Source organism: Mammaliicoccus fleurettii (assembly GCF_002018435.1).
GTDB lineage: Bacteria > Bacillota > Bacilli > Staphylococcales > Staphylococcaceae > Mammaliicoccus > Mammaliicoccus fleurettii.
Genome location: NZ_MWJM01000001.1, coordinates 57,672 through 288,357, shown reverse-complemented (window position 1 = coordinate 288,357; position 230,686 = coordinate 57,672). Strand labels below are relative to the sequence as shown.

The 230,686-nt window shown below is 31.2% G+C and carries 241 protein-coding genes and 1 pseudogene (2 of these 242 only partly in view); 41 read left to right on the top strand and 201 right to left on the bottom strand.

What is annotated here, in order from left to right:
- On the bottom strand, positions 1-1,096 hold the 5' portion of the coding sequence (locus B2G86_RS01455; protein WP_078356358.1) for an anthranilate synthase component I. 308 nt of this gene lie to the left of the window's left edge; 1,096 of the gene's 1,404 nt are visible here — the first part of the coding sequence; its start codon is at positions 1,094-1,096; its stop codon lies beyond the left edge, outside the window.
- A gap of 508 nt (positions 1,097-1,604) precedes the next feature.
- Entirely contained in the window at positions 1,605-2,651 is a 1,047-nt protein-coding gene (locus B2G86_RS01450) for a M42 family metallopeptidase (protein ID WP_078356357.1), read from the bottom strand.
- A 113-nt stretch (positions 2,652-2,764) separates the two neighbouring features.
- On the opposite strand from B2G86_RS01450, the gene B2G86_RS01445 reads away from it, so the two are divergent.
- Entirely contained in the window at positions 2,765-3,856 is a 1,092-nt protein-coding gene (locus B2G86_RS01445; RefSeq protein ID WP_078356356.1) for a prephenate dehydrogenase, read from the top strand.
- Between the two features lie 534 nt (positions 3,857-4,390).
- On the opposite strand, the gene B2G86_RS01440 is transcribed toward B2G86_RS01445, so the two are convergent.
- Both B2G86_RS01440 and B2G86_RS01435 read right to left on the bottom strand, forming a co-directional pair.
- Complete coding sequence (locus B2G86_RS01440; protein ID WP_078356355.1) at positions 4,391-5,116, bottom strand: DUF443 family protein; 726 nt, start codon at positions 5,114-5,116, stop codon at positions 4,391-4,393.
- Positions 5,113-5,316: a helix-turn-helix transcriptional regulator gene (locus B2G86_RS01435; protein ID WP_078356354.1), complete on the bottom strand. Its 204-nt coding sequence runs from the start codon at positions 5,314-5,316 to the stop codon at positions 5,113-5,115. The genes B2G86_RS01440 and B2G86_RS01435 overlap by 4 nt, the downstream gene beginning before the upstream one ends.
- Before the next feature lie 209 nt (positions 5,317-5,525).
- On the opposite strand from B2G86_RS01435, the gene B2G86_RS01430 reads away from it, so the two are divergent.
- Positions 5,526-7,040, top strand: coding sequence for a Na+/H+ antiporter NhaC family protein (locus B2G86_RS01430; RefSeq protein WP_078356353.1), 1,515 nt, complete (start codon positions 5,526-5,528; stop codon positions 7,038-7,040).
- 41 nt (positions 7,041-7,081) lie between these two features.
- Here B2G86_RS01430 and B2G86_RS01425 read toward each other — a convergent pair whose 3' ends face one another.
- The 5 genes from B2G86_RS01425 to mqo all read right to left on the bottom strand — a co-directional run bounded on the left by B2G86_RS01425 (position 7,082) and on the right by mqo (position 12,327).
- Positions 7,082-8,224, bottom strand: a complete 1,143-nt coding sequence (locus tag B2G86_RS01425) for a glycerate kinase (RefSeq protein ID WP_078356352.1) — start codon at positions 8,222-8,224, stop codon at positions 7,082-7,084.
- A gap of 117 nt (positions 8,225-8,341) precedes the next feature.
- Positions 8,342-8,758, bottom strand: a complete 417-nt coding sequence (locus B2G86_RS01420) for a VOC family protein (protein ID WP_174221864.1) — start codon at positions 8,756-8,758, stop codon at positions 8,342-8,344.
- Between the two features lie 129 nt (positions 8,759-8,887).
- Positions 8,888-10,087, bottom strand: a complete 1,200-nt coding sequence (locus B2G86_RS01415; RefSeq protein ID WP_158079016.1) for a Y-family DNA polymerase — start codon at positions 10,085-10,087, stop codon at positions 8,888-8,890.
- A 214-nt stretch (positions 10,088-10,301) separates the two neighbouring features.
- Positions 10,302-10,706, bottom strand: a complete 405-nt coding sequence (locus B2G86_RS01410; protein ID WP_078356350.1) for a sporulation protein — start codon at positions 10,704-10,706, stop codon at positions 10,302-10,304.
- A gap of 136 nt (positions 10,707-10,842) precedes the next feature.
- Positions 10,843-12,327 (bottom strand): malate dehydrogenase (quinone), encoded by a 1,485-nt coding sequence (gene mqo / locus B2G86_RS01405; protein WP_078356349.1) that lies wholly within the window; start codon positions 12,325-12,327, stop codon positions 10,843-10,845.
- A 398-nt stretch (positions 12,328-12,725) separates the two neighbouring features.
- On the opposite strand from mqo, the gene B2G86_RS01400 reads away from it, so the two are divergent.
- Both B2G86_RS01400 and B2G86_RS01395 read left to right on the top strand, forming a co-directional pair.
- Positions 12,726-13,736 (top strand): cation diffusion facilitator family transporter, encoded by a 1,011-nt coding sequence (locus B2G86_RS01400; RefSeq protein ID WP_078356348.1) that lies wholly within the window; start codon positions 12,726-12,728, stop codon positions 13,734-13,736.
- Positions 13,737-13,738: 2 nt separating this feature from the next.
- Positions 13,739-13,924 carry a 2-hydroxymuconate tautomerase gene (locus B2G86_RS01395; protein ID WP_078356347.1) on the top strand — a complete coding sequence of 62 codons (186 nt, stop codon included), beginning with the start codon at positions 13,739-13,741 and terminating at the stop codon, positions 13,922-13,924.
- A 79-nt stretch (positions 13,925-14,003) separates the two neighbouring features.
- On the opposite strand, the gene B2G86_RS01390 is transcribed toward B2G86_RS01395, so the two are convergent.
- Positions 14,004-14,981: an LCP family protein gene (locus B2G86_RS01390; RefSeq protein WP_078356346.1), complete on the bottom strand. Its 978-nt coding sequence runs from the start codon at positions 14,979-14,981 to the stop codon at positions 14,004-14,006.
- Positions 14,982-15,135: 154 nt separating this feature from the next.
- Here B2G86_RS01390 and msrA point away from each other — a divergent pair, with 154 nt between their 5' ends.
- Both msrA and B2G86_RS01380 read left to right on the top strand, forming a co-directional pair.
- A complete protein-coding gene (gene msrA / locus B2G86_RS01385) occupies positions 15,136-15,636 on the top strand; it encodes a peptide-methionine (S)-S-oxide reductase MsrA (RefSeq protein WP_078356345.1) in 501 nt (166 codons plus the stop codon).
- A gap of 90 nt (positions 15,637-15,726) precedes the next feature.
- A complete protein-coding gene (locus B2G86_RS01380) occupies positions 15,727-16,344 on the top strand; it encodes a DedA family protein (RefSeq protein WP_078356344.1) in 618 nt (205 codons plus the stop codon).
- Between the two features lie 86 nt (positions 16,345-16,430).
- Here the strand turns inward: B2G86_RS01380 and mprF are convergent, their stop codons facing one another.
- From mprF to glcT, 4 genes are all read right to left on the bottom strand, one after another.
- Positions 16,431-18,956, bottom strand: a complete 2,526-nt coding sequence (mprF, locus tag B2G86_RS01375; RefSeq protein ID WP_078356343.1) for a bifunctional lysylphosphatidylglycerol flippase/synthetase MprF — start codon at positions 18,954-18,956, stop codon at positions 16,431-16,433.
- 158 nt (positions 18,957-19,114) lie between these two features.
- The gene (locus B2G86_RS01370; protein WP_078356342.1) at positions 19,115-20,356 is read right to left on the bottom strand and encodes an AI-2E family transporter; all 1,242 of its coding nucleotides are present in this window, start codon (positions 20,354-20,356) and stop codon (positions 19,115-19,117) included.
- A gap of 306 nt (positions 20,357-20,662) precedes the next feature.
- Complete coding sequence (ptsG, locus tag B2G86_RS01365) at positions 20,663-22,729, bottom strand: glucose-specific PTS transporter subunit IIBC (RefSeq protein ID WP_078356341.1); 2,067 nt, start codon at positions 22,727-22,729, stop codon at positions 20,663-20,665.
- Between the two features lie 123 nt (positions 22,730-22,852).
- The gene (glcT, locus tag B2G86_RS01360) at positions 22,853-23,689 is read right to left on the bottom strand and encodes a glucose PTS transporter transcription antiterminator GlcT (protein WP_078356340.1); all 837 of its coding nucleotides are present in this window, start codon (positions 23,687-23,689) and stop codon (positions 22,853-22,855) included.
- A gap of 101 nt (positions 23,690-23,790) precedes the next feature.
- Between glcT and B2G86_RS01355 the strand changes: the two genes are divergently transcribed.
- The gene (locus tag B2G86_RS01355) at positions 23,791-24,774 is read left to right on the top strand and encodes a DUF1002 domain-containing protein (protein ID WP_078356339.1); all 984 of its coding nucleotides are present in this window, start codon (positions 23,791-23,793) and stop codon (positions 24,772-24,774) included.
- Between the two features lie 129 nt (positions 24,775-24,903).
- Here B2G86_RS01355 and B2G86_RS01350 read toward each other — a convergent pair.
- From B2G86_RS01350 to parE, 4 genes and pseudogenes are all read right to left on the bottom strand, one after another.
- Positions 24,904-26,256 (bottom strand): annotated as a pseudogene (locus B2G86_RS01350) (IS1182 family transposase).
- A gap of 219 nt (positions 26,257-26,475) precedes the next feature.
- A complete protein-coding gene (alsT, locus tag B2G86_RS01345) occupies positions 26,476-28,047 on the bottom strand; it encodes a glutamine transporter AlsT (protein ID WP_078356338.1) in 1,572 nt (523 codons plus the stop codon).
- 85 nt (positions 28,048-28,132) lie between these two features.
- Complete coding sequence (parC, locus tag B2G86_RS01340) at positions 28,133-30,547, bottom strand: DNA topoisomerase IV subunit A (RefSeq protein WP_078356337.1); 2,415 nt, start codon at positions 30,545-30,547, stop codon at positions 28,133-28,135.
- Positions 30,547-32,550: a DNA topoisomerase IV subunit B gene (gene parE, locus B2G86_RS01335; RefSeq protein ID WP_078356336.1), complete on the bottom strand. Its 2,004-nt coding sequence runs from the start codon at positions 32,548-32,550 to the stop codon at positions 30,547-30,549. The genes parC and parE overlap by 1 nt, the downstream gene beginning before the upstream one ends.
- Before the next feature lie 201 nt (positions 32,551-32,751).
- Here parE and plsY point away from each other — a divergent pair, with 201 nt between their 5' ends.
- Positions 32,752-33,333: a glycerol-3-phosphate 1-O-acyltransferase PlsY gene (gene plsY / locus B2G86_RS01330; protein WP_239700417.1), complete on the top strand. Its 582-nt coding sequence runs from the start codon at positions 32,752-32,754 to the stop codon at positions 33,331-33,333.
- Between the two features lie 13 nt (positions 33,334-33,346).
- Positions 33,347-33,646: a HesB/YadR/YfhF family protein gene (locus B2G86_RS01325; RefSeq protein ID WP_078356334.1), complete on the top strand. Its 300-nt coding sequence runs from the start codon at positions 33,347-33,349 to the stop codon at positions 33,644-33,646.
- Between the two features lie 53 nt (positions 33,647-33,699).
- On the opposite strand, the gene menI is transcribed toward B2G86_RS01325, so the two are convergent.
- From menI to B2G86_RS01310, 3 genes are all read right to left on the bottom strand, one after another.
- Positions 33,700-34,146, bottom strand: coding sequence for a 1,4-dihydroxy-2-naphthoyl-CoA hydrolase MenI (gene menI, locus B2G86_RS01320; RefSeq protein WP_078356333.1), 447 nt, complete (start codon positions 34,144-34,146; stop codon positions 33,700-33,702).
- Positions 34,147-34,236: 90 nt separating this feature from the next.
- Entirely contained in the window at positions 34,237-36,942 is a 2,706-nt protein-coding gene (gene acnA, locus B2G86_RS01315; protein ID WP_078356332.1) for an aconitate hydratase AcnA, read from the bottom strand.
- Positions 36,943-37,243: 301 nt separating this feature from the next.
- Positions 37,244-38,869 (bottom strand): glycine betaine uptake BCCT transporter, encoded by a 1,626-nt coding sequence (locus B2G86_RS01310; protein ID WP_078356331.1) that lies wholly within the window; start codon positions 38,867-38,869, stop codon positions 37,244-37,246.
- Between the two features lie 200 nt (positions 38,870-39,069).
- Here B2G86_RS01310 and mscL point away from each other — a divergent pair, with 200 nt between their 5' ends.
- The gene (gene mscL / locus B2G86_RS01305) at positions 39,070-39,429 is read left to right on the top strand and encodes a large conductance mechanosensitive channel protein MscL (protein WP_078356330.1); all 360 of its coding nucleotides are present in this window, start codon (positions 39,070-39,072) and stop codon (positions 39,427-39,429) included.
- A gap of 75 nt (positions 39,430-39,504) precedes the next feature.
- Here the strand turns inward: mscL and B2G86_RS01300 are convergent, their stop codons facing one another.
- The 3 genes from B2G86_RS01300 to sbcD form a co-directional block, all read right to left on the bottom strand.
- Positions 39,505-40,125 (bottom strand): SCO family protein, encoded by a 621-nt coding sequence (locus B2G86_RS01300; RefSeq protein ID WP_078356329.1) that lies wholly within the window; start codon positions 40,123-40,125, stop codon positions 39,505-39,507.
- Positions 40,126-40,220: 95 nt separating this feature from the next.
- Positions 40,221-43,244 (bottom strand): exonuclease subunit SbcC, encoded by a 3,024-nt coding sequence (gene sbcC / locus B2G86_RS01295; RefSeq protein WP_078356377.1) that lies wholly within the window; start codon positions 43,242-43,244, stop codon positions 40,221-40,223.
- A 1-nt stretch (position 43,245) separates the two neighbouring features.
- Complete coding sequence (gene sbcD, locus B2G86_RS01290) at positions 43,246-44,373, bottom strand: exonuclease subunit SbcD (RefSeq protein WP_078356328.1); 1,128 nt, start codon at positions 44,371-44,373, stop codon at positions 43,246-43,248.
- A gap of 75 nt (positions 44,374-44,448) precedes the next feature.
- Between sbcD and B2G86_RS01285 the strand changes: the two genes are divergently transcribed.
- Positions 44,449-44,958, top strand: a complete 510-nt coding sequence (locus tag B2G86_RS01285) for a DUF2621 family protein (protein ID WP_078356327.1) — start codon at positions 44,449-44,451, stop codon at positions 44,956-44,958.
- A 17-nt stretch (positions 44,959-44,975) separates the two neighbouring features.
- Here the strand turns inward: B2G86_RS01285 and B2G86_RS01280 are convergent, their stop codons facing one another.
- The 6 genes from B2G86_RS01280 to sosA all read right to left on the bottom strand — a co-directional run bounded on the left by B2G86_RS01280 (position 44,976) and on the right by sosA (position 49,305).
- Positions 44,976-45,446 carry a CcdC family protein gene (locus B2G86_RS01280; RefSeq protein WP_078356326.1) on the bottom strand — a complete coding sequence of 157 codons (471 nt, stop codon included), beginning with the start codon at positions 45,444-45,446 and terminating at the stop codon, positions 44,976-44,978.
- Positions 45,447-45,484: 38 nt separating this feature from the next.
- Complete coding sequence (locus B2G86_RS01275) at positions 45,485-46,174, bottom strand: cytochrome c biogenesis CcdA family protein (RefSeq protein WP_133165629.1); 690 nt, start codon at positions 46,172-46,174, stop codon at positions 45,485-45,487.
- A gap of 175 nt (positions 46,175-46,349) precedes the next feature.
- The gene (locus tag B2G86_RS01270; RefSeq protein ID WP_174221866.1) at positions 46,350-46,580 is read right to left on the bottom strand and encodes a YneF family protein; all 231 of its coding nucleotides are present in this window, start codon (positions 46,578-46,580) and stop codon (positions 46,350-46,352) included.
- A gap of 126 nt (positions 46,581-46,706) precedes the next feature.
- The gene (tkt, locus tag B2G86_RS01265; protein WP_078356323.1) at positions 46,707-48,695 is read right to left on the bottom strand and encodes a transketolase; all 1,989 of its coding nucleotides are present in this window, start codon (positions 48,693-48,695) and stop codon (positions 46,707-46,709) included.
- Positions 48,696-48,780: 85 nt separating this feature from the next.
- On the bottom strand, positions 48,781-49,017 hold the full coding sequence (locus B2G86_RS01260) for a DUF896 domain-containing protein (RefSeq protein WP_078356322.1): 237 nt from the start codon (positions 49,015-49,017) through the stop codon (positions 48,781-48,783).
- A gap of 78 nt (positions 49,018-49,095) precedes the next feature.
- Positions 49,096-49,305 (bottom strand): DNA damage-induced cell division inhibitor SosA, encoded by a 210-nt coding sequence (gene sosA, locus B2G86_RS01255; protein ID WP_078356321.1) that lies wholly within the window; start codon positions 49,303-49,305, stop codon positions 49,096-49,098.
- Positions 49,306-49,449: 144 nt separating this feature from the next.
- Here sosA and lexA point away from each other — a divergent pair, with 144 nt between their 5' ends.
- Positions 49,450-50,070, top strand: a complete 621-nt coding sequence (gene lexA, locus B2G86_RS01250) for a transcriptional repressor LexA (RefSeq protein ID WP_078356320.1) — start codon at positions 49,450-49,452, stop codon at positions 50,068-50,070.
- A gap of 310 nt (positions 50,071-50,380) precedes the next feature.
- Here the strand turns inward: lexA and B2G86_RS01245 are convergent, their stop codons facing one another.
- From B2G86_RS01245 to B2G86_RS01235, 3 genes are all read right to left on the bottom strand, one after another.
- Positions 50,381-51,397, bottom strand: coding sequence for a CAP domain-containing protein (locus B2G86_RS01245; protein WP_078356319.1), 1,017 nt, complete (start codon positions 51,395-51,397; stop codon positions 50,381-50,383).
- 19 nt (positions 51,398-51,416) lie between these two features.
- Positions 51,417-52,394, bottom strand: coding sequence for a GMP reductase (gene guaC, locus B2G86_RS01240; protein WP_078356318.1), 978 nt, complete (start codon positions 52,392-52,394; stop codon positions 51,417-51,419).
- Between the two features lie 91 nt (positions 52,395-52,485).
- Positions 52,486-53,424, bottom strand: a complete 939-nt coding sequence (locus B2G86_RS01235; protein WP_078356317.1) for a metal ABC transporter solute-binding protein, Zn/Mn family — start codon at positions 53,422-53,424, stop codon at positions 52,486-52,488.
- 161 nt (positions 53,425-53,585) lie between these two features.
- Here B2G86_RS01235 and rpmG point away from each other — a divergent pair, with 161 nt between their 5' ends.
- The 4 genes from rpmG (at position 53,586) to B2G86_RS01215 (ending at position 57,257) form a co-directional block, all read left to right on the top strand.
- Positions 53,586-53,735 carry a 50S ribosomal protein L33 gene (gene rpmG, locus B2G86_RS01230; protein WP_078356316.1) on the top strand — a complete coding sequence of 50 codons (150 nt, stop codon included), beginning with the start codon at positions 53,586-53,588 and terminating at the stop codon, positions 53,733-53,735.
- A 197-nt stretch (positions 53,736-53,932) separates the two neighbouring features.
- Positions 53,933-55,378 carry an amino acid permease gene (locus tag B2G86_RS01225; RefSeq protein ID WP_078356315.1) on the top strand — a complete coding sequence of 482 codons (1,446 nt, stop codon included), beginning with the start codon at positions 53,933-53,935 and terminating at the stop codon, positions 55,376-55,378.
- Positions 55,379-55,532: 154 nt separating this feature from the next.
- Positions 55,533-55,847 (top strand): hypothetical protein, encoded by a 315-nt coding sequence (locus B2G86_RS01220; RefSeq protein WP_078356314.1) that lies wholly within the window; start codon positions 55,533-55,535, stop codon positions 55,845-55,847.
- A 12-nt stretch (positions 55,848-55,859) separates the two neighbouring features.
- Entirely contained in the window at positions 55,860-57,257 is a 1,398-nt protein-coding gene (locus B2G86_RS01215; protein ID WP_078356313.1) for a phosphoribosyltransferase domain-containing protein, read from the top strand.
- A 60-nt stretch (positions 57,258-57,317) separates the two neighbouring features.
- Here the strand turns inward: B2G86_RS01215 and B2G86_RS01210 are convergent, their stop codons facing one another.
- From B2G86_RS01210 to B2G86_RS01195, 4 genes are all read right to left on the bottom strand, one after another.
- Positions 57,318-58,124, bottom strand: a complete 807-nt coding sequence (locus B2G86_RS01210) for a Cof-type HAD-IIB family hydrolase (protein ID WP_078356312.1) — start codon at positions 58,122-58,124, stop codon at positions 57,318-57,320.
- Between the two features lie 70 nt (positions 58,125-58,194).
- On the bottom strand, positions 58,195-59,106 hold the full coding sequence (gene thrB / locus B2G86_RS01205) for a homoserine kinase (RefSeq protein WP_078356311.1): 912 nt from the start codon (positions 59,104-59,106) through the stop codon (positions 58,195-58,197).
- A complete protein-coding gene (gene thrC, locus B2G86_RS01200; protein ID WP_078356310.1) occupies positions 59,103-60,167 on the bottom strand; it encodes a threonine synthase in 1,065 nt (354 codons plus the stop codon). Before thrC ends, thrB begins: the two co-directional genes overlap by 4 nt.
- Position 60,168: 1 nt before the next feature.
- The gene (locus B2G86_RS01195; RefSeq protein ID WP_078356309.1) at positions 60,169-61,446 is read right to left on the bottom strand and encodes a homoserine dehydrogenase; all 1,278 of its coding nucleotides are present in this window, start codon (positions 61,444-61,446) and stop codon (positions 60,169-60,171) included.
- 197 nt (positions 61,447-61,643) lie between these two features.
- Here B2G86_RS01195 and B2G86_RS01190 point away from each other — a divergent pair, with 197 nt between their 5' ends.
- Positions 61,644-63,017 carry an aspartate kinase gene (locus B2G86_RS01190; protein WP_078356308.1) on the top strand — a complete coding sequence of 458 codons (1,374 nt, stop codon included), beginning with the start codon at positions 61,644-61,646 and terminating at the stop codon, positions 63,015-63,017.
- A gap of 382 nt (positions 63,018-63,399) precedes the next feature.
- Here B2G86_RS01190 and B2G86_RS01180 read toward each other — a convergent pair whose 3' ends face one another.
- The 4 genes from B2G86_RS01180 to B2G86_RS01165 all read right to left on the bottom strand — a co-directional run bounded on the left by B2G86_RS01180 (position 63,400) and on the right by B2G86_RS01165 (position 65,981).
- A complete protein-coding gene (locus tag B2G86_RS01180; protein WP_078356306.1) occupies positions 63,400-63,993 on the bottom strand; it encodes a hypothetical protein in 594 nt (197 codons plus the stop codon).
- Between the two features lie 81 nt (positions 63,994-64,074).
- Entirely contained in the window at positions 64,075-64,404 is a 330-nt protein-coding gene (locus B2G86_RS01175; RefSeq protein ID WP_198931315.1) for a nucleoside triphosphate pyrophosphohydrolase family protein, read from the bottom strand.
- A 4-nt stretch (positions 64,405-64,408) separates the two neighbouring features.
- On the bottom strand, positions 64,409-65,293 hold the full coding sequence (locus B2G86_RS01170; RefSeq protein WP_078356305.1) for an NAD(P)-dependent oxidoreductase: 885 nt from the start codon (positions 65,291-65,293) through the stop codon (positions 64,409-64,411).
- A gap of 148 nt (positions 65,294-65,441) precedes the next feature.
- Positions 65,442-65,981 (bottom strand): N-acetylmuramoyl-L-alanine amidase, encoded by a 540-nt coding sequence (locus B2G86_RS01165; protein WP_078356304.1) that lies wholly within the window; start codon positions 65,979-65,981, stop codon positions 65,442-65,444.
- A 129-nt stretch (positions 65,982-66,110) separates the two neighbouring features.
- Here B2G86_RS01165 and B2G86_RS01160 point away from each other — a divergent pair, with 129 nt between their 5' ends.
- The gene (locus B2G86_RS01160) at positions 66,111-67,034 is read left to right on the top strand and encodes a diacylglycerol/lipid kinase family protein (protein ID WP_078356375.1); all 924 of its coding nucleotides are present in this window, start codon (positions 66,111-66,113) and stop codon (positions 67,032-67,034) included.
- A 140-nt stretch (positions 67,035-67,174) separates the two neighbouring features.
- On the opposite strand, the gene B2G86_RS01155 is transcribed toward B2G86_RS01160, so the two are convergent.
- From B2G86_RS01155 to B2G86_RS01140, 4 genes are all read right to left on the bottom strand, one after another.
- Complete coding sequence (locus B2G86_RS01155) at positions 67,175-67,378, bottom strand: TM2 domain-containing protein (RefSeq protein WP_078356303.1); 204 nt, start codon at positions 67,376-67,378, stop codon at positions 67,175-67,177.
- Between the two features lie 185 nt (positions 67,379-67,563).
- Positions 67,564-67,773, bottom strand: a complete 210-nt coding sequence (locus B2G86_RS01150) for a hypothetical protein (RefSeq protein WP_078356302.1) — start codon at positions 67,771-67,773, stop codon at positions 67,564-67,566.
- A 196-nt stretch (positions 67,774-67,969) separates the two neighbouring features.
- Positions 67,970-68,710 (bottom strand): sulfite exporter TauE/SafE family protein, encoded by a 741-nt coding sequence (locus tag B2G86_RS01145; protein ID WP_078356301.1) that lies wholly within the window; start codon positions 68,708-68,710, stop codon positions 67,970-67,972.
- 47 nt (positions 68,711-68,757) lie between these two features.
- Positions 68,758-69,246, bottom strand: a complete 489-nt coding sequence (locus B2G86_RS01140; RefSeq protein ID WP_078356300.1) for a GNAT family N-acetyltransferase — start codon at positions 69,244-69,246, stop codon at positions 68,758-68,760.
- Positions 69,247-69,377: 131 nt separating this feature from the next.
- Between B2G86_RS01140 and B2G86_RS01135 the strand changes: the two genes are divergently transcribed.
- The gene (locus tag B2G86_RS01135; RefSeq protein ID WP_078356299.1) at positions 69,378-69,857 is read left to right on the top strand and encodes a MepB family protein; all 480 of its coding nucleotides are present in this window, start codon (positions 69,378-69,380) and stop codon (positions 69,855-69,857) included.
- A 365-nt stretch (positions 69,858-70,222) separates the two neighbouring features.
- Positions 70,223-70,786, top strand: a complete 564-nt coding sequence (locus B2G86_RS01130) for an Ltp family lipoprotein (protein ID WP_078356298.1) — start codon at positions 70,223-70,225, stop codon at positions 70,784-70,786.
- A gap of 176 nt (positions 70,787-70,962) precedes the next feature.
- On the opposite strand, the gene glnA is transcribed toward B2G86_RS01130, so the two are convergent.
- From glnA to hflX, 4 genes are all read right to left on the bottom strand, one after another.
- Positions 70,963-72,303: a type I glutamate--ammonia ligase gene (gene glnA / locus B2G86_RS01125; RefSeq protein ID WP_078356297.1), complete on the bottom strand. Its 1,341-nt coding sequence runs from the start codon at positions 72,301-72,303 to the stop codon at positions 70,963-70,965.
- 18 nt (positions 72,304-72,321) lie between these two features.
- Complete coding sequence (locus B2G86_RS01120) at positions 72,322-72,678, bottom strand: MerR family transcriptional regulator (protein WP_016912283.1); 357 nt, start codon at positions 72,676-72,678, stop codon at positions 72,322-72,324.
- Between the two features lie 87 nt (positions 72,679-72,765).
- Entirely contained in the window at positions 72,766-74,013 is a 1,248-nt protein-coding gene (locus tag B2G86_RS01115; protein WP_078356296.1) for a methionine gamma-lyase family protein, read from the bottom strand.
- A gap of 11 nt (positions 74,014-74,024) precedes the next feature.
- Positions 74,025-75,263, bottom strand: coding sequence for a GTPase HflX (gene hflX, locus B2G86_RS01110; RefSeq protein WP_078356295.1), 1,239 nt, complete (start codon positions 75,261-75,263; stop codon positions 74,025-74,027).
- Positions 75,264-75,371: 108 nt separating this feature from the next.
- Here hflX and B2G86_RS01105 point away from each other — a divergent pair, with 108 nt between their 5' ends.
- The gene (locus B2G86_RS01105) at positions 75,372-75,845 is read left to right on the top strand and encodes a glutathione peroxidase (RefSeq protein WP_078356294.1); all 474 of its coding nucleotides are present in this window, start codon (positions 75,372-75,374) and stop codon (positions 75,843-75,845) included.
- 67 nt (positions 75,846-75,912) lie between these two features.
- Here the strand turns inward: B2G86_RS01105 and hfq are convergent, their stop codons facing one another.
- From hfq to B2G86_RS01015, 18 genes are all read right to left on the bottom strand, one after another.
- Positions 75,913-76,140 (bottom strand): RNA chaperone Hfq, encoded by a 228-nt coding sequence (hfq, locus tag B2G86_RS01100; RefSeq protein WP_078356293.1) that lies wholly within the window; start codon positions 76,138-76,140, stop codon positions 75,913-75,915.
- A 13-nt stretch (positions 76,141-76,153) separates the two neighbouring features.
- Positions 76,154-77,083: a tRNA (adenosine(37)-N6)-dimethylallyltransferase MiaA gene (gene miaA, locus B2G86_RS01095; RefSeq protein WP_078356292.1), complete on the bottom strand. Its 930-nt coding sequence runs from the start codon at positions 77,081-77,083 to the stop codon at positions 76,154-76,156.
- A complete protein-coding gene (locus B2G86_RS01090) occupies positions 77,076-78,023 on the bottom strand; it encodes an alpha/beta hydrolase (protein ID WP_158079015.1) in 948 nt (315 codons plus the stop codon). The genes miaA and B2G86_RS01090 overlap by 8 nt, the downstream gene beginning before the upstream one ends.
- Before the next feature lie 175 nt (positions 78,024-78,198).
- Positions 78,199-79,875, bottom strand: a complete 1,677-nt coding sequence (locus B2G86_RS01085; RefSeq protein WP_078356290.1) for a glycerol-3-phosphate dehydrogenase/oxidase — start codon at positions 79,873-79,875, stop codon at positions 78,199-78,201.
- A gap of 116 nt (positions 79,876-79,991) precedes the next feature.
- Entirely contained in the window at positions 79,992-81,485 is a 1,494-nt protein-coding gene (glpK, locus tag B2G86_RS01080; RefSeq protein ID WP_078356289.1) for a glycerol kinase GlpK, read from the bottom strand.
- A gap of 26 nt (positions 81,486-81,511) precedes the next feature.
- Positions 81,512-82,330 (bottom strand): MIP/aquaporin family protein, encoded by an 819-nt coding sequence (locus B2G86_RS01075; protein ID WP_078356288.1) that lies wholly within the window; start codon positions 82,328-82,330, stop codon positions 81,512-81,514.
- Positions 82,331-82,526: 196 nt separating this feature from the next.
- Positions 82,527-83,060: a glycerol-3-phosphate responsive antiterminator gene (locus tag B2G86_RS01070; protein WP_078356287.1), complete on the bottom strand. Its 534-nt coding sequence runs from the start codon at positions 83,058-83,060 to the stop codon at positions 82,527-82,529.
- A gap of 9 nt (positions 83,061-83,069) precedes the next feature.
- Entirely contained in the window at positions 83,070-85,070 is a 2,001-nt protein-coding gene (mutL, locus tag B2G86_RS01065; RefSeq protein ID WP_078356286.1) for a DNA mismatch repair endonuclease MutL, read from the bottom strand.
- A 14-nt stretch (positions 85,071-85,084) separates the two neighbouring features.
- Positions 85,085-87,610, bottom strand: coding sequence for a DNA mismatch repair protein MutS (gene mutS / locus B2G86_RS01060; RefSeq protein WP_078356285.1), 2,526 nt, complete (start codon positions 87,608-87,610; stop codon positions 85,085-85,087).
- A 117-nt stretch (positions 87,611-87,727) separates the two neighbouring features.
- Positions 87,728-88,159 carry a YlbF/YmcA family competence regulator gene (locus B2G86_RS01055; protein WP_078356284.1) on the bottom strand — a complete coding sequence of 144 codons (432 nt, stop codon included), beginning with the start codon at positions 88,157-88,159 and terminating at the stop codon, positions 87,728-87,730.
- A complete protein-coding gene (gene miaB / locus B2G86_RS01050; RefSeq protein WP_078356283.1) occupies positions 88,160-89,695 on the bottom strand; it encodes a tRNA (N6-isopentenyl adenosine(37)-C2)-methylthiotransferase MiaB in 1,536 nt (511 codons plus the stop codon).
- 96 nt (positions 89,696-89,791) lie between these two features.
- Positions 89,792-90,301, bottom strand: coding sequence for a GNAT family N-acetyltransferase (locus B2G86_RS01045; protein ID WP_078356282.1), 510 nt, complete (start codon positions 90,299-90,301; stop codon positions 89,792-89,794).
- A gap of 13 nt (positions 90,302-90,314) precedes the next feature.
- Positions 90,315-92,159, bottom strand: coding sequence for an ABC transporter ATP-binding protein (locus tag B2G86_RS01040; RefSeq protein ID WP_078356281.1), 1,845 nt, complete (start codon positions 92,157-92,159; stop codon positions 90,315-90,317).
- On the bottom strand, positions 92,156-93,880 hold the full coding sequence (locus tag B2G86_RS01035) for an ABC transporter ATP-binding protein (protein ID WP_078356280.1): 1,725 nt from the start codon (positions 93,878-93,880) through the stop codon (positions 92,156-92,158). The genes B2G86_RS01040 and B2G86_RS01035 overlap by 4 nt, the downstream gene beginning before the upstream one ends.
- Before the next feature lie 127 nt (positions 93,881-94,007).
- Positions 94,008-94,298 (bottom strand): thiamine-binding protein, encoded by a 291-nt coding sequence (locus B2G86_RS01030; protein ID WP_078356279.1) that lies wholly within the window; start codon positions 94,296-94,298, stop codon positions 94,008-94,010.
- A 74-nt stretch (positions 94,299-94,372) separates the two neighbouring features.
- Positions 94,373-95,239 carry a 2-oxoacid:ferredoxin oxidoreductase subunit beta gene (locus tag B2G86_RS01025; RefSeq protein WP_078356278.1) on the bottom strand — a complete coding sequence of 289 codons (867 nt, stop codon included), beginning with the start codon at positions 95,237-95,239 and terminating at the stop codon, positions 94,373-94,375.
- Positions 95,240-96,997, bottom strand: a complete 1,758-nt coding sequence (locus B2G86_RS01020; protein WP_078356277.1) for a 2-oxoacid:acceptor oxidoreductase subunit alpha — start codon at positions 96,995-96,997, stop codon at positions 95,240-95,242.
- A gap of 105 nt (positions 96,998-97,102) precedes the next feature.
- Positions 97,103-97,894 carry a TIGR00282 family metallophosphoesterase gene (locus B2G86_RS01015; protein WP_078356276.1) on the bottom strand — a complete coding sequence of 264 codons (792 nt, stop codon included), beginning with the start codon at positions 97,892-97,894 and terminating at the stop codon, positions 97,103-97,105.
- A 172-nt stretch (positions 97,895-98,066) separates the two neighbouring features.
- Here B2G86_RS01015 and B2G86_RS01010 point away from each other — a divergent pair, with 172 nt between their 5' ends.
- Positions 98,067-98,285 (top strand): hypothetical protein, encoded by a 219-nt coding sequence (locus B2G86_RS01010; protein ID WP_078356275.1) that lies wholly within the window; start codon positions 98,067-98,069, stop codon positions 98,283-98,285.
- Positions 98,286-98,348: 63 nt separating this feature from the next.
- Here the strand turns inward: B2G86_RS01010 and B2G86_RS01005 are convergent, their stop codons facing one another.
- From B2G86_RS01005 to B2G86_RS00995, 4 genes are all read right to left on the bottom strand, one after another.
- A complete protein-coding gene (locus tag B2G86_RS01005) occupies positions 98,349-100,655 on the bottom strand; it encodes a CDP-glycerol glycerophosphotransferase family protein (RefSeq protein ID WP_078356274.1) in 2,307 nt (768 codons plus the stop codon).
- Between the two features lie 234 nt (positions 100,656-100,889).
- Entirely contained in the window at positions 100,890-101,051 is a 162-nt protein-coding gene (locus tag B2G86_RS13270) for a hypothetical protein (protein WP_157946511.1), read from the bottom strand.
- Positions 101,052-101,202: 151 nt separating this feature from the next.
- Positions 101,203-103,074 (bottom strand): glycosyltransferase family 2 protein, encoded by a 1,872-nt coding sequence (locus B2G86_RS01000; RefSeq protein ID WP_078356273.1) that lies wholly within the window; start codon positions 103,072-103,074, stop codon positions 101,203-101,205.
- 13 nt (positions 103,075-103,087) lie between these two features.
- Complete coding sequence (locus B2G86_RS00995; RefSeq protein ID WP_078356272.1) at positions 103,088-104,155, bottom strand: acyltransferase family protein; 1,068 nt, start codon at positions 104,153-104,155, stop codon at positions 103,088-103,090.
- A gap of 333 nt (positions 104,156-104,488) precedes the next feature.
- On the opposite strand from B2G86_RS00995, the gene B2G86_RS00990 reads away from it, so the two are divergent.
- From B2G86_RS00990 to B2G86_RS00980, 3 genes are read left to right on the top strand one after another with little or no spacing between them, the layout of a single operon-like run.
- Positions 104,489-104,815: a hypothetical protein gene (locus tag B2G86_RS00990; protein WP_078356271.1), complete on the top strand. Its 327-nt coding sequence runs from the start codon at positions 104,489-104,491 to the stop codon at positions 104,813-104,815.
- Positions 104,802-105,212 (top strand): YolD-like family protein, encoded by a 411-nt coding sequence (locus tag B2G86_RS00985; protein ID WP_078356270.1) that lies wholly within the window; start codon positions 104,802-104,804, stop codon positions 105,210-105,212. Before B2G86_RS00990 ends, B2G86_RS00985 begins: the two co-directional genes overlap by 14 nt.
- Positions 105,213-105,236: 24 nt before the next feature.
- Positions 105,237-105,758 carry a GNAT family N-acetyltransferase gene (locus B2G86_RS00980; RefSeq protein WP_078356269.1) on the top strand — a complete coding sequence of 174 codons (522 nt, stop codon included), beginning with the start codon at positions 105,237-105,239 and terminating at the stop codon, positions 105,756-105,758.
- Between the two features lie 121 nt (positions 105,759-105,879).
- Here the strand turns inward: B2G86_RS00980 and B2G86_RS00975 are convergent, their stop codons facing one another.
- From B2G86_RS00975 to B2G86_RS00955, 5 genes are all read right to left on the bottom strand, one after another.
- Positions 105,880-108,039, bottom strand: a complete 2,160-nt coding sequence (locus B2G86_RS00975) for a bifunctional glycosyltransferase/CDP-glycerol:glycerophosphate glycerophosphotransferase (RefSeq protein ID WP_078356268.1) — start codon at positions 108,037-108,039, stop codon at positions 105,880-105,882.
- Positions 108,040-108,064: 25 nt separating this feature from the next.
- The gene (locus tag B2G86_RS00970) at positions 108,065-109,552 is read right to left on the bottom strand and encodes a glycosyltransferase (RefSeq protein ID WP_078356267.1); all 1,488 of its coding nucleotides are present in this window, start codon (positions 109,550-109,552) and stop codon (positions 108,065-108,067) included.
- 160 nt (positions 109,553-109,712) lie between these two features.
- Positions 109,713-110,504, bottom strand: a complete 792-nt coding sequence (locus B2G86_RS00965; RefSeq protein WP_078356266.1) for a Cof-type HAD-IIB family hydrolase — start codon at positions 110,502-110,504, stop codon at positions 109,713-109,715.
- A 310-nt stretch (positions 110,505-110,814) separates the two neighbouring features.
- A complete protein-coding gene (locus tag B2G86_RS00960) occupies positions 110,815-111,303 on the bottom strand; it encodes an NUDIX hydrolase (protein ID WP_078356265.1) in 489 nt (162 codons plus the stop codon).
- Between the two features lie 369 nt (positions 111,304-111,672).
- The gene (locus tag B2G86_RS00955) at positions 111,673-112,476 is read right to left on the bottom strand and encodes a glycerophosphodiester phosphodiesterase family protein (RefSeq protein ID WP_078356264.1); all 804 of its coding nucleotides are present in this window, start codon (positions 112,474-112,476) and stop codon (positions 111,673-111,675) included.
- 178 nt (positions 112,477-112,654) lie between these two features.
- On the opposite strand from B2G86_RS00955, the gene B2G86_RS00950 reads away from it, so the two are divergent.
- Together B2G86_RS00950 and B2G86_RS00945 are read left to right on the top strand one after the other, a co-directional pair.
- The gene (locus B2G86_RS00950; protein WP_078356263.1) at positions 112,655-113,065 is read left to right on the top strand and encodes a YolD-like family protein; all 411 of its coding nucleotides are present in this window, start codon (positions 112,655-112,657) and stop codon (positions 113,063-113,065) included.
- A 94-nt stretch (positions 113,066-113,159) separates the two neighbouring features.
- Positions 113,160-113,660 carry a P-loop nucleotide/nucleoside kinase family protein gene (locus B2G86_RS00945; RefSeq protein WP_078356262.1) on the top strand — a complete coding sequence of 167 codons (501 nt, stop codon included), beginning with the start codon at positions 113,160-113,162 and terminating at the stop codon, positions 113,658-113,660.
- Positions 113,661-113,693: 33 nt separating this feature from the next.
- Here B2G86_RS00945 and B2G86_RS00940 read toward each other — a convergent pair whose 3' ends face one another.
- The 66 genes from B2G86_RS00940 to B2G86_RS00630 form a co-directional block, all read right to left on the bottom strand.
- Positions 113,694-114,104 carry a sporulation protein gene (locus B2G86_RS00940; protein ID WP_078356261.1) on the bottom strand — a complete coding sequence of 137 codons (411 nt, stop codon included), beginning with the start codon at positions 114,102-114,104 and terminating at the stop codon, positions 113,694-113,696.
- 76 nt (positions 114,105-114,180) lie between these two features.
- Positions 114,181-114,804, bottom strand: coding sequence for a hypothetical protein (locus B2G86_RS00935; protein ID WP_078356260.1), 624 nt, complete (start codon positions 114,802-114,804; stop codon positions 114,181-114,183).
- Positions 114,797-115,303, bottom strand: a complete 507-nt coding sequence (locus B2G86_RS00930; protein WP_078356259.1) for a Panacea domain-containing protein — start codon at positions 115,301-115,303, stop codon at positions 114,797-114,799. The genes B2G86_RS00935 and B2G86_RS00930 overlap by 8 nt, the downstream gene beginning before the upstream one ends.
- Positions 115,304-115,874: 571 nt before the next feature.
- Entirely contained in the window at positions 115,875-116,042 is a 168-nt protein-coding gene (locus tag B2G86_RS13265; RefSeq protein ID WP_158079014.1) for a hypothetical protein, read from the bottom strand.
- A 392-nt stretch (positions 116,043-116,434) separates the two neighbouring features.
- Entirely contained in the window at positions 116,435-117,811 is a 1,377-nt protein-coding gene (locus B2G86_RS00925) for an SH3 domain-containing protein (protein WP_078356258.1), read from the bottom strand.
- 49 nt (positions 117,812-117,860) lie between these two features.
- A complete protein-coding gene (locus B2G86_RS00920; protein ID WP_078356257.1) occupies positions 117,861-118,112 on the bottom strand; it encodes a phage holin in 252 nt (83 codons plus the stop codon).
- An 11-nt stretch (positions 118,113-118,123) separates the two neighbouring features.
- A complete protein-coding gene (locus B2G86_RS00915; RefSeq protein ID WP_078356256.1) occupies positions 118,124-118,516 on the bottom strand; it encodes a hypothetical protein in 393 nt (130 codons plus the stop codon).
- Positions 118,500-118,916: a hypothetical protein gene (locus B2G86_RS00910; protein WP_078356255.1), complete on the bottom strand. Its 417-nt coding sequence runs from the start codon at positions 118,914-118,916 to the stop codon at positions 118,500-118,502. The genes B2G86_RS00915 and B2G86_RS00910 overlap by 17 nt, the downstream gene beginning before the upstream one ends.
- Positions 118,917-118,978: 62 nt before the next feature.
- Positions 118,979-119,122, bottom strand: coding sequence for an XkdX family protein (locus B2G86_RS00905; protein ID WP_078356254.1), 144 nt, complete (start codon positions 119,120-119,122; stop codon positions 118,979-118,981).
- The gene (locus B2G86_RS00900) at positions 119,122-119,448 is read right to left on the bottom strand and encodes a hypothetical protein (RefSeq protein WP_078356253.1); all 327 of its coding nucleotides are present in this window, start codon (positions 119,446-119,448) and stop codon (positions 119,122-119,124) included. Before B2G86_RS00900 ends, B2G86_RS00905 begins: the two co-directional genes overlap by 1 nt.
- A complete protein-coding gene (locus tag B2G86_RS00895) occupies positions 119,449-120,594 on the bottom strand; it encodes a BppU family phage baseplate upper protein (protein WP_241837730.1) in 1,146 nt (381 codons plus the stop codon).
- An 18-nt stretch (positions 120,595-120,612) separates the two neighbouring features.
- Complete coding sequence (locus B2G86_RS00890; protein ID WP_078356251.1) at positions 120,613-122,631, bottom strand: hypothetical protein; 2,019 nt, start codon at positions 122,629-122,631, stop codon at positions 120,613-120,615.
- Between the two features lie 21 nt (positions 122,632-122,652).
- On the bottom strand, positions 122,653-123,513 hold the full coding sequence (locus B2G86_RS00885; protein WP_078356250.1) for an SGNH/GDSL hydrolase family protein: 861 nt from the start codon (positions 123,511-123,513) through the stop codon (positions 122,653-122,655).
- Positions 123,506-125,059, bottom strand: coding sequence for a prophage endopeptidase tail family protein (locus B2G86_RS00880; protein WP_078356249.1), 1,554 nt, complete (start codon positions 125,057-125,059; stop codon positions 123,506-123,508). Before B2G86_RS00880 ends, B2G86_RS00885 begins: the two co-directional genes overlap by 8 nt.
- 8 nt (positions 125,060-125,067) lie before the next feature.
- Positions 125,068-125,916: a phage tail domain-containing protein gene (locus tag B2G86_RS00875; protein WP_078356248.1), complete on the bottom strand. Its 849-nt coding sequence runs from the start codon at positions 125,914-125,916 to the stop codon at positions 125,068-125,070.
- On the bottom strand, positions 125,917-130,302 hold the full coding sequence (locus B2G86_RS00870) for a tape measure protein (protein ID WP_078356247.1): 4,386 nt from the start codon (positions 130,300-130,302) through the stop codon (positions 125,917-125,919).
- Positions 130,303-130,339: 37 nt separating this feature from the next.
- Positions 130,340-130,657, bottom strand: coding sequence for a hypothetical protein (locus B2G86_RS00865; RefSeq protein ID WP_078356246.1), 318 nt, complete (start codon positions 130,655-130,657; stop codon positions 130,340-130,342).
- Positions 130,658-130,698: 41 nt separating this feature from the next.
- Complete coding sequence (locus B2G86_RS00860; RefSeq protein ID WP_078356245.1) at positions 130,699-131,259, bottom strand: hypothetical protein; 561 nt, start codon at positions 131,257-131,259, stop codon at positions 130,699-130,701.
- A gap of 70 nt (positions 131,260-131,329) precedes the next feature.
- Positions 131,330-131,929: a hypothetical protein gene (locus B2G86_RS00855; RefSeq protein ID WP_078356244.1), complete on the bottom strand. Its 600-nt coding sequence runs from the start codon at positions 131,927-131,929 to the stop codon at positions 131,330-131,332.
- Positions 131,930-131,966: 37 nt separating this feature from the next.
- Complete coding sequence (locus B2G86_RS00850; RefSeq protein ID WP_078356243.1) at positions 131,967-132,377, bottom strand: hypothetical protein; 411 nt, start codon at positions 132,375-132,377, stop codon at positions 131,967-131,969.
- Positions 132,378-132,869: an HK97 gp10 family phage protein gene (locus B2G86_RS00845; RefSeq protein ID WP_078356242.1), complete on the bottom strand. Its 492-nt coding sequence runs from the start codon at positions 132,867-132,869 to the stop codon at positions 132,378-132,380. It abuts the gene before it with no gap.
- Complete coding sequence (locus B2G86_RS00840; protein ID WP_078356241.1) at positions 132,870-133,208, bottom strand: hypothetical protein; 339 nt, start codon at positions 133,206-133,208, stop codon at positions 132,870-132,872. It lies immediately after the preceding gene.
- Positions 133,205-133,555: a hypothetical protein gene (locus tag B2G86_RS00835; RefSeq protein WP_078356240.1), complete on the bottom strand. Its 351-nt coding sequence runs from the start codon at positions 133,553-133,555 to the stop codon at positions 133,205-133,207. The genes B2G86_RS00840 and B2G86_RS00835 overlap by 4 nt, the downstream gene beginning before the upstream one ends.
- A gap of 11 nt (positions 133,556-133,566) precedes the next feature.
- Entirely contained in the window at positions 133,567-133,749 is a 183-nt protein-coding gene (locus tag B2G86_RS00830) for a hypothetical protein (protein ID WP_078356239.1), read from the bottom strand.
- Positions 133,750-133,785: 36 nt separating this feature from the next.
- A complete protein-coding gene (locus tag B2G86_RS00825; protein ID WP_078356238.1) occupies positions 133,786-134,823 on the bottom strand; it encodes a major capsid protein in 1,038 nt (345 codons plus the stop codon).
- A 40-nt stretch (positions 134,824-134,863) separates the two neighbouring features.
- Complete coding sequence (locus B2G86_RS00820; protein WP_078356237.1) at positions 134,864-135,235, bottom strand: hypothetical protein; 372 nt, start codon at positions 135,233-135,235, stop codon at positions 134,864-134,866.
- A gap of 3 nt (positions 135,236-135,238) precedes the next feature.
- Entirely contained in the window at positions 135,239-135,844 is a 606-nt protein-coding gene (locus B2G86_RS00815; protein ID WP_158079012.1) for a phage scaffolding protein, read from the bottom strand.
- 218 nt (positions 135,845-136,062) lie between these two features.
- On the bottom strand, positions 136,063-137,112 hold the full coding sequence (locus tag B2G86_RS00810; protein WP_078356235.1) for a phage minor capsid protein: 1,050 nt from the start codon (positions 137,110-137,112) through the stop codon (positions 136,063-136,065).
- Between the two features lie 8 nt (positions 137,113-137,120).
- Positions 137,121-138,734, bottom strand: coding sequence for a hypothetical protein (locus B2G86_RS00805; protein WP_078356234.1), 1,614 nt, complete (start codon positions 138,732-138,734; stop codon positions 137,121-137,123).
- Positions 138,735-138,745: 11 nt separating this feature from the next.
- A complete protein-coding gene (locus tag B2G86_RS00800) occupies positions 138,746-140,026 on the bottom strand; it encodes a PBSX family phage terminase large subunit (RefSeq protein ID WP_078356233.1) in 1,281 nt (426 codons plus the stop codon).
- The gene (locus B2G86_RS00795; protein ID WP_078356232.1) at positions 140,023-140,454 is read right to left on the bottom strand and encodes a terminase small subunit; all 432 of its coding nucleotides are present in this window, start codon (positions 140,452-140,454) and stop codon (positions 140,023-140,025) included. The genes B2G86_RS00800 and B2G86_RS00795 overlap by 4 nt, the downstream gene beginning before the upstream one ends.
- Before the next feature lie 43 nt (positions 140,455-140,497).
- Positions 140,498-140,683 carry a hypothetical protein gene (locus tag B2G86_RS00790; RefSeq protein WP_078356231.1) on the bottom strand — a complete coding sequence of 62 codons (186 nt, stop codon included), beginning with the start codon at positions 140,681-140,683 and terminating at the stop codon, positions 140,498-140,500.
- Positions 140,684-140,930: 247 nt separating this feature from the next.
- A complete protein-coding gene (locus B2G86_RS00785) occupies positions 140,931-141,368 on the bottom strand; it encodes a hypothetical protein (RefSeq protein ID WP_078356230.1) in 438 nt (145 codons plus the stop codon).
- A gap of 23 nt (positions 141,369-141,391) precedes the next feature.
- On the bottom strand, positions 141,392-141,889 hold the full coding sequence (locus B2G86_RS00780) for a Holliday junction resolvase RecU (RefSeq protein ID WP_078356229.1): 498 nt from the start codon (positions 141,887-141,889) through the stop codon (positions 141,392-141,394).
- Between the two features lie 18 nt (positions 141,890-141,907).
- Positions 141,908-142,282, bottom strand: a complete 375-nt coding sequence (locus B2G86_RS00775; protein WP_078356228.1) for a hypothetical protein — start codon at positions 142,280-142,282, stop codon at positions 141,908-141,910.
- Positions 142,283-142,387: 105 nt separating this feature from the next.
- A complete protein-coding gene (locus B2G86_RS00770; RefSeq protein ID WP_078356227.1) occupies positions 142,388-142,597 on the bottom strand; it encodes a hypothetical protein in 210 nt (69 codons plus the stop codon).
- On the bottom strand, positions 142,597-142,833 hold the full coding sequence (locus B2G86_RS00765) for a hypothetical protein (RefSeq protein WP_078356226.1): 237 nt from the start codon (positions 142,831-142,833) through the stop codon (positions 142,597-142,599). Before B2G86_RS00765 ends, B2G86_RS00770 begins: the two co-directional genes overlap by 1 nt.
- A complete protein-coding gene (locus B2G86_RS00760) occupies positions 142,830-143,030 on the bottom strand; it encodes a hypothetical protein (RefSeq protein WP_078356225.1) in 201 nt (66 codons plus the stop codon). Before B2G86_RS00760 ends, B2G86_RS00765 begins: the two co-directional genes overlap by 4 nt.
- A 3-nt stretch (positions 143,031-143,033) precedes the next feature.
- On the bottom strand, positions 143,034-143,366 hold the full coding sequence (locus tag B2G86_RS00755) for a hypothetical protein (RefSeq protein ID WP_078356224.1): 333 nt from the start codon (positions 143,364-143,366) through the stop codon (positions 143,034-143,036).
- 125 nt (positions 143,367-143,491) lie between these two features.
- Entirely contained in the window at positions 143,492-143,617 is a 126-nt protein-coding gene (locus B2G86_RS13540; RefSeq protein WP_274534936.1) for a hypothetical protein, read from the bottom strand.
- Between the two features lie 54 nt (positions 143,618-143,671).
- Entirely contained in the window at positions 143,672-144,199 is a 528-nt protein-coding gene (locus tag B2G86_RS00750; protein WP_078356374.1) for a dCTP deaminase/dUTPase family protein, read from the bottom strand.
- A 70-nt stretch (positions 144,200-144,269) separates the two neighbouring features.
- Positions 144,270-144,503 carry a hypothetical protein gene (locus B2G86_RS00745; protein ID WP_078356223.1) on the bottom strand — a complete coding sequence of 78 codons (234 nt, stop codon included), beginning with the start codon at positions 144,501-144,503 and terminating at the stop codon, positions 144,270-144,272.
- A gap of 3 nt (positions 144,504-144,506) precedes the next feature.
- Positions 144,507-144,722 (bottom strand): hypothetical protein, encoded by a 216-nt coding sequence (locus tag B2G86_RS00740; protein ID WP_078356222.1) that lies wholly within the window; start codon positions 144,720-144,722, stop codon positions 144,507-144,509.
- Complete coding sequence (locus B2G86_RS13260) at positions 144,712-144,879, bottom strand: hypothetical protein (protein WP_158079011.1); 168 nt, start codon at positions 144,877-144,879, stop codon at positions 144,712-144,714. The genes B2G86_RS00740 and B2G86_RS13260 overlap by 11 nt, the downstream gene beginning before the upstream one ends.
- Position 144,880: 1 nt before the next feature.
- The gene (locus B2G86_RS00735) at positions 144,881-145,183 is read right to left on the bottom strand and encodes a hypothetical protein (RefSeq protein WP_078356221.1); all 303 of its coding nucleotides are present in this window, start codon (positions 145,181-145,183) and stop codon (positions 144,881-144,883) included.
- 11 nt (positions 145,184-145,194) lie between these two features.
- Complete coding sequence (locus B2G86_RS00730) at positions 145,195-145,440, bottom strand: hypothetical protein (RefSeq protein WP_078356220.1); 246 nt, start codon at positions 145,438-145,440, stop codon at positions 145,195-145,197.
- On the bottom strand, positions 145,412-146,356 hold the full coding sequence (locus tag B2G86_RS00725) for a DNA cytosine methyltransferase (protein ID WP_476638784.1): 945 nt from the start codon (positions 146,354-146,356) through the stop codon (positions 145,412-145,414). The genes B2G86_RS00730 and B2G86_RS00725 overlap by 29 nt, the downstream gene beginning before the upstream one ends.
- A gap of 57 nt (positions 146,357-146,413) precedes the next feature.
- Positions 146,414-146,635: a DUF3269 family protein gene (locus tag B2G86_RS00720; RefSeq protein ID WP_078356219.1), complete on the bottom strand. Its 222-nt coding sequence runs from the start codon at positions 146,633-146,635 to the stop codon at positions 146,414-146,416.
- Between the two features lie 4 nt (positions 146,636-146,639).
- On the bottom strand, positions 146,640-147,158 hold the full coding sequence (locus B2G86_RS00715) for a hypothetical protein (protein WP_078356218.1): 519 nt from the start codon (positions 147,156-147,158) through the stop codon (positions 146,640-146,642).
- Positions 147,159-147,160: 2 nt separating this feature from the next.
- Positions 147,161-147,757: an HNH endonuclease signature motif containing protein gene (locus B2G86_RS00710; protein WP_158079009.1), complete on the bottom strand. Its 597-nt coding sequence runs from the start codon at positions 147,755-147,757 to the stop codon at positions 147,161-147,163.
- Entirely contained in the window at positions 147,750-147,989 is a 240-nt protein-coding gene (locus tag B2G86_RS00705; protein ID WP_078356216.1) for a hypothetical protein, read from the bottom strand. Before B2G86_RS00705 ends, B2G86_RS00710 begins: the two co-directional genes overlap by 8 nt.
- Positions 147,990-148,001: 12 nt before the next feature.
- A complete protein-coding gene (locus tag B2G86_RS00700) occupies positions 148,002-148,226 on the bottom strand; it encodes a hypothetical protein (protein WP_078356215.1) in 225 nt (74 codons plus the stop codon).
- The gene (locus B2G86_RS00695) at positions 148,223-148,714 is read right to left on the bottom strand and encodes an SA1788 family PVL leukocidin-associated protein (RefSeq protein ID WP_078356214.1); all 492 of its coding nucleotides are present in this window, start codon (positions 148,712-148,714) and stop codon (positions 148,223-148,225) included. The genes B2G86_RS00700 and B2G86_RS00695 overlap by 4 nt, the downstream gene beginning before the upstream one ends.
- A 20-nt stretch (positions 148,715-148,734) precedes the next feature.
- Positions 148,735-149,025 carry a hypothetical protein gene (locus tag B2G86_RS00690; protein ID WP_078356213.1) on the bottom strand — a complete coding sequence of 97 codons (291 nt, stop codon included), beginning with the start codon at positions 149,023-149,025 and terminating at the stop codon, positions 148,735-148,737.
- 36 nt (positions 149,026-149,061) lie between these two features.
- Positions 149,062-149,559 carry a single-stranded DNA-binding protein gene (gene ssb / locus B2G86_RS00685; RefSeq protein WP_078356212.1) on the bottom strand — a complete coding sequence of 166 codons (498 nt, stop codon included), beginning with the start codon at positions 149,557-149,559 and terminating at the stop codon, positions 149,062-149,064.
- A 175-nt stretch (positions 149,560-149,734) separates the two neighbouring features.
- Positions 149,735-150,529, bottom strand: a complete 795-nt coding sequence (locus B2G86_RS00675; protein ID WP_078356210.1) for an ATP-binding protein — start codon at positions 150,527-150,529, stop codon at positions 149,735-149,737.
- Between the two features lie 9 nt (positions 150,530-150,538).
- Complete coding sequence (locus B2G86_RS00670; RefSeq protein ID WP_078356209.1) at positions 150,539-151,291, bottom strand: DnaD domain protein; 753 nt, start codon at positions 151,289-151,291, stop codon at positions 150,539-150,541.
- The gene (locus tag B2G86_RS00665; protein ID WP_078356208.1) at positions 151,278-151,646 is read right to left on the bottom strand and encodes a helix-turn-helix domain-containing protein; all 369 of its coding nucleotides are present in this window, start codon (positions 151,644-151,646) and stop codon (positions 151,278-151,280) included. The genes B2G86_RS00670 and B2G86_RS00665 overlap by 14 nt, the downstream gene beginning before the upstream one ends.
- Positions 151,647-151,661: 15 nt before the next feature.
- Positions 151,662-151,880 carry a helix-turn-helix domain-containing protein gene (locus tag B2G86_RS00660; protein WP_078356207.1) on the bottom strand — a complete coding sequence of 73 codons (219 nt, stop codon included), beginning with the start codon at positions 151,878-151,880 and terminating at the stop codon, positions 151,662-151,664.
- A 15-nt stretch (positions 151,881-151,895) separates the two neighbouring features.
- On the bottom strand, positions 151,896-152,609 hold the full coding sequence (locus tag B2G86_RS00655; RefSeq protein ID WP_241837728.1) for an MBL fold metallo-hydrolase: 714 nt from the start codon (positions 152,607-152,609) through the stop codon (positions 151,896-151,898).
- Complete coding sequence (gene bet, locus B2G86_RS00650) at positions 152,599-153,378, bottom strand: phage recombination protein Bet (RefSeq protein ID WP_078356205.1); 780 nt, start codon at positions 153,376-153,378, stop codon at positions 152,599-152,601. The genes B2G86_RS00655 and bet overlap by 11 nt, the downstream gene beginning before the upstream one ends.
- Positions 153,379-153,400: 22 nt before the next feature.
- On the bottom strand, positions 153,401-155,377 hold the full coding sequence (locus tag B2G86_RS00645) for an AAA family ATPase (RefSeq protein WP_078356204.1): 1,977 nt from the start codon (positions 155,375-155,377) through the stop codon (positions 153,401-153,403).
- Between the two features lie 74 nt (positions 155,378-155,451).
- Positions 155,452-155,736 carry a hypothetical protein gene (locus B2G86_RS00640; RefSeq protein WP_078356203.1) on the bottom strand — a complete coding sequence of 95 codons (285 nt, stop codon included), beginning with the start codon at positions 155,734-155,736 and terminating at the stop codon, positions 155,452-155,454.
- Between the two features lie 13 nt (positions 155,737-155,749).
- Positions 155,750-155,926: a hypothetical protein gene (locus B2G86_RS13255; RefSeq protein ID WP_158079008.1), complete on the bottom strand. Its 177-nt coding sequence runs from the start codon at positions 155,924-155,926 to the stop codon at positions 155,750-155,752.
- Positions 155,927-155,936: 10 nt separating this feature from the next.
- On the bottom strand, positions 155,937-156,440 hold the full coding sequence (locus tag B2G86_RS00635) for a helix-turn-helix domain-containing protein (protein ID WP_078356202.1): 504 nt from the start codon (positions 156,438-156,440) through the stop codon (positions 155,937-155,939).
- Between the two features lie 193 nt (positions 156,441-156,633).
- Positions 156,634-157,413, bottom strand: a complete 780-nt coding sequence (locus B2G86_RS00630; RefSeq protein WP_078356201.1) for a Rha family transcriptional regulator — start codon at positions 157,411-157,413, stop codon at positions 156,634-156,636.
- Positions 157,414-157,497: 84 nt separating this feature from the next.
- Here B2G86_RS00630 and B2G86_RS00625 point away from each other — a divergent pair, with 84 nt between their 5' ends.
- Complete coding sequence (locus B2G86_RS00625; protein WP_078356200.1) at positions 157,498-157,719, top strand: hypothetical protein; 222 nt, start codon at positions 157,498-157,500, stop codon at positions 157,717-157,719.
- Between the two features lie 162 nt (positions 157,720-157,881).
- On the opposite strand, the gene B2G86_RS00620 is transcribed toward B2G86_RS00625, so the two are convergent.
- The gene (locus tag B2G86_RS00620; RefSeq protein WP_078356199.1) at positions 157,882-158,160 is read right to left on the bottom strand and encodes a hypothetical protein; all 279 of its coding nucleotides are present in this window, start codon (positions 158,158-158,160) and stop codon (positions 157,882-157,884) included.
- A gap of 204 nt (positions 158,161-158,364) precedes the next feature.
- Here B2G86_RS00620 and B2G86_RS00615 point away from each other — a divergent pair, with 204 nt between their 5' ends.
- Complete coding sequence (locus B2G86_RS00615) at positions 158,365-158,556, top strand: hypothetical protein (protein ID WP_142242918.1); 192 nt, start codon at positions 158,365-158,367, stop codon at positions 158,554-158,556.
- On the opposite strand, the gene B2G86_RS00610 is transcribed toward B2G86_RS00615, so the two are convergent.
- Positions 158,511-158,738 (bottom strand): hypothetical protein, encoded by a 228-nt coding sequence (locus B2G86_RS00610; protein WP_078356197.1) that lies wholly within the window; start codon positions 158,736-158,738, stop codon positions 158,511-158,513. The two genes, B2G86_RS00615 and B2G86_RS00610, sit on opposite strands and share 46 nt — an antisense overlap.
- A gap of 150 nt (positions 158,739-158,888) precedes the next feature.
- Here B2G86_RS00610 and B2G86_RS00605 point away from each other — a divergent pair, with 150 nt between their 5' ends.
- Positions 158,889-159,089 carry a hypothetical protein gene (locus B2G86_RS00605; protein WP_078356196.1) on the top strand — a complete coding sequence of 67 codons (201 nt, stop codon included), beginning with the start codon at positions 158,889-158,891 and terminating at the stop codon, positions 159,087-159,089.
- Between the two features lie 3 nt (positions 159,090-159,092).
- Here the strand turns inward: B2G86_RS00605 and B2G86_RS13250 are convergent, their stop codons facing one another.
- Together B2G86_RS13250 and B2G86_RS00600 are read right to left on the bottom strand one after the other, a co-directional pair.
- Complete coding sequence (locus B2G86_RS13250; protein ID WP_158079007.1) at positions 159,093-159,257, bottom strand: hypothetical protein; 165 nt, start codon at positions 159,255-159,257, stop codon at positions 159,093-159,095.
- A gap of 43 nt (positions 159,258-159,300) precedes the next feature.
- Positions 159,301-159,522, bottom strand: coding sequence for a helix-turn-helix domain-containing protein (locus B2G86_RS00600; protein ID WP_078356195.1), 222 nt, complete (start codon positions 159,520-159,522; stop codon positions 159,301-159,303).
- A gap of 135 nt (positions 159,523-159,657) precedes the next feature.
- Here B2G86_RS00600 and B2G86_RS00595 point away from each other — a divergent pair, with 135 nt between their 5' ends.
- From B2G86_RS00595 to B2G86_RS00560, 8 genes are all read left to right on the top strand, one after another.
- Entirely contained in the window at positions 159,658-160,014 is a 357-nt protein-coding gene (locus B2G86_RS00595) for a helix-turn-helix transcriptional regulator (protein WP_078356194.1), read from the top strand.
- 31 nt (positions 160,015-160,045) lie between these two features.
- Complete coding sequence (locus B2G86_RS00590; protein WP_078356193.1) at positions 160,046-160,573, top strand: hypothetical protein; 528 nt, start codon at positions 160,046-160,048, stop codon at positions 160,571-160,573.
- A 2-nt stretch (positions 160,574-160,575) separates the two neighbouring features.
- A complete protein-coding gene (locus B2G86_RS00585; protein WP_078356192.1) occupies positions 160,576-160,893 on the top strand; it encodes a hypothetical protein in 318 nt (105 codons plus the stop codon).
- 189 nt (positions 160,894-161,082) lie between these two features.
- Positions 161,083-161,289: a hypothetical protein gene (locus tag B2G86_RS00580; protein WP_078356191.1), complete on the top strand. Its 207-nt coding sequence runs from the start codon at positions 161,083-161,085 to the stop codon at positions 161,287-161,289.
- Between the two features lie 235 nt (positions 161,290-161,524).
- Complete coding sequence (locus B2G86_RS00575; RefSeq protein WP_078356190.1) at positions 161,525-162,163, top strand: hypothetical protein; 639 nt, start codon at positions 161,525-161,527, stop codon at positions 162,161-162,163.
- 92 nt (positions 162,164-162,255) lie between these two features.
- Entirely contained in the window at positions 162,256-162,627 is a 372-nt protein-coding gene (locus B2G86_RS00570) for a hypothetical protein (RefSeq protein WP_078356189.1), read from the top strand.
- 16 nt (positions 162,628-162,643) lie between these two features.
- A complete protein-coding gene (locus B2G86_RS00565) occupies positions 162,644-163,105 on the top strand; it encodes an ImmA/IrrE family metallo-endopeptidase (RefSeq protein WP_078356188.1) in 462 nt (153 codons plus the stop codon).
- A gap of 11 nt (positions 163,106-163,116) precedes the next feature.
- Positions 163,117-164,343 carry a tyrosine-type recombinase/integrase gene (locus B2G86_RS00560; protein ID WP_078356187.1) on the top strand — a complete coding sequence of 409 codons (1,227 nt, stop codon included), beginning with the start codon at positions 163,117-163,119 and terminating at the stop codon, positions 164,341-164,343.
- 93 nt (positions 164,344-164,436) lie between these two features.
- Here the strand turns inward: B2G86_RS00560 and rny are convergent, their stop codons facing one another.
- From rny to ylqF, 55 genes are all read right to left on the bottom strand, one after another.
- On the bottom strand, positions 164,437-165,996 hold the full coding sequence (rny, locus tag B2G86_RS00555; protein WP_078356186.1) for a ribonuclease Y: 1,560 nt from the start codon (positions 165,994-165,996) through the stop codon (positions 164,437-164,439).
- Between the two features lie 216 nt (positions 165,997-166,212).
- Complete coding sequence (gene recA, locus B2G86_RS00550) at positions 166,213-167,253, bottom strand: recombinase RecA (protein ID WP_241837729.1); 1,041 nt, start codon at positions 167,251-167,253, stop codon at positions 166,213-166,215.
- 211 nt (positions 167,254-167,464) lie between these two features.
- Positions 167,465-168,613 carry a CinA family nicotinamide mononucleotide deamidase-related protein gene (locus B2G86_RS00545; protein ID WP_078356184.1) on the bottom strand — a complete coding sequence of 383 codons (1,149 nt, stop codon included), beginning with the start codon at positions 168,611-168,613 and terminating at the stop codon, positions 167,465-167,467.
- 57 nt (positions 168,614-168,670) lie between these two features.
- Positions 168,671-169,252: a CDP-diacylglycerol--glycerol-3-phosphate 3-phosphatidyltransferase gene (gene pgsA / locus B2G86_RS00540; RefSeq protein ID WP_078356183.1), complete on the bottom strand. Its 582-nt coding sequence runs from the start codon at positions 169,250-169,252 to the stop codon at positions 168,671-168,673.
- 64 nt (positions 169,253-169,316) lie between these two features.
- Entirely contained in the window at positions 169,317-169,712 is a 396-nt protein-coding gene (locus B2G86_RS00535; protein ID WP_078356182.1) for a helix-turn-helix domain-containing protein, read from the bottom strand.
- A 21-nt stretch (positions 169,713-169,733) separates the two neighbouring features.
- A complete protein-coding gene (locus B2G86_RS00530) occupies positions 169,734-170,549 on the bottom strand; it encodes a YmfK family protein (RefSeq protein ID WP_078356181.1) in 816 nt (271 codons plus the stop codon).
- A gap of 16 nt (positions 170,550-170,565) precedes the next feature.
- Entirely contained in the window at positions 170,566-171,270 is a 705-nt protein-coding gene (gene ymfI, locus B2G86_RS00525; protein ID WP_078356180.1) for an elongation factor P 5-aminopentanone reductase, read from the bottom strand.
- Positions 171,263-172,552: an EF-P 5-aminopentanol modification-associated protein YfmH gene (yfmH, locus tag B2G86_RS00520; protein ID WP_078356179.1), complete on the bottom strand. Its 1,290-nt coding sequence runs from the start codon at positions 172,550-172,552 to the stop codon at positions 171,263-171,265. The genes ymfI and yfmH overlap by 8 nt, the downstream gene beginning before the upstream one ends.
- Positions 172,545-173,819, bottom strand: coding sequence for an EF-P 5-aminopentanol modification-associated protein YfmF (gene yfmF, locus B2G86_RS00515; protein WP_078356178.1), 1,275 nt, complete (start codon positions 173,817-173,819; stop codon positions 172,545-172,547). Before yfmF ends, yfmH begins: the two co-directional genes overlap by 8 nt.
- 75 nt (positions 173,820-173,894) lie before the next feature.
- Positions 173,895-174,608: a GntR family transcriptional regulator gene (locus B2G86_RS00510; protein WP_078356177.1), complete on the bottom strand. Its 714-nt coding sequence runs from the start codon at positions 174,606-174,608 to the stop codon at positions 173,895-173,897.
- Positions 174,609-174,617: 9 nt separating this feature from the next.
- A complete protein-coding gene (locus B2G86_RS00505) occupies positions 174,618-176,906 on the bottom strand; it encodes a DNA translocase FtsK (RefSeq protein ID WP_078356176.1) in 2,289 nt (762 codons plus the stop codon).
- A gap of 89 nt (positions 176,907-176,995) precedes the next feature.
- Positions 176,996-178,669 carry a ribonuclease J2 gene (gene rnjB / locus B2G86_RS00500; protein WP_078356175.1) on the bottom strand — a complete coding sequence of 558 codons (1,674 nt, stop codon included), beginning with the start codon at positions 178,667-178,669 and terminating at the stop codon, positions 176,996-176,998.
- Between the two features lie 146 nt (positions 178,670-178,815).
- A complete protein-coding gene (locus B2G86_RS00495) occupies positions 178,816-180,033 on the bottom strand; it encodes a M16 family metallopeptidase (RefSeq protein ID WP_078356174.1) in 1,218 nt (405 codons plus the stop codon).
- Between the two features lie 69 nt (positions 180,034-180,102).
- Complete coding sequence (gene pnp / locus B2G86_RS00490; RefSeq protein ID WP_078356173.1) at positions 180,103-182,217, bottom strand: polyribonucleotide nucleotidyltransferase; 2,115 nt, start codon at positions 182,215-182,217, stop codon at positions 180,103-180,105.
- Between the two features lie 121 nt (positions 182,218-182,338).
- Positions 182,339-182,608 carry a 30S ribosomal protein S15 gene (rpsO, locus tag B2G86_RS00485; RefSeq protein WP_078356172.1) on the bottom strand — a complete coding sequence of 90 codons (270 nt, stop codon included), beginning with the start codon at positions 182,606-182,608 and terminating at the stop codon, positions 182,339-182,341.
- Between the two features lie 105 nt (positions 182,609-182,713).
- Positions 182,714-183,667: a riboflavin biosynthesis protein RibF gene (gene ribF / locus B2G86_RS00480; RefSeq protein WP_078356171.1), complete on the bottom strand. Its 954-nt coding sequence runs from the start codon at positions 183,665-183,667 to the stop codon at positions 182,714-182,716.
- Positions 183,668-183,679: 12 nt separating this feature from the next.
- Positions 183,680-184,618 (bottom strand): tRNA pseudouridine(55) synthase TruB, encoded by a 939-nt coding sequence (gene truB / locus B2G86_RS00475; RefSeq protein WP_078356170.1) that lies wholly within the window; start codon positions 184,616-184,618, stop codon positions 183,680-183,682.
- A 58-nt stretch (positions 184,619-184,676) separates the two neighbouring features.
- Positions 184,677-185,300 (bottom strand): hypothetical protein, encoded by a 624-nt coding sequence (locus tag B2G86_RS00470; protein WP_078356169.1) that lies wholly within the window; start codon positions 185,298-185,300, stop codon positions 184,677-184,679.
- A gap of 4 nt (positions 185,301-185,304) precedes the next feature.
- The gene (locus B2G86_RS00465) at positions 185,305-186,657 is read right to left on the bottom strand and encodes a sensor histidine kinase (protein WP_078356168.1); all 1,353 of its coding nucleotides are present in this window, start codon (positions 186,655-186,657) and stop codon (positions 185,305-185,307) included.
- Between the two features lie 4 nt (positions 186,658-186,661).
- Positions 186,662-187,339: a response regulator transcription factor gene (locus tag B2G86_RS00460; protein WP_078356167.1), complete on the bottom strand. Its 678-nt coding sequence runs from the start codon at positions 187,337-187,339 to the stop codon at positions 186,662-186,664.
- Positions 187,340-187,351: 12 nt separating this feature from the next.
- The gene (locus B2G86_RS00455; RefSeq protein ID WP_078356166.1) at positions 187,352-188,731 is read right to left on the bottom strand and encodes an SLC13 family permease; all 1,380 of its coding nucleotides are present in this window, start codon (positions 188,729-188,731) and stop codon (positions 187,352-187,354) included.
- The gene (locus B2G86_RS00450) at positions 188,728-189,912 is read right to left on the bottom strand and encodes a glycerate kinase family protein (protein WP_078356165.1); all 1,185 of its coding nucleotides are present in this window, start codon (positions 189,910-189,912) and stop codon (positions 188,728-188,730) included. The genes B2G86_RS00455 and B2G86_RS00450 overlap by 4 nt, the downstream gene beginning before the upstream one ends.
- A gap of 206 nt (positions 189,913-190,118) precedes the next feature.
- The gene (rbfA, locus tag B2G86_RS00445) at positions 190,119-190,463 is read right to left on the bottom strand and encodes a 30S ribosome-binding factor RbfA (protein WP_078356164.1); all 345 of its coding nucleotides are present in this window, start codon (positions 190,461-190,463) and stop codon (positions 190,119-190,121) included.
- A 138-nt stretch (positions 190,464-190,601) separates the two neighbouring features.
- Positions 190,602-191,591 carry an alpha/beta hydrolase fold domain-containing protein gene (locus tag B2G86_RS00440; protein ID WP_078356163.1) on the bottom strand — a complete coding sequence of 330 codons (990 nt, stop codon included), beginning with the start codon at positions 191,589-191,591 and terminating at the stop codon, positions 190,602-190,604.
- A gap of 77 nt (positions 191,592-191,668) precedes the next feature.
- On the bottom strand, positions 191,669-192,235 hold the full coding sequence (locus B2G86_RS00435) for a dihydrofolate reductase family protein (RefSeq protein ID WP_078356162.1): 567 nt from the start codon (positions 192,233-192,235) through the stop codon (positions 191,669-191,671).
- Positions 192,236-192,322: 87 nt separating this feature from the next.
- Entirely contained in the window at positions 192,323-192,730 is a 408-nt protein-coding gene (gene arsC, locus B2G86_RS00430) for an arsenate reductase (thioredoxin) (protein WP_078356161.1), read from the bottom strand.
- Between the two features lie 20 nt (positions 192,731-192,750).
- Complete coding sequence (arsB, locus tag B2G86_RS00425; protein WP_078356160.1) at positions 192,751-194,040, bottom strand: arsenite efflux transporter membrane subunit ArsB; 1,290 nt, start codon at positions 194,038-194,040, stop codon at positions 192,751-192,753.
- Positions 194,037-194,357, bottom strand: a complete 321-nt coding sequence (locus B2G86_RS00420) for an ArsR/SmtB family transcription factor (RefSeq protein WP_078356159.1) — start codon at positions 194,355-194,357, stop codon at positions 194,037-194,039. Before B2G86_RS00420 ends, arsB begins: the two co-directional genes overlap by 4 nt.
- Positions 194,358-194,525: 168 nt before the next feature.
- Positions 194,526-196,625: a translation initiation factor IF-2 gene (gene infB, locus B2G86_RS00415; RefSeq protein WP_078356158.1), complete on the bottom strand. Its 2,100-nt coding sequence runs from the start codon at positions 196,623-196,625 to the stop codon at positions 194,526-194,528.
- Between the two features lie 4 nt (positions 196,626-196,629).
- Positions 196,630-196,956 (bottom strand): ribosomal L7Ae/L30e/S12e/Gadd45 family protein, encoded by a 327-nt coding sequence (locus tag B2G86_RS00410; protein ID WP_078356157.1) that lies wholly within the window; start codon positions 196,954-196,956, stop codon positions 196,630-196,632.
- Positions 196,953-197,237, bottom strand: coding sequence for an RNase P modulator RnpM (gene rnpM / locus B2G86_RS00405; protein ID WP_078356156.1), 285 nt, complete (start codon positions 197,235-197,237; stop codon positions 196,953-196,955). The genes B2G86_RS00410 and rnpM overlap by 4 nt, the downstream gene beginning before the upstream one ends.
- 16 nt (positions 197,238-197,253) lie before the next feature.
- Complete coding sequence (gene nusA / locus B2G86_RS00400) at positions 197,254-198,321, bottom strand: transcription termination factor NusA (protein WP_078356155.1); 1,068 nt, start codon at positions 198,319-198,321, stop codon at positions 197,254-197,256.
- 18 nt (positions 198,322-198,339) lie between these two features.
- Entirely contained in the window at positions 198,340-198,807 is a 468-nt protein-coding gene (gene rimP, locus B2G86_RS00395; RefSeq protein WP_078356154.1) for a ribosome maturation factor RimP, read from the bottom strand.
- A gap of 121 nt (positions 198,808-198,928) precedes the next feature.
- Positions 198,929-203,248, bottom strand: coding sequence for a PolC-type DNA polymerase III (locus tag B2G86_RS00390; RefSeq protein ID WP_078356153.1), 4,320 nt, complete (start codon positions 203,246-203,248; stop codon positions 198,929-198,931).
- Positions 203,249-203,345: 97 nt separating this feature from the next.
- Positions 203,346-205,049 (bottom strand): proline--tRNA ligase, encoded by a 1,704-nt coding sequence (locus tag B2G86_RS00385; protein WP_078356152.1) that lies wholly within the window; start codon positions 205,047-205,049, stop codon positions 203,346-203,348.
- 17 nt (positions 205,050-205,066) lie between these two features.
- Positions 205,067-206,353, bottom strand: coding sequence for an RIP metalloprotease RseP (gene rseP, locus B2G86_RS00380; RefSeq protein WP_078356151.1), 1,287 nt, complete (start codon positions 206,351-206,353; stop codon positions 205,067-205,069).
- Between the two features lie 2 nt (positions 206,354-206,355).
- Positions 206,356-207,486, bottom strand: a complete 1,131-nt coding sequence (gene dxr, locus B2G86_RS00375) for a 1-deoxy-D-xylulose-5-phosphate reductoisomerase (protein ID WP_078356150.1) — start codon at positions 207,484-207,486, stop codon at positions 206,356-206,358.
- A 15-nt stretch (positions 207,487-207,501) separates the two neighbouring features.
- Positions 207,502-208,284, bottom strand: a complete 783-nt coding sequence (locus B2G86_RS00370) for a phosphatidate cytidylyltransferase (RefSeq protein ID WP_078356149.1) — start codon at positions 208,282-208,284, stop codon at positions 207,502-207,504.
- 11 nt (positions 208,285-208,295) lie between these two features.
- Positions 208,296-209,048: an isoprenyl transferase gene (locus B2G86_RS00365; RefSeq protein WP_078356148.1), complete on the bottom strand. Its 753-nt coding sequence runs from the start codon at positions 209,046-209,048 to the stop codon at positions 208,296-208,298.
- Positions 209,049-209,188: 140 nt separating this feature from the next.
- Positions 209,189-209,743: a ribosome recycling factor gene (gene frr / locus B2G86_RS00360; RefSeq protein ID WP_078356147.1), complete on the bottom strand. Its 555-nt coding sequence runs from the start codon at positions 209,741-209,743 to the stop codon at positions 209,189-209,191.
- Positions 209,744-209,760: 17 nt separating this feature from the next.
- Positions 209,761-210,483, bottom strand: coding sequence for a UMP kinase (gene pyrH / locus B2G86_RS00355; protein ID WP_078356146.1), 723 nt, complete (start codon positions 210,481-210,483; stop codon positions 209,761-209,763).
- Positions 210,484-210,567: 84 nt separating this feature from the next.
- Complete coding sequence (gene tsf / locus B2G86_RS00350) at positions 210,568-211,455, bottom strand: translation elongation factor Ts (RefSeq protein WP_174221880.1); 888 nt, start codon at positions 211,453-211,455, stop codon at positions 210,568-210,570.
- Between the two features lie 93 nt (positions 211,456-211,548).
- Complete coding sequence (gene rpsB, locus B2G86_RS00345; RefSeq protein ID WP_078356144.1) at positions 211,549-212,325, bottom strand: 30S ribosomal protein S2; 777 nt, start codon at positions 212,323-212,325, stop codon at positions 211,549-211,551.
- Positions 212,326-212,481: 156 nt separating this feature from the next.
- Positions 212,482-213,255: a GTP-sensing pleiotropic transcriptional regulator CodY gene (codY, locus tag B2G86_RS00340; RefSeq protein ID WP_078356143.1), complete on the bottom strand. Its 774-nt coding sequence runs from the start codon at positions 213,253-213,255 to the stop codon at positions 212,482-212,484.
- A gap of 18 nt (positions 213,256-213,273) precedes the next feature.
- Positions 213,274-214,656 carry an ATP-dependent protease ATPase subunit HslU gene (gene hslU / locus B2G86_RS00335; protein ID WP_420798267.1) on the bottom strand — a complete coding sequence of 461 codons (1,383 nt, stop codon included), beginning with the start codon at positions 214,654-214,656 and terminating at the stop codon, positions 213,274-213,276.
- A gap of 36 nt (positions 214,657-214,692) precedes the next feature.
- Entirely contained in the window at positions 214,693-215,235 is a 543-nt protein-coding gene (gene hslV, locus B2G86_RS00330) for an ATP-dependent protease subunit HslV (protein WP_037560086.1), read from the bottom strand.
- A gap of 13 nt (positions 215,236-215,248) precedes the next feature.
- Positions 215,249-216,127, bottom strand: a complete 879-nt coding sequence (xerC, locus tag B2G86_RS00325) for a tyrosine recombinase XerC (protein WP_078356373.1) — start codon at positions 216,125-216,127, stop codon at positions 215,249-215,251.
- Between the two features lie 64 nt (positions 216,128-216,191).
- A complete protein-coding gene (gene trmFO, locus B2G86_RS00320) occupies positions 216,192-217,493 on the bottom strand; it encodes an FADH(2)-oxidizing methylenetetrahydrofolate--tRNA-(uracil(54)-C(5))-methyltransferase TrmFO (RefSeq protein WP_078356141.1) in 1,302 nt (433 codons plus the stop codon).
- A 184-nt stretch (positions 217,494-217,677) separates the two neighbouring features.
- Entirely contained in the window at positions 217,678-219,750 is a 2,073-nt protein-coding gene (gene topA, locus B2G86_RS00315; RefSeq protein WP_078356140.1) for a type I DNA topoisomerase, read from the bottom strand.
- A 79-nt stretch (positions 219,751-219,829) separates the two neighbouring features.
- Positions 219,830-220,729, bottom strand: a complete 900-nt coding sequence (dprA, locus tag B2G86_RS00310; protein ID WP_078356139.1) for a DNA-processing protein DprA — start codon at positions 220,727-220,729, stop codon at positions 219,830-219,832.
- Positions 220,730-221,008: 279 nt separating this feature from the next.
- The gene (locus tag B2G86_RS00305) at positions 221,009-221,899 is read right to left on the bottom strand and encodes a nuclease-related domain-containing protein (protein WP_078356138.1); all 891 of its coding nucleotides are present in this window, start codon (positions 221,897-221,899) and stop codon (positions 221,009-221,011) included.
- Positions 221,900-222,077: 178 nt separating this feature from the next.
- On the bottom strand, positions 222,078-222,986 hold the full coding sequence (gene sucD / locus B2G86_RS00300) for a succinate--CoA ligase subunit alpha (protein ID WP_078356137.1): 909 nt from the start codon (positions 222,984-222,986) through the stop codon (positions 222,078-222,080).
- A 17-nt stretch (positions 222,987-223,003) separates the two neighbouring features.
- Positions 223,004-224,170: an ADP-forming succinate--CoA ligase subunit beta gene (gene sucC, locus B2G86_RS00295; RefSeq protein ID WP_078356136.1), complete on the bottom strand. Its 1,167-nt coding sequence runs from the start codon at positions 224,168-224,170 to the stop codon at positions 223,004-223,006.
- A 103-nt stretch (positions 224,171-224,273) separates the two neighbouring features.
- Positions 224,274-225,050, bottom strand: a complete 777-nt coding sequence (locus B2G86_RS00290; protein WP_078356135.1) for a ribonuclease HII — start codon at positions 225,048-225,050, stop codon at positions 224,274-224,276.
- Positions 225,031-225,915, bottom strand: a complete 885-nt coding sequence (gene ylqF, locus B2G86_RS00285) for a ribosome biogenesis GTPase YlqF (protein ID WP_078356134.1) — start codon at positions 225,913-225,915, stop codon at positions 225,031-225,033. The genes B2G86_RS00290 and ylqF overlap by 20 nt, the downstream gene beginning before the upstream one ends.
- 72 nt (positions 225,916-225,987) lie before the next feature.
- Between ylqF and B2G86_RS00280 the strand changes: the two genes are divergently transcribed.
- The 3 genes from B2G86_RS00280 to B2G86_RS00270 all read left to right on the top strand — a co-directional run.
- Positions 225,988-226,917 (top strand): glycosyltransferase family 2 protein, encoded by a 930-nt coding sequence (locus B2G86_RS00280; RefSeq protein ID WP_078356133.1) that lies wholly within the window; start codon positions 225,988-225,990, stop codon positions 226,915-226,917.
- Between the two features lie 25 nt (positions 226,918-226,942).
- Positions 226,943-229,537 (top strand): YfhO family protein, encoded by a 2,595-nt coding sequence (locus B2G86_RS00275; protein ID WP_078356132.1) that lies wholly within the window; start codon positions 226,943-226,945, stop codon positions 229,535-229,537.
- 154 nt (positions 229,538-229,691) lie between these two features.
- Positions 229,692-230,686, top strand: the 5' end (the start) of a protein-coding gene (locus B2G86_RS00270; RefSeq protein ID WP_078356131.1) for a YfhO family protein. Its footprint extends 1,573 nt past the window's final position; only the first 995 of its 2,568 coding nucleotides appear in the window; its start codon is at positions 229,692-229,694; its stop codon lies beyond the right edge, outside the window.

Sequence of the window (230,686 nt, the reverse complement as noted above, 5' to 3'; positions counted from 1 at the left end):
CTGGTTTGATTTTTCCTTCAACAATCGTAACGATGTGCATCACATGTTCAAATCTTTCAATAGTCATCAGCTTCGGCATGAATACTGAACCTGTTTGAGCAATGATATTTAAATCGTTCCTTCCTAAATCAACTAGCATACGATGTTCAGCCAATTCCTTTTCATCTGTTAATAATGCAATTTCATTTTGTTTGTCATCTTCTTCCGTTTGACCTCGCTTATTCGTACCTGCTATTGGATTTGTTGTAATCACTTCGCCTTGTTTTTTTATAAAGCTTTCAGGAGAAGAACCAATAATTGTTCTATCTTCATCATCTACGTAGTACATATAAGGACTTGGGTTTTGTCTTTTTAAATTTTTATAAATTTGAAGTTTTAAATTTTCTCTATTGTTATCATCAAAATAATGTTTGTACTTATATATTCTTGAAGGCACTACTTGAAACATGTCGCCTTTACTAATTAATGATTTGTAATATTCTACTTCTTTAATAAAATCTTCTTCCGTAATATTTGTTTCTAACTCACCTCTTAATGGGTGTTTCATTTTATTTTGGAAAAGTGAAACATTTTTTAATTCATCTGTCATATGCTCAAGTTCTTTATCCATATCTTCTTCATTTTTATTGCTGAATAAATTAGAAGTAATAATGAACAGTTCTTCTTTAAAATGATCAAAAATGTAAACAGATTCAACTAAATTAAATGATACATCTGGAATATCTGACTTCACTTCTAATTGTTGTAATAATTTATTTTGATATCTCACTAAATCGAAACTACAATATCCAATCATTCCTGAAATAAAAGGTAAATGTTTAAGTTCTTCTGGTATTTCTTCATGTTTCATATCGTTTATAAAAGTTTCTAACGAGTCATATGGCGTATCTCTGTAAATTTGTACTTCATTATTTAATAGCACTTGGAAGTGTGTATCGTATAAATTAACTTTACCAATTGCATCAAAGGCTACAATTGAAAATCGACCTTTCATTTGATCTGTACTAGCACTTTCAAGAATCATTTTCTTGTTTTTTATTTGCCCTAACGTTTCTGGGGTAATATCAGCATTTAATTTTTTAAATTTTATATTCATGATTATCCTCCTTAATTAAAAAAACCGCGCATAAACATCCTAAATTAACAGGACGCTTATGCGCGGTACCACCTTGATTAATAAGTTTATAACTTATTCACTCATTAGTTATTTAATTTTCACTACATGATCCCCATTTCAAATTTAAAGTGTGTTAGTTCTCATCAACCACTAACTTTCTATTTGCTACTTACTTTAAATTTTACTCATGATCACTGAAATTTATATACAAAAAGACACCACAGTATACGCAATCTGTAAGGACGCGTTACCGTGGTGCCACCTTAGTTAACATTTAAAAATTATGTTCACTTTAAAAATCATTCAATTTAAAATTTGAAAGCCCAATTCTCTCATTGTGGATAGTGCTAATTTACATCAAACATTAGCTTTCTTTTTGCTACTATCATCACGAGATACTTATCTTTCAAATCCCGAATAACTTCTTCGGATTAATTAAATATCACTATACGAGATTATATTTTAAAAGTCAACCTATAAAATTTAATTAACTGTTAATATTGGATAAACAATAAGCTCTTAAAAGCTTTTCACTTTCTAAAATTGAATCTTCATGTGTACGTTCTAATGCATGTGATGATTCGATACCTGCACCAAATAAACCGTGTCTAATATCTGCGCCAGCGCTTAATGCTGCAGAAGCATCTGAAGCATAATAAGGATAAATATCTAATTTATAATTAATATCATTTTCTTTACATAATTCAACAAAATGATTTCTTAAACCAACATGATATGGTCCAGAACCATCTTTTACGCAAATTGAAACAGTATATTCATCGGATGCCTGTCCATCACCAAGTGCTCCCATATCAAAAGCAATGAATTCAACGACCTTCTCAGAAATATTAGAATTTGCACCATATCCAATTTCCTCATTATTAGAAATATAGAATTTAGTAGTATGAGGCAATTCAACATTTTCTTCTTTAAGATATTTTAAAAATTGTAAAATCATAGCAACACTAGCTTTATCATCTAAGTGACGAGATTTTACAAACCCTGATTCAGTATGTATAAACCTCGGATCAAAACTTACTGCATCTCCAATTTCAATTCCTAACGCTCTAGTATCTTCAGGATTAAATGTTTTCTCGTCTATTCTGACTTCCATATGCTCAGCATCTCTAGGAATTTTTGAAGTATTTTTATAAACATGGACACTTGTTTCATGTAAACAAATTGTCCCAGTAATTTCTTTACCACTTTGAGTAGTTACTGTACAATATTCCCCTTCAATCGCATTCCAACTAAATCCCCCAATTAGATCTAGTTGTAATCTACCATCTTCTTTAATATCTTTAACGATTGCGCCAAGTGTATCTACATGTGCAGTAATAAGTCGTTGTTGATCATCATTTTTACCGGGAACTTCAATTAATAGTCCACCTTTATGTGTTACACTCGTATCATAATTTAATGATTCGGCAATTTTTTTACAATATTCAATTGCAGGATCAGCAAATCCAGATGGACTATTAATTTGAACAAGCTCTTTTATAGTTTCCACTGTTTCATTTACATTAATTGTCATTGTACCACTCCTTTTGCATTTATTTTCATTCTATACTTTTTAAAAAATAAAGCAATAACACTTGATTTCATACACTAACTTACTTTAAACTATTAAAGTATTGGAGGGATTTTATGCAACGCATATTTATAGTAGGACTAGGCTTAATCGGGGGAAGTTTAATTCAAAATATTAAATTTCATCACCCTAATATACATATAACCGGTTACGATTATTTTGAAAAATATTCGGATATCGCATTATCAATGAAAATAATCGATGAAATAGCAATCGATTTTGATTCTAGTGCAAGTGAAGCAGATTTAATTATTCTAGCTACTCCGGTACAACAATCAATTGAATACGGTAAAAGATTATTAGAAATTAATACGAAACCTGGTTTAATTGTTACGGATACAGGCAGCACTAAATTAGGATTAAGTTCATTAGAATCAAAATTACTAAAGAAAGATATCCATTTAATTGGCGGTCATCCAATGGCTGGTAGTCATAAATCTGGGGTAATTAATTCTAAAAAACATTTATTCGAAAATGCCTATTATGTGTTAATTTATGATGAAGACGAAAACGAAGCTGCTTATAGTGAAGTGAAAAATTTATTTGAACCCACTAAAGCAAAATTTATCAAAATGTCGGCAAAAGAACACGATTATGTAACTGGTGTAGTCAGTCATTTCCCTCATGTAATAGCTTCAAGTTTAATTCATATGAACGAAGAAAATACACAAGTTTCTGAATATGTAAAAACATTAGCAGCAGGTGGTTTTCGTGATATCACACGTATAGCAAGTAGTAATGCTGATATGTGGCGAGACATCACTTTAGAAAATAAAAAGCATCTCGTAACTTTAATGGAAAATTGGATAGAACAAATGGAACAAACAAAAGAATTGATTCAAGAAGGTAATCCAGCATTAATTCACGACTTTTATCAATCAGCGAAAACATATAGAGACCAATTACCAATAAAAGAACAAGGTGCACTAACATCCACATTTGATTTGTATGTAGATATCCCCGATAAACCAGGTATGATCAGCGAAGTCACAAGAATATTAGGACAAAGTCATATCTCAATAACAAATATTAGAATACTAGAAGTACGCGAAGATATAATGGGTGCTTTAAGATTAAGTTTTAAATCAAGTAATGATAGAGACCGAGCAATTGAAGCATTGAATACCTTTGACACTTACACATTGTAAAAGTTGCTAAAAAAAAATGAAAAGTGAATTTAGATATGCTTGCTCACACTTCTTTCGACTTGTGTGAATATGGCTGCCCTTGATTACACTTCTTCCGACTTGTGTGAATATGGATAGCCTTGCTTACACTTCTTCCGACTTGTGTGAATATGGCTGCCCTTGTTTACACTTCTCCCGACTTGTGTGAATATGGATAGCCTTAGTTACACTTCTCTCGACTTGTGTGAATATGGATAGCCTTGCTTACACTTCTTCCGACTCGTGTGAATATGGATAGCCTTGCTTACACTTCTGCCGACTTGTGTGAATATGGATAGCCTTGCTTACACTTCTTCCGACTTGTGTGAATATAGCTGCCCTTGCTTACACTTCTTCCGACTTGTGTGAATATGGATAGCCTTGCTTACACTTCTACCAACTTGTGTGAATATAGCTGCCCTTGTTTACACTTCTGCCGACTTGTGTGAATATAGGTGTCCTTAGACACAATTCTTATAAAAAAAGACCTGATCCTATATAGGACCGGGTCTTTTTTTATAAAGTTTCTGAAACTTTTTTAGTGAAGTACATTGTATTAACTAGATATAAGATAATTAATAATGATACGCTGAAAAATTGATTATTATTAGAACTTATTGAAAATATTGATGCTAGTGCAATAAATCCTATGATCAATTGTTGATTTAAAGTGTATGTTTTTTGTAAAGCTAGTAAAGTGATATATTGCTCACCACTATCCATCATATCTACCATTTTTTCATTTAATTTTTTATCTCCTGCTTTTGGATAATGACGTTCTGGGTATAATTTTCTTAAATTCGATAAATGCATATAAGATAATGGTGCAGTTATAATTAAAGATAATACTGCTATAATTAACGATAAAATGCTTGGATCTTCTGATAAATTTAAAACAAGATTTAGTATTATTAAGCCAAGTGTAGTTATTAAGCCTAATAGTACAGGTGGAAAAATTAATGTTTTTTCTAATTGTACTTCTATATCATCCTCATTGTCTGAATCTGTTTCTAATTTTCTATAGTTTTTCGCTTTTTTATAAACATTCATTAATATAACAACTAATATAATGATAAATATTGCTAAAATAATAGTTATAATATCTGTTTGTGTTTTTGTTAATTGTATTTCTAAAAGCTGATGATTAGCCCCAAACAAGGTTGTTAATAAACCTCCAACTAATCCACCTATAAGCATATATAAAATAAGGTTACCTATTAACATAATTTTATTCTTTTTCATAATTCATCCTCCTCGAATATGAAAACATCTTCAACATTTTCTTTGAGTATTCTAGCTATTCTTACCGCAGTCAATACTGATGGCATGAAGTTATTACGTTCTATTAATGAAACTGTTTGTCTCGATATACCTGCTCTTTTTGCCAACTCAGTTTGATTAAATCCTTCTCTAGCTCTCAACTCTTTCACCCTGTTCTTCATTTGACCACCACCTACGATTACTAATATACACTATTATTGTCATTATGACAAATATAGTTGTCATTTTTATAACTATCATTGTCAACAATAGATGTATAGGTATACAATTTTATGATTGTTTATTAATCTCTTATTTACTAATTACAAATTATATGTAATGATTTAAATTATTACATCATTCAGAAAATTTTTAAGGGAGGTTGTCTATTATGGATAGTTTTGGCTTTTGGTCAATTATTCCACCCATTATCGCCATCATAATGGTCTTATTAACACGAAGCGTAATTGTCTCTCTGTTCTTAGGACTTTTTTCCGGGATATTATTATTAACAAGTTTCAACCCTATTTCTTCTTTAAAAAAGTTGTTAGGTGACTATTTATTCGTTACGGTTGCTGATGAATATAATGCAGGCATACTTATATTATTAGTATTTATAGGTGGGTTTGTTGCATTGCTTGAAAATTCAGGTGGTGCTAAAGCTTTTGCGAATCACTTTATTTCTGGTACAAAGAGTAGAATTAAAATTCAATTAGCAGCGTGGTTTAGTGGTATTATCATTTTCTTCTCTGAAATGGGAACGCCACTTATAGTTGGCCCAATATATGAAAGTTTATTTGATAAGGCTAAAATATCTCGTGAAAAATTAGCATGGATTATTGATTCAACAGCTTCTCCTGTATCTGTGATGATTCCTTTTATAGGCTGGGGTGTTTATATAATGGGATTAATCGATACAGAATTTAAACGTTTAAGTATAGATATGACTTCATGGGATGCTTTTATCACTTCTATACCTTATTTCATTTATCCTGTACTAGCTGTATTAATTGTCCCTTTAATCATTTTATTAAAATTAGATTTTGGTCCAATGAAAAAAGCCGAAGATCGAATTATGAATACAGGTGAAATTTATTGGGAAAATGCCAAACCTTTAAGAGAAAGTGTTGATACAGATAAAGATGTTGAAAACAAAAGCAAACCAATACTTATTTGGTTACCCATTCTTATATTAATCATCTCTTTATTTTCTTTATTAGCGCCAAAAGGTTTTCCATTCCAAAGTGTTGAAGGTAAAGATTTTAGAATAGCGTTAAGTTTATCTTATTTCTTTGCTGCTATTTCAATCATTATTATGATGTTAATATATAAAGTGAAAACAATTAGTCAATCATTAAATATATATACATCAGGTATGAAAAACATGACTGATATTTTAATCATACTAGTATTGGCATGGTCGCTTGGAAGTGTCCTAGATAAATTAGGAACAGCTAACTATATCGTGCAAATTATAGATGGCACAATCCCTCCTGCAATTGTACCTGCGCTCATCTTCCTTGTCGGTGCATGTATGTCATTTGCAAATGGTACTTCATGGGGAACATTTGCAATAATGCTACCATTAGCTATACCACTTGGCTATCACTTAGATTTGCCGTTAACAGTATGTATTGGAGCAGTAATTTCTGGTGGCATATTTGGTGACCATAGTTCTCCTATATCAGATACAACTATTCTTTCTTCTACTGGTGCCGGAGCTGATCATAAAGATCACAACAAAACACAAGTTCCAATTGCACTATTTAATGGTGTAGTTACAGCTATCGCATTACTTATTACAAGTATAGTTGGCTTCAAGTTCACACTTATAGTAGCAATAGTGTTTATGATAATTGGTGTTCTTATAATAAATAGAATTCAAAAATATAAATACAGAACTTAAAAAAAGCAGTATGGTTACGAAATCAACCATACTGCTTTTTCTTATTTATTAATCATTTTTATCGTTCTAAATATTTGTTCAGTTTGTTGTTCTATTAAACAACTACTATTCTGCATAGCTTCTTCTAAATTCATTGGACCATTAGTAATACTATAAGCAGCTGTTAGACCTTGGTTATATAGCTCAGATAAATTCCCTTCAACACTTCCGCCAAGAGCTATAATTGGTATTCCATATTCATGTGCCTTTTGACACATACCAGATATCACTTTTCCACCAGCTGTTTGTCCATCTATTTTGCCTTCACCCGTTATAATCAAATCAAAGTTCTCTTGTTTTAACATTTCATTTAATTCTACAAAGTCTATAACAAGTTCAATTCCTCTTTTTAAATTTGCATTTAAAAACGCAAGCATACTGCCAGCTGTACCACCTGCTGCACCAGCCCCTTCAATCTGATGAATAGAAAGATTTTTTTGTTGCTCAATTATATTAGCAAATTGCTCTATAGCATTATCAAGAATTTTAACAGCCTCAACTGAAGCACCTTTTTGAGGTCCGAATATGTAACTAGCGCCATTTGTTCCTATAAGTGGATTTGTAACATCACATGCAATTTCAAAATTCGCTTCTTTCATTAATGACATAACATTAGAATCATCAATCGTGACAATATCTTTGATATATTGTCCACCAAGATTTATATCAAGTCCATTTTTATCCAAAAATCTGAATCCCAATGCTTGTAACAAACCAACACCAGCATCATTTGTAGCACTACCACCTAAACATATAATGAAATGTTTAATATTTCGTTCTAGAGCATCTTTAATAAGCATTCCAGTACCATACGTTGTTGTTTTTAACGGATTAAGCTCTTCAGCATTAAGAAGATCTATGCCAGAACTAGTTGCGAGTTCAATAATTGCGGTCTTACCATCACCAGAAATGCCGTATTTAGATTCCATTTGTCTACCTAAAGGATCAACACTATTTGCTGTCACCACAGTACCATTAGTAGCCTGAACCAAATTTATCATTGTACCCTCGCCACCATCAGCCATTGGTATAATAACAGTTTCAGATTTAGAATCTACTTTTAATATTCCATTTTGCATAGCATGAGCAACAGTTAAAGCATCCGAACTCCCTTTAAAAGAATCTGGTGCAATCAACACTTTCATATATTACGCCACCTTTATAATAGGTTATCTCAGTTTATTTTACCATTTTTTAATTCTCTAAAATATATAAGGATAGAGGCTGAGACAAATAATTGTCCCAGCCTCTATCCTTATATATTATTCTTGATGTGTATAACTTAAATCCCAACCTATACCAAATTTATCTATAACTTTAGCATATGTTTGTCCCCAAAAAGTTTTACCTAGTTCCATTTGAACCTGGCCACCTTCTTTAAATATATTATACACTTCATTTATCTTATCTTCTGTTTCAAATTCTATAACAATGTATACGTTATGGTTTTGACTCAATGAGTCATCATCATTCGGTATATCTGAAAACATAAATAAATGACCATTAACTTCTAATTGTGCATGAATAATTCTATTAGAATCTTGTGCCGCATCCACACCTGCGTCACCATACGTTTGTGATTCTCTTACACTTCCATCTAGCGCTTCACTATAAAATGCCAATGCTTCTTCGCAAGTTCCGTTAAAGTAAAGATAAGGTGTAACTTGTTTAATCACCATGCACCACTCCCCATATTTGAATGTCAGTCAAAATAAGTATATAAATGTGATTAAAGTTTGTCAAATATTAATAATATTTACATTATATACACAAAGGAGAAATATAACTACTTTCGTTTATAAGTTGATTTAGATTATTTGATCGTTAATTAAGTTTCTGTCCCAATTTATTTCATTAATTAATAATTCAAGTCCTTCATTTCTTAATCTTTCAAATTTTTCTATAAACATATTAAGTTCACGAGCTCTTTCAGGTACAAAATTATTAAGTGAGATATTTAATTCATTATATTTTTCTGCTTTATCACATAGTTGTTCAGAAAAACTCCATATAACTCTAAATATATCCATAGCTATATTTGTGCCATCTTTTAAAGTATATTCTTTTGAGATTCCATCACTTTGATCATTTTTCAAAGAAAATGAAATAGTCTTTACTAATAAATTTCTTGATCTTAATTGTTTGGTTAAACTTTCCACTGTTTCAAGTATGATACTTTTCATTTCAAAATATTGATAGTTCTGCGAAAGTTTTAAATTATATTTTATTTTTGGTTTAATTATATTGTGAATGTCTTGAACCTTGTTTAAGTCTATACCATTACTGTTAAGATGCAAATCCTGGCTTATTTCTCCATATGATTTCTCTAATTTTTTTAAAGGATAGTGCGCTAAATCTCCAACTGTGTATATTCCTATTTCATTTAAGTCTTTCTCAACCCGTTGATTAATTCCCCACATTTTATTTAATGGATGTATTGGCCACAACTTTGAAGGTATGTCTTCATATTTCCATTCAGCAATTAACTGTTTATTATTTTTCGCTTCTATATCTAATGCAGATTTACTCAGAAACATATTTGGACCTATTCCAATTGAATATTTCATATGCATTTGTTCTTCTATTTCTCTCTTCAACATACTTGCAAAGTCAAATGGTGTTGAACAATAATATTTAAATACTTTAGTTATGTCAATAAATATTTCTTCAACATTGTACTGTTGAATATCTTCAAATTCTACATATTTAAGTAAAATTTTATATATAGCAATTGATTGATTGATATATTGATTCATATTGGGATTAATAATGTAAATATCATTTCTTTGAGGAATTTCAAATAACCTAGCACCCGTATCTATACCTAACTTTTTCAATGGTTCAGTAGCAGATAAAATAATCGCACCTTTCCTTTTAGTATCTGAAATAACTGCCAATTTATTCTCATCAGGATTTATACCTTTACTCATACATGACACGTTCGCAAAAAAGCTATTCTGATCTATGCATAAAATATGTCTCTTCTCATATAAACGGTAATCATACATAAAATCACCTTCCATCGTCGTATTAAATATATTTTCATTATATACGAACATACGTTCTGTTTCAAGGTATATATTTTAAAGAGTAACAATAAAAGCAGTTCTCAGTTAAAGTGCTTATAAGGATAGCCATAAAAGTTCATTTGATTACAAAATAGAGGTTGAGACAATTAATTTGTCTCAACCTCCTAATTAAGTACTAAACCTATTTCACGTTCTATCTAACTATTTCTAGTCTTTCTTCATCATCAGCGCCAACTGATTGTTCTATATGGACGTGTGTCTTTAAAAAGATTTCTTCAGGCTCACCTTTAAATTCAATTTGCTCTAATTTGAACTCAAATTCATATTCTTGATGATCTTTCTTTTTAATTAAAAAGGATTTATTTACTTTGTGCTTATGCAATTCATAATCAAATTCTGAAAAATCACTGTCCTCATTCTGATTATTAACACGTTCAATTAACGACAACATAATGTATTCAACTTTTAAATCACATGTTCCACCTTTAAATATTACTTTTCCTTTAATAGGTTCTTCTTCATTAAAAGTTGTTTTTTCTAGTCGTGTATCGATTGTTAGATTACCGATACCTATAGAGGTAAGTAATTTTTCAAACATAATTCAAATCCCCCTTAAACTTCATTAAGGCTAGTTTAACCCGATTAAACTAAAATTTAAAGAGAATTTAAGAATATTTTTTTATTTCCTAATAAAAAATAAAACATAAGTAACATACCTATGTTTTATTTCTTAATTATTTATATAAACCTAATGCTTTTGATGTGGATGTATTTATCTCATTAAATAAATCTGGATGTTCAGATAAATTTAAACCAAATGAAGGTATCATCTGTTTAATTTTATCTTCCCATTTTGTAAAGTTATCAGGGAAACATTTTTCTAGCAACTGAATCATAACATGTACAGCTGTTGATGCACCTGGTGACGCTCCAAGTAAAGCTGAAATTGAACCATCTTCACTTGTTACGAGTTCTGTACCAAATTGCAATGTTCCTTTACCGCCTTCATTCGTGTCTTTTATTACTTGAACACGTTGACCTGCGATAACGATATCCCAATCTTCTAACTTAGCAGTTGGTATAAATTCTTTAAGATCTTCTAATCTCTTTTCATCAGATAAAAGTACTTGTTCAACTAAATACTTTGTAAGTCCCATTTCCTTTAAACCTGCAGATAACATTGTAAAAACGTTATTAGGTTTAACTGAACCAAATAAATCTAAATTTGATCCTGTTTTTAAGAATTTAGGTGAAAACCCTGCGAACGGTCCAAATAACAACGTTCTCTTACCTTCTATATATCTTGTATCTAAATGTGGTACAGACATAGGTGGCGCACCTACTTTGGCTTTACCATAAACTTTTGCTTCGTGTTTCGCAATAACTTCATCGTTATTACAAACCATAAATAAGCCACTTACAGGGAAACCACCAATGTTTGAAGCTTCTTTAATACCTGTTTTTTGAAGAAGAGGTAAACTTCCTCCACCAGCGCCTATAAATAAGAATTTAGTATTATGGTATTCTACTTTTTTAGTTTCACCATTGTAAATCTTTAATTGCCATGTATTATCTTCGTTTCGACGAATATTTTGTACAGAGTGATTGTAGTTTAGTTCAACACCCTTCTCATTTAAATCATCTAGTAAAGAACGTGTTAAATTACCAAAGTTAACGTCAGTACCTGATTCAATCTTAGTTGCAGCAATTCTGTCATCAGCTGGACGTCCTTCCATCATAAGAGGCATCCAATGTTTCAATGTTTCAAAATCATCCGTGAAAGTCATACCTGGGAATAGCGGATTACTTGATAACGCATCACAACGTTTTTTAAGAAACTGAACGTTCTTTTCCCCGTATACAAAACTCATATGTGGCACAGGACGAATAAAAGTTTCAGGATTAGGTAAGCTTCCTTTATTAACTAAATAAGTCCAAAATTGTTTTGATAATTGAAACTGCTCATTTATTTGAATTGCTTTATCAATATTTACAGAACCATCCGCCTCTTCTTTTGTATAGTTCAATTCGCATAATGCCGAATGACCTGTCCCAGCGTTGTTCCATTCATTAGAACTTTCTTCGGCTGGTTTTGATAATTTTTCAAATAATTTAACTTCTAAGTTTGGTGATAGTTCTTTAAGCATCATACCTAAAGTAGCACTCATGATACCCCCACCAATTAATATTACATCTGTTTTCTTATGTAATGAATTCATAATTAACTACAGAGCCCCTTTCAATATTAACCTATTTGACTATATATTAATGTCCATAAAAAATATACAAATTAATAATTTTATTTGAAATAATCTATGTATTATCTCTATTATAAACCTATTAGATTCATTTAAAAAGTGACAACAAGTACACATAGTGTAATATGTATTTTTTAATAGGATGTTACATTAAAATAGTCCGAAATTAGTATAACCTAATTACTATATCAATATAAATAGTATAACACATTCCCTTAATTAATGGTTTTAAAAATTCCAATAATACAAATAGTTTACATAATATAATTATGATTATTATAAAATAAATGCTTATTTATAATTAAAATGTGGTATTTAAATGATATAATCATAACAATCTAATTTTAAAGGAGTAATATATGAAAGATTTTCTGAATATACTTAAAAAAGGAAGCAAGTCTTCTCTATCTGCTGCAGTAGTTAATTTTATTCTTGGTTGTTTAAAGCTACTTGCCTTTATTTTTACAGGAAACATCGCTATGTTTGCAGAAATGATGCATTCATTTGGTGACTCAGCAAATCAACTATTTGTATTTATAGGTTCTGCTTTTTCTAAAAGAAGCCCAAATCAAAAGTTCCCATTAGGCTATGGCAGACTAATAAACCTTGTTTGTTTAATTGCTGTAATCATTGTTGGTATTCTTTCTTACGAAACGATAAAAGAAGGTTTTCACCACATTATTCATCCAAACAGTACAGATGGCCCGTTACTATTCTTTTGGATTAACATCGGCGTTTTAGCAATTGGTATCGTACTTGAAGCCGTTGTTTTAAGAAAAGCTGGTAAAGAAATATTAGAAGAAGCCGGCGAAAGCAGTAAAGGTCTGCTATCTCCATTTACAAAAAGTTATTTATTTATAGGTAAAGCAAAGCCTGCAACAAAGTTAGTATTTATGGAAGATACTGTTGCAACTGGTGGTGGTGTTATTGCCGTTATATCAATAATCATTGCTCGCTTAACAGGATTAGGCATGTTAGAAGGTATCGCATCAGTAATCATAGGTGTAATGATGTTTATTATTGTAGGTATTATTTTTATAGAAAATGCTCAAGGTGTATTAGGTATTGCTGATCATGAATCAGAAATCCATGCTTCTAGAGTGATTTTAGATGATAAGTCTATTGCTGATATTAAACGTTTAGCAGTCATAAAAGAAGGAGAGGCACTTCATATAGAATGTTTATTAGAGGTAAATCAAAACTTTACACTGAAAGAGTTGTCAGAAATAAGAAAACGGATTATATTAAAACTGTTAGACTTATCACATGTTGAAGACGTGAATATAGAATTCATTGAAGATGATGGTCAAACAGACTGGAATGGAGATTCAGGTCCTTCAGCAAATATTCAATATGACAAGGAGCGTTAAATATGCCAATCGTAAACATTAAGTTAATTGAAGGTAGATCAGACGAACAATTAAAGGGTCTTGTAAAAGATGTAACTGAAGCAGTTCATCAAAATGCTAAAGCACCGAAAGAAAATATTCATGTAATCATTGAAGAAATGAAACCTGAGCATTATGGAGTTGCAGGCGTACGTAAATCTGATTCATAATCTTCGAATAAATAAAATATAAAAAAGCATTAAATGATCAGTTTGATCATTTAATGCTTTTTTTGTTTCCTTAAAATAGTTACTCGTTAAGAAATTTTTTAATTGCTTCTTTATTTTTCTCTTTATCAATCTTAAGAACAGCGCCATTTTCAACATCATTTGCATTTGTATATGAACCTTTTACTGGTACTGTTAATGTTTTTATATCTTTATCGCCTCTAGCTATAAAACTAGCTCCCGTTTTGTATATTGTTGGATCATCTAAATTAGTATTCACATATCCTCTAGCAATTCCAGCTAATTTAGGTGCTTTCATTACAGAGTCTACACTTAATAATTCAGATTTAAGCCCTGTCATTACTTGTTGTTGCCTTCTAACTCGTCCAAAATCGCCTTCTTCGTCATTTCTATACCTTGCATAACCTAGTAATTCTTTCCCGTTTAAGTTATGTTGACCTTTTTTCAAAGAAACGCCGATTTTTTCAGACATATCTTTTTCAACATTGATTGGAACACCTTTTGGCGATATTTCATCAACCATTTGTTCAAATCCATCAAAATCAATGATTGCATAATATTCAGGATCAATATCAAGATTCTTTTTCAATGTCTTACGCAGTAATTCAGGTCCCCCTAGTGAATACGCTGTATTAATTTTATAATTGCGATAACCACCTGGAATTTCTGAATAAATATCTCTCATGACTGATACAATTTTAAGATCTTTCTTTAAATAATCATATTGAACAATCATAATTGAATCTGTTCTTGGTTGTGAATTATCTACTTTACGATCTTCCCCTAACACGAGAACATTTACTTTACCATCATTTCTTGTTGTACTATGGAATTTATGCAATTCATTCTTTTTCCCATGATCAGAAGAAACCTTTAAGCCTGATTTATAAGAAGCATTAATATAAAATCCAAGAGCAACTAATAGTAAGATGATACCTAAGATAATAAAAGGTCTTTTTTTAATTCTACGCTTTTTATTTCTTTTTGGTACATTCGTTTGACGATTGTCATCTGTTTCTGATTGATTTTGCGAAGTCATTGTTACCAACCTTTTATCTTCAAAATTGAGACTAATTATATTATAATGAGACTCATACATTAAGTTAAACAATTTCTCAATTAAAAATCAAGAAAAATTGCGAACCTAATTAAAAAATAAGACTTGAGACTGAATAAAGGATGGTAAAAATATAATGAATATGAATAAAGCGTATTTTGCAGGTGGATGCTTTTGGTGTATGGTTAAACCATTCGACGAATATGAAGGAATTGATAAAGTAACTTCTGGCTATATGGGTGGAACAACTAAAAATCCTACGTACGAAGAAGTTAAGCAAGGACATACTGGTCATTTAGAAGTAGTAGAGATCCAATATGATGTTGCTTTATTCTCATATAACAGATTATTAGAAATTTATTTCGCAATAATAGACCCTACTGACGCAAATGGACAATATCAAGACCGTGGTACACAATATCAAACAGCTATTTTCTATACAAATGATGATCAGAAGAAATTAGCTGAACAATATATTGAAGAATTGAATAAAAAGTTACCTGAAGATAAGTCAGTTGTGACTAAACTATTGCCTTATCAACCTTTTTACGAAGCTGAAGATTATCATCAAGATTTCTATAAGAAAAATCCAGCTCGTTATCAAGAAGAACAGGAAATCAGAAGAAGTTTAAAATAATAATGTGCTAAAATAACAACATCTAATGATGTTATACTGCTATTTTTATGTAGCAATATTGTCAATTCATATATAATAGAGGAGCATGTCATGGAACATTGGATTACTGAATTTATGACACAATATGGCTATATTGGTGTCTTTATCCTAGTATTTTTAGAGTATGTTATACACCCTTTCCCATCAGAAATCATCTTAACTTTTGCAGGTTTTATGACTTCTCAATCAAATTTAAATATTTTCATCGTATGTTTAATTACAGTAATTGCAGCAGTACTTGGCGCACTTGTATTATACAGTATCGGAGCCTTTATAGGTGAAGAACGATTATATAAATTTGTAGATAAACGTGGAAAATATATAGGTATCAAAACTCAAGATTTAGATAAAACTATTAAATGGTTAGAAAAATATGGACATTGGGCAATCTTCATTGGCAGATTTATACCAATCGTCAGAACATTAATATCTTTACCAGCTGGAATTACTAAAATGAACTTACCAGCCTTTATATTATTAACAGCAATCGGAACTGGTATGTGGAACATTTTTCTTATAATGTTAGGTAAAACTTTAGGAAGCCATTGGCATGAAATTTTACTTTATGTAGGCATGTACTCTAAAGTGTTTATTATTGTTATGGCAATAGCTGCACTTTATGTGATTTATTTATGGTATAAGAGAATTAAAACAACACGTGCTAATTAAATAATAAAAAAAGAGCAGAATTTCATTTTTACAATGAATTTCTGCTCTTTTTAATTTTTTAAGACATTCATGTCCAGACTCTTTTTTTACTTGTGGTTTATCGTTAATGACACTCTAACTAAATTCCATAATAACGAACTATATTTTCTATAAACTAAATATCTTGGTTCCCAATCTGGAGCGTATTTTTGTTTATAGTTTCGTAATCCTTGAAAGCTATATAAACTGTTCATATTCTCGAATACTTTTGCAGCAAATTTCTCTCTTAAATAAGCATGTTTATTGAGTCCAACATTCGACAGTGTAGCCATTCCCATATTAAACTGTTTGTATCCTTCTTCTTTTGCCCACAGCAACATATGAATATATATAGCATCCATCATAGAAATATCTATATCTTTATTCCATCTTATTAAATCTATAGAAACAGATTGATTATAATTCGTATACATTAATGTACAAAATCCTACAATTTCATTACTTACGTTTCTAATTACCGCAATCGGTGCTTTATTTAAATAGTCTAAATTAAATGCACCGACTGAGAAATTCATTTCTTTCTTTTCTCCTAACCAACTATCACTAATTGTTTGTAACATTTTAATATCTTCTTCGGAATATGGCGTGTTTATTATTTCAAATTGATAACCTTCTGATTCCAGCTTATTATAAGTTGCGCGCATTCCACGTTTTTTCTTTCCAGATAAACTGAAACCATTTAAATCTATCAAGGCTTCTTCTCCTAATTTGAAAAAGACATTCCCATAATCATGATATAAAGATAATAATTTACTTTGTACTTGATAGAAAATGATGTCATACCCTAAGAAATACATTTGATCATAAAAGTCATTTAATGTTTCATTGAATTTATCTTTATTACCTATTGGGTCGCCAAGTACAATCACTGCATTCATAGTATAGCGATACATAATAAATACATCTTCATCTTTATTTACAAAAAATGATTTATCTCCCGTAAATGCTAAATGGCTTACGTATGATCCTTCATGATTATTGATTATATTGTTTATTGTTTCATAACTTGAATTTGTTGATACAGATTTCTGATATTTTTTGGAAAGCATAAATGTGATGCATACACCAAGTAAACATAAAATTGCAAGCACAATCCAAAACATCGTAAACACTGCATATTTATCAAATTTAGTAACTTCATGTGGATATAAATTTAAATAATTCACCGAAACGATTCGATTAAATATAAACATAGTAAAAATAAGGATACCACTTAAAACAATTTTGATAGGTGTCATATTTTTCTTTACGACAATAGCTTTTTTATACCCAATAAATAGCAATACAAGCAAAATGGCTAACCATAAAAATGCAATAATTGTACTATTTGATAATATACATACAATCAACATGACAATAACAGAAATAATGCTCATTAACGTAGATCTCATAGTTCCTGACATCACACCTTTTGCACATATAAGCAACATTAGTGTTGATGCTGTATGCAACGCTAATATAATTGAATAAAACATGAAATGATGAGAATAAATCGCATCATACAATATTAGTATATGATTAAAATATAATACAAAACCTGTAATGCCTGAAAGTAATCCTAATGATAATGAAGGGATTTTCGCCATAAAATCACTTTGAACAGATTTAATAAACGATGTTGTATCCATAGCAGGTGTATAAAATTTACTTTCTTCGATATATTTTTTAGCTATGCCTCCAAACTCAATTGTTGATAGCCCTAGTGCAATTATAAATGGGAAGAAATAGTAAGCTACTCTATACAACAGCAATGCTAGTAATACTTGTTCTTCTGGCACGCCTAGTGATTTAATACCGAGTAAAATAACTAAGTCAAAAGCACCAAATCCACCTGGTATCATACTAATTAATCCAGATAATGCTGCAATTACAAATATTCCAACTAAATGAGCATAATCAATATTTATATGAAGTGCTTTTAAAATAATAAATAATAGAAAACTTGCAGCTAACCACTCTAAAGCTGATACTATTGTAAACTTTACCCCAAGAAATCTATCTCTTCTAATCGATGGTTTTAAAAAAGAAAATATAATAAACAATGGTAAAAATAAACTGCCTATATATAATACAATTTTTGCCCAATATATATTTGCCAATAAAGTATCAGCATTAAAAATACCTAATACAATTAACACACATAGCAAGCTTAACCCACTAAGCATTGATAATAGTAATAATGAAACGCTTTTAATTAATTCTTTTTTATCATTTACATCATTTCGATAAGAATAGATCCTTAAACCAGCTCCAATTAACCCACCAAATCCTAATATGCTATTAAATGTGTTAATAATGTAGCTTATAGATAAAATTTTGTGTATAGGCAAACTAATTTTTAATGATTGCTTTAGCATGATGTCATATAAGGATAATACTGAGACTGAAAGTACGCCTAACAATATAATGCCTACAAAATATGCTGTATTCATTTCTCTAAATAATACTATTGTTTTTTTAAAGTCTATTTTTCCAATTTCATTATGTAAAACATAGATAACGACACATAATATCGTACAAATAAACAAAAGCTTTACTAATGAAAAAATTTTTTTACGTTTTAATATATTCATATATCAACCTTCTCTTACTTTATTCTCCCAAATAATACCATATAATGACATAAAATAGAATTCATTCATCGTTAAGCATTAATTAAAATAAAAATTAATAAATAAAAAAACTGCCTCAAAGCTGTACTTTGTAGGCAGTTTTAAAATTAATTTGAATTTTATTGTTCTCTATCAGGTAAAACTTCATCATCATTAAATTCGTATGGACCTGAATCGTTTTGATAATATTTATTATATCTACGTTTAAATAATGTAAATACATGTGATACAGCTACTTTAATAATTGCATATGCTGGAATACCAAGGATTACACCTAATACTCCTGCTAAATTACCTGCACATAATAATACAAAAATAATTGTTAATGGATGAATTTGCATTGTTTTACCCATAATATTTGGTGAAATAAAGTGACCTTCTAAAAATTGTACAGCTGCCCATACTATAGCAAGCTTTAACAGCATAAATGGTGAATCAATAGCTGCTAATACAATTGCAGGACTTATGGCAATCATTGGTCCTAAATAAGGTACTACGCTCGTAACAGCAGCAATACTTGCAAGTGTTAAAGCATATTCCAGACCAATGATTGAATAACCAATAAATAATAATACACCAATACAGAATGCAACTATCATTTGACCTTGAATATATGAACCTACTTGTACATTCATTTTATCAATTAAATCATGTGTATCTTTTCTAAATTTTGGTGGCATAATACTAATAAAATAGTTTCTAAATTTTCCACCATCTTTAAGTAAGAAGAACAAGACAAATGGGAATGTAATAATGATCACAACTACATGTGTAATCGTAGATACAAATGATTGAAACTTATTACCAAAATCTCCTAATGAGTTAGATATTTTTTTAGGAATATCACTAAAGTTTTGTTGTACCCAAGTTTGAGCTTGAGCATAATAATCAGCTACAAAAGAATTTTGAGAAAGTTTTTGAATCCTATTACTAAATTCTTGTACATATGATGGTAAATTTTTCGAAAAACTTTCAACTTGATTTTGAACTACAGGAATCAATAAAGTCACAACAAGTGTTAACGCTCCTATAATAGCAAGTAATAAAATGATAATACCCCATAATCTTGAGATATTAAATTTTTCCATAAAATTAATAATTGGGTTAAATAAATAAAACGCAACAAATGCAACAATAATTGGGCCAACTAAAGTTGTTGTAATTGTTACTAAAGGTTCAAAAATGAACGATACGTTTTGAAAAATAAATATCGTTAAACCTATCAAGATCAATAATCCTAAAATAAAATATATATCTCTACCGCCAAAAAACTTCATAAATCTAGAGATTTTATTATGAGAATTATTGGATTTTGTTTCTCTTTCCAAAAAAAGCCCTCCTTCTAAAAGTTTATAATCCATTATACCCTAATCGTATTACTTTAAAAACTAAAAACTTACAAATATAGTTTACATAATATAATTATAATTATATTATGTAAAAATAAATATTGTTAATGATTTTGTAAGTGCTGACGCCCGAGGGAATCGTATGCGTGAGAGACTACAGGCTCGAACCATACCCTCTGGCAAATGCACGTACAAAATCGTAAGATTTAATAAAAAATAAGCACATCACTGTAAACTTTAAAAATCAGTTACGTGATATGCTTATTTATTTTGAGTTAGGACTTATATCCCAATCACATTTTAAAAATTCATTTAAACTTATTTAACGACTAAAATTTTATCGCCTTGTTCAACTTTACCAGTAACTAATGTTTCTAAAGTTGAGTCATTTAAGTTTGTAATAACAATAGGAGTAACTGTACTATCTGCATTTTCTTTAATGAAGTCTAAATCCACTTTCATTAAAGCTTGTCCCTTAACAATGTCAGTATCAGCTTCTGCTAAAATTTCAAAACCTTTACCTTCAAGCTTAACTGTTTCTAATCCGAAGTGAATTAATAATTCAACACCTTCATTAGATTCTAAGCCGATTGCATGTTTTGTAGGGAATGTCATTTTCAATTTACCATCAAATGGAGCAACTACTTCTCCAGTTTCTGGCATAATTGCAATACCATCACCCATCATTTTTTCAGAGAACACTTTATCTGGTACTTCAGAAATATTAATCACTTCACCTTTAATTGGAGAATAGATTGTAGCGCCACCTTCAGCAAGAATTGCAGCACTTTCTGCATCACCATCTTCTGTTACAGTTGTTTCAGTTGGTTTAGAAATTTCTCCAGAAATAATACGTGCCATATCATGTTTAATTTGATCTGACTTAGGACCAAAGATTGCTTGAATATTATTTCCTACTTCAAGTACGCCAGAAGCACCTAAACTTTTTAATTCATTTTTGTTAACTTCTGATTTATTTAATACTTCTACACGAAGTCTCGTAATACAAGCATCTAAATGCTTGATGTTTTCTTTACCACCCATTGCGTCTAAAACATCGAATGGTAATTCTGCTACTGAACTATTACGTGTTTCAGTTTCTTTATCTTCTCTACCAGGTGTTTTTAAATTAAATTTCTTGATAGCGAATGTAAATAAGAAGTAATAAACAAGAGCATATATAATACCTACTGGAATAACTAATAGCGCGTTTGTTCTATCCCAGTTTAATAATCCGTATAATACATAGTCTATAAACCCACCTGAGAATGTCATACCTATTTGAATATGTAACAAGTGCATTACTAAGAATGATGTACCTGCTAAAATTACGTGAATTCCATAAAGTACTGGTGCCACGAATAAGAATGAGAATTCTAAAGGTTCTGTAATACCAGTCAAGAATGATGTTAAACCTGCAGATAGCATTAAGCCACCAACAACTTTTTTACGTTCTGGACGAGCTTGACGATAAATCGCATAAGCTGCTGCTGGTAAACCGAACATCATAAATGGATATTTACCAGTTGTAAATGCACCAGCTGTAAATGGTACACCATCTTTAACTTGTGCCATAAAGATTCTTTGGTCACCACGTACTAACTCGCCAGCAGAGTTAACATAGTTACCGAACTCAAACCAGAATGGTGAATAGAATATATGATGCAATCCGAAAGGTATTAAAGCACGTTCAATAATACCAAAGATAAATGTAGTTAACGCTAAGTTTTTATCCAATAAGAATGTAGATAAATTATTTAATCCATCTTGTATTGGTGGCCAAGCAAATGAAAGAATAATACCTGCCACAATTGCAACAACTGATGTAATAATTGGTACAAATCGTTTACCTGCAAAGAATCCTAAGAAAGGTGGTAAATTAATATTATAATATTTGTTATAGCACCATGCAGCAAGTGCCCCCATTATAATACCACCGAACACACCAGTTTGAAGTGTCGGAATACCTAATACTAATGCATGTGCAGGATCTTTAGCTGTTTGCCCTAAAGTTTTAGCACCTTCAGCATAACTATAGATTTCATCAATTGAGATACCTTTTACAACACCCATGGTAGTATTCATAATCAAATAACCAACAAGAGCTGCTAATGCTGCTACGCCATCTCCTCCTGCTAAACCTAATGCGGTACCGAGTGCGAATAGTAATGGTAAATTATCAAAAATAATTTGACCGGATGACTCCATTACTGAAGCTACCATAACTATAGCATCAGTTTTTAACCAAGGTGCAATTTCAACGAACTGTTCATTCTGTATTGCATTCCCGAATGCAAGTAAAATACCCGCTGCTGGTAGAATCGCAACTGGTAACATTAATGCTTTACCAATACGTTGCAATTGACCAAAGAATTTCTTAAACATATTTAATACCCTCCTATTTGTTTAACTTTATAAATTACGGCATGAAAAAAGGCATGAGCAAAGAAACTTACCATATTGGTAAAGTTTATTTGCTCATGCCTGATCGTATCAGTAACACGCAATTTATAAGTTATTATTAAAGTGTTGAATGTGCATTGTTAAATATGCCAATTCAGATTGATAAACTGGTTTCTTTAACTGTGTTTGCATCATCTTCACTATCTTTACGGATATATTATAGCACATTGGATATTGCGCTTTCAATAGCATTTCGATATTAGTTGCATCTGGTATTCTTTCATCGGCTAAAACTCTTTGTATCGCAAAGTGAAGATGCCTTACAAACCGGCTATAATTAATACTATTTTTATTAACATTAACTTCAAGGCCTTCTTCTATTATAATTATAGCTTTCTGAATAATTTCTTTTATATTGTGAATATCATGTATTGAATGATTAACTTCTGCTGAATGAATATGTAAAGCTATGAAGCCAGCTTCTGATTCAATAAATTGCAAATTTAATTTTTCATTCAACGTTTTAACAGCTTTTTCTGCTATTTGATATTCCCTTGGATAAAGAAGTTCTGTTTCTTTTAAAAATGGATTATGAACATGTATACCTTCTTTAATACGTTTGATTGCAAATATGATATGATCTGTTAATGAAATTAAAGTTTTTTCACTTACACTTCCACCTAATTGTTTATCAATACCATTTACTACTTCTAATACAATATTAAAGATTTGTTCATTTGTGCCATCTAATAATTGCTTGTATTTATTTTTATCATTTTCAGATTCAAGCAAATAAACTTTCTCTATTAAATCTGTATTAATTTCTTCACCTTGTTTTTTACCAAAACTAATCCCCTTACCTACTAATATGACTTCATTATCATAATAGTTAGCAACTAACACATTATTATTTAACGTTTTTTCTATAATGTATTTTCCCATATCTCAAACCTCATTCTGAAGACCTATTACATATTATACAATTGATGATAATATAATGATAGATATTTTTAATATCAATAACATTGAGGATGTGCAAACATATGAAGAACATGAAACTATATATATTAAGTATTTTATCTGTTTTACTACTTTCAACAATTTTATATCCGAAACACCAAGCTCAAGCTGTAACTGAGGAAGCATGGGATAATGCGGTTACTGTTTATGGAGCAGCTTTAGAAAATAATCCATCTGCTAAAGATACAACATCAAACTTATTAGGTTCTAAAAACAGTGATAAAACAACTTACGTTAATGCTGATGATTTAAATAAGTATTTAAATATGCAATCATCGAATGATGTTTTAAAATCAAGTATCCGAATTACTAAAACATCAAAAGGTAGTGGACTAAACTTAAACATAAATCAAGATCAAGGAAAAATCACAAAAGTCACAGAAGATACTTATAAAAATGCTTTAATGACTGCTGGTATCAAGGATGCTGACGTTACAATCGCTTCAAGTGAAGATGTAACAGGTGAGAGTGCTCTAGCAGGTGTTTACAAAGCCTTTGAAGCACAAGGAGAATCAGTCGATTCAAGCAGAACTCAAGTTGCTCAAGAAGAATTATCTACTATTAATCAAATATCTGATGAAAATAGCAATCAAGAAGGTTTTTCACAATCACAATTAAATAAGACGATTGCAGAATCTAAACAAGCTGTAGCAGAAAAATCAGGGAATGTTACAGTAAATGAAATTACAAATATCGTAAATCAAAAAATTGAAGACAATGGTTTAACTAATATTATTAGTGACAATCAAATAAACATGATAGTAAACGTCATTGATAAAGCGCAACAAGATGGTGTCTTTAGTGGTGAAAATGCAAAAGACTTTATCAATAACTCAAAAGATTATGTTAATGATCTAGTTAAATCAGATGATTTTAAAAATGCAAAAAAAAATGCAGAAGATCTAGGTAATAATATCAAAGATAAATTACAAGATGAAGGCTTCTGGGATAAAATAGTAAATGCAATTAAAGATATCTTTAATTCTTTAACTAACCTTTTCAAATAATAAAAAGCACAATTCAAAATGAATTGTGCTTTCAGACTGTGGACAAACTGAACTTAAATTTATAAGTTCAGTTTGTTTTTTGTTTTTATAAGTATGTTTTATTAAATTTAAGCTTAAACTGCGTTTAAACTAGGCTGTTTGTGGCTCTTTTACAAGCCACATTGCCATTTTTTTGAGATTCATGGCAGCACAAATAAGCGTGGTGTCCATGGAAACTTTTTTAATACCTCTATATCTAGTCCATCTCATACCATGTTGTTCTTTTGCATCGCCAAATCTTCTTTCTACAGTTTGACTTCTTAGTTTATATGCTTTTTTAATTGTATCTACAAACCTTAAATCTTCGATTATATCTAAATCATCTTGCCAAACATGTCTACGAATTTTTCTAGTATAGTTTTTGTTCTCTGTACATTTATTTAATAGCGGACATGATTTACATTTAATCGGATTTGATTTGTATAATCTATGACCTGTTGGCATAGTTCTTTTAAAAGTAAGTAATTCATCATTAGGGCAGATATAACTGTCGTAATATTCATCATAAATAAATTCTTTAGACTTAAATATTCCTGGTTTTCCTTTTGGTCTTGTATATGGCATTGCAGGTACAATTGATTTTTCAAGTAAATAATGAGCGTTGAATGGTGTTTTGTATCCGGAATCTACCGCTAAAGTGATAGGTAACATATTTTTTTCTTCTAATCTTTCAACCATAGGTTTCAACTGTGTACTATCATGAACATTTCCTGGTGTCACATGGTGATCAATTATAAAACCATTTCTATCTACACAACTATGTATGCTATACGCAAATTGTTTCTCTCTTTCACCTTTAACATAATAGCCAGCATCTGGATCTGTAGTACTGACTTTCTTGTTTTTAAATTCCTACTTTTTCTTATTTTTCAAAGGCTTTTTTCCTTGTGATAACCTTTGTTGATTGATTTCATTATTAAGTTCTTCTTGGAAATGTAATGTATCCTTCTTTACAACGTGATTAATATATTTATTTTTATTTGCATTAGCTTTTATATGCGTTGAATCAATGAATAATGTTGAGTGGTCAATTAAATTGTTCTTAATCGCAATTTCTAATATTCTCTCGAATATTTGTTCGAACAAGTCAGTATCATGGAATCGTCTTGTATAATTTTTACTGAAAGTACCATAGTGTGGTACTTTATCAAGAAAGCTGAACCCTAAATACCAACGGTAAGCTACATTTGTCTCAATTTCTTTGATAGTCTGTCTCATTGATTTTATGCCAAATAATCTTTGAATAAGTAATATCTTGACTAATATTACGGGATCAATAGAAGGACGCCCGTTATCTAAACAGTATTTATTTTCTACAAGTTCATAAACGAAGTTTAAATCTAATACTTTATCAACTTTTCTTAATAAATGATTTTTAGGTACCAATTCAGAAACAGCAATCATTTCATATTGGTCGCGCTTATCAGTAGATTTATTTAACATAGAATCAACTCCTAAATAAAATTTCATCTATATTATAAAATATTTTGTTAATATTTGGTATTTTTTTGCGCTGACTCCTGCGGGAAAAGCATGATTCGAAGACTACAGGCTGAGAACATGCCCGCGGAAAGCATGCGCATAAAAAAATGCCGGCAAAGTCTAAGACTTTGTCGACACTCTGAAAGCACAATTCATTTTGAATTGTGCTTTTTATTATTGTTATTTATCTTTATTATCATAGTCATCATCAATATTTTCAAAAGTATTTTCTTTAGGTTCTTCATACTTTGTATCAATATCTGATGTTTCTTGCTTTCTTACTTTTTTATCTTTTTTTGTTTCTTTTTTGTAAGGATTATCTCCCCATGCTTCAATATTACTAAAGTTTGCACTTAAATTTTCAATTTTAAATACAGGATTTAATTTGCGTTTTCTTTGTGCTCTATAGTCTTTTGCAACTTCAAACACAACTGTAGCAAGTCCGAATAATGCAACTATATTAATAATTGCCATTAATCCCATAAATAAATCAGCTGTATCCCAAACTGTTTGAACTTGAATAACTGATCCTACAAACACCATTCCTACAACTAATATTCTAAAAATAAACATGATGATTTTATTTTTAGTTAAATATTCAATGTTTGATTGACCGTAATAGTAGTTACCTATTATTGAAGAAAATGCAAACATAAATACTGCTATTGTAAGGAATATACCACCAAATTCACCTACATGAGTTGTAAGTGCTTGTTGAGTTACTGCTACACCTTGTTCTGCATCTGGACCAAATTGTAAGTCTGTGTATAGTAACAACATTATAGCTGTTGCTGTACAAATAACCATAGTATCGAAAAATACACCTAATGATTGGATTAAACCTTGTTTAACAGGATGACTTACTGCTGCTGTTGCTGCTGCGTTTGCCGCAGAACCCATACCTGCTTCATTTGAGAATAAACCACGTTTAATACCTTGCATAATAGCAAAGCCCATAGCTCCACCGAATGCTGGATGAAGACCGAATGCACTTTTAACGATATTTTGTATCATTGGCCAAACTTGATCTATATTTATTACTAAAATATAACCAACTAATATGATGTACCCAATTGCCATAATTGGAACAATAAATGAAGATACAGTAGCGATACTTCTAACACCGCCAAATATTACTAATGCTGTAATGACAGCCAAAATAATACCAGTAATGACGTTAGAAAATTCATATTGTTCGTTTAAAGATGCTGCTATAGTATTAGATTGAACTGTATTGAATACAAATGCAAAAGTGACTGTGATTAGTACTGCGAATAAAACACCTAACCATTTTTGTCCTAATCCATGTTCTATGTAATAGGCTGGTCCACCTCTATAGCCGCCTTCTTTATCTTTAACTTTATATACTTGAGCTAATGTTGCTTCAAAGAATGCACTTGCTGCACCAATAAAAGCAATGACCCACATCCAAAATACTGCTCCAGGGCCACCTAAAACTATTGCTGTAGCAACACCAGCAATGTTACCAGTACCAACTCGTGAGGCTGCACTAATCGCGAAAGCTTGGAAAGAAGAAATACCTTTTCTTCCATCTTCTAGTGTTTCGGGTTTTTCAAAAATCACTCTAAACATTTCTGGTAACCATCTTAGTTGTACAACTTTAGAACTTATTGTAAAGAAGACACCAGCTAGTAAGAGTAAGAAAATCAAGTTTTGAGTCCAAATTAAATCATTACCCCATTGCACAAAGTCATGAAACCAACTTGGGATATAACTATCAAAATTCTTCAAAGAAATCCCTCAATTCTAATTAATATAATCATAATAAATCGCTATCATGATTTTACCATGTGCGATTAATTATGACTATATATTTTTATTCGATTGCTTTTTCTTCAAAATAAGCACCAATGACTTGTCCAAAATCATTTTCATCAACAATAAATCTACCGTTTGTATATCTTTCACTATAGTTAAAATCTTTCATATTAACTTTCACACGATCTTTTTCTGATAAAATGACACATGATTCATCTTCTGAACTTGTCAGTGCATTGATAATTGAATGTGATTTAGATTTTAATTCTTTTAATATCATTAAACCACGTTGGGCTCTTTTGGCTGGTACAAATTGATCAGCTTTCATTCTTTTCACTGAACCACGATTCGTAATGATTAATACCGATTGATTATCTGGTAATGTATCTGTCATAACAACATTATCATTTTCTTTTAAATTTATAGATTTAACGCCTGCTGCTTTTAATCCAATATCAGACAATTCGTCAGTATCATAAGTTAAACTCATTCCTTTTTCTGTTATAACTGTAATAAGTTCATCTTCAGTAATTTTCAATACAGATACGACCTCATCGTCCCCTTTAAGCTTAATTGCAACTAAAGGTCTCGTAATTCTTGAAGCTTTAAATTTATCATTTGTTGATTTCTTAATCATACCGTTTTTAGTAGCAATAATATAATTAGAATCCTGTTTGAAATCTGTTTCTTTATAAACAGAAATTACTCTCTCATCATCACTTATAGGAATCATTTGTGATATATGTTTACCTAAATCTTTCCATTTTAAGTCAACAATTTCATGTACAGGTATAAATAAATAATTACCTTGAGATGTGAATACAATTAAAGTATCTTGAGTATTCATCTTTTCGTGCATTAATAAGTAGTCTCCATCTTTAAGACCCACTTCTTCAACTCCACTAGCAATATAACTTCTGTTAGATGTACGTTTAATATAACCATCATGTGTTACTGAAACAATTGTTTCTTCGCTAGGAACGAGTATTTCTTTTTCGATTTTAATTTCTGAAATTTTTTCTTCGATTACAGTTAAACGATCATTAGCAAATTCTTTGCGAACAGCTCTTAATTCATTTTTAATAACTTTTAATAGTGTTTTTTCATTTTGAAGAATATCATTAAGTCTCTCTATAGTCTTCTGTAAATCATCAAATTCGTTTTCAAGTGAAACTATATCTGTGTTTGTAAGTCTATATAATTGTAGCATTACGATTGCTTCAGCTTGTTCTTCAGTAAAATCATATTTTTCTATTAAATTTTCTTTAGCGTCACGTTTATTTTTTGATGCCCTAATTGTTTCTATTACTTCGTCTAGAATAGATAATGCTTTAATCAAACCTTCTACAATATGCATTCTCTTTTCAGCTTGTGATAATTCATATTGTGAACGTTTAGTCACAACTTCTTTTTGGTGTTCTACATAACTTTCTAGTATTTGTTTTAATCCTAGTAATTCTGGACGTCTCTTATTAATAGCTACCATATTGAAATGATATAGAACTTGTAAATCAGTATTTTTATATAAGTAATTTAATACACCTTCACTGTTTACATCTTTCTTAAGTTCAATTGCTATCCTTAAACCGTTTCTGTCTGTTTCATCTCGAACTTCAACTATACCTTCAATTTTCTTATCTGCTCGTAGCTCATCTATTTTCTTAACAAGTGTTCCTTTGTTTACTTCAAAAGGTACTTCAGTGACAATAATTTGTTCACGTCCACCTCTAATCGTTTCAATTTCAACTTTACTACGAACTACTATTTTACCTTTACCTGTTTTATAGGCTTTTTTTATACCGTCTAATCCTTGTATAATACCACCTGTTGGGAAATCTGGACCTTTAATATGTTCTATTAATTCATCTATTGTTGTACTAGGTTTATCAATTAATTTCAATGTTGCATCTATTACTTCACCTAAATTATGTGGTGGAATATCCGTTGCATACCCGGCTGAGATACCAGTTGAACCATTTACTAATAAGTTAGGGTATCTAGCTGGTAACACCATTGGCTCCATTGCAGTATCATCAAAGTTTTGTATATGATCTACTGTTTCTTTATCTATATCTTGTAAAAGAACTTCAGCCAACTTACTTAATTTTGCTTCTGTATAACGCATTGCTGCTGGAGGATCATTATCAATACTACCGTTGTTACCGTGCATTTCTATTAGAACATGTCTTAATTTCCAATCTTGGCTCATACGAACCATTGCTTCATAAACAGAAGTATCACCATGTGGATGATAATTACCAATAACATTACCAACAGTTTTAGCACTTTTTCTAAAGTTTCTTTCAAATGTATTGCCGTCTTTATACATTGCAAATAAAATTCTACGTTGTACAGGTTTTAAACCGTCACGTACATCTGGAAGTGCACGGTCTTGGATAATATATTTACTGTATCTACCAAATCTATCACCTATAACATCTTCTAAAGGAAGGTTTTGAATTTGTTCAACCATTAATTAACTTCCCCCTCAATTGATTCTACCTCGTCATCTAATACTTGAATATCATCACTTTCAAGTATACTTTGGTCTTCTTGCATACCAAATTGAACATGTCTTTCAATCCATTCTCTACGTGGTTCTACTTTATCACCCATTAATGTTGTAACTCTACGTTGTGAGCGAACTTCATCATCAATACTCACTCTTATTAATGTTCTCGTTTCTGGGTCCATTGTAGTCTCCCATAATTGATCGGCATTCATTTCACCTAAACCTTTATAACGTTGTAAAGTGAATCCTTTACCAATTTTTTTCATTAATACTTCTAAATCCTCGTCTGTCCAAGCGTACTCAATCTGCTTACTTTTCCCTTTACCTTTTTCTAATTTATATAAAGGAGGTAATGCGATATAGACTTTTCCAGCTTCTAATAACGGTCTCATATATTTAAAGAAGAATGTAAGTAATAACACTTGAATATGGGCTCCATCAGTATCTGCATCGGTCATTATAATTACTTTATTATAATTACTGTCTTCAATACTGAAATCAGCGCCGACTCCTGCTCCGATAGTATGAATAATCGTGTTAATTTCTTCATTTTTAAAAATGTCATCTAATTTAGCTTTTTCAGTATTAATTACTTTACCTCTTAAAGGTAAAATTGCTTGGAATTTACGATCTCTACCTAATTTAGCTGAACCACCTGCTGAATCACCCTCAACAAGATAAAGTTCATTTTTTTCAGTGTTTTTACTTTGAGCTGGTGTTAATTTACCAGACAACAATGTTTCTTTCCGTTTATTTTTCTTTCCGTTTCTTGCCTCTTCACGTGCTTTTCGAGCTGCTTCACGTGCTTGAGAAGCTTTAACAGCTTTTTTAAGCAATGATTTTGATAGTTGCCCTTTTTCTTCTAAATAGAAAGGAAGTTGATCTGACATTACTGAGTCCACAGCAGCACGGGCTTCAGTAGTACCTAACTTAGATTTAGTTTGTCCTTCAAATTGTAATAAATCTTCAGGAATCCTAACTGATATGATAGCAGTTAAACCTTCACGAATATCACTACCGTCTAAGTTTTTATCTTTTTGTTTAAGTTCGCCAATTTTACGAGCATATTCATTAAATACTCTTGTAAAAGCTGTTTTTAATGCTGTTTCATGTGTACCACCATCTTTAGTACGTACATTATTAACAAAGCTCAAAATCGTTTCAGAATATTGATCATTGAATTGAAAGCTAATATCTACTTCTATTTGATTAGATTCACCACTAAACATTGCTACATCATGAAGTACATCTTTACCTTCATTCAAATATTTAACAAATTCTTTAATACCATCTTCATAATGGTATGAAATTTCTCTTGGCTCATCGCCTCTTAAATCACTTATTTTAATTTTCAATGCTTTCAACAAGAATGCAGACTCCTGTAATCTCTCGCATAGCGTATCAAAATTATAATGTGTAGAAGTCTTAAAGATTTTAGAATCCGGTTTAAAATGAACAGTTGTACCAGTTTTACGTGTTTTCCCCTTTTTCTCTAATGTTGTAACTGGTATCCCACCGTCTTTAAATGTTTGCTTATAAATATAACCTTCTCTATATATCGTTACTTCCAACCATTCACTTAAAGCATTAACTACTGATGCACCTACACCGTGTAAACCACCAGATGTTTTATATCCACCTTGGCCAAATTTACCCCCAGCATGGAGTACTGTAAAAATAACTTCTGGAGTTGGTTTACCAGTCTTATGTAATCCTGTTGGCATACCTCTACCATTATCCGACACAGATATACTATTATCTTTATGAATTGTCACTTCTATTTCAGTTCCAAATCCATTTAAAATTTCATCAACAGAGTTATCTACTATTTCATATACTAAATGGTGAAGTCCTCGAACATCTGTTGAACCAATATACATTCCGGGTCTTTTTCTAACTGCTTCTAACCCTTCAAGTACTTGTATTGAATCTTCACCATATTGAACTTTTGCTTGTTTATTCAATATTTCTCCTCCTACAAACGTACGTTCGTTTCTTTTACTATACATTAGTTATTTTGTTATAAATCCCTAGAAAATGCAAGCCCTATCCCAAATAGTGGTACAATTTCACTTTACATTATGACCACATTAGCATATTTTTAAATAGTAACCGATAATCAGTTATGGTAAACTATTAGTACCTGCTATCAAAGGAGTGTTTCAATAATGACATTTGTTGTTATTATACTTAGCTACTTAGTTGGATGTTTCCCAAGTGGCCTCGTGTTAGGTAAATTATTTTATAAAAAAGATATTCGACAATTTGGAAGTGGCAATTTAGGTGCCACAAATACATTTAGAGTATTAGGGAAAAAAGCTGGATTTCTTGTTATGTTTTTAGACATATTCAAAGGTTTCATTGTAGTTTTCTTTCCATTATGGTTTAATGTAGATATTCCTAGTATATTCATAGGTATTTGTGCAGTTATCGGTCATGTATTTCCTATCTTCTTGAAATTCAAAGGAGGTAAGGCTGTTGCCACAAGTGCTGGCGTCATTCTTGCTGTGCACCCATTATTACTCATAACACTAGCATTTATATTCTTTATAATTTTATATTTAACAAAATATGTATCATTATCTAGTATCTTAGCAAGTGTATGTTGTGTAATTGGCGCAATATTCATAGGTGACTTAACTTTCTTCATCGTATCAGTTGTCATCATGATTATTCTACTCGTTAGACATCAATCTAATATCGTAAGAATATTCAAAGGAAATGAACCAAAAATCAAATGGATGTAAAGGAGAATGCACTATGAATTTAGAAATTACTGATAAAGCAATCGAATGGTTTAAAGATGAATTAGAATTCGGTGACAATCAAGCATTAAGATTTTTCGTTCGCTATGGCGGTGAATTTCAATTAAAACAAGGCTTCTCACCAGCTTTTACTGTAGAACCTTTAAGTTCTTCAGAAATAGGCTTTAAAGATGTTAAAAATGACATTCCGTTTTTTATTGATGAAAAAGATTTATGGTACTTTGAAGGTAACGATTTAGTAATTGATATAAACGATAATGGAGAAATTAAATATGAAGTTAAAACTTCAAGATAAACTATAAAAAGCAGATGTATTTCGTTAATCAAGCGAAACACATCTGCTTATTTTTATAACTTACGATCAATACCTTTTTCAGTTTCTTCATGAATTTTCATATACGCTTCATGCCACTCAGGAAAACTTTTATCTAATCTAATCGGTCTATTTGATCCTTTTTTCAAGCAAACATGTGTTGTTGACCCAGTAGAAACAACTTCTCTATTCTCATTTAAAATCTCATAAGAATATATGGATCTGATTGGTGAATAATGTGAAATCCAAGTTTTAATAATAACTTTTTCAGGATAAGTTATTGATTGTTTATACTTAATATTCAAGTCTACTACAGGTGAAATAATACCTGCCTTTTCCATATCTGCATAACTAAAACCAGCTTTATAAATATAGTCTGTTCTTGCAACTTCAAACCATATTGCATAATTGGCATGGTATACAACACCCATTTTATCTGTTTCTGCATATCTTACATCTATTGGTGTTTCACTATAAATCATACTTCTATCCCTCTTTCTAAATTCCTTAACCTAATCATAACACAAATAGAAAAACAACTACCTAAATAAATAGGCAGTTGTTTGAAATTATTAAGCTAATTTGTTTCTTAATACCATTTGTAAAATGCCACCGTGTCTATAGTAATCAATTTCAACTTCTGAATCGAATCTTGCTAAAGCTTCGAATTCAGTTACTTTACCATCTTCACTAGTTGCAGTAACTTTCAGAATATCACGAGGTTTAACACCTTCATGAATATCTACTGATACTGATTCTCTACCTGTTAAACCTAAGCTATCTGCTGATTCACCTTTTTTAAATTGTAAAGGTAATACACCCATCATAACTAGATTTGAACGGTGAATACGTTCGTAACTTTGTGCGATTACTGTTTTAACACCTAAAAGATTAGTACCTTTAGCTGCCCAGTCACGAGAAGATCCCATACCATAGTCATTACCAGCAAATACACATAAGCCAACGCCATTTTCTTGATATTTCATTGAAGCATCAAAGATAGGCATAACTTCTTCTGTTGGCCAATAAGTTGTATATCCACCTTCAGTACCTGGAGCTAATTGGTTTTTGATACGAATATTAGCAAACGTACCTCTCATCATTACTTCATGGTTACCACGACGAGAACCATATGAGTTAAAGTCTCTTATCGCAACGTCATGATCTTGTAAGTACTTACCAGCTGGTGTATCTTTACCAATCGCACCGGCAGGAGAAATATGGTCTGTTGTTACTGAATCTCCAAATTTACCCATTACTCGTAAATCACTTAAAGGTTGAATATCTTCTGGTACTTTAGATAAACCTTCAAAGAATGTTGGGTTTTGGATATAAGTTGAAGTTGGATCAAAGTCATATAATGGTTGATCTGTTGTTTCAATTTGATTCCAAACTTCATTTGATTCAAATACTGATTTGTATTCTTCTCTAAATAATTCAGGTGTAACTACAGAAAGAACTGTATCTTTAACTTCTTCAATTGATGGCCAAATATCTTTTAAGTAGACATCTTCGCCATTTTTATCTTTACCTAATGGATCTTTTTGTAAGTCAATATTTACTGTTCCAGCTAATGCATATGCTACTACTAATTGTGGTGAAGCTAAGTAGTTTGCTTTAACTAAAGGATGAATACGACCTTCAAAGTTACGGTTACCAGATAATACAGAAGTAACAAGTAAATCTTCATCAGCAATTGCTTTTTCAATTTCTGGCAATAAAGGACCTGAGTTACCAATACAAGTCGTACAGCCATAACCTACAAGGTTAAAACCAAGTTCATCTAAATATTGTTGTAAACCAGCATCTCTTAAATAACCAGTTACAACTTTTGAACCAGGTGCTAATGATGTTTTAACGTAATCAGGCACTTTTAATCCTTTATCAATTGCTTTTTTAGCTACTAAACCTGCACCTAACATAACATATGGGTTTGAAGTATTCGTACATGATGTAATAGCTGCAATAGCAATATCACCAGTAGTCATAGAAGTCTTCTTACCATCTGCTAATTCGATGTCTACAGTTTTGTCGAATTCTGATTTATCAAATCCGTGACCTTGGTTACCTGCTGGAGCAGTAACTGAATCTACGAAGGATTCTTTCATATTGCTTAATTTGATTAAATCTTGTGGACGTTTAGGTCCTGATAATGAAGCTTCTACAGTAGATAAGTCTAAATTCACAACATCAGTATATGTTGGTTCTACTTTTTCAGCTTTGAAGAACATATTATTTTCTTTTAAATATTTTTCTACAACTTGTACTTGTTCTTCAGTACGACCAGTTAAACGTAAATAACTTAATGATTCTTCGTCTACTGGGAAGAAACCACATGTTGCACCATATTCAGGCGCCATGTTAGCAATTGTTGCTCTGTCTGCTAAAGGTAATTTTTCAACACCAGGACCAAAGAATTCTACAAATTTACCTACTACGCCTTTTTTACGTAATTCTTCAGTAACACGTAAAGCTAAGTCAGTAGCTGTTGTACCTTGAGGCAATTCGTTAGTTAATTTAACACCAATTACTTCTGGAACTGGGAAGTATGAAGGTTGTCCTAACATACCAGCTTCGGCCTCAATACCACCAACACCCCAGCCAAGTACGCCAATACCATTAATCATAGTAGTATGAGAGTCAGTACCTACTAAAGTATCAGGATATGTTACAAGTTCATTATTTTCTTCTCTTACATGTACAACATTTGCTAAATACTCTAAGTTAACTTGATGAACAATACCTGTAGCTGGTGGAACAGCACGGTAGTTGTCAAATGACTTCGTTGCCCAGTTTAAAAACTGATAACGTTCAATATTACGTTCAAACTCTAATTTCATATTCATTTCTAATGAATTAGGTAAAGCGTAACTATCAACTTGTACAGAGTGGTCAATTACTAAATCAACAGGAACTTCAGGGTTAATTTTAGAAACGTCTCCGCCAACATCATCCATCGCTTTACGTAATGAAGCTAAATCTACTACTGCAGGTACACCTGTGAAATCTTGTAAAATAACACGTGATGGTTTAAATGGTACTTCTGCATTTTCATCGTTAGATTTACCCCATTTAGCTAAATTCATGATGTGTTCTTCTTTTATTACACGTCCGTCAAATTGTCTTAATACTGATTCTAATAATACGCGGATAGAATATGGTAATTTATCAACATTAGATAATCCTAATTCGTCTAACGTATTCAAGCTATAAAACGTGTAAGTTTTACCGTTCAATTCAAAAGACTTTTTAGATTGTTCTTTTAAACTTGAGCTCATTTTTGTTCCCCCTTTAAAATTGTGCAAGTTAATGCTTCATATACAATTGTATAATCAATACTTTAGTAAAACAATACATTACACTTAAAAATAAGTATATTTATCATTCAAGTTTATGATATGGAACTATAAGTTTTACTTATGTATATTTAATTATACATAATAATTAGTTATTAAATGATAATGATTATCAACTATAGTTGAATATAAGTAATCGATTTCATTAAACATATAAAAAAGCTTCAAAGTCATAATACTGACTTTGAAGCTTTTCTTTTACGTTATATGAGAAGTGTATAACTTAATCTTCCATTTCTCTTTCTAAACGTCTTTGTTCTTTTAATTCTTGTTCATACTCACGTTTAGATTTTTCTACATATTCTTTCATACGATGTTTGTTAGGCGTGATAGATAATCCAAGATATTTTCTTTCTTGGTTAGCATCTTTATAAAACGCAACGATCATCATTATTATTATGAAACTGAATGGGAATGCCGATATAATCGCGGCGGATTGTAAAGCACCTAATCCTGTATCTCCACCAGAAAGTAATAAGATAAATGCGATTAATGATTGAGCAATACCCCATACGATTTTCACTGTTCCAGATGGTTCTAGTGATCCGTATGTTGTTTGCATACCTAATACGAATGTAGCTGAATCGGCAGAAGTTATAAAGAACGTACAGATTAAAGCTAATGCTATAACTGATAAGATTGCACCCATTGGTAATTCATTGAATACACCAAAGAGTTGCGTCTCTGTCGTCATTTCGAATACTTTTGGTGTTGACTTACCTACTTCAATACCTGTAACGCCAAATACACTAAACCAGATAAAGCTAATAATCGTTGGAACAAGCATAACACCTGAGATAAATTCACGAATAGAACGTCCTTTAGAAACGCGCGCTATGAATATACCTACGAATGGACTCCAACTCATCCACCAACCCCAATAATATAAAGTCCATGTATTTAACCATTCACCTTTTTGAGGATTAAGTGGTGCTACATCGAAACTGTTGAATAAGAATGTATCTAATAATGCACCTGTTGAAGAAGTAAACATATTTAATATAAGTATTGTAGGTCCAATTATTAATGTAACGATTAATAATAATGACGCTAATACAATATTTAAGTTACTTAAATATTGAATACCTTTACTCAAACCACTCCATGCACTCATTAAGAATAAAATTGTAACGATGACAATAATAATACCTTGAATGACAATATTATTTGGAACTCCAAATAAATATTCTAAGCCACCATTGATCTGTAAAGCACCCATACCTAGTGAAACTGCAACCCCAACTACTGTTGCAAATACTGATAACACATCAATGATTACTCCTATAGGTCCATCAACTTTATTACCTAAAATAGGTCTTAATGTTTTTGATAATAAACCTGGTTCACCTTTTCTAAATTGAGAGTATGCTAATGCTAAAGCTACTACTCCATAAATTGCCCATGCATGAAAACCCCAATGTAAGAACGTAGATCTCATTGATTCAGTCATTGCAGCTTTTGTTTCTGGATCTGCATTTGGTGGTGAAACAAAGTGAGACATAGGTTCTGCTGCACCATAGAACACTAGTCCTATACCCATACCAGCACTAAATAACATTGCAAACCATGAAATTGTGTTAAATTCTGGTTTGTCATGAGGTTTCCCTAGTTTTAGTTTACCGATAGGGCTAAAGATAATAAATACACAGAAAAATACCATTCCGATAGTAATAATCATGTAATACCAACCGAAATATTTAGATATCCATGCACTTATGTCCGCTGTAATACTTCCAAATTGAGTTGGAAATATAGCACCGAGTGCAACAATAATTGCTACAACAATTGCACTAATAGTAAATACATTAGAAACTTTTTTACCATTTGGGTGTGTTGGAACATTTGACATTAAAATTCTCCTTTCGAATTTACAAACTCGTAATTATGTATTCCCGTTTTAACTGTTTGTAATCCATTTAATTTAAATAAATTAATATTTAGAAAACAGCAACATTCATCACTTTAACAAATATTACACTTAAAATCAAATTGACTATTTCAATTTTTTACAGTTTAATGTATGATAATGTCGATGAGGAGGTGTTTAATATGTCATTATTAAAGGAATTTAAAGACTTTGCTTTGCAAGGTAACGTTCTAGATTTAGCAATCGCCGTTGTTATTGGTGCTGCCTTTAACAAAATTGTTACGTCATTAGTAGAAAACGTCATTATGCCACTTATTGGTTTAATTTTCGGAGAAGTAGACTTTGCTGAAAAATGGTCTCTTATGGGAATTAAGTATGGTTTATTCATACAATCAATTATAGACTTCATAATAGTTGCTTTCGCTTTATTCATCTTTATCAAAATTGCAAATACTGTAATGAAAAAAGGTGAAGAGGAAGAAGAAATTGACGAGCAAACTGTATTACTTACAGAAATTCGCGATGCATTACGTGAAAAATAAGTTCTACATATTACCAATTAAAAACCACACATTTATCGAAATGTCTCGATAAATGTGTGGTTTTCTTAATTATAGTTAATCTTCAATTGGACCTTCTTCAACTAAAGTCTTCACATCTGCTACTATTTCTGATTTAGGAAACTTTTTATCCCCTGCATCTTGACCACTATATGATTTAATTATCTTACCATTTTGATCAATTAAATAGAAACTCGTACCATGTGTTACTTGTGTACTCCCTTTTGGAGGTGGTGCTACTATCGATTTAAAGTTATCTTCTGCATATTGCTTAATAAACTTGAAATCGTAATTTGTAAGTAATGTCCATTTATTGGCAGGTACATTATATTGTTTAATATATTCTTTCAGCTTCTTAGGTGTATCATTCTCAGGATCTACACTAAAACTAATTACACCATAATCCTTTACCCCATCTTTTTCTAATTCATCTATAACTGTGCTCATATTATATGACATAGGTGGACAAACTGTTTCACAATTTGTAAAAATAAAATCAGCTATATAAACTTTACCCTTCATGTCTTTCTGTGAAAATTTATCCCCATTTTGGTCAGTAACATTAAAAGACTGCATTTTATTGCCAAATTGACTGTCTGGCTCAATTGCATTATTACTACATGCACTCGTAATTAGCATAATACTTGCAATTAAGCACAAAAATATTCCCTTTTTCATCGTAACACTCCCATAACTCTGTTAGTTAAAATATATCAAATAAAATTCTTAACTTAAATACGTATTTTGAACTATTTATGTCTTTGATGTGTCAATTAGTTTTCATTAAAGGATGTAGTACTTAAAAATCCATTCTTATTAACATTTAAAATTGTTGGTATTCTCGTCTTTAATTCTGAAACATGTGAAATGATTCCTACTAATCTTCCAGACATTTGTATATTCACTAAAGTATCTAAAGCAGTTTCTAAAGTTTCAGAATCTAATGTGCCGAATCCCTCATCAATAAACATAGATTCCAAATGTATTGCACCCGCTTCTTGTTGTACAACATTAGACAACCCTATTGCTAATGATAACGAAGCTTGAAAAGTCTCACCACCTGATAAGGACGTAATATGCCTAGTTCTATTTGAAAACCTATCAAACACTTCTATCTCCAAACCACTTAGTCCTTGTGACTTTTCTTTTTTACGTACAAGTTGATATCTATTGTTAGTCATTTTAAGAAAATGTCTATTAGCATTATCTAAGATATGATTTAAATAATAAATTAATACATAGTTTTCTAAAGACAGTTTCTGACTATTTTTACCGTTCATTATTCTTGAAAGTTCAATTAATTCTTCTTGATCTTGTAAATCATTTTCAATTTTCTCAACAACTTGTCGAATAGCAATTATTTTTTGCTTGTTTTGATCAATTTTCAGTTGAAGCTGATTCATCTGTTTAACAATAACTGTTAATGCTTCTTTAGCTTCAGTTAATTTACTTTCTGTTTCTGAAGTATCTGCTCTTTCTTTATCTTGAACTTTTTTACTTAATTCCTTCACTATCGCTTTTACTTCTATATATCTTTTGTCATATTGATTAATTTTTTCTTCATACTCGTCAATATGCTTAACTTGTTGAAGTAATTCATCTAATTGTTCATACGATGCAATATTATGTTTGGTCATCTCAGTATTTAAATAATCCGTTGCTAATTTAATTTGTTCTTCAATCATAGATTTACGTTCACTAACAGTTGCTATTTTCATTCGAAGATTTTGCTTTTCTTCATTAAATTTTTCAAGTTGAACAGTTAATTGATTCAACTCATTATCATAAGCCTTAATTTCTATTGCATAAAAGTCTGATTGCTTCTCAAATTTATTTACAGTATCAAATCCAGTTTCTTGTTTAAAGTAAGATAAATCATTCTCATATTTAGATATTAGATGCTTTATGTTGTTTAATTGTAATTCATTATTTGTTATTTTCTTTTCAACATCATATTTGTCATTTTTAAATCTTTGTATTTGTTGCTTTGTCTCTCTATAAATTTGTAACTCATTTACTAATTTATCAATATGTTCAGTTGTATGATTTATTTCTGTTTGAGTATCTGTAATATTTTCTAATTTATTCAATTGTTCGTTGGTTATATTTAATCTTTCGTTATATGATGTTATCTTATTGTTGATTGCATGTAGATTACGTTCAACTTCTAATTGTTGTTCTCTTTCTTTTTTCAAACTTTTAAAATCAACATTTCCATTAATAGACTCTATGATTGATCCACATATAGGACAATCATCACCTTGATGGACATGTTTTTGTATTTTTAAAATTTCATCTTCAACATTTAAAATATCAAACTGTGACTTTTCATTCAACTTTACTTCAAATTGTGTTTTTTCTTTTTCTAGATGAGTTAATTGACTAGTATATTCTTTTTGTTTATCCAACAACTCCAACTTTTCACTATATTGCTTTTGTTTAGTTTGTAGTTCTTGTAAGTTAAGCTTCAATGTTTCTTGTTCTTTAATTTTATCTTGTTCTTCCGACTCATCGTAATGAGTACTTTCTAGTTTACTTTTTAATGTTTCGATTTCGTGCTTATCTTTATCTATTAACTTATTCAAATTCTTTTGTTCTTCTATTATGTTTGGAAATTTAGTTTCCGCTTCTATATATTTATTTAAACTTAATTTAATATGATTTGTATTTTGAACAAATTGACGAAACTCGTTTATTCTCTCACTATTTCTGTTTAGTTGTTCAATTCTTTCAGTTATCTCATTTAAGTTAGTTGTGTTTGATTCTATGCTTTGTTGAATTTCTTCTTCTTGTTTTACTTCATTATTTAAAGAATGTTCTTTATCTCTCAATTGATTATACTGGTACGTCATATTTTGAACAGTCTTTAAATACTTTAATTGTTTTCTAAGATCATTTATTTTTGACTCATCTTTTTTTAATTCATCTAATATCTCTTGTTTTTCAAGTAAAGTATCAAAGGTTTCATTTAATACTTTATCTTGTTTTAATATTTTTTCTATTTCATTAACTTGTTGTTCCTGTTTACCTTTCTCTACCATTGATACTTCTAAATTTTCATGTCCGACTTTTTCATATAAATCTAATGAGTTTAATATCACCTCATAGCGATGTCCTTCAATTGTCTTTATATCTATAAGTTGTTCATTTTCAAAGTCATGCATGTCATTCATATATTGTGATATTTTTTGATAATGGCTTTCTATTAATGCTAATTCTTTTTTCATTTCTAATTCTAATTGATCTTGTAATTCTTCAAATCTATCACTATCAAATAACGTTCTAAGTATACTCCGTTTATCTGTACTATTTGATACTAAAAACTGTTTGAATTCTCCTTGTGGAAGTATGAGTATTTGTCTAAATTGCTTCACATTCATATGTAATAACTGTTTCAAGTAATCATTACTTGTATTTATAGACTTCGTTTCTAAATTCCATTTATCATCTATTTTTTTGTACACTTCTACAGTTGCATTCGAAGGATTTTTATTGCCTTCTTTTATATATTTTACTGTTCTAGTAATAAGATACTCGTCACCTTTAATTTCAAATTCAAATTGTACCTTAGTTGGTAACTTCGGATCTGCAAAGTGACTTCGTAAATCTACTTCTTCTCTAGATTCTGTTGATGTTTTGCCAAACAGTGCATAAACCATTGCATCGAAAATCATCGTTTTACCTGATCCTGTCTTTCCACATATCAAGAAAAGCTGAGATTTAGATAAATGTCTAAAGTCTACTTTCTCATCTATAAATGGCCCAAAATATTGCATATTTAATGATAAAGGTCTCATATTATTCATTCGCTCCTTTATTCAGATGACTTTCTAACAGCTGAATGACTTTATCTTTCTTAATTCCTTCTAACGTTTCTTCAGTCACATGTTTATAAAATGATTCAATAATTTCAATATCGCTTAATGTATGTACATCCACATCTATCTCATCTTGCGCAACTTCATAATCTATTCTTGAAATTTGTAATGTATTTGGATAAATATTTCTAATCTTCATAAGAGGATCAGTAACATGGTCCATATCCGTTAATTTAAAATGAAAATAATCCTCATTATTTTTAACTTCAATTTTCTCATGAATCACATCTTCGTATCTTGCCTTAATGACATGAAATGAGCGTCTTGGTTCAATCGGAATAAATTTCTGTTTAAATGCTTTGTTATCAATCTCAAACAAACGATAACCTTTTGCTTGATTTGCCTCTGAAAATGAATATTGCATTGGTGTGCCTGAATAAAATATGAAATCTGATTTGATAGCAAATGGATGGTGCAAATGACCGAGTAGAACTGCGTCAAAAGCATTAAATGTATTTGCAGTAACTGTTTCAATCGTACCTATTGAGAGCGGTCTTTCAGAGTCTGATGATTCACCACCTGCTACGAATAAATGTCCAACTAATATATTGGTCTCATCTTTGTTCATAACTTGTTCCATTTCACTCATAATATATTCAGTCGCTTCTTGATGCGTATGGATAGTCTTAACATCAAATACATGCTTTACATCTGCTGGTGTAAAATAAGGCATAACATATATATTGATACCCTCCATAGAAATAGGTGTCATTAAGTCGTCATATCCCGTAATGATTTTTAATCCTGTTTTTTCAAACCATCTCTCACCATAGTTAAGACGTTCTTTGCCATCATGATTCCCACTTATCGCAATAATTGGTATTTTAAGTTCTAAATTAATCATCGATAAAGCATCTTCAAGAACAACCATTGCTTCTTTATTAGGATAGTGTAGGTCGTATAAATCACCACTAATCACAACTACATCTGGATCGTGTTCTTTAATTGCATCAAATAATTTATTGAGGATAAACTTTTGGTCTTCTATTAATGATTGGCCATTGATTATTTTGCCTATATGCCAATCAGCAGTATGTAATATTTTCATTATATTGCTCCTTTGCAAATATTTGTTAGACAGGTTGAAAAGCTTCATTTATACTTAGTTTAAGGAGTGATTTCATTGAGTAGCGCATTTATATTTTTTATAGTATTATGGTGCATTGTATTTATATCGTTACTTGCAATCGGTGGATTCTTTATGTTTCGTAAATTCTTAAAGCGCATGCCTAAAGATAACGGTATGAGCGAATTAGATTGGCAAGATTATTATATTCATAAAGCCCTTCCTTTATGGAATGACGAAGCTCGTAGTTTATTAAATGAATTAGTTTCACCAGTACCAGATTTATTTAGAGATGTTGCTAAAGAAAAAATAGGTGGACGCATATCTAAAATAGCTTTAGAAGAACATGCTACAACAATTGAACTCGATCATATTATGCGAGGTTATATCATAGCAACTCCGAAAAGAGATCACAAATTTATGAAGAAAAAACTAACAGAACTTAATATTGATTATACACCATATTTAAATTTGTTCGAATTAGCAGATGATGAAAAAAACAAATTTTCAATCTTTGATCATAAAGAAGAAATCTCTAAAGCAAAAACAAAAACGCACACTCAGTAATTGAGTTGTGCGTTTTTTTAATTAACTAAAGTCTTTTGATCTCTTAGTTTTTTATATTTTACAAACATTGCTATTCTCCATGGCACAATCATGCTAAATGCCAACAAGAAAAACATGCCCGCTAATTGACCTGGGTCAATAGAATCACTCAAAAAGAATTTCCCTACACTTCTGATTATCAGTAAAGTAATTAAAATAACAGGGAACAGTTTAGAGCGTTTCATATATATTTCTGATCCTTTAATCTCAAAATTGGATGTAAAAATAAGAAACAATGAAAAGAATAAACCAACTATAATGGCTTCTATAATTTCTTGACCATTCAATCTAAAATATGGAACAACATACATTAGAGCACCTGTAGCCATAAAAAATGGCGGTAGTACAATTTTTTTAGTGTTAGTCGGATAATTTTGAGCTTTCATTCTAACAACTATAACTGCTAAACCCATTAAAGCTGCTATTATAAATGAAAAAAGCAAATACATATCTAAAACCCCTTATTAGTACGAAATATCATTTATGGTTATTCCAAACCTAAAGATTGGAAGAATATCGTTATCTCTGTTAATAAATCAAAGAATAACAGAATCCCCATAATTATCATAATTATACCACCAAACTTCATGATAGCAACATTGTACTTTTTAATAATTTGTAATTTTGTTATAAAGAAAGTTAGTATAAAGAATGGAATACTAAATCCTAGTACATATAGTAGCATATATAATAATGCTTGTGATGAATTAGTAGCTGCCAATGTTCCAATCGCTGCGATAATTGGTCCGTTACATGGTGTCCAACCTGCCGCAAATGCCATACCAATTAAAAACGTACCAACAAAACCTGAAGGCTTCGCTTTAAAATTAATTTTACGATCTTTCATTAAAAATTGCGGTTGGAATACGCCTAATATAATAAGTCCAAATACAATTATTACAATTGCACCAATTTGTCTTATTAAAGTTTGATAATTTATTAACATACCTGATATGTAACCTATGCCCATTCCTAATATCATATAAATACAACTAAATCCTAATAAAAAGATGATTGTATGTAATATTGCATTTCGGCTAAGTCCTTTATTCTTCAAATCATCATAACTCATTCCAGTTATATATGAAACAAATGCAGGATAGATTGGCAATACACAAGGAGAAACAAAACTTAATATGCCTGCACCAAATGCTACAAATACTGTTAATTCCACAATAGCTCTCCCCCTTACTCTTAATTCTATTTTATCAAATAACAAATAAGTTAAAACACTTTTATTTGAACAATCAGTGAAAACTCAAGATAAAAAGCCAATTACACAATCAAAGTGTAACTGGCTTTTAAAAATATCACGATTATACGTTTTATTTTTACTTATGATTAATATAAGACTATTTAATTTTTTGATCCATATTCTTATTCATCATTGTCATCATTTGGTTGATTTTCTTTTGAGATGGTTTTTGACCCATTTGCATCATCATCATACGTAGCATTTCTTCGTTAATTGGTGGGTTCTTTTTCAAGTAATCCATCATATATTTACGTGCAAGGAAGAATCCAATTGCAAGCCCACCGATTAATGCCACGATGATTAATAATATAGCTAACCATGTTGCCATTATTTCACCCACTTTCTGTATCCTATAAAAGTTTACTAAATTCATTACATTTTATCAAGACGAAACTTAATGTTTCAAAATAAAAAGCCTCAGCCAAATTTCTTGGATGAGGCTTTTGTTGAATAATTAGAAGCTTAATACTTGGTTTAATACATTTTCTTTAGTAAATCCGTATTTTTCTACTACTAAGTCACCAGGAGCACTAGCACCGAATGTATCGATACCAATTACTTTACCTTCAAGACCTACATATTTATGCCAACCTAGAGAAGATGCCATTTCAATAGCGACACGTTTAGTGATTGAAGGAGGTAATACAGAAGATTTATATTCTGCATCTTGTTGATCGAATGCATTCCAGTTCGGTAATGATACTACTTGTACACCTTTACCTTGTGCTTCAATATCTTTTGCTGCATCTACAGCAAGAGAAACTTCTGAACCAGATGCTATTAATAAGTACTCAGGCTCAATTTCAGAGCGATATACTACATATCCGCCTTTACGAACGCCTTCTTCTACTACTGATTCTTCAACATCTAAAGCTGTTAAGTTTTGTCTAGTTAAAACTAATGCTGTAGGAGTTGAATCTGATTCTAGTGCAACTTTCCATGCTACTCTTGTTTCGTTACCATCTGCTGGACGAATTAAATTCAAGTTAGGAATTGCTCTTAAACCTGCTAATTGTTCAACTGGTTCATGCGTTGGTCCGTCTTCACCTACTGCGATTGAATCATGTGTGAATACGAATGTTGAAGGTACTCCCATGATTGCTGAAAGACGAACTGCTGGTTTCAAGTAATCACTGAATACGAAGAATGTTGCACCATATGGTTTAACACCACCATGTACTGCCATACCATTGACTGCTGCAGCCATTCCAAATTCACGAACACCGAACCAGATGTTACGACCGTCTGGAGTTTCGCTATCAAAATCAGCCTCATCTTTAACGTTTGATTTATTTGATGAAGCTAAATCAGCTGATCCACCGAAAAATGCAGGAACTGATTTACTTAATGCTTGAATTACTTCTCCAGAATCAGCACGTGTAGCACTACTATTACCAGGTTCATAAACAGGTAAATCTTTAGCGTAGTCTGCAGGTAATTCATTAGAGATAGCTTGTTTAAATGCTTCACCTAATTCAGGATGTGCATTTGTATACGCTTCAACTAATTTATCCCATGCTGTTTCAGCTTCGTTAGCACGAGTTAACATTGTTTCACTAAATACATCGTAAACTTCTTGTGGCACATTAAATCGTTTTGAAGGGTCTAAACCATATGATTTAAATGCAAGTTCGCGTTCTTCTGCACCTAATGGGTTACCGTGAACACCATTAGTACCAGCTTTATTTGGAGAACCATAACCAATAATTGTTTTTACTTCAATCATTGTAGGACCATCTAATTTTTTAGCTTTAGTTATAGCTTTATCAATTGCTTCTAAGTCATTACCATCTTCGACTAAAATATAACTCCAGCCGTATGAAGTAAATCTTTCTTTAACATTTTCAGAAAATGCTTTATTTAAATCACCATCTAATGAAATATCATTAGAGTCATATAATGTAATTAATTTATCAAGTTTTAAATGACCAGCTAATGAAGCAGCTTCATGAGAAACACCTTCCATTAAATCGCCATCACTTGCTAATACATATGTGTAATGATCTACTACATCATATTTTTCTTTATTGAATTTACCAGCTAAATGTTTTTCAGCCATTGCCATACCAACACTCATAGCAAAACCTTGTCCTAATGGTCCAGTTGTTACTTCAACGCCATCAGTATGGTTAAATTCTGGATGTCCAGGTGTTTTTGAATCCCATTGTCTAAAGTTTTTCACTTCTTCAAGTTCTAAGCTACCTGAAACATGTAATAAACTATATAATAATGCTGATCCGTGTCCTGCAGATAATACAAAACGATCTCTATTAAAGTAATTCTTAGACTGAGGATTAAAATTTAAATGCTTAGTCCATAATGTATATGCCATTGGTGCAGCACCCATAGGTAAACCAGGGTGTCCTGAGTTAGCTGCTTCAATAGCATCTATACTTAAAGCACGAATTGAATCTACTGCAAGTTGATCTTTTTCATTAAACATAAATGTAGTCTCCTTTATTCTTGTAATCCCTTTTCATTATACATGAAAAAAATTCGAAAATTAATTATTATCTCTTAATTTATATTTATTTCCTAATATTATTATTTTTTTGAATTTCTTTCACTTTATCTGGCGTAACATCATTACCTTCTGGATCGATAATTTTTGTACTTTCTATCGTACTTTTAAAGTTACCTCGAAATGCTTGTAAATATTCAGCTCGCAATTTAGTCTGTTCTTTCGCTTCTGATTCCGACAAACCTTCTGTCTTCTTTTTATTAGCGAGTTCATTGATTCTATCTATTTTTGCTTTATCTAACATATTATCCCCACTTTCTACATACATAAAAGATACCAAAAAATACGAGTAAATCCAAATGGATTTACTCGTATTTTTCAATTATTCTATAGACCCTATTAATGTATTTGAATTAGTTAAATGATTAGGTTGTTTATCTTCATGTTGTTTAATTTGATGATCTGTCATCTCGTACGTCTGTTCTGTTGTATAGATATCACTCGACTGTGCTAAATATAAATATCCTATTAATAGAGTCATTAAGAATACTGCCAAATATACTAATACCGTCTTCTTTATTGTAATTGTCATACTCAATTCCTCCTAGAACGTTTGTTTGTATTTTTATAATAACAGAACAAATGTTCGTAGTCAATAAAAATACGAACAAATGTTTGTTCGAAGGAAACGTATGTGCTATAATATGATTAAATAATTAATTGGGAGCGTGCGACTATGAAAGAATTAACTAAACGTCAATCTGAAATATATCAATTCATCAAACATATAGTACAAACGAAAGGGTATCCACCTAGTGTTCGTGAAATTGGTTTAGCAGTTGGCCTTGCATCAAGTTCTACAGTACATGGTCATTTATCTAGATTAGAAGAAAAGGGATATATCAAACGTGACCCAACTAAACCTCGTGCAATTGAAATAACTGAAACTGTTGGAGAGAACATCAATCAAGAGAATACAATTCACGTACCAGTTATAGGTAAGGTTACAGCAGGTATTCCAATTACAGCTGTTGAAAATGTCGAAGAATACTTCCCATTACCTGCACATTTTACTTCTACACATAATAGCAACATCTTTATTTTAGATGTAATTGGCGATAGTATGATAGAAGCTGGCATATTAGATGGAGATAAAGTTATTGTTCGTAGCCAATCCATTGCTGAGAATGGCGATATCATTGTCGCTATGACAGAAGATGATGAAGCAACTGTTAAACGCTTCTATAAAGAAGAAAAGAGATATAGACTTCAACCTGAGAATAATACAATGGAACCAATTTACTTAGATAATGTAACAGTATTAGGTAAAGTAGTAGGATTATTTAGAGAGATGTAATAATACAAAAAAGGAGATGCAAATGCATCTCCTTTTTTTCATATTCCCGTTATCGAGTTCTTTTTGCTAATGTCATATTAATTATGAAACATCTTTTTTATTTAATAATTCTTTAATACGTTCTAATACATCTAAATCTTTACGTTTTATTTCTTTACTTTCCATGTAAAACTTCCCCTTTAATTGTTATTCCACCAATCAAATTATTAGAAACAACATGTGTTAAACATTTAAGGAAATATGAAATAATGACTTATCTCGATATAATTATATCAAAGTTGCTAAGATAAAATCTGCTTTTATCTTTGTTCTATTGCTGTGTGATGTAGTTTTCCGTCCAATAAGGCTGTAAATCTTCGCCTATATCAACACCTACACCTAACTCTTTATAATCTTTATTTAAAATGTTCTTTCTGTGTCCCAGTGAATTCATAAGACCATGATGTGCATAAACACTACTTATTTGACCATATGCTAAGTTTTCACCTGCTGTTATATAATCAAAGCCATCATTGTCTAATCTGTCAAATGGAGATAAACCTTGTTTATTTGTATGATCAAAATAATCATTATCAACCATATCTTGACTATGCTTTCTTGCAGTCTGACTCACATTTTCATTATAAGATAATGTAGGTAAGTCAAATTGAACACGTTCAGCATTAACAAGATCAAAGTTTTGTAATTCTAATGCGATTTTATAATCATCAGATGCTGCATGATATTGGTTCGTACGTTTATCTTCAGTTGATGATGCAATTTGCATTATACCTTTAATTTGATTATTCTCATGTTTATCATAAAAAACGGTTGTATAGATATTATCAAATTTGAAAACATCGTAATCTTCATCATTTTGAATGAGCTTCACTTTATCTTTATTTATTTCTTTTTCTGGTTCACCAAGAATCGAACGAACCTTTTCCTTGTTCATTTTACTTGTGATACCTTTTTGGGATGTTATTAAGTCTTGGTTCGTATATAAACCTGTTACTTTGTCATTATCATAACTTACCATTACAAATTCATGATAATCATTATGATATACATGCCATTTCTCGTTATACTCATTAGCGGTTATCCGCTTAGGTTTGCCAAGTTTCTTTTCAACTTCACTTTTTGTTTGATTGATTTGAATATTATTAATCGCAAACTCTTGGTCATTTGGTGTCTTAAGTTCAACTTTGCTTGTTGACTGTTCATGTTGCAGTCCTTGTTGAACATTCAATACTTTTTGTTGAATTTGTCTAGATAAATCTGATTCAGGGACAGGCTTGATAAGTGTTATAAATAACAATAATAAAAATAAATAAAATACTTTTTTCAAGTCGTCACCTCACCTATATTTAGTCGCGGTCACCATTAAATATTGAATTTCGAACAATTACGTAATCCACTTTAGTGATAGAATGCAAGTCTTTTCCACCTGCATATGAGATTGAACTTTGTAAATCTTGTTCTATCTCTACTAAAGTATCTTTTAAAGAGCCTTTATGTTCTACAAACATTTTTTTACCCTCAACGTTTTTACGTTCACCTTTTTGAAATTCTGATGCACTACCAAAATATTCTTTATATAATTTGCCTTCTAATTCAACTGTTTCACCTGGTGATTCTTCATGTGCAGCAAACAATGAACCAACCATTACCATGCTTGCACCAAATCTAATTGATTTTGCTATGTCACCATTTGTTCTAATTCCACCATCAGCAATCATAGGTTTTCTAGCAGCTTTACTACATGAATTAATAGCAGCTAATTGCCATCCACCAGTGCCGAATCCAGTTTTAATTTTAGTGATACATACTCTCCCTGGTCCGATTCCTACTTTAGTAGCATCAGCGCCAGCATTTTCTAGCTCACGAACACCTTCAGGAGTACCTACATTACCAGCAATTACAAATGTTTCTGGTATATGTTGTTTGATGTGTTTAATCATTCTAATAACTTGTTCAGAATGACCGTGTGCTATATCTATTGTTATATATTCAGGAACAAGTCCCTCATTAGATAGTTGTTCAACAAAAGTATATTCAGTGTCTTTTACACCTACAGATATAGATGCAAATAAGTTTTGACTTTGCATTTTTTTGATAAATGGAATACGTGCTTCCTCATCAAAACGATGCATGATATAAAAATAATCATTACTAGCAAACCACTCAGCTAGTTCTTCATTCATAACTGTTTGCATGTTAGCGGGTACTACCGGTAATTTAAATGTTTTTGGACCGAATTTAACAGTAGTATCGCATTCTGAGCGACTTTCTACTATACATTTATTTGGTATTAATTGTACATCTTCATAATCAAAAATTTTCATATCAATGACCTCTTTCAAATCTATTAATAATAATCCAATAGTTACTATACATGGTTAGTTGGTAAAAGTAAACGAAAACTGACTATATTTATTATTTATTTAATGCTTTATCAAGCGTTTTTATATTTTTCTCCATTAAAGTTTGGTACGAAATATTTTTCTGCTTATTTTCTTTTTTAGTTAACACTTCTAAATTGTGGAATTTCAGCGGTTTACTATTAGTATCTTTCTTTATTATATCTGTAATTTTAGAACTTACATTTTGCTCATACAATATATATGGTGTTTTTGCTTGATTAATATTTTTTATAATTTCCAAAATTTCTTTTTGACTTGGTTCTTCATTATTCATACCTGTTACACCCGTTTGTTTAAAATGGTATCTATTTGCTAGGTAACCTAAAGAATCATGAGAGATAAATATTGTATCTCTTTTCGGACTTTCCGTAACGGTCTTTAATTTATGATCTATTTCTTCAATATCCTTAATTAACTTCTTATAATTATTCTCATAATCATTTTTATGGTCTGGATCTTTTTGGACAAGCTTATTCTTAATCGATTTAGCTGCTTCTTTATTTGCAATTGGATCTAGCCAAATATGTGGGTCCTGCTTATTTTCTGGTTCTTCTTTATGGTTATGTTCTTCCCCATGCTCGTGATGATGTTCTAAAATATCATTACCTTTTAAATTTGGAATAGCTTCTAATTTATAATCTTTATTTTTAATGGTAGAACTTATCTTTTTTGCCACAGGATCAAGTTCTTTAGAAGAAAATATAAAAAGGTCACTTTTAGCAACATTGATCATTTCTTTTTGAGTTGGTTCATAATTATGTAAATCTGTACCACTTGGATATATTGAATCTACTTCAACATGTTCTCCTCCAATTTGTTTAGCAAAACTTTCATATGGATAATTTGTAGCATAAATTTTTAATTTATCATTTTTAGAGTTTTGATTCCCACAACCTGATACGACTACCAAAATTGCAAGCATCATAAAAATCATTTGATATATTTTTTTCATCTAATAACTCCTAAATAAGTATTTTCATTAATTATAACAATATACGCTTTTAAACATAATATCGCAATCTTACTGAAACAAAATTTTACATATTGATAACAAATTTAAAATATGATAAAGTTATAAAGCGTAATGATTACTAAATAGAAAGGCTGATGAACATGCGTGTTAATATCACGTTAGCATGTACTGAATGTGGCGATAGAAATTATATTTCTACTAAAAACAAACGTACTAACCCTGAACGTATTGAAATGAAAAAATATTGTCCAAGATTAGGTCGTCACACTTTACATCGTGAAACTAAGTAATTTCTTATTTTAATAAGAAGATATACGACACAAAAAGTCATTTCTTTGAAATGACTTTTTTATTTATAAATATATTTTATCACTTTAAAGCATTTATGCGTTAAAATTTATGTTGCTTATTTCATGAATTACTAATAAAATATAATGTATATTTTAATTTCAGAATAATCGTAAATGTAGAAAGTATGGTGAACTATATGGAAGAAATGAAACGTGGATTAAAGACAAGACATATATCAATGATTGCCATCGGTGGATCAATTGGTACGGGATTGTTTATGGCAAGTGGTGCTGTCATTACTCAAGCTGGACCTGGTGGTGCACTAATAGCATATTCTATTATTGGTGTTATGCTTTACTTTTTAATGACCGCAATTGGAGAATTAGCAACTTTTTATCCAGTGTCGGGATCATTTAGTGCTTATTCTAGTCGATTTATTGATCGCTCTGCTGGTTTTACAGTTGGTTGGCTATATTGGATTATATGGGCACTCGTTACAAGTGTAGACATTTTAACTGCTGCAAAAATCATTACTTATTGGGAAGTCTTCCAAAATGTAAACCCATTTATATGGAGCATTATTTTTCTAGTTATTTTATTTTTACTCAATGCCTTTACTGTTAAAGCTTTCGGGGAAGCTGAATATTGGTTAAGTTTTATTAAAGTTGCAACTATTATTATCTTTTTAATTGTAGGTGTACTTGTAATCTTCGGTATTTTAGGTGGTAATGAACCACTTGGATTATCAAACTTCACTTATAAAGAAGCACCATTTGTAAATGGTATTTCAGGATTTTTAGGTGTACTTCTTGTTGCAGGATTTAGCTTTGGTGGTACAGAAGTTGTTGCAGTAACTGCCGGAGAATCTGAAAATCCAAAAGAATCAATGCCTAAAGCAATTAGACAAGTATTTTGGAGAATCTTATTGTTTTATATTTTAGCAATTGCAGTAATTGCAGCAATTATTCCGTATACTGACCCATTATTATTAAATAAATCAAATACAGTAACACAAAGTCCTTTTACTATTGTTTTTGATAGAGTTGGTATTGCGTTTGCAGCTTCAATTATCAATGCTGTAATCTTAACAGCGCTTATTTCTGCGGGTAATTCAGGATTATATGCTACTAGTAGATTACTTTATTCATTAGCACAACATAAACAAGCACCAAAATTCATTAATAATTTAAACAAAAATAACATGCCTTTTATATCATTATGTGTAACTATCGCTTTAATCTTCATATCAATCATTTATGCAACTATTAACACTGATGGTTATTACAGATTATTAAATATGTTAGGTGCACTTGTAACACTCGTTTGGTTAATGAGTATCATTAGTCATATTAGACTAAGAATGGCTATTAAAAAACAAGGACAATCAGCAACTGATACTTTAGAGTATAAAGCACCATTATATCCGTTAGGACCGATTATTGTTATTGCTGTCATTGCTTTCTTATTAATCGGACAATCCTTTGACAGTATAATGACTTTAAATTATCCTGTATTAATTGAATCGTTCTTACCAATTATTTTAGGAATTATTGTTTACTTCATTCATAAATTTGTAACGAAATCTAAAATTATCAAACTTGAAGATATAGATTTAACTAAACATAATTATGATAATAAATAGTAATCGTTTAAACACCCACTCATTTATATTTTGAGTGGGTGTTTTTTTATATTTCAAATACCAACTTCTTAAATTTTATTGAACTTTTTCATATCACAACATATATAGTATAATGAATATAAATAATTAATAATGATAAAAAGAAGGTGTAATAATGGCTGGCCAAACTAATTTATTTGATGACGTTATGAAACAAGATGAGCGCTTTGTAATTGTGGTTCAAAGTATTTATGACAAACAACCTCAACTCGTTAAAAAAACATTAAGAGAATATACAAGTTTAACAAGAGAACAGATGCAATCCTTATTTGATCATCTGAAAGATTTATATTTGAATGAACCATTTGAGGACAACCAAGCATTCTTTGACATTACTGTTTATACAAATCAAGACTATGCAGCAGACCAAATATATGCGCATATAAAAAGAAAAAAACATAGTCATGAATGGACACATACAAGCAAATAAAGGAGTAATGATATGTCCCACGTAAGCAAAGTTTTTCCTTTAGATAATGAGCAACAAGTTGAAGTAAAGGTCGTAAAAAATAGATTTGATTTTGAAATTGACGAAATGTTAGCAATAACTCAAGAAGAACAATCAGATTTCCCTTTTATCCCTGTATCACCTTGTTTAGGTTATTCTAGAGGGCTATATCCTGAACACCCCTTACTTATTGGTTTATTACTAGGCTTTTTATATCATGAATCTTTAACTGGTGAAACAGATGAACGTATTCATAATATAGCTAAAGCAATCAATAGTAAAAATCGTGGCAAAATGATTCAAGCTTTAAACACAGTAGAAGCGAACAAACTCGGTCACTATCCGCCGACACGCTTCCTTGGATTAAGTGAACGTGCAGTGAATTTAGGGCAATCCATTTTCAGTTTATTCGAAGACGATGTCATGTTTTTAGCATCAACAAGAGATAAGATCATATCACATCCACCTTTATTAGATCATGATGATATAGTCGATCCACTTGAACGTTTATTTTTCTATACAAAAGATAAAGACTTTTTTGATAATGATGAACGAATTGCAATTATTGATAACCATTTATTAAATGGTTTATCCGTATTAAACCTAATTAAAAAGATTTATGATAAATACCCTGAAAGAGAAACATTCACTGTTTTAACCCCTATAGATTTAAGATCAGCAAGTGTAAAAGAAGCTTTCTCTAGTCTCGAAAAGTCTTTAAATATAAAAATCAATATTATATCGCTTATGACTTTCAATGTAGAAATACAAGAAAAAGATAATTCAACAGAAAATTTAATTCAAAACCAACTTCTTAAAAATGAACAACATGAAACTAAAGTACAATATCATTCTTTAAGAAATGTTATTAACGATCATTTTATCGTAAAAGCACAAAACATGTTACGTGATGGTACGATACATGACAATCCATACTTTATTTCAACAGGTAGATTTACATTAACCGGTAAAGAACAACAAATCTCTGAAGAGCTATTTCAACGAATGGGAGAATTATTAAACGATTTATTAGATGATTCACCGAAACTTGTTATCGGTGTTGGTGAATTCTTGTATATCCCATTACAGATTGCTCGTTATTTACCTGGTAAAAATATAAATGTTCAAGGAACAACAAGGTTTAATTTTGATTTAAGTACATTGAAACATTCAAATAAAAAAATAAGCTTTATGTCTCCTTTAGAAAGAACAATTACACATTACCTTTATAATTTAAATATTGATCAATATGAAGAAATAATTGTTTTTGTAGAAAGACTTAGACATAAAACTGAAATTGATGATTTAGTACAACAACTAAAAATACTTGGTGCTAAATCTATCCTCGTTATAGAAATGACTTCAATTTCATTTAATGAAGATCGATATTAATAGACAAAAATAAAAATACAGATAAAACCATTGTTAATTTATGGTTTTATCTGTATTTTTTTATTGATTCAATAATTTTTCTAATGCTGTTACAATACCATCATGGTCATGATCATCTGTTACTACATCAGCTATATCTTTTATCGTATCGTTAGCATTACCCATTGCTACACCTACAGCTGCTTTTTCTAACATATCTGAATCATTTAAACTGTCACCAAAAGCGATTACTTCTGAGAAATCTGCATTGATTTGGTCAAATAGTTTCTGTAATGATTTACCTTTTGATACTTGTCCATCCATAAATTCTAAAAAGTACGGTTTACTTATTGTAGAAGAAACTTGATTATTGAATTTACCATTAAGTTCACTGTTCGCTTTTGCAATATTTTCTACATAATCTACGCCCATTACTTTAGGTACATCTCCATCAATAACCTCTTTAATATCTTCAACTTTTTTCATTGGTAGTCCTGTTAACTCACTTTCAATATTCATATAGTCATGCGTTCTATCATGTATAATTTGATCATTTAAATATGTTAAGTAAAAGAAATTATGCGTTCTACAATAGTCGATAATTTGGTATGCATCATCCCGACTAATTGTTTGTTTAAACACAACTTCGTTATCTTGTGCATCGATTACGTAAGCTCCATTATAGCTCACAATATATCCACCATTATTTTTTAAATCAAGTGCGTCAGCATGCTTCATCATACCGGCTGTAGGTCTACCAGAAGCAAGTATCAATTTCATACCTTGTTTTTGTTTTTCTTTTAAATATGTACTTGTTTTTTCACTTATTTCATTTTTTGAAGTTAAGAGTGTATCATCCATATCCATTATTATGTATTTATAAGCCATGTTTATCTCCTTAAAATATAATGATGCTTACATTCTATCATATATAGAATATAAGCATCTCAATTATCGTCTATAAGTTAATTATTTTTTGACTAACTCCATATCGATTGATAGTTACTAATTCTGATTCACAATCTTGGAATCTATTTTGTAATTCTCTTACGAGTTTACCACTCAATTCTTTTTTAATTAAAGTTAACACAGTAGGTCCTGCACCACTAATGACAGTTGCATAAGCTCCATATTGTAGAGCAAGTTCTTTAATGTTTTCAAAGTCAGGAATTAAATGTTGTCTATATGGCTCATGAAATCCATCTTTCATCATCATTTTGCCTGCTAACTCATAATTATGCTGAATTAAAGCACTAATCATCGTATTGCTAATTGCACTATATTTAACAGAGTCTTTTAAAGTTAAAGTTTCAGGTAAGACTTTACGCGCTTTTTCCGTTGATAATTCATATTCTGGAATAGTTGCAATAACATCGACTTTAGGAATATCAATATATGATACATCTGTTTGTTTCACGTCAGGATCATATACACCAAGGACTAGTCCACCATAAATCGTTGGCGCAACATTATCTGGGTGACCTTCAATTTCAGTAGCAAGTTGTAATAATTCATATTTAGATAGCTTCAAATTCGCAAAATAATTTGCTAGAAATAAACCTGTCACAAGCGCTGAAGCTGAACTTCCTAATCCTCTTGCTAAAGGAATATCGCTATACATTTTTAAATTTAAAGCGGGCATACTTTTAGAAAACTTTGCTGTTGCAGTTTGAGCAATTTTTGTAATATAGTGTTGCTCATCGTTTGGTAATCCTTGTAAATGTGGACCAATGTGTTCAAAATGCCATTGTTTATCTTCTGATAGATGCGCTTCAACTTCTAAATATTTATCAAGAGCCATTCCTATAGAATCAAAGCCAACTCCTAAATTAGCTGTTGATGCTGGTACTTTAAGCTTTAATTTCTTCATTTTAATGCACGCTCGATATAATCTATAATTGCTTGTTCATCATTCTCTAATGGCGTGATTGGAGAGTCTAACAAATCGATTGCAGTATCAGGATCTTTTAATCCATTACCAGTTAATATAGCAACAACAGTTTGATTTGGCTCTAATTTACCTTGCTCATGTAACTTTAACAAACCAGCTATCGATGCATTACTTGCAGGTTCACTAAATACACCTTCTTTGCTTGTCATAAGCTTGTATGCTTTTAAGATTTCATCATCTGTCACACTATCTATTAATCCATTAGATGCATCTCTTGCCGCTTCAGCTAGTTTCCAGCTTGCTGGATTACCAATTCTAATAGCTGTAGCTACAGTTTCAGGATTTTTAATAACTTTACCTTGAACGATTGGTGAAGCTCCTTCAGCTTGGAATCCACACATTACAGGTAAACCTGATTGTTTTAAGTTATCAAATTCTTTGAAGCCTTTCCAATATGCAGTAATATTCCCTGCATTTCCAACTGGTATAGCAAATAAGTCTGGTGCTTTACCATCAAGTTGTTCAACAATTTCAAAGGCACCTGTTTTTTGTCCTTCTATTCTATATGGATTTACAGAATTAACTAAAGCAATTTCGCCTTTTTCTGCTACTTTTTTAACAATATTTAATGCTTCATCAAAATTACCTTTAATTGAAACAATTTCTGCACCATACATCACAGCTTGAGCTAATTTACCAAGCGCGATTTTACCCTCTGGAATAACCACGATCGCTTTCATTCCAGCTCTAGCAGCATATGCAGCAGCAGATGCTGAAGTATTACCTGTAGAAGCACAAATAACTATCTTCTTGCCTTCTTCTTTAGCTTTTGCAACTGCCATTACCATACCTCTATCTTTAAATGATCCAGTAGGATTAAGACCTTCAAATTTAGCAAATAAATTAATATTTAACTTATCCGACAAATAGGGTAAATGTATTAATGGTGTATTTCCTTCATTTAAAGTTAATTTAGGTGTACCTTCATTTACAGGTAAATATTCTTTATAATTGTGAATTAATCCTTGCCATCTTCCCATTCTACTTGTCTCCTTCTATTGGATAATATTTAACAATATTTATACCATTTTCTCTTAATGTCTCAATTGGTAATTCATCAATACCTCTAATAACGACTCCATAAGTATTTTCTGTACGCTGTTCTACTTTTACACTTCTATGAAACTCTATAGCTTTTTTAATCTCATCTCTTAATTCATCTTCTTCTTTGTCATTTTCAACAATTATGAAGTGGCTGCTTTTTAATGGGAATTTAACAACTTCTTCTTCAACGATTTCTTTAGTTTGCTCAGTTTTCAGTTCAAAATGCGGAGGCAAAGTATGTAAATCAGATTCAAATTGTAAGGCTACATTTAATAAATCAGAAACTACTGCACTACCTGTAGCTAGACTACCTGCTCCTTTACCATAAAACATTGTATCTCCAACTGCATCACCAATAACGTATATTGCATTATACTCATCTTCAACATGCGCCATTTGATGGCTATTTGGAAGTAATGTAGGTTTAACACTGGCTAAGACTTTACCATTTGCATATTTACCTTGCCCTATTAATTTTATTTTGTAGCCTAATCTTTCAGCAACTTTAATATCTTCTATTTCTACGTCGGAAATACCTACTCTTTCAACATCATTCAACGATATAACTCTATTAAATGATAAATAACTCGTAATCACAACTTTACGAGCTGCGTCTACACCTTCAACATCATCTGTTGGATCTGCTTCTGCATATCCTAAATCTGTTGCAAGTTGTAAAGCTTCTTCATAAGATTTTCCTTCACGAGTCATTTGACTAAGAATGAAATTAGAAGTTCCATTAAATATACCCATAAACTGATTAATGTTGTTTGCATTCAAACCGTTATTAATCGCATTTACAATTGGTATACCTCCAGCAACGCTTGCTTCATATTTTAGTGCAACTTTATTTTTTTCTGCTAAGTCTTCCAATACTCTTAAATGTACTGCTAGCAAATCTTTGTTTGCTGTAATGACATGAATACCTTTTGATAAAAATAACTTTAACCATTCAACAGTAGGTTCTATTCCACCCATTACTTCAACGACGATATCTAATTCATCGTCATTTAATATATCGTCTATATTGTCAGTTAAATGATAACTAGAAGTATTAATTGCTCTTTTCTTGCTAACAGAGTTAACAAGAATATGTTTAATATGTATAGATTTACCTATTGTGTCTTCTATTTGCTTTTTATTTTCTTCAACAATCTTTACGACGCCTGTTCCCACAGTGCCGAGACCTAATACTGCTACATTTAATACTTTCATTTTCTCACTCACCTTAAATATATTGTTCTTGTTAAAAATACAAATGTCTACTTGAAATAGACTCAACTTTATTATAGTATAAATTCATTAAAGTTTTTTGTAAAGTTTGAATAATTAGAATTAATAGTAATATTATCATTATTTCTGGCTTTGTAAAGAGCTACAATTACATTACCCCCAGTAAAAGGACTGATAAAATGAAAGTTTCAAAATTTGGCGGAAGTTCCGTCGCAAACAGTGAACAGATTAAAAAAGTATTAAACATCATCAATTCTGATGATGAAAGAAAAATTGTTGTTGTATCTGCACCCGGAAAAAGATTTAAAGAAGATGTAAAAACGACTGACTTATTAATACGCTTATACGACAAAGTAATAAATAAATTGGATTATTCAAACAAACTACGCCAAATTATCGAACGTTATGAGGAAATTGTTAAAGAGTTGGAAATGGATTATTCTATTTTAGATGAGTTGAAAAACGACTTAGTATGTTTAATAGACACATACAACAATCAACCTGAAAGATTATTAGATGCATTAAAAAGTTGTGGAGAAGATTTTAACGCCCGTATTATCGCTCAATATAATAATCAATTGGGGTTCCCCACTCGTTATTTATCACCTAAAGAAGCAGGCATTATCGTTACTGATGAACCTGGAAATGCAATGATATTAGAATCCTCATATGAACAGATTTATCAATTACGTCAATATGATGAAACACTTATTATTCCTGGATTCTTTGGCTATTCTGAAAACAATGATATCGTAACATTCCCTCGTGGTGGTTCTGATATTACAGGAGCTATTTTAGCAAGGGGTATAAAAGCTAGCCTTTATGAAAACTTCACAGATGTATCAGGTATTTTCCGTGCAAATCCAACAGTCGTTTCTCAACCGGAAGTAATTCCAGAAATTACTTACAGAGAAATGCGTGAGTTATCATATGCTGGATTTGGTGTTTTCCATGATGAAGCTTTAGAGCCATTATATAAAGATCGTATACCTGTTGTTATAAAAAACACAAATAGACCGACTGATACAGGAACATATATTGTCAGTGAACGAGATGTATCAAACTTATCTCAAATCGTATCAGGAGTGAGTTGTGATAAAGGTTTCACTATTATAAATGTTAAAAAATATTTAATGAACAGAGAAGTTGGCTTCACTAGAAAAATATTAAGTATTTTAGAAGATGAAAATATTTCTATCGAACATATACCATCTGGAATTGATAATTTGAGTATTATCATGAGAACAACACAAATACATGGAAAAGAAGAACGTGTTTTAAACAAAATTAGAGAACAAATTAAAGTTGATGAACTAACTATTGACTATGATTTAGCAATATTGATGATTGTTGGAGAAGGGATGAATAAAGCAATTGGTACAGCAGCCGGAGCAGCAGCTGCTTTAAGTAAAAATAAAATTAATCTTAACATGATTAACCAAGGATCATCAGAAATATCAATGATGTTTGGAATTGATCAACAATATTCTGATATCGCTGTTCAAGCAATATATAACGAGTATTTTGTTAAAGAAACGACTCAAATTATATAAGCTAATGATAAGAGCTTGGAGCATATTTCCTAACTCAAAAAAATAAGCATGTCACGTAACTGATTTTTAAAGTTTACAGTGATATGCTTATTTATTTATAAAATTCCACGATTTTGTTCGTGCATTTGCCAGGGGGTATGGTTCGAGCCTGTAGTCTCTCACGCATACTTTTCCCTCAGGCGTCAGCACTTTACAAAATCGCACTCAATATCTATTTTTTTATAAAATCTTTCGATTTTGTATGTGCATGCTTGCCTAGGGGTATGGTTCGAGCCTGTAGTCTCTCTCTCATACTATTCCCTCAGGCGTCAGCACTTACAAAATCGTTATAATTATCCATATAAATACAAAAAATAAAACATGACCCAAACAATGGTCCCATTTATGTATCTGATAATATAATTTGATTAACCTTTTCTTTGCCTATTACTTTTCTTAGCATAAAAAATTGATAATAGCTTAAATGTTGTATTAGTCTTTGATATTTATAAATATCGTCTTGTCTAAGTTCATGATATAGTTTATACATCATTTGGATCTCTGGACGTAAATACTTAATATCTTTTTCTAGACTATGAAAATATATTTTATAATCTTCAACTTCTATATTATGATCGTGACTAAATTGCCATTTCTCATCTTTCGTTTCATAAATATAAACTTTAATGATCTTACATTGTGCTTTTGTATCATAAACATAATATTTTTTATAATTATAAAGTTCTTCAAGGGATATTTCTTCCAGTTCATCTAATGGTGTTTTGACTACCAACTGATATTGGTGTTTTAAAAAATAATTGGATAGTATTTCCACTTCTTCTCTGCTAACCGTAATACTCATTATTTCTTTTGTATATGTGTATTCATTTAGAAATAAATCAATAGCACATTGTCCACAAACAATATATTGTAATGGGTAGTCAGACATTATCTGCTTTAATTCATCTATTGATAAATATTGTTCGTTTCCTTCCAATTCAGTTACCTCCTAAGAAAGCGTTTTCACTCCTTTTCATTTTATCAGTTTTGTAATAATTATCCAATAGATTTTTATTCTTTATTCTTTACGATTTAGTGAATCTTCTTTTGTAAAACCATTTGGGTAACGTTCTTTTAATTTTTCTATATTGGCTACACCTATTTCATTTAAATCTATATTAAGTGCTGATGCACAACAAGCTATATACCATAGCACATCTCCAAGTTCTTTTTTTAATTCTTGCACATCTAAATCATGACCATGAAACTGATGTTTTTTGATTATATCTGCAACTTCTCCCGCTTCTCCAGTTAAGCCTAAAGCACCGTTTACTAAGCTTTGTTCAGAATCATTTTTGATATCCGACATCGTTCTTAATGCAAGTTCTTGATATTTATTTAATTCCACTTTATTACCCCTTTTTAATTTGATTTTTTAACAACTGGATGACAGATTGCGTCCCATTATCATCGAATCCCGATTTACTTAGTGCATCATAAACTTCTTTAGCCTTTAGTAATCCTGGCATAAATAATCCCATTTTTTCACTTTCTTCAATCGCAATTTTCATATCTTTAATAAAATGTTTAACATAAAATCCCGGCGCATAATCTTCTTTGACCATTCTTGGTCCTAAATTAGATAATGACCAACTACCTGCCGCACCATGTTCAATTGAAGCAAATACTTTATCTATATCCAAACCTGCTTCTTCTGCGTAAATTATTGCTTCTGCTACACCTAACATGCCAGCTGCAATTGCTATTTGATTTGAAAGTTTAGTATGTTGACCATTACCACTTTTACCTTGATATACAACATTTTTACCAATCACATTGAAGATATCCTCAACTTGACTAAACGCTTCTTCATCTCCACCTACCATGATTGTTAATGTAGCATTTTTAGCGCCAATATCACCACCAGAAACAGGGGCATCTAAACTTTTAACATTATGCAATTTTGCTTCATCATATATTGTTTTGGCTAACGCTGGACTAGAAGTAGTCATATCAATAACTATACTTCCTGCCTTAGCATGATTTAAAATACCATCTTTATTTAAATAAATCGATTCTACATCTTTTGGATATCCCACTATTGAGATTATGACATCACTTTTCTCTGAGAGAACTGCAATACTTTCACACCATTTAGCACCTAAATCGACTAGTGAATCTGCTTTAGATTTCGTTCTATTAAACACGTTAACTTTATATCCATCTTGTATTAGATGTGCTGCCATAGATTTCCCCATAACACCAGTACCTACAAAACCAATTGTTTTTTTATTCATCTAAAATGCCCCCTACTTTTTTCTAATACAATCATTATACCTATTTATCAGAAAAATCTAAAATATCGAGTTTTCTATTTCCCATATAACGATTAGAGGCTGAGACAATTAATTTGTCCCAGCCTCATTATAGAAACTTTTTTACCATTTAATTCAACATGTATTGCTTGATTTGACTTATGAAATAGTCTTTTAAATCATTAATGACCCATTCATCTGGTATCCCATCAACTGTTGTCTTCCAATTAGTATGAATTTCAAAAGAACGGTGTGGACATTCTGTTTCACTGAATTCAAGATGTAATTTCACTGTGTCTCTATTTGGTTCTAAATTATAATCTATCATATCTGAAGCTATAACTCTAAACGTTTCCTGTTCATTTAATAAAAATTCTTCGTCCGTACTTGAAAGAGATTCTAACACTTCATAACCTAAATATTGTTCATTGCCTATTTGATTTGCAGTGTGCCAAGCTATATTTTCAGTATCAATTGCTTGCCATTGCCCATTTCGCTCAATATAATAATGCGCAATTCCTTGCACGTATCTTTCTTCAGGTGCATTTATTAATACTTCTCGCCATTCATTTGCATTCAATTCACTTGCATCATTATGAATAACAACACCAAGTAAAGGTTCGGTTCTTTTCTGCATTTCGTAATTTATATAATCATTTTCTGATGCCATCGTTATCCTCCCCTTTTTTATATAAACTTTTATTTATTTTAACATAAATAATTAATTAACTTGAAACTGTTTATACTACGCAATAAATGGTAATGTAATACTAGGAAGATAACAGGAGGTTGTATGTATATGACGCATCATTTTCATAAAGGAATTTTATTTTATCACGAAGCAGCTGGACAGGGTAATATTTTCAAAGAACTTGGACAAGTTACTGAAAACTTAACACAGCTTTGTGATGACTTAACTATAAAATTAAGTAAAGAAGAAGGACAAATAAAATCATTTTGTAAAGAAATAGCTGAAAATAATCACGTAAGTACCTATGATGTACTTTTCATTTTAGGTGGAGATGGAACATTAAATGAACTCATAAATGGTGTTGTAGAAAATAATCTTCAAATACCAATTGGAGTCTTACCAGGAGGGACTTTTAATGATTTTACAAAAACATTAAACCTTTCTCAAAAACCAATGCAAGCTTCTCAAGATTTATTAAATAGCCAAATAAAATCATTTGATATTTTAGATGTAAATGGTACATATGCACTCAACTTTGCTGGAATCGGATTAATGGTACAAAATGCTGAGAATGTTCAATCCAACCAAAAAGAATTATTAGGCAAGTTCAGTTATGTATTTTCTACAATAAAAACAGTATCAAATCCCGAAATTTATAAATATAAATTAACAGCAGATGGAAAAGAATATTCAGGAGAAACTTCAATGATATTAGTAGCCAATGGCCAAAATGTTGGCGGCAGTAAAATACCATTAGAAGATTTATCTCCAAATGACGGTAAAATGAATATATTTATCTTCGACAATCAAAACTTTAGTATTATTAACGACTTTTTCAAAGTTAAAGATAGCATGAATTGGAATGAAATAAGTGACAGTATTACACATATTTCTTGCGAATCAGCAACTTTAGCAACAGATCCAAATGCAAAGTTAGATATAGATGGAGAAATTCTATTTGAAACACCTGTAAATATCAAATTATTAAAAGACCAAGTTAAACTACTTTATTTAGATATCAATAATCAGTAATTCAAACTATATTTATAAGCAATTTCTTGCTAAAGTGCTTATAACACAGCTATGAAACTAAGATTGATAACAAAAAAAACAGTAGCAATTCATTAGTTCATGAATTGCTACTGTTTTTTAATTAATATTTCAAAAACTTATTAAACCTGAATATTTCCTTGCTCATCTGCTGGTTTAAGTAGCGCTAAGACAGCACTAATAATTGCTATTACTTGTGGGATTCCCGTCCAACAAAATACTAAATGTAGCAAACCAGAAATAGGTTTTTGTGCATAAAATTTATGAACACCAAAGTTACCTAATAATAAAGCTAACGCTATATATATCCATTTATTAACTAACATAATAACCCTCCTTCAACTATAAGAACATTATATAATCTATATTATATTAATACCCTAATAAAACCTAACAATATCATGTGTTAAGTGACAATTTTGTAACATACATAATTTTAAAATCTAATTTTTGGATTTCTATATAACAAAAAAAGCCACCGACTTTGTCGACAGCTTTTTATTTAATTTCCCTAGTTCCCTAAATAATCGTTAAATTCAGCTATAAATTGTTCTTTATCATTTGATGATGGATATTGTAAACCACCTAATATAACTGACTGGCTACTTACAGTAATAAAATCATAATCAATAGAATGTTTCAAAAATATATTTTTTGCATCTTCTTGATTGTATTCATTCTCTAGGTTCTCAAATACTATAATCTTCTTATCAAAAAACATGACTGCCTCCAAATAAAACTTAATATATAAAGCTTACAAAACAATATTAAGTGAATCTAGGGTTAATTGATGTAAATTAATACTCACTTTGTTTATATACATTTTAAATGTAAAATAACAAAACAAATTTAAATGTTTTTTAATGATTATGGCCGTTTATGATTTATTAATGTATTTTTCACACTAGTTGTTCACATTATTTTATAATCATAACAATACCAAAACAAATTAATAAAATATATATATACTTTATTAATACTTGTTGATTAATCTTAGTGTTAATAATATGTCCTACCCACAAAGTTATAATAAGTAATGGTAAAATCATAATGAGTAAATACCATAAAGAGCTCGACCAAAACCCAGAAACACCATGACTAAATACTATAAAACACCCCGTAATGAAAAAGTGAACTTGAGAAATATTCTTTAAATCTGTTACATGCCATTTTTTTAAAGTACCGTAAACAATAATGGGTACACCATGACTATTATATGCACTACCTAAGATACCTGAAACGAGTCCTGCTATATAATCATATAACTTCGGTATTTGTTTATTTATTTGATAGATGTTTCTATAATGATTGATTAAGTTTATGGTTCCGTACAATAAGATGAAAATACCTAATACTTTAATAATGACATCTTCATTTGCCCATTTAACGATTAATATACCAACTGGAGCACCAATAATTGAACCAACCAACAATCTTCTTACAATTGACCAATTGAGATTTCTTCTGCTCTTAATAAATACAGGAAATGCTACCAACAAACCAACAATTGCAACAATCGAAACTGATAATTTAAAATCAATACTAAAAAGTGACAATAATGGCATAGTGACTAATGCTTCACCAAAACCAAAAATACTACGCACTAATGCGCCTAATAGTATTGATACGATAACTAATATCAAAATTGTAAAATCCATAATATCCCCTTTATTAATACACTATTAAAAAAACACTATATTTCAGCTTATTTCAATAAAATTTGATAAAAGGCTAAATCCAGCCATTTATCAAATTTATAACCTACTTTTTCAAGTGTACCTATATGTTTAAAACCTTTTTGCTTATGTAAATGTATACTACCTTCATTAGATGAATCAATACCCGCAACCATTGTTTTATAGCCATCAACTTTCGCAAGTAAAATTAAATGATCTATTAATTGTGTAGCAATACCTTGCCTTCTAAATTTAGAACTTACATAAATAGAATGTTCAATCGTATATTGGTATGCTGCCCAATTTCTAAACGGACCATATGAGGCAAACCCAGCAATCTCATTATCCTTTTCATAAACTATAACAGGTAAACCAGATTCTACTTTACTATAGAACCATTTTTTTCTTTCCTCAAGATCTGTCTGTTCATAAGTATATACAGTTGTTGTATTTAAAATAGCATCATTATAAATATCTAAAATAAACTTCAAATCATCCTCAGTTGCATTTCTAATCATGACTTGACCTCCATCGCACCTCTAATTTATTTAATCATATCAATCCAACATGAAAAGTAAAGAGCTTATTATAATAAATGATATACTTATAAATATTAAAATATAACAAAATAATTAAAGGACTTGATGAGTTGTTTGAATCAATTACATTAACAGAAGAAATATTAAAGGAACTACACCTTATTGAAAATATGAAAATAGAACCATTAAATATTGAATATGAGAGTTGTCATTATCAAATAAATGATAAAACATATAGAAGTAGACGCGCAAAAAAGACACCAAATAAACAGGGTTACTTTGTAGTATTTTGGATAAAAGACGAAAATAATAAAAATAGACCTTACACATATGAAGAAACATTAGATAAACTTATCGTTACAATAATTGATGAAAGAAAAAAGGGGCAATTTGTTTTTCCTAAGGATCTATTATACAAGAAAAAAATAATTAGCAGTAACAACATAACAGGAAAAATGGCTATGAGAGTATATCCAACTTGGGAGGATAACTTAAACAAAACCGCTTCTCAAACACAAAAATGGCAAAAAGATTATTTTATAGATTTATCAGATAAAGTTGATATTAGAAGATTAACTGAATTATATTAGTAATTGTTATTCATGATGGTACCTTCAATTTGTATAGTTTATTTATGTTTTCTATAACTATATTTAGTTAAAATATTATTAAATAGCTTTAAATTTTTATTGCCTTTTTATGTAAGTAGGGTTATTATAATTATATATTTTAAGCGATAACAAACATATAACCATGTAAAAGTAGACTTTGAATATAAGAACTAACATTCATAAAAACATCAATAATGAATTATATATATTACATAGTAAAAAGAGAGAAAAACTTGTTGTTAAGACACGGGGTTCTCTCTTTTGTTTTTAAAAAACTTTATTTAAATTTAATTAATTACTCTACAGAGTATTAATATAAAAAATTATAAAGGAGAAGAAGTACGATGGGAAAATATAATAAGGATGAAGTATTATATAACGAGAAAGGAGAACGTGTAATCATCAAAGGTAAAAAGAAAAATCCTTTTCTAGTTGGTTGTTTAGGTCTAATCATATTAATTATCATTATTAGTGCTTGTGCCGCAGCATTAGGTGGTAAAAATAACGATAAATCTATGGAAGATAAAGTAGAACAAAAGCAAGATAATAAATCTAGTGATAATCAAAGTGAGTCATCTGATAAAGAAAGTAAAGATAGTTCAAAAACAACTAGGGAACAAGAAGCAGCTTTGGAAAAAGCAAAGACATATGCTAAAACATTACATATGTCTAAAAATGGTATCTATAATCAACTTACTTCATCAATAGAAGGCTTTAAACCTGAAGACGCTCAATACGCGATAGATAATTTAAAAGTCGACTATAATAAAAATGCCTTAGAAAAAGCGAAAGATTATGCTAAAACTATGAACATGTCTAACGATGCAATTTATCAGCAATTAATTTCAACTGTAGAAGGCTTTACTGCTGAAGAAGCACAATATGCAATAGATAATCTGAAAAAATAAATACTTTATAAAAACAATAGGATTTTAATAAAAACATCCTATTGTTTTTATTTATGTTTTCTATAACTATTTTAGTTTTATACATTCAAATTAGTAAATAAAATTGTTATCCAATTAATGATCGACAAAAATATAAAAAACCCCCTCAAAGCATTGAGCTTTGAGGGGTTAAGCAATTAATATTGCTTCATATATTGTTCTCTTTCCCATTCAGATACTTGGGTACGGTAGTAATCCCATTCTAATGATTTAGATTGTATGAATTGGCGATAGATATGATTTCCTAATGCTTTTTTAACAACTGGATTTTCTTTCATTGCTTTAACAGCTGTATAAAGTGTTGAAGGAAGATCTTGAACGCCTACTGATTCACGTTCTTCTCTGTCCATTTCATAGATGTTTTGATCTACTGATTCTGGAGGTGTTAATTTATTTTTAATTCCATCTAATCCAGCTTCTAAAATTGTAGCTAATGCTAAATATGGATTAGCTGCTGGGTCAACTGATCGAATTTCAACACGAGTTGATAATCCGCGTGACACTGGAATTCTCACTAATGGTGAACGGTTTTGTCCACTCCATGCAATATAACATGGTGCTTCATAACCTGGAACTAAACGCTTGTATGAATTTACTAATGGGTTACATACTGCTGTAAACCCACGCGCATTTTTCAAGATACCTGCAATAAAGTGGAAAGCGTCATCTGTTAACTGCATTTCTCCATTTGGATCGAAGAAAGCATTTTCTTTACCATTGAATAAAGAAACGTTAAAGTGCATTCCGCTTCCGTTTACACCAAATAATGGTTTTGGCATGAATGTTGCATGCAAATTATGTTTACGAGCGATTGTTTTTACAACTAATTTGAATGTTTGAATGTTGTCACATGCTGTAATTGCATCAGCATATTTGAAATCTATTTCATGTTGACCTGGTGCTACTTCGTGATGACTTGCTTCGATATCAAAGCCCATATCTTCTAATTCTAATACGATATCACGACGACAGTTTTCACCTAAATCTGTTGGTGCTAAGTCAAAATAACCACCATTATCATTTAATTCTAATGTTGGTTCTCCTTTTTCATCTAATTTGAATAAGAAGAATTCTGGTTCAGGTCCTAAGTTGAAATCTGTAAATCCTAACTCTTCCATTTCAGCTAATACACGTTTTAAGTTTGTACGTGGATCACCAGGGAATGGATTACCGTCTGGACTATAAATATCACAAATTAATCGTGCTACTTTCCCTTTACCTGCTGTCCATGGGAAAATTACCCAAGTATCTAGGTCAGGACATAAATACATATCCGATTCTTCAATTCGCACGAATCCTTCAATTGAAGAACCGTCAAACATCATTTCATTGTTTAAAACTTTTTCTAATTGTGAAATTGGTACCTCTACGTTCTTGATTGTTCCTAAAATATCAGTAAATTGTAATCTTAAATAGCGTACGTTTTCTTCGTCAGCAAAACGAAAAATATCTTCCTTTGTAAATGTTTGTTTAGCCATGTGATTATCCTCCAGTTTTTATTTAAAAAATCTTGATAAATCTCCACGATTAAGTGGTCCTTCTGTTTTAGAAGTTCCTCTAATTACACGTTCTCTCATCTTCAGTTCTTCATCAGAAAGGTCATTTTGTTCTTGTAAAAGAATTTGTTTTATACCTTTCATATTAAATCCCTTTTCGATAAGATTTTTAATTTCAAGTAATCGCTCTAAGTCATTTAAAGAAAATAACCGTTGATTACCTTCAGTCCTTTTGGGTGAGACTAGTTCGTTGCTTTCGTAATATCTGATTTGTCTTGCTGTTAGCTCAGTTAACTTAATCACTACACCAATGGGAAACACGGCCATGTTTCTTCTAATTATGTCTCTAGACAGCACGACCGCCTCCTTCATTTAAGAACTTAAAATAAATTTAGCACATAAATTTTCAGAAAACAAATAAATGTTAGAAAACCTTACATAAAATTAAAGTTTAACAAGTTGACTGTTTATTAAATTTTCTACCGCTCTTTTAATTGCAATTTTAACATGTTCATATGTTAATCCACCTTGTATATATGCTTCATATGGCGCTCTAATAGGACCATCTGCAGTTAATTCAATTGATGATCCTTGTATAAATGTACCTGCTGCCATAATGACATCATCTTCATAACCTGGCATATAACTAGGCAAAGGACTAAAATGCGCATTGATTGGGGATGCATGTTGAATCGACTGACAAAATGCTATCATTTGTTCTTTTGTTTCAAAAGTAACGGACTGTATAATATCTGTTCGCTTATCTTTATAGTGTGGTGTTGTTGTCATTTTTAATTTCTGTAATAATAGTGAAGTAAATAGTGCACCTTTTAAACTTTGACTGACTACATGTGGCGCTAGAAAGAAACCTTGATACATATCTGGCAAGTTTCCTAAAGATGCACCCGCTTCTTTGCCGATTCCTGGTGCTGTTAAACGATATCCACAACGTTCGATTAATTCTCTTTTACCTGTAATGTACCCGCCTATTTTTGCTAGTCCGCCACCTGGATTTTTAATAAGCGATCCTGCCATAATATCAGCACCTATTTCAATCGGTTCTCTATCTTCAACAAATTCTCCATAACAGTTGTCTACAAATATAATCATATCCGGATATTTCTTTTTTATATGTTTTATTGCATATTCAATTTGATCGATTGTTAATGAAGGTCTAGAGTTATACCCCTTTGATCTTTGGATTGCAATAACTTTTGTACATTCATTTATGCTTTTTAACACAGAATCTATGTCTATTTCATTATCTTTTAAAGGAACTTCATTATATAAAATACCTTGCTCCAAGAAACTTCCGATTCCGTTTCCATTAACGCCAATTACTTCTAACAGCGTATCATATGGTGTACCTGTTATATATAACAACTCTTCACCATATTTAAGCTGACTATTAAGTGCTAATGTGATAGCATGTGTGCCTGAAATAATTTGAGGTCTTACTAAACTATCTTCAGCTTTAAATACCCTACTATAAACATCTTCTAAATGATCCCTACCAATATCATCATAACCATAACCAGTTGTACCTACTAAATCAGATTCAGTAATTTTCACATCATGAAACGCATCTAATACTCTCTCTTGAGCAATTAATGCATTTTGTTCTATCTTATCAAAATATGGTCTTAATTCTGTTTCTACATCTGTAATTAAATTGTTTAATTTTTGTTCCATTTTTCAACCTCTTATTTCTGTTTATATCCTTTAACAAGATATGAATTTGATGCTTCATCAAAATCCATTGTCTCAACTAAAGTATGTGTTCTTTGCCAATATAATTGATCAGCATTTGATGACGGAATCGTCATTTCATAATATTCCATTGTTTCTTCTATCATTTGTACTAATTTTTCTTTCATTATAACTTTATCTTGAACATTTTTTGCAGAAACAAAAATTGAATGTTCTGAAACAGCTAAATGCGCTCCTTGAACCATATCTTTTTTATTAAATACAACGAGCATTGGGATATGTCCCATCTCTAACTGATTGACTAATGACATAACTGTTTCATATTGCTCCATATGATGTGGATGACTTGCATCAACTACATGAATTAACAATTGAGCATATTTCGCTTCTTCTAATGTTGATTTAAAAGCTGCAATAAGTGTCGTTGGTAACTTTTGAATAAAACCAACCGTATCTGAAATTATCACATTAAATCCATTATTTATTGTAATTGCTCTTGATTTTGGATCTAGTGTTGCAAAAAGCAAATCTTGTTCAAACGTTTCGTCATTAGATAACTGATTGAACCATGAAGACTTACCAGCGTTTGTATACCCTATAAGTGCAACTTGATATGCTTGATTGTGCTGTCGTCGCTCTCTATATCTTGAGCGGTGTGAAACAATAGTTTCTAATTGATGCTTTATTTCATTCATTCTAGTCCGTATATGTCTTCTATCAGTTTCTAATTTTGTTTCACCAGGTCCTCTTGTGCCTATCCCTCCACCAAGTCGAGATAAACTTTTTCCGTGACCTGATAACCTTGGTAGCAAATAATCTAGTTGGGCTAACTCAACTTGTAATTGCCCTTCTCTACTAGATGCTCTTTGAGCGAAAATTTCTAGTATAAGCTGCGTTCTGTCGATTATTTTCGTATTAAATAACTCATCTAAATGTTTAGATTGTCCAGTTGTTAACTCGTCATTTGCAATTATAGCATTAACATTTAAGTCATTTAATTCTATATATTCAATCACTTCTTCAATTTTCCCTTTTCCAAAATAATACTGTTGGTCCGGTCTGTCTCTTTTTTGAGTGAATATTTCTATCACTTCAAGTTTACTTGTAGCCGCTAAAGATTCTAACTCATCAACTGTTGATTGAAAAGTAGCTTCATCAATTCTTTTATCTTGAAATGCTAATAAGATTACCTTCTCAGTATCATGTTTAGTAGATTTCATATCATTCTTCATTTTATCACGCTCTCTTTAATTATATTTTAACATATAAATCAGTATGCATATTGATATGACTTTTATAAATTTACGACTATAATGGTAATAAGAAAAGGAGTGATTGCAATGTCAATTTATGACTTCGAAGTTGCGAAAACAAACGGTGAGAGATATTCATTGTCTGAATATAAAGGGAAAGCAATTTTAATCGTTAATACTGCTAGTGAATGTGGTTTCACTCCACAATTTGAAGGATTAGAAGAGCTTTATCAAGATTATAAAGATAAAGGCTTTGTCGTACTTGGTTTCCCTTGTAATCAATTTGGCAATCAAGAACCTGGAGACTCATATGAAGCTTACCAAAACTGTAAATTAAACTTTGGTGTAACTTTTCCAATGCATGAAAAAATAAAAGTAAAAGGTTCTGAACAACATCCACTATATGAATACCTTACGCTTGCGAAAAAAGGTATATTAAATGGAGCTATTAAATGGAACTTTACTAAGTTTTTAGTAAACAAAGATGGTGAGGTCGTTAATCGCTTTTCTCCACAAAAAAGTCCAGATCAATTAAGAAGTTCAATAGAAGAATTATTATAAATTTAAGAGGTTCTAAGATAGTATATTAAACTACTATCTTAGAACCTCTTAATTACATCACAGGACTTTATTCATTGTCTTTATTTTCTTCGTCTTGTGTATCTACGAAAGTTGAAATAGCATGTTTGTAAATTAGATTTTCTTTCCCTTGAATATCTAAAAGTACAACATTATCGTCAAAGTTGACAATTTTGCCTTTCATTTGAAATCCATTCAGTAAAAAGACTGTTAATTCAGTACCATCTGATTTGAATTTCTCCAACAATACTTCTTGAATATTTTCTTTCTCTGCCATATGACTTTCCCCTTCACTTGGATAATTGGATTACGTTGTCTGCGATTTCTGATAAAGACTGTTTATCCCGTTGAAACCAAGTAACATTCATTTTATTTTTAAACCATGTCATTTGACGTTTGGCATATCTACGTGAATTTTGCTTGATTTGTTCTTTTGAAGTTTCTATATCTATTTCTCCCTTTACAACAGGTATTAATTCTTTGTATCCAATTGCTTGCATACTTTGAGAATTTTCATACCCTTTCTCAACAAGATTAGACACTTCTCTTAATAATCCTCGCTGCAACATCATGTCTACACGCATATTAATTCTTTCATATAATATTTCGCGCGACATTTCTATCCCAATTAATATTGTACTATATTTACCAGAAAATGTCTGGCTTTTCTTTCGTTCACTTAAAGTTTTTTTTGTTTTTAAGTAATATTCAATTGACCTTTCAACTCTTTTGCGATTGTTTGGATGCACTGTTGACGCAGTTTCTGGATCAATTTGATAAAGATAGTCATGCAATTCATTATTTTTGAAATTAGATAATTTATTTAATTTATTATTTATAATTTCCATTTTTTCAGAACTTATTTCTTCTTCTTCAAGCTGATAATCATATAATACTGACTGAACATATAGCCCAGTTCCACCAACTAATATAGGTAACTTACCTCTATTATGAATATCCTCAACTACTTTTGTAAAATCTTGTTTAAACTTGTAGACAGAATAAGGTTCATCGGGTTCATAAACATCAATTAAATGATGGACTACACCCTCTTTTTCTTCTTCTGTAACTTTGGCAGTACCAATGTCCAAGCCTTTATATATTTGAAAAGCATCACCATTTATAATTTCACCATTTAAAGCTTTAGCCAATCTAATACTTAATTCAGTTTTCCCTACAGCAGTTGGTCCAACTATTGCAATTAATGGTTTATCATTCATTTGAAGATTCCTCTTTTTCTAATTGTTTAATTTGTAAATTCAACCAATTATATAAATGTTCATAAACGGCGTATTGATTCGTTTCAAATAAAACTTCATGACGTTTATTCTTATATAGTTGCACTGTGACATGTTTAACACCTGAACGTTTATAAATAGATGCTAATTGTTTAATACCTTGTCCAAAACCACCAAAATGATCTTCTTTACCTGATACAAGTAATATAGGCATATTTTTATTTTGCACCTTTATGAAATTTGATTTTTTAGTTTGGACTGTAGCTCTAACTGTCTCTAAAAGGATTTTGTGTGATACTGGAAATCCTGCAAATTTATCTTGCTCATATAGTTCACGGTTCTCATCACTTTGACTAATCCAATTATTATCTTTGTTTAAATCTTTATGTTGACGGTTAGTAGTTTTGAATGCAATATTGTTAATAAATTTAGACTTAGTACGACTTCCCAAAAATAAATTCACTACTTTTAGAGCGTATAAGTTCATTTTGCCGCGTAAATTCGAATAAACTACAGTACCAGATAAGATTAATATATCAACATCATCTGGGTAATCATGTACGAATTTTCTTGCAATTAGTGAACCCATTGAATGACCTAGTAATATATAAGGTAAATCAGGATTCAATTCATTTTTAAATGTATCTCTTATTTCTTTAGTATCATCAACTAAATCTTGTAATGAATTGAAATGACCTCTCGTTGATTCTTCAATGTTAATACCATGTCCACGATGATTATGACGAATAACATGAAAGCCTCTTTTACATAAATACTCAACTATAGCGTCATATCTATCTTTATGCTCAGCTACACCGTGCAATATATGTATAATGCCTATAGGTTTTTCATCTGTTTTATCTATGGTAACTTCTAACGTCTGTTCTGTTGACAGAGTAATTCTATGATTAAAACGTCTCAAAGACATACGCCTCCCTTTTGAATCATTATATCAAATTCTATACTGCTTAAAAATATATTACCTGCTTTCTCTGATAAATAAAAAAGCTGAGACAATTAAATGTCTCAGCCTCATTTTTTTATGCGCATGCTTTTCCCGCAGGAGTCAGCGCAAAAAAATACCAAATATTAACAAATTATTTTATGATTGCTGGTTGATCGTTTGGATTAACCGCTTCTTTAATAGCTTGTTCTAATTCATCTTTATATAAACGTTTACTGTCATTATCATAATTTAATACTTTTGCCATTACTTCAACAATAGCATCTTTATGTTCTAATACGTAACTAATATCAAAGTATAAACGTCCTGAACGACGTACTAAGAAGTCTGTTGGTTTATGAACCATTTCTTTTTGAATACTATAAATCACTTCTGCGTATACTTCGATTGGCAAGTTTACATCCGCAACTTGTGTAGCGTGAGCAATTTCAAATACTTCGTCAACGTTTGAACCATATTTTCTAGCTAAATAACGTGCAGCATCTTCAGAAAGGTTGTAGTTTTTAGCTTCTTTAACTTTGCTTTCTACAAATGATTCATAATTTTTACTACCACCAACGTTACCACCAGAAATGTAAGTTTCTTTAGTGTTACAAGGTTTAAATGTTAATTTGTAATCTTCTTTAAGACGTTTACTTAATAAGTCAACAATGTCTTGAGCCATGTGACGGTAACCTGTTAATTTACCACCTGCAATTGTAAGTAATCCTGAGTCACCTTCCCATATTTCATCTTTACGAGATATTTCTGAAGGATCTTTACCTTTTTCAAAGATTAATGGTCTTACACCAGCCCATGTAGATTCTATATCTTTATCTTCAACTTTAACTGTTGGGAACATATAGTGAATCGCATCTATTAAATATTGACGGTCTTCTTCTGTAACTTTAGGTGATGATTTATCATTGTCATATATTGTATCAGTTGTACCAACATATGCTTTTCCGTCTCTAGGAATAGCAAAAATCATTCTGCCATCATTTTCAGTATCAAAGTAAACAGCTTGTTGTAATGGGAATTTACTTTGGTCGATGACAATATGAACACCTTTAGTTAATCTAAGTTGTTTATTGTTTGTTGAGTAATCTTTCCCTCTTACTTCATCTACCCATGGACCTGCTGCATTAATAACTCTTTTACCTTTAATTTCAAAAATTTCATTCTGTAATAAGTCAGTAGCTTCTATACCAGCAACTTTGTTCTTTTTGTTGTATAAAAATTTGTTTGATTTTGCATAGTTAATAATATCAGCACCGAATTCACGTGCACGTTTCATAACTTCAATTGTTAAACGAGCGTCGTCTGTACGGTATTCAACATAATAGCCACCCGCTTTTAAGCCATCTTGCTTAACTAGAGGTTCTTTGTTAATGGTTTCATCTCTATTTAACATTGTACGACGTTCTGATTTTTTAACTCCTGCTAAGAAATCATATACTTTTAAGCCGATAGAAGTTGTGAAAGGTCCCATACTTCCACCTTTATGCAATGGTAATAACATCCATTCTGGTGTTGTTACATGTGGTCCATTTTCATAAACAATTGCTCTTTCTTTTCCTGTTTCAGCAACTACGCCTACTTGGAATTGTTTTAAATAACGTAATCCACCGTGGACTAGTTTAGTACTTCTTGAACTTGTACCTTGAGCAAAGTCTTGCATTTCTACTAATGCTACTTTCATTCCACGTTGAGATGCATCTAATGCAATACCTGCACCAGTAATACCTCCACCTATAACGACTACATCATATTCTGTATTCTTAAGTTGATCTTTAACCTGGTTGCGGTTTAACGCTGATAATTGTTGCATAATCATTTCCTCCTATAAAATGTAAAAAAATGAGAGACTCATCCCTACAATAAATTGTACGAACAAAGCCTCTCACGTCTCTACGGAATATTAACTTACCTTAATGATAACACAACTTAATCTAATTTAAAAGCTTGAGTGGCTTTTACTGCAGTTTTCCAACCTTTGTAAAGTTTTTCTCTTTCTTCTTCTTCAAGTTCAGGTTTGAATTCTGTTTCTAATTTCCATCTTTGTTGTATTTCATCTTTTGATTTCCAGAAACCTACCGCTAATCCAGCTAAGTAAGCAGCACCTAGTGCAGTAGTTTCATTTACTTCAGGTCTTTCAACCGGTGTGTTTACAATATCTGCTTGGAATTGCATTAAGAAATTATTCTTAACTGCTCCGCCATCAACTCTTAATGTCTCAACATTAATACCAGAGTCTTTTTCCATTGCTTCTAACACATCTCTTGTTTGATAACATAATGACTCTAATGTTGCTCTAATGAAGTGTTCTTTTTCAGTACCACGTGTTAATCCGAAAATGGCACCCCTAGCATCAGCATCCCAATATGGTGTACCTAAACCAACGAATGCTGGTACAACATAAACGCCTTCAGTAGATTTAACACGTTTTGCGTATTCTTCTGAAGCTGGAGCAGATTTAATCATTCTTAATCCGTCTCTTAACCATTGGATTGCAGATCCAGATACAAAGATACTACCTTCAAGTGCATAGTTTACTTTTCCATCTAAACCATATGCTAATGTTGTAAGTAATCCACTATCAGATTTCACTGCTTTTTCACCTGTGTTCATTAACATGAAACCACCAGTACCATAAGTGTTCTTAACATCTCCACTTTCGAAACAAGCTTGGCCAAATAATGCAGCTTGTTGGTCACCAGCTACTCCAGCAATCGCAATTTTTTCACCGAAGAAATGATGTTCTTGTGTATAACCATAAACTTCACTTGATGGTTTAACTTCAGGTAACATTGATTTTGGAACATCAAGATATTCTAATAATTCTTCATCCCATTTTAAGTCGTAAATATTGTACATTAATGTTCTACTTGCATTTGAATAGTCTGTTACATGCGTTTCTCCAGTAAATTTCCAAATTAACCATGTATCAATTGTACCGAATAGTAAATCACCGTTTTCAGCTTTTTCTCTAGCACCTTCAACATTATCTAGAATCCATTTTACTTTTGTACCTGAGAAGTAAGGATCTAATAACAAACCTGTTTTCTCTTTAAATATTGGTTCTAAATCTCTAGATTTCAAATCTGCACATATGTCTTGTGTTTGTCTAGATTGCCAAACAATTGCATGGTATACAGGACGACCAGTATTTTTATCCCAAACAACTGCTGTTTCCCTTTGGTTAGTAATTCCGATACCTTCAATTTGGTTAGGACTAACGTTATTTTCATTCAACACACTAGAAATAACTGCTAGAACAGATGTCCAAATTTCGTTTGCATCATGTTCAACCCAACCGCCTTTTGGAAAATATTGCTTAAATTCACGTTGGCTAACAAATTTGATAGTTCCCTCTTTATCAAATAGTATAGCTCTTGAACTTGTTGTACCTTGGTCAATTGATAAAATGTATTTTTCCATATTAAACACTCCTATAAATTTGTTTGTTACAGAATTTCAGAAACTTCACCTTTTAGTAACGCTTTATTCAATACAATACCGAATAATACGACAACAACTGTAAAGATGAGTGAGAAAATAACTAAACCATTAACAACCCCGTTAAATAAAATGTTGTACAATGCTGCACCAAGCATACCACCAGCAATAGGTCCTAAAATTGGAACAACTGCATATTTCCAGTTTGAACTTCCTTTACCTGGAATTGGTAATAACATATGCATAATACGTGGACCAATGTCACGAGCTGGGTTAATTGCATAACCTGTCGCACCACCTAAACTTAAACCAATCGCTACGATTAATAAACCTACGATAAGTGGATTTAAACCGTCAGTAAATTTATTAGCTCCTATAAACAATAATCCCATAACTAAGATCATAGTTCCAATAATCTCACTTAAGAAGTTGGCAACATAGTTTGGATATGAAGGTCCAGTAGAGAATACTGCTAATTTCGCACCTTGATCTTCAGTTTTTTTCCAATGTGGTAAATATGTAGCCCATACAAGTGCTGCACCAATCATGGCACCGATCATTTGAGCAATGATGAATGGAACAACTTTAGACCATGGGAATGATCCGTCAATTGCAAACCCAAGTGTTACTGCAGGATTTAAATGTGCTCCCGAAACATTACCAGCTGCATAAACACCTAGCATAACAGCAAGCCCCCAACCTAACGAAATAACGATCCAATCTGCACCTTTACCTAACGCACCTTTAAGGTTAACGTTAGCACATACACCGCCACCAAATAATATCAAAATGGCTGTACCAATTACTTCCGCTAAAAATTCACTCATATTAAACACCCTCCTAATATTTTTCGTGCTAATACATAAAAATCCCTCTACGAACTTACAACTATACCTATTATTCGCATAATTAATTATACAAATTTATCGCATAGTGTTTTTGTCATAGAGGGTCTCATTTACTCATCTCATATATTAACTTAATTAGAAGTATAATACTATATGAAAACGTTGTCAAATCAATTTACCAAATTGATGTATCACTAGACGTGATATATTGGGCACCGCTTTCAATAGCAAGTTCAATTTCTTGTTCCGTATTTATTAATCCACCGGCAATTATACGTTTACCTGTTTGGTCACTGATTTCTTTAATTACTTTAGTTGCAACACCTGGCAGAACTTCTACTAAGTCTGGATCCGACTGTTTAATCAATTCAATGCTTCTACTCAAGGCGGTACTATCTAAGATAAACACTCGTAATATCGTTAAAGTATTTAACTTTTTCGCACGTCTTATAATTTTTGATTTAGTTGAAATAATGCCATGTGGTTTATATTGTTGTATAACATATTCAACAGCAGCTTCATCATTAGATAAACCTTTTATAAGATCTATATGCAACATAACTTCTTTATCATGTTTTTTTATTTGTTCTAAAATCCCTTGCAAATGACCTATATGAGTATCTAATAATACGCAACGATCATAGTCCATCTTAAAGAATTTTTCCATATCTTTCATAGATCGAATAGCCGGTAATATATGTTTATTCATCTTATCCTCCTACATGACTCTTTTAAATAATTTTTCTAACTCATAAGTTGTTAATTCAATAATAATTGGTCTACCATGTGGACAAGTAAATGGATCAGTTGTATCTCTTAATTCATCAATCAAATGACTCATCTCATGATTTCTTAAGTAGTGATTAGCTTTAATTGATTTTTTACAACTCATCATAATGGCCGCATCTTCACGCAATTTTTTAATATCTACTTTTTCATGTTTTAATACATAATCAATCATATCTTTAATGATTTCTTCTGCTTCAATATGTGGCAACCAAACTGGATATTCACTAACCATATAATCATGATGTCCAATTGGTTCTAAGAATATGCCCGCTTCTTCTAAAGGATGCAAATATTTTTCAATAATCATATGTTCGTCTCTTGAAAAGTTAAATGTTAATGGCAACAATAAACTTTGAGTTTCATTCGTTACTTCCCCAATTTTCTCTTTAAAGAATTCATATTTTATACGTTCTTGAGCGGCGTGTTGGTCAATCATAAACATTCCTGTATCATTTTGAGCAATAATATATGTTCCATGTACTTGACCAACTACCTCCATATAAGGAACTCGCGGTGTATTTGATTTAGTCTCTTCATTTTGTCTTTGTTCATCATTGTCATTTGTATTTTCTATATCAACAGCGTGTTCGTATTCGTTATTATTAATCTCTGTTTTTTCAATATCAGCTTGCTCATCCTCATGTTGAATGTACGAATGTTCTGTGTTTGTATCTATATCTTCATTTATAAATGAATGGTTATCTTTTTTATCTTTAAATTGCCATTGCTGTGAGTTAGTACTATTCGTTGAATTTTGTTTGTAATTATTTTCAAACGTTTTATTGAATTCATTTGTTTCATCTATCGTGTCATTATCAATTTGACTTTGTTGTTTCACTGGTTCCTGACTACGTTTAGCTTCAAAATCTAACTTCTGCTGTTCAAAAATCTCTTTTTGTGATTTTTTAGGCTTATGGTTATCTAAAGAAGTGCCTGGTATTAGAGACATTCCTCTAAAGGCTTCTTTAATTTTGTTATTAATTAAATCATAAAGTAATTGTTCTTTTGAAAGTCTTACTTCTAGTTTAGTCGGATGTACGTTTACATCTACTAATATAGGATCCATTTCAATATTAATATAGACAATAGGATATCTGCCGATTGGTAACAGTGTATGATAACCTTCGATGATAGCTTTATTTAGAACAAAATTCTTAATGTATCTACCATTAATAAAAATAGAAATATAATGTCTATTACTTCTCGTATGTTCAGGTTTGCAGACGTAACCTTTCATTACATAATCATCTGTTTCACCATTGATTTCCACTAAATCTTTAGCTATTTTCATGCCATAAATTTCTGCCATCACTTCGTTCGTTTTACCAGATCCATTAGTTGACAGCACTGTTTTATCATCAGATACAAGATTAAACGAAATATCCGGATGGCTCATTGCCATTCTATTTACGATATCTGTAATCTTACCTAATTCTGTATATAGACTTTTAACATATTTCAACCTTGCTGGCGTATTATAAAATAAATCTTTCACAAGTATGTCTGTACCTTTTTTAGCTTTAGCCGGTTGTTGTTTAATAATTTCACCGTTTTCAACTTGTACTTCATGTCCAAGCATACCATCAGTACATGTCTTCATAGTCACTCTACTTACAGATGAAATACTCGCTAATGCTTCACCTCTAAAGCCTAAAGTACGTATGTGAAATAGGTCATAGTCATTATTTATTTTACTTGTTGCGTGTCTTCCAAATGCTTTATTAATGTCTTCTTCTTCTATACCAGTTCCATTATCTACAACTCTAATTGATTGTATCCCTGATTCCTTTATAGTTATATCTATTTGAGTTGCTTGTGCATCTATTGCATTTTCCAATAATTCTTTCACGACAGAAGCAGGTCTTTCTACAACTTCTCCAGCGGCAATTTTATTGGCTAAAGATAATTCAAGCTCTTTAATTTTCCCCAATGCACTCACACTTTCTATTTAAGTTGATTTTGTAATTCTTGAAGTTTTGTTAATGCTTCTATAGGCGTTATATTCATCAAATCTATTGATTTAATTTTCTTCTCGATTTCAGACGGGCTATGTTCTTCAAACAATTGGAATGCAGGTTGGTCAAATTTTTCAACTTTACGTTCTACTTTTGTATGAGATTCTAATTCCTGAAGAATAGTATGTGCTCTTTCTATAATTTCATCAGGTAAATCAGTTAATTTTGCAACATGTATACCATAACTTTGGTCAACCGCGCCTTCTTTAACTTTATGCAAGAAAATGAGTTCTCCTTGGTATTCTTGTGCTGCAACGTGAATATTTTTAAGTCCAGATAAAGTTTCATCAAGATGTGTAAGTTCATGATAGTGTGTAGAAAATAATGTCTTTGCCTTTGTATGATGATGTACATACTCAATCATAGATTGCGCTAATGCCAATCCATCAAATGTTGATGTACCTCTACCAATTTCATCAAAAATAATTAAACTGTCTTCTGTTGCACCAACCATTGCCTTTTCCGCTTCTAACATTTCAACCATAAATGTACTTTTACCTGATACTAAATCATCTGCAGCACCAATTCTTGTAAATATTTGATCAAATATAGGTAATTGCGCGTAATCTGCTGGTACATATGCACCCATTTGAGCCATAATGCTTATAATCGCAATTTGTCGCATATAAGTACTTTTACCAGACATATTTGGGCCAGTTATTAAGTATATAAACCCTTCTTGATCTAAATAGCAGTCATTAGGCACATAATCATTATGATCCATTACTCTCTCAACAACTGGATGACGAGATGATTTTAATGATAAAGTTTTGTCTTCACTAAATATTGGTCTTGTGTAACGATTTTTTTGTGCTATTTCAGCAAAACTTTGTAGACAATCTATCTCTGATAACAATTTCGCTTGTGTTTGTAATTGTTCAGTAAATGCCTTAACTTTCTGTCTTAATTCAAGGAATAACTGATATTCTAATGCTATCGCTTTATCCTCTGCACCTAAAATAATAGATTCTTTTTCTTTAAGTTCTTCCGTAATAAATCTTTCAGCATTTGATAATGTCTGTTTACGTTGATAACCGAGTGCATCAGTATCTATGTTATTTAAATTAGCTCGAGTAATTTCTATATAATATCCGAAAACTTTATTAAAGCTTACTTTTAATGATTTCACACCAGTTCTTTCTCTTTCTTTCAACTGTAACTCTGCAATCCATTGTTTACCATTTGTAGATGCTTCTTTATATTGATCAAGTGTTTCATGGTATCCTTTTTTAAATATTCCACCTTCTTTTACTGAGATTGGCGGATCTTCAACTAAGCTTTCTTCAAGTAAATGTTCTAAATCTCTTAACGGTTTAAGCTCTTTAAATCTTTCAATTGAATTTGAATCTAGTCTTTCTATAATTTCCTTAATATACGGAATTTGTTTTATTGAATAATTTAATTGAATTAAGTCTTTAGCATTCACATTACCATAACTCACTCTTCCAACTAGTCTTTCTATATCATATACCATATTCAAGTAACTTCTTAACTCATCACGTTCGATAAATCCGTTGACCAATAGTTCAACAGCATCTAATCTTTGTTCAATATCTCGTTGTTTAATTAATGGTCTATCAATCCATTGTTTTAATCTTCTTGCTCCCATTGGCGTTTTTGTGTCATCCATTAACCATAAAAGTGTTCCTTTTTTTGATTTAAGTCTAATACTTTCAGTTAATTCAAGATTTCTTTTAGCATAAAAATCCATTTTCATATAATCTAGTGCTCTATACACCACGACTTCTTCTATATGAGGCATATCTCTTTTACCATTATCATGGATATAATTTAATAAATAATTTAATGATTTCTTTTGAGCTTGAGAAGTATTAGTTACAACTTCGTAATCACGTTCATCATAACTATCTACAACAGTGATTGTTTCAGTTATAAGTTGAATTTGTTTATACAAATTATTTGGCAAAATTTTATTCACTATAATTTCATTCGGATGAATCGTTGTAATTTCATTAATCAAAGTTGTTTCATCAATGAATGAAGTTACCTTTAACTCTCCTGTCGTTACATCACAATAACTTAAATGAAACTCACCATCTTCTTTAATAAAACTTAAAATATAATTATTAGCCTTTTCATCCATTCCTTTTTGGTCCATAACAGTACCCGGTGTAATAACTTGTACGACTTCTCTACGAACCATACCTTTAGTTTGAGTCGGATCTTCCATTTGCTCACAAATTGCTACTTTATAACCTTTAGATATTAATTTTTCTATATATCCCGAAGCAGAATGATAAGGTACACCACACATAGGAATTGGATCTTTTTTAGCATCTCTTCTAGTTAAAGTAATTTCTAAAACTCTAGATGCTTCAACTGCATCATCATAGAACATTTCATAAAAGTCACCTAATCTAAAAAATAATAATGTATCTTGGTATTGTGATTTTATCTTTAAATATTGAGCCATCATTGGCGTTGGTTTAGACATCTATTTTCACGTTCCTTTTTTTAACTTTCGATTTATCTATTTTATCAAAATTTCTAACAATAAACGAGTAAAAAAAAATCATTAGCCTACGCATTGGCAGACTAATGATTATGTTTATTAATGTGAACAACTGCTCGTATTTGGTGCATTATTCACTGCAGCACCTGTTTCACCAGTAAGCTGATTCCCACCTGTTGATTCAATAATTTCATTTGTAACAGTATGACTAATTGAATGAGACACCATTTGTAACAGTTCATTTACTTCTACTTGAGCTTCTTTAAATTCACTTACGATTGGCATTTCATCTAATTCTTTTTCTATATTTTCTATTTTAGCTTCAACCATTGCTAATGCTTTTTCTTTACCATAGTTTTGGAAATTGACAGCTTGTTTTTGTAATGATTTTAAACTCGCCATTTTTTCTCTTACAGTTTGATTCTCATGTATTTGAGCTTCAGCGCGTTTAAAGAAATCTACTTCTTCTGTTTCAGACATCATTTTACCTAATTTTCTTGCTTGATCAAGAATATCTTCTTTTGTATACATTTAATGTACCACCTTTTCTTTAGATACAATCTCTATAAATTCACCATTTAATGAATATTGCTTAGCTTCAGTTATTTTAACTTTTACTATTTTTCCTATTACATCTTTTGAACCTTTAAAGTTAACTAATTTATTTTTTTCAGTATATCCAGCTAATACTTCATCATCTCTTTTACTAGAACCTTCGCATAATACATATACTTCTTGTCCTTCGTATGGTATCAATGATTTAGCTGTATACTCTCCAACCACTTTATTTAATCTTTGAAGTCTTGCTTTTTTCTCTTTGTCAGGAACATTATCCTTCATTTTAGCTGCTGGCGTACCTTCTCTAGGTGAATATACATACGTATATGCATGTTCAAATCCAACTTCATGATAAAGTTTAATCGTTTCCAAAAATTGTTCTTCTGTCTCATTAGGATAGCCAACAATGATGTCAGTTGTCAATGCAACATCTGGTATTGCTGCTCTAATCTTTTGAACTAGCTCAAGATAACTTTCACGAGTATATTTACGACCCATAATTTTTAGTACTTGATTATTACCAGATTGAACAGGTAAATGTATGTGAGGTACGATATTTCCACCATTTTTAATCACTTCAATTAATCGATCATCAAAATCCCATGGATGACTCGTTGTAAAGCGAACTCTTGGTATGTCAATTTTAGTCATATCATTTAATAAATCACCTAGACCATAATTTAATCCTTCAATATCTTTACCATATGCATTTACGTTTTGACCTAATAGACATATTTCTTGATAACCTTGTCGTGCTAAATCTCTAACTTCAGCAATAATTTCTTCTGGCATACGACTTCTTTCTTTACCACGTGTGAATGGTACGATGCAATACGTACAGAACTTATCACATCCATACATTATATTTACCCATGCTTTTATTCTACCATTTCTAACTTTAGGTAAATTTTCAATAACATCTCCTTCTTTTGACCACACTTCAACTACCATTGCTTTAGACATATACGCTTCTTCTAAAATTTCTGGCAATCTATGAATATTATGTGTACCGAAAATCATATCAACATTTTGGTATGATTTGAGAATTTTATTTACAACTGATTCTTCTTGAGACATACATCCACATACACCAATTAAACAGTCTGGTCTTTCTTGTTTAAGATGCTTTAAATTACCAATCTCACTAAATACTTTGTTTTCAGCATTTTCTCTTATTGCACAAGTATTAAGTAAAATCACATCTGCATCATCAACAGAATGAGTTGGTGCATATCCTAACGCTTGGAATATTCCCGCCATAACTTCTGTATCATGTTCATTCATTTGACAACCATAAGTTCTAATATAGAATTTACGACCTTTCCCCATCCCTCTATGTCGCTCATCTATTTTAAAATCATCATGATATTCAATTTGTGATTTACCTCTTTGTTTAGCTTCCTTTAAGTTTGGAGGTTGATAAACATGTTCGAAGTATTTGCTATAATCTTTTTCTAAATTAGGTTCTGTCTTCGCATTAGCACCATGTTTTCTTTGCTCTTCATTCAATGTCAAAACCCTTTCTGCCCATATATTTACATCTTTATATTATATTAGAGTTCAACACAAAGTGCAAAAAAGTTTAAATATTTTCAGAGTTAACATTTATTCAAGATTAATCCAAAATCTTTTTGTAATTTCGTTGTCATCTGATATAAAAGGTTCTGCTTCAACACCATTGTTATGAATAATAACCTTTTGACTTGCTAAATTATTTTCATCACATGTTATGAGCGCTTTTTCAACTGATTCTTCACGTAATTCTATCAGTGCATACTCTAACAATTTTGTTGCATACCCTTTACCTCTTTCACTTTTTCTTACCCCATAACCAACATGTCCACCTTTATTTTCCAAGAATTCATTTAGTGCATATCTAATATTTACAGCACCTACAATATGCTGATTATCTATTAAGACAAATGTTTTTGCTTTTACAAAGTCTTTGTTAATTGGATTAATTGCTTCTTTTTGCATCATTAACATTTTTTTGAATCCACCATGGTGTTTTACATCAGTTGACCATGGAACCACGCTTTCTTCATTTTCATACCATTCACTTATATACTCTGTAAACATGCTTTCGATATCTGTATTTATTTCTCTAAATTCCATAAATTCACCCTCTTTAATGTAGTTCTTTAATTTGTTCTTCGTCATTCGCATTTAGCATATGATAATAAATGCCTTGTTGCTCTATTAAAGCTTGTTGTGTACCTGATTCAATAAGTTCTCCGTTTGCCAATACAAATACTAAATCTGCTTTTTTAACAGTATTCAACCTATGGGCAATAATAATACTCGTTCTACCGATCATTAAAGTTTCTAAAGCTTCTTGAATTTTTATTTCTGTCACTGTATCTATACTACTTGTCGCTTCATCTAACAGTAAGATTTTAGGGTCTTGTAACAAACATCTTGCTATTGATACAAGTTGTCTTTCCCCTTGTGACAATGAGCCGGATTCCCCTTTTAAAACAGTTTCATAACCACTCTCAAGCTCTTTAATAAATTCGTGTGCATTTGCTTTTTTAGAAGCCTCAATTACTTGTTCATAAGTTGCGTTTGGTGTGCCATACATAATATTATCTTTTATCGTTCCATCGAATAAATATGGGTCTTGTAACACAACACCTATTTCTTTCCTTAAAGACTTTCGCGTCATTTTATTGATTGGAATATCATCTATAAGAATTTTTCCACTTTGTACATCATAATAATGTAATATAAGTTGAACAATTGTTGTTTTACCAGCTCCAGTAGCACCAACTAATGCTACCGATTCACCATTATTTATTTTAAAGGACAAGTCTTTGATTGTTGGATTTTTTTGAGTCTTATCATACTTGAATACAACATTTTCGAATTCAATAGTACCTTTTATATCTTCGTAATCTGATGCATCGTCTTCATCTTTTTCAACTGGTTCATTCATAATATCAAATACACGTTCAGCACCGGCAATAGCTGATAATACAGTATTAAATTGGTTTGCTAAATCTGATAAAGGTCGTGTGAATTGTCTCGCATATTCTGCAAAAATAACTATAACACCGACTGTTACCCCAGCTGCATTATTTAAAGCTAAAATACCACCAATTCCTGCTACGATAGCAAAACTTAAATTATTTAAGTAGTTCATTACTTTTGGTATCATGCCGCCAATTGTCGTTGACCAGAAACTATATTCTTTTACATTTCTTGCTTTTTCATTGAATGTTTCCATTACATATTTTTCTTGAGAAAATGCTTTAACCACTGTTTGACCGTTCACAATTTCTTCAATATAGCCATTCATAATACCGAGTTGTTTTTGCCTTAAAGCATATAATACACTCGTACGTGCTGTAATCCATCTTAAACTCACGAACATGATTGGAATGATCGTCATAGTTAATAGTGTGAGTAACGGACTTAAATAGAGCATTATTGAAAGTGTACCTATTAATGTCACTACACTAGAAGTAAATTGAATAAACGATGAATTTAAAACTTGTGATACATTTTCAATATCATTTTGCATTCGACTCATTAATTCGCCATGTTGCTTCTTATCATAATATGATACTGGCAACTTTTGAAAATGTTTAAAAAGTTGATCTCTTAATAAATAGACTGTACGTTGTGCAATGCTCACCATCATAAATGACCCAATATATGAAGTTATGGATAATGATACATAAACAATCAGTATGATTACAATATATTGAGGGAGACCACTTAAATCTTTAGGTATAACTTTTGTATCGATTATACGACCGATTAAAAATGGTCCAATTAGACTCAATATTGAAGCACATACAATCATAAATATTACGATTATCAATTGAATTCGCTTTTCATCAATTAAATTCCAAATATTAAGTAATGTTCCTTTAGTATCACGTGCTCTTTTTTTCTTTTTCGGATTCTTTTTTGAAAAATCTGCAGCTTTGAAAACAGGCTGATGACCATAAGGTTGTTTTATACTCATGATGAACTCACCGCACTTTCTTGACTATTGGCGATTTCTTTATAAAGTCTTGATGTTGCTAATAGAGACTCATGTGTATCTATTGCTTCAATCCGTCCATCTACAAGTAACATAATTCGATCAGCGGTCTTAGCTGTTGAAATCTTTTGAGTCACTATTAACTTCGTTGTATCTTCATCTTCTAATGCATCCCATAAAGCCGATTCTGTCTTAATGTCTAATGCTGAAGTAGAATCATCTAAGATTAATAACCCCGGCTTTCTTACGAGAGCTCTAGCGATTGACAGTCTTTGTTTTTGACCACCTGATAAAGTTACACCTTGCTGACCAATTAAAGTGTCATACTGATTATCAAAACGCTCAATAGATTGATGAATTTGTGCTTTTTCAGATGACATTTCTAATTCTTCTATTTCTGCAGACGGATCTCCAAACTGCAAATTCTCATATATTGTTCCTGAAAATAAAAGTGCTTTTTGAGGTACATAACCAATAGCATCTCTTAAAGCTTCTATATCCCAGTCATTCACATTTTTGTTATTTAATAATATTTCGCCAGATGTTGCTTTGTACATTTTAGGTATTAAACTTAATAATGTTGACTTGCCTGAACCAGTAGCACCCATAATCGCAAAAGTTTCTTTAGGTTTAACATCAAAACTAATATTTTCTAATACAGGATTATGTGCATTTGGATATGTAAATGAAACATCTTTAAATGAAATACTATAAGCATAATTTGAAGAATGGTTTACTTCGTCATTTATCACTCGTTCATCTGATTCTGTAATTAGCACTTCTTCAATGCGGTCACTTGAAGCTTTCATTCTACTTAATGTCATAATTAAAAATGCTAACATACCAAAGCCACCTTGCATTCTCATTCCATAATTTAAAATGGCAACGAGCTTACCTATTTCTAATGTAGATTGATTTACCATATCTGAACCAAACCAAATAACAGCTAAAATACTACCATTTATAATCAGTAATAATAATGGATTGATAAGTTCCATAAGTCTTAATGCATATGTATAATTGTGTCTAATATCTTTAATTTTTTCTTTAAACTGACTTGTTTCCCGTTCACTCGTTTGACTTGCTTTAATCAATCTAACTGCTTCCAAATTTTGTTGGAAAAATCTATTCATTTCATCAAACTTTCTTTGAATTTTAGTGAATAGTTTAGATCCCGTTCGAGCAATTATAAAAATAATTATAAAAATAATTGGTGTACCTATAACTAAGTAAATCGCTAACCTAGGTTCAACAACAAAGCTCATTATTATACTACCAATAATCATCAATGGTGCTCTTAACATAATTCTAATTGACATATAAACTGCTTGATCACAATTGTTTACATCACTTGTTAATCTAGTGATTAAGCTAGACGTTTTAAATTTTTCTAAGGTTGCTAAAGAAAAAGTTTGTATCTTGCTAAATTGGGCAGTCCTTAAATCATAAGCAAATGCTTGACTGACATGACCTGCTACGAAGCTATTCCACACACCAGAAACTAGTGCAGCTAAACCTGTTACAAGCATAATTGCTAAATATAAATAAACGTGATTTAAATCATCCTTCAAAATACCGTTATCTATAATTTCAGATATAAAAATTGGTTGAACTAATTCTACTGCTAGCTCTACTAACATTAATATTAAACCTAATGCGAATAGCCATTTATATGGTTTAATAAATTTAAGTACTGTCTTCAATTTGCTCGTCCCCTTTATTTCATAAAACGAAATATTTCTATAACATTCTCCTTTTTATTTTAACTTCTACTTAACTTTAATTATGATTCATTTTCATACAATTAAAAATAATATTAAAAAAAGTGGTTTATTCTTTATATTTTTCTGTTAAAGATTCCATAGTTATACCTTCTGGAACATGATAAAACTTTATTTGAGAAATAATACTTTCACATTCAAGTTCAGCCATTCTTTCATTTATTTGCTCTATTAAAATCAAACAAGCATTCATTTCTCCTTCAATTGTCGTTTCTAAAGGATGAACTTCATATTTCAATCCAGATTGGTCGATTACTTTAATTGCCTCATCAACTAATGGTATAACTTCTGTTTCATTATGTTTGGGAATAATTTGAATGCTCATTAACGTATTTGTCATTTTATGTTCTCCCTTCAATTTAGAAAAAAAGCCCATAGATAAATCTATGAGCTTAAAGTGTGACTATTATACAATTATTTAAATTGAGAAACAAGTTCATCAAATTGATTTTTTTCAAGTTTTAATGATTTTTTAACAAGAGGTTCTTCATCAAATTGCTCTATTTGAGATTCATATGATGGTGTTTCTTTATCTTGATAAATAATACCTGTAATCATAGATTCTGTATCAAGCACTGTTTGCATAGCTTGAGCTTTATTTGAATTATCGTAATCTTCAATATCAGCAAGTTTCGTTAAATTCTCTTTAAACCAATCATACGTGTTAATTTTGTTGTATGTCACACATGGTGAGAATACATTAACAAAAGAAAATCCTTTATGATTAATCGCTTCTTCAATGATATTTGTTAATTCTTTAATATCACTTGAGAAACTTTGTGCTACAAAAGTCGCACCTGATGAAATAGCAAGTTCTAAAGGCGCTACATTTTGTTCAATGTTTCCTTTCGGAGTTGATTTAGTAACAAAACCCTTTGCAGAACTTGGCGATATTTGTCCTTTAGTTAATCCATAAATTTGATTATCCATTACAATATAAGTCATATCCATGTTTCTTCTTAAGGCATGAATCGTATGGCCCATACCGATTGCAAAGCCATCACCATCTCCTCCAGATGCTATAACTGTTAGGTCTTTATTAGCCATTTTAACGCCTTGAGCTAACGGTAATGAACGACCGTGTATAGAATGGACACCATATGAATTTACATATCCACTTAATCGTCCAGAACAACCGATACCTGTAATAAGTGCAACTTCTTCTGGTTCTAGCCCTACATTAGCTGCAGCCTTTTGAATTGCGGCTTGTACTGAGAAATCTCCACATCCTGGGCACCAGTTTGGTTTAACATTATTTCTAAAATCTTTGAATGTTGCCAATTATATCAACTCCTTCAAATTGCTTACTATTTCTAATGCTTTATCTTCAATTTCATGTGGTAAGAATGGTGTACCATCATATTTTGTTTGGTTTATGATTTTATTTTGATGATTTATATTCATTTTAATAATATTAGATAGTTGACCTTGATAATTATGTTCAGCTACTACTACTTTTTTAGCTTTATTGAATGCTTCTTGTACAACGTCTGAAGGAAATGGATGTAATTGTCTTATTTGAATATGATTTACTTTAGCGCCTTGATGATCCAATCTAGAAATCGCCTCATCAATTGCTCCAGCAGTTGAGATAAATCCTACATAAAGAATATCCGCTTCATCATATTTTTCATTTGATTCAACTGGCTCATCGATTAGCAATTGAGCAGTTTTTCGCATACGTTTATCCATTTGCTTTTGTCTATTTTCAGCACTTTCAGAAGGCTTACCTTCTTCATTATGTTCTACACCTGTAACATGGTGGATTCCACCTTTAGTTCCAGGTAATACACGAGGTGAAACACCTGAATCAGTTAATGCATAACGCTTAAAGTATGCTTTATCTTCTTGTGCTTCTAAATCACCTTCAACTAATGCTCCACGACGAATTTCAACTTTATCATAATCTAAAGATTCAACTGTTTGTTTACCTAATGACAATTGTAAATCTGATAATAAAATTACTGGACATTGATATTCTTCAGCTAAGTTAAATGCTTCTACCGTTAAATAGAATGCATCACTTGCACTTGTTGGCGCTAACACAATTTTAGGAATATCACCATGTGTACCATAAATCATTTGCATTAAATCAGACTGTTCTTGTTTAGTTGGTAAACCTGTTGATGGGCCACCACGTTGTGTATTAACTATAACAAGTGGTGTTTCAGTCATACCTGATAAACCAATAGATTCCATCATCAATGATAATCCTGGTCCTGCTGATGATGTAAATGAACGTACGCCAGCATAGTTAGAACCAATCGCCATAGTACATGCTGCAATTTCATCTTCAGTTTGGATAACAGCACCACCTAAAGCAGGTAGGCGATCTATCATGTATTCCATAATTTCAGAAGCTGGTGTAATTGGATAAGCTGCCATAAATCTAACGCCTGCTGCAACTGCACCTAAACCAATTGCATCATTACCTATCATGAATAAATGACCTTCTGAATCAATAGGTTCTAATGTATGTTCGCTATTTAAACTTTCCATTTCTTCTTTCATTAAGCGATAGCCTTCATTTAAAGCTTGTATATTTAAATCTACAACACTCTCGCCTTTTTTACCGAACAAATCTTTAATTAATGATTCAAATACTTTTGTATCTAAATTCATAACTGCACATGTTGCACCTACAGCAACCATATTTTTCATTAAAGCAGTTCCTAGTTCTTTAGCTACACCTGTAAACGGAAGACTTACTAATTGAGCTTTACTATCTTCAGGATTTTGTGGTTTAGCTTTTTCATCAGCAATTATTATACTTCCTTCAAGCATTTCACCATAATTTACATCTATTGTTTCTTGGTCGAATGCAATCAATATATCTAAATCGTCACTTATAGCTCTAACTGGCTTCGACGATACTCTAATTTTATTGTTCGTATGACCGCCTTTAATTCTACTTGAAAAATGACGGTATCCGTATAAATAATATCCTTGGCGGTTCATAGCAGTTGCAAAAATTTCACCTGTTGATTCAATTCCTTCACCTTGCTGTCCGCCAACTTTCCATGAAATTTGTGATTTCATTTTATGGCCTCCCCATGTAATATCTCAATTTATATCATAACAAAAAAAGCCCTTTAATCCTATGAAATTAAAGGGCTTTAGTAAAAATCAGTCTAATGGACGATACTATTCAAATGGATGATCATCGTTAATTAAAACTCTTTGAATTTTTTTAGCCTTACCTTCTGCATTGAGATCAATAATTACACCAGACAATACTTTTCTACCTTCATCTGGCAAATTATGACGTTGTGGCAAGCTTGTTATAAATCTTTCTATAACTTCTTCTTTTTTAATGCCTAGAATACCATCATAGTATCCTGTCATTCCTACGTCCGTAATATATGCTGTACCACCATTTAACACGCGCTCATCAGAAGTTTGAATGTGTGTATGTGTTCCAACCATAGCACTCACTCGCCCATTCAAATACCAACCCATTGCATTCTTTTCAGACGTTGTTTCAGCGTGAAAGTCTACAAATATATATGGTGTTATTTTCGATGCTTGTTCAATTAGTTCATCTGCTTTTTTAAATGGGCAATCTATTGCTGGCATGAATGAACGGCCTTGTAAATTAATAATTGCAATATCTTTATCATTTACTTTAATAATTCTCATACCTATTCCAGGTGCTTCTTCAGGAAAATTTGCAGGTCGTACCATTCTGTTAGCTTGACCTATAAAATCGTATATTTCCCTTTGACCATATGTATGGTTTCCCATTGTTAAAAAGTCAGCACCCATACGTAATATTTCTTTATATAATTTTTCTGTTAATCCTTTGCCGTGAGCAGCATTTTCTGCATTCACAATGGTTAAAGTTGGTTTATAACTTGCTTTAATTTTTGGTAAATAATTTTCTAATTGCTCTCTTCCTAATTTACCTACAATATCACCTATAAATAAAATTCTCAATATTGACATCCTCTCTATACACTATATATTCTAATTCAAAACAAAAATTTTTAAAAGAGATGATTAATATTTTTTTATTAGGGTATTTATAAAATGGACGCTATATAGACATGATTGAAATATGATTGTTTTGTTAACGTTACAAAATCTTACTAGGAGTGTTTATTTAAACATGGGAATTGAAATTCAACCAGAAAAATTTGCAGAATTAGTGGTTAGTGCAAATCCGTCCGTAGAAGAAAATGCAGAAGATATTGCGAAAGACTGTTTAGAATTATACGTTACAGCATTTAAGCTTGCTGAAAAGTATGGTAATTGTGGTGTTAATTCACAAGAAACATCTAACGTCTTAAAAGAAGCTTTAGAATTAGAACTGAACTTAACACATTAATTAATTATAAAATATTAATCCAAAATAACATCTCTACAATAATTGTAGAGATGTTATTTTGGATTATTTCATTATAAAGTTTACAATATTTTCTGTTGTTCCGATTTTGTCTGCACCTAATAGTCTATTCGTAATATTGTGGTAATCAATTTCTTTGTTCTCTAATAACTGTCTTGCTAAAATGCGTTCATCATTACTTGCAATTTCAATATTTACAAGTTCAAATATATCGAAATAAAAACCGATTTGTTGTGAATAATCTTCCGTATCTTCTTGTAATAAGAATATTGGTTTATTCAAATGTGCAAAGTCGAAAATTGTTGAGGAATAATCTGTAATCATAGCTTCTGAAATCAAGTATATTTCTTGAATATCTACAAATTCATTATAAAAACAATGGATTCGTTCACTCAGTTCACTATATATCCGTCTTAAATGAGCTTCATTAGGATGTAATTTAACTATAATTTCATATTCTTCCGGCAAATGTTCAAGTAAAATGATCAGATTAATTTTTGATAATATTTCTCGTTTCTCTTTTCGCCATGTAGGACAGAATAATATAAATTTCTTATCTTTATTTTTAGTAAAGAAGTACTTAGAACGAACGCGATCGCTTTCTTCTTCATTACTTTGTATTAAATATTCATTTCTAGGTGCACCAAGCTCAAGTACTTGTAAGTTTTTATTCTCTTTAAGATCAAATGAGGACTCCAATAGGATTGTATTTATAGCCGAAGAAGTAAGTAAATAATCCCACTTTTTCATTCTCGGTCTAAATGCTTGAACTTGTTCTTTTCTTTCAATTTCATCCCCTAAATCATTCAACATTCTTTTTAAAGGGAAACCATGCCATGTTTGTATAAATATTTGTTCTTTATGCTTAAATACTCTATCTAAAGTATTTCCATTCACTATTACATATTTACATTCTCTAAATGTTCGATTATAAATTTCACTACCGAATCTTATAGGAACTAAATTATAACTTCTAACCTCCATATCTACCAATGCATTTCTAGAACTTACGTATACCTCTTTTTCAGGAAAATGTTTTTTAATATAAATTCCTAAATACTTAGGATCTCCACTAAAATTATTACCATGAAACGACTCGATAAACACTTTGTTATGCGAAGGTTTAATTTGATCATATATTTGTTTCATTTTATCTATTTTTCTTTTTTCATATTTCTCTTTAGCAAAATTAAACACTTTTTCATTATTTAAGACTGCTCTTAATAATGGCTTTGTTTTATATTGCTCGTATAAATCTCTACCATATTCAAGCTTTGAATTCTTCCCATTATTGCTCTTTGAAACTTTTGTATTAACTGAACCTCTTTTAAGTTCATTCATACACCCAATTGATGACTCAATGAAATCATTCGCATAATCTCTATCTATAAACGTATCTTTCATCAATGCTACATCTGCAGCTCTTTGTTCTTTAGTATATTTATGATCAATAAAGTCAAGTAGTCGTTTGCAATCGTCTTGTATATTTTTTTCTAAAAATTCAATCGCATGATATTTTTGATAAATTCTTTGAAGAACACCATCTTCACCAGCGTAAATAAAAGCTTTATTTCCTTCAGCAATTGCTTCTAATATAGAATATCCCAACGTTTCATATGGTGAAGAAGAAATATAAATATAATTCTTCGGTTCTCTCTCATTAATATGTATATTATCTTCTAAATGATAATACTGAATTAAGTTCTTATACAATATTTCAGACGGACCATACCCTTTTATATATAACTGAATATCGTCATGCCCTTCAATGTTAACAATTCGATTCATCAATTTTATTACATATGAAATGTCTTTAATATTATCTTCAAAACGAGCTTTAATTAACAAGTTTCTTTTTGTTACACTTGCTTCTTCATTTAATTCAATATGTGATGCATCTACATATTGGTTGAAAACATTCGTAACTTTAAAGCGTTTCATAAAATCATTTTTAACATCCATTGTACTTACTCTAAATGCATCGATAGAGTCCATCGCTAAATCTTGACCATCATTTATATAAGCTAATGGCGCATGAATCTCACCTACAATTTTAATACGATAATCTATCGATTTAATTTCTCTTGCTAAATAAAAGAAAGTTTCTCTCGTCAAAATAACTAAATCAGCTCCGACTAAGTCATGAGCATCCTCAAATAGTTTGAAATTCAAATTTTTATCAAATAATTGTTCATTGATCATGATGTTAAACTTTGCAGTTTTATCAAATTCTTTAAAATTATAATACGTAACCTCATGATTAGATTTAATAAAAGATTTGATTAAGTTGATGTTGCTTCTTGATGTTCCACCTTTTGCAAAAAGATTGAACCCTAGAATTTTGATATTCATTCAATCTCGCCCCTCTTTTAATTGGAGTTAACAATTTAATTTTTTCTCTATATTAACACTAATTTAATATTTAATCTATATATAACAACAATTTATGACATAATTGATAAAAATTTTATTTTATTCTAATAAATACAAAAAAGGAGATAACCTGAGTTCAAGTTATCTCCTTTATATAAACTTTAATGTTACGTTTTTTTATCCCTAGTTAGCAGCCTTAAAAAATTACATATCCTATTCTTTAACAGGTATTAAATCAATTAATACATTCATTATATAGCTTACTATCCCTATAGTAATCGCTATCAGCAAATCTTGAACAATAAAGCAATAAACTAGAATTCCTATTAAGTGACTTATGATTAAATTCATAAATATATATTTTAAAGTCATCATTTATCATTGCCCCTTCAACATCAATATACCACGTTTTCATTAATCGTTTATTGTTTAAGTATTAATTTTTATTTAAGATGATTTAATCATTAATAAAAAACTCCACCAACGACCTTGTTGGTGGAGTTTTTTAGAATTTGTTTACCATTAACTACATAGTGATATCAATAAAGTCTTTATTAGCTGTTAAATAATTACCATCTTCTGTAACAAGTCGTGGTGTTGAGTTATTAGTATAAATAATATTACTGATTTTTATGTTTTCACCAATTTTTAGTATTTTAATCGGTTCATTTTTAAATGATCTCGAATCATATAATTTACAAGTTTTTTTAACTTTTACTTCACTTGGCACTTCAGTTATATACTTATGGTGATTTTTTTCATCAATATGTGTGACAAAATCTTTATTAGCAGTCATTATACTACCATCTTCTAAGACTAACCTAGGTGTACCGTTAGAACTATATTTTATTTCAGTTGGAACAACTTTTGATCCTGGCTCCAAGTTCATAATTGCTTCTTTAAATTCAAGGTCTTTATATATCTTAGTTTTTTTAAGTGTAATTAATGAATCAGATATGTTTGTAAAATATTTATTTTTTTTATTTTCTTTCAATCTATTTATAAACTCTACCTTGAAACTTTGTCTTTTCATTTTAAACGTTTCATTATTACTTGGATATGAAGCATAAACCAACGTACTATCCATTTCACCATGATCTACACATAAATTTACATCTAAAGCTTCTAATTGATCGAATTGTTTTTGATTTATATAAATTTTGTCATTTTTATAATCAAAGTCTATGTATTGAGTATTTAACACATTATTAATTTCAACTAAGCTTAGGGCAGTAATATTAATATGTTCTGGTTTTAAAACTTTTATTACTTCATACATCTCTCCATTTATGTATTGGGTACCCTCATAAATTGGATAACAATCTACAGCGATAGGGTTTATGATGTCATAATTATTTTCTAATTCTTTATAAACCGCATCATTTTGGACATAAAAACGCCAATTCCCATATACTACATCATGTGTGAATTTTAAAAATTCATCTTCATTTTCAGATTGGTATAGTTCATACATAGCTGTAAAAATTTTATTTTTTAAAAAATCTTTTGTTTGGAATCCATGTTCTTTTAGTATTTCTTCAATTTCATTAAATAAAATGTAAAATTCTTGTTTATTATCAGATTTCAAGAATGTCTTTGTATGCAAAAATCTTCTAAAGAAGTCAACTTCGACCATTCTAGATAAAGCTAGTTTTTTTAGTGGTAATGGTATATCTGCCTTACAAATTCTTTTTGTGATTTCTTTATTTAAATAAGCTTTGTCCAGTACAGATGTTTCTTTTACAAGTGAAACATTTTCGTCATATCTATTCACGTGATACACCGGAATTGTAGACATTGTAATATTACTAATCTTCGAAATGAGCTCAATGAAAAATAGTTTATCTTCTCCAAATTTCATATGTTCAAACTCTATTTGATTATCTTCTACAATACTACGCTTAAATACTTTCCCAGGTGGTCCAACTGCTCTAAAAATTTTCTCTATTTCCTCAGGTTTCAAATTAGAACTATCTTTATATGCTGTAAACCTTGCATGAAATGTAATATTTTTATTTGTATGCTTATAACTTTGACCTAAACCAAATTCAGCATCGTCTTCATTAACTTTATTAATAAATTTTGGGAACCCTTCTGTATCTAACCAATCATCGGCATCTAATAATGTTAAATACTTTCCACTTGCTTCTTTCATGCCTATATTTCGTGGTTCTGAAGGACTACCTGTATTATTTGGTAACTTAATGATTTTTATAAATTCAAATTTTTCTACATAACTTTCTATTATTTCAACGGAATGATCTGTTGAGCAATCATCTACAAAAATTGCTTCAATCTTCGAGTGATCTATATTTAAATTAATTAATGATTCTATACATTTCTTTAAATAAGGTTCTTTATTATATACAGATACTATAATCGAGACTAACTTCCCCATCATTTTTCCCCCTTTAATCTACTTGATTATTTTTATAACTATTATAAAACGACTCATACTTAACTTTTCCAATACCGCCAACTATATATTTCCCAAATTTTGTTAAATTAAACAAATATGTTATACAAATTGCAAAAGTAACAGTCAATGTAAACGTAAATAATATATTAAATGCTGGATTATCATGTAATTTCCCTAATCTATGAACAATAAAATAGTGTATTAGATAAATAGAGAACGAATAATTACTAATGAATATAAAAAATCTTGGAACATACTTAGTATAAGATGATATTAAAAAGAATACCAGAATAATCATAGTAACATATAGAGGTGTATCTATACGTTTTGAATCTACTAAAGTTAGCCAACCAGATAAATAGTTGAACACAGTTATTACAGTAACAATTAAAGTACCGACTAGAATATGAACACTGTATCTTTGTATATTAGCCATGAATGTTTCATAGTAGTAACCCATATAAAAGCCTAATAAGAAATAACTTAGCCAACCTATAAAGACCATCCATCCTTCTCTTTGCCACATCCAATTTAAATAAAAGGCATCAGGTGCATCTATAAATGTTCGCATTGCCCAAAATAGGCTCGTTATAATTAATGAATAAAAAATCATCTTTATAGGATTCAACTTCACTAAATATTTAGCGAATAACATATGTAATGCGTAAAATTGAAAAATAATGATAATAAAATAAGTTAATGTTCCACCGTGAAACATCATAAAATTAACTGATTCCATATATTCTTTCAGGTTTTCAGGATGACCATACACATAAGCTAGCCCTAAATTGATAATAATATAAGGAATTCCTAAAATAAGTAACTTCTGCTTCACAAAGCCTTCTTTAACTTCTGTCTTATAATGCTTAGCTAATAAGAATTCAGAAATAAACACAAATATAGGTGTTGCATATAGTAATAATAATTGAAAAACTCTTAATAAATAGCCTTCATTTGGCATTTCAAATTTATAGAATGTTGTTGTTATAGTATGGATCATAACAATACTTAAACATGCCATTGCTCTCATCCAAAATATAACTGATGTATATACTTTCATAAATGTACTCCTCTTTAATTTTAACAATTATCTTACTATAGGATTTTTTACAAATAGTTAACAAATGCTAAATAATATACACTAATTATAACTATATATTGTTAAACAAATCTAGAGTAAATTTTTTTGACAAAAAATTTTCTTGTAAATAAAGATAAATATAATATTTTGAAAGCTTCTAGTAAAAGTAATAGCCTCACATTCTAAGTGTTATATTTGAAGCATTTGAACAATTTAATTAAGTTATTCTATTTAAATTTTTAACTTAACACTTTACAAACACGAACACTTGTTCGTATAATGAAGATAATAATTCTACGAGAGGTGTTAATTATGAATAAGTATATAAACTTAATGATTAATAAATTTGAATCTTATATTTACATGTTAGATAGCATTGAGCCAACTAATGACACCGCAAAATTTTTAAACGACAAAGTTATTTATAAAGAAATAAACAATGTTTGTAATTATCTTAAGTCATTTAATAGTCGAACAGAAAAGTTCATCTTATATTCAGATTATTTAGAGTTACTATGCACAGTTTATGATGACGTACAGTCTTCACATACTCAAAGAAATACTATGATTGTTGCATTAAACAACTCGATTCATCGCTTAAATAAAATAAATAAGGAACTTGCATATGAAAGTCATTAATCCGAGTATGCCTGAACCATACAAATATGAATCTGATTATCGAAAAATACCAAATAAATATCTTCAACAAAACATACCTAAAGGCCGTGGTATGATTAAATGGGCACCATTTGCGACAATGCCACAACAATACGAAACGATTAAACAGTTTATAAGAGATCAAACAAAGGTTGATAAACCTATATTAGAGGACACTGCATTAAACGATTTAAATCATGTTTTAGCAGAGAAGATATTCTATAATCCAAAAGCATCAATTAAATATTGGGATAATGGTTATTTTAAAGAAGTAGACTGTGAAATAAATAAATTTGATAGTGAACGAAATAAGTTAGAAGTGCTTAAAAATAATGAGTTGCTAAAGCTAAATATGGATTGCATTGTAGAGATAGAATAAGCGTTAATAAGGGGGTTTTCTACTATGGTAAATATAGAGAAAATAATAAATGAGAATCAAAAAGCACTTAAACTGCCCAATGAAAAGTTTGAATTATACGGAAAATTAATCGTTACAAGAGCAAATAATTTATGGAATTATCATGAAATTTTAACTGAAACTGAAACAATGGTTTTTCCAGATGAAAATTATCAACTAGACATAATTAATCAAAATGGATTTGCACTTGGTGCTTTTGAAAATAATGAATGTGTAGGTTTAGCAATTTTCGAAAATAATTGGAACAAATATCTATATCTAAGTGATTTAAAAGTGGCTTCATCACATCGCAGAAAAAATATTGCTTCAATGTTGTTAGATGCAGCAATATCAGAAGCAAAAACAAAAGAAATATATGGACTATATACAATTGCGCAAGACAATAACTTAAGCGCTAATCACTTTTATTTACGTTATGGATTTGAAATAGGCGGATTAAATACGAAAGACTATAGTTTCACTAACCAAGAAGGTAAATATGATATATATTATTATTTAGATTTTTAAAATAAAAATAAGCATATCACTAGAACTGATTACTACAGTTTTACAGTGATATGCTTATTTTTATAAGAACAACCAAAAAGTACAAATCAAATTTCTTTAACACATATACATGTCCCAGACACTATTTTGTATTGTTAAATATATAATCACCTATATATTTAGATGATTCTCCTTTTTCTAAAGAACAGAATTTCTCATAAAACTTCTCTATCTTATCTTTATATTTTTCTTTATGTTCGTCAATATTTTTTAACTCTTCTGCTAATTTAAACTCATCTGTTATAATTTCACCTGGTAAGTCAGTCATATAATTCATATAGAATCCTCTTAAACCTTTATCATACTTTTCAATATCATAAGCAAAAAAGAATTGAGGTTTCTTAAGAATACCAAAGTCAAACATAACCGAAGAGTAGTCTGTAATTAAAGCATCAGATATTAAGTATAATTCAGAAATATCATTATAATTAGATACATCAATAGCAAAGTCTTCATATCCATTTAAATCTAGAGCATTAGAAATCAAATAGTGCATTCTAAGTAATATGACATATTCGTCACCTAACTCTTTTTGTAAATTTTCTAGATTAATTTTTAAATCAAATAGATACTTTCCTTTTTTGACAAATTCATCATCTCTCCATGTAGGAGCGTACATAATGATTTTTTTTCCTTCAGGTAAATTCAAATCTTTTTTTATTTGTTCGATATATTCTTGATCATTACTTCTATTAACTAATACATCATTTCTAGGATAACCAATTTCCATCGTTCTTTCTTCATCCATCCAGAAAGCAGTTTTAAAAATATTTGTTGAATATCTGTTTGGAGAAACTAAATAATCCCATCTTGATGTTTCAGCATAAAAATTCTTTTTGTAATTAGACGTAGTTGTACCTGGCATTCTAACAACTTTCATATCGTTAGCTAATCTTTTTAATGGTGTACCGTGCCAAGTTTGAATATATATTTGATTTTCTTTCTTGTTTAAATAAAGAGGTAGTCTAGCATTGGTAACCCAAAACTTTGCTTTAGAGTATGCATCGTAATATTCTTTAGATCCTTTTTTAACTTTCTCAGCATTTCCGATAATTACATTTTGTTCAGGTTTGGCAAATACCCAAATGTAATTTAATTGAGGATAGTTTCTTTGCATATATTCATATATATATTTAGGACTATCACTATAATTTTTGCCACCAAATGATTCAAATACAATTGTGTTTGAATCTACACCTTCTTCTTTATCAAACAATTGATATTTAGAACGATTTTTCAATTTATTATTTTGTAATATATTTTTCACATGTCTACTTACATATCTAAGATTATTAACATACTTTGCATTTTCGATCGCATTCATAGATAAAAATAGTATCTCTAAGTTGTACAAAATTTTAGAGTCTTTCATTAAGTCCCACTTTAAAGATTTAACAACCTTAACTAATGGTTTCTCAAGGGTATTGTATCTCAACTCAATATCTTTTAAAGATGGATCGAAACCATTTTTGATTTCTTTTTTCATTTTATTAGTTAAGAAATGAATTACTTTTTTATTATCAGTTCTTTCAATAGAATCGAAATAGCTATTAACATAGTCTTCAAATGTTAATATAAATTCTTGGTCAGTTAGAGTATTTCCTTCAAATGGATCGTATACTTCACCTCTATAATAAAACGGAAAATCAAATATTCTGGCAAATCTTTCAACATACTTCATATAATCAAGTACAAATGAAGCATCAGTGTATATTTTTAAATTCTCATTAAATCTAATGTTATGAGCTTGAATAATTGCATTTTTAAATAAAATATTACAAACAGTATTCTTTCTTAAAAATGAATTAGGATTAGAATTTTGAGTTAAATATTCAACTCTTACTTTATCTTTATTAACGTATTGTGGTTTATTCATAGTGAATTTGTGTATAGGTGCTACTAATCCATCCAATCCGTTAACTTTAGATAAATAATACTCAACTGAATAACTTGCTAGTTGGTCGTCTGCGTCTAAAAACATAACATATTGTGTATTTACATGTTCTAAAGCAATATTTCTAGCATGTGCATGACCTGAATTATTTTCTAATGTAATAAAGTTAATGTGTTTATCATAGGTATTAATCGACTCTTTAACTAAATTAGCTGATGAGTCAGTTGAACCATCATCGACAATAATCAAATCAAAGTTTTGATTTCTTTGACTTTTTATACTTTCTATACAGTCTAATATATGATCTTTATTATTATAAAATGTAATAATAATCGATAATTTATTCATTTTTTCTCCCCATTTTTTCAAACTTTTAATATTTTAATTCATCTAGTAAGTTTTTATAATTATTAATTGCAGATTCTAGACTAAATCTATTATTCAATTTTACATCTTTCAAAGGTATATTTCTAGCATTTTCCATAGCTGTTGCAAGTTCGTCAATATTGTCTTTTTCTACTAGAATGCCATTTTTATTATTTTCTATTAATTCACTTGAACCATATTTAATATTGTAAGATAAAACTGGACATCCATTATTTAAACTTTCCATTATAGTAAGTCCAAAACCTTCAAATTTACTAGTTAAAATAGAAGCAATTGAATTTTCGAAAACTTTTTCAGGATTACTAGTGTACCCTTTAAATTCTACATATTCATTTAAATTCAATTCTTTCACTAGTATTTTTAATGAGTTCAACTCTCCATTTTCATCTTTACCATATATAAGTAATTTTGAATCATTACCTTTACTTATATATATACTAAAAGCTTTAATAATATGATCAATTTGCTTTTCTTTTGAAATTCTACCAACGTAACAAAATTGATTGTTTTTCTCGTTAATTTCATGAGATTTCATTTTCTCAACAAAATGTGGAATTACTTTGAATTTATCATCTTCAATCTCGAAGTCTTTTTGAATATCTTTTTTTTGATAATCAGTAAGAACTATATACTTATCAATAATATCATCACTATTTAAAACCAGCTTATAAGAACCTCTAATTCCTCTTTCCACTAAATGAGTGCTATGAAACACAGCTACCCTTTTTAAATTTTTATCACATTCTATTAATGATTTATCCAATAACCTAGCATCATTAAACACTATTGAATCATCTTCAAGAACATTATTGAAATAATAAGTAAACATCTCTTTTTCATTTCTAAAAAATTTAGCTGGTCTATTACCTTGATAAAACGTTATATACAAAATTTTATTCTTCTCAACATCAGAATAGTATTTTTTTAAATATATATATCCTACCTTATTATAATATTCTTCGTATAATTTATTATAACTTGTTGGTGAATAGTTAGTAATTCTATGAAGCACACCATTTCTTGTATACTCTCTTCTTTCCAACCTTTTACTTGATATAGGCGACATAAAATCTTCGAACAGCAAAATTTTAGTACCAAAGTAAAATTTTCTATATAACACATATTCATCCTTATTATAGTATCTAACAATGTTTTTATTAATTTTTTCATTTAAGTGTTCAATAGTGTACTCTGTTTCTTTCTTTTTTTTAGTAAAAATTGTTGGACTAGAATATTTTTCAAGCAATTTGTCGTTAGATAGCCATTCATAAATATTTTTTATTTCTAAAGAATCACTTATGATATTTCTTTTCTTAAAGTCATCATAAACATTAAAATAATCCGGATTATAATTAGTAGTGTGGATAACAGACTTTTGGTTTAGATGTTCTTCTAAAAACTTGATTCTGTACAATAAGGATTTAGTTCGACCCCCATGTATCTTTGGTAGTATCGATGTAATAGTATATAACATAAAACTCCCCCACTATTTAATTTATAACAATATAAAAAAGTCTCACTCATTCGAGCGAGACTATGATTATCTACGATGTTTAACTTATATATAGTAAACCATAATATTAAGAAAATGTAAATTATCATATAAAGTCATTAACTGACTTTAGTTAAGTTATTTACACTAATAATTCTAAAGTTTTAATAACTCCACTTTTATTATTATTTACTGAAATTAGATTTGCTGCTTCTTTTAGTTCTGGATATGCGTTATCCATTGCTACTTTATACTTAGCTGATTTAAATAAGTCGATATCGTTTAAACCATCTCCAAAAGCAATTGTTTCAGATGGATCTATATTTAAAATACTTTGTATTCTATTTATAGTCGTTCCTTTATTAACACCTAATGCTGTAATATCAATCCAATAATGTTCAGAAGCAACTATATAAACCTCATTTTTAAAGTAACCAATTTGTTCGGCTGTATTCTTACATTTCCCTTTAATATCATGAACTGTAATCTTTAAGAAATCACTTTTTATTTCTACAAAATCTTTTATGTATTTCACATTTTGATATGATCCATGCACAAATTTACGTTCTTCTTCAGAAGTAGATTCTAAAACATAAGCAACTTCTTCTGTACAAGCTATAATAGTCTGTTCTTCATCTATTTCTTTTAACGATTCAATAATATTTAAGCCTAAATTATTATTGATAGTAGCTGTATATAGAAATTCTCCATTATACTTTATACGCGTAGCACTATCTCCAATGATAAAAGTATCGTTACTCAAATCTCCCACAATATTTTCGACTCTTTCGCATTGTTTCCCAGTACAAAATACAAATCTAATATCTTTAGAAACCAAATTTTCCTTTAATGCTTTAAAAGCTTCTCTATTAAAATCACTATTACTATCTAAAAAAGTCCCATCCATATCTGTTACAACTAATTTAATATCCAATTTAATACCCCTTTTTATACGGTTTAATTATATTGTACCGGTATAATTAAAAATGTACAAATGATTTTGTTTATATTAATATCCCGCTATTATAAAGTGTCACCCATTTATAGATAACAAAAAACCCTCTAACCGTTGTGGTTAAAGGGTTTTAAATTTAAGGGCAACTATTTAGCGTATTCGAATAATGATTCTTTATATTTATTTATACTTTATATAGTGCTTTGCCATTTTTGCTCTTAAAATGATATCTGCACTCAACCTTTTCTTTAATTAGGTTATTACATAATTCATTGTTGTGTCTATTTGTTTAAATATTTATCACTTTTTTTATTCTTTTACTCTTTCCAGGTACATGCATGTCTGAGTTTAAAAATTTATTTATTTCCGAACTTGGCACCCATCTATAATCTATTGTTTCACCTTTTTGTAGTACAATACTTTCTTTATCAATATCTACATTTGCAATAAAAATCACAAAAATAGTATTATATTGTTCTGAAATATTTAAACCTACTTGTTTCAAATCAGAAATATTAATTCCCGTCTCTTCGAAAGTCTCTCTTTTAGCAGCTTGTATAGGGCTTTCTCCTCTTAAAACACTCCCTCCAACCGATACTTCATAAAGCCCTGGATAACTTTTATCAAAATCTCTTCTCATAGCTAAATAATTACCATCACTATTAATAATCACAACTTCTGATACTAGATGAAAAACATTATCTTTTATTTTTTCACCTCTGATTAGGTCAAAATCTAGTTTATTTAAATGAATATCATAAGCATCCCATTTTTCCATATTACAACCCTCAATTCACAATTAAATTAATAGTACACTATTATATAATTGGGCAAAAGATAGAACATAAAAGCGAACATTTTAGAATTTTTCCCAGAAATATTAAAAATTACAAACTAAAAACCCTCTAACCGTTGTGGTTAAAGGGTTTTAAATTTAAGGGCAACTATTTAGCGTATTCGGTTAGTGATTTTACATACTTATTTATACTTCATATATGATGGCTTTCTTCTATATAAATGTAACTATGAATGTTATAACTACAATCTATACTTATTTATACTTTATATGATGCTTGCCCTTTTTTTGCCCTTAAATTTAAGGAATGTCCATTTTCGAAATAGGTATTTTATGTTTTTTTCTAAATATTTAAGGATTGTTATTGAATGCACCATCTACATTGAATTTTTTCATTTCTTTTACTTCTTCTTCATTGTTTAATGTAAATACGTGAACTTTCAATTCATGTTTATGACACTGTTCTACTAAATCTTTGTTTACAAGATCTTTGTTAAATCCAAGTCCATATGCATAGTTAGACAGGCGTTTTAATTCTTTGTCATTTAATTTTAATATATCTTTATCATCAATGAGCTGAATGAGTGGAATGCTTTCATTTAATTTATGTATATTTTTTAAACTCGATTCAGAAAATGATTGAATGATTAATTTACCTTTTTTTAATCCATCTTCATCTAACATATTATTATTCTCTAAGTCATTAATTAACTGTTTATCCATACCTGGATACATATCAGGATGTTTCGTTTCAATATAGAAATTTGTTTTTTTCTTATATTTATTTAACACATCATTTAGTTCTGGAACTTTTTCACCTTTGAATTTTTTGTCAAACCAGGCGCCTGCATCTAGTCTTTTTATTTCTTCATAGGATTTATTTTTAACCAGTCCTGTACCATTTGTCGTTCTATCTAATTTATTATCATGCATTGCAATTAATTTTTTATCTTTAGTCATTTGTAAGTCAAGTTCCGTATAATCTGCATTTTGTTTAATAGCCTTATCATATGCAACATATGTATGTTCTGGTGTAGAACCACTTGCTCCTCTATGAGCTATATTTAAATAATCTTTATCTAATACACTTTCATGATTATTGCAACCACTCAATATTGTAAAACAGGTGATACTTAAACTTATTATTTTATTCACCTATAAAACCTCCTTTATGTATATATTCTATACAAATTTAATACATTTAGACAAATACATTTCAAAAGTTATTACTCTTTTTTCTATATTTCAAATTAATACTACTTATTTATCCACTGTACAAAAACAGAACACTTATACGTATAACAGAACTACTAATTAACGGAGGGTGTCTATTATGAACGTTATTAATCCTAGTATGCCTGAACCATATAAATATGAAACAGATTATCGTAATATACCTAAACAATATCTGAACTCAAACATTCCACAAGGACGCAAGGTTATTAAATGGCAACCATTTGCAACGATGCCCCAACAGTATGAAACGATTAACGGATTCATTGAAGACCAAAACAAAGTTGATAAACCTATCTTTGATGAGTTAGCGTTACGTGATTTGAACGATGTGTTGGCACAAAAATTATTTTACGATCCACCAGCTACAATTAAGTATTGGGAAGTTGGTTATTACAAAACGATTGAATGTGAGATTAATAAGTTTGATAGCGAACGTAACAAGTTAGAGGTATTGGAAAATGGTGAGAAAGTATTGTTGAGTATGGATTGTATTGTGGAGATAGAGTAGAAAACACCATATTTACAGTACATTTATGGTAAAGTGTATATTATATTAAAGCATAAATAATTATAATCCAAAAACATATAGGAGTAGATTCAACATGAACAATTTAGGGACTTTATATTTTTTCACAGGTAAAATGGGTGCTGGAAAAACAACAATGTCAAAACAATTAACGAAAGAAAAAAATGCAGTTTTATTATCAGAAGACGAATGGCTTGAAAGTCTGTATCCAAATAAAATTAAGACATTAGAAGATTATCAAAATTTGTCAAAACAAATAAAGCCTTTGATAAAAAAACATGTACAGAATATATTGTGTGTTGGGACAGATATAGTTATGGACTTTCCAGGAAATACCCAAAATCAAAGAAGATGGTTACTAAATATAGCTAATGAAGTAAATGCCTATCATAAACTTATATATATAAATGTTGATAACCAAAAATGTTTAGAACACCTAAAGAAAAGACAACTAGATGAACCAGAAAGGAATAATTTTGATACTGAATCTACTTTCAATTATCTCACTTCATTCTTCGAGGAACCCAACGAATCAGAAGGAATAAATATTATAGAAATTATTAGCAAAAATAAATAAAAAAGCCCACCAATTAAGGTGGGTAATTCTTCTTTATTTAGAATTATAAACTAAAATTTCATCTTCATCATAAGCGTCAACACTATGGTCAATAAATACATGTGTTTTTAAGTAAATCTTGTTATTTTCAACATCTATCTCATGATTTTCAAGTTTGAATTGGAAAGGTACTGTTTCTACTTCCTTAGCTTCAACTTTAAACTCCCCGGCATATATGTATGTATCCAATTCGTTTTCTACTTCTGAAAATTGACTTGTTTTGTCGTCGTTTTGAATTCTCTCCATTAATGTAATTTCAATTTTATTAATTTTTTGATCAGCATTTCCGCCTTTTAGCATGACAATACCTTTAATAAAATCATTTTCATAATTAACATTATTTTCGATAAGTGTATCCGCAGTTATTGAACCTACACCAATTGAAGTTAGCAAATTATTAAACATAAATATACGCCTCCTTGTTTTATTTAAATAAATTATATCACAACTTAAAATAACCCACCAATTAAGGTGGGTTTAGTTATGTTATATAAATAGTATTACTTGATTTTTTATTTTGAAAATATTTACTAATACAGTGTTTCTTACTATTAACAGTTTCGTTAAATGTTTCATTCTTCATCTGTTCTTTAGTTTTACCATTATGTTTACTGGGTAATACTAAATGTTGAGGATCCATACAAATTATTTTTATATTTTCATCTTCTAAATCATAAAACCAATAAACTCTAAGTGCATCTTGTGTTTCAAGTGGGCCACGTATATCACTTTTTACTAAGTAGTTTTCCTTAATAACTTCTCTAGTATTAACTTCTAAATATAATGTGAAAATAGATAGCATCCTACTATCATATTCCAGTGAGGTTACTCTATTTTTAATTAACGTTAAGTCATCCGAAAACTTTTGTATAATATTAATTTTATTTTGTTGTTTATGATCAGAAATAAAATTTGTGAATTTTAAATTAGAATTTGTAATAGAAGATTTTACACTTTCATTAAAGAAAATGATTTCTTTTTCTTTTCTTTTACTCAAATCAAAATCAATTTTGTTAGAGTTAAATTCATCTCTATTCGGTATGAATTCTTTATTTTCTATAACTACTTGTTTTCTTTTATTAAATCCTGAATTAAATCTAGGCATTTACTACCTCAATATATTCACTAATAATAGCATCGTTATCCATTTCATCTTGTGTTCTTATTTTTTTCTGCCACTCTTTATCTTCGTGAGTTCTCTCTACTAAACCAAAGTCGCTCACTTTATATGTGCTACGTATAATTTCTCTTAAATATTCAGTAATTTCTTTCTTCATAGTTTCATCAGTACCATTGAAGTCGTCGATATTAAATACCATATCATTATAAACATTATTATGTTTATTGTTTGTATATACTTCTCTTATAACTGGACCATATTGCCATGCCTCAAATTTACCTTCAAATAAATATTTTGGTAAGTTAAACTTATCGTCAGTTGTAAATTCAAATTCTTTACTGTTACTCATATTACCATATGAAGCGCCATAATATGCATATAGGAAATACAAAGTTTTTTGTAATCTAAGTGGTGAAATATCTTGTATTTCTTCTTTCATTAATCCAATAATATTGTCAATTGTAGTTAAATAATTATTAGTCATAACATTTCCCCTCCTTAATAACATACCTTATTTACTAAGATATACTACCAAATGCAACCAATAGTTACCTAAAGTTACATCCATCTTTAATATATTATACCATTTTGGACAAAAAGTGAATAGAATTTGTGTTGATTTTTTTCGCATAAATCAATTTAGATTCTCTTATCTACACTAAAACCCCATCACTATTGTGACAGGGCAAAGTAATGGAAGTTTTATTAGTAACTCAAGCACTATCAAAGTGCTTATATATAGTAATACTACATTTTTCTAATTTAATCAAATAAATACATTCCATAATAGTAAGGTGTTATCATGATATATTTAAATCGGTTATTTCTTTTCTATACTTAAATCTTCTAATTTGACTAAACATTCTTTTAAACGTTCAATTTCTTTGAAAGTATTTGGTTCTTCCCTAATCTTCTTAGAGATATCTTTAATTTCAAAAGCAACTTGCTCTAATGTAACATTTATTGGGCTAATTAATTTTTTACCTTCCAGCTTAACCGACTCCTTATATTTGTTACTTTTTTTACTTTAACACCCGTTCACAATCTTTTCAATTTTATTTGACTATTTTTTCTATTCTAATGATTATCTCTTTAAGCATCTCATATTCACTACGTAAGTCCATATTTTTTTCTTCACTTTTTTTATCCAACTGAATAGAAAGATACAATAAATCATCACTAATGTCTTTACAGTTGTGTTTTAGGTTGTTTTTAACTACCATAAATTACCTCTATCCTTTTTGAGTTCTAGTAATTATTTAAATATTTAAATAATTTAAAGTAAATATATAATATACTATAATTTGAATTCTTTCCATACTTATTTTCAAATTTTTTACTTTTTTGTAAAAACATAATATATACAAAAAAACACCCCACTAATGTGAGGTGTAAAGACAATTCGTCGAGGACATCATAATTGCAGGGGCAATATACGAGTCTATATAAATTATAACATTAATTACATTACCATTAAAAGTACTACCAATGTGCACAAAAAATAACCCTAGCCTATTCCAGTAAGCTAGGGTTTCATAATATAGTATCTACTTGGTAATCAAGTATTTGCAGTATATATATTATACTACATTATGTGACGGGTTTCTACCTATAATTAAGAGAAAGTACCCCATGCTGCACCCACTCTATTTCCTTTGCCATCAGATTTACCAATTGGCATGTAAACAGTCTTACCACTATGGACTTCCCAACTAATCCAAATGTAGCCTTCGTAGTCTTGAACTTCATCATAATTAACAGATTGGTTTAGTTCCAACGCACCAGCTACTGGATTGTGTATACTTGGTCCAGTATATCTAGTAACAATACCTTGTGTCGCTTTACATGTGAATGTACCTTTTTCTGCTTTGTACAAGATGCCCCATTTATTCTTTTTATAGCCGTTAACTTTAGCAGCACCTTTTTTCTTCGCTGGTTTAGCTTTTTGTTTTTCAGTTGGAATTGTTGTTTTATTTGGCACATCATTGCTTGCTGGACTACCAGCTTTTAATGACGGATCATTGTAATACTTTTCGATCTCTTTAATGAAGTAATCTTTCAATTCGTTCACAACTGATAATGGTGCTGCACCTTTTTTGACTGGGTCCCAACCTGTATGAATTGTCATTGAACGATGTGGGCAGGCAGTTGGTACGAACTCACAATGTAGTCGAACTGTTGAGCGATTGACTGGTAAGCCATAATACAGCATATCAGCTGCAGCTTTTTTAAATGTCGCTTGTTCATTAGCCATAAAATCTTTATTGCTAGCATTCATTGACTCGTCAACTTCATAACCGATATAGCCATTGTTACCGTCTTGATTAGCAGTATGCCACGCTACGCTATACGTATCAATAGCACGCCATACTGTGTGACGGTCAATGTAATAGTGAGCTATGCCAGCTTCATAACGTGCTATGGAAGCGTTACGTAAGTTATTGTAATCTTGTTTAGCTGATGAGTTACCAGCGGTGTTATGAATAACGACACCTTTAACGCCACCACTACGCTTAGCCATATTGTAATTAATCGTGTGATTGATTGTTTCGATTTTAGTAGACTTCTTGCTAGCACCTTTTTCAGCATCTTCATATGGTGGTCTGATAACACCTAAGAAATTAGTGTATTCATGGTCTTCAACAAACGCTGCTGGACTACCTTTAGTTAAACTTTCGTTATACCAGTTTTGGTCAATACTATTAAAGTATATCCCGTTTGCCTCTGTAACAATACCTGTATGACCATACTCACCACCAAACACAAATATATCTCCCGGTTGTGGTATTTGGTTTTTACCTTTGATTACTTGGAAACCTTTAGGGAATTTAAAATTGATGAAGTCTTTAGCGTTGCCTGTTGGATGCACGCCCCAATGTTCTTTAGTAAATGCGATGACAAAATCTGCACATTGTGAGCCATATTTCTTATCCATATCTAATCGTTTACCAATATTCTTAACTGCCCATTTTACGCCTTCTTGTTTTTTCACTTGTAAATCACTCCTTATATAAAATTAAAAAGCCGACTGATTAGCCGACTTATTTCATGCCTTTTTGTTTCAACATTTCTTCTTGTTTCTTAGCTTTATCAGTTACGATAAACGTATTCTTGTACACGCCATAGAACGTTAACGCTATTGGTATGCCTGTATTAAGCACGTTTACCCACGCATCAACCTTTTGTGGATTAATCCATTCAGCGCTTATTCCAGATGCATTTAACGCTAGATATAAAGCACCTAGAAAGCCACCAACTAATGCGATGAATTGTTTAGTTTTATCTTTATTCATTGTTATCCTCCTTAAAATAGTTGCGCAAGCCACGAAGCACCACCTATGATTGTTCCTAGTGTGGTAATGATGGCTATAATAATTTGCGTATTTCCTTTTTTGCGTTCACTTACTGAATGTTCGATTGCATCTATGCGATTTGTCGTTGTTTCTACATTAAATTCAACATCTTTTATTCTGTCGTTATAACCATCCAATTTATCATCTATACGTTCTAATATTTTATTAGTTCCTTTACTCGTTTCAGTTAGTGCGTTTGTACTATTAGATAAGCCTGTAATAATGATTTTCAAATCACTGTGTAATTGCATATGTTTACTATCTATATCTTTAATACGCCCCGTTAGTTTGCCCATATCTTCAATATGGTCTGCCTTTAATACAAATCTACTTTCGTCTGGCATATATCTCTGCACCTCCAAAGAATGCAATTACACCACAAGTAGCTGACAGTGTGGCGAACTGCATAGGTGTTAACCAATTGATCGCGTTGAATAGACTAGCACTTGTCATTAGTAAGTACATCAATGAACATGTTGCGCCACCAATTAACAAAGCCCAATGGAATAAGGCATTTCTCTTTGGCATTAACCAACACGCCCCGACTAGAAACAAACTTGATATAATCATTAAAATGCCCCACACCCATATAGGCATAACTTCATGTAATGCTTTATAAAATTCAGAATCACTTAATACTGCCTCTTGTTCAATTGTAAAGAATATCCCTCTCCATAAAGAAAATACACCTAGTCCAAATAATAAGGAGCTTGACAATATTTCGGGTAAAGTTAATTTATTCATCTTGCACCCACTTTCTATAGTTTGATTTTAAAAGACACCTACCGAAGTAAGTGCCTTGTGATTTATTCTGCTAAATCTTCCCCTGTAATCTGCTTATATTGTTCAGATGTGATTGCACCATGTTCAGCAAAAAACTTTATATCAGTGTTTGTATAACAGTTTAAGTCATAATATCTTTTAATTGTTTCATATCCTGGATAATTCATTATTCAACTCCACCTTCCATCTCAACTATTTTTTTAATAATGTTCGCGTTATCTTGTCTTAATTGTTCTATTGATAATTGCGCTTTAAATAATTCCATTTGTGTTTTCGCTAATTCTATTTCAGTTAAACTCGGCTCATATGGATTTATCGGATTAGTTTCTTCAAATTCTTCTTTACTACTTCCTATCCATTCAACACCATTAAAATAAAAAGGACTGTAAATACCTTCTGGTGGAGGCGTTTCAGTCCATTCAAAATTATATTCAGTTGTCTCGTCTATAATAATAGGCGTACCATCTTCTGCTTTATATACTAATTTATTCATTTATTCCACCTCTTTCGCTATAAAAGATATTGGATCAAGCGTGAAAGGTACGTTGAAACTTCCTTGTCTAACCGTGCTAACTTTTCCAGTATGATTAATGTATACAAGTGCTTCAAAACCATCTAAAGATGTACGTTGTGGCACTAGATATCCTCTGTTCCAAGTTGTAGTAATTTTCAAATTACTAGGCAAAGCAGTAAACTCGCCTGTCACAGTAGTAAAAACCCAACCATTTAATTGACAAAAATAATATCCGTCTCCAATTGAAAAGTACGTCAAAGTTACGTTCGATTCTGAATCTACACCACCACTTGTACAAGTTGCACCATTGATTAAAGTTAAGGGAATAACTTTTACATCTTTTTGATTATCACTATATTCTACTAATTCATTCTTTAATACACTTAAACTATTATTCAATTCTTCATGTGTGGTTTTATTCTTTGTTTTTTCTTCAACAGTATTATTGAATATCGACATTTGCGTTTCAACATTTTGTTTGTAGACTTCAAAATCACTTACTTTTAACAATCCGTTATTAGTAATCAATTCTATGATTTCATTTTTTTCGTTCTCTATCGCAAGTAATACTTGATTTTCTTTCACACCTATTCTTGCTATACCATCATTTGTAGTGTTGTTTACTTTAGTTACATAATCTTCTAAGTTTGCTAACGCTTCTTCCATAGCTGTCACTCTATAGTTAACTACTTTTAAAAGTTCATCAAACTTTCGGATATAACTTAATTTAGTATCACTAGAAATTGTATTGATAACCGCATCTTTAATATCAAATTCAAATGTTCTTACAACTACTGTATCACCAGTACCTTTTTGTGAAATATAGACTTCTCCTAGCGTTTTACCAACATGTGTCAGTACATCGTTAGGTAATGTATAACTCACGATTCCATTCAATTCATCTTCGAACACTAAGTTATCAATTTTCTTCTCACCATTTGAAGTAACAATTGCGATATAGGAATCTACATTAATTTCACTTAAAGGCATAGGTGCATTATCACGTGTAATTTGAAATTCAAATTTAGCTGTACCAGTATCTTGGTTATAAAATTCTACATTCATTTTTTTGATACTTTTGTAATAAGCGTTAACATCTAATTCTGTTTTTGCTATTTTATTCATTGGCAATTTTAACCCCTCCTATATATCGTATGAAATGCCACTCAAACTAATATAATCTACACTTTGTGTTGTAAACGTTACTTCTATAGCACCAGTTACGGCGCTAATTTTAACTATCCCATATCCTCCCACATTTGAAGACGACAAGGCACATATAAATTGTTTATTAACTCTAGGTCTATATTCTGGTGGTAATGTCGCAACCTTAGCTGGTAAGGTTTTGCTAACACCTTCAACTTGTCCGTCAATTATTTTTGTACCGTCTGCTAATATTTTCATGTAAGGATTCATACTGTAGAAAGAGGTTACACCATTTGCTAGTGGCAAATCTTCTCTAGGATAACCGTATTTCATCACATAACTTTTCCATCTGTTTTCTGTATTATGCCAATAATAAAATTTTTGATAAGTATATGCTGTTGTATTACCTTGTAAATTCATTACAAAAGTATTATTATTCGCATTTTCTATTACGATTTTTCTTGTAGGCTCAAACTTACTTCCGTCTAAATCTTTAACATCAACTGCCGATGTATAAAACTCAAATCGTGGGAAATCAGTATTACTCATAAAATCGAGTATTTTTTGCATTGTATCGAGTTTAGTTCCACTCAATGGATCAAACATATCTCCGTCTGTCGAACGTGGAAAACTTCTATTTGCGTAGTTATTTGTACTCATTAACGGTGTAGTAGCAGAAGCTTTACCAAAATCAATCGCATTTTCAGAAGTTGATTTATCTTTGAATATGATAATACCTTCTTCGTTAGACGAGTTCATATGTCTACTTTGATGTATAGATAAAGTGTATATAGAACCATCTTCGCCAATTTGTACACCTTCAGATTCGATAATGTCGCTTTCCAGTCCGTTTTCTTCTAATACTTGAATAAAACCTTGCCCTGAAATTAAGCCTTCTTCTAACAAAGAACCATTATTACTAAATACTTTTAACCCTTGATATCCCAAGTAAGTTGGGTCTCCTTTTTTAGTGTAACCCCCCATATTGAAATACACCTTACCATTCCCAATAGCAAATCCTTGTCTCTTAGGTAATTTACTCGCATAGTCTGTATTGAAAAAACCACCATCTGTAATATCAAATGCTACAGTACCAATGCGTTCAAAGTTATCATTATATAATTCTAAAACTGTTTTAGTTACTTTTGTACCTGTTGATGCAGTTGGTGTCGTAACATACCAAATACCACTATTGTAATTAAACTGCCATTCAACATTTACATCATGTTCACTTAATGGCGTAAGTTGTGCCATTCTCTCTGGCGTTTTATCTATATTGAAACGTCCTAGCACATGGTTTCTTGTCTTAACATATAAATAACGAACACCGTTTTCATATTTAACGACTGTTCCCTCTCCACCAGCATTACCAGCAGCGAACACTGTTTTATATTCCAATGTATCCATATCCCAAACAACAATCCAACGTCTATTATCAACGATCACTGGTCCACCCGAATAGTTTACAAATATTTCTCTACGTTGTTCATCTAGTGCGAATGATTGGGGGTAAATATACACATTGCCAGTTAATACAACAATGTCCTCATAGTCTGGAAATTTAAGAGGTAACTTTTTCCATATTTCTTTTTTATATAGTGCGTTTGTTGGCGCTTTAGATGTTTGTAATACTTCTGTCTTGCGTTTATTTTCTTCTACAATACTATCCAAATACAACAAATCGTTTTTTAGTCTTTCAGATACCGTTAAAAATGTTGGTTTATCTTCAAATACAGAAACTCTAGCATCTCTATATTCTTGTTGTCCTTCATGTAATTCTCCTAATACGAGATTAGCAGTTTGTTTTCCTCTGTACTCTAACTCATCATTAACAGTCCAACGACCGAAGTCAATTTGTTTTGCATGATGTGCGTGCTTGTCTGATGTTTTATGTTTATTGAAAGTATCATTACTTAAATTATGAATTCGTTGAATTGCTTCAAAGTTACTCATTAATTGCCTTCTAAATTCTTGACCTAAAATAATACTCAACGTTCTGATTAAGTTCATTTCCACTATTTTTCCACCTCTTTTGATTTAATAAAGTAACGATAATTGGTTACTTATTATTCTTGCTATATGAATGTATCCTTTATCATTTGGGTGTTTTCCATCTATTAAGAAATTATCGGAATTATATCTATTGATACCTGACAAATCGTGTAAATTAATAGATGGCACATGATTAAGTTTCGTTACCCCTGTTATTGCATTTACATACTCTTTGAAATATACACCAGCAGTGTTAGGGTTATCATCACTGTTCTCACCGTCCACTGTATAAATACGTGATCTAAACATGGGTGCGATAAAAATGATTCTTGTGTTAGGTATCGTTTCGCCAATGCCTTTAATAACTTTATTAATAGCACCTTTAAATGTTGCACCAGTCATATCAGTATCTGAGCCAACGGGATTAGCAGAACCGAAGTCATTACCACCAAAGAATACTGTGATTAAATCAACTTTATCCCAATCTACTTCATTCAACCTTTTGGCTTGTGGTCTGTAATCACGCCCACCACTTGCGAAGTAACCTTCTGCTGATTGCACAAGTTCTGAAAAATCTTTTTTTCTAATGAACTCAACCATCTTTTGCATACTTTGATTGTTCATATATTCGTTTCCAGTGTGTTGAGCCATTCTACAACCGTAAAAACCTGCTTTAACTACATTAGCACCTAATCTTTGAGAGACTAATTCCGGGTAATTACCTAATTCAGTATTACTATCTCCAAACATCACAATATTTTTACTTTTAAGAGGGCTAACAAGTGTTTGATTGTTTTTAATTTCATCTATCAATTCTTCTAATCCAATAACTGCTTCTGTATGAGTTTTCGGAAAATACATTTCACCATCTAAATCTCTTAAATATCTATGATTTATTTCAGTCATTTAATAATGTCACCCCCACAATATCAGAATATAAATCAGGCATAGAAATAGCCGAGCCTCCAAGAGTACCCGACTTGATTTGTTTATCTAAGTTTTTAGTTCTTCTATTTATTTCTTGTTGTATCTTGATAATGTCTGTTTTTTTATTACTGAAATCTACTTCAACTGGTAAATTTAGTAACGGATGTGATTCAGTTATCTTAATGACTTTCAACATCGTGTCAAAACCTAATCCAGTATGTTTAAAATAAACCATATCACGTTCGCCAATTGGTTCAGTATCTAAATAATTTGTAGATAATTCAACTACTGGCTCATCATTCAATTCTTGTTTTAATCGTTTTTCTAGTTCTGTTTTATCTAAAATATTGTCATCATACAATGTTGGTGCAATTTTAGGATTATTCTTATCGTGGTAAGGCGAATAATATTCTGCAGTCACATGGTATAAATCAGTACCTTTTAACACTGCAGTTAAGTTTAGCGTTGTTGACTTTTCAGTTCCTACATACATAACTGGTGCAGTTTTATATTCCTTAACATCAGGATCTGGACCAATAAATACTGCTTTAAATGTGTGATAACCTTTACTTAAATTTCTACCAATTACAATAGATTCAGAACGTGCAGTATGACTGTAACAACTATATCGACCAATCAATTGATTATCGATATACACATCAAGCAAACCCCCACGTGATAACTTTTTAAGTGACCATGTAAGTGTTTCGTTGCCCCATTTACATTCGAATTGTTTCTCGTAACTTGCACCGACTACTTGTGTGCGCCATGTGCCTTCTTTGAAAAATGTACCATTGTAAGTTAAATCGGGTGGTTTAATTGGATTATAATTTTTAGTTTCGGTTTTCGTTTTCTTCTTGCCATAACCTTTAATATACGTTTTCTGTTCTTGCGTATTGACTGATACACTCGCTTCATCAACGTTATATCCACCTATTAATTCTACTTCTGACATGCGATAATAACTTTCCTCATCATAGATATAGATTGTTTTGTTATCAGCATGAAAGATATAACCAAACAATTCAGCACCCTCAACTAAAAACTCAATACCGTTTTTATCTCCAACTTCATCAATTGCGATACGTTGTTCAAACTTATCGACAATCTTGTATGAGTAACCCAACTTATTATCTTTAAAACCAAAGTCTAAATATTGTTCTAATGTCCATGTAGGTGTTGGTAGTTCTTCGTCACTGTTCATTTCTTCTGATTCTAAATCTTTGTCGATATAGTGATTCTGAAACTCAAACATAATGTGATGAGCCACAATGTCATTTGTTAAAGTAACATTATTACTTTTTGGATCAATCGTTTTAATAACAAACTGTTGACCACGAAATAATAAAATAGATTCATTTTGTATTAAGTCATATATGTCTGGTGCAAAACTTGTTTTAAATGCAGTCAATGAAATAGAACGACTGCTATTCTTTTCAACTTCATATTTAAATGAACCTAAATCATAATCAATCAACAACTCGGAAAATGTATTAGCACTGTTGGTAATAATTATATTATCCATTTAAACACCTACCTATAAATAAAAGGGAATATAAACTCAGCAGTTGGCTCAGTTATATCTGTTCCGATTATTTCAATATCGTTATATCCAGGTGCAAGCGATAACCATTCATGGTTGGTATCAATTCCTACACGCTTACCATCTATTGTTGGATATAAACCATTTATTATGAGTTGTTTGTTTTTAGTGATTGCTTTTTTATATTCAAACACGTCACCTGTTGTACGATTAATAAGTTTAAACCCTTTTGGTGCATTTAAATTAAGTTTAATAATTAATTTATGTCGATGTGGAAATGGTGCGATTGTATCAGACGAACCATTAAATATTTTAAAACTTGTTGTATTGTGTTTATATTGAATATCATCATTGACTAATAACCCATTACCAAATTGCCATTTATCAGAAGTTTGGCTGTATTGATTTGTTTCGTATAGTGATTCAGAGTATCCTTTGTTACACGTAAAAGTAATTGAAAAATCTCTATGTCGCAATGTTAATGGATCAGTTTCAACTTTAGGCGTTGGCGCAACAAGATATTTGATTCCTGGCATTTTACTGTGAACAACGTAATAAGGTTCTCTGCTTTGTAATTCATTTTCTAATTCAAAACAAAATAAATCCATATCTGTACTATCTACACTTGTGTATCTAAAATGTAAATTAAGTTCAAATGGTCCAAATGTTGTCGCTCCCATTAAAACGCCGTCAACACCACTAATTTCTTGTATATAGGTATTGCCATTTACTTCGTGCTTATCAAATCCTAAAAATTCAAAACCGTCTTTCTCCATGAGATTGACGGTTCTGTTATTACTGTATATTAATTTAACCCACTTTGAGTTATCGCAATACATTTACCCACCACCTATTACATATGCGTTATTGTTGTATATTGAACCTTGTTTCTGACTTACTTTCTTTGTGACTTTATCTGTATCCATATAAATGTTTGAGTCTTTATTAGCAATTCTATTTGTATCTCTATTATTGATAGATTGAAGTTGATTAGTTTTATCAATCAATGTAATTACTTCACGCAATAGTTCAGCATCTTCATTGAAGCCTAACATTTCTCCAGTTCTATCATAAAGAACTTTACTTCTTGCTCTCATAGATGGGTCGTGACTAATAACTGATTCACTAAATCCACCTTCAGCAAGCCAAGCTATTTCTGGAGAATTGATAATGCCACCTTCAGCATACCCGTGACCTTGACCGATAACGCTTAATAATCCACCTTTACCATATCTACCTTTTGAGTAATTCATACCAGCTACAAGGTTATGAAGTGGATTTAATATACTTCCCATTCCTTTGCCTTTATAGGCATTGAATGTTCCTGGTTTAACTTGTACTAATCCTGTAGCTCTACCATCGGCTAAACCATCAGTACCACCGATAGCATTAGCATTACCACCAGATTCTGTATCGATTTGTTTTAACCAAGCGTTAATGTATGCAGATGTAACTGGTAAACCTGCTAATTTTAATGCTGTTCTAACTGTACCTAACCAACTTCCACCCTTTTTGCCACCTTTACTTTTTAAGAAGGCTTCTGGGTCTTTCGTATTTCTATTCGTTAGAGCATTGGCTGCCGGTTCTTCGATTTGCGTGTGTAAGTGAGCGCCTGTTGTGTTTAAACCACTATTACCAGTTCTTGCGAATGTGTCACCTTGTTTGATACGTCCAGTTTTTAACACATCACTTAAATGCAAGTAATATTGTGCTAACTTACCATTTAAAATTTGTGCAACTGTACCTCCACCAACATCATGTTGTTTTCTGACAATACCACCAGTTGGTGCTTGTATTTTCTCATTAATATGAGGTGTATCAATACCATAGTGACGACCACCGTTAATTGATAGTGGATAACCAGCCAATGGTTTATTTGGACTATAACCATAACTGATACCATGTTTTAAGATACTAGATCCGTCAACATTTCCATATCCACCAGCTTCATCAAACCAACTCATAACTTTTTTAACTAAACCTTTTTTAAGTCCAGCAAAACCATGTTTCATAAAGCTACCATAAGCACCTTTAATTTTACTGAAATCAACACCGAATTTATCAAGTGCTATTTGTACTAATTTACCTGGATTTTCAATGTAGTCCCAAACTTCAAGCACTTTAGCAGAACCTTTGGCTGCAAGGTCTCCACCTTTTTTAGATACAGTTTTAACTGTTGCATCTGTACTAGCTTTACCAATTGCTTTTACAGTGTTCCAACCTTGACTAAATGCAGAAACTTTTTTCTTTGTTTGTTTCTTAGTACCAGAACCTGCACTAAATCTAGCTATATCGCCAAACATACTTTGAGTATCTCGACCGTTAATGACTTCCATACCTTTTTTAAGTGGCAAGACAACATTACGTCCTTTAGGCGCATACATTGAACCGTCTTTATCTCTAATTAATTCTTGATGACCGTTACGACCTTTGCCATTCCCAGGTCCTTTGTCGTTAACCATAGCAATTGTATCTTCTTGTAATTGACCTTTAGCATTAGCTTTTACATTGCCATTACTACCAGTACCAGTAGATAATTTAGGTATTTTGTCAGCTATCAACTTTTTATCCATTATTTTTTTAGATAACCAGTTCACACCATCAATCATACTATTTAATCCACTAATCGCACTGTTCGCTATTCCTTTACCTAACTTGCTGGCGATTGATTTAAAACCACTGATTGAGTCAGATAAGAACCCTTTTAATTTATCTATCCACGATTTGCCCTTGTCGTACATCGCTTTAAAGCCATTAGCGACATTATCTCTTGCGCTATTTGCTAAACTCGTTACTTTATTTTTAATATTTGTGAATATATTCTTAGCACTATTGAATAATTTTCCTAATGTTTCACGTACGCTTTTTGACATTCCTGAAAACTTACCACGTACGTTCGTCCAAATATTTTGAGCTAATGTGGTAATTCTGTTTTTCAAATTATTCCACAATTCACGCGCCCATTTGCTTAAATTCGAGAATATTTCACGCGTTGATTTTGACAATCCATTAAACTTATTACGTATGTTAGTCCAGATAGACTGACCTAGTGCAGTGATACGATTTTTCAATCCTAACCATAAATTACTACACCATTTAGATAGATTAGTAAAAATTGTACGCGTAGACTTAAGAAGTCCAGTAAATTTGGTACGTACGGCGTTCCAAGCACCTTGTGCCATTCTACCTATGAAATTCTTAATAAACGTCCAACCTCTAGTGATTACACCTCGTATTAAGTTCAATCCTAATGCCACAGTCTTTAACATCTTGCCAACGAACCATAATTGCACTAAGTTCCACGCAAGCATTACTGCACCTTTTAATATTTGAACAATACCTTGCCACACGCCACGCCAATTTCCTGTGAATAAAGCAGAAAATACTTTAATAGTACCTAGTATAATATTTAGCGCGCCTTGAATAACACCTTTAATATTGTTCCAAACTGAAACGATTAACATTCTAATAGCTGGCCAGATAAATTTCATCAAGTTCCAAATCAAAGTCATAATTGGTTTGATGATATTACTCCAAATAAATCTAAATGCAGTTCCTATTCCAGAAGCAATATTGCTAACTGCACTCATTATTTGCGTACCGTTTTGTTGCCAAAATGTAGAAAGTTGTTGTCCTATTTGCATACCAAAACTTTTAACTGCATTAACAACTTGGAAGAACACTTGCTTAATTTTACTTACTACACCCATTAATTTATGAACTTGTTCAGCAGGCATAACCCTCGATAGCATACTCATGCCACGACCGTCATTACCTTTGAATAAATTAAATACTCCCGTGACTAGGTCTTTAAGCTTTCCGAATGCCACTTTTACATTTTCAATTACGTTATTAACTACATTTCTAAATGTTTCTGATTTCTTATATGCAATTACAAATGCAGTGCCTAAAGCAACAATACCTAATGTAATCCAACCAATTGGTCCAGTCATCACTCCGAGTGCAGCACCTAGTTTAGGAAATACTTTAGTGATTCCAACTATTGCACCTTCAGCACTTTTAGAAGCAGCACTAAATTTAGCAATGAACTGTAGAAACTTACCGAATGGACCAAATATCATTGCTATCACACCAGTTAGTTTTCCGAATATGGTTAATATAGGACCAACTGCTATAAGTGTTAGCGCACTCCATTTCATAACACTGTTAATGAGTTTTTGCGTTCCAGTATCAAGACTGTTGTACCAACCAACAATCCCTTTAATACCATTAACAATTTTATCTAGTACTTGTCCTAGTGTTTCGCCCCATTTAGCAGCTGCACCTTCCATTCCATCAATAGAATTAGTTAAATCAAGCATTAAAGGTTTCATCTTGCTAAAGAAACCTCCACCTTTACCACCTGCATCTAGAAATGAAGCGCCTAATCTACCAACCGCAGACCACATATTCGCCATTGCAGCAGTAAATGATTTTTGCCCCATTTTCTTTGCTGCACCACCAATGTTGGTTTCGATAGCATTTAAGAACATTTCACTAGATATTTCACCTTTACTTGCCATATCGAACACGGCATCAGCAGTTACACCAGCTTCTTCAGCAACCCATTGATAAATAGGTATACCACGTTCCGATAGCTGTTGTAATTCTCCGTTGTAAGCTTTATTTGATGTTTGTACTTTGTTTATAATTGAACCCATTTCTCCCATGCTAGATCCAGCTATTGCAGCAGCATCTCCTGTTAGACTTAAATATCTAACAAGTTCTTTACCTGGTTTAATTCCAGCAGCAACTGCACTAGATGCAGTGGTAGCAGCTTCACCTAAACCAAATGACGTACCTTTTACCGATTCCAAAGCGTTATCCATAATTGATTGAACACCTTTGCCACTGTGTCCTAAACCATCTAGTTTAGCTTTCGCATTATCAATTTCGACCAATCTTCCGAAACCTTTACCGATTGTGATTCCAGCTAAAGCACCACCTGCGACCATAGCAGGTTTAGTAATTTTATTCGTTAAGCTACTACCCATTTCAGTTGATTTTTTTGAAATTGTATCTAGTGTATTGCCTACTTTTTCAAAACCTTGCCCTGTTTTAAATACTCGATTCATGCCTCGAGACATGTTCTTTTCCATAGAAGATGCTGCACGACTTGATGCCTTTTCTATATCTTCTAATCTGTTTGCCATTGCTGTAAATGCTGATTCCATACCGCTTGCATTGGAAGTGAATTTGGCTTGCAACTCCTTAATAGTTGCCATAAGACCCCTCCCTTCTTTTGTTTATTTATTTTTTAATTTACATATTTTGTTCAGCACGTTTTCTAGCTTCAATTTTCTTTTGAACTCTTTCGCTCCATTGATACTTCTTATTAGGTTTCGAAGATTGTTCAACTTTCTTTTTAGGTTGTATTTCTTTCATAAATTTAGTAACAGACTTCATTTGTTCTTTTGATTGAGGATTACTATTTAACATTGCGATAAAGTTCATATAGTAATCAGCTTGTTCTTTTTCAGCCTTACGTTCTTCATTTTGAAAGTGAGTCATTAAATGTGCTAGTAACTCATTGAAAGGCGTGTTTAACACTTCATCACGCCCACCGAGTTCTTTACTCAATTTGAAAATAACAACTTCTTCTAATTGAATATCAGTATTACTTACGCTTGTTCCTTCTTCGGAAACAGAGCTGCCAATACCGTTGAGAAGGAATCCTTTGACTTTTTTAAACGTTCGATAAGTTTTGGAATATCATTTACTTCAATAACAGCATCTACAATATCTAAGAATGTATAAACATTTTGTTGACCTAATACATCTACATTGATATTAGATGCTTGTGAGATAAGGTTTTGTAGTGAATCTGGTGCGTTCTCTAATACAAGTTCAAACGAACCTAATATGTCTTTATAGAATTGTGCGCCAACCTGTTTAAGAGCCTCTGATCCGTCATATTGGAACACATTCACTTTATCTTCATTATCTTTAGCGTTAGCAAGTGCTTCTTCATAAAGTCTTCTGTTTTCCTCGTTGATTTCATTACGCTTTTTAAAGTAGTTATCTAACGCATTTTTTAAATGTTCGTTCGTATTAACATCTCTAACTAATTTGTTTAATTCTTTTGCTACTCTTTTGATTTGGAATATATTCATTTCCTTAATTTCTACGTTCTCCGATACCTGTTTGTTACCTTCATATGTTTTGATTTCTACTAGTGCCATTTGTCATTTCTCCTTTGATATATAAATTAAAAAACAAATAAAAAAGAGTGAGGTATAACCCCACCCTTTATTATCCTGCTGGTACTTCTGCTGGTGTTTCTCCTAATTCATCTGGATCTTGTCCGATGTAGAAGTAGTTATTTGGTTTATTTGCATCTGCGCAATCTTTAGGGAACATTGCAAATTCCATTTCATAATTACCTTGTTCATTAGCGAATGATTTAGTCATACCACTTGAGTTAGCGATTTTGTGAATAAAGATATCTTCTGATTTATCTGAACCCATTTGACGTGGGTGAATCGTTAATGTTCTAGCGCCTGCACGTAATGATGCTCCGATTGGTGCGTCTGTTACTGATACAACTTTGCCATCTTCATCAAATGAAATTGTTCCACTTAATGTTTTGCTAATTACATCTAATGATGATTTAGCAGCAACAACTGTAACAGTACCATTCCAACCAACAACAACTTGGTCATAGTTAGTGTCACCAAAATCTGCCATGTTAATATCAGTTAGTTCTGGTTCTAATTGAACCTCTCCACCTTCTGCTTGTAATAAAGAACCATCTTCACACATTTTTCCGTCAAATCTCATTTCTGTTGGTAGTCCTTCGTCAAAAACAAAGTCTGCCATTCCGAATTCATAACTAATTTTTTCTGCTGCCATTATAATTCCTCCTTAAATTTGGGTAATAAAAAAGCACTCATTCGCAATAAGGCAAAATAAGTGCTAAAAAATTTATTGTGTAGATCATATTGTCATTGATAACGCCAACCCTAATCGGTGGCGATTCTGCATAAATGTATTGAATGAAATGTTTATCTGTTCTGATTAGCTTTCCATCTTCTTTAATTGGAACTTCCATAACCGTATTCGTTATACCATGAATGGCATTGTAGCAGTCAAAAGTACGATTAACCGTCTTATCAAAACTACTACTTCTGATTTCAACTTGATAGTTCATCAAGTGTGACTTCATATCACTTCTGTCTGGAGGATAACCTCCATCATAGTAAACAACACCGAATTCTGATTGTGCAGTATGATAATCAACTGACCACTCTAAGTCAGGAATTCTATCCTCTAATATATTTTTAATAGCGCGTTGAATCATCTAACTACCTCCTTCAAGTAAACGTTCTAATGCTCTTTCCATTGCTTTTTCGAAATGTTGGTCGGTTAAGATGACGGCATTTTGAAGATACTTACGACCAGGACGTTTACCTTCAATAATTTTCTTATCTCTAGTTTTTTTACCTCGCCCTAATTTATAGTAATTTTCGTATTTAACACCACGTTCATATTTATCGGCAACATACCTATAATTTTGTTCATTAATTTCATGAACATAGGTAGCATATTCTGTGTTTGTTCCAACGTAAACAACAAATGACCTACCTTCTAAACGTGCCATCGTAGCATGAATACTCTTTTCTAATTCCATAGAATCTTCAGGTGCTAATCCTCTAGCGTATTCTTCACATGTATTTCCAACTTTATCCATTTCTTCAAGCATAATTTTCTTAAATCGTTTATTCATTGTTTTAAACTCTTGTTGTAACTCTCGAAGTCCTTCCCATTCAATGTTGAACTTAATCCCCGACATCTACATATATCCTTTAATAAAATGTGGTTTCCCTGTAATATCTTGCCCGTATTCGAGCTTTTTAACTTGTCCTAATACTTTTGTATTCTTAGGTGTTATATGCTCAATACGGGCGTTTAAATCGATATTAGAAACGACATCAGATATAGGAATGTAAACTTGAGTAACCGAAGTGTATTCTTCACCGTTTGCATTGTAGATATTTTGAATGTTATATCTTACATGCGCTTTAGTTAATATCTTTTCTGTTACTGGTTTACCATAATCATCTTTTATCTGATTACCATTTGAATCAACCTTTGGCACGACTACGTTTACCTTATCTCTATAGATAATCATATTAATCTCCCAATATGACCTACTGATTTAGTTTGTAATTGTTGGTTGATTAGGAATAACACATATGGATCTAATAGATTGTCTGACATAGTTACACTAGCATCATTGATTTTTTGTGTTTCTACACCTTGTCTTTTCAACATAGCGTAACCGTTGGACTCGCCTTCGTGTTTGTACAACATTTGTTTAACAATCATTCGTTCAGTGATGTCTACTTTTGGATATAACGAGTGTATATCTTCATATGAATCAAAGATATTTTGTTCTAGTTCATGAGTTTCCATACCATCTAACAGAGGATTAGATGGTAGTTTCTCAATGTATTCGAGTACCTTTTCGATATTCAACATATCATCACCTACTCGCTAGGTTCTTCAATACGTTCGAAATAAGGACCTGTTCCTTTAAATTTCTTTTGCTTGTCAATGTTTGTTTCGATTTCTTGAACTCGCTTAACAGTTAATTCAACTTCTTCGCCTGGCTCGAATTGTTTTTCTTCCTTCTTGCCATAAGCTTGTTTAAGCACTTTAAATTTAGCCATTAATTTAACCTCCTTATTTAATTTAGAAGGTCAAAATTAACCTTCTGGAACTTCTTCTACGTCAGCTTGTGCGTTTGCAGTTAAAATAGAAATACCTTTTAAGTTTTGTAATACTGGCATAGCTACTTCTCCAACAATCGTTTTCTCACCAACTGGATCTTGAGAAACTACAGATACAACATAAGTACCGATTGCAAAATTATTATCAGCTGCAGGACCGATAAGTGTTTTACCTAATTGGTCTGCGTGCATAACCACTTTGTCATCTTCTAATAGTTGTTTTGTAATATCTCCTTCAATACCGTCGATAGTAACGTGCCCATCTTCGATTTCTAAAGTAGGAAGTCCTAATTCGCTAAACGCTTCTTGTAAATCAGAATCTTTAACTAAACGACGACCTGTATCTTTTCCGTAGATTTCTAACACGACATTAGAATTACGTTTAATTTTTGATAAAGTTCTAGAAGTCATGACCATATATGCAGGTGCTTTTAAATGGTTGTTTTCTTTGTAACTATCCACTTGTTTTTGTAATACTTCTAATGGATTCACATCATCACGAGAGAAGTCACCAGCTGTGATTTTAGCATTCTCATCTAAATCTAAATCGAAGCTAATCTTCACGTTATCTTTAGGACTTTCGTAATCAAAGCGACCACGATAAACCATATCGGCACGGATAAGTTCTTTAGTTTCTTCGACACCTTCTTTTAAATCTGCAACACTAATTAAAGCGTTTCTGATTAAAGCATCTACTTCACTAGAAGAACGTGGGTTTAAGTATTTGTACATTTCTTCTTCTGTGTAGTGATAAGCATGTGCAATTTTTGTTAACTTCGCCATTGCTTGCTTAATTGAACCTTTATCTCTTAATGGTGTTCCAGAATCAAAGCCAATTATAGAAGCTGCTTTAATTCCTGTCTTTTCGATAATGTCGTAAACAACATTGATATCGAATGTTTGTTCAACTGGGAATACTCTTTCTAAACGTCTTGTACGTTGTGGTTCTACATTCTCAACAAAAGATTGTAATGTAGCTTGTTGTAAATCTGAATGATCTGTAATGTTTGGCATTTATTATTCCTCCTTATATTTGCATAAAAATAGGACGCTATTACACGTCAAATGTAATACGCCCTTGCGTAGCTTTTTTGAAATTGTTAGTTACACCTGTTAATAATACTTCGAATACAGATGCTTTACGAATTGCTGGTACACTTTCGTTCATTTGAACATCTTGTACTTGTACATCACGTGATGTTAATACTGCAGCTGCCATTGTTTCTGGTGTTGAACCTTGAACTAATTCAAATAAACCAGATTCAGTATTTTTGAATACTGCTGTACCACCTTTAACTACTTGTCCTTCTGATAATTTAGAAGAATCTAAAGTGATGTTTCCAACAGTCCACTCAAGATTTTTAGCATCTCTTAAGAAACTAGGAAATTGTAAATCTTCTGATACTACTTTTGGTTTTAAATTCATTCTTTATTCCTCCTTTTGTTTTCCAAATAATTCATTTGCTAAATCTTTACCACGTTTTGAATGGTCAACCTTTTGCTTACCATTTCCACTTTGACCACCAGACTTATAATTATTGTTTGGTGGTGGCGTATCTTCTTCTGAACCACCATCATCATTTGAAGTGTTAGTTTGATTGAACAAGTAAGGCTTATCTTCACGCAATTCACTCATGACCTCATGGAAGTTTGTAAGTTCTCCTGTTTCTTCATCACGATTGAATTTTTCTCTATCAAGAAACAAGAATATATCATCTGGTTCATATGCATCTTTAGATACTTCTTTTAAGATTTGTTTATCTAAATCATTAGATGATACTTGAATTTTGTAGTCTTTGATTTCTTCTTGAAGTTTGTTGTTTTGTTCTTCAAGTGAGTCGTAATCATTAGCTTTCTTCTCAAGTGTTGTAATCTGCTTAGATAAAGTTTCTTTTTCTGATTCTAGAGATTGAACTGAGTTTTCCTTTTCTTCCAATTGCGACTTGTAATAATTCACATCTTTACCGTTCTCAGCCATTACTTTTTCTATTTGCTCATCTGATAAATCTAATGCTTTAAGTGATTCTCTATTCATATATATTCTCTCCTTACGTTTTTTAACGATGTTCGACATCGATAGGATTTGTACAATAACGCTTGTACTTGCGACCTCGTCTTTTCATGACGTACGACAGGTCAAACGGAATACCACCGTTATGAGATATTTTTGGATCACATATCCTTTCTGCCATTTTTAGCAAAAAGCTAGGCACAAAAATAACCGGCAATCTCACGACTGTCGGTTTAACTTTTCTATTTTGCTAACTCTTTTCTAGCAACTCTTAACTTCTGTTTCATCTTTACGTATCCAGTACTATTAGAACGTTTCATTCTGCGATAAGCACCTAATGATTTAGGGGCATCATCACCTAATATAGCTTTAATACTGTTATAGTTTTTCATTTCTTGTCTTGCCTTACGTTTTAATTTTTGATCACGTTCATAACTTTCTCTTTGCTTTTTAGTACGAGGGTCAAGATTAGGATTAAAGTCTTTACCTTTAGCAATGTACTTATTAATTTCACTATCTGTTTTGAAATCTGCTACAAAAGGTCTAACTGAACATTTACAATTAGGATGAACAGGAATAACATCGCGCACATCTAATTGTGGAAATCTTGTATCTTTACCAGTTAATGAGAATACTTTGTCTTGATACTTAGCACATTCACTACATGTGTTTAAATCGCCTGTAACGTATACCAAATCATTGTCAGTTGCTAAATAGTGATTAACATGTGCATGTGTTCTAGCAGCGCTTATTTTCGTTCTTACAACCGTTTCGGTATAGAAGTCTAAAGGTAACAACTTATTATCAATTGTTCTAAATGATTTCATACCACCTTTAACAAAAGAATCAGACACTCGTTGAATTATCTTTCTACGACTTTGACCGTATAAGATACCTCTTGAAATGTCTGATTGAACTTCTAATAGTGTTTGATTGATTGTTGTGACTGTTGTAAAGAATGCTTGTCTTAGTGCTGCTTGTAAGTCCATCATTGTATCACTCGTAATATTTGCTAATGCACTTTGATGTACTTGTGAGTTGAGTTCATTTGATAATGATATACCTTGCTTACTTAATTCATTAGTAGCTAACTTCAATTCGTTTTCGTATACCTTTGCTAACTCTGGTTCAACAAACTCAATGACTTCTGTCCCAAACTGATTGATTAAGTTCTCAATGTTTCTAAACATAATCTGTTTATCTTTTTCGCTTAGTAAATCAACATTCTGAATTAACTTTAATATCTCATTCTGTAAAAACTCAACGGTAGGTTTAATTTGTTCTAACTTCATTTAATCACCTACTCCAACTCTTTAAGTTCTTCTTCAACTGGATCTATCTCCTCTTCGTCTTTATTATCATTGAAGTTTAATCCTGTCATGTTACCTCTTAACAACGACGTGCTATCTTGTGATGTTCGTTCAGCTTCAATCTTTTCGACTTCTTCCATAATCCATTCCTCTGATTTATCTGGATTGTTATTTCGAACAGTTTGTTCAAGAGATTGCGTACCAGCAGCATAACTTTGATTATTCAAAGTTGATGTTTCTTTTGAAGTAACTGGCATCATATCCTTTTGAACAATGATTGGTTTCTCAATGATTACATCTGGATTTGATTGATTAAGCAACCACATACAGTTCTCAACACCTTGTTGAATGAACTCGATATATTCATCTCTCATTTGTTCAGCTTTCATGATAGATAAGAACAAGTCATAAAACTTAGCAGTACCCGATTGAGCTTGTGAACCTTCTGAAGTAAAGAAGTCTATAGCTTTTTCACTAGTTTGAGTTTCCATTAACATCATCTTAATAATATCTTTCACGTAAGAAATATCGCCAATCTTAGATATATCTATTTGATGTATTTCAAGTGAGCGACCTTCTTCATCAATTGTCGTAACTTCTAAATCTCGATGATCGAACTTATTATCAACTCCATATTTATTCATTGAAACTTGCATTAATCTTTCCATAACTTCTTTTGACACAGAAATTCTAGGTTTACCATTCCGCTCGAATATTTGTGATGAACGTGTCATTGTCCAGTTCACTTCATCTTGCTTGCCTTCTTGTCCTTTTAAAACACTTCTACCGTATCTATCCATGAAAGTCGGACTATAAGGTAGGTAAACAAATAACGTACGCTTACGACCTTTTAAGACATAATTACGTTGGTCACGTTCTAACTTTGTAATATCGTAAATGATTTCTTCATCGTCTATTTCAGTTAGGTCACCGTTATCATCTTGTTGATAAACAGTATGACTACCAATGAGTTCGTTTTCTCCTTCAATCTCTTCATGAACATGAACGTATTTATCTTCTCCACGTTCGACAATGTATCTTAGTTGATACGTTTTACCATCGTCTAATTCATAGTAGACATTGCGTTCTTTGAACGATAATTTAACTTGACCATTAACAAACTCTGGAACTGCTACAATGCCACCGTCTATTTGCCATTGTTTAATGTTCATTCCATGCCACTTAGAAAAGTTTGAGTTGATTTCTATTTGGTCTAATGTTTCTTGTTGCAGATCGAATAGTTCACTGTTGAATGTGTCGTCATTCGTTCCCTCAATGTGTTGTTCATCTGTATTGAAATCTTCGTCATCTTCTATTTCGTTTATTGGATAGTTTGTTTGCAACTTACCCATTGATCTTGTAATGAATAGAGTTGGTATATCTACAATCATTCTAGATATGTTAACAACGATATAAGGCGTTTGAACGTTCTGTGCTTTAACATCGCCATATTCAATTCTGTCGATGATTTCGCCTTGTTCAATTAAAGCCTTTGCTCTATCGAATAGCTTCGAATGAAAGCCGTCATATAAATCTCTATATAAAAACATTTCGCCATGTGTTTCAGTTATTTCTTCTTGCGTGAATGATTTTAACTCTGCCATTGTCTACCTCCTTACCACATTGTTGTTGATGAAATCATAGCCTTAGGTTTCTTCTTCATGTCTTCACTAAAGGCATATCTAGTAGCATCAATCGTATGGTTATCTTTATCTTCTAATCTAGGTTTAGGATTACCGTCTTTATCTGTTTCATAATCGATGTTCTCGAATTCCTTTGCAATGTTTGGTGTACGTTTAGGGTCAATGATTATTGCATCTAAATCATCAAGCCATTGCTCACCATACTCAACGCTGTCTGGACCTTTCTTCACACCTTTAATTCGTTTGATTCCGTGTTCGTTTTTAAGCTCGTCAATACTTTTAGGTTCAGCACTATCAGCGAATATCTCATCAGACATATATTTCTTTCGTGTTAACCATTTAGCCAACTCTCTATTGGATATCTTCTGACCATAGTATTCATCAACTGCATATATAACATTTTTCTTTTTGTCATAATGCCAACGAACAAAAGCTAATGGATCAGTAGCATAACCAAAATCGACTGCGTTACGAATGTTATCGAATGAGTTAAATAATTCATCAGGTATTGTTTCAATTTGTAAGTTATCGAATGGAACAACACCACTACCGATAGCTTCACCTAAATACTCCCAACGATATCTCATTTCACTTTTTTGTTTAGTTGCCTCTGCTTCTTCAACAAACTGTTTAGATATATGTTGGTTATCTTTGTATGTACTGTGATGTACAAAAGTATTATCAGGTTGAATAGATGATTCATACTTTTTATTAACCCATGACTGTTTTCTCTTTGGTGGGTTGTAACTATAAAAGAATTTATAAAAAAGACCATCATCTAACTCTCCACGTAATAATGAGTTTGTGATAGTCTTTACTTCATCTTCAGTTTTAAACTCTGCTAGTTCTTCTATCCACCCAATAGCGAATGGGAAATTAGCATCTTTTAATGATTTAATTCTTTCTGGGTCTTTAGCACCTCTAAAGGCGATGTAATTACCTCTAGGGAGATAAGTGATTCTCATTGGAGATTTCGTTATCTTAAATTTATCTGATATTCCTTGATGACTAATAGCCCACTTTAATTGTTCGTATATAGATAACTCGATTGTGTTATCCACTTTACGAATACAGACTGCGTTAACTGAATATCTCATAATCATTTGGATAATGATGATAGCAATATCTGTCGACTTACCACTACCACGTCCACCTTTTTCTACTATGTGCAATACATTTGGATTTTTAGCTGCTTTCCACGATTCATGAAATTCTTTAGGTAACAATTCAGATATATTTTTAACAGTTGTCATTGGATATCATCCACAAAAATAATATCTCCACTATGCTCTACTTCCTTTTTATCAGTCCACATAGCATATCGCTTACCTAGTAATTCAGCAGCTTTAGTCCTAGCAACTATATCAGCACGTTTCTCATGCCTTTCAACTTCACTCATAAAGTCGCCAGTAGGAACGACCATTAATTCTTCGTCTTGTTCCTTACCTCTCATAACTGATGTTAAATATTGTAGTATCTCATCTTGTTCTGCAATTGTTTCTTTCTTTAATTCTTCAAGTCTTGCATCAATATAAGATTTAACACTCACATTTTCCAATAATTTTACAACATTGCCTTTAGCGTAGTTATGACTATAACCAGCATTAACTGCCGACTGATAAGCGTTACCAGTTCTAATGTATTCATCTGCAAAACTCTGTTGTTTTCTAGTAAGTTTCATTTCATCTACCACCAACTCTCACGTTAATAAACTTTAATTTATTTTAATTCCTTAACTCTACTTCTATATCGTAATCTTTATCACCTTTAATAACTGGATCATAATCAATTAATACTTTGCTTACATTTGCATCGTTCTTTAATCTCTTAATCATTGCTATCAAGTGACAATCATTATTCACTTTTCTAATACCTTTTAAAGTGCCTGCTACCACTACCATTACTCTCATATGTTCAACTCCATATAAAAAACCACCTAGCATTAACTAGATGGCTATAATTTATAATTAAGTATTCGTTTATTAAGCGTTATGTTTCTATGACCGCAAGGTCAGTGTAGGGCTACGTACAAACTTAACCAGTTTGATTGATTTGAAGTTGCCGTCCTTCCCTACCCACAGTCTACAATATATTTTTACTTCTACAAAACATCGTGTCAAACGGTATCAATTGGTACAAATGGTATCATTGGGACATTTAGTTATATTTAATGATATCCTCTGCTATTTTATCGAATATCTTGTATTGTTCCCTTTTATTTTTTCCTGTAACTTCATGTATTTTCTTCAATGACTTACCGTCCATTCTCATTTCTAATACAAGTTCTTCGGTTTCATCTCCAATAAACTGTTTGGCCATTTGAACCGGTCTCATTTTTTGCCCTAACTTTTCACACATTCTATCTTTTTTAGCCCTTCTATTAATCTCATAAAGGAATGGTGTAGTATTAACATCGTTACCTTTTGGCAAACTAGATTCAATGCCATATTGTGATATGTTAGCGCCTTTTAATTCTTCTCCGTATTCATCAATATATTTCAACAATTGATTAGCATTCGAATAATAATTGTGAATCAGTTCCAGCGCTTTATCTTTTGTTTCTATCTTATAAATATTGTTAGTCGAATAAGTCATGTGTTCAATTCCTCCGATTAGTTTTAGTTTTTGATGTGGTCAACATCATGTAAATAGTCGTAAATTACGCCATTACCACTCCTCACTAATTCGGCATGTTCTTCAAACCATTCAATTGGAATACTCTTACGGTCGTTATGCTTCTTAAAATCATTGAATTGGTCAATATCTAATTTGTAGCATGTGTCATTAAATCTAAACAATACGAGTAAGAATGCTTTAGCACCCATTTTCTTAGTATCGGTCAAATACTTAACTTGATGATCACTCACATTTTTCAAAGGCAAATTCTTTATCTTCACTTCTTTGGTGTCAAAGGCTATGTACCTACCTTTGTTATCGCAGCCAACGAAATCGACTATACTCTTTTCTTGATAGCGCGCTTTACCTGTTCTGGTGTTATAACTTATCGGCGTTGCTACTTTATCAATAATTGCTATTCCTTTATGCTTATACACTCGATTAACGTTTCCTATTACTGTTTCAAACCACTTACCACGATTGGCTTGTTTTCTATTCAATTAATCAACTCCTATACCTCAATTTAATAATGCAATAATAGAGATTACTAAACCTACTGCAGAAAATGCTAAAGGTAAAATTTTTGCTATCAGTTTATAATTTTTAGTTTTTAAATAAACAATACCTTTATCTCCGATAACGTACTCTACAATATCGATATTCTTTTCATCAACATGGTATGGCGTTCTAATTATGTGATTAAATATATATTTTTCAGAAAGTAGATAATTAAGAGTTTGATTTAAATGAATAAATGAGTTGTCAGGTAATAATTCTTTTAATTCATCGAAATCTGCCTTGGCAGTTTCTTTACCTTTATTATCTGATGACTTATAATTCTTTTCTTTTTTATATAAATATTTCAAAATATTCTTCGCATTTTTACTTAACATTTCATAACCTCTTTTTTATTTTTAATTATACTATATCGCTTCATTCTTTAACTCCCATAATTATTAAAGTTATGAATATAACTACAAATATTATTAGTCCGATAATCATAATAAAATCCCTATTAATATACCGATAATTACACCAGTAAGCGTCCCGATTATCAGTGATTTACAAACAAGTTTTTTCATGTACTCATCTGTAGCCTCTTGTTTTTTTCTTTCGTAAAAACTAATTATTTTTACATAACCCTCATGCATATCATCAACGACATTAGTTATGATTTTATCAACTTGTTCCTGAGTGTATGTCTTCATCAGCTACGCCCCATTCCACTGAAAAACGCTTCCGATTCTTTGTATTGATCTGTTTCTTCATAATCGATTGGCGCTTCCATAGTATCGTTCATAAAATAACGTTTTAACATTCCGTCTGATTCATAATCAATCGGTGGGTCTATCATGTCCTGCACACTTGCATATCTTTGGTAATGTTTCGTATATGCGTAAAGTCCGATTAGCGATATTAGTAATGTTAATAAATATATTTTCATTGTTTAGTCTCCAGTTCTTCAAAAGCATTTAGTAATATCATTTCTTCTACTTCGCTATCTACATCTGTTTCTACATTGGTTAAAGTTATAAATGTTATATATATTCCATTAGTGTCATATTGTCTTGTCATGCCACTTTTAATAAATATTTGATCAGTACCTTTTAATCTGTAATTTTGAGTTGGTGTGATTTTCATTGGTTAATCCTCCTTACTTAATTGATGTAACATTTTAGGTTTTTGCTCTTTACCTCTATAAATTTTGTAACAAGCTTTAGGTATTTCATAGTATTTATGGTCATCATAAAATACTGGGACACCATTTTTTATACACATATTATCTTCGGGATATAAACACACGATATATTCTGCTTCTTTCCGCATATCGTGGTTAGGATTACCTGATGGGAAGTGTTCAATAAACTCTATATAAGAACCATTCTCTAGTGTAATATCAAGCTTATCTATATTATATGAATGTGCTACCAACTCATCTTGGCCGGAATCTCCATAATAAATATTAATAGATTTCATTGCTTAGTCCCTCCATAACTTCTCAATATATTCATATGGTAATTTCAAATCGAACAATATAATGATTAATAAAATAATTAATATCCATAAAGTATTAACAATGATTGCTCTCATGTGATTAGTCCTCATTTTAATAAATCAAACACTGTCTTAATAAAGGCTATATACATTGCTATAAACAACACTGTAAATAGAGTGTGTTCTGTTAAATTTGTAATTATGTTAGCTTGCCAACGTTTTAGCCTATTCATTTCTTCAACACCTCTTTCACTCTTTCTAAAATATCTGGGTGACTTTCGCCACCCTTAATATCCACTTGATCCGAATCCGTTTGTTCCTCTTTCACTTTCACTCTCAAATTCCTCCACTACATTTACTTCTGGTGTAACGATTGGTACGATAACCAACTGTGCTATTTTGTCCCCTTTGTTGATTTTGTAAGTTTTACCTATTTCATAATCAACTTCTGGATTATTTAATAAATTGTCTCCAATATCATATAAAGGTTTCGAATATACAACTTCATAATTCCCTCTATCTATATATTGCTCATCATTCTTAATATTCACTTTCATATGTCCGTTATATCCTGCGTCTATTTTGCCTGTTTCAACGACTAAATCCGTTTTACTACTTACACCACTTCTGCTAGTCAATAGCCCTACATAGCCCTCTGGAATGTCAACTGCTATGTCTGTAGCAAGTATTATCTTCTCTTGTGGTTCAATCACAACTGTTTCTGCTGCATATATATCTAATCCTGCACTCACACCATATGCTCTAGTTGGTGTTGTTGCGTTGTCTGATAGTAATTTGATGTTTAATGATTCCATACCTAAAATAATGTGATTAAATCTTGATTCATTCGTACCGTATCCATCTTTTGCATATATTTTTTTCATGTTATTTGTCCTCCAAAATATCTCCATTTTTTTCAATACATTCTGTTTCACTCATGTTCAAGAAATCGTATATATGTTTATCGTGTATTACTTTGATTTGGTCGTAGGCTTTAGCTTTAGCGTAGACTTCTTTGAGTTCTTCATATTCCTTTTCAAGTTGAATAACTTCTACATAATCATCTAATTCTAAGTTCAATAATCTATTTTTAAGACTCTCCTCATATTTATACGTCATTACTCACTCACGCTCCCTGTTCATGTCATCAAGTAAATTGCTAAATTCATGTGTGCCGTCTAGTTGGTCCATTTGTAATAATGTTTGTCTTGTTACATTTAATGATATACTTTGTCTTTCAAGTTGATGCACTTTATAAGCATCATTTAATAAAATGAAGTATCGTATCTTTTCTTCCTTCAACGTCTGCCACACCTCTTTATATCCTCTATCCTTCATTAGTATCAGCCTCCAATTCATCGATAACAGCAATCATGCTATCATGTACTTCCTGTATATACTTTTCTATACTTACATCAACATATAAATCCCTTAAATCATGAGCTTCACTTTTTAAATACTTTATAACTTGTAATTTTTGTTCTTTGGTAGCCATGTTAATTCCCCTCCATATCATCAATAAAATGTACTAAATTGAAATATCTATGTTCACTTGGATTGGCTACTGCTTTGTGTCTGATATGGTTAACAAGAGTTTTATATTTTTTTCTTTCTTCCTGTACTTGCAGTTTTAGTGCTTCGTTCTCTTGTTCTAGCATTTGATTACCTAAAAAATGTTCGAATTTTTGATTTCTTTGATAATCAACATCTTTGATAAGTGAGTCCCTTTCTAACTTAAACTGATCACGCTCACGTTCTAACTCTGCAATTGATTGTGGTGTGTGCTTTATTGTTGGCATACTGTTTCCTCCTAAAATAGCTTTAATTGTTGACCCTCTACTAAATCTTTAACTTTTGGTTCACTATTAAAGAACTCGTGCATTTCTTCTTCTGAATCAAACACACATAAATGCATGTCCCATTCAGATACTTCAATGGTTTCAACCTGCCCGTTTTCAAATACAAGAACATAAATATAATTAGTGTTACCACCACGATTATAGTTTTTAACTGCTCTATCCATTTCTTTATCTGTGCAATACTTGAATCTTTTCATGTTGAGTAACTTCCTCCTCAATGACTTTTAATACTTCTTCGAATATCGCTTCTAACACTTGTACGACAATACTATTACCAGCTTGTTTATAGAGCGTTCCATTTGTTGTATTGTTTCTAGTTGGATGCTCGTTTGCTACTTTGTAATAGTCTTCATCTTCAAAGCCCATTAAACGCCAACACTCTAATTCAGTAAGCAATCTATATTGTTCGTTTCCGATTGGTACAATCCCACTATTAGGACATCTATTTTGTTTAGTTGTAATCGTCCAACAGTATTCTTCAATTGGTTTCAGTCCACCACCAAAGCCATTACGTTTGTTAATAGCTTTTAACATCGAGGGCGATTTGATTGTGTATTTATCATCAACATTTCTTTCTAATAAATCGTCTATATTTTTCATTGGTCTACCTTTCAATGTTGAGAAATCGAACCAATGACCATTTAACATACTTATTACAAATACGCGTTCTCGTTTTTGAGGTATACCAAATTCACGACTATCTAAAACTTCGTAATTGCTGGTATATCCTAGTCTTTCCATTTCTACAAAATACTTTTTAAAGTTATGGATCATATCTTTTGCTAATACACCTTTGACGTTTTCCCAAATAACAACTTTAGGTTTCCAATCACCCATGTTTTCAATAATTCGAATGGTTTCCCACATAAGTGATGAACGTGTTTTATCTTCGTCATTTCCACCTAATCTTGTTCCAGCACGACTGTAATCTTGGCATGGACTCCCATGAACTAAAATGTCGGGTTTAAGATTCCAACCAACTACTGATTGAGGTTGGTGAATGTGTTCATATAAAGCGTTGTACGTTCTTACTGACTTTTCATCTATTTCTACATAGTCTATTGCTTTGTGTGGATATCCTAGATTTAATAGCGCCTTTCTCGGCGCACCTATTCCACCTAACCAAACAACTCAAGTATTTTTACATGGTTGTTCATTTGGCATCACTCCTTATATATCAAAAATACTTAATTGATCGTTCAATTCTTGCTCTAATTTCAAATCATGTGTTGCTTTAAAATTTGCTAATTCACTATCAGTAAACTTGTACTCTTGCCTAACGAATGGCGTTTGTGGCATACCTAGTAATGTATTACTATCCTCACCAGGTATCACAGTGAACATTTTCCGACCGTCTGAATTGTATAAGTTGTATTTATTGAGGAATGGCATCTATTTACACCTCGATATGACGTTTGATAGGCACTATACGACCGTCAACTAATTCAGCGTGTCTAATATTTGATTCTTTATAGTTATATACATGCGCTTTTTTTATATCTTTAGTGAATTTAAAGTGATTATTTGAGCCAACTTCCTCAACGTACAAACCTTTTTTCACTTCGACGATGTAATGATTGTCTAATTCGACTTTGTTTTCACTTTCGATATACTGTACTTCTGGTGGTTCTGTATCTTCTTGTTCTAACTGGTTGAATAATCGTTTGCCTAATTTACTTAACTTTTTTATTTGTTGTTCTTCCGATAATTTTATAAGAGGTCTATAGTAATCTAGTTTGTTAATGCCAAAATCTTCATCTGTTTCTTTGGATATTCCTATATCGTCGTAATGGCTATCGCTACAATCAATCAAGTCAAAAATGTTATCACCTACATCTTTCAACGTTGCATAGAAATCGACTTTTTCACCATCTAATCTCAACACATGCACTCTATCTCCTGCTTTAAATTCCATCTTTATCCCTCCACATCAATTAGTTTTTCTTGTAACTTCACAATATTTAATCCAACTTTTGTAAGTTCAGAATCTTTGTATATCAGTTTTTGTCTGTTTAGTTTTAGTAATTCTGACCTTTTAACTAATACTAAATTGTCTAAATCAAAGTTACGTTTATTACCGTCTGCAAAAATAACGGCATGTTTATCTGGTTTAGATCCGTTAGCTTTTTCCCAAACTAATTCATGTTTAGGTCGCCACATTTCATTTCGAATACCTGTATCTTTGACTTTCACAAGAATATAACCATCTTTATTTTCTAAAACACTGCCAATCGGTCTTGTATTTGTAGGTTTATTACCTTTTTTAAACCAACCTTTTTCACTGCCTGGTACGTGTAATCCTTTCTTGCCTTTGTTCCAAGATACGTGACCATTTTGAAATCTTCCGTTTAATCCATTGCTCAACTTACTTCGTTTACAGAAAGCATGGATAGTTCTATCAGTTTTATTAGTCCCGAATTTTTGATTAAACATTGTAGCAAGTTCCTTATATGGCGTACCTTTGATGTTGTCTTTTAAAAACTGTAAATGTTCTTCTGTATAGAACCTAGCCATTTTTACCACCGTCCAGCATTTTAGGTAAATCTTGATTATTGAATCTGTCATCCATGAACTTTTGACTTTCTAGCACTAAACTACCGTTATCAATAATATTTTTAGCAATGCCCATTATTGCTTTCGATCTATTGATTTCTTCATGTAATTGCTCACCTTTTACGTCTTCATCACCTAAACGCTCCAACTGTTCGAATAAATGGTTATTTAAATCTCCTAATGTATTTCTCATATCCTTTTCCTCCTATAAATCAAATATGCTTAGTTGCTTTTTAATTGTTTTATCTTCTCTATGTTCAATTTGGTACTTTTTATTAATGAATCCTTTGAATTTCAGTAAATTTCCTTTTTCATCAGCTATTCTGTAAATATCTACGACATCAACGTCAACACGCCATTCGGTAATATTCCCTACACCATCTTTACCAACTTCGTAGCTTGAATTGTCGTCATGAATTTTGGTGATCATTTCGACCAGCTCCCACAACAATCCTCAAATAATTGTTGAGCATAATCTCCAAACTCTGTCTTTTGAGGTACTGTAAATAAATATGGTTTCTTAATTTTTAGTAGTTCTTGCTTTTTTAGTTCTTTGCGATTGCTTTCTTCTTCGATTTTTTTCTGCTTTCTTAATTTTTCTTTCTCATATTGTTCTCGTTTTGTTTTATTCCACGTTTCGCCTTGTGGCATCGAAATCGCAACTTCTCTAGGAACTCCATTTTTTATTCTTGAATTAACTTGTTTTCTAGTTAAGTTATTTCTTTCCATAATTTCTAATTCGATTTCTGTATATGGTTTTCTTTCTCTAACTGGTGTTGATTTCGCTTGTGAAACCGTCCAGCCTTTGTGTAATCGTTGATGAAATACTGAATCACTTATTCCTTTTTCTCTCGCATCCATCAAATCACTTTTTGTATATCTAGAAACACGCTCAATCTTTGGTGTGTACATAACCATTAATCCCACTCCTAATCCCTTTAAATTTGGTCGTTTAATTTATTCAAGTTCTTTCTGTTTGTTACCAGCCTTTGCTTTTCAACTGACATTGTTACTCTGATTTCATTTTCAGTAGTCATGCCGATGTATAGAATAAATCCAAATACGTCGTTTCTTCTTAAAAACCACTGCAAAGCATCTGTATCACTTATATAATGACCAGATAATTTAATACTTTTTAGAAACGTCTGAAATTGGTCAATTAACGGACGTTTTAATTTGTAATTTTGCTTAACTGCATCTGACAGTTTAAATAATGTTGTTGATGTCATTTCGCACCTCATCGAATAAAGGATATGTTCTAAAATCTAGTCGAACGGTAAATCAGATTCGTCGTATGAATTATTTCCATTCGAGAACGGATTATTGTGTTGGTCGTAATTCGTTTTATTTTGCCCTTTTTCAGCGTTTTGTTTGTTTTGGGTATTGTTGCCACTGTTTTGATAACTTGAGCCATTCTGATATGAATTTGAGCTATTTTGACTATCTTTAGGTTCTAAGAACTGAACGCTATCGCAAATCACTTCAGTAACGAATACTTTTTGTCCTTCTTTGTTTTCATAACTTCTACTTTGTAGCCTACCGTCAATACCTGTTAACTTTCCTTTTGATAAATATTGATTAACATTCTCGGCTTGTTTCTTGAATACAACGCAGTTGATATAATCTGCTTCTCTTTCACCCTGTGCGTTTGTAAACGTTCTGTTTATTGCTAATGTGAAACTAGCAAATTGCATACCACTTTGTGTAACTTTGAAATCTGGATCGCGTACTAATCTTCCTACACCTATAAATCGATTGATCATATTGTTATTTCCTCCAATGGTTTATTTACTATTATTGCTGGCGTTGTTTCTCTTTTGTGAATCTGCCTTGCCAATTCTTGCTTAATAGTTGATTGGTCAAAGTTACACATACTCATAAATTTTTGAGCATATACTTCACTACAATTTAACCGACTGATAATTGTTTTAATTGTTATCATGTTAGATTCCTAAATCCCTTCATTCGATGGTCGTCGCCTTCTAGTGTTATGCCAGTAGTATTAGACATTAACCGACTAAATAATCTTTGTTGGTCTTTTGTCTTCGTTAATTCCTTTAGAGATAAATTTGTTGTGATTATGTTATGTTTTCCAACTCTACTTTCAGCAATTTGAAATAGTTTTGACATTCCATAATCAGTTACATTCATACCAAAGTCATCAAACACCATTAAATCGACCTGACCTATCGCTTTTTCTAATTCCGATTCTGTAAATTGACTATCTTTATCAAAGGTGGATCTAAACTTAGAAATTAATTCAGTTAAATTAATGAATAACACTGAATAATTCTTATCTTTTACTTCTTTCAGAACTGACATTGCTAAATGTGATTTACCTAGTCCAAATGAACCTTGTAATAAAAGTGATTGTTTATTGTCTTGATTAAATGAACTAGCATATCTTTCGCAAATCACTTTTGCTTTTGCTTGATTCTCATTTTCTGGAATATATGTTTCAAATGATGCGTTTTTGGTTTCTTCATTTTCACTAGAAAAACTTAAAATTTTATTTATTTCTTTTTGATTTTGACGTTGTTTAAAGTTTTTAGTCATTTCTTTACCTTGCTCAATCATCTTGCAGTCACAACCTAGTCTGTACGAATAACCACTTTTAAATTGGTATTCCTCATAATCTCGACCACATTTATCGCACTTACCTTCACTAATTAATTTAGGCTGTGTTTTTTGTTCTAACTTATTTGCCAGTTTTGGATTGAATAAGCCATTCATCTAATCACCTCAATTATTCATGTATTTAAGATATGGATTATCTTCGTCTGCTACTTCTTCTTGTTTACTACGTTTTTTGTTTCTTGCTGATATATCTTCTACCGTTTTAACTCCATCGTGGTTCCATGATTTCAGTATTGAATTAACATAATTCCAGGTTGATACATTATTGTTTAACGCTTCTTTCATTGCTTCTATAACTATTTCATTACCGTTTTCTTTGAAGTCATCAATCCAACCTCCTATCTGTTCAGAGATATAAGGTTTAAGCATTCCAAAACCATTAGTTTGGTAGAAGTCGAACGGCGACTGCTGCTCACTACTACTGTCACTATTAGTACTATCATTATTAGTTGAATCATTATAAGTGCTATCATTATTAGTAGTGTTCGATTCTCCTACGTAGGTTTTTCCTATGTTGGAATTTCCTACGTTGGATTTACCTACATTGGATAATCGAATGTGGTTTGGGTGTTCAAATACTGAATACTCATATTCTTTTAATCTTCCCTTATCATCACGTTTTCTTGTTCTTCTTATATAGCCGACTTCTTCCAGTTCTTTGATACCACTTTTTAGACTACTAAGCCCGTCGCTAGTATGTTTTACTAATTCTGTTTCATATACTTGCCAATCATCTGGTCGACTAAGTAAATAAAGTAATATTCCTTTAGCTTTCCAACTGATTGTATTGTCGTGTATAAAATTTTTGTGAACAGTTACAAAATTACCCGACTCTTTATAAACTCTAAATATTGCCATTTGAATTCTCCTTTCTTAAAACCTTTTCTATCTCTAAAGAAATATGAATAGATTCAACATCTGAAATGTTTTCATTTTCAAATTCACGTTTTAATAATTTAGTAGTTACGCCTAGTTGTTTAATAAACATTCTTCTTTGATGAAACTTTTCTAAATTAGATTCTCTTGTTATTAATTCACCCATACTGATGTTGAAGTAATCGCATAGTTTCTCGATAGTTGAAAACTTAATGCTTTGAGCTTCGTCTTTTAAAATTGCTAATAATGTTGGTTTTGATATACCTGTAGCAATAGATATATCAGTTTGTGTCACGCCTTTTTCTTCCATTAATTCTTTCAACCTGCAATGAATCATATTAACGCTCCTTTCTTATAAATATTTGAAGTCAAAAAGTTGGTCTACAGTAACGTTTAAAGCTTTTGTTATTTTGTCCAACGTTTCGAATTTAACCATTTTTGATTGACCTTTTATTAACGGCGTTAATGTACTTCTTGCGATACCAGTATCTTTAGATAAATCGGTTATATTTTTTTTGGTTTTCACCATATATATTTTGATATTTGTTGATAAAACTTCGTTTGAGTCCATTACTATTCTCCTTTCTTAAAATACATATACTGGTCTTCCTGTTACTTTTTGAATTGATTTTTTAAATAGTTCTTCGTCTGAATTGCTATCTGATAAATGGATCAAGTACGTTTCTTTCAATATCGATAAATCACAATCTTTAATAAAATCAATTACGTTTTCTAAACTGAAATGACTTTTTCTGATTCTCTTTTTTAACGAATGATTCAATACACCTGTTTCAACATTTCTATTCAATATTTCAATGCTGTTATTACATTCAATTAATAGGTGTGTAAGTCCTGTAAACTTATACTTGATGTAATAGGTATCAGTCGCAAACAGTAGCTTGTCGCCACTGTCTGACTGAATGAGATACCCTAATGGTTGTCCTGTATCGTGCTGCACATCAAATGGTAATATCGTAAAAGTACCAATTCTAAAATGTTCTAATGGTTGAATACCTTTTAATCTGAAGTTGTTATAACGCTTGTCTGTTTCAATAAGTTCTTCTCTTTCTATTTCTCCGATATAACAATTAATGCCGTAGTTCATCACTTCTTTTAATCCTTTGATATGATCCATGTGCCTATGACTGATTAAACATGCTGATATGTTTTTTAATTGATAATTCAATGCTTGTTGTATCTTTTTGAAGTTAAAGCCACATTCTAGAAGTAATTCAGTATGTCCGTCTGTAATGTGGTAGCAGTTCCCATTAGAACCACTACCTATACAATTAATTTTCATTACCGAATAATCCTTCATCGAATATTGATTGCTTAGTTTGTTTAGGCTCTTTTACTTCTTCAAATTGAGCAGATTCAACTTCAACTTTTTCTTTCTCTATTGGTTTTTCTACTTTTTGAGGTTCTTCTTTCGGAATATCTATAGCAGTTTTATTAGCATTTTGATTAATTTCTTGTTGTACATCATCATTCACATTGATTGGGTGATTACTTTCTTCTTCTGTATACATAGCACCTAGATTCTCTGGGAATGCTTCACGTAACGCATTTACAATAGCTGTTTTTCTAATCATTGTGAGTGGCATTTGTTTCCATGTAGATTGTTTCTTGTCGTATTCTTCTACCGATACTTTTGATACAACTGGGATATCTCTATCAGCTCTGTAAACTTTTGCCCAACCACCGATTAAAATATCGTTTTTAAGTTTTACTGCACCTTCTATTTCGTGTAATTCGTTGTTTCTTTCTACAATAATGCCTGCTTCAATACCTTTGTATTTAGCGTTTGATTCAGCACGTTTCATGAACGCTTCTTTACCTACTATGATTTGAGCATCTCCACCAAATTTCACAAGGTAGGCTTCATTTAAGAACGGGTTTAATTTTTGATATTTACAAAGTGATAAGAACATCATAATTTCTTGATCGTTCACTTCTTTGTTACCTCTAACTAAATATTTTTTAATTATGCCTGGAGATAGTTTCACCGTTTCTCCATTAACCTCATAAGTTGTACTCATTTTTTCTGCTACTTGATTTTGATTTGTCATTTTAAATTCCTCCATTTTTTTATTAAATTACTTGTACTGTTAATTCTTTGTCTTCTTTACTAACTTCTAGTTGAATCTGTTGTGATGTTGTTTTATGAACATCTGTAACCGATTCAGCATTATCTATCATGATTGGTGCATAGAAATCATAGTGTTTAGATAAAGCGTTGATGATGTCTAAACCTACATTGATTCTTGCTGCGTTATTTAATCCACTATCGTATGGAACACCGTTATGCATAGCGATACAAACATCTTCAACACCTTCGTTGATTAAAACGTTGAATAACTTAAAGTTCGTTATTTCAAACTTGTCATTAATTGAACTTTCCATAAGATTTACTTTCTGTTTCGTAAATTCTTCTGTTAAGAATGTTGCATGTTCTAATTCGTTGTATTCTTGCGCTAGTTGTTCTTGTTTACTTTCTAATTCGTTAATACGATCAGTTGCACGTTTATTTACATTGATATCATCTAGTTTTTGTTTAATATCTTCTTGTTGATTAATTAAAGGTTCTTTTTTGTTCTTAATAAGGCTTTCAACGTCTTCATTTAAACTTTGGATAGATTGTTCCTTTTGTTCTTTAAGTGCTTGAATTTCACTATCTAATTGCTTGTAATCGTCTGTATCTTCAACTTTTGTGTTATTACTTTCTAAAACTTTGATTTCTTCTTTTAAGCTTTCTAAAGTTTTCTTATCTTCTTCAATTTCTTTTTTGAGTTTTTCAATAGATTCTTCAATTTCATTGTTTTGTTCAGATAGGTAATTAACTCTGTTTCTAATTTCAATACCATCTGATTGAATTCTCTCTAACTTTTGTGACTTATCAACGTTGTAACTTTCTTGCATTTTCTTTATGGCTTGTTCTTGCATATGTGCTGGTATATCTTGGCCACAACAATCACATGCCGTTGCAGTTGAGAACTCTTTTTCTTCATTTACTAACTCTTTATGCATTTTTCCTAAACTCTTAAACTTTTCGTTCTGTTCTTCCAGTTCGCTTTCGTTACTTCGATGTTCAGAATATAGGTTATTTAAATCTCTTTTTTTAACTGCTATCGCTCTTTCGTGTTCTGATTCTTGATTGATCAATGAAGTTAATTTTCTTCTGCTATCACTGTTGTGATTATCTATCAGATACTGAACCTCTAATTGTTTAGACTTGATATTCTTATCAATCTTTCCGACTGATAAACCGTTTTCTATATCTTTGATTTGTTCATCAACTGACTTGATTTCATTGTTTATATCCGTTAATTCTTTATCTAATTTAGTCTTATCGTATTTTTGAATGTCTGGCATATTATGATTAATTTCATCAACTCTTACTGGTATTGCTTTTAAATCTTCATTGATTGCTTTTTTATTTCTCGCTATTCTCATTTTGAAATCATCAAGTGATCCATCACCCAATAACTTTTTAAGTTCTTTTAACTTGTCATCTGATTTAATTACATCTTCGTCCGTTACTTCATCTACTAAACTCATTAGTATTTTTTTGCGTTCATCTTGTTTCAAACTGTTGAACCAAAAAGGATTAGTTGTTAATTTGAATATTTGTTCATCACTGATTATTGAATTAATAAATTCATTGAAGTCTTTTAATTTCTTTGGTGTGAGTTCTTCTTTAGAAGCACCTAATTCGTATACAGTTTCATGTCCTGTAAAACTTGCTTTTGCTTGTCCTCGTTTACGAGTCCATTTTTCTGAATAAGTTTTTTTAATATGATGTTCTTTTCCATCAATATTCAATACTGCATAAACACTATGTTTTAAGTTGTTGATTTCTTCGCCTGCGTTATCTAATGTTTTAATGGCAAACTTGGTAGCACCTTTACTATCTTTATTGAAAAGTAACCAATAGAACGCATCTGCAATTGTTGTCTTACCTGTGTTGTTCTCACCTTTAACCACAATGTCTTTTCCATCTGTGTTTAGTTCAAAGTGTTTAGCGCCTTTAAAGTTATCTAGCACTAATTTAATTAACTTAATTTTCATATCCATATCCTCCTGTGGTATAATAGTTACAAATAATATTTCTTAGTCGGACACCTTTGTTGAGGTGTCTTTTTTTAGTCGAATAAATCATGGTTCCAATTTCTACTGGTCAAGTAGTTGTACAGTCTTTCATTTTCGGTCGTGTTTTCTAACAAGTAATCATTAATCATTGCTACAATGTTTTCTTTTTGCGTTTCATAATCATCAGCTGATGAGAAACAAGCTGAAACTACCGTTCTTTCTGTTTTTTTGCACGTAATTTTCATATCAATATAGTCACCGTAATAACCAATTTCTTTTTCAAACCAAAAACCCTGTAACTGAAAATTACTATTTCGTTTTTCTCCAACTTCTAACATTTAGATCCCTCCTTTAAATATCTTCTTCGCTTTTTAACTCATTAAATAAGTGATCGAACATTTCAAAAAATAATATCGTTACTAGCCAGAACATAAATGAATGTTCTATAGGCGTTACTGAAAAACTAGCTACAATAAAAAATTCAATTACAATTACTAAAGTTAATATTGGGTACTTTAAGATGTTCATTTAACCCCTCCTAGATTCTTCTTTCCATTTTTAATTTCTGTTCATGTGCTTTAACTACATCCCTTGGATTTTGATGAATGTGTTCACAAGTTTTATTTATAAACATCTGCCCTTGAAATAATACGTCCCTACATTCAGACATCGTTTCTAATACGCTTTCTTTCTCTTCTCTATTCATGAATTCGGGTCTTTTACTAAAATCAGCCCTTTTTAGTGACTCTATTGCTTCATACATTTCTACTATTAATTGTTCTTTGATTAATCCTGGGTGGTCGTAATACACACGATCACTGTGTGCTGGTGTTGAAAAGCCATCTGAAAACTCATTTAAGGTATCAGTTACAAATACACCATCATTACTATTTGTTGCTAATGCTTTATATGTGTCTGATGATATGTTTCTTTGACCGTTAACCATCATTGACATATTACTTTTAGTTGTTAGTCCTATATCTGCTAAACGTTGTTGAGTCATTCCTGTTCGTTCTATTTGTCTTCTAATTATGTGTGTCATGTTGTATACCTACTTTCTATAATCTATATTTAAAAATCGCCTGTTTGGTTAACTGTTCTGTCTTTAAAGTTCACATCAAGTGATGTATTATTTAGTTATCATCATTTGGTCGAATAAATGATGTGTTCTAAAATCTCAATTTGGTCGTTGAGTGTAACTGGACTAGGTTTGGTCACCTAGTTCAGTTATTTTTTTATGCAATCTCACTTGATAATTGAGCTTCATATCCTTTTTCTGAAAGAATTTCATGTATTTTTAAACGTCCCTTTTGAGTCCATTTAGTTTGTAACTTAGTATCATTTCTTCCGTCAGTACGAACTATTGAAATAGTATTAGATTTTGTTAATCCTTTATTCATGTGTTCTTTATACAAAATCCATTGATCTCCAACTTTTCTTTGCAATCTTGCTTCGTTTAGTATTTTGTTTAATTTAGTTGCTGATAATCCATAATCGGCTGCTATTTGTGTAACTGTCATTGTTCCATTACTTTTAAGAATTTCATCAACATAATCGGCTTTTGGTTTTAACTCCCCAATTTCTTGTTCAAGCATTAATTTTTCTTGTTGCTCTTCAATCCAACGTTTAGCTCTTTGTACGGGATCTTCAATCATGTAACTATCAGATGAAGTAATTGCAGTCTGTTTGATTTGTTCTTGCATTTGATAAAACGCATCTACATAAGTTGCAGTGAATAAAATTCCTTTCTCTCCAGTCATTTTGTTTGCTACCATGTCGCAACCTTTTTTAGTTAGAAGATAGTGTTTATAAGATTTATTATTACCTTTAGTTTTATAAGTGCTTTCTATGAAATAATTCTGAGAACTCAATTTTGAGTTTTGAGAAATTACACTTTCATAATTCTCAATATCTCTTACTAAATTTGCATGCCGTTTTCCAACCATTTCTGCTATTTCTCTGCTATCTACATATAATTCTTTGTTTTGTTCAATCACTTTTAAATTTGTTGTCATTTGAATGACCTCCTAATTTTTTGTAGATTTATTATTTTGATTTGATACAATTAAATTAATTTATTATGAAAGGTGGTGAAATTTATGAATAATAATGTAAGTACTCAAGCGTTTGACTTTGGATGTGCGTATATTCAAACATTGCCTCATGTTCAAAATCGTGATGAGTTTGGAACAAATGAAGAATATACAGATTATTTGAATCATCGTAGAGAAATTTATTTCAATGAATATTTGGATGCAACATCATATGCTCATGAACAATTCAAGAATTTACAAACAAAAAACGATGATGTTCAAGATTAAGTTTGAGAATTTCGATATTTAGTTAGTGCATCACCACTTATTGATACATCGCTTGTTTTGATGTGAATTTTTGATTTTCTAGCACTTCTAATCTCCTCCGCCAAGACGATGATTAGGAGTGTTATTTTGATTAGTTGTAGATAATTCATTTGTATTTCCTCCTTATAAAAACTTTTTATGTTTACTTCTTAAAAATTCTTCAAACACTCTTATATTTACTAATAAAATATTTTGAGCAACTGCTATTGATATTCTATTTCTGTATTTTTCATCTTCCTCAGCTTCTTGAAGATATTTATTTACTGTAGATCTTGATAAATCAAATAATTCACAAGCTCTTGTTGCTTTAATATAGATAGGCTCAATGAAAATTTCTTCATCTAATATCGTATTCTGCTTACTAGGTAAAACCGTTACTGAATTACGTTTCTCTTTTATCATTAGATATCCTCCTTTTTCTTTTGTTGACGTCCTATTACAACGTTTAGTCTTGGCAATGACTATTAAATGTATTTAAGCGTGGCTCATATCTTCGCTCACTCTCGCTCTTAAACGCTCTAGTAGGACGCCAACATGTTCGTTTTAAGTTCTGTCTTACTTAATTACTTTCAAATTTGTATTATTAGATTGAAAGGTGGTGATACTTTGAATATCGATAAATTTATTGATGATAATTGGCAAGAATATAGTGATGACTTAGAAAATCTATTTATAAAATTTGCTAAACTTAGACCATTAAATAAAACTGAAAAATATTTAATGGAAGAATTCATGAAAACTAATTCTAAAATTCAATTATCTTTAGTATCAAAATTTTTAGATGAGCGTTCAAAATGATTAGTCGTTTTGAAATATAATTCAAAAGCATTTTCGTAATCTTTGAATTCTAACCACCACTGTTTCAAAAATTGATACGTATAAGTTATAAGCACTATATTTAGAGTTATTAGATGTAGTGCTTTAAACTTCTTAATACTTATTTCGTATTGATAGTGATTAAATAATTTAAATTTCTTCATTGCACCCTCTCCTTCCGTGAACTGACTGGTCTATCATGTTCACTGATTAATAGATATAATTAGTTTGTGTTAGTCGAATAAATCATATGGTCTGTATGATTTATAATTGATATAATTCGTTTACACCTTTTAGCAAAGGAGGTGTAAAACATGTCTAAACTTGAATATAAAAAATTTAATGCTCTATTCGCTGAACGTGATGCAAGATATCAAGAGATTTTTGATGAAGAGACTGGAAAATCAGATGAAAGTAATCCTCTCAATTCTTTAAAAATTCAATTACTTGCTTATCAAAAATCTAATGATGAATTCATCGAGAAATTACTTAGAGAAATGCATCAATTACATTAATTTTTAGCGTTTCATAAAATTTCGACCCATTTCCACTGCTTTTTTATATTGAATTTCTTGATATTCTTTTATCATTTTTTCGAAGCTTGATTTTTGTTCAAGTTTATAAATCTTCCATATTACAACGGCAATTGTGATGTGGGAGATTACTTTAAAAACCTTTTCCATATTTGACCCTCCTTAATTTTGTTGGTCGAATAAATCAAGTGTTCTAATTGCAAACTTGTGTCGATTTGTCACTATTGTTAGTAAAAAAAATTACCCATTCAACATTTATTGCTTTAGCTATCTTTTTAGCTGACGTTACACTAGGGTTTCTAGTACCATTCTCTATCATAGTGATATATGATCTATGCAATCCAGTAATGTTTGCTAAGTCTTGCTGTGTCATACCAAGTTCTTTTCGACGGTCTAATAACCATTTGTTATTCATTGTTAGCACCTCCTTGTGACGTTTCGTTACATTCATTATAGTCACGTTTTGTCACAAAGTCAATACTATTGTTGCGGAAAATTACATTTACTACAAAGTGACAATGAGTTACATTAATATTAGAGGTGCATTCATATGCTAAATAAAAATTTAAAGAAATATAGAAACTTAAAAAAATTATCTCAAGAAGACATAGCGAAAAAATTAGATATTTCTCGTCCAGCGTATACTGGATATGAAACCGGAAGAAGAAAACCTTCTTTAGATATGTTATATAAAATTGCAGATATCTTAGACGTTTCAATCGATGATTTAAGTGGTGTTAAGAAAGAAAGTACTAACCTGCTTGAAGATGCTGAAGTGTTAATGTTCTCTGATAAAGAAGGTTGGGACAATTTGTCTGATGAAAGTAAAAAAGAAATTATGAAAGAAATATCTGATTTAACTGATTACTATATAGAAAAAGATATGAGAGCTAAAGGCGATAAGTAAAATAAAAATATAACATTGAGGTGTATATGTAATGAAAATTCCTAATAGCGATTTTGAAATAAGACCATCTTTATCAAGCTTTAATTTTTATATAAGTCAAACAGGTATGAAAGAAGATAATCCTTTAAAAGACTTTAACCGTTTAAAAAATGGCTCAGAATTAGGTATAAGATTTACATTAAGCGGACTAAATGAATTGGACATTCCAGGTGAGAAAAATGATATTTTAGTTAATATTATTTCTTATGACAAAGTTGGACAAGTAGGTAATTCTGTTAATAATATCTGGACAATCAATATAGAAGCTTCAGAAATGAAAGAATCATACAAAGACTTTCAATTTACCTTATATAAAGTATATACGGATATCGCAATGGAAGACATTAGAACTTATGATATGACTCACACTTTTAGAATGTTGAAAATCTTTGTTACCGATACAAAATTTAATGTTGAACTTCTCTCAGAAGAAGATCTATCATCTATTATGACTGAAACTCATTTAAATGAATTACTTTGTACAAAAATTCCTATGATTCCTAAAAGCAAGGAGGTATAGATATGGGTGAAGTAATAGATTATGAAACTTCTTTAATGAAAAGGAATTTAAAAGGAAAACTTTTATCTCCTCATGTTAAAATAATAGATAATAACACTAATGTATATGGAGGAGATAGTATGAGTGAACATATTAAACGCGAAGAATATGAACAATTTAGAAATCACTTAGATAATAAATTAGACAGAGTATTTGATAAAATGGATGAAAATAGAAAAGAAATCAAAGAAGATATTAGACATCAAAATACGATAACCATTGCAATAATTAGTTTAGTTATTACCATAGTCGGAATAATTGTACCATTACTTTTACATTGATATTCAGGTAGCACAACCACTATCTGAATATATTTTTTACACTAATTTTAGATTGTACTTGATTAATAAACAAGTTTGACAAAAAAGAGCAAAATAATAGTTGTTTGAATTATAATGGGATAAACACATATGCTGAACTTTGTGGAAACACAAAGAAGCCACCGATAAAAAACGGTGGCGATAACACAATTGAGCAACGGAACTGCTACAAATGTATCTGAAATTTTAGGTAAACCAATTGCATCGTCTGGTTCTTATAAAACATTAAGAGCTATTAGAGAAGGGAATGGTTCGACTATCAAGAATCTAACATCTTTAGGAAGTACATTCTCTCGTGCAACAGTACCAACGTCAAGCCTAGGAATTACAGCTACTAGACCGTTTACAGGTAATTAATTGCCCTACTATATAGTAATATATAGTAAGTATCGGGTGAATTCAAAGAAAACCTAAGTCTAATTTTTAGATATGGCAACTTTGAGCTAAGCTAACAAACTCAATAGAAGTAGTTAGAAAGTGCAACGCATAGTCTTTGAGTATGAGAACAATAATATGACCACGAGCGCCCGATATCCCATTTATTATAACAATAATTGATTAAAATATAAAATTTATACAAGGAGATGCATAAATGAAAAAACTATTAATAACTATCCTATCAGTTGCTTTGCTGTTAGGTGCATGTGGTCAAAAAGAAGAAAGTTCAACTAAAGAAGATACTAAGGATACAAAGAAAGAAATTGAAAAAAAAGAACCTAAGAAAAAAGAAACTACTAAGAAATCAGAACCTAAAACCGAAGAACAGTCTACTCAAGAAACTACTTCTATTGAACAACCGACCGAAGAAGTAAACACTACAGAACAAACTACACAAGAACAAACACCAACAAAAGACGAAATGGCTCAAAAGTTTAAAAATGGGGAGAATGTTAACGGTCAAGTAGATGCAGAAGGAAACACTTATGTTCAAGCTCCAGGTGGTGGCGATGCAATGGGATACTATAAACCAGATGGTTCATTCTGTACCGTAGGTGGTTGTGTAAGCCCTGAAGCACAAGAAAGAATGGATAGAGAAATGGAAGAATCAGAAGACACATTTGATTATGAAAATAACGGCGTTTATAGAACACCTAGTGAACAAGTAGCGCATGAAAATTGGGTTAATGGCCAAGATGAATGGAATAACGCTTCTGAAGCTGAAAAAGAAAATATAAGAAGAAGAGATGCAGAACAATACGGATATGAATATGATCCTAGTGACTATGAATAATTTTTAAAATTTAGCTGACCACTAAATATACTGGTCGGCTTTTCTTACAACCTTAAACCGAACATACGTTCTTAAAATAGGAGGAAATAAACATGAATACGAACACTTTAATTGAAATACCAGAAAGATACAAACAATTTAGAATTGGAATATCAAAATTTGCTACTTCAAGAGATAACAAAAGAATAGAAAATAATGATCAAGCTATCGTTGTTTACTTTGATGACACAGACAACATTGAACCTTTACTATTCGATAAAGATATTGTAGTTATTAATGATGAAATGAATGGAACACCTTTTAATCAGTTTGTTGCTGAAATTAACTTTACTGAATCAGATAAATTTGAAATCAAAAAACTATCGAACTATGTATCTGTTGATAATACAATCCATCCTATCGATGATATTAATAATATTAATATCATAGGCAAAGTTATTAAATTAATTAGATCATTTGATTAGATTTGGAGGATGTTTTATGAGAGTCGAAGAAGTTGTTAACGAAATAACAGCATATACAATTTTAGATAAAAATGATTTGAATATTGATTATATAAGTAGCATATATAACATTATAGTAGTCTATAACTCGCCTACTACATTATATGCAAAGATTAGGAATAGAGATGTGATATGTGTTAGAAGTGATAGTTCAGAAAATATGTGGCGCGAATTTTGTCATGAGTTCGCTCATTTCTATATGCACTTAGGAAATCAGACAAAAATGAAAGGTTTATTTAACTACAAGCAAGAAGCTGAAGCCGAAAAGTTCTCGTTATTATTAAGGATGCCTGAACGATTAATCGTAACGCATAATTTATGGACTGTAGAATTAATTATGGGCTACTTTAGAGTATCTTTTGAAGATGCTTATCAACGCTTAGAGTTATTGATGAACAGAAGCAAAACACACCGTTTAGTCGGCGTTAAATTGATTTAGGAGGGCTATCAATGTGGATAGAAGAACACAAATCCAGTAATAAAAAAGTAAAATATAGATTTTATGAAAAATATAAAGATAGTATGACTGGTAAAAAGAAAAGAGTCAGTGTACTTATGAATTCTAAAACTAAACAATCAAGAAAAGAAGCACAACGTATACTAGATGAAAAAATCAAAAAAATAGAAAGCAGTAGTCAGATTGAAGGATTCAATACATTAACTTTCAAAACAGCCTACAATATGTGGGAACAACATTATAAAGTGAATACCAAAAATAAAGAAACTACTATAAAAACTTATTTAACTAAGGGGAAAATATTATATAAAATATTAGATTTTGATGTACTAATTTCTAAACTTAATCTACCCTATCTACAAAATTGTTTTAATAAATTAAGTGACTATCAATACTCAAATCAGACTAATAGAGATGTTTTAAGTATATTCAAAAAAGTAATGACCTATATTAAAGTAAACTATGGCGTTTCATTCCCTTATCTGAATGATTTAAGTGTACCAATTAAAGCTTTAACATTTGATGAAATTAAATCTAAGAAAAATAATTATTTAGAGCAAGATCAATTAAAACAAATTCTTGATGAACTTTATGTAATGAAAATTACTGCTAATAATATTGATAACAGACGTCATTATTTTTTCATGTATTCTATTGTGGAATTTTTGTCTTTAAATGGAATGAGAATAGGAGAATTGTTAGCAATTGAAGAAGAAAATATAGATTTAAAAAATAAAAAACTTACAATTGATGGCACCATACAACGTAAAGCAAACTCAAAAGGGCAGTATGGGGTAAAAGATACTACTAAAAACCTCAACAGTTATAGAACGATTGATCTGACTAATCGCAGCTGTGAAATTTTAAAAGCTTGTATGTTAGAAAATAAAAAGGCTACCCAATGGGATAGTAGATATATTAATAGAAACTTTGTTTTTACAAACTATAGAGGTAATCCAATATATTTTAATAGAGTTAACGAAGCTCTTGAAAAAGCTAGAATTAATCTTAAAATAAAAAAGAAAATAACTACGCATACCCTTAGACACACTCATATTTCATTACTGACTCAAATGGGCATATCAATAAAAGCAATTATGGATAGAGTTGGTCATAGTGATTATAGAACTACCTTAGGGGTTTACACTCACGTTACTAATCAGATGAAAAATGAGCTGATAAATAAACTTGAGGACATAGATAAAAAAGATATATTATAACCAAACAGCCCTTTTTTGGCCCTTATTTCCATTAAAAAGCAAACAAAAAACCCTCTAACCGTTGTGGTTAAAGGGTTTTAAATTTAAGGGCAACTATTTAGCGTATTCGGTTGCTCTCATCTCGCGGACAACTGTCACTTTAATATGCCCTGGATATTGTAATTCACCTTCTATTTGATCTTTAATATCTCTTGCTATCCTATGTGCTTTCAAGTCGTCAATATCTTCAGGAGAAACAATTACTCTAATCTCTCTACCTGCTTGTATTGCAAAGGCTTTTTCTACACCTTGATAACCTTCTGATATTTCTTCTAATCTTTCTAAGCGTTTTACATAATTTTCTAAAGTTTCACGTCTAGCTCCTGGTCTTGCAGCACTTAATGCATCTGCTGCTGCTACCAATATAGAAATGACTGATGTTGGATCTACATCCCCATGATGTGAGTGTATTGCATTTATGACTGTATCATGTTCATGATATTTCTTTGCAAGTTCTACCCCTATTTCAACATGGCTACCTTCAACTTCGTGATCAATAGCTTTCCCAATATCATGTAATAAACCTGCTCGTTTTGCTAAAGTGACATCTTCACCTAATTCAGCTGCTAACATTCCTGAAAGTTGTGCAACTTCTACAGAGTGTTTCAGTACACTTTGGCCATAACTTGTACGATATTTCATTCGTCCTAAAATTTTAACCAATTCTGGATGTAAGTTATGAATACCTAATTCAAAGGTAGCTTGTTCACCTGATTCTCTCATCAGTTCATCAACTTCTCTTCTCGCTTTTTCAACCATATCTTCAATTCTACCTGGATGGATACGTCCATCAGATACTAAATTAGTTAAAGCTGTCTTAGCGATTTCTCTACGAATTGGGTCAAATCCAGATAAAATGACTGCTTCTGGTGTATCGTCTATTATTAAATCTACACCTGTCAATGTTTCTAAAGTACGTATATTTCGACCTTCACGACCGATAATACGACCTTTCATTTCATCGTTAGGTAGATTAACAACTGATACAGTTGACTCAGAAGTATGATCTGCAGCTAATCTTTGCACTGTTGTTGCTAACAGTTCTTTAGCTTTCTTATCTACATTTGTTTTTAGTTCGCGTTCTTTGTCTTTTACAAGTACAGCAATATCATGTGACAGTTCTTCTTCAACTTGTGAAAATTGCTCTTTACGAGCTTCTTCACGTGTTAGTCCGGAGATGCGTTCTAGTTCTTGTTCATGTTTCGTTATTATTTCTTGAACATTACTCTCTTTTGCATCTACCTGTTGTTGTCGCTCTTCAATTTTAGCTTCTTTGTTTTCTAGAATTTCATCTTTTTTGTCTAAAAGATCAGATTTGCGCTCTAAGTTCTCTTCTTTTTGAAGTAATCTTGCTTCTTGCTTTTGTAGGTCACTTCTTCTCTCTCGTATTTCACTATCAAGATGATCTCTAATTTGTTGATTTTCTTCTTTTGCTTCAATCAACTTTTCTTTCTTTAGGCTCTCAGCTTCTTTATTAGCCTCACTTATTATATAGTGAGCAGACTGACGGGCTTGATCTTGCTTTTTCGTTAAGCTATTATGTGCGAAAAAGTATCCTACAACAACACCTAGAATAACTCCTAGCAAAATGAGTAAGAGGGTTAATAAGTCCACATAAACACCTCCTTCTATCTAGGTTCTATGTCTTATATATACAAAAATATGATTAAATGGAACATTGGAATCATACAACTCAATTGTACGTTTAAATTTGTACAAGTGTCAAGGACATGGACTTTATTTTTAATACTCTTTTATAAAAAAACATTCTACAAATCTACTTTAAAAAAAGTGATTCATAGAATGTTTAAATTTATAGATAAACACAGTTTAGTCTAATAAAGTTTCTTGTCCTGGACTTCCTGTCTTTTCAGCTTTGTCTTCCTTTTTAGCTTTATCTTCTTTTTTAACTTCTTCTTTCTTTTTACCATTGAAGCCTAATTCATCTCTTAAAAGACCATCAATTTCTTCAATAATTGCTGGATTTTCTTTTAAATAAGATTTAACATTTTCTTTACCTTGACCCATACGTTCTCCATTGTATGAATACCAAGCACCAGATTTATCAACAAAATCATATTCAACAGCTAAGTCTATTAACTCACCTTCACGAGAAATACCTTCACCATACATGATATCTACTTCTGCTACTCTAAATGGTGGTGCAACTTTATTTTTAACAACTTTAATTTTAGTACGGTTACCTACAACTTCTTGTCCTTGTTTCAATTGTTCAGCACGACGTACTTCTAAACGGACAGAACTATAGAATTTAAGTGCACGTCCACCAGGTGTAACTTCTGGGTTACCAAACATAACGCCAACTTTTTCACGAATTTGGTTTATAAATACTGCAGTTGTATTAGATTTAGAAATTGCTCCTGATAATTTACGCAAAGCTTGACTCATCAATCTTGCTTGTAAACCAACATGAGTATCTCCCATTTCGCCTTCAATTTCTGCTTTAGGTGTTAAAGCAGCAACTGAGTCAATAATTACGATATCCACAGCACCACTTCGTACAAAAGCTTCAGCTATTTCTAATCCTTGCTCACCATGGTCAGGTTGAGATAAGTATAGGTTATCAATATCTACGCCTAAGTTCTTAGCATAAACAGGATCTAATGCGTGTTCAGCATCAATGAAAGCAGCTACGCCACCTTGTCGTTGTGCTTCGGCAATAGCATGTAAAGCTACTGTCGTTTTACCAGAACTTTCTGGTCCATATATCTCTATGATACGTCCTTTAGGATATCCACCAACGCCTAGTGCTTTATCAAGTGTGATAGATCCACTAGAAACTGCAGATACTTCTCTACTTGTATTATCCCCTAGCTTCATTACTGCCCCTTTACCAAAGGATTTTTCCATATTCTTAATTACTGTATCGAGTGCTTTCTGACGGTCGTTCACGCGATAACCTCCTATATATATAAAATGAATTTACTTGTTTAATTAGCTATTATTACTATATCTGGTTTCGTTCTAAATTGCAAGCATAAAGCGAATATTTGTTCGTGTTTTTGTGTTCGTTTTTTGAAAATATGCGAACATAGGTACCGATATTATTAAATTATGAATCTCATCGTAATAAGTTTAAATATTCAATAAGTGCTATATTGCTTATTCTATCACGTCTTCCAGCATATGATTGGCTTAACGAAGAAATAAATTTTTTGTTTTTTTGCTTATGCGAAATATAAACTGTAGACTCTTTATCATCTTGCAATAATAAGATGGTGCTTTCTACTTTAAATACTTCTTTTAACTTTTTAGTGATTTCTTCACTTGTATCATTTTGTGCAATATTAAGTACACTGTCTGACCAATCATTTTTAACTGTATAAGCTTTTAAGTACTCTTCACTTTTCTCACTAAGCTTTAACCTTGAATATAGTACTCCATCAGTTATGCCGTCATAAATTACAAAAGGTTGATCTAATTCATTAAATACCGCTTCTTCAATTGACAAATCATCACTGCCATAATAGTACTTACCAATTCTACTTAGAATTTCTTCTTTTACAGGCTTGATTAATTCGAGCGCTTTTTGTTTCGTTTCTGTATTTGCAGTTATTCTTAATGAAACTTCATGTTGACCTGCTAAAGGAGCTATTGTAGGATTCGTTTGATTATCTATTATATCCATCAATTCCGTTTCTAGGCTTGATTCACCTATTCCAGTAAACTTTAATGACTCAGAGAAAATCACACGCGCTTCATTCAAGAAATATGGTATAAGATATTGATTAACCATAGGCTGAAGTTCTTTTGGTGGACCTGGTAACAATACAATTTTTTTGTCATCTAACTCCAAATACATGCCTGGAGCCATACCGACATCATTATTTAATACATCACTACCTTCAATAACAAGCGCTTGCTGTTTATTATTAGGCGTCATAGTGCGATTTTCATTTTTAAAATATCGCTCTATATGACCCATGGCTTGTTGATTTGTTTCAAGACCTCTCTCTAACACTTGTGCTACCGTTTGTTTCGTCAAATCATCCTTAGTTGGTCCTAATCCTCCAGTGAGAATAACAACATCATGGTTAAATAATTCTTCTTTAAAAGTTCTTTCTAATCTTTCCGGATTGTCACCAACTGCAACATGTCTCACAACACTAGCACCAAGTTCGTTTAATACTTTTGAGATAAATTGAGCATTGGTATTCGCAATTTGTCCTAATAATATTTCAGTACCAACACTTAATATGCTCACTTTCATATATGTTCCTCCTAAAGAAAAACCTACAAACTCAATGTTGTAGGTTGATTGTCATTATTATTTTGATCCTTTAAATACATCTCTACCATTATAAAAATACTCTATTCCAGATAAAATAGTAAAGAATGTAGCCACATACATTAGCCATTGCCCTAAATTAATTTGCCATAAAGTAGAGAAAGGTTCTTGTAGTAAAATAAATACAATAGCTACCATCGTAACCGCCGTTTTAATTTTACCTAATTGACCTGCTGCACTTACAAATCCTTGTTCTATTTGCAATAATCGTAACCCCGTTACTGCAAATTCTCTCGCTATAATAATGATTGCGATAACAGAAGATACTTTATCTAGTTCTACTAATGCAATTAATGCACTAGCTACTAATAATTTATCAGCTAATGGGTCTAAAAATTTCCCCATGTTTGTTACAAGTTCCCATTTTCTAGCTAAATAGCCGTCAAACCAATCTGTAACAGAAGCTAAAATAAAGATAATACCTGCTATAAATTGTTCTACTCGCATTTCTTGACCGAACAAAAAGCTCATTTGTCCCATATTAAAATCAACAAGTAAAAATAATACAAAAATAGGTATTAAAATAACACGTAATACCGTTAACTGATTAGGAATATTCATATTCTTTCTCCTTCTTTTCATACAAACACATAATAATACTATTATAAATCAATCGCTTATATAATTAAATGATAATTATTAATAATACCCAAGCAATAAGACATACGCCAAAGAAAGTAACCATTTGAGTAATTAACTTAGCGACCATTTTATTCTCAGATATTTCTGTTTGGCTTCTTTTCTCTTGTGTTAATATACGAAATGCTTCTTTTGCAGATGGCGTTGTTTTAGGCAATTCACTTTGATGTTTATCAATTAATTCTGCAGGACTTACATTAATTGCAGATGCATACTTAGTGATGAATCCTCTAGCGTAATCAGGATTTGGTAATTTTTCGAATTCATTTTTTTCAATCATCACTAAAAATGGTCTCTGTATCTTAGTCTTTTTTTCAAGTTCAACTAATGTCATACCTAACTGTTCTCTTTTATTCCTTAATGTTTCCCCAATATATTTCAAAATATATTCACCTCAGCAAAATTATTCAAAGAAACCAAATCCATCTCCAAATGCCATATTGTCATTTGTAAATAAATCATTTTTATTCAATTGTTCGTATGTAATTTCTTGATCTTCAGTTTCTCTCAATTCAATAATATAATCAAAATCTTCAAGACTATATTCTGAGCGCTGCACAAATAAATCAGGATGTTCAACGACTTTAATAGTTGGTAAACTCATGACTTCTCTAACCAACTGTTTATGCTTTTCATCTGTCTGTTTAGATGTTACAGCACCATCAATTATATAAACGTTCTCGTCTCCATACTCACCTTTTAAGAGAGAGCTTCTCACAGTTTGTTTAATCAGAGTTGAACTAATAAACAACCATTTCTTATGTGCACAGACACTTGCTGCTACTACTGACTCTGTCTTACCAACTCTCGGCATACCACGTACACCAATCAATTTATGTCGATTTTCTTTAAAAAGTTCAGCCATAAAATCAACTAACAAACCTAAATCTTTTCTTTCAAATCTAAATGTCTTTTTATCATCAACATCTCGTTTAATATACCTACCATGTCTTACTGCCAATCTATCTCTTAAACCAGGTGTACGTAATTTCTTTATGGTAATATCATCAATTTCTTTCACGATATTTTCGAAGCGTTTAACTTTATTCATATCATCTGTTTTAATGAGCAAACCTCTTCTCCCTTGGTCTACACCATTAATCGTAATAATATTAATACCTAAAATACCTAATAGACTAGATATATCCCCTAATAATCCTGCTCTATTTACTTGAATATCATATTCTAAGTACCATTCTTTTTTAATTACTTCTTCCATAATATCCACCCCAATATTAAATATACCATCCTCCGTTAATTCGAAGTACTTGGCCAGTTACACTTTGAGATAGCGGGTTTAGTAAATAAGCTACAGTCGCACTAATCTCTCCAGTCGTAACAAAGCGACCTTGTGGTATTTCTTCTTTTAACTGTGTTTGAGTAATTGCATCAAGTTCATCTGTCATTTTACCATGAACAACGCCTGGAGTTATAGCATTAACTGTAATTGATGTTAAAGCTAACTCTTTAGCTAATGACTTTACAAAACCTAATTGTGCCGCTTTCATAGTTGAGTAAATCGTTTCGTAACTTGCACCTGTTTCTCCCCAAATTGAAGATACAACAATAACTCTTCCATTTTCACTTTTTCTCAGTCTATCTACAAATAATTGTACTACCTTAATTAAAGAAAATACATTTATATGGTATTGTACATCAATTTCTTGATCAGTAAAGTCTTGAATAGATCCAAATGACGATTGTCCAGCTACGTATATCAACTGATCTATATGTCCTACTGATTCTAATTCACTTATGTCATTCCTGATTGCAAGATCAAACTGTAGAAAACTAACTGCTTGTCCTTCGTATCTTTGTTTAAGTAGATTTAAATTCGAACTATTATAATGTAGTATGACTTCATTACCAAGTGATAAACATTCGTCTACTATTGAAAGTCCAATATCGCCGCTTCCACCTATTATAAGCGTTCTAGCCATTTTGTTTCACCAAACGACTTTCAACTATATTGTCAAAATCAATTAATGATTTCAATGTTTGCTGAACACTATCAACCGTTACTGATTCTAATATATCAATCAGTTCAAACAGCTCAACACCTTCAAAATAAAACTTCGTATATTGATTTGCAATATATTCTGGAGAATTCAAACTTGAAATAATTTCGCCTAATGTTTGTTTTCGGACTCTTTCTAATTCATCTTTATTAAAACCTTTATTTATATAATTATTTAATTCTCTAAATAAAGCATCTTTAAATACTTTATGGTTATCTGTTGTTACAGCTAGAATTAAGTAACTATATGTCATTTCATTAGCAAATTGATAACCAAACGTATCATCAATAATACCTTCTTCAAGAAGTCCTTGATAAAAATCTGTCTGTTCTCCAAACATCAGGTCTAAAGCAATCATCATTTCCATATCATTTTTAACTCTATTTTTGTCTGAAATTGTATTAGGCTCAAATTTAAAAGCTAGCATAGACTTCTCTTGTATTATATCCATTTTTGTCTCGATGTAAGGCGTATGCACAGATGTAGGTTCTTCTATAGGTTTTCTTGTAATAGGCGGCATTTCTTTCATATTTCTTGCAGCCTCATGTTTACGAACTAACTCTATTGTGTCTTCTGGACTTACATCTCCAACAATAATTAACACCATATTCGCAGGATGGTAAAACGTTTCATAAGATAAATATAAGTCTTCAGCAGTTATTTTATAAATGCTGTCCACTGAACCAGCAATATCTACTTGAACTGGATGATTATGATAAAGTGCTCCTAAAGTTTGAAACATTAATTTATAATTCGGCTGTTCTTGATACATTTTAATTTCTTCAGCTATAATACCTTTTTCTTTCTCAACAGTCTTCTCTGTAAAATAAGGGCTCTCTATCATTTTTAATAGTCTTATAATATTGTTATTTATATTACCAGTCGCGCTAAATAAATAACTCGTTCTGTCGAAAGTCGTAAAGGCATTAACTTGTGCATCATTTTCGGCAAAGCTAGTAAACACATCGCCTTCTTCTTTTTCAAAAAGTTTATGTTCTAGAAAATGTGCCACACCATCAGGAACTGAGACAAATGCTTCTTTCCCGTGTGGTTTAAATGTATGGTCAAGTGAACCAAAATTAGTCGTATATGTTACAAAAGTTTTAGAAAAACCAGCCTTAGGAATAACAACCACTTTTAATCCATTGTCTAAAGTTTCTTCATAAACTGTTTCATCAATCTGTTCGTAATATTGATTACTCATTATTTTCACCTTCAGTCAGTATATATATTGTATCCAATTGTCCAAGTTGAGCAATATTTTTAATGTCATCTATCGTAATTGATTCTATTTCTTTAATCCAATCATCATGATTATATACTGATTGATAACGTGCATGTGTATGTAATAAATCAATCATTTGTCGTTGCTTATCAAACATCTCTCGTGCATGAGATATAAGAACTTTTTTAGCTAACTCTAACTTTTGCTCGTCGAAGTTCCCTTCTTCTAAATCTTTATAAATGTCCAATATCGTGTCTTTAGCTAATTGAACTTTATCTTTGGAAATTCCACCAACAATATATAAAAAGCCATTTCTAGCATCAATTTGAGAATGAATAGAATATGCCAAACTTTGTTTTTCTCGAACTTCGCTAAATAATATTGAGGATGCATCTCCACCTAATAACATATTCAATACTAAAAATGAATAATATTCTTTAGAATGGAATGCAATTGGGAATCTATATCCCATATTTAACTTAGCTTGATCAATTTTAGTATAATCCACTATTTCTTTTACTTCTTCAATGACTTTTAATGATGAAGTTTCAATTTCTAAATGACTATTGTGATCAAAACTAAAATAATCATTACAAAGTGCTTTAACTTCATCTAATTCAACGTTTCCAATAATATATGTAGAAATTGCGTTTTCATGAAGTAAATCATGATATGTATCAACTAATGATTCTGGAGTCACATTATCAATGTCTTCAAGACGACCAGATGCTAAGTATTTATATGGTTCATCCTCAAACATATGATTCATGAACTGAATAAATGCTCGTTGCGACTTGTTATCTTCTATTGCAGTTAATTTTTTATGTAAAAGTGATTTTTCTTGTTTTGTATATTTTTCATTGAACTTTCCATTTTCGATTAATGGATTAAATATTACTTCGTGTAATAATTGAACGGCATTTTCAAATAAGGATAACTCACTTCTTAAGTATTTTTCATTCACTATTTCAATACCAATCGTCATAATATGATTATTTGCTTGTTTATTTACATAACTAAATAAATGTGCACCGTATAAATCAGCGAGTAGATTATTCATCTCTCTATCTGTTTGATACTTTTTAGTTATTCTTGTTATTAACTTACTTAAAATTGACCTAGATGTAATCGTAGCACTATTTAAAGGCGCTACAAATTTAAAAACTATCGTCGTTGTTTTAAACTTTTCTGTTGGTATGACATAAACATCGTTTGATGCTAATTGTATATGTTCTGTAGTAATCATCAAATACACCTCTCTTATATGTATATATACAGAAACAAAGCAACAATTGTTACTTTGTTTTCCTCAATATATTTATTATATCCTATTTCTTGTAATTCGAAACTTTACAAGACTACTTTTAAAATAATTTAAAGAATAAAGAACCGGTGTACCATGTTCATTATAATGTATCTGCGTTAATAACATCATAGCATCGTCTGGTTCAGAGTTAAGTATTTCACTTATATAAGGTTCATAGCTTATAGATTCTATAGATGTATTTGCATGCGTAATTTTAAACTCTACTTTACTTTCTATTGCTGATAGTATTGAAGAATTCGAACGATAGTCACTACATGCAAATAAATCAGTAGCAATTTTATCTAAACAATATACAACTGGTTCTCCATCAGCAGTTCGCAATCTTTCAATTACAGATATCATGGCATCTTTTTCTAAATTAAGAACTTCTATATCTTTTGAAGTAGCAACTTCTTCATCTAAACTGATAAATTCTGTACCCGCCACTTCTCCATTCTTTTCTATCATTTTAGTAATACTTAACAATTCATCTAAAGGATAATAGTAAGGTTGAGTCGGTTTAACAACTGTGACATCCCCAGATTTTTGCGATAGGATTTGTTCAGTGACAAGTTCATGTATAGCTTTTTCAATTTCTTCATAATTTACTTTCAACAATCTTTTGATTTCGAACTCATTAGGTATCGTTTCACCAGGTTTAATTTCTCCTGATTGAATTTGATCTAATATCCAGTTCTTAACAAAATTTGTAGTTGCATCTGTAGACATAATATCCCCCTATTCCTCTTGATAAATATCAACCAATACTTGTCTAGGTTTACTACCTGATTGTGGTCCAATAACACCATTGTTTTCTAAATCGTCCATTAATCTAGATGCTCTATTATAACCTATTCTAAATCTTCGTTGTAACAAACTAGCACTTGCTTTTTGTTCTTCAACAACAAATAAATATGCTTCTTTATAAAGTGCATCTTCACTTTCCATTTCACTCGCTTCAGTAGGTTCATCAGGTTCCATTTCTTTCACATAATTAGCAGTTTGTTCTCCAACTACATGCTGAACGACTGTCTCTACTTCACCATCTGATAAGAATGCACCTTGTATTCTTGTTGGTTTTGATGAATCTCTTGATAAGAATAGCATATCTCCTCTACCAAGTAGTTTTTCAGCTCCACCACCATCTAGTATCGTTCTAGAATCTGTTGCAGAACTTACTGCAAAGGCAATTCTCGATGGTATATTTGCTTTAATACTACCTGTAATAACATCTACAGAAGGTCTTTGCGTCGCGATTATTAAATGTATACCTGCTGCTCTAGCTAACTGAGCTATTCGCATAATTGATGACTCCACATCTTTCCCTGCAACCATCATTAAATCTGCAAGTTCATCAACAATAACTACGATATATGGTAATTGTGCTTGCTTTTCTTCCATTTCTTGATTCGTACGTTCAATAAATTGATTATATCCTTCTATATTTCTCGCACCTACATGTTGGAATAAGTCATATCTTTTTTCCATCTCTGATACAACTTTTTGTAATGCTTGATTTGCCTTTTGAGGGTTTGTGACTACCGGCGTTAATAAATGCGGCACACCGTTATAAACATTTAATTCTACCATTTTAGGGTCAATCAGCATTAGTTTCACTTCATGTGGTTTAGCATTCATTAAAATACTCGTAATAATACCATTAATACAAACTGATTTACCACTACCAGTTGCACCAGCTACAAGTAAATGAGGTAATTTATTTAACTCTGCTGTTATTGGCTCACCAGAAATATCTCTACCAAGTGCTACTTCAAGTTTATTTGTCGTAGGTTTCGCTTCGCTTAACACTTCTTTTAATGTAACCATTGAAATATGTTCGTTTGGCACTTCAATTCCAACAGCTGATTTACCTGGAATAGGTGCTTCAATTCTTATGTCTTTAGCTGCTAAATTAAGTGCGATGTCATTACTTAAATTGACTATTTTGTTAACTTTCACACCTTGAGCTGGCTGAACTTCATATTGAGTAACAGCTGGACCAATTCTAATTTGTGTTACTTTAGCATCTACATTAAAGTTTCTTAATGTTGCTTCTAGTAACTTGCCTTTTTCTTGAACAGTCTTTTTTGAAACCGATTGAGATTGAGGTGGATCATTTAAAATATCTAATGATGGTAATTTATAATTTAAATTCTCCGTTTCATCTATAGTTGATTCATTGATTTCACTTTCGACAGGTTCAGTATTTTGTGGTGATCGCTTCGGCTGTTGCTTTCTTTTAGCTTCTAGTTTTTCTTGTGATTCATAAATTGGAATATCTTCATTCACTGGTTCTGGTTCAACTGTTGAAACTTCATTAGTAGGTTCTAGTTCTTTTAAGTTCGATACATCTTTTGGTTGATTTTTTTGACGCTTTTCTTTTTCTAATTGTTTAGCTCTTGCTTTTTCTTCACGTTTTTTTTCTAAATTAGTCATTTTTGATTTAGTTTTGCTTTGAGCAATATCAAAAGTTGATTTCGTTATGTCACGATGTCTTTTCTTAGCAATTAAAATAACACTAGATATTAATATAAGTATTGTCAATAAACTATAACCAAAAACAGATATTAGTTTACTCAAAACATTAAAAGCATAATAACCTATGTATCCACCACCATTAAAGTAAAATGAATTTCTTTCTAAACTTGAGTACGTTTCACTTATTGTCATTTTAAAAGTATCAAAAGACTTATCTTTAAAATATAAAATCAATTGCATAACAAAAATTAGTGCAATTTGAAATATAAGTAGACCATTTAGTCTTCTTGTAAATTTCAATTTACCGTTTATTGTAATTAGCAGTGATATAACCGCAATGAGAATATATGTGAAGTACTTAGAGTAACCGAATAAAAAATGAAAGAAGCTATCTATCATTAATCCTATAAATCCTAATTGAAAAACTCCTAGCACTAATAAAAACAGCACTATCATTTGAATGACATATTTTAAAGTATTATCCTTTTGCTTTTTCTTACCACGTGTTGTTTTTCTTTTACTAGTTGCTGGCTTCTTCTTTTGTACCATCTTGAAATAGCCTCCTTATCTATAATGCAAAAAATAAGCCCATGATTGGGCTTATTTGACTGTTAATAAATCTTCCATAAAACAATCCATTAGATTTCAGAAATAATAGGAATAATCATCGGGCGACGCTTCGTTTGTTCATATAAATATTTGCCGAGTTTATCACGCATATTTTGTTTCATTTCAGACCATTCAATTTTCTTTTGGAGTAATCCTTCTTCAACAATTTCACGTACTTTTTCTGAAGCATCATTTAATAATTCTTCACTTTCTCTTACATATACAAATCCACGTGATTGAATTTCAGGTCCTCCAACAATTTTTCTGTTCTTAGGATCTAATGTTACTACAGCTATAAATATGCCATCTTCAGCTAATAAGTGTCTATCTCTTAAGACAATATTACCTACATCTCCGACACCAATTCCGTCTATTAATACATTCCCTGCTGTTACTTTTTCATTGGCAAGCATTTTTTCACCATCAAAATTAACAACGTCACCTTTTTCAAGTAAGAAAATCTTCTCAGGATTCACACCAGTTTCAGCAGCCAATTTCGCATGTGCAATTTGCATTTTAAATTCACCTTGTACAGGAATAAAGTATTCCGGTTTCATTAAATTAAGCATCATTTTAAGTTCTTCCATACAACCATGACTTGAAGCATGTGTCTTTTTATTATTAGGCATGATATGTGCACCAGCTTTAACAAGCTCATTTAAAGTTTGTCCAATAATAACTTCCATATTTGCAGAGGCAGTAGTAGAAATGTAAACATTATCCCCTTCTAAAATATTCATAATTGGATGTCTTTGTTGAGCCATTTGACCTAGTGCTTCAATTGGTTCACCTTGCATACCAGTTGCAATGATAATCATCTCGTTCTTAGGATACTTACTAATATCGTGAACAGGAACTAATAAGTTTTCTGGAATATTAAAATAACCTAGTTTACGTGCTACGTTAAATGAACTTTCTAATGAACGTCCTAAGAATGAAACTTTACGATTTAATTTGCTTGCTGCGTTTAATACTTGTTGTATACGGATAAAGTTAGATGCATAACAAGATACAATGATTCGACCATTTGCTTTAGCAAATTCATCTACTATATGACTTTCAATAACATTTTCCGGAACATTATATCCAGGCTTTTCTGCTTCTGTTGAATCACTAATTAGTGCAAATACACCATTTTGACCAATTTCAGTCATTTTAGCAATATCTGGTGCATATGCCCCTTGTAAACTTTGGTCGAATTTAAATTCACCAGTATATACGATAGATCCGTAAGATGTATGTATACATACACCTAAACTATCTGGGATTGAATGTGTTGTATTAAAGAACGTTACATTAACATTTTTAAATCTCATTACTGAATCTTTATTTACTGTATAGTAACGTACTTTTTTATTTATTTTTCTAGCTTTCATATGGTCTTTTACTAACGCAATCGTTAATCTAGAACCATAAACAGGTGCATCTAATTTTTCAAGTATATAACTTACTGCACCAATTGAATCTTCATGTCCATGTGATAAGAAGATACCTTTAAGCTTTTCTTTATTTTCAATTACATATTGTATATCTGGTATAACAACGTCTACGCCTAACATTTCATCTTCTGGAAACATTAAACCAGCGTCTAACATGAACATTTCTTCATCCACTTCAACGATATACATATTTTTTGCGATTTCTCCAACACCACCAAGTGGTATGATACGAATTTTATCATTTTTCTTTTTAATTAAACTCAAAATTGTTCCTCCTAAATGTAGTCCCGTCCATAATATATTTATTTAATCATACCATTTATATAATCGTTTACACAAGCACATACAACAGACTTATACATAATTAAAATAAAGGAAGAGAATATTTTTACTTCTTATTACGATATATATTATTTCTCTGTAAGTATAAATTCAGAATAAGGCGCTTCAAGTAATATTTTTGTAGCTGTTTTAATATCTTTTAACTGAATTTGATTGATTTCTTTTTCAAATTTATCGTTTGAAATAAGTTCGTTATGAAACATGATTGAACGCGCATTTCTTGTCATTTTATTTTGATTAGATTCGGAAGCCATTAAGAAACTTGTTATAATATGACTTTTTGCATCGTCTAGTTCTTCTTGCGTAATGCCATCTTTGAGTAGGTTTTCAAGAACTTCTGTAATCAACTTGCTTGAAGCATCCACATTCTCTTTATCTGTTGCAACATAGATTGTCAACAAGCCATCGTTCGGAAAGCTTTGGAAATCCGAATAAACATTATAGCAAAGACCGTGTTCTTCTCTAAGCACTTGGAATAATTTAGAACTCATCGTTTCACCTAATATTGTATTTAATATATTAGTAGAATAATAGTGCTCATCATTATAGCTTGGTGCGACGTAGCTTCTCATAAAGTGCGTTTGTTCAAGTTCATTTTTATAGTAAGTTTCTTTCTTTTCAATAAACTGCATTTTTTGTTGATCTTCATCAATAGCAATACTCTGCTCATCTGTTAATCGTTCGATTATTTCTTCTTTTAAAGATTCACTGTACGCACCAGCAACAGAAACGATTAATCGATTACTTTGATAAAATTTTTCATGAAAATCGACTAAAGTCTTTCTATCAATTTCATTAACACTTTGTGGTGTACCTAAAATCATTCTACCTAATGGTTGGTCTTTATAGATTTCATTTTCTAATTTATCCAATAACCATTCTTCAGGTGTATCTTCAATCATTTTAATTTCTTCAAGGATTACTTTTTTCTCGCGCGTAATTTCTTCTTCTATAAATAAAGGATTCTTAACCATGTCCAATAATAAATCTGTTGCTTTTTTTTCAAATCTTTTTAAAGTTTTACAGAAGTAACAAGTATAAAGCTTAGTTGTGTATGCATTATTATATCCACCAATTTTATCAAATTCAGTTGATAATTGCTGTCTTGAATACTGTTTACTTCCTTTAAAAAGCATATGTTCCATAAAATGGGCAATACCTTCAGGATAATCTCCTTCATTAGCTGTACCAGTCTTTACATATACACCAATACTAATTGTTTCACTATTAGGAACATCTTCAAATATTAATGTTGTACCATTTTTTAATGATTTTAATTCTGTCATTCTATCACCTCATAATAAAAATAGGGACACGTGAATGTCCCTATTTAAAGCATTTAATTAATTATATTACTATTTTTGTTCTTTTTCTTCATCCAATAACACTTTACGTGAAGCATTTACACGTCCTTGACGGTCAATTTCAGTAACTTTCACTAAGAATTGATCACCAATTTTTGCTACATCTTCAACTTTGTTAACTCTTTCGTTTGAAAATTGAGAGATATGAACTAGTGCATCTTTACCTGGGAATATTTCAACAAATGCACCAAATTTCTCGATACGTTTAACTGTACCCATATAAATAGCGCCGACTTCCGCTTCTCTTACGATATCTTCAATGATTTTACGTGCACGATCAATCATTTCTTTATCTTTAGAACCGATAAATACTGTACCATCTTGTTCAATGTCTAATTTAACACCTGTTTCATCAATGATTTCATTGATTTTTTTACCTCCAGGTCCAATAACATCTCTTATTTTGGCTGATTTAATATGCATGATTTCTATTTTAGGAGCATATTGACTTAATTCTTCTCTAGGCTCTCTTAACGTTTCTAACATATGGTTTAAGATATATAGTCTACCAATTCTAGCTTGTTCAAGTGCTTCTTTTAAAATTTGCTCACTTAAACCGTCAATCTTGATATCCATTTGAATTGCAGTAATACCTTTTTCAGTACCTGCAACTTTAAAGTCCATATCACCTAAGGCATCTTCCATACCTTGAATATCTGATAAAATTGTATAATTATCATCTTTAGTAATTAACCCCATTGCGATACCTGCAACTGGCGCTTTAATTGGTACACCAGCATCCATTAATGCTAATGTTGATCCACAAATTGAAGCTTGTGAAGATGAACCATTAGATTCAAGTACTTCAGATACAACTCTTATTGTATAAGGGAATTCTTTTTCATCTGGAATTACTTGTAATAAAGCACGTTCTCCTAATGCACCGTGTCCAATTTCACGACGACCTGGTCCTCTTACTGGGCCAGTTTCACCAACTGAGAAGTTAGGGAAATTATAGTGATGCATGTAACGTTTTTGTTCTTCAGTACCAAGTCCATCAATAATTTGATGTTCTCCAAGCGCACCTAAAGTAGCAACTGAAAATGCTTGTGTTTGTCCACGCGTAAACAATCCAGAACCATGCGCTCTTGGTAATAGACCAACTTCTGATGCTAATGGTCTAATTTCTTCAGGATTACGTCCATCAGGTCTAATTTTATCTTCTGTAATTAAGCGACGAACTTCGTCCTTAACAAGTGTATCTAAAATTTTACTTGCAGACTTTAGAACTTGTTCGTTATCAGGATCTTCTTCATTATCGAAATGTTGAAGCACTTCATCTTTAACAGCAGAAATATTAATATCACGTTGTTGTTTTTCTTCAGTTCTTATTGCAGCGTTTATGTCTAAAGCTTCAGCTTTTGTACGAACTGATTCTTCAAATGAAGCTTCAATTTCTACTGGAATAAATTCTGCTTTTACAGGTTGAATTTCTTCAATAATTGCTTCTTGGAATTCAACAAGTCTTTGTATTTCTTTATGTCCGAACAAAATTCCATTTAACATCATTTCTTCAGTTACTTCTTTAGCACCTGCTTCAACCATGTTTACTGCATCTTTATGTCCTGCTACTTGTAAATCCAATAAAGAAACTTCTTTTTGCTCTACATTTGGATTTATAACATACTCACCATCTACTAAACCTACATTTACACCTGCAATAGGTCTTTCAAATGGGATGTCAGAAACAGATAATGCCATTGAAGAACCAATCATTGCTGCCATTTCTGGAGAACAATTTGAATCTACACTCATGACAATTGATATTACTTGAACATCATGTTTATAGCCTTTAGGAAATAGAGGTCTAATTGGTCTATCAATTAATCGACTTGTTAAAGTAGCATCTTCACCAGGTCTACCTTCACGTTTATTAAATCCACCAGGAATTTTACCTGCTGCGTACATTTTTTCTTCGTAATTTACCATTAATGGGAAAAAGTCTACATTTCTAGGTTCTTTAGATGCAGTTGCTGTTGATAATACAACTGTATCCCCATATCTTACTAATACTGCACCATTAGCTTGTTTTGCTAATTGGCCTGTTTCAATTATTAATGGACTGCCTGCCCATTCTGTCTTAAAGACTTTTTTCTCTTGAGACATTTATGAATCTCCTCTCATACAATTAATCTCTTATATCATACCATTATATACTTATTTTTTATATTTATTTATAAAAAAAATCGAAAGAAATCTGATCGATTTCCTTCGATTGATATTGTGATTAACGACGTAATCCTAATGATTTGATTAAATCACGGTAACGTTGAACATCATTGTCACGTAAATATGTTAATAAATGTTTACGACGACCAACCATTTTTAATAATCCACGACGTGAATGATGGTCTTTCTTATGTGTACGTAAATGTTCGTTTAAAGTAGTAATTTCTTCAGTTAAAACTGCGATTTGTACTTCTGGAGAACCCGTATCTGTTTCGTGTACGCGGTATTCTTTAATTAGTTCGTTTTTTCTTTCTTGTGAAATTGCCATTGTCAATTTCCCTCCTATAATTGTATTCACCGTAAACCTGAGCGAATCGTCGGAGTGTCGATTAGCCAAGGAATAGGCACTTAAACTATTATACATAAAAGCATATTATCTTTCAAGCAATAATAACGATTTCGCTTCTTCTTTATCTTTTGTGATTTGACTTACGAGTGCATCAATTCCATCAAACTTTTGTTCTGGTCGAATAAAGTGATGCCAATAAACTTCAACACGCTCTCCGTAAATACTTTCATCAAAATCAAATATATTTACTTCAATACTTATTTGAGAAGCAGAAGGGTCATGGAATGTCGGTTTAACACCAACGTTACATACACCTTTATACGTTTTATCTCTAGATTTAATGAGTATAGTAACTGCGTATACGCCTTTTCTAGGTAAAACGTAATCATCAACCGGTTCTACATTAGCCGTTGGAAATCCAATTGTTCTACCTCTTTTTTCACCTTGTACAACCATTCCTTTAATAACATAAGGTCTACCAAGAGCCAAATTACACGCTTCAATTTCACCAAGTTCAAGTGAAGCTCTTATATCCGTTGTAGAAATTTTATCATCGTCTTGCAAAGTTTGTTTAGATACTACATGTACGCTAAAAGGATAATCATTCTCTTGTAAAGAAGACATATTACCTTTTCCATATTTACCAAAACTAAAATCATATCCTGCAATAACAGCTTTCACATGATTTTGTATGAAATACTGATCTATAAAATCATCTGCAGATACATTTGCAAAAGTTGAAGAAAAGTTTACTACGAAACAATAATCGACGCCTAATTTTTCTATTGATTCTATTTTGTCAGCAATAGGTGTTAAATATGTTGTTCGCTTCTTCTCAGGATTCAATACTACTGAAGGGTGTGGATCAAATGTCATGACTGCTTTCTTTAAATGTTGATCTTTAGCTACTTTAATCATTTTTTGAAGTACTTTTTGATGCCCTAAATGTATGCCATCAAAAAATCCAATTGCTAAAGCAATATTTTCATTTACAAATTGTGTTGATTTTATTGGGTGTGTAATTTCTATAACTTCCATCAAAATACTCCTTTAAAGAAAAACTTTTTTCGGCTTATATAATGCACTATTTTTTTCGTATGTATCCATTATTGCTATGGCTTTTTCTTCATACCAAACAACGAATATACCATCATGTTTATGTTCGTCTATTAAATGTTTTTCTATTTTTTGTCCGTTTTGAATTCTTTTAACGATGTCTTCATCGTTTATCGTTATTTTTTCTAAACCATTCAATCCATATTCTAATGGAAGAAGCACATTTTGTAACTTATCTTGCTCAACTATTTCTCTTAAATCATCCAATTTAACAGCTTGGTCGAGTGAAAATCCACCACTTTTTAATCTGATCAAATGAGACATATGTGCTGGAAAGCCTAATAACTCACCCACTTGGGTTGCTAAAGTTCTAATATAAGTCCCTTTACCACATTCTACTTCGATTTCAAATTTGCAGATTTGGTCAACATATGAAATTTCTGAAGTTAATTCTATGCTATTAATAAAGACTTTACGAACAGGTCTTTCAACTTCAATATTTTGTCGTGCGTATTCATATAATTTTTTGCCGTTTACTTTCACAGCAGAGTACATAGGTGGTATTTGTTCAATCTCACCAACTAATTTATTCAATGTAGATCTTATATCTTCGGTACTCCATGTATGCTCATTTACAATTTTCTGTTCTACTAATTCACCTGTTTGATCTTCAGTAGTCGTACTAAAACCAATCGTAACTTCTGCTTTATATTTTTTGCCACTTTCCATAACATAGTCACTTACACGTGTTGCTTTACCAATACAGATAGGTAATACACCACTCACTTCCGGATCCAATGTTCCCGTATGACCAACTTTTTTTGTCTTTAATATTTTACGAAGTTTAAACACAACATCATGGCTTGTCATGCCTACTTCTTTATGAATTGCTAATATGCCATCCAACTTTACGACCTCCAAAACATGCTTCATTTCAATATAAGTTTACATGAAAATGCAATTAAAAAGAAGAAATAACTGATAATCTACTTTAATCGTCTTCGTAGTCATCATTATCATAGTCATCATCATCTTCATAATAATACTGTTCTTTCTTAGCATTTCCCTCATTATAGTCAGTTTGAGGGCGTTCTATATTAAACCAAGATACTGAATTAACCTTACCATTTAACGCATTAACAGAAACCATTGCACCTTCATCATGATCTACATGCTGAGTGACTGTATAAGTAGCTGGTTTAGATTTCTCATTTTTTTTAATATCTACAAATGTTCCACCAACTTCATTCATAACAATCTGTTTAGCTCTTTTTTCAGTTATAAATGTTTGCTTCTCTTTTTCTTTTTTAGGTTTCTGCTTTTTTGCGACTTGTTTAGAAATTGATTGTGATGTAACATTTTTAATTGTTTCATCTTTTCTGTCAATTTCTAAACTATATTTTTTATCTTTATCTTTAATCACTACATAAAACATTCGATCATCCTTAGATTGAGTTAATTTAATTAACTCGCCTTTATACCTTTCTGACACCAAAGTTTTCGCATGATTTTTATCCATCAATTGTTCTGTTGACCTGAAATAAATAATAGTAATTAAAGTAATTAGAAGTATTGCCATAATAACGATAAGAACAGGCTTAATTAGTTTCTTCACATTTTCACACCTTTCTCACTTTTAAAATAAATTCTGATCCAATACCTAATTTACTATTAACTTGTATATCGATTTGGTTTTTAGATGCCAGTTCTTTTGCTATGGATAAACCTAATCCAGATCCACCAGACTGACGAGATCTCGCTTTATCAATTCTATAAAACCTCGTGAATATTTTATCAATATCTTCTTCAGGGATACCAGGACCATAATCTTTAATTTTAATTTCTATATATTTATTTTTACTTATTAAAAATAAATCAATTTCTGATTGACTATATTTGTACGCATTATCTAAGAAAATTGTTATTAACTGATTAAAACTTTCTTTATTAATTTTACCAATTAAAACATTTTCATTTGTGTGTACATTAATTTTTCTTTTATATACTTGTGAAAGTTTTTTAGTTAAATTCGAAACTTGTGAAACAATATCAACATTTGAAAAAACAATATCATGAAATGTACGTTCTATTTTAGCCAAATCTAACATTTGTTCAGTTAAATATTTTAACCTTTTAGCTTCTTCATTTATTGTATCTATTCCCTCATCTAATAAATCGGGTCTTGTTTTGCCAAATCTTTTTAACATTTCGCTATAAGAAGTCATAACAGTAATTGGCGTTTTTAATTCATGAGAAGCATTAAGTATAAATGCTTGTTGCTTTTCGTCATGGTCTTTTAAATTAAGCATCATTTCATTGAAAGTATTTGAAAGTTCTTTCAATTCTTTCATATCGTTATTATTTATATTTATTTTACTGTAATGTTTTGTTTCTCTCGTTTTATTCATTTGTTCAATAAGCTCATTGATAGGCTTCAAAATAATTTGCGTAATGATTCGATTCAATAGAAATATCACGATTAGTATAATGAATGTTGAAACAATTAATATCCACTTTAATATTGAAAAAGTTTCGTACTTAAAATCAATATTTTCAAATATTTGAAGATTATTTACTTCACCATTTTTCAAAATAATCGGTAAAGATACCATTGCAAAATGATTTCCATTTTTATCAACCACTTTTTTATATTGTCTATTTTTGTATGATTCTGCTAAATTCTTATATTTAATATCAGTTGATATTTGCACAATATTTTTATTTTTTGGATTTACTACAGTAATATATCCATCTGAGAGTAAATAAGATTGAAGAACTGCCTCCGTATTTACATCACTATCTGAAGTGTTTTGGAATTCTTTCATTATATTTATTCCCCTGCTTTCTAACTGAGTCACTTCAGATTCTAGTGAAATCTTTTGGTAGACAAAGTAAACAAATAAATTAATGCAAATAACAACAATAACTATCATAACAGTGGTATAGAGTTGTATTTTCGTCCCAAGTTTCATTGATTTAATCCTTTATCATATATCCAATACCTCTTACGCTAGATATTAAGGATATTTCATTTTGATCTAGTTTTTTTCTTAAATATCTTACATAAACATCGATGACATTTGTATCACCATAATATTCGTATCCCCAAACTTTTTCAATAATCTGTTCTCTAGTCAAGGCTTGGTTTTTATTCTCAACAAAATATAACAATAAATCATATTCTTTCTGCGTTAAGTTTATTAATACTTTATCCATGTATACTTCTCGACTTAATGGATGAATAACTATATGTTTAAAGTGAATTTCACTATTATTCTCATTTGTGACTTCATTATTTTGTTTTAAATGAACTCTAATTCTAGCTAGCAGTTCTTCTATTTCAAATGGTTTTGTCATATAATCATTTGCCCCAGAATCTAAGCCACTTACTTTATCCATAACTGCATCTCTTGCAGTTAACATAATTATTTTAATGTTATTATCTACTTCTCGAATCCTTCTCAGAACCTCTAACCCGTTTAATTCAGGAATCATAACGTCTAATAAGACTAGGTCAAAGTCTTTTGATTCAAATAAATCTAAAGCTCGCTTACCAGTATTCGCAATACTAATTTCGTAATTTGCATACTCTAACTCTATTTGTATAACTCTTGCAATTTTCACTTCATCTTCGACTATTAATATTTTTTTCATTTTAGTACTCCTTTATCTAAGCGATAAGCCAGTAAATTGCCACCAAAAATAATAACATGCAATCATCATTAACATATATATTGGCATCAAAATACTGCTAAGTTTTGCTAAATCTTTATTTTCAAAAGGCTTATTTTCTTGCTCATAAAATAAAAGTAGTGCTTTCGAACTTACTGGAAAAGTAACACAATAGTTAGTTCCAATCAAAGTTATAAAAACGACCGCAACTGGATTTAAATTAAACATATCACTAAACAATAAAAATAATGGAACAAACACGACAGCTCTAGTAGTATGACTTGTTACATATAAATGTGACGTTACAGTTATTATAACAATAATCAATAATATAACTTGTACATTTATATTTTCAAATCCAGATAGATAACCAAATAAATGTTCTTGTATATATTGAACAACTTTATATGAAACGAGTAATTTTCCAAGTGATGTTGCTCCAGCTACAAAAAATATTAAACTCCATGAAATACTTTGTAATCCTTCTTTCCATGATATGACACCTACATTAGGCGTTACTATAACAATACTCATAACAATTGTTATAAATGCAATATCAAATCCATGTATAGATTCTGTTATCCACAAACTAATAGTAATTAACAAATATAACAAAGTCTTTTGCTCTTTAACACTAAATGCTGAACGATTCCTTTTTAAATAGTTTGAAGTTGTTTGGGTATTGATTTCATTTGTATTAAAATTCATTTTATTTATAATAATTAAGCTTATAATGCCTATCATGATGCCAAAAGGCCCACCCCATAAAAGAAATTCAACATAAGAAATATTTTCATTTGTTTGACCTTTTAACAATCCAATACCTACAATATGACTACCAGCACCTATTAATGTCAGGTTTGCACCCATTAAAATAAGTACAGGTATCAATAATGCAAAATATTTTTGATTGTCTTGAAATCTAATAGCAAAAGCTTTATATATTGGCAACATAGCTGCAGCTCTCCCAGAAGTCGATGGAACCAATATTGATATTACTTGAACTATTATAAATAGAAATAAATTCATTTTATTTTTTGTACGACATTTATCATTTATCCAATAAATTAATCTATCTAACAAACCACTTTTCTCAACAGCAGCTCCAATAATAAATGCCCCAATCATGAGCCACACAACTTGTTCATTTAAAGATTCAAATAATACTTTTTCTGGCAATCCAAGTACAATACCTATTATTAATGCTATAAATGCAGAAAGTCCTGCAGGCATGTTCGTTAATAGAAACAATCCTAAAGATAATACAAATACTATTAAACTAAGTTGTCCTAAATAAGGTAAATCAGTACTTAAAAATACTATTATAGAAAACACAAAATAAATACACAGATATATTAATTGTTTATTACTCATTGTACAGCATCTTTTATTTTATACATTTGATTGCCTAAATTTATACCAATCAAAATATGTCTCAGTGCATTTTCAGAACAATTTTCTAACCATTTATCTGCGTCTAAAATTGAATTTTCTAATGTCGTTGGTTCTGGAATAATACTACTAAACGCATCAATACCACTTTGATAATTTATCTTTGCATTATGCCCGATTGTACCTGCAAATGCGATGACAGGTTTTCCATGTATTTTTGCTATTCTCGCAACTTCTGATGGGATTTTTCCGTTAGGTGTTTGAAAATCAATACATCCTTCTGCAGTAATTACTAAATCTGCATTTTTTATAGCATCAGAAATTTCAATATACTTCATGATGATTTCAAATCTAGGGTATAAACGCGCATTAAGAAATCCATATAATCCAGCACCTAAACCACCCGAAGCACCACCACCACTCATTAATGAAACATCCTTGTTTTTAAATCTTTTTATGAGTCTTGCAAGGTGTTCTAGATTATTAGACAATTTTTCGACATCACGAGGAGATGCACCTTTTTGTGGCCCATACACTCTTGCTACTCCTTTATTACCACATAATAAATTTGTCCAATTTACTGCTACATCTATATTTACTAAGTGAATTCTAGCATCTATATATCTCATATCAACACCATGAATTCGATCGATTTCACCGCCGCCATTTATGAATATTTCATTACCATGTTTATTTAAGAATTTAACACCTAATGCTTGCGCCATTCCAACGCCACCATCAGAAGTTCCTGAATCCCCACATCCAATTAAAATTCGTTCAGCACCGCAATCTAATGCTTTAATTATAGTTTCACCTACACCAAATGTAGTTGTATTAATTGGATTTCTCATGTCCTTAGGTACTTGTCTTAACCCTGCAATTGCTGCCATTTCTATCACTGCTGTTTTAACACCATTTTCTACAAAAATTCCAAAAAAAGATTCTGTAGGTATACCAACTGGCCCCATCACATGAGTCTTGATTTTGCTTCCTTCTTTCAATTTTATAATCGTATCTACAAAACCTTCACCGCCATCTACCATCGGAATAGTTGTTACTTGATGTGAAGAATCTACTTTTTTTATACCCTTTGTAATTGAATGACCCACTTCCTCTGCACTTAAACTTTCTTTAAATCCTGAAGGTACAACAACAATTCTCATTTTTATTTCCCCCTTATTTATTCTTTGCTATTTTTAACTTGATTTAACTATACCTTTGCAAAGTTCATAAATAATTAGAGAAAAATTAAAACTTGATTAAAAAGAAAAAACGAAGCTAGGACAAATTAATTGTCTTAGCTTCGCTTTATTATATTTGCAGTAGATGATTGGTCCACTACATATAAATTCAATCAAATATTCAAACTTTAGTCATTACGATTTAAATCTTGAATCATACGTTCAATCTTATTACCATAATCGATTGATTCATCATATTTAAAATGTAATTCAGGTAGAATACGTAATTTCATACGACTTCCAATCTCAGATTTAATGAAACCTTTACCTTTTTCTAAACCTTTAAATGTATCTTCTTTTTCTTTATCTGTTCCTAATACTGTTAAATAAACAGTAGCATGAGATAAATCACCAGGAAGTTCTACATCTGTAATCGTTAAAAATCCAACTCTTGGATCTTTAAGTTTATTGTTTATAATATCCATTAATTCTTTTTTCATTTGTTCGCCAACGCGTTCAGAACGAATACTCATTTCTTTCACCTCTTAATATTCAAATCTCTATTTATACATTATTAAATTATAACACATGCTTGTTGGCTTAAAAAGACAATCATATCAAAGTTTAGGTAGTTTAAATATTATGATAAATGCGACATTATTTAAACATCATTAATCGTTCTTATCTTTATAAGCATTGATCGTATTATAAATAATACTTCTTGCTTCTTTAGCTTCTGGTATAGGCTCTAATGGAAACACATGATTTTGATTTATATACTCATGATATGCCACGTTATTATTAAATGCTTGTAACTTGTCATTAAACAATTGAATATCCGGTAATAAAATTTCTCTAGAACCTACGAATAATGTAATTGGTGGTAAGTCTTGCAAGTCTCCATAAGTTGGTGATAATAGATGATGTTTTTTATCAGTATGTCCACTCCATAATTCACCAACAAATTTTAATGATTCAACTGTTAACATTGGATCACTTTCTTGAAGGAATTCAGTCATATTTTCATTATCCATATTAATATCAATCCATGGAGAAATTAAAAAGACATGAAGCGGTTGTTTAATCTCTTGTTCTTTCAATAACTGAACTAAACCTGTCGCTAATCCACCTCCAGCAGAATCACCAATTATCACTATGTCATCGTAAGTTTCAATCATTCTACGATACAAATCAATAATAAGTTCATAAGACCTTAAAAACATTTCATTTGGAGCTTTAGGATATATTGGCAACTCAACAGTAGCATCTACTTTCGTCGCTAATTCTTCTATAAAATAATGATGAAAAATAGACGGTTGATGAATATATGCACCACCATGTAGGTATAATATACCAATATTTGATTTTGCTTTCACATTATAATTAATCACTTTCATTTCATCAATAAAATAATCATCCATATCAGTCTTTGGCTTATACATTTTAGGAAGTTGATATTCTTCCTTATTAACTTTATACAACGCATTAACAAAATCACATTTAGAATCATAATCGTCATAACTAGGACGTTGCGTTTTTGAAGCAATAATCCATTCAGCAATTTGACTTCTCATACTTCTTTTAGAAAGTTTCTTGATTACAACTTGGCTAAGTGCTAAAGTACCTCCGACAGTAGCTACACCTTTAAATAATGTTTTCATATCTATCTACTCCATATTTCTTAATACAAATATATTCCCGTTTTTTGGTATAAGTACACATAAGAAATTACATTTTGTTATTCATCATTTCTATAAATCAACTGTATTACACCTGATTGAAATGTTCTAGTATTGATGAGTTTTAGTTCTTGTCTATCTTCAATATCTATAAATAGCGGTTTTCCTTTTCCGAGAACGATGGGATGTACTGATAATCTATATTCATCAACTAAGCCGTATTTTACAAATGATGTAATTAAGCTTGATCCACCGTACAACCAAATATCTTTTCCAGGCTCTCTTTTTATTTCATTTACCCTTGTATCAATATCATCTTTAATAATATTCACATGATAATCATCAAAATTAAACTTTTTGGAAAAGACATATTTTTCTTTAGAATGTACCTTGCTCCACATCGCTTTATCATCTTCAGAATCCGTTAAACTTGGTTGAAAATCTCCCCACATTTCATAACTTTTTCTACCATAGAAAATAGTATCTATTTGATCTAGAAAATCATCGAAATTCATTTCAGGATCCATAATACACCAATCAATTTCACCATTTTCACCTTCTATAAATCCATCAAGCGTAACAGCTAAATCTAGAATAATTTTCCTACTATTGTCTTTTTCTATCATAGTCTAACCTCCCAAATGGTCTTTCTCTCATCATACAGGATAAAATAAAACCTTCATATATATCCACTTATATGAAGATTTTTATGTTTATTTATTTGTCGTTTCTTCTTTAAATATTTTGATTTTCAATCCTATTTCATCTCTAACTCGTTGAAATTCAGACCATTCTTTTCCTGCTGGATCGTCAAAACCCCAATGTTCTTTTTGTACATGTGCTGGAATTGTTGGGCAGTTTTGATCTGCATGACTGCATAACGTCACAACTAAATCAGCTTGGTTAAGTATATTTGAATGAATTAAATCAGAAGTTTGATCAGTAATATCAATGTTAACTACTTTCATTGCATCTATTGCTTTTGGATTTACACCATGTGTTTCTATACCAGCTGAATATACATTCCATTCGTCACCTAGTAATTGCTTACCCCATCCTTCAGCAATTTGACTTCTACATGAATTACCTGTGCATATAAAGTAAATTATTTTTTTATTCATATATAAATGCCTCTTTTTCTTTAAAATATTATCAATGTTATATATAAGCCTAATAATGTAATAAATAGTACTGGGATTGTAATGATTATACCTGTTTTAAAATATGTTCCCCATGGTATTTTTACGCCTTTTTGAGAAAGTACGTGTAACCATAGCAAAGTAGCTAATGAACCTATAGGTGTTATTTTAGGTCCTAAATCTGAACCTATAACATTAGCATATATCATGCCTTCTTTTAATGTCCCAATTACATTTGATTGATTTATTGCTAATGCATCAATTAGAACGGTGGGCATGTTATTCATAATAGACGATAGAAATGCTGCGATAAATCCCATTCCCATAATACTTGCAAACAGTCCATGTTGAGAAATTGATGTAAGGATATCTCCTAGGATTGTTGTAATACCTACGTTTTTAAGTCCAAACACTACGAGGTACATTCCTATTGAGAATATTACAATATTCCATGGCGCACCTTTAATTACTGCTTTTGTATTTACAGCTTTTGATTTTCGTGCAAGTAATATAAATATTATTGCAATTATACCAGCAATAATCGATACAGGTATATGAACAAATTCGCTAATTAAATATCCTATTAATAATATCGCTAACACTACCCAAGAAATATAAAAGAGTCTTTCATCTTTAATTGCAGTTCTAGGATTTTTAATATGACTTGCATCAAAAGTTCTTGGAATTGATGATTTGAACAACAACCATAATACAAGAATACTTGCAACTAAAGAAAATATGTTAGGAATAATCATACGCGTGAAGTATTCTACAAAGCCAATATTAAAATAATCGGCTGAAACGATATTAACTAAATTACTTACGATTAATGGTAGTGAAGTCGTATCTGCTATAAATCCACTCGCAATGATAAACGGGAATATAATCTTTTTATTAAACCCTAAATTACGGACCATCGCTAATACAATCGGTGTTAATATAAGTGCAGCCCCATCGTTAGAGAAAAATGCTGCAACAACAGAACCTAATAACATAATATATATAAACATTTTCAATCCATTACCATTAGATGCTTTTACCATATGTATAGCTGACCATTCAAAGAAGCCAATTTCATCTAGAATAAGAGAAATTAGAATAACTGCCACAAATGTTAATGTTAAATTCCATACAATGCCGGTCACTTCTATTACATCAGAAAAACTAACCACTCCCGTTATAATGGAGATGATAGCTCCTATTAGTGCTGTTATACCGATATCCAAGCCTTTAGGTTGCCATATAACAAATATTAGAGTTATTACAAAAATCAATATCGCTAATATAGTCATGCTTTGCACACTCCTGGCTCCATAGAGTTACAAATACAAGATTCACTATTGTGATAGATGCTTTGAAGTTGATTGTTTAACTCATTAAATAATTCTGTATTTAAACGATACATTCTTTTATTACCTTCTTTTCTAGTAAAGATCAAATTACTGTTAACAAGAGACTTCATATGATGGCTTAAAGTTGGTTGAGAAAACTGAAAATGTTCTAATAAATCACAAGCACAAAGTTCACCACATGATAGTAAATCTATAATTTCTAAACGATTTGAATCAGATATTGTCTTTAATAATATTGATAGTACTTTATAATCCATAAACTCTCCCCCATTCCTCTTAATAGATTAGCATCTATATAGATTTTAGATTAAAATCAAGTCAAAACGCACGAAGACTTCAGAGATATCGGGCGATTCAGCTCATATCCAATAAAAAAATGAGGCTGGGACAAATTAATTGTCTCAGCCTCAACTTAATATTAAATATTATTTTCTTTCGATTTCAACCATTTTGAAAGCTTCAAATATGTCGCCTTCTTTAATATCGTTGAATTTCTCAATTGTGATACCACATTCGTATCCTGTTGCTACTTCTTTAGCGTCATCTTTGAAACGTTTTAATGTATCTAATTCACCTTCAAAGATAACGATACCGTCACGTATTATACGGACACTTGAATCTCTCGTAATTTTACCTTCAGTTACGTAACTACCTGCAATTGTACCTACTTTAGATACTTTGAAAGTTTGACGCACTTCTGCTTGTCCAATTACTTGTTCTTCATATTCAGGATCTAATAATCCTTTCATTGCTGATTCAATTTCTTCGATTACTTTATAAATAATACGGTGTAATCTCATATCTACGTTTTCTTCTTCAGCGGCACGTTTTGCACCTGCATCAGGTCTTACGTTAAATCCAATTATTATACCGTTTGATGCTGCTGCAAGTGTAACGTCTGATGCATTGATAGCACCAACTGCTGTATGAATTATACGTACGTTAACACCTTCTACATCAATTTTCATTAATGATGCTGCTAAAGCTTCTACTGAACCTTGTACATCACCTTTAATAATAATATTTAAGTCTTTCATTTCACCTTGTTTCATTTGTTCAAACAAGTTATCTAAAGAAACACTCTTACTATCTTGACGTTGTTTTAGAATATTTTCTTGTTGACGTCTTTCACCGATTTGACGAGCTTCTTTTTCGTTTTTAAATACTACAAAACGATCTCCAGCTTGAGGTACATCATGTAAACCAGTAATTTCAACAGGCGTAGATGGGCCAGCTGTTTTAATACGTTTACCTAAATCACTTACCATAGCACGTACACGACCATATGTGTTACCTACTACTAATGAATCTCCAACTTCTAAAGTACCATTTTGTACTAATAGAGACGCTGCAGGTCCACGTGATTTATCTAACTCTGCTTCAATAACTGTACCAACTGCTGCACGGTCAGTTTTGGCTTTTAATTCTTCGACTTCAGAAACAAGTCCGATCATTTCTAGTAAATCATCGATTCCATCACCTTGAATTGCAGATAGTTGAACAAAGATTGTATCGCCACCCCAATCTTCAGGGTATAAACCATACTCTCCTAATTCTTGCATAACACGATCAGGATTTGCTGTTGGTTTGTCAACTTTGTTTACAGCTACAATAATAGGTACTTCAGCAGCTTTTGCATGGTTAATCGCTTCAATTGTTTGAGGCATAACACCATCATCAGCAGCTACTACAAGTACTGTAATATCAGTTACTTGAGCTCCACGTGCTCTCATTGTTGTAAATGCAGCATGTCCTGGAGTATCTAAGAAAGTAATTTTTTTGTTATTATTTTCTATTTGATAAGCACCAATATGTTGAGTAATACCGCCAGCTTCTCCAGCTGTTACACGAGTATGACGAATTGAGTCTAATAGCGTTGTTTTACCGTGGTCAACGTGTCCCATGATTGTAACAACTGCTGGTCTTTCAATTAAACTTTCATCATTTTCGTCTTCAGTTTCAAAGTAATTTTCTAAGTCAGTTTCATCAACATGAATTTCTAACTCTGCTTCGATTTCATAATCAGCACAGATCAATTCAACTGTTTCAGTATCTAAACCTTGGTTAATATTAGCTACTACACCAAGTAAGAATAATTTTTTAATAATTTCAGAAGCATCTTTATTAATTTTATCAGCTAATTCACCAACAGTGATGCCTTCTTCATAAGTAATTAAAGATGGTGATTCTTGAACTACTTCTTTAGGTTGTTGTTGTTGCTGTTGTTGATTATTTTGCTTTTTGTTATTTTGCTTCTTATTTTTATTATTCTTTTGTTGATTATTATTTGGTTTGTTGTTGTTTGGCTTGTTATTTGTTTTGCTAGTATTTGCGTGAGTAGTTGGTTGTTCTTTTTTAGCTGTTTCTTGCTTTTTGAATGCTTTATCTAAAATTTTAATGTCGTTCTCCTCTAATGCTTGCATGTGATTTGATACTTCTATATTATTTTTCTTTAACTCATCAATTATATCTTTACTCTTTAAATTGATTTCTTTTGCATACTCATATATTCTTTTTTTACTCATATACTCACTCCTCATGAAAATCATGAATCATCGTTTTTAGCTTTTTGCTAAATCCAATGTCAGTTATGCCCAACACCACTCTGCTTTCTTTTCCAATTGCGTAGCCTAATTCAAAGCGTGTAGCAAAAGTTAAAAGTGTTACATGATAAGTTGCACATTTATTTTTTATTGTTTTTGTAACATTTGCTGCAGCATCTTCTGATAGTATGACAAGTTTTACATTGCCTCTTCTCATTTCACTTATAACAATTTCTTCCCCTGTTTTAATCTTTCTAGCTCTTGTTGCTAGACCGAGAAGGTTCAAAATTTGGTCTTTCTTATCTATACTCATTTAGGTATACGCTCACGATATATTAAACGAATAATTTCTTTATATACAGGTTCGAGTGTTTCTTTATCGCTTCCGAAATATCGTTCTAATTTACCTTGTTGCTGTGCTGTTTCAACAACGTCTAGATCTTTAGAAACATATGCGCCACGTCCTGGTGCTTTACCAGTTGCGTCAGCTTTAATTTCGTCAGCTTTATTTTTAACTACTCGAATCATATCATTTTTTGGTTTCATTTCATTTGAAAGTATACATTTACGCATTGGTATCTTTTTCTGTTTCATGATAAAAGCACCTACCTTATGATTCTTCAGTTGAAATAATGCCTGCTTCTTTTGCATCAGTTTCTGATTTGATGTCAATCTTCCAACCAGTTAATTTTGCTGCAAGACGAGCATTTTGACCACGTTTACCAATCGCTAATGACAATTGATAATCTGGTACAACTACAGTAGTTGATTGATTAGCTTCATCAACAATAACTTCTACAACTTGAGAAGGGCTCAATGCATTTCTTACAAATACTTTTGGATCTTCATCCCATTCGACAATATCGATTTTTTCTCCGCCTAGTTCATTAACTACAGCTTCAACACGAACACCTTTAGCACCAACACAAGCACCAACTGCATCGATATCTCCGTTTTCAGAAGTAACACTTATTTTAGAACGGTCACCCGCTTCACGTGCTACTGATTTAACAATAACTGTACCATCATAAATTTCAGGTACTTCTTGCTCAAACAAACGTTTTAATAAGCCAGGATGTGTACGTGAAACAAAGATTTGAGGTCCTTTAGTAGTTTGCTCAACTTTATTTACATAAACTTTAATACGTTCATTTGGTAAGTATTGTTCATTTGGACTTCTTTCAGCTTCTGAAAGAACTGCTTCAGTACGACCTAAATTAACATATACATAACGATGATCGACTCTATCAATAACACCTGTTACGATATCATCTTCTTTATCAATAAATTCATCATAAAGAATGCCTCGTTCTGCATCTCTTAAACGTTGCATTACTGCTTGTTTAGCAGCTTGTGCACCAACACGGCCAAAATCTTTAGGTGTAACATCTTCTTCAAAGACATCACCAATTTCGTATGCTGGGTTCGTTAAAAGAGCTGTATCTAAAGCTACTTGGTCTCTGTAATCTTCAACATCTTCGACAACGTCTTTTCTAGAAATAACTCTATAAGTTCCTTCGTCAAGATTTAATTCTATTCTAACATTTTTAGCACTGTCATAATTTTTTTTATAAGCAGTAATCAATGCTGCTTCAATTGCATCTATTAATACCTCACGTGGTATTCTTTTTTCCTTCTCAAGGTATTCAATTGCAAGTAATAATTCATTACCTTTCACAATGTATCCTCCTTTATATTATAAAATTACTGATCGACGTGCTTTTGCTATTTTTTTGCGAGGCAACGTGACATTTTTAGTTCTTGTTTTTATTTTCACTTCAAGCAAAATCGATTCTTCAGTAACTTCTTTTAAAACACCTAACCATTCTTTATCCCCTTCAATAGGTTCATATAATGAAATAAATACAGGTTGATCAATTGCATTCAGATAGTCTTTTTCTTTTTTTAATGGACGTTCCGCTCCTGGAGATGATACATCCATGAAATACGGTTCTTTAATTGGATCTTCTTTGTCCATAACTTCACTAATCTTTTCAGAGGCAATTGTGCAGTCGTTTAAATCAACGCCACCGTCTTTATCAATTGCAATACGTAGATAATAGTCTGGTCCTTCTTTAACATATTCGACATCTACAAGTTCATAATTTAATTCTTCAAGTATTGGTTGAATGATTTCCTCAACGTTTGCTGCAACTTTACTCATAATGACCTCCCTCTTAATACAAACAGAAAAGAGCGGGAAATGTCCCACTCTTTCAACGTCAGAGTATTATTTTAAGCAATAATAGTATATCACATAATGGCGCTATGCTCAAGGATATACGTTACAAATCAAAAATAGAAAGCTGAGCTTTATCTGGCATATTTGGAAGTGAACCAAGTTCATCCAAATAATCTATGATTTTTTGCGAAACTCCAGCCTTTTTATTAAGATCTTCTTTAGCTAAAAATGGCCCTTCTTGTCTCGTTTCAACGATACGTTTAGCTACATTCTCACCCAGTCCTGGAACTGCGATAAATGGAGGGATTAAAGTGTCACCTTCAATTTTGAATTCAAATGCATCACTTTTTTCTAAACTTACCGGTAATAATTTAAATCCACGATGAGCCATTTCATTCGCAATTTCTAATACTGTTAATACATCTTTTTCTTTTTTAGCTAATTCATGGAATCTACTGTAATACTCTTTAATTGCAGATTTAATAGATTCTTTATCTTTAGTCATGACTTTTAAATCAAAGTCTGTTGCACGTACTGTAAAGTAACTTGCGTAATAATACAATGGATAGTGAACTTTGAAGTAAGCGATTCTTAATGCCATTAATACGTATGCTGCAGCATGTGCTTTAGGGAACATGTATTTAATTTTCTTACATGAATCTAAATACCAATCCGGCACTTCATTTTCTTTCATTGCTTCTTCAAATTCATCAGTTAAACCTTTACCTTTACGTACCGCTTCCATGATTTTAAAGGCAAGTGAAGGTTCTAAACCGTTATACATTAAATAAACCATAATATCATCACGACAACCAATAACACTTGATAAGTCACACGTACCAGTTTTAATTAATTCTTGCGCGTTTCCTAACCATACGTCCGTACCATGTGATAATCCTGATATTTGAACGAGTTCTGAAAACGTCGTTGGTTTAGTATCTTCAAGCATTTGTCTTACGAAACCAGTACCAAATTCTGGTACACCGAATGTTCCAGTCTTACATAAAATATCTTCTTCTGTAACACCTAATGATTCTGGTGTACTAAATATTTTCATAGTTTCTTTATCATCTACTGGAATAGTCTTTGGATCAATTCCTGATAAATCTTGAAGCATTCTGATCATAGTAGGATCATCATGTCCTAAAATATCAAGCTTCAGAATATTATCGTGAATAGAATGGAAATCAAAGTGAGTCGTTTTCCATGCTGATTTCTGATCATCTGCTGGAAATTGTATCGGTGTAAAGTCGTATATATCCATGTAATCAGGTACAACAATAATACCACCTGGATGTTGACCGGTTGTTCGTTTAACACCGGTACAGCCTTTCACCAATCTATCAACTTCAGCTGCACGCTTATGAATACCTTGATCATTCAAATATCCTTTCACATAACCGAATGCTGTTTTTTCAGCTACAGTACCAATTGTTCCTGCTCTAAATACTTTATCTTCACCGAAAAGTTCTTTCGTATAATTATGTGCAATAGGTTGATACTCACCACTAAAGTTCAAGTCAATATCTGGTACTTTATCACCTTTAAAGCCTAAGAATGTTTCGAAAGGAATATCTTGTCCTTCTTTTATCATATCTACATGACATTTTTCACATTGTTTATCAGGCAAGTCAAATCCAGAACCGACAGAACCATCATTAAAGAAGTGACTTTCTTTACAAGATGGACAGATGTAGTGAGGTGGCAATGGATTAACCTCTGTAATTTCGGTCATTGTAGCAACAAAACTAGAACCGACAGAACCACGTGATCCTACTAAATATCCATCATTAAGAGATTTCTTAACCAATCTTTGTGAAATTAAATAAATAACTGCAAATCCATTACCAATAATACTTTCAAGTTCTTTTTCTAGTCTATCAATAACAATTTGAGGCAGTTCTTCACCGTATAAATTTTTAGCATTAACATAACTCATTTCACGAATTTCTTCGTTTGCACCTTCCATGTTAGGCGTATATAATTCATCCCTAATTGGAACGACTGTTTCTAGTCGGTCAGCAAGTTCGTTTGTATTTTTTACTACGATTTCATATGCTTTTTCTTCACCTAAAAAGTGGAATTCATCTAACATTTCATCTGTCGTTCTAAAGTGTGCTTTTGGTAACGTTTGTCTATTAAGTGGATTACCAGGTTGAGCTGCAATCAGTATTTTTCTAGCTACAGCATCATGCTCATTTAAATAATGTGCATTTCCTGTTGCGATAACTGGGATATCCAGTTTTTCACCAACGCTCAATATACGAGAATAAATTTCTTCCATTGTTTCATTGTCTTTAATAAGTTCTCTATCAATTAAATCTTGATATAAACTCTTAGGTTGAACTTCTATATAATCATAATATTTGGCAACTTTTTCAACTTCATCTTGGTCTTTCTGCATGACAGTTGTAAATACTTCACCTTCATCACATGCGCTTCCAACTAGAATACCTTCACGGTGCTTATTTAACAATGAACGTGGTATACGCGGCGTACGATAGTAGTAATCAACTAATGATGCACTTACAATTTTAAATAGATTTTTTAATCCTACTTGATTTTGAACAATCAATGTAACATGAGACGGTCTTGCTCGTTTATAAGCTTCATCGTTAGATAAATGTTCATTAATTTGATTGTGATTATGTACACCTAATTCTTCTAATTGTTTCAGCATTTTAATGAATATATGAGCTGTAGTTTCAGCATCATATATCGCTCTATGGTGTTGAGTAAGTTCTACTCCATATTTTTTCGCTAAGAAATTCAAGCCATGCTTACCATATTCAGTATTAACTGTACGAGATAATTCTAATGTATCGATTACAGCATTTGTAGTAGCACCAATACCTATTCTTTCAAAGCCCGTGTCTATAAAGCCCATATCGAATGAAGCGTTATGGGCAATATATATTGCATCTCCAACCCACTCATGAAATTCACTTAATACTGTTTTAATATCCGGCTGTCCTTGTAACATTTCATCCGTGATACCTGTTAAGTTTTTAATTATTTCTGATAAACGTACACCCGGATCAGAAAAGCGTTCGAAAGTATCAATGACTTCTCCATTCCTTACTTTTACAGCTGCTAATTCTATAATTTGGTCATATTGACTTGATAGTCCTGTTGTCTCCACGTCAAATACGATATATGTAGCTGTTTTAAGAGGTATATCCTGTGGTTTATATGCAATTGGAACACCATCGTCCACTAACATACCTTCCATTCCATAAATCATTTTAATATCATTTTTCATAGCAGCAGCATGAGCATCAGGATACCCTTGTACACCGTTATGATCAGTTATCGCAATAGCTTTATGTCCCCACTTTGCAGCTTGTTCAACATACTTTCCAATATGACTAATACCATCCATTTGACTCATTGATGTATGCAGATGAAATTCTACCCTTTTATCTGGGGCTTTATCTAGTTTCGGTGATTTCTTAATTTCGTGAATATCAGTCATCATCATTACTAAATCACGAATAAATTGGTCTTGTTCAATTCTTCCTTGTGCTCTAACCCAAGCACCAACTTTTAAAGCTTTAAAATGTTCTAAATCATCTTTACCTTTTCTAGTGAACATTTTAAGAATCAGTGAATCCGTATAGTCAGTAATTTTAAGTGTAACAATATGTCTACCACTTTTTAATTCTTTCATTTCAATATCAAAAATAACACCTTCTAGTGCTACTTTGTATTCTTCTTCTATAATTTCTTCAATTTTACGGATTGAATCAACTGGAATATCTTTACCAATTTGACATCGTGACACTGCATTTTCATTATCACCAGATTCAGCTTTTTCTTTTTTCATTTTTTCCATTTTCTCAGATGCAATTCGAGCTGCTTCTTCATCTTCTTGTTGTATATGAGCTTCGAATGACTCTAGCTCTCTCTTCATTTGTTCTTCATTATCCATTGTTTCAAAAATGACACGATTTATTTGAAAACCACATTTTTGCAATGCTTTAACTAATGAACCGTTAACCCTTTTATCAAAATAGTCGCGCTCAATATCATTATTAACTTGAACTTTCACTACTTCTTCAGCAAAAATAATTGGTTTTTGTTTTAATTGATGTTTAACTTTATCACTTAAATCCGTACCATCGATACAATGTGGCATATATTTTAGAATATGCTCATCTATTTGTTCTTTATTAGCCACTTCAATTGTCCAATCAACTTCTGCAATACTTTGAAAAGCAGATTTTAGTTGATTCGTAAAAACAAGATACATTTCGCTTGATAAGTATTGCGGTAATTTGATGTAGAAATGCCACAATCTTTTAGCTTGAGATACATCAATTCTTGTTAATTCACCTTGTTCAACAATACTATTATCAAGTTCATCTGTAATGTTCATCTGTGTGAGAAGCGTTTGGAATTTCTCTTTCCCTGTCATTGACACTTATACGACCACCTTCATCAAAATGAAAAAGAGGCTAATCTAAAAATAGCCTCTTTAAATATCTTATATTATATCAGAATTAATTGTTTTTATCAGTCTATTTCACTGCATTGTAAAATGATGATAATACATCATTTAATTCATCAATATGCACTTCTTGACTTTCTGAATTATCGCGACGTTTTACCTCAACGATTCCTTCAGCTGCTTTTTTACCAACCATAACACGTACTGGCAAGCCAATTAAATCTGCATCGTTAAATTTAACCCCAGCACTTTCTTTACGATCATCATATAACACGTCATATTGATTTTTCAATTGACTATAAAGTTGTTCTGCAAGTTCTTTTTGATCATCTTTTTTAGGATTAATTGCAATTAAATGCACTTCATAAGGTGAGATAGCTTTTGGCCAAATAATCCCTTTGTCATCATGATGTTGCTCTATAACAGCTGCTAATGTTCTTGAAATACCAACACCATAGCAACCCATAATTAAAGGTTTCGCTTTTCCTTGTTCATCTAAAAATGTAGCATTCATACTTTCAGAATATTTCGTTCCAAGTTTAAATACTTGTCCAACTTCAATACCTTCAGCAAATTTAGCTTTTCCTAAATTGTCAGGTAATGCTTCACCTTCTAAAATAAATCTAAAATCGCCATATGCTTCAATTTTAAAATCTCTGTCCACATTAGCATTTAAATAATGGAAGCCATTATCATTTGCTCCAACTGCTAAATTATTGATATCTTGAACAAAATTATCAGCATATATCTTAATTTGATCTACATTTACAGGTCCTAAACTACCAGGCTTTGCATTTAAAATATTTTCAATCTCATTATCATTAGCCATCTCGATATTTTCAGTTTTGAAATAAGATTTTAATTTAACATCATTTACTTCATGATGTCCTCTAATAAGTATCATGACATATTCATCTTCAACTTTTATGATCATAGATTTAATAATTTTATCAACTGTTACATTTAAGAAATCAGCTAAAGCTTGAGCTGTTGTAACATTTGGCGTTTCAATCTTTTCTAAATCTTTCAAAGAAGTATGTTCATGATTTGGAGTATATGCCACTTCTGCTTTTTCAATATTTGCAGCAAAATCACTCGTTTCACTATAAACTATTGTATCTTCACCAATTTCTGCTAGCGCCATAAATTCATGTGTATGGTCTCCACCAATAGCACCTGAGTCTGCTAATACAGGTCTAAAGTTCAAACCAACTCTTGTGAAAATTTTATGATAAGCGTTATACATATCATGATATGTCTCATCTAAAGAAGATTCATCAGCATGGAAAGAATACGCATCTTTCATAATAAATTCACGGCCACGTAATAGTCCGAATCTTGGACGCTGCTCATCTCTAAATTTAGTTTGTATTTGGAATAATGTTATTGGTAATCGTTTGTATGATTTTAATTCATCTCGTACAAGTGAAGTCACAACTTCTTCATGAGTAGGACCAAGACTAAAATCACGTTTGTTACGATCTTGTAGTCTCATTAGTTCAGGACCATAAGCGTCCCATCTACCTGATTCTTTCCATAATTCTGCTTGTTGTAATACAGGCATTAATACTTCAACACCATCAATGACTTCCATTTCTTCACGAACGATTTGTTCAATTTTATTAAGTACACGCTTAGCTGTTGGTAAATAACTATAAATACCACGCGCATTTTGTTTAATCATACCTGACTTTAATAAAAGTTTATGACTAATAGATTCCGCTTCTGCAGGAACTTCTCTTAATGTTGGTATAAATATTTTAGACTGTTTCATAAGTTTCCTCCTATAAATTACATGAAGTAACGTTGAATATCATTCCATGTAACCATAATCATTACAAATATTAAAAATACAGCACCAATTGAAAGCATAACCATTTCTGCTTTCTTATTAATTGGTCTTCTAAATATCATTTCATAAATTACAAATAATAGTCTACCACCATCTAAAGCTGGAATTGGTAATAAATTCATAATACCTAAATTCACACTTAACAATGCAGTGAAGCCCATTAATGTTTCAAAACCTTGTTTCACCACTGTATCAACATTACTATATATACCAACTGGACCATTTAACATATCAAACGAGAAACCACCCGTAAAGATGCTGCCAATTAAACTTAGTACAGCTTGGAAGATTACTTGACCAGCTACGATAGTCTTTTCAATTCCAGCTAATAATGGTCCAAATACTGTATGTTCTGTCGGTTGTGCTACACCAATAATGTATCTTGTTTCATATTTACCTTTACTTACTTCTTGTGTATCTTTCTTAGCCGCAACTTTGAAAGTCTTTTCTTTTCCATCTCGATCCACTTTTATTTCGACGGGTTCTGTTTTCTTCTCTTTAAAAATAGGCTGTATATCAGTGAATTCATTTATTTTTTTACCATCAACTGATTTAATTTCATCGCCTTTTTTAATACCTGCTGTTTGTGCTGGAGCACCATCTTGTAAATCTCCAAATACTGGATCATTTGTTGGTACGCCGTTCCAATAAGCTAGTCCTACGAATATTACAAGTGCAAGAATAAAGTTAAACAGAGGCCCTGCAAATAAAGTAAGAAATCTTTGATAAGGCTTTTTAGACATTAATTGTCTATCCTTTGGTGCGATTTGAATTAAGTCTCCACCTTGAACAAAATAAGCCTCTCTCGCTAATTTGAAATGGTGTCTTTCATCATCACTGGCAGTAATGCCTTCGATGTAGATTTCATCTTCAAAATCACTATCTTTAATTTCTAAATGCTCAATTTGTTGAAATTTATGTTGATCATCCATAATTACATGTGTTATTTCATTATGGTCATTCAATTTAATTGCTATATGCATACCAGGTGTTAAAGGGTTTTGTTCTAAACCATCGCCTGCCATTCTGACATATCCACCAACTGGCAGTAATCTAATTGTATAAAGTGTTTCATTTTTCTTATATGAGTAAATTTTCGGCCCCATACCTATAGCAAATTCCGGACACATAATACCAGCTCTTTTTGCAAAAAACATGTGTCCATACTCATGTACAGTAACTAAAAGACCAAAGACAAAGATAAATGCTAAAATTGTATAAATCACGCTTACACCCCGTAATCCTTAGATTTATAAGCTGCATCAATTTTTAAAATTGTTTCTAAATCTGGATGCTCTATAACTTCATGTTCTTTCATTGCTTCCTCAATCATATCTTCAATTTTTAAAAATGATATTTCATTATTCAAAAATTTGTGAACCGCCACTTCATTTACAGCATTTAATACAACAGGCATCGTGCCCCCTATTTTAATAGCTTCATAAGCAAAGTGTATACATTTAAATCGATTAAAATCCATTTCCTTAAAGTTCAATTGTCCTATTTGAGCTAAATTGAGTCTTTCAGCATCTCTAAATGCTCGTTTTGGGTATGTAAATGCATACTGTATAGGTGTTCTCATATCTGGAGTACCTAACTGTGCAATTACACTTGTGTCGTTAAATTCAACCATAGAATGAATAATACTCTCTTTATGTAAAACCGTTTCAATTTGATCAATATTCAAATCAAATAACCATTTAGCTTCAATCACTTCTAATCCTTTATTCATCATAGTTGCAGAATCAATCGTAATTTTTTGACCCATTGACCAATTAGGGTGATTTAAAGCATCTTCAAGTGTTACATTTTTCAAATCTGCTCGTTTTAAGTCTCTAAATGAACCTCCACTAGCAGTGATAATTAACTTGTTTATATCTTTTTGGTGTTCACCATTTAAACATTGAAAAATTGCTGAGTGCTCAGAATCTACGGGCAATATCTTTACATTTTTTTCTTTAGCTTTTTCCATTACAAGCTCACCAGCGACTACTAATGTTTCTTTATTAGCTAAAGCAATATCTTTACCTGCATCAATTGCAGCCATAGTAGGTCGTAATCCAATACTTCCTAATATAGAATTCAATAGCAAATCAGCGTTAGAATATGTCGCAACAGCTAATAATCCCTCTTCGCCATGTACGAGATCTACATCTAGATGTTTAAGTTTATCCATGTCTTCTTCATGTTGTACAGATACGAGCTCTGGATGAAATTCTTCTATTATATTTTGAGCATATGCAATATTTTTCCCTACTGATAATGCCACTAAATTAAACTGTGAGTTGTGTTCTCTTATAACATCTAATGCTTGTTGTCCCACTGACCCACTTGCTCCTAAAATAGCAATATTCTTCATAGATTTCACCCCAATTTACAATTGAAATAAGAAAAGATTTAACAATGGTAACACAAAGATAAAACTATCAAACCTGTCTAGTATACCACCGTGTCCTGGCATTATATTCCCTGAATCTTTAACACCAAAATGTCTTTTTAATCCTGATTCTACAAGGTCACCTAATTGACCAAACATACTTAATAGCATTGTTAATGGAATTAATAACCATAATGATACATCCATATTAAATGATTGTCCAAAAATAACCGCTACTATTAAGCTCGAGAAAATACCACCAATAAAACCTTCTATCGTCTTATTAGGACTAATTAATGGCCATAATTTATGCTTACCAAATAATCTACCAAATATATATGCACCAGTATCAGTTAACCACACTAATAGTAATGCAAATAAGATAAATTGTAAGCCATGTTCTCTCGTTTCATAAAAATACATAAAACCTATACCAATATATGTAACTGACATAACGCAAAAAGATGCATCCATGAAGTTAAATCTATTTTTAGACATGACTGTATAACTCAACATTAAGAAACTCATAATGATTAATAATTGTAACTGTATACGTATATCGTTATTAATCAGTTCTTGAGGTAATAAAATAATGCATAGTGAAATAACAGACAAAAAACCTGGTATAGAAACAATCGATAAATTATTCATATTTAAAATTTCTTTTAATGCAATAATCGCAAGTAGATACGCTAATGCGATGACAGGTAATCCCCCATATATTACGATTGGAAGAAATACAGCCATTGCAACGATTGCAGATATTGTTCTCGTCTTCATTTTTATCTCCTTTACAGCCCACCAAATCTACGTTGTCTCGACTGATAAATTTTCAAACAGTCTATTAAAGATTGTTCATCAAAATCTGGCCACAATGTTTTAGTAAAGATAAATTCACTATATGATGATTGCCAAATTAAGAAATTACTCAATCTTTCTTCTCCTGAAGTACGTATAAGCAATTCAGGATCTGGTATATCAGAAGTAAATAAATGTTTTTTCAAATTATCTTCACATACTTCATCAATAGATAAATGACCCTGTTCGACTTCATGATAAAGTTCTTTAACTGCATTTAGAATTTCAGCTCTACCACCATAATTCAATGCAAATACAAGATTTAATCCTGTATTATCTTTAGTTTTTTCGATAGCTTCTTCAATAGCATTTTTAGTATGCTTCGGCAAAGCCTCTGTAAAACCAATTGTCGTAACTTTAACATTTTTCTCGATGAGTTCAGGCAAGAACGTTTTAAGGAAATCAACAGGAAGTTTCATTAAATATTTCACTTCATCTTTTGGTCTTGACCAATTTTCCGTAGAAAAAGCGTATAGAGTCAAATATTTCACACCTAAATCATTTGCTTTACGTGTGATTTTTTTAACTGTTTGCATACCCTCATAGTGCCCTTTAACTCGAGGCATTTTTCTATTCTTAGCCCATCTACCGTTACCATCCATAATTATTGCTATATGTTCAGGGACTGTTAATTCAATGTCTTGATTATTTATTTGTTGTTTTTGCTTTATAAACTTTTTTATCATAGCGTCCTCCATCAAACAAACGCGAATTTATATGTATAATTAATTAAACATATCGTAATACATTTTATCACAAAAAGAACGGTTCTGTGTACATAAAGAAAAAAACCGTACCAAAGTATGATTTGGTACAGTTCTTATCTTTAAACTTCCAAAATGTCATTTTCTTTTTGTGCAGTTAAATCATCTATCTGTTTGATGAAATCGTTCGTAATATCTTGAACTTCATCTGTTTGACTTCTTAAGTCATCTTCAGTAATATCGCCATTCTTTTCTTGTTTCTTCAAATCTTCATTTGAGTCACGACGAACGTTACGAATTGCTACTTTAGCACTTTCTGCTTCTTTTTTAGCTTCTTTCACTAATTCTTTTCTACGTTCTTCTGTTAATGCTGGTACTGAAATTCTAATGATTGTACCATCACTTGTTGGATTAACACCAAGATTTGCTGCATTAATCGCTTTAAGAACATCTTCAACTGAAGATTTATCGTAAGGTTGCACGACAAGTAAACGAGCTTCTGGTACTGAAATACCAGCTAATTGTTGAATTGGTGTTGGTACACCATAATACTCAACATTAACTCTTTCTAAAAGATTCGCATTTGCATGACCAGTTCTTATTGAAGCTAAATCTCTACTAAAACTTTCAATTGTTTTTGTCATTTTTGACTTTGTTTCTTGAATAACATCTGCCATGGAATTACACCTCATGTTTATTTTGTAATAATCGTACCGATTTCTTCACCTTGAACAGCACGTTTAATATTTCCTTCTTCCATAATTGAGAATACAACAAGTGGGATATCATTGTCCATACAGAACGATGAAGCTGTTGAATCCATTACTTGTAATCCTTCTTGTAACATTTGAATATATGTTAATCTTTCATATTTTTCTGCATTAGGATCTACTTTCGGGTCAGCAGAATAAACGCCATCTACGTTATTTTTACCCATTAAGATAACATCAGCTTCTACTTCAGCTGCTCTTAAAGCTGCAGTTGTATCTGTAGAGAAATATGGATTACCAATTCCTGCTGCAAATATAACCACTCTATTTTTCTCTAAGTGACGAATTGCGCGTCTTCTAATATATGGTTCTGCAACTTGTTTCATTTCAATTGAAGTTAATACACGAGTATCACATTCTAATTGTTCTAAACTATCTTGTAATGCTAAAGCATTCATTACTGTGGCTAACATGCCCATATAATCTGCAGTACCACGATCCATACCTAAATCGCTTCCTGTTTTACCTCTCCAAATGTTTCCGCCACCAACGATAACTGCAACTTCACAGTCCATTTGAGCAACTTCCGACACTTGTTGTGCTATACTTTTTATCACTACTGGGTTGATACCAAAGCCTGAATCACCGGCTAAAGCTTCTCCGCTTAGTTTTAGAACGACGCGATTATATTTAGAATTCTTAGTCATCTTGATCCCTCTCTATGCTTATAATTAGGTCTTTATATATAACGAAAGAAGACACAAGACGTGTCTTCTTTCTAAAAAGCAAACTTAGTTGCCTTTCATTTGTCCTTTTACTTCATCAGCAAAGTTATCAGAACGTTTCTCGATACCTTCCCCAACTTCGTAACGAACGAAATCTACAAGCACGCCACCTTCTGTTTTTAAGAATTCAGCAACAGTTTGGTCTGGATTTTTAACGAATGCTTGGTCTACAGCACAGATTTCTTCTAAATATTTACGCATTCTACCTTCAACCATTTTTTCAACGATATTTTCAGGTTTACCTTCATTTAAAGCTTGTTGTTTAAGAATTTCTTTTTCGTGAGCTAATTCTTCTTCTGAAACTTGGTCACGAGAAACAAATTTAGGATTTAATGCAGCAATGTGCATAGCAACGTCTTTAGCTGCATCAGCATTAGTTGAACCTTCAACAACAGTTAACACACCGATACGTCCAGCCATGTGTAAGTACTCACCGAATGAATCGTTGTCAGTTTTAGTTTTTAAAGTGAATCTACGTAATGTTAATTTTTCACCAATAGTAGAAATTGCTTCGTTCATTCTTTCGTCAACAGTTTGTCCATTTGCTAATTTAGAAGCATTTAATTCTTCAACATCAGCTGGTTTAACTTCAAGAATATGATCTGCCATTTCTTTAACTAAGTTTTGGAAACCTTCGTTACGAGCAACGAAATCTGTTTCTGCGTTTAATTCAAGAATTACAGCATCGTTACCTTTAGAAGCAACATAAGTTGTACCTTCAGCAGCAATACGGTCTGCTTTTTTAGCAGCTTTAGCAATACCTTTTTCACGTAAGTAATCTACCGCTTTGTCGATGTCACCATCAGTTTCTGTTAAAGCTTTTTTACAGTCCATCATACCTGCGCCAGTTTTTTCACGTAGTTCTTTGACAAGTTTAGCTGAAATAGCCATAATCTAATTCCTCCATTTATATAAGTAATAAGTTGTTTATAGTAAATCTTTCTAAAAAAAGGTGATAAGTTATAGAACCTTATCACCTTTTTGAAATTATGCTTCAGTAGTTTCAGTTGATTCTTCTTTAGGTGCTTGTTCTGTTTCTTTTAAGTCGATGTTTTGCTCTTCAGCTACATCTTCATTTGAAACGCCTTGTTGACCTTCTAAAATAGCGTCAGCCATTTTACCAGTTAACAATTTAACAGCACGAATAGCATCATCGTTTGCAGGGATAACATAATCGATTTCATCTGGATCACAGTTTGTATCAACAATACCAACGATTGGAATGTGTAATTTACGTGCTTCAGCAATCGCGTTACGCTCTTTACGAGGGTCAACTACGAATAATGCTTGAGGCATTGATTTCATATCACGAATACCGCCTAAGAATTTGATTAAACGGTTGTATTCTTTTTTAAGTTCTACAACTTCTTTTTTAGGTAGTACATCAAATGTACCGTCTTCTTCCATTTTTTCGATTTCAGAAATACGTTTTACACGTTTAGAAATTGTTTTGTAGTTAGTTAAGATACCACCTAACCATCTTTGGTTAATGTAGTAATGTCCAGCACGTTCAGCTTCTTCTTTAACTGACTCTTGTGCTTGTTTTTTAGTACCTACGAATAATACTTTACCGCCTTCTTCTGAAACAGATTTAATAAAGTTGTATGCTTCGTCAACTTTTTTAACTGTTTTTTGTAAGTCGATAATATAGATACCGTTTCTTTCTGTGAAAATATATTTTTTCATTTTTGGGTTCCAACGGCGTGTTTGGTGACCGAAGTGAACACCTGCTTCAAGCAATTGTTTCATTGAGATAACTGCCATGATAATTCCTCCTAATTGGTTTTATTCCGCCATATACACTTTTTATAGAAACAACATGATATGTTGCACCACTCTATAATTTACGTGAATATGTGTGAATTTGGCTTTTATAGCCGTTGTTAAATATATCACATCTTATACTGTTCATCAAGTATTTTATTTATTTAAACCTAATTCATCTAAGAAACGTTCTTTTTTGATTCGAATGAATGTACCTTTCATCCCTAAAGAACGTGATTCAATAACGCCAGCACTTTCTAATTTTCTTAATGCATTTACTATTACAGATCTTGTAATACCAACTCTATCAGCAACTTTTGAAGCTACTAATAAACCTTCAGGTGCACCAAGTTCTTCGAATATATGTTCAATTGCTTCTCTTTCTGAATAAGAAAGTGAATTAATTGCCATAGTAATAGCTGCTTTATCTCTTGCTTCTTGTTCAATTTCGTTATGTTTTTCTCTTAAAATTTCCATTCCGATTACAGTTGCTGCATATTCACCAAGAACAAGGTCATTGTCATTAAAGTCTTGAGAAACACGACCAACTACTAATGTTCCTAAACGTTCACCGCCACCTAAAATAGGGAAGATTGTTGTTTGGCTATCTACGAATAGTTCTTTGTTTTCTGGTGGAAATACAGTTAGAACGTTCTCAATATCAATGTTAGACATTGTTTGTTCAACATGCATTAATTGATCAGTATATTCTTTAGGTATGTGTCTGTCTTCTAACATTTTAATAATACGCTCGTTACTTAATAATTCATTTAAGCTTGAACCTAGAATTTTACCTCTTCTTGACACAATAAATACATTTGTAACTGTTACATCACTTATAGTTTTTGCCATATCTTTAAAATCTACAGCAATACCTTTATGCTTTTGTAGCAATGTATTTAATTCTCTTGTTTTTGTTAATAAACTCATTTAATTTTTTCTCCTTTTTTATAGAATAAATGCACTTAAATCTTTATTTGTTGCAATCGATTCTAATTTTTGATTAACGTATTCTGGTGTAATATCTACTACTGCATTTGGCATATTTGAAGCTTCGAAAGAAAGATCTTCTAACATTTTTTCAAGTATTGTATGCAGTCTTCTTGCGCCAATATTATCTGTTTCTTGGTTCACTTGAAAAGCAATTTCAGCTAATCTATTGATAGCTTCATCAGTAAAGTTGATTGTTACTAATTCAGTTTGTAACATCGCTTTGTACTGTTCAAGTAATGATTGTTTTGGTTCTTTTAAAATTTTAACAAAATCTTCAGTAGTCAAACTGTCTAATTCAACACGAATTGGAAATCTACCTTGTAGTTCAGGTATTAAATCACTAGGTTTAGACATATGGAATGCCCCAGCCCCGATAAACAAAATATGCTCTGTATTGATAGAACCATATTTTGTTTGTACTACGCTACCTTCTACTATAGGAAGAATATCCCTTTGAACGCCTTGTCTTGAAACATCTTGCCCACCATTATTATTACTAACTGCAATTTTGTCTATTTCATCAATAAACACCATGCCCATTTGTTCAGTTAACTGGATGGCTTCTTCATTTACTGATTCTTGATCAATTAATTCGTTAGCAATTTCATCAGTTAAAATTTTTCTTGCAGTTTTAACTGATAGTTTACGTTCTATTTTTTTCTTAGGCATCATTTGACTTAACATATCTTGCATTTGTGGATTATTTTCCATGCCCATCATGCCTAAAGATTGTTGCTCTTGTTCTACTTTGATTTTAACAATTTCTTCTTCTAATTCACCGTTAGATAATTGATTCTTTATATCTTCACGTTTCGTTTTAATTTCTTCAGTTGGTGCTTCTTCAACTTCTTCTTGTTGGTTAAAGTTTGGAAATTGGCCGCCAAATAAAGATTCAAGTGGGTTGTTACCATTACTTTGTGCTTTTTTCTTCATACTTGGTACAAGTAATTTAATTAATTTTTCATTCGCTTTCTTAGTAGCGTCATCATGTACTTCTTTTTTCTTTTCCTCTTTGACTATACGACGACCTACTTCAACTAAATCTCGAATCATACTTTCAACATCGCGTCCTACGTAACCTACTTCAGTAAATTTCGTAGCTTCGACTTTTACAAACGGTGCTCCAACTAACTTAGCCATTCTTCTAGCTATTTCAGTCTTACCTACACCAGTAGGGCCAATCATAAGAATATTTTTAGGTATAATTTCACTTCTTAGTTGATCGTCTAACAAACTACGTCTATAACGGTTTCTTAGTGCAATAGCAACTTTACGTTTTGCATCTTGTTGACCAATGATATGATCATTTAATCGATCAACAATGTCGTGCGGTGTCATTTTCAATTGATTTTGTGACAACCTTAAACCCTCCATTTATATTTCTTCTACTTTTATTTCATGATTTGTAAACACACAAATATCTGCAGCAGTATTCAATGAAGCTTCCGCTATCTCTTTAGCTGATAAATGTGGTGCATATGACTTAAGCGCTCTTCCAGCACTTAATGCATAGTTACCGCCAGAACCAATAGCGATTATACCATCATCTGGTTCGATAACTTCGCCTGTACCACTTACAACTAATAAATCTGTCTCATTCATAACGATTAACATCGCTTCAAGTTGGCGTAGCATTTTATCTCCTCGCCATTCTTGAGCAAGCTCTACAGCAGCTCTCGTCAAATTCCCACTGTATTCTTGTAATTTGACTTCGAACTTTTCAAATAATGTAAAAGCATCTGCAACACTACCAGCAAAGCCAGCGACTACTTTATCATGATACAGTCTTCTAACTTTTCTTGCAGTTTGTTTCATGATGACTTGTTCACCTAATGTAACTTGGCCATCACCTGCCATTGCAGAATGTCCATTATGTCTAATAGCAAAAATTGTTGTTGCATGTAATGATGAACTCATTATAAATTCTCCTTTACGCACGTGGATGTGCAGATAGATATACTTTTCTTAACTGATCTTTCGTTACGTGTGTATATTGACTAGTCGTCGATAAACTTTCATGTCCTAATAAACTTTGAACACTTCTCATATCAGCACCTTGATTTAATAAATGTGTCGCAAATGTATGTCTCAATTTATGAGGATGAATATGATATACCCCTTGAGTTCGCTTCACTATTTCATTTAGTGCATAGCGCACACCTCGTTCAGTAATCGCTTGACCTCTCATATTTACAATTAAATAGTCATGATCAATATTTAATTGATTTCTGAAGCTTTCAAGATAATCCGTAATAGCACTTTGACAATATTCACCAAAAGGAACAATACGTTCTTTATTTCCTTTTCCTAAAACTTTTACAAATGAATAATTTAAGTCTATATCATTTATCTTTATATGCACTAACTCCGACACACGTATGCCTGTTGCATATAGCAACTCTAAAATTACTCTATCTCTAATATTTGTTTTCTTACCATCATCTAACGTTTTAAATAGCTTTTCCATTTCTTCTTCATAGAAAAAACTTGGTAAATGATGTTCTTTTTTAGGATGTACGAGCTGAACAAATGGATTTTGTATTTCACTATCTACGCTCATCCAATATTGGTATAAAGATCTTAGTGTCGAAATTTTTCGTGATACACTTGTTCGCTTATGTCCCTTATCATATAAAAAAGCAAGGTATCTCCTTGCATCTTTATACTCAAAAGAATCTAAAGATAAATGTTCGGATTGTAAAAATGCGTTAAACTCGTTTAAATCTAGCTGATATGCATTTAAAGTATGATTAGAAAATTGCTTTTCATACGTTAGCATATCAATAAACTGCTGTTCAATTGTATGCATCATTACTTATTCCTCCCAATTTATCTGAATTGTATCACAATTATAATAAATCTTAAAATATTTACTATAGCATTACTTTAAATGAGTTTAAGTGCTTAAGAGCGCGATTAGCTAATGTCTCGTAACGTACTTTTTTATCTTTAATTCGTTTTTCTAATGAAGGTAATAATCCAAAGTTCGCATTCATAGGCTGGAAATTTTTCTTATTAGCATGTGTTATATAATACGCCATACTTCCAATAATAGTTTCTCTTGGGAATTTAATAGGCTCTAAATCAGAAACTAATTTACTCGCATTAATACCCGCAATTAATCCACTTGCTGCACTTTCTACATACCCTTCAACACCTGTCATCTGTCCTGCAAAGAATAAATCATTTCTAGAGTTTAATTGATATGTTTCTTTTAAAGCGTTTGGTGAATTAATGAATGTATTTCTGTGCATAACACCATAACGCACGATATCTACATTTTCTAATCCTGGAATTAATGAAATAACTTCTTTTTGAGCACCCCATTTTAAATGAGTTTGGAAACCTACAATATTATATAAAGTACCTGCAGCGTCATCTTGTCTCAATTGAACAACTGCATATGGTCTTTTACCAGTTTTCGGATCTTCTAAACCTACAGGCTTCATTGGACCAAATAATAAAGTTTTCTTCCCTCTTTCAGCCATCACTTCAAAAGGCATACATCCTTCAAAATAAATTTCTTTTTCAAATTCTTTTAAAGGAACAACATCTGCTTTAATTAAAGCATTATAAAATGTATCAAATTCTTCTTCTGTCATAGGACAATTTAAGTAAGCTGCATCACCTTTATCATAACGTGATTTCAAATACACTTTATCCATATTGATTGATTCTTTATCAATAATTGGTGCAGCTGCATCATAAAAATACAATTGCTCCTCACCAGTTATATCCATAATTTGCTTCGTTAAACTTTCTGTTGTTAAAGGACCAGTTGCAATTATTGTTGGACCTTCTGGTATCTCAGTAATTTCTTCGTTTTTCACAGTTATATTAGAATGATTTTTTAATGTATCTGTAATGTATCCTGCAAAATCATGTCTATCTACTGCAAGTGCCCCTCCCGCAGGAACACGAGCATTATCTGCAGCTTTGATAATAAGTGAATCAAGTTGTCTCATTTCTTCTTTTAAAACACCTACTGCATTTGTTAACTGATTACCACGTAGAGAATTCGAACATACTAGTTCAGCGAATTGATCTGTATGATGTGCAGGTGTTTGCTTAACCGGTCTCATCTCATATAAATTAACATGTATTCCCCTCTTGGCTATTTGATAAGCCGCTTCGGAACCAGCCAACCCAGCTCCTATAACGTTAATTGAAGTCATTTTATATGCCTCCTTGATTTTCCAATTTTTGCTCCACATTGAATTGTATAACAAATCTGAATTTAATCAAATGATAAAGTAATAATAATTTTTAAAATTTAGTGACGTTTTACCTTTAAATCATTAAAACAAAAAACAAGTGCAAAAAGTTATCCTTAAAAATAACTTTTTGCACTTTATATTTCTATTTTTGTTCTTGTTCTTTATAATCACAATTTGGACACACTACTTGAGCTGATTTTCCTTTTTTACGCTCAACTAATACAGTTTCACATTTAGGACATGAACGATCTAACGGTTTATCCCATGATGTGTAATCACATTCAGGATATCTAGAACAACCGAAGAATATTCTATTCTTCTTAGATTTACGTTCTACAACTTCGCCCTCTTTACATTTAGGGCACTTCACGCCGATTGTTTTAATGATTGCTTTTGTATTTCTACAATCTGGGAAGTTGGAACATGCCATAAACTTACCATATCGGCCCATTTTATAAACCATTGGAGAACCACATAATTCACAATCTTCACCAGCTGGTTCATCTTTAATTTCGATTTTTTCCATTTCTTCTTCTGCTCTAGCTACATCTATTTTGAAATTCTCATAAAACATATCTATTACTTTCTTCCACTCAATTTCACCATCAGCTACTTTATCTAGAAGTGTTTCCATATTAACAGTAAAGTCTACATCTATGATTTCAGGGAAGTACTCTTTAACAGATTCATGAACGATTTCTCCTAGTTCAGTTGGAACAAATCTTTTTTGATCGACTTTTACATAATTTCTCTTTTGTATTGTGTCAATTGTTGGTGCATAAGTCGACGGTCTACCAATTTTAAGTTCTTCTAAAGTCTTAACTAAACGTGCCTCAGTGTATCGAGGTGGTGGTTGAGTAAAGTGCTGTTTTGGATCAATTTTCTCAGCAGTTACAAGGTCACCTTTTTCTAACGGTGGTAACTTGCCTTCTTTTTCTTCATCCGTATCATCTTTAGTTTCAACATAAACTTTCATGAAACCTTTAAATTTGATAGTTTGACCATTTGCTCTGAATTTCAAATCACCTTGCGTAATATCAGCTGCAACAGTATCTGCGATTGCTGGAGCCATTTGACTAGCCATGAAACGTTCCCAAATCAATTTATACAAACGATATTGATCTCTAGATAAGAATGCTTTCATTTGATCAGGAGTACGTTCAACGCCTGTTGGTCTCACAGCTTCGTGGGCATCTTGTGCGCCTTGTTTACCTTTTGTTTCTTTTGATTTTGATAAATATTCTTTACCATATTGATTCTCAATAAATGTCGCAGCTTCTGCTTTTGCACTGTCAGCAATACGTGTAGAGTCTGTTCTCATATAAGTAATTAAACCAACTGTACCTTGGCGTTTCAAATCGATACCTTCGTATAATTGTTGTGCAAGCATCATTGTTTTTCTCGCTTTAAAATTCAATTTACGAGAAGCTTCTTGTTGTAAAGAAGAAGTGGTAAATGATTTAGCTGGATATCTCAGTTTTTCTTTTTTAGTTACTTGAGTGACTTCGAATTTATCTCCATCTAATTGAGTTGTTATTTTTTTAACATCATTTTCAGTTTTTAATTTAACTGGTTTACTTTTTTCATGTAAAAACTTCGCACTAAATGATTTTGTTTTATGTTTAAATAAACCTTCAATTGTCCAATACTCTTCAGGCTTGAAATTATTAATTTCATTTTCACGATCTATAACTAGTCTTAATGCTACAGATTGTACACGACCAGCTGATAAACCTTTTTTAACTTTTTTCCATAAAACAGGAGAAATATTATAACCAACTAATCTATCTAAAATTCGACGTGCTTGTTGAGCATCTACTAATTCATGCTCGATTTCTCTAGGATGCTTAAAACTATCTTTTACTGCATCTTTTGTAATTTCATTAAATACTACTCTTGATTTTTCATTTTTATCTATATCTAATATATGTGCTAAATGCCACGCAATCGCTTCGCCTTCACGGTCCGGGTCACTTGCAAGATAAACGTTCTTTGCTTTTTTAGCATAACGTTTTAAATCTTTGACGACTGGTCCTTTACCGCGAATAGTTATATATCTAGGTTCATAATTATTTTCAACATCAACGCCCATTTGACTACGAGGTAAATCTCTTACATGCCCCATAGATGCAACGACTTTATATTTTTTTCCTAAATATTTTTCAATGGTTTTTGCTTTTGCAGGCGATTCAACAATGACAAGATTTTCTGCCAAAGTAAGTCCCCCTTGCTTTTCTATTGATTACAAGTGTAAATGATAAACTGATAAATTCAGCTTTGTCAATTAAAACATTTTATAAAATTAGTTTTTGTTCACTAAATGTACAATAATCTTCTATAATATCTTGAGCATTTTGTACAAGCTTTGCACCTTCTTTAATTCTGTTATTACCACCCTTACTTAACGTCTGAAAAATCGTCCCCGGGCAACAATAAACATTTCGATTTTGTTCCAAAGCTAAATCGATTGTTATTAAAGATCCACTACGTTCATCAGCTTCTGTAACAAGTACACCTTGAGACAATCCACTTATAAGACGATTCCTTTCTGGAAAACGCCACTTTTGAACTTTTGTAGTCGGGTAATACTCAGATATAACAAGATGATATTTTCTCATTAATTCATTTATATATTTTGTAGCGTTTGGATAATGATAATCTAAACCAAAAGCAGCAACACCTATTGTTTGACCACCATGTTCAATTGTTTTTAAGTGCGCAAAATAATCTGCACCCATAGCCATACCAGAGACAATTGCTATTTTTGTATTTATTAGCTTTGGAATAATAGCATTACATATTTGTTCAGAATAAGTTGTAGCCTTCCTTGAACCGACTATAGCTAATTTCTTCTCATTATTCAATATTGACATATCACCGATGCCAAATAAAACTAAAGGATAATCATAAATTTCTTTCAATAGCCTTGGATAATTTTCATCATCACTAAATAATAATTTAATGTTTCTTATATGCATTGCTTTGAGAATTTTATCAATATCGCTACTCACATATTTAGTATACATTTCTAACATATTGTTATAATTTAATCTACTTTTATAAATAAAATTTGAAAACTCACTTCGATAAGCTACAAAACTTAAGGTTGAATCATATCGAAGCATTTTATGAATATGATTTGTCGTGTAACCTGCATAAATTAGTTTCAAAATCGTTTGTTGATAATTATTCATAATAGTTATGCTCCTTACAATGTTAATTTAATAATTGTTAGAAGAAGAAAGTGTTAACGAGCTTGTTTTATGAGTCTTGCACGTTAGAATTTCTAACGTGCTTGTTTACTATTTCTTGCTCGTTAGAGCTGATTTTTATAGCTTTTTTGTGTGATCCTTCACTTTTAAAACCTTAATTTGTGCCCTAACGTGCTTATTTTGTGAGTCTTGCTCGTTAGAATTTCTAACGTGCTTGTTTACTATTTCTTCCTCGTTATCAACTCTCCCTCTAACTTCTTTCTATGTTTTTAAATAATATCTCTTATATCTTTGTCCTTCACATTCTAAAAACTCATTACATATCCTCCTTACTGAATATACATTTTCTGCTTCACACCATTGAATTGCCTCTTGTAAGGTAAACCCTTCTTCCCCTTTTATAACTGCTAATTCCATTATGTTGAAATAATAAACCGTCCTTCGTTTGAAAGTATTCTTGCATTGTATGCATATCGTATACTTCTTATTTTTTTCAATTGAAATAGTATAAAGCTTTTTGCAATTTGGACATTTAATACCTTTCTTTATAAGTGAAAAATCAAGTTTAATTCTCTGTTTAAATTTATGTGAAAAAAATTGTTGTTTTTGCATGATTTGCTTAAGAATCAACTTGTCCCTAGTAATCTGTTTTGATTGAAATAATTTTGGGAATTTATGAAATTCTGATTTCAAAAGTACTTGTGAGCGTTTTGGAATTGAAGATTTTGCTGTAAATGTTGAATTTGAGAATATTAAATATTCATTTATTGGTAGATTAATATCTATTTCGAGAAGAATTTGTTGGAGATTTATTTTTCCTTTTTTTAGTTGTATAAATGGTGAGGGATAACGATTATGATGAGCACTTTGTATATATTGATTAAAAAATTCAAAGTCCCCGTAATAATGTTTTACTTCTAAAATACTAATTTGATTATTATGTACTATTAAAAAGTCAATTTGGAATGGATTCGTAGCTATAAATTCAAGATTATGTTTATAAACGATATCTCCATGAAGTTTTAAATGGTTATCAACAATACGTTCACCTTCATAACCATGTATCTTATTTATTATTTCATAGTTGCTATTATTAGCTTCAAATCTTGATTGTAAAGCATTGTAATATAAAAAATCTGAGTTAAAGTTCATCTTTCACTCCTAGTTTGTAAATATTTTACATATATTATATTATATGAATTTAATTTAGTCCATAAAAAATAAGAGGTGAGAGACAAATTAATTGTCCCTTTCCTCTCAAAATTAAAACACCAAATAAGCACAGTGTTTACTACTCGTAAAAACACTGCACTTATTCTTATAAACTAAATTATTTGATTGTTAAACATTTTTCATATAAACCGTCTTCTTTTTTAATACGGTTGATTAATGTTTCAGCAATAACAGATGGTGTATCTGCAGTATCTACGCCACAGTCATTAAGTGTTTTGATTTTTTCAGATGCAGTACCTTTACCGCCTGAAATAATCGCACCAGCATGACCCATACGTTTTCCTGGAGGTGCTGTTTGACCACCGATGAAACCAACAACAGGTTTAGTCATATTAGCTTTGATCCATTCAGCAGCTTCTTCTTCTGCTGTACCGCCAATTTCACCAATCATAACAACAGCATATGTGTCGTCATCTTCATTGAATGCTTTTAATACATCAATAAAGTCTGTACCGTTTACAGGGTCGCCACCAATACCTACTGCTGTCGTTTGACCGATACCAGCTTGAGTTAATTGATGTACTGCTTCATAAGTTAAAGTACCAGAACGTGATACTACACCTACATGACCTTTTTTGTGAATGTAGCCTGGCATAATACCAATTTTACATTCGTCAGCTGTAATAACACCTGGACAGTTTGGTCCTACTAAACGCGTTTTTTTGCCTTCTAAATATCTCTTAACTTTTATCATATCAATAACTGGAATATGTTCAGTTATACAAATCGCTAAATCTAATTCAGCGTCTGCACATTCAACAATTGCATCTGCTGCAAATGGAGCTGGAACATATATTACTGATACAGTAGCGCCAGTTTCTGCAACTGCTTCTTCTATTGTATTGAATACTGGTACGCCTTCAACTACTTGGCCACCTTTACCAGGTGTTACCCCAGCAACGATTTGAGTACCATAATCTAGCATTTGTTTCGTATGGAAAAGTGCTGTTGCACCAGTAATACCTTGAACTAATACTTTTGTATTTTTATCGATGTATACACTCACGTAACTCTCCGCCTTTCTTATCGTTCTTGAACTAATTTAACAATTTTTTGAGCACCATCAGCCATGATTGATGCAGGTTCGATTGCTAAACCAGATTCTTTTAAGATTTGTTTGCCTTGTTCTACATTAGTACCTTCTAGTCTAACAACTAAAGGCATATCTAATGAAACTTCTTTGACAGCTGCTACAATACCTTCTGCAATAACATCACATTTCATAATTCCACCGAAGATATTTACAAATATACCTTCTACTTGTGAATCACCTAAAATGATTTTGAATGCTTCAGTAACTTTTTCTTTAGTAGCGCCGCCCCCCACGTCAAGGAAGTTAGCCGGATTACCGCCGAAGTGATTAATTGTATCCATCGTAGCCATAGCTAAACCAGCTCCGTTTACCATACAACCAATATTTCCATCTAAAGCAATATATGATAAATCATATTTAGAAGCTTCGATTTCTTTCTCGTCTTCTTCTTCTAAGTCGCGCATTTCAACGATATCTTTATGTCTGAATAAAGCATTATCATCGAAGTTTACTTTTGCATCAAGTGCTAAAACTTCACCTTCACCAGTTGTAACTAATGGGTTAATTTCAACAATTGAACAGTCTTTTTCTACAAACACATTATATAAAGACATCATTAATTTAACAGCTTTATTCACTGATTCTTTAGGGATGTTAATATTAAATGCAATTCTTCTAGCTTGATAAGGCATTAATCCAGTTACAGGATCAATTACTTCTTTGAAGATTTTTTCAGGAGTTGCTGCTGCAACTTCTTCAATTTCAGTTCCGCCTTCTTCTGAAGCCATTAAAGTAATTCTATCTGTTGCTCTATCAATAACAAAACCAATGTAATATTCTTTTTGAATATCGCATCCTTCTTCAACTAAAAGACGTTTAACTTCTTTGCCTTCTGGACCTGTTTGGTGTGTAACAAGTACTTTACCTAATAATTCTTTGGCGTACTCACGAACTTCATCAATTGATTTAGCAATTTTAACTCCGCCAGCTTTACCACGGCCACCAGCATGGATTTGTGCTTTAACTACATAAACATTTGAATCTAATTCTTTTGCTTTTTCTACTGCTTCAGCAGGTGAAAAAGCCACTGAACCATTAGGTACAGCTACGCCCATAGAGCGAAAAATCTCTTTACCTTGATACTCATGGATATTCATTCTCCATCCTCCTATTACATACAATATGTTTGCTTACTTCTCAATTATAGAAAATGTAAGCGTTATTGTAAACAAGGAGAGTCTATTTTTAAGAATTGTTAGACTAATATTTCACTTTTGATTTGATTGGCTCAAAAGATTTCCTATGAATAGGCGTTATTCCGTAATTTTCAATACCTTCTAAATGAGCTTTAGTACCATAACCTTTATTTTTATCAAAATCATATCCTGGATATTCTGAATTCAACTTTACCATCAATCTATCTCGGTACTCTTTTGCAATTACACTTGCTGCAGAGATAGAAACACTATTCAGATCACCTTTAATAATTGATGTTTGGGGAATACCATTATCTAGCTTCATAGCATCTATCAATAAATGGTCTGGCTTGTAATCCAATTGGTCAATCGCTCTTTGCATAGCAACTTTAGTAGCTTCATATATGTTTAATTGATCGATTTCTTCAACTGTAGCTATTCCAATACCTACTGATAATGCTTTATTATAAATTTCTTGTTCAAAAAACACTCTTTTACTTTGTGATAATGCTTTAGAATCTGTAATACCTAAATAATGATGGCCTCGTTCTAAAATGACTGCACTTGCTACAACAGGACCAGCTAATGGACCTCGTCCTACTTCATCTATTCCACATATCAGTGCTTCTTCTTTATCAGCTAATATTTGATTCTCATATTGATTCATTTTAATATATTTCAGATTAAGATTTTCTATTTTTTCTAATTGTTTTAATCTTTTTTTAAAAGCGGTTTGAACCCCTTTTCTTTCATCTTCGTAATAAATCGAGCCTTTTATTTCATCAATTGATTCATAAAGATTAATCTCAGATGTAATATCTTTAATGCTCTTTTGTTTCATAAAGTCCATCCTTCATTTCTTCATAAATATCAAAGCAATAGTTGCCTATTTTAGCATTTCTTAAGTCTCTAATAATCAATTCTGTTACTGATTCATAATCTATTTCATTTCCTCGTTTCAACATACCTCTTCTTCTACCAATTTGATCGAATAAATCTACAACTTCATCTTCTTCATTTAATTCTATTTGATAAAATTGTTTTAGCTTTTCAGGATCATTATCAATTAAGAAGTTCAATCCATATATCGCAACTTCGTCTAAATGAACGATGCTATCTTTTATTGCACCAGTTAAACTAAGTTTTTTTCCTATCGTTTGGTCTTCAAACTTCGGCCATAAAATACCTGGTGTATCTAATAGTTCTAATTCTTTTCCAACTTTAATCCATTGTTGTTTTTTTGTTACACCTGGTGTATTTCCTGTTTTAGCAATAGATTTTTTGGCTAATTTATTAATAAGGGTTGATTTTCCAACATTAGGAATCCCTACAATCATGGCTCTAATCGCTCTTGGGCGAAGTCCTTTACTCTTTTCTCTATCAAATTTCTCTTTAGTTGCAGCTTGTGCAGCCTTCATAAGCTCACCTAAATGTTTACCATGTTTAGAATCAATTTGTACTGGATAAAATCCTTGATTCTTGAAATATTGCATCCATTTGTCTGTTTCACTTTGTTTAGACATATCTTTTTTATTGAGTATTACAACTCTCGGTTTTTGTTTAACGATATCATCAATCATTGGATTTCTAGAAGATAACGGTATTCGAGCATCTACAAGCTCAAAAACTACATCTACCATCTTTAATTGTTCAGTTACTTCTCTACGTGCTTTAGCCATATGGCCAGGGAACCATTGAATTGTCATTTATATTTATCCTTTCTTATCTTAAACTTATGAAATATGATATATTTACCATATCTATATAGGAGGTTTGTTATGTTCTTATCAATTATAGTTCCTCTTTATAATGAGGAAACTAACATCTCTATTTTACATGAAAAAGTCTCGAACGTCTTTTTAAATTTGTCACATCAATTTGAATTAATATTTATTAATGATGGATCTACTGATCACTCTCTTCAAGTCTTGAAATCTTTATCCGAAAAAGATGAGCGAGTTAAATATGTTTCTTTCTCTAATAACTTTGGGAAAGAGTCAGCTATGTATTGTGGATTGGAACATTCTAATGGAGATGCCATTATTATTATGGATTCTGATTTGCAGCATCCTCCTGAAATAATTCCAAAATTGATTCAATTACACGAAGAAGGCTTTAGCCAAGTCGTCGCTTTAAGAAATCGTAAAAATGAATCATTTATTAAAAAAATTCCTGCTAAAGTATTTTATAAACTATCTCAATATATGATTGATGTTAAATTAAAAAGTGGTGAAGGCGACTTTCGTTTAATATCGAAAGAAGTTGCAAATTCAATTTTAAAAATGACTGAATATAATAGGTTTTCAAAAGGAATATTTGAGTGGGTTGGTTTTAGTAAGACAACAATAACTTTTGACCATCAAGAAAGAAATGATGGTTATTCAAAATTTTCCATATTTAAATTAATTGATTATGCAATAGATGGCATAATTAGTTTTAATAATAAACCGCTTCGATTATGCTTTTATTTCGGTGGCTTTACGATGTTTATATGCCTGTTATATATTTTTATAACATTTATTAATATCCTCTTACATGGTATTGAAGAACCTGGTTATTTCACAATAATTTCAGCTATTTTATTCTTAGGAGGACTTCAATTATTTAGTTTAGGTGTAATCGGAGAATATATTGGCCGTATATATTACGAAACAAAAGATAGACCGAAATATATAATAGAACAATCAAATATAAAAAAACATGAATAATTAAATAATGATATAGGTGAATGAGATGGTAAACAAATTCAAAAATTACATAAATAACAAGGTTAAAATTAAATATATTTTCCTATTCATTATTTTAGCAATATTAGGTCATAGTTATGTGCTTTTCAGATATTTTAAAGATGGCGTTATCTTCACAGGTCCTAATGATGGCATTGAACAAATGCTCCCTATTCAAATGTATTTATATGAACATTGGACGAGTGGTTCATTCTTCTATTCTACTGATTTAGGACTCGGTGGAGATATGTTTATGGATTTTGCATATTATTTTTCTACAAATATTTTATTTATAATTAACGTAATTTTGATTTGGTTAGGCTCATTCATTTTTAATTTTAATACTGAACAAATGATTTTTTGGGCACAAAACGCAATATTTATATCTATCGTAAAATCATTTTTAATCATGACTTTTACATTTCTACTATTTAAAAAACTTGGATTAAATCACATATCCTCTATTGTTGTGTCATTTTTATTTGCTGTATCTCCTATTTATTTTAGATTTACAGTTTACTGGCCATTTTTTAGCGATGTATTTATGCTTTTACCTCTTTTAATTCTAAGTATTGAAAGATTTTTAAAAGATAAAAAAATAGGTTTGGTCATTATTGTTGTTGCAATTACTTTTATTAATAATTTCTACTTTGCATACTACCAGTTATTAACAGGACTAATTTACTTTTTATATCGAATTATATTCACTCATAAAGATGATATTGTTCCTAGAATCCAGCAATTAACGTTATTAATTATTGCCAGTGTTCTTGGTTTAGGTAGTAGTTTGTTTGTATTTTTCCATTCTGCTCATAGTTTTATAGGTAATAATAGAGAAGTATATCAAGGTAGAATACCATTACTTTCAGATTTTACGAAGCACGACAATATTTTTTATGACAACTATTTATTCGTTGTACTATTTATTACGATACAAGCATTACTTACATTTAAATTATATAAATATTATTATTATCGTCTATTCAGTATATTTACGATAATGTTAATCGTCTTTAGCTTTATACCATACGTCGATAGTGTATTTAATGGTTTTTCTGCTCCACAAAAAAGATGGCATTACTTATTAACATTTTTCTCTAGTGGTTTAATTGGTTTTTATGTTTATTATTTTAAAACAATTCCACTTAAACATTATATTTTAACTACTTTACCAACTTTTGTTGTTATATTTGCAAGTTATTTCATAACTAAAGATTATGTTATATGGATATGGATGGTTCCGATTTTATTCATTAGTGGTTTGCTTGTTTTAACTTTAAATGTAACACGTAAGCTACCAATTATAATTTATGCATTGTTGATTTTGTTATTATCTTTTCTTGTATCAAAAGAGCATAGTAAAAATCAAATCTATCATGATGACCACGAAAGAAGAGCAAATGATTTTTATATACAAGCAAGCACATTTGATAGTGGCCTTCAACGTAAGCATATATCGAAATTAAAAAATCAAACTGATGATGATGAAAGAATTGGATGGAGAGTATTAACTCAAGATAATACGCCGATGTACCAACATTTTAAAGGTATGAGTTTATATTCAAGTATTTTTGATGGTCAATTAAATCAATATTTATTTAGCGATGCAAAAGTAAATTTACAAGACGAATCTTTAAGTCGCTATAGCAATATGCAAGGCAGATCGAATCTATATAGTTTATGGTCTACTAAATACATTATGAAAAAGAGTTATCAAAAAGAAACACCTGCAAACTTTAAAATCAAAAGCGATGATGGCAAATATCAAATATTAGAAAATGAGGAAATGTTACCTGCTGTTAAAGTTACAAATCAATATTTTGATAAGAAACAGATAAGTAATCCATTAGATTTAGAACATGCCATGATTAAAGGTGTTGCTACTTCTGACTCTTCAAAAGAGTATGCACAATTAAACAAGACACAAAATTTATTAAATCAAACAAAAATTACAGAACGAGATGCTAACTATAATAATAATACTTTAACAGTTCCAAATAACGGTGATGGTATAACAATAAATATACCTAAAAAAGTAGCAAGTAAGTACGAAGACATGTATTTAATGATGCATTTAGAACGGAAATTACCTCAATCCAATTTTACAATTCAAATTAATGATTATGAAAATAATCGTCTGTTTGAAGACTCTAAATATAGAATGAATCAAGATGATTTGTTGTACCGTATTCCAGTACCGAAAGACGGTAAAATTTTTATAGGATTAACAAATGGCAAATATAACTTAAAATTACAAGGGTTGTATGGCGAGAATTACAATGCATTGAAACAAGCTGATAAGCGCAAACAATACACTTATCTAGAAGAAAATGGCAAAATAGATATACATTTAAAAGCACACCATAAAGGAACGGCGGTTATCAATATCCCTTATAGAAATGGTATGAGAGCTAAAGTTGATGGAGAGAAAACACCTGTTCAAAAGGTAAACCATATTATGACTGCTGTTGATGTCGATAAACAAGATAAACATATAGAATTATCATATACGCCACCCTATTTTAAAACAATGATCATCATTTCAATCCTATTCATAGGACTGAGCATAATATTCACAAGAAAAATTAATCGAAAACCATAATTCAACTTATTATTTTAGGGGTTGAGACAATTTAAAAGTCTCAGCCCCTTTTCTTTATCAATAATGTATTACTGTTAAAGTTTAACAATCCATATAATTGGGAATAATTAACTAATTATACAACAACATATTAAAAGGATAAAAGGTACCAATTATGTTAAAGAAATTTAAACACATCCTATACATATTACTTCTATCAGTTATTATTTCAATCCTATATTACATACCAACCATTTATAGATTTATACACTTTGGTGATTTATATACAAGTGTTGGCGACGGTTTAAAACAAATGATACCTTTTCAAATGTTTCTAATAGAGCATGCTAAACAATTTACAATGTTTTATGACATTGGATTTGGTCTTGGTGGAGATTATTTTTCTAATTTAAGTTATTATTATTCAACTTCTCCTTTTGCTTGGATCAGTATTTGTTTTGTATTAATATATCAATTTTTTGCAAACTACGAACACTTAGTCTATATTGTTATTGCAAATCAAATAGCCATAGCAATCTTTAAATGTGCGTGTATCATAGTTGTAACTTATTTCTTATTTTTAAAGTACAACATACGTAAAATTTATGCCTTTATAGGTAGCATACTTTACGCTTGCTCAACAGTTTATTATTATTTTACATTCACTTGGTCGTTCTTTAGCGATGTTATGTTCTACCTACCACTCGCTTTATTAGGTATTGAACTACTCTTTAGACAAAAGAAAATTACGATACTTACACTTGCAGTAGCGGTAACGATTACGTCTAATTTTTACTTTACATATTATGAATTTATTATTTTAGCTTGTTATGCAATATATAGAATTATTTTTAAATATAAAGAAGACATTTTGACAGTTAAACAAAAATTATTGTATCTCATTTTATGTATTACGATTGGTTTTTTAATTGGCAATTTTGGTTTTGTACAAGGTGTTCTATCTTATATCAATAACGATAGAAGCTTGATTAACAATCATGTTGATGCAATTATTCCATTTAAAAAGCAATATAATATGCTATATGGTGGATTTTATATTACGATTTCATTCCTATCTATTACAGCTTTATTTTTAAAACCATTATATAAGAAATATTATTTTAAATTATTAGCGACATTCACCATTTTATCTTTAATTGGATCATTTTC

Bases quoted from the DNA above. Each gene is read 5' to 3' on its own strand.
- B2G86_RS00675 (WP_078356210.1), bottom strand. From the start codon at position 150,529: ATGAATGGCTTATTCAATCCAAAACTGGCAAATAAGTTAGAACAAAAA.
- rpsO (WP_078356172.1), bottom strand. From the start codon at position 182,608: ATGGCAATTTCACAAGAAAGAAAAAACGAACTAATTAAAGAATACCGC.
- pyrH (WP_078356146.1), bottom strand. From the start codon at position 210,483: ATGACTAAGAATTCTAAATATAATCGCGTCGTTCTAAAACTAAGCGGA.
- B2G86_RS01430 (WP_078356353.1), top strand. From the start codon at position 5,526: ATGGATAGTTTTGGCTTTTGGTCAATTATTCCACCCATTATCGCCATC.
- rimP (WP_078356154.1), bottom strand. From the start codon at position 198,807: ATGAGTAAAGTTGCAGCAAACGTTGAGGAAATCATTCAACCAATACTT.
- B2G86_RS01165 (WP_078356304.1), bottom strand. From the start codon at position 65,981: ATGGCATCAGAAAATGATTATATAAATTACGAAATGCAGAAAAGAACC.
- rnpM (WP_078356156.1), bottom strand. From the start codon at position 197,237: ATGAAACAGAAAAAGATACCAATGCGTAAATGTATACTTTCAAATGAA.
- B2G86_RS00945 (WP_078356262.1), top strand. From the start codon at position 113,160: ATGAACAATTTAGGGACTTTATATTTTTTCACAGGTAAAATGGGTGCT.
- recA (WP_241837729.1), bottom strand. From the start codon at position 167,253: ATGGAAAAATCCTTTGGTAAAGGGGCAGTAATGAAGCTAGGGGATAAT.
- B2G86_RS01055 (WP_078356284.1), bottom strand. From the start codon at position 88,159: ATGTATACAAAAGAAGATATTCTTGATCAAGCAAGAAAATTAGGTAAA.
- hslU (WP_420798267.1), bottom strand. From the start codon at position 214,656: ATGACACCGCACGACATTGTTGATCGATTAAATGATCATATCATTGGT.
- B2G86_RS00420 (WP_078356159.1), bottom strand. From the start codon at position 194,357: ATGGATTATAAAGTACTATCAATATTATTAAAGACAATATCTGATTCA.
- miaA (WP_078356292.1), bottom strand. From the start codon at position 77,083: ATGAATGATAAACCATTAATTGCAATAGTTGGACCAACTGCTGTAGGG.
- B2G86_RS01005 (WP_078356274.1), bottom strand. From the start codon at position 100,655: ATGAATATCAAAATTCTAGGGTTCAATCTTTTTGCAAAAGGTGGAACA.
- B2G86_RS13250 (WP_158079007.1), bottom strand. From the start codon at position 159,257: ATGGAAAAGGTTTTTAAAGTAATCTCCCACATCACAATTGCCGTTGTA.
- guaC (WP_078356318.1), bottom strand. From the start codon at position 52,394: ATGAAAATTTTTGATTATGAAGATGTACAATTAATACCAAATAAATGT.
- B2G86_RS00495 (WP_078356174.1), bottom strand. From the start codon at position 180,033: ATGACAGAATTAAAATCATTAAAAAATGGTACAACATTAATATTTGAA.
- B2G86_RS00760 (WP_078356225.1), bottom strand. From the start codon at position 143,030: ATGAAAATCACACCAACTCAAAATTACAGATTAAAAGGTACTGATCAA.
- B2G86_RS00560 (WP_078356187.1), top strand. From the start codon at position 163,117: ATGTGGATAGAAGAACACAAATCCAGTAATAAAAAAGTAAAATATAGA.
- B2G86_RS01380 (WP_078356344.1), top strand. From the start codon at position 15,727: ATGGAACATTGGATTACTGAATTTATGACACAATATGGCTATATTGGT.
- B2G86_RS01325 (WP_078356334.1), top strand. From the start codon at position 33,347: ATGAATTTAGAAATTACTGATAAAGCAATCGAATGGTTTAAAGATGAA.
- rpmG (WP_078356316.1), top strand. From the start codon at position 53,586: ATGCGTGTTAATATCACGTTAGCATGTACTGAATGTGGCGATAGAAAT.
- B2G86_RS00830 (WP_078356239.1), bottom strand. From the start codon at position 133,749: ATGGCTAAATTTAAAGTGCTTAAACAAGCTTATGGCAAGAAGGAAGAA.
- B2G86_RS01105 (WP_078356294.1), top strand. From the start codon at position 75,372: ATGTCAATTTATGACTTCGAAGTTGCGAAAACAAACGGTGAGAGATAT.
- pnp (WP_078356173.1), bottom strand. From the start codon at position 182,217: ATGTCTCAAGAGAAAAAAGTCTTTAAGACAGAATGGGCAGGCAGTCCA.
- ribF (WP_078356171.1), bottom strand. From the start codon at position 183,667: ATGGAAGTTATAGAAATTACACACCCAATAAAATCAACACAATTTGTA.
- B2G86_RS01075 (WP_078356288.1), bottom strand. From the start codon at position 82,330: ATGAGTGAATTTTTAGCGGAAGTAATTGGTACAGCCATTTTGATATTA.
- dprA (WP_078356139.1), bottom strand. From the start codon at position 220,729: ATGAATAATTATCAACAAACGATTTTGAAACTAATTTATGCAGGTTAC.
- B2G86_RS01390 (WP_078356346.1), bottom strand. From the start codon at position 14,981: ATGACTTCGCAAAATCAATCAGAAACAGATGACAATCGTCAAACGAAT.
- mscL (WP_078356330.1), top strand. From the start codon at position 39,070: ATGTCATTATTAAAGGAATTTAAAGACTTTGCTTTGCAAGGTAACGTT.
- B2G86_RS01400 (WP_078356348.1), top strand. From the start codon at position 12,726: ATGAAAGATTTTCTGAATATACTTAAAAAAGGAAGCAAGTCTTCTCTA.
- B2G86_RS00900 (WP_078356253.1), bottom strand. From the start codon at position 119,448: ATGAATAAATTAGTATATAAAGCAGAAGATGGTACGCCTATTATTATA.
- B2G86_RS00795 (WP_078356232.1), bottom strand. From the start codon at position 140,454: ATGAAACTTACTAGAAAACAACAGAGTTTTGCAGATGAATACATTAGA.
- mqo (WP_078356349.1), bottom strand. From the start codon at position 12,327: ATGAATTCATTACATAAGAAAACAGATGTAATATTAATTGGTGGGGGT.
- B2G86_RS00720 (WP_078356219.1), bottom strand. From the start codon at position 146,635: ATGCCATTCCTCAATAAATACAACTTATACAATTCAGACGGTCGGAAA.
- B2G86_RS01045 (WP_078356282.1), bottom strand. From the start codon at position 90,301: ATGGAATTTAGAGAAATAAATACAGATATCGAAAGCATGTTTACAGAG.
- B2G86_RS00790 (WP_078356231.1), bottom strand. From the start codon at position 140,683: ATGAGAGTAATGGTAGTGGTAGCAGGCACTTTAAAAGGTATTAGAAAA.
- B2G86_RS01220 (WP_078356314.1), top strand. From the start codon at position 55,533: ATGGCTGGCCAAACTAATTTATTTGATGACGTTATGAAACAAGATGAG.
- B2G86_RS13265 (WP_158079014.1), bottom strand. From the start codon at position 116,042: ATGGTAGTTAAAAACAACCTAAAACACAACTGTAAAGACATTAGTGAT.
- B2G86_RS01215 (WP_078356313.1), top strand. From the start codon at position 55,860: ATGTCCCACGTAAGCAAAGTTTTTCCTTTAGATAATGAGCAACAAGTT.
- B2G86_RS00600 (WP_078356195.1), bottom strand. From the start codon at position 159,522: ATGAATAACAAATGGTTATTAGACCGTCGAAAAGAACTTGGTATGACA.
- rpsB (WP_078356144.1), bottom strand. From the start codon at position 212,325: ATGGCAGTTATCTCAATGAAACAATTGCTTGAAGCAGGTGTTCACTTC.
- B2G86_RS01145 (WP_078356301.1), bottom strand. From the start codon at position 68,710: ATGGATTTTACAATTTTGATATTAGTTATCGTATCAATACTATTAGGC.
- B2G86_RS00735 (WP_078356221.1), bottom strand. From the start codon at position 145,183: ATGCCAACAATAAAGCACACACCACAATCAATTGCAGAGTTAGAACGT.
- B2G86_RS00750 (WP_078356374.1), bottom strand. From the start codon at position 144,199: ATGGAATCATTAAACATCAAATTACTATCAGACAACGCAACAACACCA.
- B2G86_RS01195 (WP_078356309.1), bottom strand. From the start codon at position 61,446: ATGAAAGTATTAAATGTAGCAGTATTAGGTCTCGGCACTGTGGGAACA.
- B2G86_RS00915 (WP_078356256.1), bottom strand. From the start codon at position 118,516: ATGCCAGACGAAAGTAGATTTGTATTAAAGGCAGACCATATTGAAGAT.
- B2G86_RS00665 (WP_078356208.1), bottom strand. From the start codon at position 151,646: ATGATTCATTGCAGGTTGAAAGAATTAATGGAAGAAAAAGGCGTGACA.
- B2G86_RS00880 (WP_078356249.1), bottom strand. From the start codon at position 125,059: ATGGATAATATAATTATTACCAACAGTGCTAATACATTTTCCGAGTTG.
- B2G86_RS01410 (WP_078356350.1), bottom strand. From the start codon at position 10,706: ATGTTTGAAAAATTACTTACCTCTATAGGTATCGGTAATCTAACAATC.
- B2G86_RS00305 (WP_078356138.1), bottom strand. From the start codon at position 221,899: ATGAACTTTAACTCAGATTTTTTATATTACAATGCTTTACAATCAAGA.
- B2G86_RS00910 (WP_078356255.1), bottom strand. From the start codon at position 118,916: ATGAATAAATTAACTTTACCCGAAATATTGTCAAGCTCCTTATTATTT.
- B2G86_RS01260 (WP_078356322.1), bottom strand. From the start codon at position 49,017: ATGTTAGATAAAGCAAAAATAGATAGAATCAATGAACTCGCTAATAAA.
- B2G86_RS00815 (WP_158079012.1), bottom strand. From the start codon at position 135,844: ATGAATAGAGAATCACTTAAAGCATTAGATTTATCAGATGAGCAAATA.
- B2G86_RS00960 (WP_078356265.1), bottom strand. From the start codon at position 111,303: ATGGAAAAATGGGATGCTTATGATATTCATTTAAATAAACTAGATTTT.
- B2G86_RS00850 (WP_078356243.1), bottom strand. From the start codon at position 132,377: ATGATTCAACGCGCTATTAAAAATATATTAGAGGATAGAATTCCTGAC.
- mprF (WP_078356343.1), bottom strand. From the start codon at position 18,956: ATGAATATATTAAAACGTAAAAAAATTTTTTCATTAGTAAAGCTTTTG.
- yfmH (WP_078356179.1), bottom strand. From the start codon at position 172,552: ATGAGTAATCAATATTACGAACAGATTGATGAAACAGTTTATGAAGAA.
- B2G86_RS01000 (WP_078356273.1), bottom strand. From the start codon at position 103,074: ATGGGGAAGTTAGTCTCGATTATAGTATCTGTATATAATAAAGAACCT.
- B2G86_RS00465 (WP_078356168.1), bottom strand. From the start codon at position 186,657: ATGAAACTTGGGACGAAAATACAACTCTATACCACTGTTATGATAGTT.
- B2G86_RS00275 (WP_078356132.1), top strand. From the start codon at position 226,943: ATGGTAAACAAATTCAAAAATTACATAAATAACAAGGTTAAAATTAAA.
- frr (WP_078356147.1), bottom strand. From the start codon at position 209,743: ATGGCAGATGTTATTCAAGAAACAAAGTCAAAAATGACAAAAACAATT.
- arsB (WP_078356160.1), bottom strand. From the start codon at position 194,040: ATGACTATATTAGCGATATTGATTTTTGTAATAACTCTAATATTTGTT.
- B2G86_RS00805 (WP_078356234.1), bottom strand. From the start codon at position 138,734: ATGGCAGAGTTAAAATCATTCACGCAAGAAGAAATAACTGAAACACAT.
- B2G86_RS00460 (WP_078356167.1), bottom strand. From the start codon at position 187,339: ATGAAAAAAATATTAATAGTCGAAGATGAAGTGAAAATTGCAAGAGTT.
- B2G86_RS01130 (WP_078356298.1), top strand. From the start codon at position 70,223: ATGGGAAAATATAATAAGGATGAAGTATTATATAACGAGAAAGGAGAA.
- B2G86_RS00985 (WP_078356270.1), top strand. From the start codon at position 104,802: ATGAAAGTCATTAATCCGAGTATGCCTGAACCATACAAATATGAATCT.
- B2G86_RS00590 (WP_078356193.1), top strand. From the start codon at position 160,046: ATGAAAATTCCTAATAGCGATTTTGAAATAAGACCATCTTTATCAAGC.
- B2G86_RS00980 (WP_078356269.1), top strand. From the start codon at position 105,237: ATGGTAAATATAGAGAAAATAATAAATGAGAATCAAAAAGCACTTAAA.
- B2G86_RS00825 (WP_078356238.1), bottom strand. From the start codon at position 134,823: ATGCCAAACATTACAGATCATTCAGATTTACAACAAGCTACATTACAA.
- B2G86_RS00280 (WP_078356133.1), top strand. From the start codon at position 225,988: ATGTTCTTATCAATTATAGTTCCTCTTTATAATGAGGAAACTAACATC.
- glnA (WP_078356297.1), bottom strand. From the start codon at position 72,303: ATGGCTAAACAAACATTTACAAAGGAAGATATTTTTCGTTTTGCTGAC.
- B2G86_RS00700 (WP_078356215.1), bottom strand. From the start codon at position 148,226: ATGATCACCAAAATTCATGACGACAATTCAAGCTACGAAGTTGGTAAA.
- lexA (WP_078356320.1), top strand. From the start codon at position 49,450: ATGAAAGAATTAACTAAACGTCAATCTGAAATATATCAATTCATCAAA.
- ymfI (WP_078356180.1), bottom strand. From the start codon at position 171,270: ATGGCTAGAACGCTTATAATAGGTGGAAGCGGCGATATTGGACTTTCA.
- B2G86_RS00705 (WP_078356216.1), bottom strand. From the start codon at position 147,989: ATGAGAAATACATTAGGAGATTTAAATAACCATTTATTCGAACAGTTG.
- B2G86_RS00920 (WP_078356257.1), bottom strand. From the start codon at position 118,112: ATGAATAAAGATAAAACTAAACAATTCATCGCATTAGTTGGTGGCTTT.
- B2G86_RS01155 (WP_078356303.1), bottom strand. From the start codon at position 67,378: ATGTTAGTTAATAAATGGATATATATAGCGTTAGCTTTATTATTAGGT.
- sucC (WP_078356136.1), bottom strand. From the start codon at position 224,170: ATGAATATCCATGAGTATCAAGGTAAAGAGATTTTTCGCTCTATGGGC.
- hfq (WP_078356293.1), bottom strand. From the start codon at position 76,140: ATGGCAGAGAAAGAAAATATTCAAGAAGTATTGTTGGAGAAATTCAAA.
- truB (WP_078356170.1), bottom strand. From the start codon at position 184,618: ATGAAGCATGTTTTGGAGGTCGTAAAGTTGGATGGCATATTAGCAATT.
- B2G86_RS01440 (WP_078356355.1), bottom strand. From the start codon at position 5,116: ATGAAAAAGAATAAAATTATGTTAATAGGTAACCTTATTTTATATATG.
- B2G86_RS13255 (WP_158079008.1), bottom strand. From the start codon at position 155,926: ATGAACATCTTAAAGTACCCAATATTAACTTTAGTAATTGTAATTGAA.
- ssb (WP_078356212.1), bottom strand. From the start codon at position 149,559: ATGATCAATCGATTTATAGGTGTAGGAAGATTAGTACGCGATCCAGAT.
- infB (WP_078356158.1), bottom strand. From the start codon at position 196,625: ATGAGTAAAAAAAGAATATATGAGTATGCAAAAGAAATCAATTTAAAG.
- dxr (WP_078356150.1), bottom strand. From the start codon at position 207,486: ATGAAGAATATTGCTATTTTAGGAGCAAGTGGGTCAGTGGGACAACAA.
- glcT (WP_078356340.1), bottom strand. From the start codon at position 23,689: ATGGGAAAATACATTATAGAAAAAACGTTAAATAATAATGTGTTAGTT.
- B2G86_RS00660 (WP_078356207.1), bottom strand. From the start codon at position 151,880: ATGGACTCAAACGAAGTTTTATCAACAAATATCAAAATATATATGGTG.
- B2G86_RS01370 (WP_078356342.1), bottom strand. From the start codon at position 20,356: ATGGATTATAAACTTTTAGAAGGAGGGCTTTTTTTGGAAAGAGAAACA.
- B2G86_RS01300 (WP_078356329.1), bottom strand. From the start codon at position 40,125: ATGAAAAAGGGAATATTTTTGTGCTTAATTGCAAGTATTATGCTAATT.
- B2G86_RS01085 (WP_078356290.1), bottom strand. From the start codon at position 79,875: ATGCAACAATTATCAGCGTTAAACCGCAACCAGGTTAAAGATCAACTT.
- B2G86_RS00755 (WP_078356224.1), bottom strand. From the start codon at position 143,366: ATGAAATCTATTAATATTTATTATGGAGATTCCGGCCAAGATGAGTTG.
- B2G86_RS01435 (WP_078356354.1), bottom strand. From the start codon at position 5,316: ATGAAGAACAGGGTGAAAGAGTTGAGAGCTAGAGAAGGATTTAATCAA.
- B2G86_RS00595 (WP_078356194.1), top strand. From the start codon at position 159,658: ATGCTAAATAAAAATTTAAAGAAATATAGAAACTTAAAAAAATTATCT.
- B2G86_RS00630 (WP_078356201.1), bottom strand. From the start codon at position 157,413: ATGACAACAAATTTAAAAGTGATTGAACAAAACAAAGAATTATATGTA.
- B2G86_RS01190 (WP_078356308.1), top strand. From the start codon at position 61,644: ATGAAAGTTTCAAAATTTGGCGGAAGTTCCGTCGCAAACAGTGAACAG.
- B2G86_RS00840 (WP_078356241.1), bottom strand. From the start codon at position 133,208: ATGATTATCTATAGAGATAAGGTAAACGTAGTCGTGCCAAAGGTTGAT.
- B2G86_RS00970 (WP_078356267.1), bottom strand. From the start codon at position 109,552: ATGTTATATACTATTACATCGATACTACCAAAGATACATGGGGGTCGA.
- B2G86_RS00620 (WP_078356199.1), bottom strand. From the start codon at position 158,160: ATGATAAAAGAGAAACGTAATTCAGTAACGGTTTTACCTAGTAAGCAG.
- thrB (WP_078356311.1), bottom strand. From the start codon at position 59,106: ATGAAGAAATTAAAGCTTAAAGTACCAGCATCAACAGCTAATTTAGGA.
- B2G86_RS01415 (WP_158079016.1), bottom strand. From the start codon at position 10,087: ATGTATGATTACCGTTTATATGAGAAGAGACATATTTTATGCATAGAT.
- trmFO (WP_078356141.1), bottom strand. From the start codon at position 217,493: ATGACTTCAATTAACGTTATAGGAGCTGGGTTGGCTGGTTCCGAAGCG.
- B2G86_RS00975 (WP_078356268.1), bottom strand. From the start codon at position 108,039: ATGAATAAATTATCGATTATTATTACATTTTATAATAATAAAGATCAT.
- B2G86_RS00440 (WP_078356163.1), bottom strand. From the start codon at position 191,591: ATGAAAACATTATTTAAAGGTGTAGCTACTGTCGGAGGTACTTTAGCA.
- arsC (WP_078356161.1), bottom strand. From the start codon at position 192,730: ATGAATAAAAAAATAATTTACTTTATATGCACAGGTAATTCATGTAGA.
- B2G86_RS00770 (WP_078356227.1), bottom strand. From the start codon at position 142,597: ATGAAGACATACACTCAGGAACAAGTTGATAAAATCATAACTAATGTC.
- B2G86_RS00710 (WP_158079009.1), bottom strand. From the start codon at position 147,757: ATGGCTAGGTTCTATACAGAAGAACATTTACAGTTTTTAAAAGACAAC.
- B2G86_RS00935 (WP_078356260.1), bottom strand. From the start codon at position 114,804: ATGCCTAGATTTAATTCAGGATTTAATAAAAGAAAACAAGTAGTTATA.
- menI (WP_078356333.1), bottom strand. From the start codon at position 34,146: ATGATTTATAGTGAAACACCAATAGATGTAAGATATGCAGAAACAGAT.
- B2G86_RS01140 (WP_078356300.1), bottom strand. From the start codon at position 69,246: ATGATTAGAAATGCAACTGAGGATGATTTGAAGTTTATTTTAGATATT.
- B2G86_RS01070 (WP_078356287.1), bottom strand. From the start codon at position 83,060: ATGAATAAACATATATTACCGGCTATTCGATCTATGAAAGATATGGAA.
- B2G86_RS00585 (WP_078356192.1), top strand. From the start codon at position 160,576: ATGGGTGAAGTAATAGATTATGAAACTTCTTTAATGAAAAGGAATTTA.
- B2G86_RS00510 (WP_078356177.1), bottom strand. From the start codon at position 174,608: ATGTCTACAGATGCAACTACAAATTTTGTTAAGAACTGGATATTAGAT.
- B2G86_RS00885 (WP_078356250.1), bottom strand. From the start codon at position 123,513: ATGACTGAAATAAATCATAGATATTTAAGAGATTTAGATGGTGAAATG.
- B2G86_RS00690 (WP_078356213.1), bottom strand. From the start codon at position 149,025: ATGACATCAACAACATTATTTAAACTGTCAGATGCAGTTAAGCAAAAT.
- B2G86_RS00625 (WP_078356200.1), top strand. From the start codon at position 157,498: ATGAATAATAATGTAAGTACTCAAGCGTTTGACTTTGGATGTGCGTAT.
- B2G86_RS00290 (WP_078356135.1), bottom strand. From the start codon at position 225,050: ATGAAACAAAAGAGCATTAAAGATATTACATCTGAGATTAATCTTTAT.
- B2G86_RS01225 (WP_078356315.1), top strand. From the start codon at position 53,933: ATGGAAGAAATGAAACGTGGATTAAAGACAAGACATATATCAATGATT.
- mutS (WP_078356285.1), bottom strand. From the start codon at position 87,610: ATGTCTAAACCAACGCCAATGATGGCTCAATATTTAAAGATAAAATCA.
- B2G86_RS01210 (WP_078356312.1), bottom strand. From the start codon at position 58,124: ATGGCTTATAAATACATAATAATGGATATGGATGATACACTCTTAACT.
- B2G86_RS00930 (WP_078356259.1), bottom strand. From the start codon at position 115,303: ATGACTAATAATTATTTAACTACAATTGACAATATTATTGGATTAATG.
- rbfA (WP_078356164.1), bottom strand. From the start codon at position 190,463: ATGAGTATTCGTTCTGAACGCGTTGGCGAACAAATGAAAAAAGAATTA.
- B2G86_RS13260 (WP_158079011.1), bottom strand. From the start codon at position 144,879: ATGGCTACCAAAGAACAAAAATTACAAGTTATAAAGTATTTAAAAAGT.
- B2G86_RS00365 (WP_078356148.1), bottom strand. From the start codon at position 209,048: ATGATAAAAAAGTTTATAAAGCAAAAACAACAAATAAATAATCAAGAC.
- B2G86_RS00505 (WP_078356176.1), bottom strand. From the start codon at position 176,906: ATGGTACAAAAGAAGAAGCCAGCAACTAGTAAAAGAAAAACAACACGT.
- B2G86_RS00745 (WP_078356223.1), bottom strand. From the start codon at position 144,503: ATGACGTATAAATATGAGGAGAGTCTTAAAAATAGATTATTGAACTTA.
- B2G86_RS00610 (WP_078356197.1), bottom strand. From the start codon at position 158,738: ATGAAGAAATTTAAATTATTTAATCACTATCAATACGAAATAAGTATT.
- B2G86_RS01395 (WP_078356347.1), top strand. From the start codon at position 13,739: ATGCCAATCGTAAACATTAAGTTAATTGAAGGTAGATCAGACGAACAA.
- B2G86_RS01355 (WP_078356339.1), top strand. From the start codon at position 23,791: ATGAAGAACATGAAACTATATATATTAAGTATTTTATCTGTTTTACTA.
- sosA (WP_078356321.1), bottom strand. From the start codon at position 49,305: ATGACAATTACAATAAAGAAGACGGTATTAGTATATTTGGCAGTATTC.
- B2G86_RS00820 (WP_078356237.1), bottom strand. From the start codon at position 135,235: ATGAATTTAAAACCAAAAGTAGTATCAGAAGATTTACAATTTCCTAGT.
- B2G86_RS00410 (WP_078356157.1), bottom strand. From the start codon at position 196,956: ATGAGTATAGATAAGAAAGACCAAATTTTGAACCTTCTCGGTCTAGCA.
- B2G86_RS01420 (WP_174221864.1), bottom strand. From the start codon at position 8,758: ATGGTGATTAAACAAGTTACACCTTATCTTTACTTTAACGGAACTTGC.
- B2G86_RS00730 (WP_078356220.1), bottom strand. From the start codon at position 145,440: ATGAAAAGATTCAAGTATTGCACAGATAAAGAAATGGATAGAGCAGTT.
- bet (WP_078356205.1), bottom strand. From the start codon at position 153,378: ATGACAAATCAAAATCAAGTAGCAGAAAAAATGAGTACAACTTATGAG.
- B2G86_RS00545 (WP_078356184.1), bottom strand. From the start codon at position 168,613: ATGAAAGTGAGCATATTAAGTGTTGGTACTGAAATATTATTAGGACAA.
- B2G86_RS00895 (WP_241837730.1), bottom strand. From the start codon at position 120,594: ATGAATAAAATAGCAAAAACAGAATTAGATGTTAACGCTTATTACAAA.
- thrC (WP_078356310.1), bottom strand. From the start codon at position 60,167: ATGGGAAGATGGCAAGGATTAATTCACAATTATAAAGAATATTTACCT.
- B2G86_RS00765 (WP_078356226.1), bottom strand. From the start codon at position 142,833: ATGAAAATATATTTATTAACATTACTAATATCGCTAATCGGACTTTAC.
- B2G86_RS00990 (WP_078356271.1), top strand. From the start codon at position 104,489: ATGAATAAGTATATAAACTTAATGATTAATAAATTTGAATCTTATATT.
- B2G86_RS13540 (WP_274534936.1), bottom strand. From the start codon at position 143,617: ATGAATAGGCTAAAACGTTGGCAAGCTAACATAATTACAAATTTAACA.
- ptsG (WP_078356341.1), bottom strand. From the start codon at position 22,729: ATGTTTAAGAAATTCTTTGGTCAATTGCAACGTATTGGTAAAGCATTA.
- B2G86_RS01235 (WP_078356317.1), bottom strand. From the start codon at position 53,424: ATGAAAAAAATATATCAAATGATTTTTATGATGCTTGCAATTTTGGTA.
- B2G86_RS00530 (WP_078356181.1), bottom strand. From the start codon at position 170,549: ATGGAAGAAGTAATTAAAAAAGAATGGTACTTAGAATATGATATTCAA.
- B2G86_RS00810 (WP_078356235.1), bottom strand. From the start codon at position 137,112: ATGAAGTTAGAACAAATTAAACCTACCGTTGAGTTTTTACAGAATGAG.
- msrA (WP_078356345.1), top strand. From the start codon at position 15,136: ATGAATATGAATAAAGCGTATTTTGCAGGTGGATGCTTTTGGTGTATG.
- B2G86_RS00950 (WP_078356263.1), top strand. From the start codon at position 112,655: ATGAACGTTATTAATCCTAGTATGCCTGAACCATATAAATATGAAACA.
- B2G86_RS00455 (WP_078356166.1), bottom strand. From the start codon at position 188,731: ATGAGTAATAAACAATTAATATATCTGTGTATTTATTTTGTGTTTTCT.
- B2G86_RS00435 (WP_078356162.1), bottom strand. From the start codon at position 192,235: ATGATAGAAAAAGACAATAGTAGGAAAATTATTCTAGATTTAGCTGTT.
- glpK (WP_078356289.1), bottom strand. From the start codon at position 81,485: ATGGAAAAATACATTTTATCAATTGACCAAGGTACAACAAGTTCAAGA.
- hflX (WP_078356295.1), bottom strand. From the start codon at position 75,263: ATGAAGAATGATATGAAATCTACTAAACATGATACTGAGAAGGTAATC.
- B2G86_RS00640 (WP_078356203.1), bottom strand. From the start codon at position 155,736: ATGTTAGAAGTTGGAGAAAAACGAAATAGTAATTTTCAGTTACAGGGT.
- B2G86_RS13270 (WP_157946511.1), bottom strand. From the start codon at position 101,051: ATGATGACTTTAAAATATATATTTATGAATTTAATCATAAGTCACTTA.
- codY (WP_078356143.1), bottom strand. From the start codon at position 213,255: ATGAGTTTATTAACAAAAACAAGAGAATTAAATACATTGCTACAAAAG.
- B2G86_RS00670 (WP_078356209.1), bottom strand. From the start codon at position 151,291: ATGGCAATATTTAGAGTTTATAAAGAGTCGGGTAATTTTGTAACTGTT.
- B2G86_RS01020 (WP_078356277.1), bottom strand. From the start codon at position 96,997: ATGAAATCACAAATTTCATGGAAAGTTGGCGGACAGCAAGGTGAAGGA.
- ylqF (WP_078356134.1), bottom strand. From the start codon at position 225,915: ATGACAATTCAATGGTTCCCTGGCCATATGGCTAAAGCACGTAGAGAA.
- B2G86_RS00860 (WP_078356245.1), bottom strand. From the start codon at position 131,259: ATGGCACTAGTAGAAATCAAAACATATGAAGGTAACAAACAGGTATCG.
- B2G86_RS01115 (WP_078356296.1), bottom strand. From the start codon at position 74,013: ATGGAACAAAAATTAAACAATTTAATTACAGATGTAGAAACAGAATTA.
- B2G86_RS00385 (WP_078356152.1), bottom strand. From the start codon at position 205,049: ATGAAACAGTCTAAAATATTTATACCAACATTAAGAGAAGTTCCTGCA.
- yfmF (WP_078356178.1), bottom strand. From the start codon at position 173,819: ATGATTACTACAGAACATATACAATTAGCATCAAACGATGTTTATGTC.
- B2G86_RS00370 (WP_078356149.1), bottom strand. From the start codon at position 208,284: ATGAAGACGAGAACAATATCTGCAATCGTTGCAATGGCTGTATTTCTT.
- B2G86_RS01310 (WP_078356331.1), bottom strand. From the start codon at position 38,869: ATGTCAAATGTTCCAACACACCCAAATGGTAAAAAAGTTTCTAATGTA.
- B2G86_RS01160 (WP_078356375.1), top strand. From the start codon at position 66,111: ATGACGCATCATTTTCATAAAGGAATTTTATTTTATCACGAAGCAGCT.
- B2G86_RS00450 (WP_078356165.1), bottom strand. From the start codon at position 189,912: ATGAGAATTGTTGTTGTACCTTCAGGATTTAAAGAAAGTTTAAGTGCA.
- B2G86_RS00875 (WP_078356248.1), bottom strand. From the start codon at position 125,916: ATGTATTGCGATAACTCAAAGTGGGTTAAATTAATATACAGTAATAAC.
- B2G86_RS01445 (WP_078356356.1), top strand. From the start codon at position 2,765: ATGCAACGCATATTTATAGTAGGACTAGGCTTAATCGGGGGAAGTTTA.
- B2G86_RS01030 (WP_078356279.1), bottom strand. From the start codon at position 94,298: ATGACAAATACGTTAATGAGCATTCAAATTATTCCCAAACATAATGAA.
- B2G86_RS00570 (WP_078356189.1), top strand. From the start codon at position 162,256: ATGAATACGAACACTTTAATTGAAATACCAGAAAGATACAAACAATTT.
- B2G86_RS00870 (WP_078356247.1), bottom strand. From the start codon at position 130,302: ATGGCAACTATTAAGGAGTTGCAAGCCAAATTCACTTCCAATGCAAGC.
- B2G86_RS00995 (WP_078356272.1), bottom strand. From the start codon at position 104,155: ATGAAAGTATATACATCAGTTATATTTTGGATGAGAGCAATGGCATGT.
- B2G86_RS00905 (WP_078356254.1), bottom strand. From the start codon at position 119,122: ATGAATTATCCAGGATATGAAACAATTAAAAGATATTATGACTTAAAC.
- B2G86_RS01425 (WP_078356352.1), bottom strand. From the start codon at position 8,224: ATGAAAGTGTTGATTGCACCAGATTCTTTTAAAGGGAGTTCGGATGCT.
- B2G86_RS00785 (WP_078356230.1), bottom strand. From the start codon at position 141,368: ATGACTTATTCGACTAACAATATTTATAAGATAGAAACAAAAGATAAA.
- B2G86_RS00845 (WP_078356242.1), bottom strand. From the start codon at position 132,869: ATGTCGGGGATTAAGTTCAACATTGAATGGGAAGGACTTCGAGAGTTA.
- B2G86_RS00695 (WP_078356214.1), bottom strand. From the start codon at position 148,714: ATGGTTATGTACACACCAAAGATTGAGCGTGTTTCTAGATATACAAAA.
- B2G86_RS00645 (WP_078356204.1), bottom strand. From the start codon at position 155,377: ATGAAAATTAAGTTAATTAAATTAGTGCTAGATAACTTTAAAGGCGCT.
- B2G86_RS00775 (WP_078356228.1), bottom strand. From the start codon at position 142,282: ATGTTAAGTAAAAATGCGAAGAATATTTTGAAATATTTATATAAAAAA.
- B2G86_RS01450 (WP_078356357.1), bottom strand. From the start codon at position 2,651: ATGACAATTAATGTAAATGAAACAGTGGAAACTATAAAAGAGCTTGTT.
- B2G86_RS00565 (WP_078356188.1), top strand. From the start codon at position 162,644: ATGAGAGTCGAAGAAGTTGTTAACGAAATAACAGCATATACAATTTTA.
- B2G86_RS01150 (WP_078356302.1), bottom strand. From the start codon at position 67,773: ATGTTTTTTGATAAGAAGATTATAGTATTTGAGAACCTAGAGAATGAA.
- B2G86_RS00575 (WP_078356190.1), top strand. From the start codon at position 161,525: ATGAAAAAACTATTAATAACTATCCTATCAGTTGCTTTGCTGTTAGGT.
- B2G86_RS00635 (WP_078356202.1), bottom strand. From the start codon at position 156,440: ATGACACACATAATTAGAAGACAAATAGAACGAACAGGAATGACTCAA.
- sbcC (WP_078356377.1), bottom strand. From the start codon at position 43,244: ATGAGACCTTTATCATTAAATATGCAATATTTTGGGCCATTTATAGAT.
- B2G86_RS00605 (WP_078356196.1), top strand. From the start codon at position 158,889: ATGTCTAAACTTGAATATAAAAAATTTAATGCTCTATTCGCTGAACGT.
- B2G86_RS00715 (WP_078356218.1), bottom strand. From the start codon at position 147,158: ATGGAATTTAAAGCAGGAGATAGAGTGCATGTGTTGAGATTAGATGGT.
- xerC (WP_078356373.1), bottom strand. From the start codon at position 216,127: ATGCATACAATTGAACAGCAGTTTATTGATATGCTAACGTATGAAAAG.
- B2G86_RS01010 (WP_078356275.1), top strand. From the start codon at position 98,067: ATGGGAATTGAAATTCAACCAGAAAAATTTGCAGAATTAGTGGTTAGT.
- B2G86_RS00800 (WP_078356233.1), bottom strand. From the start codon at position 140,026: ATGACAACTGTTAAAAATATATCTGAATTGTTACCTAAAGAATTTCAT.
- B2G86_RS00855 (WP_078356244.1), bottom strand. From the start codon at position 131,929: ATGGCAGCAGAAAAAATTAGTTATGAATTCGGAATGGCAGACTTTGTT.
- B2G86_RS01040 (WP_078356281.1), bottom strand. From the start codon at position 92,159: ATGAGTATAAAACAACCTTATGGTCATCAGCCTGTTTTCAAAGCTGCA.
- B2G86_RS00655 (WP_241837728.1), bottom strand. From the start codon at position 152,609: ATGAAAATTAATTGTATAGGTAGTGGTTCTAATGGGAACTGCTACCAC.
- B2G86_RS00740 (WP_078356222.1), bottom strand. From the start codon at position 144,722: ATGAAGGATAGAGGATATAAAGAGGTGTGGCAGACGTTGAAGGAAGAA.
- B2G86_RS00940 (WP_078356261.1), bottom strand. From the start codon at position 114,104: ATGTTTAATAATTTGCTAACTTCAATTGGTGTAGGTTCAATAACTGCG.
- tkt (WP_078356323.1), bottom strand. From the start codon at position 48,695: ATGTTTAATGAAAAAGATCAACTTGCAGTAGATTCAATTCGTGCTTTA.
- B2G86_RS01170 (WP_078356305.1), bottom strand. From the start codon at position 65,293: ATGAATAAAAAAACAATTGGTTTTGTAGGTACTGGTGTTATGGGGAAA.
- sbcD (WP_078356328.1), bottom strand. From the start codon at position 44,373: ATGAAAATATTACATACTGCTGATTGGCATATAGGCAAAATAATCAAT.
- B2G86_RS01280 (WP_078356326.1), bottom strand. From the start codon at position 45,446: ATGTATTTGCTTTTTTCATTTATAATAGCAGCTTTAATGGGTTTAGCA.
- hslV (WP_037560086.1), bottom strand. From the start codon at position 215,235: ATGAGTTCATCATTACATGCAACAACAATTTTTGCTATTAGACATAAT.
- acnA (WP_078356332.1), bottom strand. From the start codon at position 36,942: ATGAGCTCAAGTTTAAAAGAACAATCTAAAAAGTCTTTTGAATTGAAC.
- pgsA (WP_078356183.1), bottom strand. From the start codon at position 169,252: ATGAATATTCCTAATCAGTTAACGGTATTACGTGTTATTTTAATACCT.
- parC (WP_078356337.1), bottom strand. From the start codon at position 30,547: ATGGTTGAACAAATTCAAAACCTTCCTTTAGAAGATGTTATAGGTGAT.
- B2G86_RS01270 (WP_174221866.1), bottom strand. From the start codon at position 46,580: ATGGCAACATGGTTAGCTATATTATTAATCATCGTGGCATTAATCGGT.